The 224,701-nt window shown below is 65.0% G+C and carries 214 protein-coding genes, 7 tRNA genes, 1 other RNA gene, 1 pseudogene and 2 riboswitches (2 of these 225 cut by a window edge); of the genes and pseudogenes, 63 read left to right on the forward strand and 160 right to left on the reverse strand.

All coding sequences use genetic code 11. The annotated features are described in order from the left end of the window. Nucleotides 1-998: the 5' portion of an aspartate carbamoyltransferase catalytic subunit gene (locus ACZY0Q_RS03135; RefSeq protein ID WP_463914578.1), read on the reverse strand. Its footprint begins 73 nt before the window's first position; the window shows 998 of its 1,071 coding nt (coding positions 1-998); the start codon lies at nt 996-998; its stop codon lies off the left edge, out of view. Further along, the gene (gene pyrR, locus ACZY0Q_RS03140) at nt 995-1,582 is read right to left on the reverse strand and encodes a bifunctional pyr operon transcriptional regulator/uracil phosphoribosyltransferase PyrR (protein ID WP_463914580.1); all 588 of its coding nucleotides are present in this window, start codon (nt 1,580-1,582) and stop codon (nt 995-997) included. Before pyrR ends, ACZY0Q_RS03135 begins: the two co-directional genes overlap by 4 nt. 100 nt (nt 1,583-1,682) lie before the next feature. Here pyrR and ACZY0Q_RS03145 point away from each other — a divergent pair, with 100 nt between their 5' ends. Beyond that, nucleotides 1,683-2,945, forward strand: a complete 1,263-nt coding sequence (locus ACZY0Q_RS03145; protein ID WP_463914582.1) for a PrsW family intramembrane metalloprotease — start codon at nt 1,683-1,685, stop codon at nt 2,943-2,945. A 17-nt stretch (nt 2,946-2,962) separates the two neighbouring features. Here ACZY0Q_RS03145 and ACZY0Q_RS03150 read toward each other — a convergent pair whose 3' ends face one another. From ACZY0Q_RS03150 to ACZY0Q_RS03255, 22 genes are all read right to left on the reverse strand, one after another. Then, nucleotides 2,963-3,805, reverse strand: coding sequence for a triose-phosphate isomerase family protein (locus ACZY0Q_RS03150; RefSeq protein ID WP_463914584.1), 843 nt, complete (start codon nt 3,803-3,805; stop codon nt 2,963-2,965). A 9-nt stretch (nt 3,806-3,814) separates the two neighbouring features. Further along, nucleotides 3,815-5,173 (reverse strand): MFS transporter, encoded by a 1,359-nt coding sequence (locus ACZY0Q_RS03155; RefSeq protein ID WP_463914587.1) that lies wholly within the window; start codon nt 5,171-5,173, stop codon nt 3,815-3,817. Between the two features lie 159 nt (nt 5,174-5,332). After that, nucleotides 5,333-6,100 carry an SDR family NAD(P)-dependent oxidoreductase gene (locus ACZY0Q_RS03160; protein ID WP_463914590.1) on the reverse strand — a complete coding sequence of 256 codons (768 nt, stop codon included), beginning with the start codon at nt 6,098-6,100 and terminating at the stop codon, nt 5,333-5,335. Nucleotides 6,101-6,111: 11 nt separating this feature from the next. Further along, the gene (locus tag ACZY0Q_RS03165; RefSeq protein ID WP_463914592.1) at nt 6,112-7,080 is read right to left on the reverse strand and encodes a 3-hydroxyacyl-CoA dehydrogenase family protein; all 969 of its coding nucleotides are present in this window, start codon (nt 7,078-7,080) and stop codon (nt 6,112-6,114) included. A gap of 2 nt (nt 7,081-7,082) precedes the next feature. Further along, nucleotides 7,083-7,565 (reverse strand): ribose-5-phosphate isomerase, encoded by a 483-nt coding sequence (locus tag ACZY0Q_RS03170; protein WP_463914595.1) that lies wholly within the window; start codon nt 7,563-7,565, stop codon nt 7,083-7,085. After that, nucleotides 7,562-9,346, reverse strand: coding sequence for a dihydroxyacetone kinase family protein (locus tag ACZY0Q_RS03175; protein ID WP_463914598.1), 1,785 nt, complete (start codon nt 9,344-9,346; stop codon nt 7,562-7,564). Before ACZY0Q_RS03175 ends, ACZY0Q_RS03170 begins: the two co-directional genes overlap by 4 nt. An 8-nt stretch (nt 9,347-9,354) precedes the next feature. Further along, entirely contained in the window at nt 9,355-10,356 is a 1,002-nt protein-coding gene (locus ACZY0Q_RS03180) for a sugar phosphate isomerase/epimerase family protein (protein ID WP_463914601.1), read from the reverse strand. Nucleotides 10,357-10,469: 113 nt separating this feature from the next. Beyond that, on the reverse strand, nt 10,470-11,204 hold the full coding sequence (locus ACZY0Q_RS03185) for a GntR family transcriptional regulator (protein ID WP_463914603.1): 735 nt from the start codon (nt 11,202-11,204) through the stop codon (nt 10,470-10,472). A gap of 124 nt (nt 11,205-11,328) precedes the next feature. Further along, nucleotides 11,329-11,739, reverse strand: coding sequence for a transcription antitermination factor NusB (gene nusB, locus ACZY0Q_RS03190; protein WP_056340263.1), 411 nt, complete (start codon nt 11,737-11,739; stop codon nt 11,329-11,331). After that, nucleotides 11,739-12,302, reverse strand: coding sequence for an elongation factor P (gene efp / locus ACZY0Q_RS03195; RefSeq protein WP_056340266.1), 564 nt, complete (start codon nt 12,300-12,302; stop codon nt 11,739-11,741). The genes nusB and efp overlap by 1 nt, the downstream gene beginning before the upstream one ends. 177 nt (nt 12,303-12,479) lie before the next feature. After that, complete coding sequence (locus tag ACZY0Q_RS03200) at nt 12,480-12,998, reverse strand: tetratricopeptide repeat protein (RefSeq protein ID WP_463914605.1); 519 nt, start codon at nt 12,996-12,998, stop codon at nt 12,480-12,482. After that, complete coding sequence (aroB, locus tag ACZY0Q_RS03205; RefSeq protein WP_463914608.1) at nt 12,998-14,089, reverse strand: 3-dehydroquinate synthase; 1,092 nt, start codon at nt 14,087-14,089, stop codon at nt 12,998-13,000. Before aroB ends, ACZY0Q_RS03200 begins: the two co-directional genes overlap by 1 nt. Beyond that, nucleotides 14,086-14,631: a shikimate kinase gene (locus tag ACZY0Q_RS03210; protein ID WP_463914611.1), complete on the reverse strand. Its 546-nt coding sequence runs from the start codon at nt 14,629-14,631 to the stop codon at nt 14,086-14,088. The genes aroB and ACZY0Q_RS03210 overlap by 4 nt, the downstream gene beginning before the upstream one ends. A 23-nt stretch (nt 14,632-14,654) precedes the next feature. Then, nucleotides 14,655-15,854: a chorismate synthase gene (gene aroC / locus ACZY0Q_RS03215; protein WP_463914614.1), complete on the reverse strand. Its 1,200-nt coding sequence runs from the start codon at nt 15,852-15,854 to the stop codon at nt 14,655-14,657. 26 nt (nt 15,855-15,880) lie between these two features. Then, complete coding sequence (locus ACZY0Q_RS03220) at nt 15,881-16,741, reverse strand: shikimate dehydrogenase (RefSeq protein ID WP_463914617.1); 861 nt, start codon at nt 16,739-16,741, stop codon at nt 15,881-15,883. Continuing rightward, nucleotides 16,738-18,330, reverse strand: a complete 1,593-nt coding sequence (gene mltG / locus ACZY0Q_RS03225) for an endolytic transglycosylase MltG (RefSeq protein WP_463914620.1) — start codon at nt 18,328-18,330, stop codon at nt 16,738-16,740. The genes ACZY0Q_RS03220 and mltG overlap by 4 nt, the downstream gene beginning before the upstream one ends. Beyond that, nucleotides 18,314-18,925 (reverse strand): Holliday junction resolvase RuvX, encoded by a 612-nt coding sequence (ruvX, locus tag ACZY0Q_RS03230; protein ID WP_463914623.1) that lies wholly within the window; start codon nt 18,923-18,925, stop codon nt 18,314-18,316. Before ruvX ends, mltG begins: the two co-directional genes overlap by 17 nt. Before the next feature lie 7 nt (nt 18,926-18,932). Next, nucleotides 18,933-21,611, reverse strand: a complete 2,679-nt coding sequence (gene alaS / locus ACZY0Q_RS03235; protein ID WP_463914626.1) for an alanine--tRNA ligase — start codon at nt 21,609-21,611, stop codon at nt 18,933-18,935. A 119-nt stretch (nt 21,612-21,730) separates the two neighbouring features. After that, the gene (locus tag ACZY0Q_RS03240) at nt 21,731-21,976 is read right to left on the reverse strand and encodes a DUF6167 family protein (protein ID WP_463914629.1); all 246 of its coding nucleotides are present in this window, start codon (nt 21,974-21,976) and stop codon (nt 21,731-21,733) included. A 17-nt stretch (nt 21,977-21,993) separates the two neighbouring features. Further along, nucleotides 21,994-22,368 (reverse strand): DUF948 domain-containing protein, encoded by a 375-nt coding sequence (locus ACZY0Q_RS03245; protein ID WP_463914632.1) that lies wholly within the window; start codon nt 22,366-22,368, stop codon nt 21,994-21,996. A gap of 145 nt (nt 22,369-22,513) precedes the next feature. Continuing rightward, nucleotides 22,514-23,140: a 30S ribosomal protein S4 gene (gene rpsD, locus ACZY0Q_RS03250; protein ID WP_058932352.1), complete on the reverse strand. Its 627-nt coding sequence runs from the start codon at nt 23,138-23,140 to the stop codon at nt 22,514-22,516. Nucleotides 23,141-23,428: 288 nt separating this feature from the next. Continuing rightward, nucleotides 23,429-24,829 (reverse strand): replication-associated recombination protein A, encoded by a 1,401-nt coding sequence (locus ACZY0Q_RS03255; RefSeq protein ID WP_463914635.1) that lies wholly within the window; start codon nt 24,827-24,829, stop codon nt 23,429-23,431. 76 nt (nt 24,830-24,905) lie between these two features. Here ACZY0Q_RS03255 and ACZY0Q_RS03260 point away from each other — a divergent pair, with 76 nt between their 5' ends. After that, nucleotides 24,906-25,574 (forward strand): acVLRF1 family peptidyl-tRNA hydrolase, encoded by a 669-nt coding sequence (locus tag ACZY0Q_RS03260; protein ID WP_463914637.1) that lies wholly within the window; start codon nt 24,906-24,908, stop codon nt 25,572-25,574. Nucleotides 25,575-25,695: 121 nt separating this feature from the next. Here the strand turns inward: ACZY0Q_RS03260 and ACZY0Q_RS03265 are convergent, their stop codons facing one another. Continuing rightward, nucleotides 25,696-26,556, reverse strand: a complete 861-nt coding sequence (locus ACZY0Q_RS03265) for a GNAT family N-acetyltransferase (RefSeq protein ID WP_463914638.1) — start codon at nt 26,554-26,556, stop codon at nt 25,696-25,698. A 69-nt stretch (nt 26,557-26,625) separates the two neighbouring features. Next, a complete protein-coding gene (aspS, locus tag ACZY0Q_RS03270; protein ID WP_463914640.1) occupies nt 26,626-28,413 on the reverse strand; it encodes an aspartate--tRNA ligase in 1,788 nt (595 codons plus the stop codon). Between the two features lie 110 nt (nt 28,414-28,523). Between aspS and ACZY0Q_RS03275 the strand changes: the two genes are divergently transcribed. Further along, nucleotides 28,524-29,795, forward strand: coding sequence for an APC family permease (locus ACZY0Q_RS03275; RefSeq protein ID WP_463914641.1), 1,272 nt, complete (start codon nt 28,524-28,526; stop codon nt 29,793-29,795). Nucleotides 29,796-29,891: 96 nt separating this feature from the next. Here ACZY0Q_RS03275 and hisS read toward each other — a convergent pair whose 3' ends face one another. After that, entirely contained in the window at nt 29,892-31,262 is a 1,371-nt protein-coding gene (gene hisS, locus ACZY0Q_RS03280) for a histidine--tRNA ligase (RefSeq protein ID WP_463914643.1), read from the reverse strand. A 235-nt stretch (nt 31,263-31,497) separates the two neighbouring features. Here hisS and ACZY0Q_RS03285 point away from each other — a divergent pair, with 235 nt between their 5' ends. Both ACZY0Q_RS03285 and ACZY0Q_RS03290 read left to right on the forward strand, forming a co-directional pair. Next, on the forward strand, nt 31,498-32,298 hold the full coding sequence (locus ACZY0Q_RS03285; RefSeq protein WP_463914646.1) for a peptidylprolyl isomerase: 801 nt from the start codon (nt 31,498-31,500) through the stop codon (nt 32,296-32,298). Between the two features lie 66 nt (nt 32,299-32,364). Next, a complete protein-coding gene (locus ACZY0Q_RS03290) occupies nt 32,365-33,993 on the forward strand; it encodes a DUF349 domain-containing protein (RefSeq protein ID WP_463914648.1) in 1,629 nt (542 codons plus the stop codon). Nucleotides 33,994-34,685: 692 nt separating this feature from the next. Here the strand turns inward: ACZY0Q_RS03290 and ACZY0Q_RS03295 are convergent. The 9 genes from ACZY0Q_RS03295 to pdxT form a co-directional block, all read right to left on the reverse strand. Continuing rightward, nucleotides 34,686-37,079: a RelA/SpoT family protein gene (locus ACZY0Q_RS03295; RefSeq protein ID WP_463914650.1), complete on the reverse strand. Its 2,394-nt coding sequence runs from the start codon at nt 37,077-37,079 to the stop codon at nt 34,686-34,688. 137 nt (nt 37,080-37,216) lie between these two features. Further along, nucleotides 37,217-38,239, reverse strand: coding sequence for a protein translocase subunit SecF (gene secF / locus ACZY0Q_RS03300; protein WP_463914653.1), 1,023 nt, complete (start codon nt 38,237-38,239; stop codon nt 37,217-37,219). Further along, nucleotides 38,239-39,996: a protein translocase subunit SecD gene (secD, locus tag ACZY0Q_RS03305; protein ID WP_463914656.1), complete on the reverse strand. Its 1,758-nt coding sequence runs from the start codon at nt 39,994-39,996 to the stop codon at nt 38,239-38,241. Before secD ends, secF begins: the two co-directional genes overlap by 1 nt. Nucleotides 39,997-40,105: 109 nt before the next feature. Next, nucleotides 40,106-40,495: a preprotein translocase subunit YajC gene (gene yajC, locus ACZY0Q_RS03310; protein WP_463914659.1), complete on the reverse strand. Its 390-nt coding sequence runs from the start codon at nt 40,493-40,495 to the stop codon at nt 40,106-40,108. A gap of 182 nt (nt 40,496-40,677) precedes the next feature. Next, on the reverse strand, nt 40,678-41,772 hold the full coding sequence (gene ruvB, locus ACZY0Q_RS03315) for a Holliday junction branch migration DNA helicase RuvB (protein ID WP_463914662.1): 1,095 nt from the start codon (nt 41,770-41,772) through the stop codon (nt 40,678-40,680). After that, nucleotides 41,765-42,409, reverse strand: a complete 645-nt coding sequence (gene ruvA, locus ACZY0Q_RS03320) for a Holliday junction branch migration protein RuvA (RefSeq protein ID WP_463914665.1) — start codon at nt 42,407-42,409, stop codon at nt 41,765-41,767. The genes ruvB and ruvA overlap by 8 nt, the downstream gene beginning before the upstream one ends. A 90-nt stretch (nt 42,410-42,499) precedes the next feature. Next, on the reverse strand, nt 42,500-43,078 hold the full coding sequence (gene ruvC, locus ACZY0Q_RS03325; RefSeq protein ID WP_185260676.1) for a crossover junction endodeoxyribonuclease RuvC: 579 nt from the start codon (nt 43,076-43,078) through the stop codon (nt 42,500-42,502). Nucleotides 43,079-43,113: 35 nt separating this feature from the next. Next, complete coding sequence (locus tag ACZY0Q_RS03330; protein ID WP_463914667.1) at nt 43,114-43,869, reverse strand: YebC/PmpR family DNA-binding transcriptional regulator; 756 nt, start codon at nt 43,867-43,869, stop codon at nt 43,114-43,116. Nucleotides 43,870-43,872: 3 nt separating this feature from the next. Further along, on the reverse strand, nt 43,873-44,583 hold the full coding sequence (gene pdxT, locus ACZY0Q_RS03335; protein ID WP_463914670.1) for a pyridoxal 5'-phosphate synthase glutaminase subunit PdxT: 711 nt from the start codon (nt 44,581-44,583) through the stop codon (nt 43,873-43,875). Between the two features lie 91 nt (nt 44,584-44,674). On the opposite strand from pdxT, the gene ACZY0Q_RS03340 reads away from it, so the two are divergent. Further along, nucleotides 44,675-45,967, forward strand: a complete 1,293-nt coding sequence (locus tag ACZY0Q_RS03340) for a MurT ligase domain-containing protein (RefSeq protein ID WP_463914673.1) — start codon at nt 44,675-44,677, stop codon at nt 45,965-45,967. Beyond that, the gene (locus tag ACZY0Q_RS03345) at nt 45,964-46,731 is read left to right on the forward strand and encodes a type 1 glutamine amidotransferase (protein WP_463914675.1); all 768 of its coding nucleotides are present in this window, start codon (nt 45,964-45,966) and stop codon (nt 46,729-46,731) included. The genes ACZY0Q_RS03340 and ACZY0Q_RS03345 overlap by 4 nt, the downstream gene beginning before the upstream one ends. A 66-nt stretch (nt 46,732-46,797) precedes the next feature. On the opposite strand, the gene ACZY0Q_RS03350 is transcribed toward ACZY0Q_RS03345, so the two are convergent. Continuing rightward, nucleotides 46,798-48,069, reverse strand: a complete 1,272-nt coding sequence (locus ACZY0Q_RS03350) for a CapA family protein (protein WP_463914678.1) — start codon at nt 48,067-48,069, stop codon at nt 46,798-46,800. 84 nt (nt 48,070-48,153) lie between these two features. Between ACZY0Q_RS03350 and ACZY0Q_RS03355 the strand changes: the two genes are divergently transcribed. After that, nucleotides 48,154-50,166 carry a M3 family metallopeptidase gene (locus ACZY0Q_RS03355; RefSeq protein ID WP_463914681.1) on the forward strand — a complete coding sequence of 671 codons (2,013 nt, stop codon included), beginning with the start codon at nt 48,154-48,156 and terminating at the stop codon, nt 50,164-50,166. 147 nt (nt 50,167-50,313) lie between these two features. Here the strand turns inward: ACZY0Q_RS03355 and pdxS are convergent, their stop codons facing one another. From pdxS to ACZY0Q_RS03385, 6 genes are all read right to left on the reverse strand, one after another. After that, entirely contained in the window at nt 50,314-51,240 is a 927-nt protein-coding gene (pdxS, locus tag ACZY0Q_RS03360) for a pyridoxal 5'-phosphate synthase lyase subunit PdxS (protein ID WP_463914684.1), read from the reverse strand. 141 nt (nt 51,241-51,381) lie between these two features. After that, a complete protein-coding gene (pgsA, locus tag ACZY0Q_RS03365) occupies nt 51,382-52,005 on the reverse strand; it encodes a phosphatidylinositol phosphate synthase (protein ID WP_463914686.1) in 624 nt (207 codons plus the stop codon). Further along, entirely contained in the window at nt 51,995-52,582 is a 588-nt protein-coding gene (locus ACZY0Q_RS03370; RefSeq protein WP_185260685.1) for an HIT family protein, read from the reverse strand. The genes pgsA and ACZY0Q_RS03370 overlap by 11 nt, the downstream gene beginning before the upstream one ends. A 20-nt stretch (nt 52,583-52,602) precedes the next feature. Beyond that, nucleotides 52,603-54,612 (reverse strand): threonine--tRNA ligase, encoded by a 2,010-nt coding sequence (thrS, locus tag ACZY0Q_RS03375; RefSeq protein WP_463914689.1) that lies wholly within the window; start codon nt 54,610-54,612, stop codon nt 52,603-52,605. Nucleotides 54,613-54,728: 116 nt separating this feature from the next. Then, nucleotides 54,729-58,217: a DNA polymerase III subunit alpha gene (locus ACZY0Q_RS03380; protein WP_463914692.1), complete on the reverse strand. Its 3,489-nt coding sequence runs from the start codon at nt 58,215-58,217 to the stop codon at nt 54,729-54,731. Next, nucleotides 58,214-58,549, reverse strand: a complete 336-nt coding sequence (locus ACZY0Q_RS03385; RefSeq protein WP_463914695.1) for a DUF6504 family protein — start codon at nt 58,547-58,549, stop codon at nt 58,214-58,216. The genes ACZY0Q_RS03380 and ACZY0Q_RS03385 overlap by 4 nt, the downstream gene beginning before the upstream one ends. Before the next feature lie 154 nt (nt 58,550-58,703). Between ACZY0Q_RS03385 and ACZY0Q_RS03390 the strand changes: the two genes are divergently transcribed. Next, nucleotides 58,704-59,093 carry a hypothetical protein gene (locus tag ACZY0Q_RS03390; protein WP_463914698.1) on the forward strand — a complete coding sequence of 130 codons (390 nt, stop codon included), beginning with the start codon at nt 58,704-58,706 and terminating at the stop codon, nt 59,091-59,093. A gap of 69 nt (nt 59,094-59,162) precedes the next feature. On the opposite strand, the gene ACZY0Q_RS03395 is transcribed toward ACZY0Q_RS03390, so the two are convergent. Continuing rightward, a complete protein-coding gene (locus ACZY0Q_RS03395) occupies nt 59,163-59,483 on the reverse strand; it encodes a chorismate mutase (protein ID WP_463914701.1) in 321 nt (106 codons plus the stop codon). 19 nt (nt 59,484-59,502) lie between these two features. On the opposite strand from ACZY0Q_RS03395, the gene ACZY0Q_RS03400 reads away from it, so the two are divergent. Continuing rightward, complete coding sequence (locus ACZY0Q_RS03400) at nt 59,503-59,925, forward strand: VOC family protein (protein ID WP_463914704.1); 423 nt, start codon at nt 59,503-59,505, stop codon at nt 59,923-59,925. A gap of 23 nt (nt 59,926-59,948) precedes the next feature. Here the strand turns inward: ACZY0Q_RS03400 and ACZY0Q_RS03405 are convergent, their stop codons facing one another. Further along, complete coding sequence (locus ACZY0Q_RS03405) at nt 59,949-60,680, reverse strand: SOS response-associated peptidase (RefSeq protein ID WP_463916230.1); 732 nt, start codon at nt 60,678-60,680, stop codon at nt 59,949-59,951. A 147-nt stretch (nt 60,681-60,827) separates the two neighbouring features. Between ACZY0Q_RS03405 and ACZY0Q_RS03410 the strand changes: the two genes are divergently transcribed. From ACZY0Q_RS03410 to ACZY0Q_RS03420, 3 genes are all read left to right on the forward strand, one after another. Continuing rightward, a complete protein-coding gene (locus tag ACZY0Q_RS03410; protein WP_056340387.1) occupies nt 60,828-61,085 on the forward strand; it encodes a mycoredoxin in 258 nt (85 codons plus the stop codon). A gap of 82 nt (nt 61,086-61,167) precedes the next feature. After that, nucleotides 61,168-62,253 carry an S-(hydroxymethyl)mycothiol dehydrogenase gene (locus ACZY0Q_RS03415; RefSeq protein WP_463916232.1) on the forward strand — a complete coding sequence of 362 codons (1,086 nt, stop codon included), beginning with the start codon at nt 61,168-61,170 and terminating at the stop codon, nt 62,251-62,253. Next, nucleotides 62,250-62,891: an MBL fold metallo-hydrolase gene (locus tag ACZY0Q_RS03420; protein ID WP_463914706.1), complete on the forward strand. Its 642-nt coding sequence runs from the start codon at nt 62,250-62,252 to the stop codon at nt 62,889-62,891. The genes ACZY0Q_RS03415 and ACZY0Q_RS03420 overlap by 4 nt, the downstream gene beginning before the upstream one ends. A gap of 44 nt (nt 62,892-62,935) precedes the next feature. Here ACZY0Q_RS03420 and ACZY0Q_RS03425 read toward each other — a convergent pair whose 3' ends face one another. After that, the gene (locus tag ACZY0Q_RS03425; RefSeq protein WP_463916234.1) at nt 62,936-63,703 is read right to left on the reverse strand and encodes a lipoate--protein ligase family protein; all 768 of its coding nucleotides are present in this window, start codon (nt 63,701-63,703) and stop codon (nt 62,936-62,938) included. A 16-nt stretch (nt 63,704-63,719) separates the two neighbouring features. Between ACZY0Q_RS03425 and ACZY0Q_RS03430 the strand changes: the two genes are divergently transcribed. The 3 genes from ACZY0Q_RS03430 (at nt 63,720) to ACZY0Q_RS03440 (ending at nt 66,623) form a co-directional block, all read left to right on the forward strand. After that, nucleotides 63,720-64,109 (forward strand): DUF2177 family protein, encoded by a 390-nt coding sequence (locus tag ACZY0Q_RS03430; RefSeq protein ID WP_463914709.1) that lies wholly within the window; start codon nt 63,720-63,722, stop codon nt 64,107-64,109. A gap of 92 nt (nt 64,110-64,201) precedes the next feature. After that, nucleotides 64,202-64,906, forward strand: coding sequence for an endonuclease/exonuclease/phosphatase family protein (locus ACZY0Q_RS03435; protein ID WP_463916236.1), 705 nt, complete (start codon nt 64,202-64,204; stop codon nt 64,904-64,906). Nucleotides 64,907-64,928: 22 nt separating this feature from the next. Continuing rightward, nucleotides 64,929-66,623: a SulP family inorganic anion transporter gene (locus ACZY0Q_RS03440; protein WP_463914711.1), complete on the forward strand. Its 1,695-nt coding sequence runs from the start codon at nt 64,929-64,931 to the stop codon at nt 66,621-66,623. A 44-nt stretch (nt 66,624-66,667) separates the two neighbouring features. On the opposite strand, the gene ACZY0Q_RS03445 is transcribed toward ACZY0Q_RS03440, so the two are convergent. The 8 genes from ACZY0Q_RS03445 to ACZY0Q_RS03480 form a co-directional block, all read right to left on the reverse strand. After that, a complete protein-coding gene (locus ACZY0Q_RS03445) occupies nt 66,668-67,471 on the reverse strand; it encodes a thioesterase family protein (protein ID WP_463916238.1) in 804 nt (267 codons plus the stop codon). 31 nt (nt 67,472-67,502) lie between these two features. Then, on the reverse strand, nt 67,503-68,015 hold the full coding sequence (locus ACZY0Q_RS03450) for a DedA family protein (RefSeq protein ID WP_463914714.1): 513 nt from the start codon (nt 68,013-68,015) through the stop codon (nt 67,503-67,505). A gap of 4 nt (nt 68,016-68,019) precedes the next feature. Continuing rightward, nucleotides 68,020-68,688, reverse strand: a complete 669-nt coding sequence (locus tag ACZY0Q_RS03455; RefSeq protein ID WP_463914717.1) for a biliverdin-producing heme oxygenase — start codon at nt 68,686-68,688, stop codon at nt 68,020-68,022. Nucleotides 68,689-68,832: 144 nt separating this feature from the next. Next, on the reverse strand, nt 68,833-69,369 hold the full coding sequence (locus ACZY0Q_RS03460; RefSeq protein ID WP_463914720.1) for an NUDIX domain-containing protein: 537 nt from the start codon (nt 69,367-69,369) through the stop codon (nt 68,833-68,835). Nucleotides 69,370-69,422: 53 nt separating this feature from the next. Continuing rightward, nucleotides 69,423-69,623: a DUF1918 domain-containing protein gene (locus tag ACZY0Q_RS03465; protein ID WP_463914722.1), complete on the reverse strand. Its 201-nt coding sequence runs from the start codon at nt 69,621-69,623 to the stop codon at nt 69,423-69,425. Between the two features lie 157 nt (nt 69,624-69,780). Next, nucleotides 69,781-70,221 (reverse strand): DUF1810 domain-containing protein, encoded by a 441-nt coding sequence (locus ACZY0Q_RS03470; RefSeq protein WP_463914725.1) that lies wholly within the window; start codon nt 70,219-70,221, stop codon nt 69,781-69,783. Between the two features lie 15 nt (nt 70,222-70,236). Further along, nucleotides 70,237-70,764, reverse strand: a complete 528-nt coding sequence (locus tag ACZY0Q_RS03475) for a DNA alkylation repair protein (RefSeq protein ID WP_463914728.1) — start codon at nt 70,762-70,764, stop codon at nt 70,237-70,239. An 8-nt stretch (nt 70,765-70,772) separates the two neighbouring features. Beyond that, complete coding sequence (locus ACZY0Q_RS03480; RefSeq protein WP_463914730.1) at nt 70,773-71,135, reverse strand: TraR/DksA family transcriptional regulator; 363 nt, start codon at nt 71,133-71,135, stop codon at nt 70,773-70,775. A gap of 140 nt (nt 71,136-71,275) precedes the next feature. On the opposite strand from ACZY0Q_RS03480, the gene ACZY0Q_RS03485 reads away from it, so the two are divergent. Further along, nucleotides 71,276-71,656, forward strand: a complete 381-nt coding sequence (locus tag ACZY0Q_RS03485) for a cupin domain-containing protein (protein ID WP_463914733.1) — start codon at nt 71,276-71,278, stop codon at nt 71,654-71,656. 23 nt (nt 71,657-71,679) lie between these two features. Here the strand turns inward: ACZY0Q_RS03485 and ACZY0Q_RS03490 are convergent, their stop codons facing one another. Both ACZY0Q_RS03490 and ACZY0Q_RS03495 read right to left on the reverse strand, forming a co-directional pair. Further along, a complete protein-coding gene (locus ACZY0Q_RS03490; RefSeq protein ID WP_463914736.1) occupies nt 71,680-72,972 on the reverse strand; it encodes an aggregation-promoting factor C-terminal-like domain-containing protein in 1,293 nt (430 codons plus the stop codon). An 88-nt stretch (nt 72,973-73,060) separates the two neighbouring features. Next, nucleotides 73,061-74,095 (reverse strand): NAD(P)/FAD-dependent oxidoreductase, encoded by a 1,035-nt coding sequence (locus tag ACZY0Q_RS03495; protein WP_463914739.1) that lies wholly within the window; start codon nt 74,093-74,095, stop codon nt 73,061-73,063. A 122-nt stretch (nt 74,096-74,217) separates the two neighbouring features. Here ACZY0Q_RS03495 and ACZY0Q_RS03500 point away from each other — a divergent pair, with 122 nt between their 5' ends. Next, nucleotides 74,218-74,802 (forward strand): helix-turn-helix domain-containing protein, encoded by a 585-nt coding sequence (locus ACZY0Q_RS03500; protein WP_463914742.1) that lies wholly within the window; start codon nt 74,218-74,220, stop codon nt 74,800-74,802. A gap of 118 nt (nt 74,803-74,920) precedes the next feature. Here the strand turns inward: ACZY0Q_RS03500 and ACZY0Q_RS03505 are convergent, their stop codons facing one another. Continuing rightward, nucleotides 74,921-76,399, reverse strand: a complete 1,479-nt coding sequence (locus tag ACZY0Q_RS03505; RefSeq protein WP_463914745.1) for a protein adenylyltransferase SelO — start codon at nt 76,397-76,399, stop codon at nt 74,921-74,923. An 88-nt stretch (nt 76,400-76,487) separates the two neighbouring features. Then, on the reverse strand, nt 76,488-78,386 hold the full coding sequence (gene ribA / locus ACZY0Q_RS03510; protein ID WP_463914748.1) for a GTP cyclohydrolase II RibA: 1,899 nt from the start codon (nt 78,384-78,386) through the stop codon (nt 76,488-76,490). A gap of 128 nt (nt 78,387-78,514) precedes the next feature. Between ribA and ACZY0Q_RS03515 the strand changes: the two genes are divergently transcribed. Together ACZY0Q_RS03515 and ACZY0Q_RS03520 are read left to right on the forward strand one after the other, a co-directional pair. After that, nucleotides 78,515-79,021: a MarR family winged helix-turn-helix transcriptional regulator gene (locus tag ACZY0Q_RS03515; protein WP_463914751.1), complete on the forward strand. Its 507-nt coding sequence runs from the start codon at nt 78,515-78,517 to the stop codon at nt 79,019-79,021. Between the two features lie 63 nt (nt 79,022-79,084). Next, nucleotides 79,085-80,149, forward strand: coding sequence for an FAD-dependent oxidoreductase (locus ACZY0Q_RS03520; protein WP_463914754.1), 1,065 nt, complete (start codon nt 79,085-79,087; stop codon nt 80,147-80,149). Nucleotides 80,150-80,155: 6 nt separating this feature from the next. Here ACZY0Q_RS03520 and ACZY0Q_RS03525 read toward each other — a convergent pair whose 3' ends face one another. Beyond that, the gene (locus ACZY0Q_RS03525) at nt 80,156-80,890 is read right to left on the reverse strand and encodes an NUDIX hydrolase (RefSeq protein ID WP_463914757.1); all 735 of its coding nucleotides are present in this window, start codon (nt 80,888-80,890) and stop codon (nt 80,156-80,158) included. 105 nt (nt 80,891-80,995) lie between these two features. Here ACZY0Q_RS03525 and ACZY0Q_RS03530 point away from each other — a divergent pair, with 105 nt between their 5' ends. From ACZY0Q_RS03530 to ppk2, 4 genes are all read left to right on the forward strand, one after another. After that, nucleotides 80,996-82,018, forward strand: a complete 1,023-nt coding sequence (locus tag ACZY0Q_RS03530; RefSeq protein WP_463914759.1) for an SPFH domain-containing protein — start codon at nt 80,996-80,998, stop codon at nt 82,016-82,018. A gap of 9 nt (nt 82,019-82,027) precedes the next feature. Next, nucleotides 82,028-82,924: a diacylglycerol kinase catalytic domain-containing protein gene (locus ACZY0Q_RS03535; protein ID WP_463914762.1), complete on the forward strand. Its 897-nt coding sequence runs from the start codon at nt 82,028-82,030 to the stop codon at nt 82,922-82,924. Between the two features lie 131 nt (nt 82,925-83,055). Next, a complete protein-coding gene (locus tag ACZY0Q_RS03540; RefSeq protein ID WP_463914764.1) occupies nt 83,056-83,913 on the forward strand; it encodes an SDR family NAD(P)-dependent oxidoreductase in 858 nt (285 codons plus the stop codon). A gap of 112 nt (nt 83,914-84,025) precedes the next feature. Further along, nucleotides 84,026-84,943 (forward strand): polyphosphate kinase 2, encoded by a 918-nt coding sequence (ppk2, locus tag ACZY0Q_RS03545; RefSeq protein ID WP_463914766.1) that lies wholly within the window; start codon nt 84,026-84,028, stop codon nt 84,941-84,943. A gap of 47 nt (nt 84,944-84,990) precedes the next feature. On the opposite strand, the gene ACZY0Q_RS03550 is transcribed toward ppk2, so the two are convergent. The 3 genes from ACZY0Q_RS03550 to ACZY0Q_RS03560 form a co-directional block, all read right to left on the reverse strand. Next, a complete protein-coding gene (locus ACZY0Q_RS03550; protein ID WP_463914768.1) occupies nt 84,991-85,599 on the reverse strand; it encodes a TetR/AcrR family transcriptional regulator in 609 nt (202 codons plus the stop codon). Then, nucleotides 85,596-86,645 (reverse strand): saccharopine dehydrogenase family protein, encoded by a 1,050-nt coding sequence (locus ACZY0Q_RS03555; protein ID WP_463914770.1) that lies wholly within the window; start codon nt 86,643-86,645, stop codon nt 85,596-85,598. The genes ACZY0Q_RS03550 and ACZY0Q_RS03555 overlap by 4 nt, the downstream gene beginning before the upstream one ends. Before the next feature lie 112 nt (nt 86,646-86,757). After that, nucleotides 86,758-87,576: a CPBP family glutamic-type intramembrane protease gene (locus tag ACZY0Q_RS03560; protein WP_463914772.1), complete on the reverse strand. Its 819-nt coding sequence runs from the start codon at nt 87,574-87,576 to the stop codon at nt 86,758-86,760. Between the two features lie 198 nt (nt 87,577-87,774). Here ACZY0Q_RS03560 and ACZY0Q_RS03565 point away from each other — a divergent pair, with 198 nt between their 5' ends. Continuing rightward, complete coding sequence (locus ACZY0Q_RS03565) at nt 87,775-88,920, forward strand: PDDEXK nuclease domain-containing protein (protein WP_463914775.1); 1,146 nt, start codon at nt 87,775-87,777, stop codon at nt 88,918-88,920. Between the two features lie 380 nt (nt 88,921-89,300). Here ACZY0Q_RS03565 and ACZY0Q_RS03570 read toward each other — a convergent pair whose 3' ends face one another. From ACZY0Q_RS03570 to ACZY0Q_RS03580, 3 genes are all read right to left on the reverse strand, one after another. Further along, nucleotides 89,301-90,407, reverse strand: coding sequence for an IS110 family RNA-guided transposase (locus ACZY0Q_RS03570; RefSeq protein ID WP_463914777.1), 1,107 nt, complete (start codon nt 90,405-90,407; stop codon nt 89,301-89,303). A 318-nt stretch (nt 90,408-90,725) separates the two neighbouring features. Then, entirely contained in the window at nt 90,726-91,463 is a 738-nt protein-coding gene (locus ACZY0Q_RS03575) for a VOC family protein (protein WP_463914780.1), read from the reverse strand. Between the two features lie 206 nt (nt 91,464-91,669). Next, the gene (locus tag ACZY0Q_RS03580) at nt 91,670-92,083 is read right to left on the reverse strand and encodes a hypothetical protein (protein ID WP_463914783.1); all 414 of its coding nucleotides are present in this window, start codon (nt 92,081-92,083) and stop codon (nt 91,670-91,672) included. A gap of 263 nt (nt 92,084-92,346) precedes the next feature. On the opposite strand from ACZY0Q_RS03580, the gene ACZY0Q_RS03585 reads away from it, so the two are divergent. Then, complete coding sequence (locus ACZY0Q_RS03585; RefSeq protein WP_463914786.1) at nt 92,347-93,150, forward strand: CAP domain-containing protein; 804 nt, start codon at nt 92,347-92,349, stop codon at nt 93,148-93,150. A gap of 376 nt (nt 93,151-93,526) precedes the next feature. Here ACZY0Q_RS03585 and ACZY0Q_RS03590 read toward each other — a convergent pair whose 3' ends face one another. After that, nucleotides 93,527-94,393, reverse strand: a complete 867-nt coding sequence (locus ACZY0Q_RS03590) for a hypothetical protein (RefSeq protein WP_463914789.1) — start codon at nt 94,391-94,393, stop codon at nt 93,527-93,529. Beyond that, nucleotides 94,377-96,143 carry an NAD(P)/FAD-dependent oxidoreductase gene (locus tag ACZY0Q_RS03595; protein WP_463914792.1) on the reverse strand — a complete coding sequence of 589 codons (1,767 nt, stop codon included), beginning with the start codon at nt 96,141-96,143 and terminating at the stop codon, nt 94,377-94,379. Before ACZY0Q_RS03595 ends, ACZY0Q_RS03590 begins: the two co-directional genes overlap by 17 nt. Nucleotides 96,144-96,507: 364 nt before the next feature. Here ACZY0Q_RS03595 and ACZY0Q_RS03600 point away from each other — a divergent pair. From ACZY0Q_RS03600 to ACZY0Q_RS03610, 3 genes and pseudogenes are all read left to right on the forward strand, one after another. Beyond that, nucleotides 96,508-97,188 (forward strand): annotated as a pseudogene (locus tag ACZY0Q_RS03600) (MSMEG_4193 family putative phosphomutase); the annotation flags it as partial. A gap of 35 nt (nt 97,189-97,223) precedes the next feature. Continuing rightward, the gene (locus ACZY0Q_RS03605; protein WP_463914794.1) at nt 97,224-97,778 is read left to right on the forward strand and encodes a DUF3090 domain-containing protein; all 555 of its coding nucleotides are present in this window, start codon (nt 97,224-97,226) and stop codon (nt 97,776-97,778) included. Beyond that, a complete protein-coding gene (locus tag ACZY0Q_RS03610; protein ID WP_463914796.1) occupies nt 97,778-98,545 on the forward strand; it encodes an SCO1664 family protein in 768 nt (255 codons plus the stop codon). The genes ACZY0Q_RS03605 and ACZY0Q_RS03610 overlap by 1 nt, the downstream gene beginning before the upstream one ends. A 192-nt stretch (nt 98,546-98,737) precedes the next feature. On the opposite strand, the gene nrdF is transcribed toward ACZY0Q_RS03610, so the two are convergent. The 7 genes from nrdF to ACZY0Q_RS03645 form a co-directional block, all read right to left on the reverse strand. Then, nucleotides 98,738-99,712, reverse strand: a complete 975-nt coding sequence (gene nrdF / locus ACZY0Q_RS03615) for a class 1b ribonucleoside-diphosphate reductase subunit beta (protein WP_024368367.1) — start codon at nt 99,710-99,712, stop codon at nt 98,738-98,740. Nucleotides 99,713-99,808: 96 nt separating this feature from the next. Next, entirely contained in the window at nt 99,809-101,929 is a 2,121-nt protein-coding gene (nrdE, locus tag ACZY0Q_RS03620) for a class 1b ribonucleoside-diphosphate reductase subunit alpha (RefSeq protein WP_463916239.1), read from the reverse strand. Nucleotides 101,930-101,994: 65 nt separating this feature from the next. Further along, nucleotides 101,995-102,447: a class Ib ribonucleoside-diphosphate reductase assembly flavoprotein NrdI gene (gene nrdI / locus ACZY0Q_RS03625; protein ID WP_463916240.1), complete on the reverse strand. Its 453-nt coding sequence runs from the start codon at nt 102,445-102,447 to the stop codon at nt 101,995-101,997. A 77-nt stretch (nt 102,448-102,524) separates the two neighbouring features. After that, nucleotides 102,525-102,770, reverse strand: a complete 246-nt coding sequence (gene nrdH, locus ACZY0Q_RS03630) for a glutaredoxin-like protein NrdH (RefSeq protein WP_013601222.1) — start codon at nt 102,768-102,770, stop codon at nt 102,525-102,527. A 354-nt stretch (nt 102,771-103,124) separates the two neighbouring features. Then, a complete protein-coding gene (locus ACZY0Q_RS03635) occupies nt 103,125-104,498 on the reverse strand; it encodes a class I SAM-dependent methyltransferase (RefSeq protein WP_463914799.1) in 1,374 nt (457 codons plus the stop codon). Further along, the gene (locus tag ACZY0Q_RS03640) at nt 104,495-105,226 is read right to left on the reverse strand and encodes a DUF1365 domain-containing protein (protein WP_463914801.1); all 732 of its coding nucleotides are present in this window, start codon (nt 105,224-105,226) and stop codon (nt 104,495-104,497) included. Before ACZY0Q_RS03640 ends, ACZY0Q_RS03635 begins: the two co-directional genes overlap by 4 nt. Next, nucleotides 105,223-106,605, reverse strand: coding sequence for an NAD(P)/FAD-dependent oxidoreductase (locus ACZY0Q_RS03645; RefSeq protein WP_463914803.1), 1,383 nt, complete (start codon nt 106,603-106,605; stop codon nt 105,223-105,225). The genes ACZY0Q_RS03640 and ACZY0Q_RS03645 overlap by 4 nt, the downstream gene beginning before the upstream one ends. 180 nt (nt 106,606-106,785) lie before the next feature. Between ACZY0Q_RS03645 and ACZY0Q_RS03650 the strand changes: the two genes are divergently transcribed. Beyond that, complete coding sequence (locus tag ACZY0Q_RS03650; RefSeq protein ID WP_463914806.1) at nt 106,786-107,703, forward strand: LysR family transcriptional regulator; 918 nt, start codon at nt 106,786-106,788, stop codon at nt 107,701-107,703. Nucleotides 107,704-107,748: 45 nt separating this feature from the next. Then, nucleotides 107,749-108,255: a DUF2004 domain-containing protein gene (locus ACZY0Q_RS03655; protein ID WP_463914808.1), complete on the forward strand. Its 507-nt coding sequence runs from the start codon at nt 107,749-107,751 to the stop codon at nt 108,253-108,255. Between the two features lie 80 nt (nt 108,256-108,335). Here the strand turns inward: ACZY0Q_RS03655 and metE are convergent, their stop codons facing one another. The 8 genes from metE to ACZY0Q_RS03695 form a co-directional block, all read right to left on the reverse strand. Next, nucleotides 108,336-110,672 (reverse strand): 5-methyltetrahydropteroyltriglutamate--homocysteine S-methyltransferase, encoded by a 2,337-nt coding sequence (gene metE / locus ACZY0Q_RS03660; protein WP_463914810.1) that lies wholly within the window; start codon nt 110,670-110,672, stop codon nt 108,336-108,338. Between the two features lie 56 nt (nt 110,673-110,728). After that, nucleotides 110,729-111,712, reverse strand: coding sequence for a methylenetetrahydrofolate reductase (locus tag ACZY0Q_RS03665; protein ID WP_463914812.1), 984 nt, complete (start codon nt 111,710-111,712; stop codon nt 110,729-110,731). Nucleotides 111,713-112,087: 375 nt separating this feature from the next. After that, the gene (locus tag ACZY0Q_RS03670; RefSeq protein WP_463914814.1) at nt 112,088-112,831 is read right to left on the reverse strand and encodes a hypothetical protein; all 744 of its coding nucleotides are present in this window, start codon (nt 112,829-112,831) and stop codon (nt 112,088-112,090) included. Nucleotides 112,832-112,914: 83 nt separating this feature from the next. Beyond that, nucleotides 112,915-113,940, reverse strand: a complete 1,026-nt coding sequence (locus ACZY0Q_RS03675; RefSeq protein WP_463914816.1) for a VWA domain-containing protein — start codon at nt 113,938-113,940, stop codon at nt 112,915-112,917. Further along, a complete protein-coding gene (locus ACZY0Q_RS03680; RefSeq protein ID WP_463914818.1) occupies nt 113,937-114,950 on the reverse strand; it encodes a vWA domain-containing protein in 1,014 nt (337 codons plus the stop codon). The genes ACZY0Q_RS03675 and ACZY0Q_RS03680 overlap by 4 nt, the downstream gene beginning before the upstream one ends. Next, nucleotides 114,941-115,411: a hypothetical protein gene (locus tag ACZY0Q_RS03685; protein ID WP_463914820.1), complete on the reverse strand. Its 471-nt coding sequence runs from the start codon at nt 115,409-115,411 to the stop codon at nt 114,941-114,943. Before ACZY0Q_RS03685 ends, ACZY0Q_RS03680 begins: the two co-directional genes overlap by 10 nt. Beyond that, on the reverse strand, nt 115,401-116,285 hold the full coding sequence (locus ACZY0Q_RS03690; RefSeq protein ID WP_463914823.1) for a DUF58 domain-containing protein: 885 nt from the start codon (nt 116,283-116,285) through the stop codon (nt 115,401-115,403). The genes ACZY0Q_RS03685 and ACZY0Q_RS03690 overlap by 11 nt, the downstream gene beginning before the upstream one ends. A 7-nt stretch (nt 116,286-116,292) precedes the next feature. Next, nucleotides 116,293-117,300 (reverse strand): AAA family ATPase, encoded by a 1,008-nt coding sequence (locus ACZY0Q_RS03695; RefSeq protein ID WP_463914825.1) that lies wholly within the window; start codon nt 117,298-117,300, stop codon nt 116,293-116,295. A 153-nt stretch (nt 117,301-117,453) separates the two neighbouring features. On the opposite strand from ACZY0Q_RS03695, the gene ACZY0Q_RS03700 reads away from it, so the two are divergent. Continuing rightward, nucleotides 117,454-117,657 (forward strand): hypothetical protein, encoded by a 204-nt coding sequence (locus tag ACZY0Q_RS03700; protein WP_463914827.1) that lies wholly within the window; start codon nt 117,454-117,456, stop codon nt 117,655-117,657. Between the two features lie 34 nt (nt 117,658-117,691). Here the strand turns inward: ACZY0Q_RS03700 and ACZY0Q_RS03705 are convergent, their stop codons facing one another. The 7 genes from ACZY0Q_RS03705 to ACZY0Q_RS03735 all read right to left on the reverse strand — a co-directional run bounded on the left by ACZY0Q_RS03705 (nt 117,692) and on the right by ACZY0Q_RS03735 (nt 124,970). Further along, nucleotides 117,692-118,576, reverse strand: a complete 885-nt coding sequence (locus tag ACZY0Q_RS03705) for a carbohydrate ABC transporter permease (RefSeq protein WP_463914828.1) — start codon at nt 118,574-118,576, stop codon at nt 117,692-117,694. Beyond that, nucleotides 118,573-119,490, reverse strand: coding sequence for a carbohydrate ABC transporter permease (locus ACZY0Q_RS03710; RefSeq protein WP_463914831.1), 918 nt, complete (start codon nt 119,488-119,490; stop codon nt 118,573-118,575). Before ACZY0Q_RS03710 ends, ACZY0Q_RS03705 begins: the two co-directional genes overlap by 4 nt. Nucleotides 119,491-119,493: 3 nt before the next feature. Next, nucleotides 119,494-120,843, reverse strand: a complete 1,350-nt coding sequence (locus ACZY0Q_RS03715; protein ID WP_463916241.1) for an extracellular solute-binding protein — start codon at nt 120,841-120,843, stop codon at nt 119,494-119,496. Between the two features lie 119 nt (nt 120,844-120,962). Further along, nucleotides 120,963-122,165: an ROK family transcriptional regulator gene (locus ACZY0Q_RS03720; protein WP_463914834.1), complete on the reverse strand. Its 1,203-nt coding sequence runs from the start codon at nt 122,163-122,165 to the stop codon at nt 120,963-120,965. Between the two features lie 178 nt (nt 122,166-122,343). After that, nucleotides 122,344-123,501 (reverse strand): class I SAM-dependent methyltransferase, encoded by a 1,158-nt coding sequence (locus ACZY0Q_RS03725; RefSeq protein WP_463914837.1) that lies wholly within the window; start codon nt 123,499-123,501, stop codon nt 122,344-122,346. 17 nt (nt 123,502-123,518) lie between these two features. Then, nucleotides 123,519-124,598, reverse strand: a complete 1,080-nt coding sequence (locus tag ACZY0Q_RS03730; RefSeq protein WP_463914840.1) for an FAD-dependent oxidoreductase — start codon at nt 124,596-124,598, stop codon at nt 123,519-123,521. An 18-nt stretch (nt 124,599-124,616) separates the two neighbouring features. After that, nucleotides 124,617-124,970: a zinc ribbon domain-containing protein YjdM gene (locus tag ACZY0Q_RS03735; RefSeq protein ID WP_463914843.1), complete on the reverse strand. Its 354-nt coding sequence runs from the start codon at nt 124,968-124,970 to the stop codon at nt 124,617-124,619. Nucleotides 124,971-125,054: 84 nt separating this feature from the next. On the opposite strand from ACZY0Q_RS03735, the gene ACZY0Q_RS03740 reads away from it, so the two are divergent. Further along, a complete protein-coding gene (locus tag ACZY0Q_RS03740; RefSeq protein ID WP_463914846.1) occupies nt 125,055-126,353 on the forward strand; it encodes a class I SAM-dependent methyltransferase in 1,299 nt (432 codons plus the stop codon). Between the two features lie 99 nt (nt 126,354-126,452). On the opposite strand, the gene ACZY0Q_RS03745 is transcribed toward ACZY0Q_RS03740, so the two are convergent. The 13 genes from ACZY0Q_RS03745 to ACZY0Q_RS03805 all read right to left on the reverse strand — a co-directional run bounded on the left by ACZY0Q_RS03745 (nt 126,453) and on the right by ACZY0Q_RS03805 (nt 139,768). After that, nucleotides 126,453-126,528 (reverse strand) — tRNA-Ala (locus ACZY0Q_RS03745). A gap of 143 nt (nt 126,529-126,671) precedes the next feature. Next, nucleotides 126,672-126,744, reverse strand: a tRNA-Ala gene (locus tag ACZY0Q_RS03750). A gap of 100 nt (nt 126,745-126,844) precedes the next feature. Next, entirely contained in the window at nt 126,845-127,246 is a 402-nt protein-coding gene (gene rsfS / locus ACZY0Q_RS03755) for a ribosome silencing factor (RefSeq protein WP_463914848.1), read from the reverse strand. A gap of 47 nt (nt 127,247-127,293) precedes the next feature. After that, nucleotides 127,294-128,082 carry a hypothetical protein gene (locus ACZY0Q_RS03760; RefSeq protein ID WP_463914850.1) on the reverse strand — a complete coding sequence of 263 codons (789 nt, stop codon included), beginning with the start codon at nt 128,080-128,082 and terminating at the stop codon, nt 127,294-127,296. Nucleotides 128,083-128,596: 514 nt separating this feature from the next. Then, entirely contained in the window at nt 128,597-129,226 is a 630-nt protein-coding gene (gene nadD / locus ACZY0Q_RS03765; RefSeq protein ID WP_463916243.1) for a nicotinate-nucleotide adenylyltransferase, read from the reverse strand. A 40-nt stretch (nt 129,227-129,266) separates the two neighbouring features. Continuing rightward, nucleotides 129,267-129,497 carry a hypothetical protein gene (locus tag ACZY0Q_RS03770; RefSeq protein ID WP_463914852.1) on the reverse strand — a complete coding sequence of 77 codons (231 nt, stop codon included), beginning with the start codon at nt 129,495-129,497 and terminating at the stop codon, nt 129,267-129,269. A gap of 75 nt (nt 129,498-129,572) precedes the next feature. Further along, the gene (locus tag ACZY0Q_RS03775) at nt 129,573-130,925 is read right to left on the reverse strand and encodes a glutamate-5-semialdehyde dehydrogenase (RefSeq protein ID WP_463914854.1); all 1,353 of its coding nucleotides are present in this window, start codon (nt 130,923-130,925) and stop codon (nt 129,573-129,575) included. A gap of 26 nt (nt 130,926-130,951) precedes the next feature. Continuing rightward, a complete protein-coding gene (gene proB / locus ACZY0Q_RS03780) occupies nt 130,952-132,100 on the reverse strand; it encodes a glutamate 5-kinase (RefSeq protein ID WP_463914856.1) in 1,149 nt (382 codons plus the stop codon). Nucleotide 132,101: 1 nt separating this feature from the next. Next, complete coding sequence (gene obgE, locus ACZY0Q_RS03785) at nt 132,102-133,688, reverse strand: GTPase ObgE (RefSeq protein WP_463914858.1); 1,587 nt, start codon at nt 133,686-133,688, stop codon at nt 132,102-132,104. A gap of 116 nt (nt 133,689-133,804) precedes the next feature. Next, nucleotides 133,805-134,068, reverse strand: coding sequence for a 50S ribosomal protein L27 (gene rpmA / locus ACZY0Q_RS03790; protein WP_056340543.1), 264 nt, complete (start codon nt 134,066-134,068; stop codon nt 133,805-133,807). Between the two features lie 61 nt (nt 134,069-134,129). Then, entirely contained in the window at nt 134,130-134,438 is a 309-nt protein-coding gene (rplU, locus tag ACZY0Q_RS03795; RefSeq protein ID WP_018773353.1) for a 50S ribosomal protein L21, read from the reverse strand. 272 nt (nt 134,439-134,710) lie between these two features. Continuing rightward, the gene (gene thiD / locus ACZY0Q_RS03800; protein WP_463914861.1) at nt 134,711-136,309 is read right to left on the reverse strand and encodes a bifunctional hydroxymethylpyrimidine kinase/phosphomethylpyrimidine kinase; all 1,599 of its coding nucleotides are present in this window, start codon (nt 136,307-136,309) and stop codon (nt 134,711-134,713) included. After that, nucleotides 136,292-136,389, reverse strand: a riboswitch (TPP riboswitch). Its footprint overlaps the gene before it by 18 nt. Before the next feature lie 100 nt (nt 136,390-136,489). Continuing rightward, on the reverse strand, nt 136,490-139,768 hold the full coding sequence (locus ACZY0Q_RS03805; protein ID WP_463914863.1) for an Rne/Rng family ribonuclease: 3,279 nt from the start codon (nt 139,766-139,768) through the stop codon (nt 136,490-136,492). 455 nt (nt 139,769-140,223) lie between these two features. Between ACZY0Q_RS03805 and ACZY0Q_RS03810 the strand changes: the two genes are divergently transcribed. Beyond that, on the forward strand, nt 140,224-140,898 hold the full coding sequence (locus tag ACZY0Q_RS03810) for a vitamin K epoxide reductase family protein (protein ID WP_463914865.1): 675 nt from the start codon (nt 140,224-140,226) through the stop codon (nt 140,896-140,898). 144 nt (nt 140,899-141,042) lie between these two features. Here the strand turns inward: ACZY0Q_RS03810 and ndk are convergent, their stop codons facing one another. From ndk to ileS, 4 genes are read right to left on the reverse strand one after another with little or no spacing between them, the layout of a single operon-like run. After that, complete coding sequence (gene ndk / locus ACZY0Q_RS03815) at nt 141,043-141,462, reverse strand: nucleoside-diphosphate kinase (RefSeq protein ID WP_058932211.1); 420 nt, start codon at nt 141,460-141,462, stop codon at nt 141,043-141,045. A 38-nt stretch (nt 141,463-141,500) separates the two neighbouring features. Beyond that, a complete protein-coding gene (locus ACZY0Q_RS03820; RefSeq protein WP_463914867.1) occupies nt 141,501-141,947 on the reverse strand; it encodes a DUF4233 domain-containing protein in 447 nt (148 codons plus the stop codon). A 2-nt stretch (nt 141,948-141,949) separates the two neighbouring features. Next, a complete protein-coding gene (locus tag ACZY0Q_RS03825; RefSeq protein ID WP_463914869.1) occupies nt 141,950-143,308 on the reverse strand; it encodes a bifunctional folylpolyglutamate synthase/dihydrofolate synthase in 1,359 nt (452 codons plus the stop codon). A gap of 3 nt (nt 143,309-143,311) precedes the next feature. Next, nucleotides 143,312-146,662 carry an isoleucine--tRNA ligase gene (ileS, locus tag ACZY0Q_RS03830; protein ID WP_463914871.1) on the reverse strand — a complete coding sequence of 1,117 codons (3,351 nt, stop codon included), beginning with the start codon at nt 146,660-146,662 and terminating at the stop codon, nt 143,312-143,314. A 436-nt stretch (nt 146,663-147,098) separates the two neighbouring features. Between ileS and ACZY0Q_RS03835 the strand changes: the two genes are divergently transcribed. Then, nucleotides 147,099-148,151: an endonuclease/exonuclease/phosphatase family protein gene (locus ACZY0Q_RS03835; protein WP_463914872.1), complete on the forward strand. Its 1,053-nt coding sequence runs from the start codon at nt 147,099-147,101 to the stop codon at nt 148,149-148,151. 51 nt (nt 148,152-148,202) lie between these two features. After that, nucleotides 148,203-149,213, forward strand: a complete 1,011-nt coding sequence (locus tag ACZY0Q_RS03840) for an endonuclease/exonuclease/phosphatase family protein (protein WP_463914873.1) — start codon at nt 148,203-148,205, stop codon at nt 149,211-149,213. 42 nt (nt 149,214-149,255) lie between these two features. On the opposite strand, the gene ACZY0Q_RS03845 is transcribed toward ACZY0Q_RS03840, so the two are convergent. Further along, nucleotides 149,256-150,059, reverse strand: a complete 804-nt coding sequence (locus ACZY0Q_RS03845) for an SDR family oxidoreductase (protein ID WP_463914875.1) — start codon at nt 150,057-150,059, stop codon at nt 149,256-149,258. Between the two features lie 154 nt (nt 150,060-150,213). On the opposite strand from ACZY0Q_RS03845, the gene valS reads away from it, so the two are divergent. Further along, nucleotides 150,214-152,832, forward strand: a complete 2,619-nt coding sequence (valS, locus tag ACZY0Q_RS03850) for a valine--tRNA ligase (RefSeq protein ID WP_463914877.1) — start codon at nt 150,214-150,216, stop codon at nt 152,830-152,832. A 385-nt stretch (nt 152,833-153,217) separates the two neighbouring features. Here valS and ACZY0Q_RS03855 read toward each other — a convergent pair whose 3' ends face one another. From ACZY0Q_RS03855 to ACZY0Q_RS03880, 6 genes are all read right to left on the reverse strand, one after another. Continuing rightward, entirely contained in the window at nt 153,218-153,832 is a 615-nt protein-coding gene (locus tag ACZY0Q_RS03855) for a mycothiol-dependent nitroreductase Rv2466c family protein (RefSeq protein WP_463914878.1), read from the reverse strand. Between the two features lie 69 nt (nt 153,833-153,901). Then, nucleotides 153,902-155,182, reverse strand: coding sequence for an ATP-dependent Clp protease ATP-binding subunit ClpX (gene clpX / locus ACZY0Q_RS03860; RefSeq protein ID WP_185260773.1), 1,281 nt, complete (start codon nt 155,180-155,182; stop codon nt 153,902-153,904). Between the two features lie 181 nt (nt 155,183-155,363). Next, nucleotides 155,364-156,023, reverse strand: coding sequence for an ATP-dependent Clp protease proteolytic subunit (locus ACZY0Q_RS03865; protein ID WP_185260774.1), 660 nt, complete (start codon nt 156,021-156,023; stop codon nt 155,364-155,366). A gap of 36 nt (nt 156,024-156,059) precedes the next feature. Beyond that, nucleotides 156,060-156,683 carry an ATP-dependent Clp protease proteolytic subunit gene (locus ACZY0Q_RS03870; RefSeq protein WP_463916244.1) on the reverse strand — a complete coding sequence of 208 codons (624 nt, stop codon included), beginning with the start codon at nt 156,681-156,683 and terminating at the stop codon, nt 156,060-156,062. Between the two features lie 224 nt (nt 156,684-156,907). Continuing rightward, nucleotides 156,908-158,311, reverse strand: coding sequence for a trigger factor (gene tig, locus ACZY0Q_RS03875; protein ID WP_463914879.1), 1,404 nt, complete (start codon nt 158,309-158,311; stop codon nt 156,908-156,910). A gap of 86 nt (nt 158,312-158,397) precedes the next feature. After that, nucleotides 158,398-158,472 (reverse strand) — tRNA-Pro (locus tag ACZY0Q_RS03880). Nucleotides 158,473-158,619: 147 nt separating this feature from the next. Here ACZY0Q_RS03880 and ACZY0Q_RS03885 point away from each other — a divergent pair. Continuing rightward, nucleotides 158,620-158,693, forward strand: a tRNA-Gly gene (locus ACZY0Q_RS03885). 92 nt (nt 158,694-158,785) lie between these two features. On the opposite strand, the gene ACZY0Q_RS03890 is transcribed toward ACZY0Q_RS03885, so the two are convergent. The 3 genes from ACZY0Q_RS03890 to ACZY0Q_RS03900 form a co-directional block, all read right to left on the reverse strand. Then, the gene (locus ACZY0Q_RS03890) at nt 158,786-159,739 is read right to left on the reverse strand and encodes an Fpg/Nei family DNA glycosylase (RefSeq protein WP_463914880.1); all 954 of its coding nucleotides are present in this window, start codon (nt 159,737-159,739) and stop codon (nt 158,786-158,788) included. Next, on the reverse strand, nt 159,739-160,233 hold the full coding sequence (locus ACZY0Q_RS03895; RefSeq protein ID WP_463914882.1) for a ribose-5-phosphate isomerase: 495 nt from the start codon (nt 160,231-160,233) through the stop codon (nt 159,739-159,741). Before ACZY0Q_RS03895 ends, ACZY0Q_RS03890 begins: the two co-directional genes overlap by 1 nt. Before the next feature lie 75 nt (nt 160,234-160,308). Continuing rightward, complete coding sequence (locus ACZY0Q_RS03900; protein ID WP_463914883.1) at nt 160,309-161,340, reverse strand: hypothetical protein; 1,032 nt, start codon at nt 161,338-161,340, stop codon at nt 160,309-160,311. A 110-nt stretch (nt 161,341-161,450) separates the two neighbouring features. On the opposite strand from ACZY0Q_RS03900, the gene pepN reads away from it, so the two are divergent. Both pepN and ACZY0Q_RS03910 read left to right on the forward strand, forming a co-directional pair. After that, nucleotides 161,451-164,018: an aminopeptidase N gene (gene pepN, locus ACZY0Q_RS03905; RefSeq protein WP_463914885.1), complete on the forward strand. Its 2,568-nt coding sequence runs from the start codon at nt 161,451-161,453 to the stop codon at nt 164,016-164,018. 10 nt (nt 164,019-164,028) lie between these two features. Further along, nucleotides 164,029-164,502: an OsmC family protein gene (locus ACZY0Q_RS03910; protein ID WP_463914887.1), complete on the forward strand. Its 474-nt coding sequence runs from the start codon at nt 164,029-164,031 to the stop codon at nt 164,500-164,502. 7 nt (nt 164,503-164,509) lie between these two features. On the opposite strand, the gene ACZY0Q_RS03915 is transcribed toward ACZY0Q_RS03910, so the two are convergent. Then, nucleotides 164,510-165,517 (reverse strand): NAD-dependent epimerase/dehydratase family protein, encoded by a 1,008-nt coding sequence (locus ACZY0Q_RS03915; RefSeq protein ID WP_463914889.1) that lies wholly within the window; start codon nt 165,515-165,517, stop codon nt 164,510-164,512. A 120-nt stretch (nt 165,518-165,637) separates the two neighbouring features. Between ACZY0Q_RS03915 and ACZY0Q_RS03920 the strand changes: the two genes are divergently transcribed. Further along, nucleotides 165,638-166,345, forward strand: coding sequence for a mechanosensitive ion channel family protein (locus ACZY0Q_RS03920; protein WP_463914891.1), 708 nt, complete (start codon nt 165,638-165,640; stop codon nt 166,343-166,345). Nucleotides 166,346-166,349: 4 nt separating this feature from the next. Further along, nucleotides 166,350-166,802 (forward strand): globin, encoded by a 453-nt coding sequence (locus ACZY0Q_RS03925; protein ID WP_463914893.1) that lies wholly within the window; start codon nt 166,350-166,352, stop codon nt 166,800-166,802. A 60-nt stretch (nt 166,803-166,862) separates the two neighbouring features. On the opposite strand, the gene ACZY0Q_RS03930 is transcribed toward ACZY0Q_RS03925, so the two are convergent. Further along, entirely contained in the window at nt 166,863-167,519 is a 657-nt protein-coding gene (locus ACZY0Q_RS03930; protein WP_463914894.1) for a DUF8185 domain-containing protein, read from the reverse strand. A 63-nt stretch (nt 167,520-167,582) separates the two neighbouring features. Between ACZY0Q_RS03930 and ACZY0Q_RS03935 the strand changes: the two genes are divergently transcribed. Continuing rightward, nucleotides 167,583-168,521, forward strand: a complete 939-nt coding sequence (locus tag ACZY0Q_RS03935) for an acyl-CoA thioesterase (protein WP_463914895.1) — start codon at nt 167,583-167,585, stop codon at nt 168,519-168,521. Nucleotides 168,522-168,697: 176 nt separating this feature from the next. On the opposite strand, the gene ettA is transcribed toward ACZY0Q_RS03935, so the two are convergent. From ettA to ACZY0Q_RS03950, 3 genes are all read right to left on the reverse strand, one after another. After that, nucleotides 168,698-170,380, reverse strand: a complete 1,683-nt coding sequence (ettA, locus tag ACZY0Q_RS03940; protein WP_058932192.1) for an energy-dependent translational throttle protein EttA — start codon at nt 170,378-170,380, stop codon at nt 168,698-168,700. Between the two features lie 46 nt (nt 170,381-170,426). Next, complete coding sequence (locus tag ACZY0Q_RS03945; protein WP_463914898.1) at nt 170,427-170,999, reverse strand: DUF6993 domain-containing protein; 573 nt, start codon at nt 170,997-170,999, stop codon at nt 170,427-170,429. A gap of 109 nt (nt 171,000-171,108) precedes the next feature. Next, nucleotides 171,109-171,690, reverse strand: a complete 582-nt coding sequence (locus ACZY0Q_RS03950; RefSeq protein WP_463914900.1) for a single-stranded DNA-binding protein — start codon at nt 171,688-171,690, stop codon at nt 171,109-171,111. A 214-nt stretch (nt 171,691-171,904) separates the two neighbouring features. Here ACZY0Q_RS03950 and ACZY0Q_RS03955 point away from each other — a divergent pair. Beyond that, nucleotides 171,905-171,977, forward strand: a tRNA-Arg gene (locus ACZY0Q_RS03955). 114 nt (nt 171,978-172,091) lie between these two features. Here the strand turns inward: ACZY0Q_RS03955 and ACZY0Q_RS03960 are convergent. The 3 genes from ACZY0Q_RS03960 to ACZY0Q_RS03970 are packed head-to-tail and all read right to left on the reverse strand — an operon-like array spanning nt 172,092 to nt 175,311. After that, the gene (locus tag ACZY0Q_RS03960; protein WP_463914902.1) at nt 172,092-172,931 is read right to left on the reverse strand and encodes a sugar phosphate isomerase/epimerase family protein; all 840 of its coding nucleotides are present in this window, start codon (nt 172,929-172,931) and stop codon (nt 172,092-172,094) included. Then, on the reverse strand, nt 172,928-174,142 hold the full coding sequence (locus ACZY0Q_RS03965; RefSeq protein WP_463914904.1) for a dihydrodipicolinate synthase family protein: 1,215 nt from the start codon (nt 174,140-174,142) through the stop codon (nt 172,928-172,930). Before ACZY0Q_RS03965 ends, ACZY0Q_RS03960 begins: the two co-directional genes overlap by 4 nt. Further along, nucleotides 174,142-175,311: a Gfo/Idh/MocA family protein gene (locus ACZY0Q_RS03970; protein ID WP_463914906.1), complete on the reverse strand. Its 1,170-nt coding sequence runs from the start codon at nt 175,309-175,311 to the stop codon at nt 174,142-174,144. The genes ACZY0Q_RS03965 and ACZY0Q_RS03970 overlap by 1 nt, the downstream gene beginning before the upstream one ends. A gap of 177 nt (nt 175,312-175,488) precedes the next feature. On the opposite strand from ACZY0Q_RS03970, the gene ACZY0Q_RS03975 reads away from it, so the two are divergent. Continuing rightward, nucleotides 175,489-176,577 carry a LacI family DNA-binding transcriptional regulator gene (locus ACZY0Q_RS03975; protein ID WP_463914908.1) on the forward strand — a complete coding sequence of 363 codons (1,089 nt, stop codon included), beginning with the start codon at nt 175,489-175,491 and terminating at the stop codon, nt 176,575-176,577. A 2-nt stretch (nt 176,578-176,579) separates the two neighbouring features. Next, nucleotides 176,580-177,332, forward strand: coding sequence for an alpha/beta hydrolase (locus ACZY0Q_RS03980; RefSeq protein WP_463914909.1), 753 nt, complete (start codon nt 176,580-176,582; stop codon nt 177,330-177,332). Nucleotides 177,333-177,343: 11 nt separating this feature from the next. Here ACZY0Q_RS03980 and map read toward each other — a convergent pair whose 3' ends face one another. Continuing rightward, nucleotides 177,344-178,108, reverse strand: coding sequence for a type I methionyl aminopeptidase (map, locus tag ACZY0Q_RS03985; protein ID WP_463914911.1), 765 nt, complete (start codon nt 178,106-178,108; stop codon nt 177,344-177,346). A 132-nt stretch (nt 178,109-178,240) separates the two neighbouring features. On the opposite strand from map, the gene ACZY0Q_RS03990 reads away from it, so the two are divergent. Further along, nucleotides 178,241-179,026: a DNA alkylation repair protein gene (locus ACZY0Q_RS03990; protein WP_463914913.1), complete on the forward strand. Its 786-nt coding sequence runs from the start codon at nt 178,241-178,243 to the stop codon at nt 179,024-179,026. Nucleotides 179,027-179,041: 15 nt separating this feature from the next. Here ACZY0Q_RS03990 and mptB read toward each other — a convergent pair whose 3' ends face one another. After that, nucleotides 179,042-180,598, reverse strand: coding sequence for a polyprenol phosphomannose-dependent alpha 1,6 mannosyltransferase MptB (gene mptB, locus ACZY0Q_RS03995; protein WP_463914915.1), 1,557 nt, complete (start codon nt 180,596-180,598; stop codon nt 179,042-179,044). Between the two features lie 162 nt (nt 180,599-180,760). Here mptB and orn point away from each other — a divergent pair, with 162 nt between their 5' ends. From orn to def, 3 genes are all read left to right on the forward strand, one after another. Next, nucleotides 180,761-181,393 carry an oligoribonuclease gene (orn, locus tag ACZY0Q_RS04000; RefSeq protein ID WP_463914917.1) on the forward strand — a complete coding sequence of 211 codons (633 nt, stop codon included), beginning with the start codon at nt 180,761-180,763 and terminating at the stop codon, nt 181,391-181,393. A 127-nt stretch (nt 181,394-181,520) separates the two neighbouring features. Beyond that, a tRNA-His gene (locus ACZY0Q_RS04005) sits at nt 181,521-181,593 on the forward strand. Between the two features lie 115 nt (nt 181,594-181,708). Next, complete coding sequence (def, locus tag ACZY0Q_RS04010) at nt 181,709-182,281, forward strand: peptide deformylase (protein ID WP_463914918.1); 573 nt, start codon at nt 181,709-181,711, stop codon at nt 182,279-182,281. A gap of 9 nt (nt 182,282-182,290) precedes the next feature. On the opposite strand, the gene ACZY0Q_RS04015 is transcribed toward def, so the two are convergent. The 4 genes from ACZY0Q_RS04015 to rnpB form a co-directional block, all read right to left on the reverse strand. Then, nucleotides 182,291-183,088 (reverse strand): HNH endonuclease family protein, encoded by a 798-nt coding sequence (locus ACZY0Q_RS04015; protein ID WP_463914920.1) that lies wholly within the window; start codon nt 183,086-183,088, stop codon nt 182,291-182,293. A 125-nt stretch (nt 183,089-183,213) separates the two neighbouring features. Beyond that, nucleotides 183,214-183,417 (reverse strand): hypothetical protein, encoded by a 204-nt coding sequence (locus tag ACZY0Q_RS04020; RefSeq protein WP_463914922.1) that lies wholly within the window; start codon nt 183,415-183,417, stop codon nt 183,214-183,216. A gap of 77 nt (nt 183,418-183,494) precedes the next feature. Beyond that, a complete protein-coding gene (locus ACZY0Q_RS04025) occupies nt 183,495-184,973 on the reverse strand; it encodes a glyceraldehyde-3-phosphate dehydrogenase (RefSeq protein ID WP_463914924.1) in 1,479 nt (492 codons plus the stop codon). A 267-nt stretch (nt 184,974-185,240) separates the two neighbouring features. Beyond that, an RNA gene (rnpB, locus tag ACZY0Q_RS04030) (RNase P RNA component class A) lies at nt 185,241-185,627 on the reverse strand. 57 nt (nt 185,628-185,684) lie between these two features. On the opposite strand from rnpB, the gene ACZY0Q_RS04035 reads away from it, so the two are divergent. Then, entirely contained in the window at nt 185,685-186,449 is a 765-nt protein-coding gene (locus ACZY0Q_RS04035) for a YaaA family protein (RefSeq protein ID WP_463914926.1), read from the forward strand. Here the strand turns inward: ACZY0Q_RS04035 and ACZY0Q_RS04040 are convergent. Together ACZY0Q_RS04040 and ACZY0Q_RS04045 are read right to left on the reverse strand one after the other, a co-directional pair. Next, the gene (locus ACZY0Q_RS04040; RefSeq protein WP_463914927.1) at nt 186,446-187,201 is read right to left on the reverse strand and encodes a zinc ribbon domain-containing protein; all 756 of its coding nucleotides are present in this window, start codon (nt 187,199-187,201) and stop codon (nt 186,446-186,448) included. The two genes, ACZY0Q_RS04035 and ACZY0Q_RS04040, sit on opposite strands and share 4 nt — an antisense overlap. A gap of 178 nt (nt 187,202-187,379) precedes the next feature. Then, a complete protein-coding gene (locus tag ACZY0Q_RS04045; protein WP_463914928.1) occupies nt 187,380-188,303 on the reverse strand; it encodes a Nif3-like dinuclear metal center hexameric protein in 924 nt (307 codons plus the stop codon). Nucleotides 188,304-188,402: 99 nt separating this feature from the next. Between ACZY0Q_RS04045 and msrA the strand changes: the two genes are divergently transcribed. The 3 genes from msrA (at nt 188,403) to epsC (ending at nt 190,552) form a co-directional block, all read left to right on the forward strand. Further along, entirely contained in the window at nt 188,403-188,927 is a 525-nt protein-coding gene (gene msrA / locus ACZY0Q_RS04050; RefSeq protein WP_463914929.1) for a peptide-methionine (S)-S-oxide reductase MsrA, read from the forward strand. Nucleotides 188,928-188,992: 65 nt separating this feature from the next. Next, entirely contained in the window at nt 188,993-189,928 is a 936-nt protein-coding gene (gene cysK / locus ACZY0Q_RS04055; protein WP_185263766.1) for a cysteine synthase A, read from the forward strand. Between the two features lie 39 nt (nt 189,929-189,967). Continuing rightward, the gene (gene epsC / locus ACZY0Q_RS04060) at nt 189,968-190,552 is read left to right on the forward strand and encodes a serine O-acetyltransferase EpsC (RefSeq protein WP_463914930.1); all 585 of its coding nucleotides are present in this window, start codon (nt 189,968-189,970) and stop codon (nt 190,550-190,552) included. Between the two features lie 15 nt (nt 190,553-190,567). Here the strand turns inward: epsC and ACZY0Q_RS04065 are convergent, their stop codons facing one another. Both ACZY0Q_RS04065 and gndA read right to left on the reverse strand, forming a co-directional pair. After that, nucleotides 190,568-191,401 carry an oxidoreductase gene (locus ACZY0Q_RS04065; RefSeq protein ID WP_463914931.1) on the reverse strand — a complete coding sequence of 278 codons (834 nt, stop codon included), beginning with the start codon at nt 191,399-191,401 and terminating at the stop codon, nt 190,568-190,570. Between the two features lie 121 nt (nt 191,402-191,522). Further along, nucleotides 191,523-192,959: an NADP-dependent phosphogluconate dehydrogenase gene (gndA, locus tag ACZY0Q_RS04070; protein ID WP_463914932.1), complete on the reverse strand. Its 1,437-nt coding sequence runs from the start codon at nt 192,957-192,959 to the stop codon at nt 191,523-191,525. Between the two features lie 172 nt (nt 192,960-193,131). On the opposite strand from gndA, the gene ACZY0Q_RS04075 reads away from it, so the two are divergent. Then, nucleotides 193,132-193,860 (forward strand): FadR/GntR family transcriptional regulator, encoded by a 729-nt coding sequence (locus ACZY0Q_RS04075; RefSeq protein WP_463914933.1) that lies wholly within the window; start codon nt 193,132-193,134, stop codon nt 193,858-193,860. Between the two features lie 99 nt (nt 193,861-193,959). On the opposite strand, the gene ACZY0Q_RS04080 is transcribed toward ACZY0Q_RS04075, so the two are convergent. Genes ACZY0Q_RS04080 through ACZY0Q_RS04090 form a run of 3 tightly spaced genes read right to left on the reverse strand, consistent with a single transcriptional unit; the run spans nt 193,960 to nt 196,762 of the window. Further along, entirely contained in the window at nt 193,960-195,051 is a 1,092-nt protein-coding gene (locus ACZY0Q_RS04080) for an L-idonate 5-dehydrogenase (protein WP_463914934.1), read from the reverse strand. Further along, nucleotides 195,051-195,821 carry an SDR family oxidoreductase gene (locus ACZY0Q_RS04085; RefSeq protein WP_463914935.1) on the reverse strand — a complete coding sequence of 257 codons (771 nt, stop codon included), beginning with the start codon at nt 195,819-195,821 and terminating at the stop codon, nt 195,051-195,053. Before ACZY0Q_RS04085 ends, ACZY0Q_RS04080 begins: the two co-directional genes overlap by 1 nt. Beyond that, complete coding sequence (locus ACZY0Q_RS04090; RefSeq protein WP_463914936.1) at nt 195,818-196,762, reverse strand: NAD(P)-dependent oxidoreductase; 945 nt, start codon at nt 196,760-196,762, stop codon at nt 195,818-195,820. The genes ACZY0Q_RS04085 and ACZY0Q_RS04090 overlap by 4 nt, the downstream gene beginning before the upstream one ends. Before the next feature lie 73 nt (nt 196,763-196,835). Between ACZY0Q_RS04090 and ACZY0Q_RS04095 the strand changes: the two genes are divergently transcribed. Next, nucleotides 196,836-197,900: a D-2-hydroxyacid dehydrogenase gene (locus ACZY0Q_RS04095; RefSeq protein WP_463914937.1), complete on the forward strand. Its 1,065-nt coding sequence runs from the start codon at nt 196,836-196,838 to the stop codon at nt 197,898-197,900. A 237-nt stretch (nt 197,901-198,137) separates the two neighbouring features. On the opposite strand, the gene ACZY0Q_RS04100 is transcribed toward ACZY0Q_RS04095, so the two are convergent. The 7 genes from ACZY0Q_RS04100 to ACZY0Q_RS04130 form a co-directional block, all read right to left on the reverse strand. Continuing rightward, a complete protein-coding gene (locus ACZY0Q_RS04100; protein ID WP_463914938.1) occupies nt 198,138-199,487 on the reverse strand; it encodes an MFS transporter in 1,350 nt (449 codons plus the stop codon). 180 nt (nt 199,488-199,667) lie between these two features. Then, nucleotides 199,668-200,465 carry an IclR family transcriptional regulator gene (locus ACZY0Q_RS04105; RefSeq protein WP_463914939.1) on the reverse strand — a complete coding sequence of 266 codons (798 nt, stop codon included), beginning with the start codon at nt 200,463-200,465 and terminating at the stop codon, nt 199,668-199,670. Nucleotides 200,466-200,730: 265 nt separating this feature from the next. Then, on the reverse strand, nt 200,731-201,021 hold the full coding sequence (locus tag ACZY0Q_RS04110; protein WP_463914940.1) for a hypothetical protein: 291 nt from the start codon (nt 201,019-201,021) through the stop codon (nt 200,731-200,733). 144 nt (nt 201,022-201,165) lie between these two features. Next, a tRNA-Val gene (locus ACZY0Q_RS04115) sits at nt 201,166-201,238 on the reverse strand. 94 nt (nt 201,239-201,332) lie between these two features. Then, nucleotides 201,333-202,259 carry an NAD-dependent protein deacetylase gene (locus tag ACZY0Q_RS04120; RefSeq protein ID WP_463914941.1) on the reverse strand — a complete coding sequence of 309 codons (927 nt, stop codon included), beginning with the start codon at nt 202,257-202,259 and terminating at the stop codon, nt 201,333-201,335. 6 nt (nt 202,260-202,265) lie between these two features. Beyond that, on the reverse strand, nt 202,266-202,760 hold the full coding sequence (locus ACZY0Q_RS04125) for a peroxiredoxin (RefSeq protein WP_463914942.1): 495 nt from the start codon (nt 202,758-202,760) through the stop codon (nt 202,266-202,268). Continuing rightward, nucleotides 202,757-203,176, reverse strand: coding sequence for a DUF3052 domain-containing protein (locus ACZY0Q_RS04130; RefSeq protein WP_463914943.1), 420 nt, complete (start codon nt 203,174-203,176; stop codon nt 202,757-202,759). The genes ACZY0Q_RS04125 and ACZY0Q_RS04130 overlap by 4 nt, the downstream gene beginning before the upstream one ends. 398 nt (nt 203,177-203,574) lie before the next feature. Between ACZY0Q_RS04130 and aceE the strand changes: the two genes are divergently transcribed. From aceE to ACZY0Q_RS04160, 6 genes are all read left to right on the forward strand, one after another. After that, complete coding sequence (gene aceE, locus ACZY0Q_RS04135; RefSeq protein WP_463914944.1) at nt 203,575-206,343, forward strand: pyruvate dehydrogenase (acetyl-transferring), homodimeric type; 2,769 nt, start codon at nt 203,575-203,577, stop codon at nt 206,341-206,343. A gap of 173 nt (nt 206,344-206,516) precedes the next feature. After that, nucleotides 206,517-207,761: a PucR family transcriptional regulator gene (locus tag ACZY0Q_RS04140; RefSeq protein ID WP_463914945.1), complete on the forward strand. Its 1,245-nt coding sequence runs from the start codon at nt 206,517-206,519 to the stop codon at nt 207,759-207,761. Nucleotides 207,762-207,849: 88 nt separating this feature from the next. After that, nucleotides 207,850-208,779, forward strand: coding sequence for an ACP S-malonyltransferase (locus ACZY0Q_RS04145; protein WP_200950818.1), 930 nt, complete (start codon nt 207,850-207,852; stop codon nt 208,777-208,779). Continuing rightward, nucleotides 208,776-209,837, forward strand: a complete 1,062-nt coding sequence (locus ACZY0Q_RS04150) for a beta-ketoacyl-ACP synthase III (protein ID WP_463914946.1) — start codon at nt 208,776-208,778, stop codon at nt 209,835-209,837. Before ACZY0Q_RS04145 ends, ACZY0Q_RS04150 begins: the two co-directional genes overlap by 4 nt. 83 nt (nt 209,838-209,920) lie before the next feature. Then, nucleotides 209,921-210,166 (forward strand): acyl carrier protein, encoded by a 246-nt coding sequence (locus ACZY0Q_RS04155; protein ID WP_056335424.1) that lies wholly within the window; start codon nt 209,921-209,923, stop codon nt 210,164-210,166. A gap of 151 nt (nt 210,167-210,317) precedes the next feature. After that, entirely contained in the window at nt 210,318-211,553 is a 1,236-nt protein-coding gene (locus ACZY0Q_RS04160) for a beta-ketoacyl-[acyl-carrier-protein] synthase family protein (protein ID WP_463914947.1), read from the forward strand. 150 nt (nt 211,554-211,703) lie between these two features. On the opposite strand, the gene ACZY0Q_RS04165 is transcribed toward ACZY0Q_RS04160, so the two are convergent. From ACZY0Q_RS04165 to ACZY0Q_RS04240, 16 genes are all read right to left on the reverse strand, one after another. Further along, nucleotides 211,704-212,207: a DUF3145 domain-containing protein gene (locus ACZY0Q_RS04165; RefSeq protein WP_056349065.1), complete on the reverse strand. Its 504-nt coding sequence runs from the start codon at nt 212,205-212,207 to the stop codon at nt 211,704-211,706. Between the two features lie 275 nt (nt 212,208-212,482). Then, nucleotides 212,483-213,409 (reverse strand): tyrosine recombinase XerC, encoded by a 927-nt coding sequence (locus tag ACZY0Q_RS04170; RefSeq protein ID WP_463914948.1) that lies wholly within the window; start codon nt 213,407-213,409, stop codon nt 212,483-212,485. Between the two features lie 51 nt (nt 213,410-213,460). Then, nucleotides 213,461-214,645, reverse strand: coding sequence for a DNA-processing protein DprA (dprA, locus tag ACZY0Q_RS04175; protein ID WP_463914949.1), 1,185 nt, complete (start codon nt 214,643-214,645; stop codon nt 213,461-213,463). A gap of 14 nt (nt 214,646-214,659) precedes the next feature. Further along, complete coding sequence (locus tag ACZY0Q_RS04180; RefSeq protein WP_463914950.1) at nt 214,660-216,204, reverse strand: YifB family Mg chelatase-like AAA ATPase; 1,545 nt, start codon at nt 216,202-216,204, stop codon at nt 214,660-214,662. Continuing rightward, nucleotides 216,205-216,561, reverse strand: coding sequence for a YraN family protein (locus ACZY0Q_RS04185; RefSeq protein ID WP_185260822.1), 357 nt, complete (start codon nt 216,559-216,561; stop codon nt 216,205-216,207). A 122-nt stretch (nt 216,562-216,683) separates the two neighbouring features. Then, a complete protein-coding gene (locus tag ACZY0Q_RS04190; protein WP_111909356.1) occupies nt 216,684-217,010 on the reverse strand; it encodes a DUF2469 domain-containing protein in 327 nt (108 codons plus the stop codon). Nucleotides 217,011-217,101: 91 nt separating this feature from the next. Beyond that, nucleotides 217,102-217,839, reverse strand: a complete 738-nt coding sequence (locus ACZY0Q_RS04195; protein WP_463916246.1) for a ribonuclease HII — start codon at nt 217,837-217,839, stop codon at nt 217,102-217,104. Between the two features lie 14 nt (nt 217,840-217,853). Next, complete coding sequence (lepB, locus tag ACZY0Q_RS04200; RefSeq protein WP_463914951.1) at nt 217,854-218,747, reverse strand: signal peptidase I; 894 nt, start codon at nt 218,745-218,747, stop codon at nt 217,854-217,856. Next, on the reverse strand, nt 218,748-219,425 hold the full coding sequence (lepB, locus tag ACZY0Q_RS04205) for a signal peptidase I (protein WP_463914952.1): 678 nt from the start codon (nt 219,423-219,425) through the stop codon (nt 218,748-218,750). A gap of 84 nt (nt 219,426-219,509) precedes the next feature. Continuing rightward, on the reverse strand, nt 219,510-219,869 hold the full coding sequence (rplS, locus tag ACZY0Q_RS04210; RefSeq protein ID WP_056349088.1) for a 50S ribosomal protein L19: 360 nt from the start codon (nt 219,867-219,869) through the stop codon (nt 219,510-219,512). 233 nt (nt 219,870-220,102) lie between these two features. Further along, nucleotides 220,103-220,963, reverse strand: a complete 861-nt coding sequence (gene trmD, locus ACZY0Q_RS04215) for a tRNA (guanosine(37)-N1)-methyltransferase TrmD (protein WP_463914953.1) — start codon at nt 220,961-220,963, stop codon at nt 220,103-220,105. Then, entirely contained in the window at nt 220,964-221,509 is a 546-nt protein-coding gene (gene rimM, locus ACZY0Q_RS04220; RefSeq protein ID WP_463914954.1) for a ribosome maturation factor RimM, read from the reverse strand. Nucleotides 221,510-221,620: 111 nt separating this feature from the next. Beyond that, nucleotides 221,621-221,863: an RNA-binding protein gene (locus ACZY0Q_RS04225; RefSeq protein ID WP_463914955.1), complete on the reverse strand. Its 243-nt coding sequence runs from the start codon at nt 221,861-221,863 to the stop codon at nt 221,621-221,623. Nucleotide 221,864: 1 nt separating this feature from the next. Beyond that, complete coding sequence (rpsP, locus tag ACZY0Q_RS04230; protein WP_463914956.1) at nt 221,865-222,281, reverse strand: 30S ribosomal protein S16; 417 nt, start codon at nt 222,279-222,281, stop codon at nt 221,865-221,867. A 203-nt stretch (nt 222,282-222,484) separates the two neighbouring features. Then, nucleotides 222,485-222,922 carry a hypothetical protein gene (locus tag ACZY0Q_RS04235; protein ID WP_463914957.1) on the reverse strand — a complete coding sequence of 146 codons (438 nt, stop codon included), beginning with the start codon at nt 222,920-222,922 and terminating at the stop codon, nt 222,485-222,487. A 113-nt stretch (nt 222,923-223,035) separates the two neighbouring features. Further along, nucleotides 223,036-223,911: a VOC family protein gene (locus tag ACZY0Q_RS04240; RefSeq protein WP_463914958.1), complete on the reverse strand. Its 876-nt coding sequence runs from the start codon at nt 223,909-223,911 to the stop codon at nt 223,036-223,038. A gap of 153 nt (nt 223,912-224,064) precedes the next feature. After that, a riboswitch (TPP riboswitch) is annotated at nt 224,065-224,172 on the forward strand. Here ACZY0Q_RS04240 and thiC point away from each other — a divergent pair. Then, nucleotides 224,167-224,701, forward strand: the 5' portion of a protein-coding gene (gene thiC, locus ACZY0Q_RS04245) for a phosphomethylpyrimidine synthase ThiC (RefSeq protein ID WP_463914959.1). The gene runs 1,283 nt beyond the window's last position; 535 of the gene's 1,818 nt are visible here — the first part of the coding sequence; its start codon is at nt 224,167-224,169; its stop codon lies beyond the right edge, outside the window. (Overlaps the previous riboswitch by 6 nt.)

A 224,701-nucleotide genomic window follows, 5' to 3' on the forward strand; every position in this document is an offset into this window, starting at 1 on the left:
GTGCTGGTGGCTGCCCCCGCGGTGGCGGCTGGTTCGCGGGTGTCCCCGGAGAGCAGCAGATAGAGGGTGGCCATCCGGACCGAGACGCCATTGCGTACCTGCGCCAGCACAGTGGAACGGGGCGAGTCGGCGGCGGCGGAAGAAATCTCCAGGCCACGGTTCATGGGTCCGGGATGCATGATGATGGTGTCCTTCAGTCCCAGGCTGTCCAGGGCCCGGAGCCGGTTGTCATCAAAGCCCCAGCGGCGCGAGTATTCGCGGGTGGAGGGGAAGAACGAGGCGTTCATCCGCTCGCCCTGCACGCGCAGCATCATCACGGCGTCCACACCCTGCGCCAGGGTGTCATCCATGTTGTAGCTGACCTTGCAAGGCCAGTGCTCGACGCCGATGGGCAGCAGGGTGGGCGGCGCCACGAGGGTGACGTCAGCGCCGAGCGTGCGGAGCAGCCAGACGTTGGAACGGGCCACGCGGGAGTGCAGGACATCCCCGGCGATGGCGACGCGCATGCCTTTGAGGTCTGCCCCGGTGGACGCGGAGCCCGCGAGCTTTGACCAGTGCCGGCGCATGGTGAAAGCGTCCAGGAGGGCCTGTGTGGGGTGTTCGTGGGTACCGTCACCGGCGTTGATGACGGCGGCGTCGATCCAGTCCGTCGCGGCGAGCCGGTGCGGCGCGCCCGAGGCCCAGTGCCGGATCACGACGGCGTCCGCTCCCATGGCTGCCAGCGTTTGGGCTGTGTCCTTGAGGGATTCGCCTTTGGAGACCGAGGAGCCTTTCGCGGCGAAGTTGATGACGTCGGCGGAAAGCCGCTTGGCGGCCGCTTCGAAGGAGATCCGCGTGCGGGTTGAGTCTTCGAAGAAGAGGTTCACTACGGTGCGGCCACGGAGGGCCGGGAGCTTCTTGACCTCGCGGTCCCCGACGGCAGCCATTTCTTCGGCGGTGTCGAGGATGCGGATGGCGTTGGCCAGGCTGAGGTCTTCAGTGGAGAGGAGGTGTTTCACGCGCCACCCTCGATAACCACTTCGTTGACCACGGAGCCGTCGGCGGCGGTGTCGGTTTCCTCCAGGCGGACCCGGACCTTCTCGGTGGACGAGGTAGGCAGGTTCTTGCCTACGTGGTCCGCCCGGATCGGCAGCTCACGGTGCCCGCGGTCGATCAGCACCGCGAGCCGGACGATCCGTGGACGGCCGAGGTCGATGATGGCGTCAAGGGCGGCACGGATGGTGCGGCCGGAGTACAGGACATCATCGATGAGCACCACAACTTTGTTGTCGATTCCCGTGCGTGGGAGCTGGGTGGGGTACGGCGGCCTGGTGGGCTGGTGGGAAAGATCATCGCGGAACATCGTGACGTCCAGCTGCCCGACAATGGCGGTGGCGTCCACGGTGGGATCGGCGGCGGCAATCTTGTGTGCGAGGCGGACGGCCAGCGGATAGCCGCGGCGCGGGATGCCCAGCAGGACCAGGTCCTTGGACCCTTTGTTGGCCTCAAGGATCTCGTGGGCGATTCGAGTGAGTGCACGGTCAATGTCGGCCTGGTTGAGGACAACCCTGGCTGGAACCGGTGCGTTTGTGACAGAAGTCAAACTCTCGTCTCCCCTTTCCCCGCCTCACGGGACGGAATTAAAAAAGGATCATTTGCGTTTCAAAATTACCACATCGGCAGCGGCACCATAGGCTTCCAGTATGTCCATGCACCCTCATCAGCCGGGTTCCGGCCAGGCCGGCGGGCCTGCCGGTCCACAAGGTCCCTTCCCCAGGCAGGCCAACCCCAGTTGGATGGGCCGGGTGGAACCGGAGTACTACCGCCCGGCGCCCGGAACCAACGCAGCTCCCCTACCGCCTTTGGGGCCTCCGCCGGCAAGTCTTGCAGGCAGGCGGGCCACCGGCCTGCTGGCCCTGACGGTGGGAGGCGCCGCCCTCGTCTTCCTCAGCATGTTCCTGGTGGTGCCGTTCCTGCTGGCCAACACCGGAGTGGGCGGGTTCCTGGTGGGGTTTGTGCTGTCACTGATTCCGTTGTCCGCAGTACTTCTGGCCGTCTACCTGATCGACCGGTGGGAACCGGAACCCAAGCGGCTCCTGTTCTTCGCGTTCACCTGGGGCGCGGCCGTATCCATCGCCGTCACACTGCTGATCCAGCCGTTCTTCGCCCTGACCTTCCAGTTCAGCGACGTGGCTGACTTCCGGACGTTTATGGCCACCGTCCAGGCGCCAGTGGTGGAGGAGTTCGCCAAGTCCCTGGGCCTGCTGCTGATCCTGCTGCTGGCGCGCAAACACTTCGACGGGCCGGTGGACGGTGTGGTGTTTGCCTTCACCATCGCCGGCGGCTTCGCGTTCACCGAAAACATCCTCTACTTTGGCCGGGCGATCGCCGAATCCGCCAACCCGGGAACGGACCTGGCCCAGGTCTTCCTGCTCCGTGGGGTGATGTCCCCGTTTGCCCATGCCATCTTCACCGGAACCACCGGACTCATCATGGGTTTCGCAGCCCGCCGCTGGCATTCCGGGGCCTCGGTGTTGGCCTTTGTCATCGGACTGATTCCGGCCATGCTGCTGCACAACCGGTGGAACAGCATGGGCGCGGGGTTCCTGGCGGAGTACATCATGATCCAGGTGCCCATCTTTGTGCTGGCCGTTGTGGGGATCATCCTGCTCCGCGTCGCAGAAAACCGGCTGACGCGCCAACGGCTGATGGAATATTCCGCGGCTGGCTGGTTCAGCCCTGCCGAGGTGGAACTCTTGGCCACACCAGGCGGCAGGCGTACCGCACTGCAGTGGGCCGCGGGCTACGACCGCCGCCCGCAAATGAAGGCTTTCCTGCACGCTGCCACCCAACTCGCCTTTATCAGGCAGCGCATCCTCAGTGGCCGCGACATCCAGGTTCACCAGATGGAGGAACAGCAGCAGCTGCAGCGGATCCTGACCCTGCGCGGCGCCGTCGCGGGCTGACCCGGCGCGTACGCCAGCTACGTTCCTTGGAGGGCTTTCGGCTGCGCGGATATGGACAGTGCCTCATCGAGGAACTTGCCGAAGTTCGCCGCATCGTGGGCGAACCTGCCCAGGAAAAGTCCGGAGACGCCGTCGAGCGTGGGCAGCAGCCCTGGCTTGGCCGATCCGCCATAGATGACCGGCAGCTCCCCCAATGCGCTGCCTGCCTCGTGCGAATGGGCAGCCAGCAACGTTCGCAGTGAACGCACGACGGCGGCCACGTAGCCTGCGCCGGCGGGCTCAGCTGCGCCAATCGCCCAGACGGGTTCGTACGCGATGACCAGCCGGGATGCGAGGGACCAGTCACCGCCGACGGCTTCGCTGATCTGCTGATGGACAAACGCAGCCGCTTGATCGGCTCCGGTCCCGGTTGTTTCGCGGGTGTCCTCGCCCACGCACAGCAGCGCCGTGATGCCGGCGTCGTCGGCCGCCCTGACCTTCCGGGCGATCATGGTGCTGTCCTCGCCGAGATGCCGGCGCCGTTCGGCGTGGCCGATCTCGACGAGGCTTACCCCCAGCTCCGCCAGTAGCGACGGCGACACCTCACCTGTCCACGGCCCGTCCGCCCAGCCGCAGTCCTGGGCGCCAAGCAGAAGCGGTGATCCTGCGACGACACTGGCGGCTGCCGGAATCACCGGGAAGGAAGGAATCACAAACGGGACTACCCGCCCGGCCGCAAGGGCCGGACGGGAGTCCACTTCGTGCTGTATGCGGGCCAGCCAGTCCAGGCAGTCCCGGTACCCCATGTACATTTTGGTGCTGACGCCGATGTACAGGATCTCCGGGGTGCCGCTGTGGTCGGCGCTGCTGCATTCAGTCATGGTGTCCGGTCATTTGTTGTCGAGCAGATCGTCCGCCTTGTTGCGGAACCTCTTGGTGGCATACATCATGATGGCCGCCACGAACGGAAGCACGCCGAGGGCGTAGACGCCCATGGTGCCGGTGTCCGATGCGGTGACCTGGTTGACCGTGGTCCGCAGGATGGGGGCCACGAAGCCGCCCAGGTTACCCAGCGAGTTGATCAGGCCGATGCCCGCAGCGGCCGCCGTTCCGGTGAGGAACGCCGTCGGGTATGACCATGCGATGGGACCGATCGAGAGGAAGCTGCACACCGCGAGCGTGATGAAGATGATGCCCAGCACCGGAAGGTGGTTGGAGCCAGCCCAGGCGGAGCCGAAGATGCACAGGCCGGTGGAGATAAACAGCCCGGTGCCCCAGACGCGGCGGCGGACGATGGTGTTCGCTGCCTTGCCGATGAAGTAGCACGCAAAGATGCCAAAGAACCATGGGATGGCGGCCAGCAGGCCCACTTCGATGCCCACTTTCTGCCCGGTGAGCTGGGCCACCTGCTGCGGCAGGTAGAACGTCACGCCGTAGACGGCGATCTGGAGGCAGAAATAGATTCCGGTGAAGTACCAGACCTTGCGGTTTTTCATGGCGGCGAGGACACCGCGGGGGCCATCCTTTTCCTTGACCCCTTCTTCGAGGGCCATCACGTCCAGAAGCGCCTTCTTCTCGTCCTTGTCCAGGAATTTGGCGTCCTGCGGGGAGTTGATGAGGAAGAAGTAGGCGGCAATACCGGCGAGTACCGCAAGCATGCCTTCAATGAAGAACATGACCTGCCAGCCGGCAACGCCGGGAACCTGGTCGCCGATGTTGATGAGCCACCCGGACAGCGGGGCGCCCATCATCTGGGAGAACGGCTGTGCCAAGTAGAAGATGGCGAACATCTTCACCCGGACTTTGTTGGGGAACCAGGCGGCCAGGAACATAATGACGCCCGGGAACAGGCCGGCTTCGGTCACACCGAGCAGGAAACGCAGGATGATGAAGGACGTCTCGCCCTGGACGAAAGCGAAGCAGGCGGAGACGATGCCCCAGGTGATGGCGATGCGGGCGAGCCACATCTTGGCACCGAACTTGGTCAGCAGCAGGTTGGAGGGAATCTCGAACAGTGCGTAGCCGATGAAGAAGATACCCGCACCGAGGGCATACGCGCCGGCGGTGATGCCCCTGTCCACTTCCAGTGCCGCCTCGGCGAAGCCCACGTTGGTGCGGTCCAGGAACGCCACGACGTACAGGATGACAAGCATGGGCATCAGCCGGAAGGAGGCCTTGGAGATCGCCGATTTGAGGACCGGCGAATCCAGTAACTCCTTGGTGGCATTTGTCCCGGTGGTGACAGTCATTCAAACTCCTCGTTGAGTAAGTAGGTGAGCAAATCAGTGGAAGCTGTTGGAGCGGTCAGAGCGAGAATGCGATGAGCGCTGCGCCGATCAGGCAGGCGATCACGCCCACGGCCAGGTAAATCCTGCGTTCCTTGGTCCAGGTGCCCATGGTGGTCCTTCCTAGTGCATGTAGAGTCCGCCATCCACGTTCAGCGTCTGGCCGGAGATGTACCCGGCGTCCTCGCTGATGAGGAAGGCGATGGCTGCTGCGATGTCGCGGGTGGAACCGACGCGGTTGACCACGAGGTCCTTGGTGAGTTCGTCTTTGCGTTCCTGGCTGAGGGTGCCGCCCATGATGTCCGTGTCGATGGGGCCGGGGGAAATGGCGTTGACCGTGATGTCGTACTCCCCCAGTTCGCGGGCGGTGGCGCGGGTCAGGCCGATGACCCCTGCCTTGGCCGCGGAGTACGGCGTCTTGGAGAAGGTGCCGCCGCCGCGCTGCGCGGAGACGGACGAGATGTTCACGATGCGTCCGATCCGGTTCTTCGCCATGGATTCGGCGACGCGGCGGGTGGCGTAATGGACCCCGTTGAGGTTGATGCTCATAACGCGGTCCCATTCGGCGGCGTCCAGTTCAAGGTACGGGACAGGTGAGCTGACGCCGGCCACGTTGGCCAGCGCGACGACCTGCGGCAGCTCAGCCTCGATCGAATCGATCGCTGCGCGGACGGAGGCTTCGTCGCCGATGTTGGCGCCGACGCCGTGGGCTTTCACGCCGTGCTGGGCGGCGATTTCCTTGGCGGTGGCCTGGGACTGGGCGTCATCCAGGTCGATGATGCCGATGTTCCAGCCCTGGGCGGCAAGGTAGCCGGCGGTGGCGCGGCCGATACCGCGTTCGGAGACGGCGCCAGTGATGATGGCCGTGCGTTCTGTGGGGAAAATGGTCATGGAAATGCTCCTTAGTTGATGGGGGCCGGGCCGAGCTCGTCGATGAGCTTCTGCATGGCCACGTACGCCCTGTTGCGGTAGGCGATGAGTTCCGGGGTGCGTTCGGCCGGGACGTTGAGGAAGCCCGCGCCGGTCTTGGTGCCGAGTTTGCCCGCCTCCACGAGGTCGGTGAGGATCTTGGGCGTGGCGAAGCGTTCCGGGAATTCGGTCTGCAGGGACTTGTAGCAGAAGTTGTAGACGTCCAGGCCGGCCATGTCTGCGATGGCGAACGGACCGAAGAACGGCAGGCGGAAGCCGAAGGTGGTGCGGACCAGGGTGTCCACGTCCTCAGCCGTCGCGATTCCCTGCTCCACGAGCTGTGCAGCCTCGTGGAAGAGGGCGTACTGCAGGCGGTTCAGGACGAATCCGGTGACGTCCTTCACCACCGCGGTCTGCTTGTTGGCGGCATGGACGAGATCCCGGACGGCACCGATGGTGGCGGCCGAAGTGCCTGCATGCGGGATGATCTCCACGCCAGGGATGAACGGGGACGGGTTGGAGAAGTGGACGCCCAGGAACCGCTCCGGGTTGGCGACCGGCTCGGACAGCTCCGCGATGGAGATGGTTGACGTGTTGGAGCCGATGATGGCGTCCGGCCGGGCGGCGGCGCTGATCCGTGCCAGCGTCTGGTGCTTGATGGCGATGACTTCCGGCACGGCTTCTTCGATGAAGTCGGCATCCGCTACGGCTTCCTCGATGTCCTTGGCTGCCCACAGATTCTGCTTGAGGATTTCCGTGGAGCCTGCCGGAAACAGGCCGTCGGCCACGAACTGGTCCGATTCGGCCAGCAGCCGCTCATAGTTGTTCTGTGCCACCTCGGCGGAGACATCGGCCAGGGCAACGCGGGCTCCGCCCAGTGCCAGGACCTGGGCAATGCCGCCGCCCATGTAGCCGGATCCGACGACGGCGATCTTGCGTGAGCTGTTAGAAGTTGTGGTCATGATCAGACTGCCTTCGTGTATTCGGGCTCATAGGAGCAGATGGCGTCGACCTTGCCGGCGGACGCGGAACTTTGATCAAAGCGGTGCTCGAGCCACTCGGCCACGAGCTTCTTGGCGAGCTCCAGTCCGATGACCCGCTGGCCAAGAGTGAGGACCTGGGCGTTGTTGCTGAGGACAGAGCGTTCCACGGAGTAGCTGTCGTGGGCCGTCACGGCCCGGATTCCGGGGACCTTGTTGGCCGCGATGGCCACGCCCAGTCCCGTTCCGCAGATGAGGAGTGCACGGTCCACTTCCCCGTCCGCCACCTTGCGGGCGGCCTTGACCGCGACGTGCGGGTAGGCGGTGGCATCGTTGGCCCCAACGCCGATGTCCAGCACCGAAGCGACGCGGCTGTCTGCCGTGAGCAGCGCCTTCAGTGCTTCCTTGTATTCGACGCCGGCCTCATCGTTGCCGATGACGATGCGCCAACCTGCGTGGGTGTTCATGTCGTTGCTCCTATTCCGGCCGTGGAGGCCAGTTCAGAATGGGCCAGCCCCGTGGAGCCGGGCTCCGCAAGCCCGGTGTGGATGTATGCGGCAATCCGTTCGGCGATCAGTCCAAAGGAGACCGCGCCGGGGTCGGGGTGCCCCAGGCTCTTTTCGGCCAGCGGACGGGCTCGGCCCTTGAGCGGGCGCAGTTCCGCTGTCTTCGCGGCCGCCGCCCGGGCGGCGACGGCGGCCGCGGTGAGAGACCCTGCCAGGGTGGTGCCGCCGTCGAACTCCCGGAGGAAGGCATCCCGGAACGGCAGGAGCGCGTCCACCATGGTCTTGTCGCCCGGCTCGGCCTTGCCAAGCTCCGTAATGGCGCCCACGAAAGCGGTCACGGCGGCAACCGCGTCCTCGTCGCCGTAGGTTTCCCGGTTGCCCATGGCCAGCCCTGACGCGATGACCGCAGATCCCCACAGTGCGCCTGAGGTTCCGCCGGCCCGTTCGCTCCAGGCCTCGCCGGCGGCTTCAAGCACCCGTCCCACCGAAGCGCCGGCCGTTGCGGCCTGCGCGGCGGCGTCGACTGCTGCTTCCACACCCCGGCGCATACCGATGCCGTGGTCGCCGTCGCCGGCAATGGCGTCCAGCTTGCCGAGTTCTTCTTCGTGTTCGACCACGACGTCCCGAACCTGCGCTAGGACGGCGGCTGCGTTGCGGCCCAGGCCGGCGGAGGCCAGCGATGCTGTTTCCGCCTCGGCTGCCTCACGCTCTTCCGGCCGTGCCGCCTCGCGGCGGGCACGCGGGGCAAGGTTGCCCTTGCGGTAGGCCGGTGAGTCTGCGGGGGCGGCCCAGTACTGTTCGAGTTCCTCATCCAGCCAAAGCAGCGTGAGGGAAAGCCCGGACATGTCCAGGCTCGTGACCAGCTCGCCGCATTCCGGTTCCACCACGGTCAGACCGGCCGCGGTGAGCAGCTTTTCGATCTTGCCGAACAGGAGGAAGAGTTCGTCGTACTTGACGGTACCCAGGCCGTTGACGATGGCCACCACCCGGTTTCCGCGGTGAACCGGGGTGTCCGCGAGGAGTCGCAAGACCAGCAGGTCGGCGAGTTCGGAGGCCGTGGGCATGGGATGTTCCGAGATGCCCGGTTCCCCGTGGATGCCCAGGCCCAGGGACATCTGGCCTGCGGGCACATGGAAGAGCGGTTCGGCGGCGCCGGGCAGGGTGCAGCCGTCGAAGGCCACGCCCAGGGAACGCGTGCGGTCGTTGGCCTTGATGGCGAGCCGTTCCACCTCGTCCAGGCTCAGGCCTGCCTCGGCTGCGGCACCGGCAATCTTGAACACCGTGAGGTCGCCGGCGATGCCACGACGCTTCCCGATCTGGTCCGTTGGTGCGCTGGCGATGTCGTCCGTGACGGTCACCGTGCGGGTCTCGATTCCCTCGGCGTTCAGGCGAAGCTGCGCCTGGCCAAAATGAAGGACGTCGCCCGCGTAGTTGCCGTAGCTCAGCAGCACTCCCCCGCCGGCGTTTGCCGCTTTGGCCACGCGGTAGACCTGCCCGGCGGCCGGTGAAGCGAACATGTTTCCGCAGGCGGAGGCAGTTGCCAACCCTGGCCCCACCAGGCCGGCGAAAGCCGGATAGTGTCCGGAGCCGCCTCCGACGACAAGTGCGACCTGGCCGGCGGGCACCTCGGTCGAGCGGACTACACCGCCGTTGACACGGGCAACGTAGCCGCGGTTGGCAGCGACAAAGCCGTCGAGCGCCTCATCCGCAAAATCAGCGGGATTGTCGAAAATCCGGGTCATGGCTGTTCCTACACTCCTGCGAGTTCCGCGGCGGGCTGCTGCCGCCCCTGGGACACCTGGCTCTGGCCCAGGGCGTAGCCGTCCTTCTTTGGCAGGACATGGCGGCGGAGGTATTCCTGGTTGCGGGCCGTGACGCTGAGGCCGTCTCCGCCGTAGTGCTCGGCACAGATGATGCCCTGGTAGCCGGCGGCAAGTGCAACCTTGAAGGCTTCGCGGTAGTTGATGAGGCCGCTCTCCATCGGGGCGGGCATGGTGATGTAGCTGTCGCGCGCCACGTCCTCATCCCGGATGTAGTTCTTCATGTGCCAGTAGTTGGAGTACGGCATGGTCTTGGCTACCATTTCGCGCCAGTCCTCGATGGGCCGGTGCAGGCGGATCAGGTTGCCGAGGTCCGGGTTGAGCCCAACGTTGGCCAGGCCGATGTCCTGCACCAGCTGCACCGAGGAGTCCGCAGTGCCGAGGTAGGTATCCTCGTACATCTCCAGGGACAGCAGGACGCCGGCGTCTGCTGCGTGTTTGCCAAGTTCCCGGATGCGCGAGACTGCCTTGCCCCACGTTTCCTTGTCCCCGACCGGGTCCTTGTATCCCTCAACGGTCCAGAACCAGAGCTGCTTCTGCTGCTCCGGTGTAATGGCCTGGTGCAGTCCGAAGGAGACAACTTCGCAGCCGAGTTCGGCAGCTGCGTCAATGGTCCGGTGGCTGTAGGCGAGATTGTCTGCCCAGTCCGTCTCGTGGATCACGCTGCGGCGGATGGCGGAAATGACCGGGATCCCGATGCCCACGTTCGCTGCGGTCTGCTTGAACTCGGCGAGCCGCTCCTTGCCCAGATCGCCGGGACGGACCCAGCTGTCCGTCAGGTCAGCGTTGGCAAAGCCGGCTTCCTTCACCTCGGTCAGGACTTCCGCCCAGCTGCACGCGTCGGCGTCGTTGATCTGCGTGCCCTTGACGTCTGTTCCCGGAAACTGCAGCAGTGCTGCGGTGATGGGCCAATTCTCAGCTGTGTAAGCCACGATGCTTCACTCCTTCGTAATCCTCTTTCCTATAGGATCTACTATCAAAAAGAAGTTGTCAAGATCACATCCTGGCGGGGTCCTACCCTACCGCTACCTACATCGGGCCGTGATTAGCTCTCCGGGGCGTCGGCAATGGCCCGGGAACGGACCTTGCGGATATGGTCCGCCATGGCTGCCGCTGCTTTGTCCGGGTCCCCGGTGGTAACGGCGTCAAGTACTGCCTGGTGTTCCGCGATGGCGTGCTCGGCATCCGTAATGCCCACGCCGCCGAAGAGCCTGAACCGTTGGACCTGTCCCCCGAGGGCCGCGTAAGCAGCCTCCATAAACTGGTTTCCGGTCTGCCGCGCAATCAGTTGGTGGAACCGCTCGTCCGCTTCGAGATAGTCCTTGAACTCGGCAAACGACGGCCCCCGCGGCGCGGATTTCAAGTCCTCAACGGCCTGTTCGAGCTCGGCCAGGCCATGCTGGTTGATGCGTTCACAGGCAAGCCGTGCGTTGACGGGCTCGATTGCCAGCCGCGCCTCCATCAGCTCCGCAAAATCCTCCCGGGTGAAAACGGGAGCCACGCGGTAGCCTTTCAACGCCACCCTCCGGACCATCCCTGTATGCTCAAGCCGCGCCAGGGCCTCGCGGACAGGGGTGGGCGAAACGTCCAGTTCGCGGGCCGTCCCGTCAATACTGACCACGGCGCCGGGCGCCAGCCGGCCATCCATCAGGGATGCCAGGAGCTCCGCATAAACGTGGTCCGCCAGCACTTCGCGGCTGACCGCCCGGCCAGTCCTGCGGGGGCCGGTCTGGTCATTTGGAGTGCTGCCGGCACGGGGGCCCTGGGACGCGTTTTGCATATTCAGATCCTATAGGAAGCGCCCGTCAGCGGTCGTTTCCGGGACGCAAAGAGCCCCGGCCAGGCGGACCTGGTCGGGGCTCTTGATGACGCTGTGCACGGACTCGTGGCCCGGGCGAAACAGCTCAGGCGAGCAGCGAAGGCTTCAGTTGCTGGAGCCGGCCGAGGAGGCCGTTAATGAACGACGGCGATTCATCTGTTGAGAGCGTCTTGGACAGCGCGACCGCCTCACTGACCGCGACGCCGTCGGGAACGTCATCGTTGTACAACAGTTCCCAGGTGCCGATCCGCAGGATGATGCGGTCCACCGAAGGCATACGTTCCAGGGTCCAGCCCTGGGAATAGGTCTCGAGGAATTCGTCGATGGCGGTCTGCTGCGAGACGACGCCCTCCACGATTTCCAGGGTGTACGGGTTCACGATCTGGTCCGTCAGTTCGCGCCGGGACCTGAGTACGTCAAAAGCGGAAACCGAGCGCTGCTCAGCTTCGAAGAGAACGTCCAGTGCCCTGTTACGGGCCTTACCGCGTGCGCTCACTACTCGCTGACCCGGCCAAGGTAGCTGCCGTCGCGGGTGTCGACCTTGACCTTGGTGTTGTTCTCGACGAACAGCGGAACCTGGATCTCGTAGCCCGTTTCGAGGGTTGCGGGCTTGGTGCCGGCGGACGAGCGGTCGCCCTGCAGGCCAGGCTCGGTGTAGGTGATTTCCAGGACAACGCTGGGCGGAAGCTCGATGTACAGCGGGTTGCCTTCGTGGATGGCGATGTTCACCATCTGGTTCTCCAGCATGAAGTTGGTGGCGTCGCCAACAGTGGCACCGGAGACGGTGAGCTGGTCGAAGTCCGAGGTGTCCATAAACACGAAGTCGGCGCCGTCCTGGTACAGGTACTGGTAGTCGCGGCGGTCAACCGTGGCGGTCTCGATCTTAAGGCCGGCGTTGAACGTCTTGTCTACAACTTTGCCGGACATCACGTTCCGCATCTTGGTCCGCACAAACGCGCCACCTTTGCCGGGCTTGACGTGCTGGAATTCAATGATGTTCCAGAGCTGGCCCTCGAGCTTAAGGACCGTTCCGTTCTTGATGTCGTTAGTGGTTGCCACTGGTATCCTCTGGTTTCTATCTGTCTGGTCAGTTGTCAGACGTTCTATGCCGGCCAGGCATGCCGAACGGCCCGCCAGCGCGTGTTTATCAAAAATCCAAGAACTATTCTACCGGTAAAACCAGGGCGGCTTGTGTCCGGGCCTCACCGGCTGGCCACCCGCAACGTTACAAGCCTGTCAGCAGGCAAGATCCAGGACGTCGCGGGCCCGCTGCAGCGCCACTGTGGACGAGTAAATCTGTGCGGCATCAGCCGATTGCGCGACCCGAAGGTCCAGCGCACGGGAAAAGGCTTCCACCGCGGCGGACGTGTGTCCGGCGGCGTATTGGGTTTTGCCCAGGTGTTGCAGGACCAAGGCTTCACGGTCAGTTCCGTGGAACTCCGCAAGCAGCTGGCGGAACAGGTCAAGGGCACGGTCCGTGCGGTGCGAGACGCGCAGCACCTCAGCCTCGAACGTGCGGAGGCGGAAGGACTCAGGGTCCTTGAAGCGGGCCTCCGCGAGCAGTTCGGCCGCCTCCGCAGCATGGCCCTCCACGATCAGGACGAAGATCTGGTCTGAGGGATCCGTGGACGCCGCCAGGGCCTCGCGGCAGGCATCCTCGTTGACGATCTCCGGCAGCAGGGACTCCGGGTTGATCCGAATTCCGGGGAAGCCAGCCTCGGGCCAGTCGCTGGTGCCTGCCACGTCGCCCTGCATCAGGAGGCGATTTCCTGGTAGGCGGCGAAGAGCAGTGACGTGTCCGGGACATCCAGGATGCCCGGTTTCGCGATGCCGTCCAGAACCACAAAGCGCAGGAGGTCCCCGCGTGATTTCTTGTCCCGCCGCATGCCGTCCAGCAGTCCCTGCCAGCGGTCCCGCCGGTATGTGACCGGGAGGCCCAGGGTTTCGAGGATGCTGCGGTGGCGGTCGGCATCGGCGTCGCCGAGCCGGCCGACGCTGCGCGCAAGTTCAGCGGCAAACATCATGCCTACCGATACCGCCGCGCCGTGGCGCCAGGAGTAACGCTCCACCAGTTCAATGGCGTGCCCCAGGGTGTGGCCGTAGTTCAGGATTTCGCGCAGTCCGGATTCCTTGAGGTCCTCCGAGACGACTTTTGCTTTTACCGCGATGGCGCGCTCAATGAGTTCGCGCAGAGCGTCCGATCCGGGGTCGGTGGCCGCCGCCGGGTCCTTTTCGATCAGGTCCAGGATGGCCGGGTCTGCGATGAAACCGCACTTAATGACCTCAGCCATGCCGGAAATGATTTCGTTCCGGGGCAAGGTGTTGAGCGTGTCCAGGTCCACCAGCACGCCGGCCGGCGGGTGGAAGGAGCCCACCAGGTTCTTGCCCTCAGCGGTGTTGATGCCGGTTTTCCCACCCACGGACGCATCCACCATGCCCAGCAGGCTGGTGGGCATGTGTATGACCTTGACGCCGCGGAGCCAAGTGGCGGCCACAAAACCGGCCAGGTCGGTGACGGCCCCGCCGCCCACTGCCACGATGGCGTCGGAGCGCGTGAAGTCGTTCTGGCCCAGGACCTGCCAACAGAAAGCGGCCACCTGGATGTGCTTGCCTTCTTCGGCGTCAGGGATTTCCGCGGTCAGCGAGGTGAAACCAGCTGCTGAGAGTTCGTCGCGGACGGTGTCACCCGTGAGCCGCAGCGCACGGGGATGGATCACCAGCACACGCCGGACCCGCTCCCCCAACAGCGCCGGAAGGTTCCCCAGGAGACCGCGGCCAACTACGACGTCGTAATTCTGCCCGGCGGATTCGCCGGTGACCTTGATGACTGTTGAATCAACGCTCAATTTTCAACTTCCTGTTTGGCGGCCGCGTAGTCACGCAGCGCAACTTCGAGCCGGTGTCCCAGCTCGCTGACCGAGCCATGGCGGACATCCACCACAAGGTCGGCCAGCCGTTCGTAAACGGGTTTCCTGGTAACAAAGAGTGCTGACCATCGGGCCATGGCATCGCCGGCGAGCAGCGGCCGGCCCGAATTCCGGGCAATACGGACGGCCACGGTTTCCTCATCACATTCGAGGTACACCACGGTGCAGCGGCCCAGGAGCTGCTGCGTGCCGGAATCCAGCACTGCACCGCCACCCAGGGATATCACGCTGGCCGAGCCTTCTGCATGTTCCACCGCGCTGGCCACGGTCCGGGCCTCAATCTCCCGGAATGCGTGCTCGCCGCGGCCCGCAAAGATGGACGCGATACTGCCATGGGCGTCCACGATCAGGTTGTCCGTATCGACAAACCGCACGTCCAGCAGCTTGGCCAGCTCGTGGCCGATCGCGGACTTTCCCACCGCCATGGGTCCGATGAGGACAATGGGCCGGCTGCCAGGCACACCGGCCTTACGGCTCCCGGGCACTAGTGGCCGATCGAGTCCAGGGATGCCGGAATGTTGTCCAGGTAACCCTTGATGTTGCGGGCGGTCTCCGCCACGGAGTCACCGCCAAACTTTTCGGTGACAGCCTCGGCCAGGACCAGGGCCACCATCGCCTCAGCCACAACACCGGCGGCGGGCACGGCACAGACGTCCGAGCGCTGGTGGTGCGCCTTCGCAGGCTCACCCGTGCTGACGTCAACCGTACGCAGGGCGCGGGGAACCGTGGCGATGGGCTTCATTGCTGCACGCACGCGCAGGACGTCGCCGATGCTCATGCCGCCTTCAATGCCGCCGGCCCGGTTGCTGGTACGGATGATCTTGCCGTCGGCGTCCTTGACGATTTCGTCGTGGGCTGCGGAGCCGCGGCGTGCGGCGGTCAGGAAACCGTCGCCGACTTCCACGCCCTTGATCGCCTGGATGCCCATGAGGGCGGCGGCCAGCCGGGAGTCGAGCCTGCGGTCCCAGTGGACGTAGCTGCCCAGTCCCGGCGGGAGGCCGTAGGCGAGCACTTCCACCACGCCGCCAAGGGTTTCGCCTTCTTTGTGGGCCGCGTCTACTTCGGCGACCATGGCATTGGAGGTCTCGCGGTCGAAGCAGCGCAAGGGATCGGCGTCGAGCGCAATCACGTTGGCCGGAACGGGCAGCGGACGGCCCTCGGGCACGGTCACGCTGGCGATGGAGACGGTGTGGCTGACCAGTTCGATGCCGAGCGCCTTGAGGAACTGGGACGCGACGGTGCCCATGGCAACGCGGGTGGCCGTCTCCCGGGCGCTGGCGCGTTCCAGGACGGGCCGGGCTTCGGAGAACCCGTACTTCTGCATGCCGGTGAAGTCGGCGTGCCCCGGACGGGGCCGGGTCAGGGGCGCGTTGCGGGCCTGGTCCGCCAGGATTTCCGGATCCACCGGATCGGCAGCCATGATCTGCTCCCATTTGGGCCATTCGGTGTTGGCGACCTGGATGGCCACCGGACCGCCCTGGGTCAGGCCGTGGCGGACGCCGCCGAGGATGGTCACGACGTCCTGTTCAAATTTCATACGTGCGCCCCGGCCGTAGCCAAGGCGGCGGCGTGCCAATGAATCGGCGATCTGCCCGCTGGTGAGTTCAACACCGGCGGGGACGCCTTCAATAATTCCCATCAGGGCCGGACCATGGGATTCACCGGCAGTCAACCAACGCAACATAATTTCCATCCTGCCACGTATGGCGGTCAGAACGCCCGTCGGGGAAGGCCGACTGAGTCGCACATCACATCTATGACAGACGCATTAACGTCGTCACCGCAGCCGGTGAACAAGCGTACCTGCTCCACTGCCTGGTACAACAACATTTCGAGTCCGGGCACCACGGCGCCGCCGCCGGACTGCCACACTGAGGCGATCCGGCTGGGCCACGGATCGTAGGCCACATCCAGGAGGACACCGGGCGTTCCGGTTCCCAACGCGGCGATCTCGGCCGCCAGCCCGTCCGCGGCGCGCGGCGGCAGCGTAGAAATTACGACGTCGGCACTTGCCGTGGGCACTGCCGCTTCAGTCAGCGGCCGGACAACAAGGGAAAGGCCAACGCCGGCCGCGGCGGCGCGTGCTTCCTCGGCCCGGGACGTATCCCGGACGAACACCTGCGCGTGCTGCGTGCCAAGATCCTTCAGCGCGGCCACCGCGGCTGCGGCTGTACCGCCTCCGCCGAGGACGACGGCTGCGGGGCTGGCCGGCACCCCGGCGTTGCGGACAGCGTTGACGATGCCGGCGACGTCGGTGTTATATCCGATGCGCCTGACGGAGCCGAGGTCTTCCTCGAAGGCGACTGTGTTGACCACGCCCAGCGTCCGTGCCACGCCGCGGACTTCGTCCACTTCGGCAACCATGCCTGATTTCAGGGGCATGGTCACTGAGAGTCCACGCCAGCCCTGCTGCGTCCTGACCTGTTCCATAAACGCGGGCAGCGCCTGCTCGGTCAGGTCCAGGGCCGTGTAGCCGATGTCCATCCCGAGTTTGCGGTAGGCCGCCAGGTGCAGGGCCGGTGACTTGGAGTGGCTGATCGGATGGCCCAGGACGGCGGCCCGGAGGCTCATGTGCAGCGGCCCACGTTGGCCTGGCACCAGGTGTTGTACTGGCTGACGTAGACGTTGTGTTCGTCGAGTGTCTTGGAGAACTTTGTCTCTTTAGTGTCCAGGTTGATGGTTACCCAGTACAGGTAGTCGTTCGTTTTGGGCTTGGCCGCCGCATCGATGGCGGTCTTACCCGGTGAGCCGATGGGACCCGGCGGCAGGCCTGGATTGGCGTACGTGTTGTACAGGTTGGACTTGTCCTTGCGCTCTTCATCGGTGAAATTGAAGCTCTTGGTGCCCAGTCCATACGTCACAGCTGAATCCACTTGCAGGAAGCCGGACGTCTGGTCATTCGGCTTGAGGCGGTTGTAGATGGCCCCGGCAACGTCCCCGTATTCAGCCTGTCCGCCTTCAGCCTGGACAATGCTCGCCACGATCACAGCTTCATACTGCTTCGCCGGATCGGTGATGCCCTGTGCCACAAGTTCGTCCGTGGTCGCCTTCACCAGCGACTGCAGGATGTCCTTGGCCGGTGTGCCGAGCGGGAAGCGGTACTCCCCCGGAGCGAGGTAGCCCTCAAGGTTTTTCGCGTTGGCCGGGAGCCCAAACTGCGCGGGAGCGTTACTGAGCTCCTTCAGTTGCTGCAGCGACACGCCGGAGCCCTCCGAGATGGCCTGCAGCGACTCGCCCACCCTGAGACCGGCACTCAAGGCGAAGTAGATGACTTTGCTCTTGTCGGTGCCGAGCAGGACGCTGACGGCGTCGGCGTTTTTCATTTCCATCTTGAACGTGTACTCCCCCGGCGCCAGCGTTCCGCCGGAAGAAGTAAACACCTGCAGGAAAGTGTCAGCGTTGGCCACGACTTTACCGGTTTCCAGTTTGCTGGCCACGGAGCGCGTACCTTCACCTGGCTGGACCGAAACTACGACTTCGCCAGAACCGGGGCCGGGGTAATCGGCAGCTTTATCGCTTCCCAGCAGGGGTTTCAGGAACTGCGCGCCCACGGCGATCGCTGCCACGAAAACGACGAGCGTCAGGAACAGTGCCAAGAGGCGACGGCGGCGCCGCACCTTCTTGGAGGGCTTTGCCACTACGGAACCCGCTGCTGCGCCGGCGAACAGGCCGGAGTCGGCATGGTGATCATCTGGATAGTGGCCATCGACATGGTGATCATCCAGGTGGCCTGCATCGTGGTGTTCTTCGTCAGCGTAGTGGTGCCCGGCGTCGTGCGCTTCATAAAAGTGCTGGTCTCCGGGGTGGTCTTCATGAACCTGGGCGTCAACCGGATGGTGGTCTGCGATCGGACCGGCGTCATGGATGGAAGGCGGCGTATCCGGCACTGTAGGAACAGCCGGCTGCGGCTCGGGCTCGGGGGCGTGGACCGGCGCAGGCTGGGGCTCCGGCTCAGGGGCAGGCTCCGGAGTGGTTGCAGCTTCGGAAACAGGAGCCGTGGCAGGTGCAGCCGCATCCTGCCCCGTCTCGTAGGCCTGTTCGGGAACCACATCGCTGCTTCCCGTGTGCTTCTCCAGGGCGCGGAGCTCTTTGCGGGTCAGCGGCCTGGCGCCATCGTTGCTCGTGGCGCCTGAGGCGTCGTCGTTATTGGACGGGCTCACTGTAGCCTTCCGTGTTCTGAGATCGGGACGTACCTTCCGGGGCTGCATGCTCGGGCTGAACTGCCGAACCTGCTCCGGACGGCCGAGTACGGGGCGGCGCAGTCACGCGGCTGCCAACGTCCGTTCCCCTCGCTTTTTGCATGTCGATGGCGTGCTGGAGGATACCTGCCGCTGCGACCTGATCCACTACTTTACGGTGGTTCCTGCTGCTCATGCCAGCTTCGTGCAGGTTACGGTGCGCCGTAACACTGCTCAGGCGCTCGTCCACCAGGTTGACGGGAACGTCCATTTCCCGGGCAACAAACTCCGCAACCAGCAGTTCGGCGTAGACGGTGGCCATCCTGGCAGAGGCGTGTTCCTCGCCCTTCATGGTGCGTGGCAGCCCCACGAAGACCTGGACGGCGCCCAGTTCCCCGGCGAGTGACGCGATGATACGAACGTCGGAATTCTTTTTGACGTTGCGGTCCAGGGTCTTGTGCGGAGTGGCGAGGATCTCGTCCCGGTCGCAGATGGCGACGCCCACGCGGACGGTGCCCACGTCTACCCCCAGCTTGATGCCCTGGGGGTAGACGGCGGCGCCAGCGGATTCTGTCACAGGTTCCCTAGCGCCGGGTGATGGCGTCCACAACGGCGGCCAGCGCCGGTGCGACCTTGGCGGCGTCCGTGCCGCCACCCTGGGCGACGTCGTCCTTGCCACCGCCGCCGCCGCCGAGGATTCCGGCCGCGAGCCGGACCAGGGCGCCGGCCTTCACGCCGGCTTCGCGGGCTGCCTCGTTGGTGGCCACGAGAATCATGGGCCGGTCATTGCTGACACCTGCCACCGCCACCGTGGATGCTGCCGAACCGAGGCGGTTGCGCAGGTCGAGGGCAAGGTTGCGGATGTCGTCTGCGCCGCCGATCTGGCCGGCGTCGTGTGCAATGACCTGGACGCCGGCTGCGTCCCGGGCTGTACCCACGAGGTTTCCTGCCGCCGCGGCGATCTGTTCCTTGCGAAGGCGGTCGAGTTCCTTCTCCGTGGCCTTGAGCTTGTTCAGCGTGCTTGCGATTCTGTCGGCAAGCTGGCCGGAGGGCACTTTGAGCATCTCGGTCAGTTCAGTCACCAGGGCGCGCTCGGCGGCCAGATGGCGGAAAGCATCCATGCCCACGAAGGCCTCCACCCGGCGGTTGCCTGAACCGACCGACTGCTCGCCGAGCAGCGACAGGCTGCCGATCAGGGACGTGTTTGCCACGTGCGTGCCGCCGCAGAGTTCCCGGGACCACGCGCCGTCGATCTCCACAACACGGACTTCGCTGCCGTAGTTTTCGCCGAAGAGCGCCATGGCCCCCAGCGCCTTGGCCTCTGCCAGGCCCATGACCTTGGTGTCCACACGGAAGTTGTTGCGGATGGCGAGGTTGGAGACTTCCTCTATTTCCGAACGGGTGGCGGTGCTGAGGCCTTCGCCCCAGGCGAAGTCGAAGCGGAGGTAGCCGGCCTTGTTGTAGGAACCGCGCTGCGTGGCTTCGGGGCCGAGGATCTGGTGCAGGGCGGCGTGCACAATGTGCGTGCCGGTGTGGGCCTGCTCGGCGGCGTGGCGCCGCTCGCGGTCCACGGCTGCGCGGACCAGCGAGTCGGAGCCGATCTCGCCCTCGCGGACGATTGCCTTATGGACGCTCAGGCCCTTGACGGGGCGCTGGACGTCCAGGACCTCGACGACGAATCCGTCACCGGTGATGAGGCCCGTGTCAGCCGACTGGCCTCCGGCCTCAGCGTAGAACGGGGTCTCGGCCAGGACGAGTTCAATCTCGTCGCCGGTGGCGGCGTGCCCCACGTTTTGTCCGCGGCTGAGAATGCCCCGGACCCGGGACTCACCATCAAGCTCCGTGTACCCGGTGAAGACAGTCTCGCCCTGGGCCAGCAGTTCCTGGAAGGCGCTGAGATCGGCGTGGCCGCCCTTCTTGCCCTTGGCGTCAGCCTGGGCACGGTGCCGCTGTTCGAGCATAAGACGGCGGAATTCCGGCTCGTCGACGTTCAGGCCTGCTTCCTCGGCCATTTCCAGGGTGAGGTCGATCGGGAAACCGTAAGTGTCGTGCAGGGCGAAAGCATCGGCACCGGAAAGCGGCGTACCGGCGGCCTTGGACTCCGTCACGGCATCTTCGAGGCGGGCAGTGCCTGAAGCGATGGTGCGCAGGAAGGCCCGCTCTTCGGCATAGGCGATCCGGCTGATGCGGTCAAAGTCGGTCGCCACGACGGGGTAGACGCCCTTCATGGCATCGCGTGAGGCGGGGAGCAGATCCGGCAGGCAGGCCTTTTCGACGCCGAGCAGGCGCATGGAACGCACGGCGCGGCGGATCAGGCGGCGCAGGACGTAGCCACGGCCCTCGTTGGACGGGGTCACGCCGTCGGCGATCAGCATAAGGGCCGAACGGATGTGGTCACCCACAACGCGCATGCGGACGTCGTCCGTGTGGTGCGGATCCTCGGGTGTTTCGGCCGAGGTGTACTCGCGGCCGGACAGCTCGGCAGCCCTGTCGATCACAGGCCGGACCTGGTCGGTTTCGTACATGTTCTCGACGCCCTGCAGGATCATCGCGAGGCGCTCCATGCCGAGGCCGGTGTCGATGTTCTTTTTGGGCAGCTCGCCGATCACGTCGAAGTCGTCCTTCGAGCGGACGTTGTCGATCTGGTACTGCATGAACACCAGGTTCCAGATTTCGACGTAGCGGTTTTCGTCCGCAATGGGACCGCCCTCAACGCCGTACGCAGGACCCCGGTCGTAGTAGATTTCCGAACAGGGGCCTGCGGGGCCCGGCTGGCCGGTGTGCCAGTAGTTGTCGGCCTTGCCCATGCGCTGGATGCGCTCGGACGGAACGCCGGTGTTTGTCAGCCACAGCTCCTTGGCTTCGTCGTCCTCCTCGTAAACCGTCACCCACAGCAGTTCCGGCGGAAGGCCGTAGCCGCCGTCGTCCACGCTCTTGGTGAGCAGCTCCCAGGCGAACTTGATGGCGTCTTCCTTGAAGTAATCGCCGAAGGAGAAGTTGCCGCACATCTGGAAGAAGGTGCCGTGGCGGGCGGTTTTGCCCACCTCTTCGATGTCACCGGTGCGGATGCACTTCTGAACGCTGGTGGCCCGGTCGAAAGGGGCCTCTTCACGGGCAGTCAGGTAAGGGATGAACGGGACCATGCCGGCCACGGTGAACAGGAGGGAGGGGTCGCTGGAGACCAGCGAGGCGGAGGGAACCGCGGTGTGCCCCTTGCTGACAAAAAAGTCCACCCAGCGCTTTGTGATCTCCTGCGACTTCATGAGCTGATTACATACCCTTCTCGGTTCACGCGTTATGCCACGCATGACTTATTGATTCAGACGGCAGTCCCGGCAAGCGGGGGCTGCTGGTTTAATTCTCGCGCGTTTTTTCCGCGGGTTCAGCGGTGGCTGAGATCCCGCGAGGGGACGGCCGGGGAGTCGATCCCGAGGGCGGCCCGGAGATCTGTCTCGCGCTCGTGCATCCCGGCCCGCACGGCATCCGCGAAGTCGTAGACGCCGTCGGCCAGCCGGCCCACGGCGCGGTTCAGACCCTCGGGCCCCAGGTTGGACTGGGCTTCGCTGATCTTGCGGAAAGCGATGACACCGATGGCCACGCCGATTCCCATCCAGACAAATCGTTTCATTTCAGTTCTCCGGTGGCTTAGCGGCTACGGCGGCCGGGTGCAGGCTTCTTGCGGTTGGCGAGGGCCGAGCGCACGCCGTAGCTGAAGGCCGCCACCTTGATCAGCGGCGAACCGACGGTCGCTGCAATGAGTGATGACAAGGCCGAAAGGTTTGCCGACGCATCCGAAACGTTGGAGGCGATGCCGTCCACTTTTTTGAGCTGTTGGTTGGTGGTGGAGACAGTCGCCGTGACTTCGTCCATCAGGGGCGTGGCGCCGTCACTGAGGGACCGGATGGAAGTCCGTATCTCTTCCAGCACACTACCGAGCTTCAGGATGGGCACAGCAAGCAGCAGCACCAGGAGTGCGAACACCCCGGCCGCGATCAGGCCGGCAATATCGCCACCAGACATAGACGTTCAACTCCTTGAAACTGACATGGATCTTTTACCTCCGCGCACGCTGCCTTGATGCGTTCCGCGGATGTCCCCCAAGTACCTTACATACAAAGAAGCCCGTGGCGCTTGCCACGGGCTTCTTTGGATACGCTGCTGGGATTTAGCGTGCGTAGAATTCGACGACGAGCTGCTCTTCGCAGGTTACGGGAACCTCGGAGCGCTTCGGGCGACGGACCAGGCGGGCCTGAAGGGCGTCAAGCTTGACGTCCAGGTAGGCCGGAACCTGGGGCAGGACGTCGCGGTGTGCGCCGGCTGCTGCAACCTGGAGCGGAACCATGGTTTCGCTGCGGGTGTGGACGTGGACAAGCTGGCCTTCGCTGACGCGGAAGGACGGGCGGTCAACGCGGATGCCGTCAACCATGATGTGGCGGTGCACAACGAGCTGGCGGGCCTGGGCGATGGTGCGGGCGAAGCCGGCACGCAGCACGAGGGCGTCAAGACGCATTTCGAGCAGTTCGATCAGGTTTTCACCGGTCAGGCCCTTGGTGCGGCGGGCTTCTTCGAAGGCGCGGGTCATCTGGGCTTCGCGGATGCCGTACTGGGCGCGCAGACGCTGCTTTTCGCGCAGACGTACGGCGTAGTCGGAGTCCTGCTTCTTGCGGGCACGGCCATGCTCACCGGGGCCGTACGGGCGGCGCTCCATGTACTTGGCGGCCTTGGGGGTCAGAGCAATGCCGAGTGCACGCGAGAGGCGTGCTGTACGGCGAGCACGAGTGTTGTTAGCCACTTGTGTCCTTCCAATATCTGCGGTGTGTCAGTGTTACTGGCCTCCATAATGGAGAGCATCGGCCAACCGCTGCCTTTTGCTACTGGGCACAGGGCTACCCCAACGAAACAGCACAAAATACTGAAGGATGGGGAGATTGCGTCCGCGCCTTGCCAGACAACGAACAATCTTAGCAGGATTCGGCTGCAATCCCACACTCCGGCCGCGGCTCCCCTGCGTCACTTCTTCACCCAAGTGGCATCACTCCAGCGGCATCACGGCCCAGGGTCACCCGATCGCCGACGCCGGTCAGTTGCCGCGGATGATTTTCCGCAGCCGTTCGAGGCGCACGGCGATGTCGCGTTCCGTGCCGTTGGCGGTGGGCTCGTAGTAGTCCCGACCCACCAGGTCATCCGGCGGGTACTGCTGGCTGGCCACGGAGTGGGGGGCATCGTGGGCGTATTTGTAGCCGAGCCCGTGGCCCAGCTGCTTGGACCCCGGGTAGTGCGCATCGCGCAGGTGCGCCGGGATCCCGTTGCCCAGGCCGGTACGGATATCCGCCACGGCCTTGTTGAGTCCCATGTAGGCGGCATTGGATTTCGGCGCGGTGGCCAGATGCACCACGGCCTCGGCCAGCACGATCCGCCCTTCGGGCATGCCGATCAGCTGTACCGCCTGGGCGGCGGCAACCGCCGTCTGCAGCGCAGTAGGGTCCGCCATTCCCACGTCTTCGGCTGCCGAAATCACAATTCGCCGGGCAATAAACTTCGGGTCCTCGCCAGCTTCCAGCATTCTCGCGAGGTAGTGCAGGGCGGCGTCCACGTCGGACCCTCGTACCGATTTGATGAAGGCACTGACGACGTCGTAGTGCTGGTCGCCGGCGCGGTCATAGCGCACGGCGGCAACATCCAGGGCACGTTCGGTGTGCTTGAGCTCCACAGTGACCAGCGAGTCGGCATCGGCGTCATCCGCATCGCCGAAGGCCACACCCGCCGCCGCTTCGAGGGCTGTCAGGGCGCGGCGAGCGTCGCCGCCGGCGAGCCTGACGAGGTGGGCCAGTGCCTCAGCACTGAGCTCCACTTTCCCGTTCAGGCCGCGCTCGTCAGAGACGGCGCGCTGCAGAAGCCCTTCAATGTCCGCCGCTGTCAGCGGTTTCAGGGTGAGCAGGAGCGAACGGGACAGCAGTGGCGAGACCACGGAAAAGGACGGGTTTTCGGTGGTGGCCGCCACGAGCACCACCCAGCGGTTCTCCACGCCGGGCAACAGGGCATCCTGTTGTGCCTTGTTGAAGCGGTGGATTTCGTCAAGGAAAAGCACGGTGGTGGTCTTGTAGAGATCCCGCGCCGTAAGGGCTTCGTCCATGACCCGCCGAACGTCCTTGACGCCCGCGGTGATGGCCGACAGCTCCACGAACTTCCGCCCCTTGCCCTTGGCAATCACGTGGGCGAGCGTGGTCTTTCCGGTCCCGGGAGGTCCCCAGAGGATCAGGGAGCTGGGGCCTGCCGGACCCAGGGCGTCGGTGCCGGCCGCCAACTGCCGCAACGGCGATCCCTGCCCCAGCAGGTGCTGCTGGCCCACCACATCGTCCAGGGTGCGTGGCCGCATCCGGACGGCCAAGGGGCTGCGCGGCGCGGCGGTACGGCCCGACGACGGCGGTTCGTCACTGTCGTCGTCGTCATTGCCATGCCCTTGGGCGAAGAGATCATCCACATAGATAGGCTACTCATTAGTTCACCGCCCCACTTCCGCCCGCCATTTCCCGCCCCCCCACCTAAGGGATCCCGCCATGAGCGCACGCAGCACCCCCGCCGGCCGTCCGGGGTCCGTCAGGACCGCGTTTGTGTCCGGCGAACGCCTGGCAGGATGGGCGGAGCGTTTCGGGGCCGCGCACGGCGGCTTCCGGATCAGCGATGACGACGACGGCGTGCGGCTGCTGGCGGCCGACGGCACCACCGCGTTGCTCCAGGCGCCCTGGCCACCGGACGGACGGCCGGGACGGGGCGCCGATGCGCTGGAGCGCCTGGCCTCCGTCGCCGCCCAGCCACGGACGGCCGGACTGGTACTGGTGCGGCGCGGCGGCTACGCGGCGGCCGTGGCCAGGGAAGGCATCCTCCTCGCGTCCAAGACGGGCTCCCGCTACGTGCAGTCCCGGACTGCGGCCGGTGGCCAGTCCCAGCAACGGTTCGCACGCCGCCGGGCCAACCAGGCGGATGAGCTGGTGGAAAAGGTGGCGGCGCATGCAGCAGCGGTCTTCGGGGGCCAGTTACTCGAATATCTTGCTCCCGGCGGGGACCGGACCCTCGCGGGGCTGGTCATGGACCACCCGGCAATGAGGCCCTATGCCTCAGTCCCGCGGCTGGACTTCCTGGATGTGCCCGATCCCAACGGCTCGGTGCTGCGGAAGGCCGCCGCGGATGTGTGCGCAGTCAGGATCCAGGTTGCGGACGCCCCCTAGCTAGCGATGGCCCAGGCGGAACAACCCTCCTGATGCAACGCGGGGTCACTTCTCGCCCGATAAACCTCGGTTATCGGGCGAGAAGTGACCCCGCATTGCCTATGACAGGGGGCGGGTCGCGTCAACAGCCGGTCAGATGGCGCTTGGGCCGTTCCTGCCGGTAGAGGTAGCGCCCGGTTTCCTGGAATCCCGCCTTGGCGTAGAGCTGCTGGGCGCCGGGATTCGCTGCGGTGACCAACAGCCAGTAACCGGCTAAGTTGCGGGCGGCGCCTTCGTGCAGGAGAGCCTGCATGATCCGTAGGGCATGGCCGCGCCGCCGGGCGTCCGGACGGGTGGCCATGCAGTAAAGCCCGCCCCAACCCCCTGTTGCCTCCGCCTCAGGAACAGCCAGCCGTCCGACGGCGGCGGGGACGCCGTCGTCCGACCTCACCAGGGCGTACACCGACGGGCAGCCTGCCAGGATGCTGCGTGCGGTCTCCCGTTCGGCCGGACCGCCGCGGCCATCGACGCTCCACCACAGCTCAAGCCACTCATCGCTGGCGTCCGTGGAGAGCTCGACGCCGGGATCGGCTACCTCAGGGCGGGTCACCGCAGGTCGAGCCGCAGGTGGGTCCGCAACGTGGTCTGCCGCGTGCGCGCCGTTGCTCCGGCACATCACCAGTGTTTCGGACTGCCGGGTGAAGCCTTCCCTGTCGAGGACGGTATTCAGTCCGGTCGAGCGGGGATCATCGAAGACCTGGCAGATGAGCGGAAGCCGGCGGTTCCGGTACCAGAGACGTGCCTCACGGAGTGCAGCGAGCTGGGCGCGTGGATCGGCGCCGGGTTCCCGGGGCCACACAGAGTTGGCCCTCTGGGTCACGCCGGCGGCTGCCCGGAGCACCCAGCCGCCGGATTCCTCGCGGTCCGGCGCCGGCCAGGCGGCGTCCATCAGCGCCTCAAGCCCGGGCAGGGCATGGGCTTGTGCCGCACGTGAAACTGTCATGGCATACCACCCTTCCAAGGCGAAAGGCCCCCCGGTTTCCCGGGGAGCCCCTCGACTGCGGTGTTCAGATTACTCGGCCTTTTTGGGCTCTTCCGATTTCGTCTGGGGCTTGAAGTCCACGCCGGCTTCCTTGCGCTGCTGCGGCGTGATCGGCGCGGGGGCCTGGGTCAGGGGGTCGTAGCCGTTTCCGGTCTTCGGGAAGGCAATGACGTCGCGGATGGACTCCACACCTGCCAGGAGTGCCACCACACGGTCCCAGCCGAAGGCGATGCCGCCGTGCGGCGGTGCGCCGTACTTGAAGCCCTCCAGCAGGAACCCGAACTTGGTCTGGGCATCTGCCCGGTCCAGGCCCATCAGTTCAAACACACGTTCCTGAACGTCGCGCTCGTGGATACGGATGGAGCCGCCGCCGATTTCGTTGCCGTTGCAGACGATGTCGTAGGCGTAGGACAGGGCCGATTCCGGGTCCTTGTCGAACGTATCCATGAACTCGGGCTTGGGTGAGGTGAAGGCGTGGTGGACGGCCGTCCACTTGCCGGCACCAACCGCCACATCGCCGGACGCCACCGCAGCGGCGGCCGGTTCGAACATGGGGGCGTCCACCACCCAGCAGAAGGCCCAGGCGCTGGGATCGATCAGGCCGGTGCGGTGGCCAATCTCCACGCGGGCAGCACCCAGGAGGGCCCGGGCCGCTGACTTCTCACCTGCGGCGAAGAAGATGCAGTCGCCCGGCTTGGCGCCCACGGCGCCGGCGAGGCCTGCGCGCTCGGTTTCGTTCAGATTCTTGGCAACCGGGCCAGCCAGTTCGCCGTCTTCCTTGAAGAGGACGTATGCCAGGCCCTTGTGGCCGCGCTGCTTGGCGAATTCCTGCCAGCCGTCCAGGGTGCGTCGCGGCTGGGAAGCGCCGCCGGGCATCACCACTGCGCCCACATACGGGGCCTTGAAGACACCAAAGCCGGTGTCCTTGAAGAATTCAGTGAGCTCAGTCAGCTCCACGCCGAAACGGAGATCGGGCTTGTCCGAGCCATAGCGCGCCATGGCGTCCGCGTAGGTGATGCGCTGGATGGGCGTCGGGATCTCGACGTCGATCAGCTTCCACAGCGCCTTGACGATGTTTTCGCCCAGGGCAATGATGTCGTCTTGGTCCACGAAGCTTGCTTCGATGTCCAGCTGGGTGAATTCGGGCTGGCGGTCGGCGCGGAAGTCCTCGTCGCGGTAGCAGCGCGCGATCTGGTAGTACTTCTCGAAGCCGCCCACCTGCAGGAGCTGCTTGAAAAGCTGCGGGGACTGCGGGAGCGCATACCAGGAACCCGGCGCCAGGCGGGCTGGAACCACGAAGTCGCGGGCGCCTTCCGGCGTCGAACGCGTCAGCGTGGGTGTTTCGATCTCGACATAACCGTCCTGGTGGAGCAGTTCGCGGGCAATCCGGTTGGCTTCGGAGCGCAGCCGGAGGTTGCGGGCGGGGCCGGGGCGGCGCAGGTCAAGGTAGCGGTGCTTCAGGCGGGCTTCCTCACCGACCTCCACATGCTCATCGATCTGGAACGGCAGCGGATCGGAGGTGTTGAGGATAACCACCTTGTCAGCCATGACCTCGATGGCACCGGTGGCCAGGGCGGGGTTCTCATTGCCCTCAGGGCGCTTGGAAACGGTGCCGGTGATCTGCAGGACGTACTCGTTGCGCAGACCGTGGAAGACTTCTTCCTCACGGACCACGACCTGGGCCACGCCGGACGCATCGCGCAGATCCACGAAGGCAACACCACCGTGATCACGACGGCGGCCCACCCAGCCGGCCAGGGTTACGGTTTGTCCAATGTGCTCGGAGCGAAGGGATCCGAGGTCATGTGTGCGCAGCACAGCACGCCTTTCTGAAGACGACAGCAGGAAAACAAAAGATAAAAACTGCATAGGATCGTTCCGGGAACAATCCCGTCTGAGTTTACCCGCTGGAAAGGCCGGCCTCCCCCATGTCCCAACACCCGCAGCTGCAACGGAGGCTGGGCGTGTTTGATGCCACGTCCATCGGCCTCGGCTCCATGCTCGGGGCCGGCGTTTTTGTGGTCTTCGCCCCGGCCGCGGGACTGGCCGGACCATTCTTAGTCCTTTCCGTCCTGATCGCGGGGGCCGTGGCCTACTGCAACGCGGTGGCCTCCGCGGAGCTGGCCGCTCGCTATCCGGCCAGCGGCGGAACGTACGTCTACGGCCGGAAACGCTTGGGGGAATGGCCTGGTTTCCTGGCTGGCTGGGGATTTGTCAGCGGCAAGACGGCCTCCTGCGCCGCCATGGCCCTGACGTTCGGCCACTACGTCTCCCCCGGCTACGCAGTGCCGGTTGCCATCGCTGCGGTGGTGGCGCTGACCGCTGTGAACCTGTTCGGGATCACCCGCACAGCGCTGCTGACCAGGATCCTGCTGTGCGTTGTCCTGGCCACGCTGGTGTTTGTTGCCGTTGCCGCGATCGTGGGGCCGCATCCGACCGGCTTTTCGGCAGGCGGGACGGCCGACGGCGGAGCTGCCTCTGGCAGTGTTCTCGCCGAACTGGGCGGGGTGCTGCCGGCCGCCGGCCTGATGTTCTTCGCCTTCGCCGGCTATGCGCGCATCGCCACCCTGGGCGAGGAAGTCAAGGATCCGGCCAGGACCATTCCGCGTGCGATCATGGCTGCCCTCGCTGGCGCCTTCGCCATCTACCTGGCGTTGGCGTTGCTCCTCCAAAACCACTTGAGCGAAGGCAGGCTGGCCGCCACCTCGTCACCGCTGCTGGACGCCGTGGTTGATTCGCAGCTCGCCTCCGGCGCGCCAGTGGTCCAGGCCGGCGCGGCAGCCGCCTGCCTGGGTGCGTTGCTGGCACTCATCACCGGAGTGGGGCGCACCACCCTGGCCATGGCGCGGGAACGCGACCTGCCGGCGCCCCTGGCACGGGTGGGCGGCAGTCACACAGTGCCGTTCGTGGCAGAACTGGCAGTGGCCGCCGTCGTGGTTCTCCTGATCCTGACCACTGACGTGATGACGGTGGTGGGGTTCTCCAGCTTCGGTGTTCTTATCTACTACGCGGTGACGAACGCCGCGGCGTACACCCTCGAAGAGCACCCGGCCCACGGCCCGCGGTGGCTCAATGTGGCCGGCTTCATCAGTTGCCTGTTACTGGCTTTCACCCTGCCGCCTGCCTCGGTGCTGGGGATGGCCGCCGTCCTGGCCGCGGGCGCGGCCTGCAGGTTCGTGGTGCTTCGGCTGCGCCGCTGAGTCACACCGTCGTGGGGCACATTGGTCCCCAAACCAGGGAAACAGACCTAATGTGCGGCGAGTCCGTGTCGAAGTGCCCCGTTTAGGCCGGCGCTGTCAGGCTGGAAGGGCTGCTGCGGTTGTCACCTGAACCGTGAGGTCTTCCGACGGCGGCGCCCAGGTTGCGGGATCGGCGTCGGCCTGCTGGCCAGTCCGGATGTCCTTGACCTGGTGCTTGCCGTCGTCGTCGGTGAACCAGACGAACGGGATGCCGCGGCGGTCCGCGAATTTGATCTGCTTGCCGAACTTCTCCGCCTTGGCAGCCACTTCAGTGGCGATGCCCCGGCTGCGGAGCTGGGCAGCAACGTCCTGCGCGGCACCCCAGCTCTCGTCAGTGGTGAGCGCCACCAGCACGGCGGTGGGGACCGACCGTGAGGCCTTGGCCAGGTCCTGGCTCAGGATGCGCGACACCAGCCGGGTCACACCAATGGAGAGGCCGACACCGGGGAACTTGCGGTTGCCCTTGCTCGCCAGCGCGTCGTAGCGGCCGCCGGAGCAGATGGACCCGAGCTGTTCGTGGCCCACCAGGACCGTCTCCACCACCGTGCCGGTGTAGTAGTCCAGGCCGCGGGCGATGCTGAGGTCGGCAATGACCTTGCCCGGCGCGCGCTGCACGGCGGCTGCGATCACCTGTTCCAGTTCGTTCAGGCCCTCCTCGAGGAGGTCGTTCGTCACGCCGAGTGCGCGGACCTGGGCCACAAACGAGGTGTCCTCGGTGCGGATTCCTGCCAGCTTCAGCGCTGCCTGCGCCTGCTCGTCGGAGGCACCCAGTTCGCTCTTGAGGAGCTCGGCGACCTTGGCTGCGCCGATCTTTTCGAGCTTGTCGATGCTGCGGAGCACCCCGGCGGTGTCGTCCAAGCCGATGCCGCGATAGAAGCCCTCGGCAAGCTTGCGGTTGTTGATCCGCAGGCGGAAGTCCGGAATCGGCAGGGCGCTCAAGGCTTCGGCGATGACCAGGGCAATCTCCACGTCATAGCGGAACGGCAGCTCACCGTCGCCCACAACATCGATGTCTGCCTGGGTGAATTCGCGGGCGCGGCCTTCCTGCGGGCGTTCCCCGCGCCAGACTTTCTGGATCTGGTAACGCCGGAACGGGAACGCGAGGTACCCGGCGTTCTCAACGACGTACCGCGCGAAAGGCACCGTGAGGTCGAAGTGGAGCGCGAGGGCGTTGGGGTCGGCTTTGCCGGCCTTGCCTGCGTCGGAGGTGTCGGCGTCGTCGTCCTGAAGGCGGCTGAGGCCATAAACCTCCTTGTCAATCTCACCCTTGCGCAGTAGCTGGCCGACGGTTTCCACGGCGCGGGTCTCGATGGACGAGAAGCCGTGCAGCTCAAAGACCTTGCGCAGGGTGTCCAGCACGTGCAGCTCCACCAGCCGCTCCTCGGGAAGCCACTCGGGGAATCCGGACAGGGAGGCGGTGCGTGCCATGGTGGATGTTCTCCTCTTGATGAAGGGTGCCTGGGACTTTGCCCGGCATTCCACCCGAAACGGGCGGGGAACGGCGGCAGTCCGGCAACTCATGCATAAACTATGTGCGGCAGTCAGTTTATGCGTCATCCGCCGGCATCTCTAATACGGCGGCGGGCAGCGCAGAAGGCTGCCGCCAGACACCCGCCTTCGGATTCAGTATTGACCGGACGCGGCCCGACATACAGGAGGACCATTGGCGGCCAGTTCTCGCAGCGCCCGCGAAGCCAAACGGCGCATCCAGCAGATGGAGGCAAAGCGCGAGCTGCGGCGGAATCAGGAAAGACGGCGCAAGCGCGACAACCTCATCGCCGCCGGCGCCGGAACCGCCGCCGTCCTGCTCGCCGTCGTGCTCCAACTTACTGCCTTTGCCGGCAACCCCACGGAGGACGAATTCGCCGCCGCGGAGGCCGGCCTGACCAGCCCAACGGACTCTCCCGCGCCTTCCGCGCCGGCCACGAACGGCGCCAACATCCCGGCTGCGGACACTGCCGCCGGCAAGGTGTTCACTGGTGAAATGGCACTGAACGGGAACGTGCTCGGCGTCGAAATCGACGGCACCAAGGCGCCCCAGGCTGCCGCGGTCTTCAAGGCACTGACGGACGAGGGCTTCTACAACGGCAGCGCGTGCCACCGGCTGACCACGGGTGAAACCTTCGGACTCTTGCAGTGCGGTGGCGCCACTGCTGCCGCCGACCCCGGGTACACCTGGGGCCCCCTCGAAAACACCCCGGCAGACAACACCTACCCCGCCGGCACGATTGCCATAGCCCGGTCCGGCGACAACGCCTACGGCAACGGCAAACAGTTCTTTGTGGTCTACAAAGACACAGTGATTCCCGCCGACTCGGCCGGGGGCTATACGGTGGTGGGCAAGGTGACCTCTGGAATGGAAGCAGTGAACGCCATCGCCGCCGCGGGAATCACCCCCGGCTCCAGCGCATCAGACGGCGCACCTGTGCAACCAGTCACGATAGACTCGGTTTCTCTGAAGTAGGAAGCCAGGCCTACGGGCCGCGGTGCAGTACGTGAGTATTTCCCTCCAAGCGAAAGACTTTTAGCGGTGACAGACAGTCAGAAATCCGACGAAACAGCAGCAGACCTGACCGAGGTAACGGCCCCCGTGGCCGACCAGGCAGACGCTGTCCAGGCAACCGCCGAGCCGGCCACGGTTGAAACCGAGGCTCCAGCGGACGTGGAACAAGAGGACGTGGCCGCCCCGGTTGAAGGTGACGAGGCCGGTACGGCCCCCGTTGAAGAGCCTGCGGCCGTTGAGGACAGCGCGGCCGTTGAGGCTCCGGCTGAGGAAGCCCCGGCACCGGCACCCGTGCCTGCTCCGGCAGCCCGCCCCGCCCCGTCACCGGCAGCCTTCGCCGCCCGGCCCAAGCCGGCAGCAGCCGCACCTGTGGCAGCACCTGCACCCGTCGTCTCCGCGACCTCGCTGGCGGAAGCCGCCAAGTGGGGACGTGTCGAGGGTGACGGCCACGTATTCCTGACGATCGATGGCGAAGAGCACCCGGTGGGCCAGTACCCCGATGTCAGCAATGACGAAGCCCTTGCCTACTTCGCACGGAAGCATGACGACATTGTTGCGCAGGTCCTGCTTCTGGAGCAGCGCATCAGCTCCAAGGCGCCCAGCACTGATATGCAGAAGACCGTCACGCACCTGCGAGAGCAGCTGGCGGAGCGGAACATGGTGGGAGACCTCCGTTCCACCGAAGCCCGGCTGGACGCCGTTTCCGTGCAGATCACCGAACTCGAAAAGACCGAGAAGGCGGAACATGATGCCGTACGCTCCGCAGAGCTCGCGGCCCGTGAAGCCATCGTGGCCGAAGCCGAAGAGATCTCGGGGCAGGATCCCGCACAGATCCAGTGGAAGACTTCCAGCGCCCGGATGAACGATCTTTTTGAAAGCTGGAAGACGGCCCAGAAGGGCGGCATCCGGCTTGGCCGCAGCAACGAGGACGCCTTGTGGAAGCGGTTCCGCGCCGCCCGCACGGTCTTCGACCGTCACCGCCGCGCCTACTTCTCCCAGCTGGACAGCACAAACTCGGCCGCCAAATCGGCCAAGGAAAAGCTCATCTCCGAAGCCGAGGCCCTGTCCTCGTCCACCGACTGGGGCTTCGCCGCGGGCGAATACCGCCGTCTCATGGATGAATGGAAAGCCTCACCTCGTGCCAGCCGCAAGGACGACGACGCCCTCTGGGCCCGGTTCCGTGCCGCCCAGGACGTGTTCTTCACACACCGGCAGGCAGCCAACGAGGAAATTGACCAGGAATACGCCGCCAACCTCACGGTGAAGGAAGCGCTCCTCGTCGAAGCGAACACCATACTGCCGGTCAAGGACCTGGCCGCTGCCAAGAAGGCGCTTCAGTCTGTCCGCGACCGCTGGGAAGAAGCCGGCAAGGTCCCCCGCGCCGACATGGGACGCATCGAAGCCGGCCTCCGCAAGGTGGAGGACGCTGTCCGCCACGCCGAAGAGGAAAATTGGCAGCGCTCCAACCCCGAGACGAAGGCCCGCACCAACAGCGCCCTGTCTCAGTTGGAAGCAGCCATTTCAGGCCTCCAGGACGATCTTGCCAAGGCCGAGAAAGCCGGCGACCAGCGCAAGATCAAGGGGGCCCGCGAGGCCCTCGAGGCGAGGCAGGCCTGGTTGGACCAGATCCAGCGCTCGGCCAGCGAGCTTTCCTAGCCAGTAATTTGTAGGGCGCCTTTTTGTAAGGCGCCCGTCGCAGGACGCACAGGCCCGGTCCCGGTTATCCACATATCCGGGACCGGGCCTGTGCGCGTTAAGGGAAGACACGGCAGGATGGCAGGATGGCCACCTCCTCACCGCCCCAATACCCGGACCTGTATTCGCCGGGGAAGCCTTTCGCGTGGCCCGAACTCCAGTCGCTGGCAGCGGACGGCGTCCTGGCGCAGTTCCACCAGCACGGGTTCACGTTGCCGGATGCGGCCGCGTCACCCCAGATTCGGGCCAGAACGGTGGCCAGTGCGGTGCCTGCGGCGGTCAGGCAACGCGTGGTGGCCGGGCGGATGACGGCGGCGTGGATCTACGGCTGTGCTGCTGAACCGGACCGCCTCGCATTACTTGTGGATGCGAAGCGGCGGATTTCGAGCCTCCGCAACACCCGGGGGTGCACGCTCCATGAAGTCCGGCTGGGTCCGTTCGACGTGGTCAGCCTGGGCGGGCTGATGGTGTCCAGCCCCCTGCGTACCGCCGTGGATATTGCGCTGCACGTCGACGCCCACCGGGCCTTGCCGGCGCTGGCGGGGTTGCTGGCCCGCCCGGAGCGGGACGTGCGGCTGCGCCTGCTGATCCTGGCCATCGAAGCCAGCCCCCGGGTCCCGCACAAACGGGCTGCACTGGAAAAGCTGGCTCTGCTAGCTCCGGCGCTTGTTGCCGGTGGTCCGGTAGACGTCGAACACGCCGTCGATGCGCCGCACGGCACTGAGGACGTGGCTGAGGTACTTGGGATCGCCCATCTCGAAGGCGAACCTGGAGATGGCCACCCTGTCGGTGGAGGTGTTAACGCTGGCCGCCAGAATGTTGACGTGGTTCTCGGACAGGACGCGGGTGACGTCCGAGAGCAGGGACTTCCGGTCCAGCGCCTCAACCTGGATCTCCACCAGGAAAACACTTGACTGGGTGGGCGCCCAGTCCACTTCGACAATCCTGTCGGGCTGGTCCCTGAGATCCGAAATGTTGGTGCAGTCTGTACGGTGCACCGAAACACCGGAGCCGCGGGTGACAAAGCCAAGAATCGGGTCCGGCGGAACGGGCGTGCAACAGCGAGCGAGCTTCACCCAGACATCGCCAACGCCGCGCACCACCACGCCGGAATCGGAGAACTTGGTTTTGGCCACCTGCGTTGGAATGCTGACTTCAGTGATGTCGTCGTCAGTGCTCTCGTTGCCGCCAAGGCTTTCAACGAGTTTCTCCATGACCGACTGCGCTGACGTATGGCCGTCGCCTACGCCGGCGTAGAGGCCGGAGATGTCAACGTACTTGAAGTCCGCGGCGACCGCGGCAAGGGCCTCGTGAGTCATCAGTCGCTGCAGGGGCAGGTTCTGCTTCCGCATGGCCCGGGTCAGCAGTTCCTTACCGCGGTCAATTGCTTCTTCGCGCCGTTCCTTGCTGAACCACTGACGGATCTTGTTCCGGGCGCGGGCACTTTTGACGAAGTGCTGCCAGTCCTGGCTGGGCCCGGCGCCTTCGGCCTTGGAGGTGAAGATCTCCACCCAGTCGCCGTGGTTGAGCTCGCTATTCAAGGGAACGAGCTTGCCGTTGACCCGCGCGCCGATGGTGCGGTGCCCCACTTCGGTGTGAACCGAGTAGGCAAAATCCACCGGAGTCGATCCGGCAGGCAGGGCCATGACCTCGCCCTTGGGGGTAAAGACGAAGACTTCGCGGGCGTTGATCTCAAACCTCAGCGAGTCCAGGAACTCCCCCGGATCGGACGTCTCCTGCTGCCAGTCAACCAGGGACCTCAGCCAGCCCATATCGCCGTCGCGGGGGCTGCCCGGCCCCACTGCGGTCCGGTTGGGCTGATCTTTGTACTTCCAGTGGGCGGCCACACCGTATTCAGCCCGGCGGTGCATTTCGTGGGTCCTGATCTGGATCTCAACGGGCTTGCCGCCGGGGCCGATCACCGTGGTGTGCAGTGACTGGTACATGTTGAACTTGGGCATGGCAATGTAGTCTTTGAAACGCCCCGGCAACGGGTTCCAGCGCGAATGCATGGTGCCCAGGGCGGCGTAACAGTCCCGGACCGAATCGACGAGCACGCGGACGCCCATGAGGTCGTTGATGTCGTCGAAATCCTTGTCCCGAACAATCATCTTCTGGTAAATCGAGTAATAGTGTTTCGGCCTGCCCGTAATGGTGGCCTTGATCCGGGCGGTACGGAGGTCGTCGGTGATCTGGTCCCGGATGACGCCGAGGCTCTTCTCGCGTTCCGGGGTGCGGTCGCCCACCATCCGGACGATTTCCTCATAGACCTTCGGGTAGAGGGCCGCGAAGGAGAGATCCTCCAGCTCCCACTTGATGGTGTTCATGCCCAGCCGGTGGGCCAGGGGCGCGAATATTTCCAAGGTTTCGCGGGCTTTTCGGGCCGAAGACTCCGCGGAGACAAACCGCCACGTCCGGGCATTGTGGAGCCTGTCCGCGAGCTTAATCATCAGGACCCGAATGTCCTTGGCCATGGCCACAACCATCTTGCGGACGGTCTCCGACTGCGCGGCCTCACCAAAGCTGACTTTATCCAGCTTGGTGACGCCGTCCACCAGCATGGCAACTTCAGGACCGAATTCTTTTTTGAGGTCCGCCAGCGTGTAGGGAGTGTCCTCGACAGTGTCGTGCAGCAGGGCCGCGGCCAAGGTGGTTCCGCTAAGGCCCAGCTCAGCGAGGATGGTGGCTACTGCCACGGGGTGGGTGATGTACGGATCACCGCTCTTGCGCTTCTGCCCGCGGTGGCTCTCCTCGGCCACCTCAAAGGCGCGCTGGATGAGGTCAAAATCTTCTTTGGGGTTGTTCGCGCGGACGGTACGCAGCAGCGGCTCAAGAATGGGCGAATAGGTTGCCGTGCCGCGCCCGGTCAGCCGCGCCAGCCGGGAGCGCGTCCGCTCGCGTCGGCCGGGAAATGTAGGGCGGGCGCCCGAATTGTCTACAGGAACAACCGGCGCCGGGCGTGCGGAAGCGGTCAGCCCGGTCTGAACTCCGTGGCCCGGGCTGTTATCCCCGCCTGCCGTTGGCACCGACGCCGAACGTTCTTCCAATGAAGCACCCCTCACGACTGTTTAATTACCTCAGTCTATTCCCCCGCCAGTTCACTTATGTAACCGGCGCCTAAATGCGAAACGGGCCGGGCGGCGCCGGAATTCCGACGCCGCCCGGCCCGCTGTGGTGCGAGCGGTCAGGCCCCTGCGGGCGCAGCCGGTTCTTCGGTCTTGGCGTTGTTCGCGGACCGGCGTTGTTCCACGCGTTTCGCCTGCTTCACCAGCTCAGGTTCGCTCTGGCGCAGCCAGGCATACATCGGGGCGGCGATAAATATGGTCGCAGCCGTGCCGATCAGGATTCCGACGAACAGGGCCAGCGACAGGTCCCGCAAGGTGCCTGCCCCCAGAAGGCCGGCACCGATGAACAGAATGGCGCCGACCGGCAGGATGGCCACCATCATGGTGTTGATGGAACGCACCAGGGTCTGGTTGACGGCGAGGTTGACTTCCTCACCGAAAGTGCGGCGGGTGGACCCATCAATATCAGCGGTGTTTTCACGGATTTTGTCGAAGACCACCACCGTGTCATACAGCGAGTAGCTGAGCACCGTCAGGAACCCGATGATGGCTGACGGCGTCACCTCGAAGTCGCTGAGGGCATACACGCCCGCTGTGATGAACATCGTCACCAGCATTCCCGCCATCGCGGACAGCGACATCTTCCAGGTCCGGAAGTACAGCGCCATCAGCACTGCGGCCAGCGCCACAAAGACGACCAGGCCGATCAGGGCCTGCTTCGTGACATCCGCACCCCAGGTGGGCCCGATAAAGGTTGAGGTCACTTCGTTGTCAGTGACGCCGTAGGCCGAGGTGAGGCCTTCCTTGATCCTGAGGGTCTCGTCGTCCGTGAGCTTGTCCGTCTGGATCCGCATGGTGGTACCGGCGACGTTGGCTACACGCGGGACGCTGCCGGCCACAACGTCCTCAACAACCTTTTCGCCAAGGGCCGAGTCGGTGCTCTGCACGTTGGAGACGGTGAACTCCGAACCACCGCGGAATTCGATGCCAAGGTTAAAGCCGCCCTTGGCAACCGGAATGAGGATGGACAGTGCCACCGCCACCGCCGCGATGATGAACCACAGCTTCTTGGCACTGACGAAGTTGTAGGAGCGCTTCCCGGTGTAGAGCTCGTTGCCGAAATTGGCGAAGCTGCTGGACATTACTTGTTCTCCTTGGCTGCGCTCTTGGAGGAGCTGGTGAGCTGCTCCTGCTTTTCCGCGAGGCGGCGTTCTGCGATGGTCATGCGTCGTTCAGCCTCGGCGGCCGCTCCGGTGTTCTTGGCCCGGACTACGGACGGCTTGGCCTCAGGCGTGCGCAGGCGTCCGGCGCCGCGGTAGAGCGGCAAAACACCGAGCCGTTTGGGGTCAAGGCCGGAGAGCCGGTGGCCCTCCCCGAAGAACTTGGTGCGCGCCAGGAGCTGCAGGGTGGGGTGCGTGAACATAAAGACCACGATGAGGTCGGCAATGGCCGTCAGGCCCAGCGTGAATGCGAACCCGCGGACGTTGCCGACGGCCACAAAGTAGAGCACCAGGGCGGCAAGCAGGTTCACTGCCTTGGATGCCAGGACAGTGCGCTTGGCCCGCTTCCAGCCGTTCTCCACAGCGGAGACAAGCCCACGGCCTTCGCGGAGTTCATCGCGGATACGTTCAAAGTAAACGATGAACGAGTCCGCTGTCTGGCCGATGGCGACGATGAGCCCGGCCACGCCGGCAAGGGAAAGCCGGTAGTTTTCAGTCCAGCCCAACAGGGCAATGGCCAGATAGGTGAGGGCGCCGGCCACCACCAGCGACGCAATGGTCACCAGGCCCAAGGCCCGGTACTGGAAGAGTGAGTACACCACCACGAGGAGCAAGCCAATGATGCCCGCGAGGAGGCCCATACGCAGCTGTTCGCCACCCAGGGTTGCGGAGATCTGCTGGTCGCTCTGGATCTCGAAGCTGATGGGGAGCGCGCCGAAGCGGAGCTGATCCGAGAGTGCCTTCGCTGACTGCTCGGTAAACCCGCCAGTGATCTGAGGACGTCCGTCGGTGATGACTGCCTGCGAACGGGGCGCGGAAATGACCTGGTCGTCAAGGACGATGGCGAACTGCGCCTTGGGGTCGCTGCCGGTCTCGCCGCCTGCTGCCACGTAGAACTGGTTCAGGCGCTCGGTGACCGTCTTGAACTTGGCGGTACCTTCGTCGTCGAACTGGATGTTGACGGCCCAGTCATTGGTCACAGCGCCCTGCGCACCCTGCTGCAGCTGGAAGGAGGACGTGACGATGTTGCCGCCCTTGACCTCTACCGGTCCCAGGATGTATTTGATGGCAGGTGTGGTCTCAGTTGCCGGTTCACAGGTAACGAGGGGCTGGGCGGGATCGGAGGCTTCGGGGCTCTCCGGCGCGGGATTGTTGCAGTCCATGGTTTCGAACTGGCGGTAGATGTCCGCGGTGATCCAGTTGATGTCGCTGCCGTTGGCCGGTTCTGCCGTGGGCTTCGGAAGCTGGTCTTCGGGGGTGAGGGATTCCGTGGGGACGGGCGCGCCGTCTCCGTTGAGCAGCACCGGGCGGAAGTTCATGTCCGCCGAGGCCTGGATCAGGTCGCGGGTTTCCTTCGTGGGCGTTCCCGGAAGGCTGACCACCACGTTGCGGCCGGACTGCGTGCTGATCTCCGCTTCGGCAACACCTGAACCATCCACACGCTGGCGGATGATGGCTACGGCCTGGTTGAGCTGCTCTTCATTGATGTCCGAACCGCCCTCAACCTTGGGCGCCAGGATCATCTGGGTGCCACCCTCGAGGTCCAGTGCCAGCTTGGGTGCCCAGCTTGCCTGTCCGGCAAGGCTGCCGCCGGCCAGGACGGCGGTCAGCACGGCGAGGACTACACCGAGCCACACCAGTACCCTCAGGCCTGAGTTGTTAGGGCCAGTTCGTGCCATTGTGAATCTTTCTCTTATTTACGGAGGAACCACCGGCGGGAGCTATCAGTCCCACCGGCGGTTGTCCCCAGCCGTAGAGGTGTTGTAACGCGGGCTGCCGTGCGGCGGACTAGTTGTCCTTCTTGCCCTCGTCGTTGAGGCGCTTCAGGGTCTCATCCGGGGTTTCGGCGGATGCTGCCGGAGTGCCCGCTTCTTCAACGGTCAGGGAGGAAGCGTCATCCGGTACGGCCGGAGCTTCGGCGTCGACGGGCGGCTCCACAATCTTGGTCACGGCCTGGCGGTGGACGGTGGCCAGGTTTCCGGGCGAGAGTTCCAGGACAACCTTGTTCTCGGCGTCGTCCATGGAGACAATCCGGCCAAAGAGTCCGAAGCTCGTCATGACCTCAACACCGGGCTCGAACTGGGACTGCAGCGTTGCCTGCTGCTCCTTGGTCTTCTTGTTGCGGCGGAACATCATGAAGATAAAGATTCCGAGCATTGCGAACAAGACGATGTTCATTGGATCCACAGGGAAGATTCCGTTCTGTACTGGCGTATCGGGTGTTCGGCAGCGTCCGCGTCGTTCCCCGTTGCAGAAAATCGTGCCTGGCAGGCCACGGCTCCTCGGAGCCGCCGCGGGAACACAGACCCGAACGTGCCGGGTGTCATACCAGTCTAAAGGGAAAAGCTGGGAGGACAGTGCTATTGACCGTTCGGCGCCCATTCGGCCGCGGACTCCGCGCTGTCCGGGTCCGGGTCCGCTTCGAACAGATCCAGCGGCTCCTGCCCGAAAACCCCGGCCGGTATGGCGTAGCCCAGGTGGGTCCAGGCCGGAGCCATGGCGATGCGGCCCCGGGGCGTCCGGCCCAGCAGGCCTTCGCGCACCAGGAACGGCTCCGCCACCGTTTCCACAGTCTCGGTCTCCTCCCCCACCGCGATGGCAAGGGTGGACAGTCCTACGGGTCCGCCGCCGAACTTCGTAATGAGTGCTTCCAGGACTGCCCGGTCCAGGCGGTCCAGGCCGCGCTTGTCCACTTCGTACATGTCCAGGGCAGCGGAAGCGGCGCGGGCGTCAATCTGCTCAATCCCATGCACGAGCGCCCAGTCCCGGACGCGGCGGAGCAGGCGGTTGGCGATACGCGGGGTACCCCGGGACCGGCCGGCAATCTCGCTGAAACCCGCGGAATTGACCTTGAGGTCCAGCAGGCCGGCGGAGCGCCTGAGCACCAGTTCCAGCTCCGCCACGCTGTAAAACTCCAGGTGCCCGGTGAAGCCGAACCTGTCCCTGAGCGGGCCGGGCAGCAGACCGGCGCGTGTGGTGGCGCCTACCAGGGTGAAGGGCGGAAGCTCCAGCGGAATGGCGGTGGCCCCGGCGCCTTTGCCCACCACGATGTCCACACGGAAATCCTCCATGGCCATGTAGAGCATTTCCTCTGCCGGCCGTGACATCCGGTGGATCTCGTCCAGGAACAGGACCTCCCCTTCGGAAAGAGAGGAGAGGATCGCCGCGAGGTCGCCGGCGTGCTGGATGGCCGGACCGCTGCTGATCCGCAGTGGCGCGTTCATTTCAGCAGCCACAATCATGGCAAGGGTGGTTTTGCCCAAGCCTGGAGGGCCGGAGAACAGTACGTGGTCCGCGCTGCGTCCCCGCATCCGGGAGGCCTGGAGAACCAGGGAGAGCTGCCTGCGGACCCGGTGTTGGCCCACGAAGTCATCCAGATTCTTCGGCCGGAGGGCGGCTTCGATCACCCGCTCCTCGGGTTCCTCCCCCGCCGCCACCACTGAAGGCTCAGCCACGGCTGCCTACGCGGTTGCCGGCCCGCGCGCCGTCCTGCCCCAGCCAGCGCAGCGTGGTCCGAAGGATTTCGGCCACATTGCCACGGAATTCCACCTCGGGATCATCCGCAAGGGCCTTCTCGATGCTCGCAGCGGCATCCTTTTCCGACCAGCCGAGGCTGGTCATGGCCGCCACCACCTGGGGCTTCCAGGCTGCTTCGGCCGGGGTGGACGCCCCGGCAGCACCCGCCGTACCGTGCGGCACCAGCTTGCCGGCCAGTTCCAGCACAATCCGCCCGGCCACTTTGGGACCGATGCCTGGTACCTTCGTGAACGTTTTGCTGTCACTTGTGTGGGCAGCAACCCGGATCGCTTCAGGCTCGTGAACGGCGAGCACCGCCAGTGCGAGCCGCGGGCCCACGCCGCTGACACTCAGCAGGACGTCAAAAACTTCGCGTTCGTCGTCGGAGGCAAAACCGAACAGGGTGAGCGAATCCTCGCGCACGATCAGCGAGGTGAAGAGCTTGCCTTCCTCGCCGGTGCGGAGGCGGCTGAGGGTCTGCGGCGTGGCGTTCACGCTCATGCCCGCCCCGTTGAGGTCGATGACGGCGGTGGAAAGGCCAACGTGCGCAACGGTTCCGCGAAGGAAACTGATCAAAGCCGGGCTCCTGGTGTACTGCCGGGCTCCTGGGAGCAGGACCGGCTATCCGAACATATCTACGAATACCCTAGCAAGCGCCGCAGACATTCAGCGTCCGCGGCGCGCTTTCGCCTCGGCGTCGGCCCAGGCGCGCTGGGCCGGCGTCAGCGACAGGCTGCCGGGGCCGGTGGTGGCCACGGCAGCGCCGCTGCCGGCCCGCCAGGCGTGGGTGATGGCAAGTGCCAGGGCGTCTGCAGCGTCCGCCGGCCGCGGCGGCGCGTCGAGCCGGAGAATTTTCGTGACGAGCTTGGTCACGGCTTCCTTATTGGAGGTGCCGCTGCCGGTCACGGCCGCTTTCACTTCCGACGGCGTATGCAGGGCCACCGGGATCCCTCGCCGGGCTGCCGCGGCAATCACCACACCGGAGGCCTGCGCCACCCCCATCACCGTGCTGACGTTGAGCTGGGAAAAAACGCGTTCGACGGCGAGCACGTGCGGTTCGTAGCGGTCCAGCCACTCATCGATGGCCAACGCAATCACCAGCAGGCGCTGATCCAGGGTCTCCTCGGGAGAGGTACCCACCACCCCTACTGCCACCATCGTGGCCCGCCGGTTCCGTTCGACGTCAACCACCCCGATGCCGCAGCGGGTGAGGCCCGGGTCAACGCCCAATACGCGCAGGGTCACCCTGAGCCATCCGCCCTAGGCCACAAACCGGAAAATCACTCAGCTTCCAGGGCGGCCTGGACTTCGTCGCTGAGATCGGCGTTGCTGTAGACGTTCTGGACGTCGTCGAGCTCCTCCAGCGCGTCAACCAGCTTCATGAACTTCTTGGCGGCGTCGAGGTCCAGCGGCACCTGCATGGACGGCACAAACTCAGCTTCATCGGTCTCGTACTCCATGCCGGCTTCCTTGAGGGCATCCCGGATGGCCTGGAGGTCGGTTGGCTCGGAGTGGATCTCGAAGCTGTCGCCGTTGTCCTTGACTTCCTCGGCTCCGGCGTCGAGGACTGCCATCAGGACGTCGTCCTCGCTCAGGCCGTTCTTCGGCATCGAGACGACGCCCTTGCGGCTGAAGAGGTAGCTGACCGACCCCGGATCGGCGATGGTGCCGCCGTTGCGGGAAATGGCCAGGCGGACCTCGGAGGCTGCGCGGTTCTTGTTGTCCGTCAGGCACTCGATCAGCAGCGCCGAACCCTGCGGGCCACGGCATTCGTACATGATCTCGGTGTAGTCAACCACTTCACCGGTGAGGCCGGCGCCACGCTTGATGGCACGGTCGATGTTGTCGGCGGGCACCGAGGTCTTCTTGGCCTTGGTGACTGCGAGTTCCAGGCCCGGGTTGCCTTGGAGGTCCGGTCCGCCCATGCGGGCGGCAACTTCGATGTTCTTGATCAGCTTGGCGAACGATTTTGCGCGGCGGCTATCGAGGATGGCCTTCTTGTGCTTGGTCGTTGCCCATTTGGAGTGTCCAGACATGCTTTACGCGTCTCCTCTGATCATGCGGATAAAAAGTTCATGTACGCGTTTCTCCCCAGTCACTTCCGGGTGGAAGGAGGTGGCCAGCAGGTGGCCGGAACGCACTGCAACAATTCTAGCTGTCCCCGGCAGGCTGGCCGCATGGGAGGCGTGCTCAGGGTCGGCGGGCTCCACCTGGGCCAGGATCTCCACGCCGGCGCCAACGCGTTCCACCCAAGGGCCGCGAATGAACACGGCGTGTACCGGGGCAACGCCGGATTTCGTGGCGCTGAAGTCCAGGCCCTTGAAGTCAAGGTCCGTTTCGAACGACTCTCGCTGGCGGCCGAAGGCGTTGCGCCGCACGGTGATGTCCAGGCCACCGAAGGTCTGCTGCGGGTTGCCGGCCAGGTCCGTGGCCGGGTCGGCGATCTCTTCGGCGAGCAGGATCATGCCGGCGCAGGAACCGTAGACCGGCAGTCCGTCGCGGATCCGGTCTTTCAACGGTCCGGCCAAGTCAAAAGCGCGGGCCAGCTTGTCGATCGCCGTGGATTCGCCGCCAGGAATGATGAGGCCGTCCAGGCCAGCCAGTTCGGAAGGCCGGCGGATTCCGACGCCGATGGCACCGGCAGTTTCCACGGCCCGGAGGTGTTCGCGGAAGTCGCCCTGAAGTGCCAGGACGCCGATCCGCAGACCCGAGCCCACGCGTGCAGAAGCAGCCGAAAGGGGGTTTGTCATCCAATCAGCATAATGTGCGCGCAGCCCGAGGCGGCGCCGGAAGCGCTTCCCGGGAAGGGTTCTATGCCGTTGCTGGGATATATTACAGAGCATGCTTTACATCAGTGTTCCGCTCGGCAAGCTGGTCCGCCGGGTCTCCCGGCTCAGGGGCGGGGGGTCCGCCCTGCCCGGGCTGGTGGTCGAAAAAATCGACCCCGGCTTTATGCAGCGGACGCTCGCAACGCTCCCCCACGGCGTTGCCGTGGTGAGCGGAACCAACGGCAAAACCACCACCACAAAAATGGTGGTGGAACTCCTGGAAAGCCAGGGACTGAAGGTCTTCACCAACCGCACCGGCAGCAATTTCACCCGCGGTGTGGCGGCCGCCCTGCTGGGCGAAGTGGACTGGCGCGGCAGGCTCACGGCCGACGTCGCCGTCCTGGAGCTCGACGAAGCCCACGCCACGCATTTTGTTAACCGCATTCCGCCCCGGTACAGCCTCCTGCTCAACGTCCTGCGCGACCAATTGGACCGGTTCGGTGAGATCGACAAAACGGCCCAGCTGCTGCAGCACATCGCCGACAAAACCACCGGAACAGTAGTCCTCAACCGGGAGGATCCGCGGGTTGCCCGCATCGCGGAAACCCTGACCGGCCAGGACGTCCAGTACTTCGGCCTGGACGATTCGCTCCTTAGCACCTTCCCCAACGACGACGACATGCGGGCAGCGCCCGGCAGCCCCGCCCCCGCAGCGCTCCCCCACAAGCCAGCGGCCGACGTCGTACTCCGCAAAGTGGGGCCGGACACCGCCGATTTTGAGTACGACGGCGCCACGGTCACCACCGCGATGAAGCTCCGCGGCGTCTACAACATCTTTAATGCGGCAGCGGCCCTGACGCTGGCGCGCAGCATCTGTGGCAGCGGTGCCGCCACCGCCGACCACGCCACCCTGCTCACGGCGCTGTCCCAGGTGGAGCCGGCGTTCGGCCGCGGCGAAAGCCTCACGGTGGACGGACAGCCACTGGACCTCGTGCTGGTCAAAAACCCCAGCGGTTTCCGGCTGGGACTGAAGTCCTTCCCCGCGGTGGGCTACGCCACCATGATCGCCATCAATGACAACTACGCCGACGGCCGGGACATGTCCTGGCTGTGGGACGTGGAATTCGATTCGCTCCGCGACGGCGGCGTGGACCAGCTGACCGGGTCCCGGGCCTATGACATGGCGCTGCGGCTGCAGTATGACGGCGTCCGGATCGGCGGCGTCCAGCCGGACATCGCGCCCGCACTGGCCGCCTTCATCCGTGAGGCCAAAGGCAAACCGAAGCGGATCTTCTGCACCTACACAGCCATGCTGGCCATCCGCCGCGAGCTGTCCAAAATCACCACAGTGGAGGTGGTCTCATGACCGCTGAATCAATCGGCATTGTGCCCGACGGCGTCGAACAGAAATCCAAGGGCACCATCCGCGTCCTGCAGCTCTACCCGCGGGACATGAACATTTACGGGGACTGGGGCAACGCCCTGGTGATCCAGCAGCGGATCAGCTGGCACGGCTACACCCCGGAGCTGCTGGAGTACAACGTCGGGGACGAATTTCCCGCCGATGTGGACCTTATCGTGGGCGGCGGCGGGCAGGACAGCGGCCAGCTGGTCATCCAGGATGACCTGCACTCACGCGCCGACGTCCTGACCGGGCTGGCGGAGGATGGCGCGCCCATGCTGGTGATCTGCGGGCTTTATCAGCTGTTCGGACGCTTCTTCAAGACCCGCTTGGGTACGGTCATCCCGGGGATCGGCATCCTGGACGTGGAAACACACGGCACCGACGAACGCCTGATCGGCAACGTCAAGGTGGCCACCCCCGAGTTCGGCGAGGTCCTGGGCTACGAGAACCACAGCGGGCAGACCACCCTGGGTGCGGGCGTCCGACCGTTGGGGACCACCGCGAAAGGTACCGGCAACAACAGCAGCGACGGCCACGAGGGGGCGCGCTACAAGAATGTGGTGGCCAGCTACCTGCACGGTTCGCTGCTGCCCAAAAACCCCGCCATCGCCGACTTCCTCATCAGGACCGCCGCCGAACGCAGGTTCGGGGCTTTTGTTCCCGGCAGCCCTGATGACCGCTACGCCGTGCAGGCCAGGGAACACGCGGCCCGCCGTCCGCGCTGATTGGTAGTGCCCTGGGTTCCGCCGTACTGAATGACCCCGTGCTGACGGTTCCCCCGGCGCCGTGCCTCAGGGGTCCTTCGTGATCAGCAGTTCGTGCGCACCTGCAGCGGCCGCGCCCATCGAGTCCACCACTGTGGCGGTCCGCAACCTGGTCGCTGCATCGGCCTCTGGCGTTACGCAGACACCCTGCGGTGCGTCGGTTGCCACCGAACACCAGCGGTACGGATCGCGGACAATCACCGACGGAGCCCAGGCGAGGTCCGACGCCGTCCACTTGCCGGCCGCGTCCTGGCTGAATTGCGCCCGCACCAGCAGGCCCTCGTTGTTCACCACATACCAGGGGGATAGTTCCGTGACCCCGTTGCCCAGGCCGTAGATAATCCAGGTGCCCTTGTAGTTTTCGATGGGCAGCACTGAGTGGGTGTGGTGGCCGTAGATCATGGTGAACTGGCCGCTGTCCACCAGGGCGTGGGCCACCTCCTGCTGCTGGGCGTTAGCTTCGCTGGCATACTCGTCGCCAGCGTGCATGGCACCGAGCACAATGTCCGCACCGAGGGCCCGTGCTTTGACGGCTTTGGCGATCATGGTGGGCGCATCCAGCATGTCCACCTGCCACGCGTATTCAGGGTATTGGCCGTTGAGTCCGTAGGTTCCCTGGATGATGGCAATCTTGGCTGCCTTGGTCTGCAGGATCAGGATTCCCTGGGACTCGGTTTCAGTGCGGTAGGAACCGGTGTGCTTCAGTCCCGCCGCATCCAGGGCGTCCAGGGTGCGCAGAACTCCGTCCGTGCTCCGGTCGATCGTGTGGTTGCTCGCGCTGGTGCACGCCTGGTACCCCACCGCTTTGGATGCCGTGATGATCTGGGGCGGGACGTTGAACGAGGGGTAGGCCGAGAAAGGTCCGTCGGGCCCGGCCACAGGGGTTTCCTGATGGCAGATGGCGAGGTCGCTGGCTTGGATGTACTTGCGCTGGCCCTCCAGGAGTGGGGTGAAGTCCATGCCTGTTTTGCCTGCTGCGGCAGCATCGTCGCGGGCCTGTTGCCAGAGCTGGGCGTGGACCAGCATGTCGCCGGTCACCAGCACGGACGTGCAGCGCAGCGTGGGACACGCCGGCCCCGCACCGGGGGTGGGAGTGGGCGCCGGGGTGGGGGTCGCCGTCGGGCTCGGCTGTGCTGTCCCGCCACCGGTACTCGCGGCGGCACCGGCGGAAGGAGCGGTCTGTTCGGCGATCAGGCCACAGCCAGCCAGCAGCGCCGCCGCCAGCATGCCGGCGGACACCGCAGCGGCGGAACGAACAGCACCAGCGCGCTCCGAACCAGCGCCCAACCTTTTCCCCATAGGCGCCATTGTAGGTCTGGCTGTCGCGCAAATTCCGCAAGGCCGCGCGTTGAGAAGCCTGCGGCAGTATGAAAGGTTAGCGGGATGACGAATCCCCTCCTTAGTGCCAGCACCCTGCCTTATGGGTTGCCGCCTTTTGCCCGGATCAAACTATCCGATTACGCCGAGGCGATCGAAGCTGGCCTGGCGGAACATCTGGGGGAAATCCAGGCGGTCGTGGACAACCCGGCGCCGGCGACCTTCGAGAATACGGCCGTGGCCATGGAGAGGGCCGGTCAACTGCTGGAGCGGGCCACGGCATCCTTCTTCACCCTTGCCTCAGCCGATGCAACAGATGAGATCCGTGACCTGGAGACTGAACTCTCACCCCGTATTTCGGCCCATCAGGACGAGATCTACCTCAATGGCGTGCTGTTCGACAGGTTCGCGGCGATTGACACCTCCGGGCTTGACTCTGAGTCCGTCCGGCTCGTGGAGGACTATGTGAAGGAGTTCCGCCAGTCCGGTATCCAGCTCGACAAGCCGGGCCAGGAACGGCTGAAGGAAATCAACGCGGAGCTGTCCAAACTGGGCACGGAGTTTGGCCAGCGGGTCAAGGAGGCCATGAAATCGGCCGCACTGCTGCTGGACACGGCAGCAGAGTTGGCTGGTTTGCCGGCCGACGATGTCGGCAGCGCCGCTGAGGCGGCACGCGCCGTTGGCCACAACGGAAAATTCCTGCTGACGCTGATCCAGCCCAGCAACCAGCCCGCCCTGGCTGCCCTCGAAAACCGGGACGTCCGCCGTCGCCTGTTTGAAGCCTCCATCGGCAGGGGCAGTGACGGCGGCAGCCTGGACGTCCTGGAACTGGCCAGGTCAACAGCCGGCCTGCGCGCTGAAAAGGCAGCCCTCCTGGGTTTCGCCAACTATGCCGAGCTCGTGGTGGACCGTCAGACGGCCCCGGACTTCGAGGCGGTCCAGTCCATGCTGAACAGGATGGCCCCGGCCGCGGTTCGCAATGCCGACACCGAGGCTGCGGCCCTGTCCGAGGCGGCGGGGCATCCGCTGGAGGCCTGGGACTGGGCGTTTTACTCGGCCAAGGTGCGGCGGGATAAGTACGCGGTGGACGAGCAGGCACTCCGCCCGTATTTTGAGCTGGACCGCGTTCTCCGGGACGGCGTCTTCTTCGCCGCCACGTCCCTCTACGGCATCACCTTCCACGAACGGGAGGACCTTGCCGGCTACCACCCGGACGTCCGTGTCTGGGAAGTCCGGGACCAGGCCGGGAGCGGGCTGGGGTTGTTCCTGGGCGACTACTACACCCGCGAATCCAAGCGGGGCGGCGCCTGGATGAATTCGCTGGTGGAGCAGTCGGACCTTCTCGGCACCCGGCCAGTGGTGATCAACAACCTCAATATCTCCAAGCCGCCGGCAGGCGAGCCCGCGCTCCTGACCCTGGACGAACTGCGCACCACTTTCCACGAGTTCGGACACGCGCTCCACGGCTTGTTGTCGAACGTGACGTATCCGCGTTTCGCCGGGACCTCTGTCCCCCGCGACTTTGTGGAATACCCGTCGCAGGTCAACGAGATGTGGATCCTGTGGCCGGAGGTGCTGGCAAATTATGCCCGGCACCATGTCACCGGCGAACCGCTTCCGAAGCAGGTTGTGGACAAATTGAACGATTCGCTGCTCTGGGGCGAAGGCTTCGGGACCACGGAATACCTCGGTGCTGCGCTGCTGGACCTGGCGTGGCATGTGCTGGACGAAACCGGAATCCCCGACGACGTCCTGGCGTTTGAGGCGAAATCCCTCGCCGCCGCGGGCGTCGCTCATGCCCTGATCCCGCCGCGATACCGCACCGGCTATTTCCAGCACATCTTCGCCGGAGCCGGCTATGCGGCCGGTTATTACTCATACATCTGGAGTGAGGTGCTGGATGCCGAAACGGTGGACTGGTTCACTGAGAACGGCGGCATAACGCGGGCCAACGGCGAACGCTTCCGGCAAGAGCTGCTGTCCCGCGGCAACAGCAGGGACCCGCTGGAATCCTTCCGCGCACTCCGCGGCCGCGAAGCCAAGCTAGAGCCCCTGCTAAAGCGCCGCGGCCTCGGCTGACCCTCTCCACTTCCCCAACTAGGTAGCGCTATCTGTCGTTATGAGGCTCCATAACGACAGATAGCGCTACCTAGTTGGGTCAACGGACGACGGCGGCGAGCCACCTTCGAAAAGGTGACCCGCCGCCGTCGTACTGCTTTAGGGCTGTTACCAGCCGCGCTCGGAGAGGCGGTGCGGCTGCGGGATCTCGTCCACGTTGATGCCCACCATGGCTTCGCCGAGGCCGCGGGAGGCCTTGGCGATAACGTCGGGGTCATCGAAGAACGTGGTGGCCTTGACCACAGCGGCGGCACGCTGGGCCGGGTTGCCGGACTTGAAGATACCGGAACCGACGAACACACCGTCAGCACCAAGCTGCATCATCATCGCGGCGTCAGCGGGGGTGGCGATGCCGCCCGCGGTGAACAGCACCACGGGGAGCTTGCCGGCGGCGGCAACTTCCTTTACCAGTTCGTACGGGGCCTGCAGTTCCTTAGCCGCAACGTAGAGCTCGTCCTCGGCCAGGGCCGCGAGCTTGGCGATCTCGGCGCGGATCTGGCGCATGTGCCCGGTCGCGTTGGAGACGTCACCGGTGCCGGCCTCACCCTTGGATCGGATCATCGCCGCGCCTTCGTTGATGCGGCGCAGCGCCTCACCGAGGTTGGTGGCGCCACAGACGAAGGGAACCTTAAAGTTCCACTTGTCGATGTGGTGGACGTAGTCGGCCGGGGTCAGGACTTCGGACTCGTCAATATAGTCCACGCCCAACGACTGCAGGACCTGGGCCTCCACGAAGTGGCCGATCCGGGCCTTGGCCATGACCGGCACGGAAACGGCGTCGATGATTTTGTCGATCATGTCCGGATCGGACATGCGGGACACGCCGCCCTGGGCACGGATATCGGCCGGAACCCGTTCGAGCGCCATCACTGCAACGGCACCGGCGTCTTCGGCGATGCGGGCCTGTTCAACGTTGACGACGTCCATGATGACGCCGCCCTTGAGCATCTCGGCCATGCCGCGCTTGACGCGGTTGCTGCCCGTGACGCTGTTCGCGGACGAACCGGCTTCGCTGCTTACATCAGGTGTAGACACAAAAACCCCTATGGGTAGATAGATGATCTTCGCCGGGCGTGAGGGCGGCAAGAAGCCGAAAGTACACGCACCGGGTTGCCGGATCCATTGACCGGGCAGTCACAATACTAGTCCCACGGCAGGCGGCGGGCTTAATCAGCCTTAATCCGAAGCCGCGGACTCCGCAAAGGCCTGGCGGTGGACCGTGGCGACGCGTTGGATGATGGTGATGAGGCTGGCCAGGGCCAGGAGTCCAAGCGTCACCAGAAGGACCACCGGTGGCAGCCCCAAACCAGTAAACCCGGTGACCACCAGCACCGACACCAGCCTCTCGGCCCGCTCGGCGATGCCCACATTCGCTTTGAAGCCGAGGGCTTCAGCCTTGGACCGCGCATAGGAGACCACCATGCCCAAAACCAGGCAGAGCATGGCTGCGACGGCGATGGCGTAATCGGCGCCCGCGGTGAAGAACCAGATGGCCACCCCCGCGAACAGGGCGCCGTCAGCGATCCTGTCCAAGGTGGAGTCCAGGAAGTTTCCCCAGCGGCCGCCAGTGTCGCGCAGCCGGGCCATAATGCCGTCGAGCACGTCCGAGAAGATGAAGGCGGTGATGAACAGGGTCCCCCACCAGAGCTGGCCGAGGGGGTAGAAGACCAACGCCCCGACCACCACGCCGGCGGTTCCGATGACCGTCACGGCATCAGGGGAAACACCGATTTTCAGGAGCCAACGCGCAAGCGGAGTGAACAGCGCGGTGAAAAACCCGCGCGCATGCCTATTCAGCATCTGTCTCCCCGGGCCAGGCCTCGGCAACCTGCTGGCGGACTTCATCCAGGGTCTGCGTAATGGCCTTGGTCTGGGCAATGATGGGGAAGAAGTTACCGTCCCCGCCCCAGCGCGGAACGATGTGCTGGTGCAGGTGCGCGGCGATTCCTGCCCCGCCCACCACGCCCTGGTTCATGCCAAGGTTGAACCCGCCCGGGTTCGCCACCTTGCGCAAGACCCGCATGGCTGTCTGCGTGATCTCCGCAAATTCCGCGGTCTCTTCCACCGTGAGGTCGGTGTAGTCCGGGACATGCCGGTAGGGGCAGACCAGGAGGTGGCCAGGATTGTAGGGAAACAGGTTCAAGACCACGTAACAGGTCTTTCCCCGGTAGACGATCAGGGCTTCCTCGTCCGTCCTTCCCGGCCCCACGCAGAAGGGGCAGTCGTTCTCGTTCTTGAACTGGTGCTGGCCCCCTTTGATGTAGGCCATCCGGTGCGGAGTCCACAGGCGCTGGAAAGCATCCGGCACGCCCGCGAGATCAAAGTCATCTGTCACGCCGGCATCCCCTGGATATCCTGCGCCTGTGTTCTCCTGCACGGTGTTCTTATCCGTTTCCGCTAGCTGGTCCGGTTACGGACGGCTTCTGTGATCCGCTTGACGGCTTCGGCCACCGGCACGCCGTTGTCCTGGCTCCCGTCACGGAAGCGGAAGGACACCGCGCCGGCCTCGGCGTCGTCGCCGCCGGCGATCAGGACAAACGGGATCTTGTCCTTGCTGGCGGTGCGGATTTTCTTGGGGAACCGGTCCGAGGACGTATCCACCTCGGCGCGGATCCCCGCCGCCTTGAGCTGGTCAACGACGTCGAACATGTACTCGTTGAATGTTTCGGCCACCGGGATGCCCACCACCTGGACAGGGGAAAGCCACGCGGGGAACGCACCGGCGTAGTGCTCGGTGAGCACACCCATGAAGCGCTCGATGGAACCGAAGAGCGCACGGTGGATCATTACCGGACGCTGGCGGGTGCCGTCGGCTGCCTGGAACTCCAGCTCGAAGCGTTCCGGGAGGTTGAAGTCCAGCTGGATGGTGGACATCTGCCAGGTGCGGCCCAGTGCATCCTTGGCCTGGACGGAGATCTTCGGACCATAGAAGGCTGCGCCGCCCGGATCCGCGACCAGTTCCAGGCCGGATTCCTCAGCAACCTCGGAGAGTGTCCGGGTGGCTTCTTCCCACGCGGCGTCCTCGCCGACGTACTTCTCGGGGTCCTTGGTGGACAGCTCCAGGTAGAAGTCGTTCAGGCCGTAGTCCTTGAGCAGGTCGAGCACGAACTTCAGGGTCTTGGTGAGTTCGTCCTTCATCTGCTCGCGGGTGCAGTAGATGTGGGCGTCATCCTGGGTCATGCCACGGACCCGGGTCAGGCCGTGGACCACACCGGACTTTTCGTACCGGTACACCGAACCGAATTCGAACAGACGCAGGGGCAGTTCGCGGTAGGACCGTCCACGCGAGCGGAAGATCAGGTTGTGCATGGGGCAGTTCATCGGCTTGAGGTAGTAGTCCTGGGCAGGCTTGCGGACTGTACCGTCTGCGTTAAGTTCCTCATCCACGCGCATGGGTGGGAACATGCCTTCCCTGTACCAGTCCAGGTGGCCCGAAACTTCGTACAGGTGGCCCTTGGTGATGTGGGGAGTGTAGACGAACTCGTAGCCGGCCTCGACGTGGCGTTGGCGGGAGTAGTCCTCCATCTCCTTGCGGATGATGCCGCCCTTGGGGTGGAACACCGGCAGGCCGGAGCCCAGCTCGTCCGGGAAGGAGAACAGGTCAAGTTCGACGCCGAGCTTGCGGTGGTCGCGCCGCTCAGCCTCCGCGATGCGCTCCTGGTAGGCCTTGAGCGCGTCCTTGGTGGGCCAGGCGGTGCCGTAGATGCGCTGCAGCTGCTGGTTCTTCTGATCGCCCAGCCAGTACGCGGAGGAGGACCGGGTCAGGGCGAAGGCGTTGGAGATGAGCTTGGTGTTGGGCAGGTGCGGGCCGCGGCAGAGGTCGCACCAGACCGTGGTCCCCTCTTTGCGCTCAACGTTGTCGTAGATGGTGATGTCGCCGGCGCCGACCTCGACGTTGACGCCCTCGCCGGCTTCGGCTGCGTTGTTCTTCTTGCCCAGGAGTTCGAGCTTGTAGGGCTCGTTCTTCATGGCCTCGCGGGCTTCGTCCTCGCTGACCACGCGACGGACGAACTTCTGGTTCTGGTTGACGATCTTGAGCATCATCTTCTCGAGGGTCTTGAGGTCCTCGGGGGTGAACGGCTCGGCGACGTCGAAGTCGAAGTAGAAGCCATCGGTGATGTAGGGGCCGATGCCCAGCTTGGCGTCGGGGCGCAGCTGCTGCACTGCCTGGGCCATCACGTGGGCAGTGGAGTGGCGCAGGACGTCCAGGCCGTCAGGGGAATCGATGGTGACGCCCTCGATCTCGGCGCCCTCGGGCAGCTCCTGGTCCAGGTCCTTCAGCTCGCCGTTGACGCGGGCAACAACAACATCGCGGCGCTCAAAGAAGAGTTCCGCACCGGTTGTCCCGGTAGTCACCTTGGTCTCTTCGCCATCGACGATGAGGGTGATCTGCTGGGCATCTGACACGGGTGTCTCCTATTCAAAGTTTTAGGCTTCATAGCTTGTGGCATACGGGGACCACAGCCAGCCATCGTCAATGCTATCGGTTTCCCGGGAGGCCGACCAACGGGACCCGCGGCCGCTCAGCCGCCCATTCCGGTAATCGCAAGGCTTCGGCTGATCCCGTCGAGGGGATGCGGCACATCGCTGCTCTCCACACGGTCCGCCGCGAACGGCAGGGATTCCACCCGGCTCAGGTCCCAGGCCATGCTGGCGCTCAGGCTGATTCCGCGCGGACCAGTCCGCCGCGTGGTGCCCCGGATCAGCAGCAGCCTGGTGCCGAACAGCAACAGCCCCGCCTGCTCCTGGGCTTCGTGGAAGAACACGGAGTCGACGCAGCCGGTGCCGTCATCGATGCTGATGAACACCACCCTCCGGCCGCCACGCATGGGCGGGGTCTGGGTGGCGATGCGCACCCCGGCCACCAGTACCTCGGTGTTGTTGCGCAGGCTCAACAATTTGTCGGCAGTGGTTACCCCCAGCCGGTCCAGCATGGGCCGGTGGCTGTCCATCAGGTGCCCGCTGACGTCTATGGCCATCAGGTCCAGTTCGGCCCGGACGTTTTCCACCAGGGTGGGTGCGGGAAGCCCTGGTTTGACGTTCCGCAGTTCCACATCCCCCAGCGGCAGGGACAGCTGCCCTTCCATGATGTCGACGCCCTTCCTTGTCCCGCCCGCGGCCTGGAGCTTTTGCAGATGCTGGACGAGGTCTGCACGGTTGGCTGCGCCGCCCGACTCCCGGTGCAGGGAATCAAAGGCACCCAGCTGGGCGAGCCTTTTGATGCTTGGCTTGCTCAGCCTGGACCGTGCCCGGAGGTCTGCCAGGGAGTCGTAGGGCTGGCCGGCGACAATCCGTTTAAGCTCGGTCCCGGACAGGCCATAGATGCCGTTAAGGCTCAGCCTGATCCCCAGCTTGCCGGCATCCGGCCCGTCCGCGACCCGTTCCACCCGGTACTCGGCCTGGCTGCGGTTGATGTCCAGCGGCAGGATGGGGATGCCCAGCCTGCGGGCCTCGGCCACCAGCAGCCGTTTGGGGTACATCCCGGGATCGTGTTCCCACAGCCCGGCGAGGAAAGCCTCGGGATGGTGTGTCTTGAGCCAGGCCGACTGGTAGGTGGGAACGGCAAATGCCGCACCGTGCGCCTTGCAGAAGCCGAAGCTGCCAAAGGCTTTCAGGGTCCCCCAGACCTTGTCCACCACTTCCGGGGAGTACCCCTTGATCCGGGCCTCCTTGCGGAAGAACTCTTCCACTTTCAGCTCGTGGACCTCGTCGCCGAGCGCCCGGCGGAACTCATCTGCGCGCGCCAGGCCGCAGCCGGTCATCACGTGGAAGGTTTTCAGGATCTGTTCATGGAAGACAGTGACCCCATGCGTTTCCTGCAGCACGGGTTTCAGGTCAGGGTGCGGGTAGACCTCCGGCGCGAAGCCGTGCCTGTACTCCAGGAAAGGCCGCACCATGTCCGATTTCATCGGGCCTGGCCGGAACAGCGAAATGTCGATGATGAGGTCATTGAACTCACGCGGCGCCAGCTTGCCGATCAGCTCCCGCTGTCCGGGCGACTCGATCTGGAAACAGCCCAGGGTGTGTGTGCTGCGAATCAGTTCGTAGGTTGGTTCATCATCCAACGGCACAGCGTTGAGGTCGATGTGTCCGTTCTCGGCGATGTAGTCCGGCCCGGTCCCGTCAGGACCTGCAGGGTGGGCCCCTGCCACCACCACTTCCGCCTTGGAAGGATGGATCCGGATGACTTCCCGGACGGCAAACGCCATGGCGCTCTGCATCCTGACCCCCAGGACATCAAGCTTGAGCATGCCCATGGGATCCATGTCGTGTTTATCGAACTGGCTCATGGGCAGCCCCAGTCCACTGGGCTGCACCGGCGTCCGGTCAAGCAGCGTGGCATCGCCCAGGATCACCCCGCACGGATGCATCGAAATATGGCGGGGCAGCCGGTCCAGCCGTTCGGTGAGGTCCACCAGCAGGTCAAGCTGCTGGTTTTCGGTGAAGTCCCGCTGTTCCACCCGTCCGGCGAACTCCCGCAGCTCAGGTTTTTCAACCAGTGCCTCACGGAATTTCCGGGCCGAAAAGCGCCACAGCTGCTTGGCGATCTCGCCGACGTCGTCATGGTCCATGCCCAGGGCCATCCCGGCGTCGCGGACGGCACCGCGGGCGCGGTACCCGTTCTGCATGCTCATCAGCGTGACGCGCTCGGAACCGAAACGGTCAAAGATCCGCCGGTACACGTTGTGCCGCTCGGCGCTTTCAACGTCGATGTCGATGTCCGGCAACGTGGCCCGGTCCCGGGACAGGAAGCGTTCGAAGATCAGGTCGTGTTGCAGGGGGTCCACCTGGCTGACATCAATCAGGTAGTTGACCAGGCTGGAAGCCCCGGAACCGCGGGCCGCTGCCCTGACCCCCATGTCCTGGATCATCCGGGAGACCTCCGCGACCGTGAGGAAGTAGGAGGAAAACCCGAGGTTCCTGATGATCCCCAGCTCGTGCTCCAGCCGCGAGCGCATGTCTTTGTGGGCTGAGCCTGATATTCCGGGGAACCGCCTGCTGATCCCGGACTCACAGCGCTGCACCAGTTCATCGTGCGGGTCCTGGCTGATGCCTATGACCGATGCCTCGGGGACTACCGGCCGCTTCCAGCCCATGTCAGTCACCGGGTCAATCCGGCAGAAGTCGGCGAGCGCCTCGGTCTGTGCCATCAGTTGCTTGAGGTCCGCTGCACCATATCCTGCAGCGCGGATGATTTCCTTGCCGAGCTGAAGCATCTGCGCAGAGGATTTGAGCCAGCCCTGCCCGTTGGGCTGGAGCAGCGGTTCGGCCGCGAGTTCGGGGAGGGACTTCAGGGTCCGGGCGGAGTCGAGCACGTCCGCCGTGGCGGCTCCGTCCTCTGCGCAGTAGCGGACCGCGTTGGTGAGCACGGCCGGTACATGGTGTTCTTCCGCGAGCTTGAGCATTCGTACCGCATGGGCGGTGCTCAGGGGCGTCCCGGGGGCAGTGAGCTGGGAGACGACTTCCGCCACCAGGGTTTTTGGGGGCATGGCGTCCAGCCAGCCTTTGAAAAGGGTGCGCGGACGGAGGTAACGCCGGCCGCCCATGGCCCGTCCGACGTCGGAATCCGGGCCGATCAGTACCGTCAGGACCGGCTTCAGGGTTTTGGGGTCGAGTGTGCGGGAGGCGAGTTCGGCGCGGGTGACCGCCACCGGCACCGCTCCCCCGGCTTTGCCGGAGGTGCGGGCATGGGCATCGGACACCAGCCGGCACAGGGCGCGGTAGCCCGCCCCGTTGTTGTTGCCACGGGCGAGCACCACCACCCTGCCGGCGAGCTGGGTGCGGTGGTCGCCGTCGTCGTCGAAAACCGCAAGGTCCACACCCACGATGGGGTCGATGCCGGCGGCCATGCAGGCTTTGAGGTGTTTGATGGTGCCGTACAGGCCGTCCCGGTCCGTGCAGGCGAGCGCGGTTGCGCCGTCCGCGGCGGCAACCTGGGCCAGTTCATCGGGCCAGGCCACGCCATAGTGTGCGCTGAAGGCCGTGGAAACGTGAAGGTGGGAGAAGCTCATGCCGTTTGGGGCCGGAGTGCGTCGTGGATCCGCAGGATCCTCCAGCGGCCACTGCCGACATGCCTGCTCAGGTCCAGGGTGAGCGGCTCTCCTGCATCCCGAGGGCCGGCAGTCTGCGGGTCCGGCTGTACTTGGACGCGCCAGATTTCATGGTCCACCAGCCCCGGCCCGCTGCCGAGGGGCGCCCGGCGTTCCTCGGCCCACCACTGCCGGCGTTCGTACCACCGGACAGGCTCGGCGCACACCGTGTAGTGCCGCCCGGCCCACTGGAGTTTCAGCGGCTGGCCCGCAGGGGTGCAGACGACGTCCACGGACTCGCTGAACATACCCATGGGCGCCTCCCGAACTGAACGGATCTGATGCAAAATGCTGACGCAAAAAGCACAGTATTCGAATACATGTTCGAATAAATCAAGTCTACGACGGCGCTCCGACAAAACCTAGACAGGGGTGGACGGACGGGCAGCAGGAGGGCAGGATTGTGGCATGAGCACCCATGACGCACTCCTCAAGCACGTAAGCATCAAGGCCCAGGACGAAAAGCTCGTGGCAACCTTCGCTATCGACGGCAACATTCCGGGGGCAGGTGCGTACGTAGTGGGACTGGTGGCGGCGAGCCCGGATTACTCATCACAGAGACGGTTGGGCATTGAGTTCATGAACGGGGAGGCCATTGCCTTCTACTCGTTCAGCCATGACCAGAGCGCCGAGGAAAACTATGATCTTGCCGGCGTGACGCACTCGGGCAACACCATCACGGGCAACTTCCCTGTCGCCGCCGTCCATGGCCTGGGCAAGGGACACATCATGTCGGCCTTCAGCGAGGCTGACGGCCGGGAATTCCAGTCGGGCGTCGCCGTCGAGGAAGCGCTCTAGGGAGCACGCAACTAGCAAACACCGGGCAGGTGCTGCCGGAACCTTATCCGAGCAGCACCTGTGGCGGCGTCAGCTGCTTTTTTTGTGGACCTTCATTTCGAGTTCGATGAACCCCGAGATCATGGCCCGGTAGGTTGATTCCACGATGTCCGGATCAATGTCCTTCTTGTCCGCGGCGGCCCGGACATGCTCAATCACCCGTTCCACCCGGCCGGGGGCGCGGACTTCAGCGTCGTCCCCCTTCAGGGTTCCGGCGATCCGGATCAGGCGTTCACGCCGCGCAATGAGCGTGACAATCTGCTCATCAACCTCGTCGACCGCAATCCGAACGGCTGCGAGCTGTTCCTTGTCGGCCAAAGCATCCCGATCGTTTCCTTGAATTGTTGCCATCTTCTGACAGTATCGAAGCATGCAGCCCAGAGTCGACTTCATTTCGCTAGGCGTTCGCAGTGTTGACGCCTCCCGCCGGTTCTACGCGGAAGGCCTCGGCTGGCCTGTCCACCGGGAGTTTCCCGGCGATGTGGTGTTCATCCAGGTCAACCACGGGCTCATCCTTTCCCTGTGGGACGCCGCGCAGATGCATGCCGAGGCCGGTGTAGGTGCCCCCGGCCCGGTCCCCTGCATCACGCTCAGCCACAACCTGCCCAACACCGAGGCGGTGGACCGGGTCATGGCGGAGGCGGCATCGGCCGGGGCCACAATCGTCGCCGCGCCCGTCACCCAGCCCTGGGGCGGATACAGCGGCTATTTCGCCGATCCGGACGGTTTCCGCTGGGAGATTGCCTATAACCCCACCTGGACAGTGGACGACGGCGGCCAGGTCACCGTCTAGGGCACCTCACCCGGAGTGCCGGCTCAGAAGAGCGCCTCCACCGGCCGGATGAGTTCAGGGGAATTGTTGCGTACGTTGCCCACCTCGGTGCCGACCGAATCCACGTGCCAGTCCGCAGCGACTTCCTTCACGTGGGCCCGGACCAGGTCCACGAGGAAGGCGGCGTCATCGATCTGCGGGTCAAGCCAGGACGCCATCGTGGCCCGGTCCATGGGCAGCGGCACGCGGTCGTGCAACTCCGTGAGCTTGCCGAAAATGGTGGACTCGGCTCCGGGCGGCGGCGTGTCTGCCGTCAGGATGGATGTGGAGAGCATCCACCGGCCGGGATCGTCCTCTGCCTTGGACGGATCCTTCCACCATTCATAGAGGCCCGCGAACACCAGCCCGCTGCCTTTGCCCGGATGGACGTAGTAGGGCTGCTTGGCTTTGCCTGTGCCCTGCTTCCATTCGTAGTACCCGTCCGCCGGGACAGCGCAGCGCCGTGACTTCACGGCCTTGCGGAAGGCCGGCTTCTCCAGCACAGTCTCGCTCCGCGCGTTGATCATCTTGGGGCCGATTCCCGGATCCTTCGCCCAGGACGGCACCAGGCCCCAGCGGGCCACATGCAGCTGCCGCACGGGGCCGTCGTCAATCAGCCGTTCCAGGACGATCGGGACAGCGTCGGTTGGCGCCACGTTCCACGACGGGGGAAGGTGCACTTCCTCCTCCAGCTCGGCATCAAAGTCGGCCAGCAAATCGCCCACGGCCCGTGCCATCACATAGCGTCCACACATGGCTCCAGCATGCCATCAGCGTTATCTACTGTCATCCGGCACCGCATCCGCCGGCCCGGCTCAGGGAATAGCCCGCACCGAGATACCGTTGACGGGAAAGAACCCCCTCAACGATTTCAGGAGAGCTCCGTGGACTTTACCCCCGAGAACGGCACCATCACCATGTTTTCCACCACCTGGTGCGGCTACTGCAACCGCCTGAAGAAGCAGCTGGACGCGCAGGGCATCGGCTACACGGAAATCAACATCGAAGAGGTGGAGGGCACAGCCGACCTCGTCGAGAAGCTCAACGGCGGCAACCGCACCGTCCCCACCGTGCTCTTCCCGGACGGCACCGCCGCCACCAACCCTTCCGCCGCCGAAGTAAAGAGCCGCCTCGCAGCCTGACCGCGTCAGCTCATGTGGTAGACAGAACGGGACCAATATCCGTGTTGGTCCCGTTCTGTCTATCTGCATGAGGGAGCCTTTCGTGGTCCATAAAGTCAAAGGTGTCGTAGCCCGCTCCAAGGGCGCCCCGGTCACTCTGGAGACCATCCTGGTTCCGGATCCGGGTCCGGGCGAGGCCCTGGTGGACATCCTCACCAGCGGCGTCTGCCATACCGACCTGCACTACAAACTGGGCGGCATCAGCGATGACTTCCCCTTTCTTCTGGGCCACGAAGCAACCGGAGTGGTCAGCGCGGTAGGGCCGGACGTCACAAGCGTCGCCCCGGGCGACCGCGTGGTGCTCAACTGGCGGGCCGTCTGCGGCAACTGCCGTGCGTGCAACCGCGGCCAGGCCCAGTACTGCTTCAACACCCACAACGCCACCCAGAAAATGACGCTCGAGGACGGCACAGAACTGTCCGCCGCCCTGGGCATCGGAGCGTTCATCGAAAAGACCCTCGTCGCTGCCGGCCAGTGCACCAAGGTGGATCCCGACGCCGATGCCGCCGCGATCGGCCTGCTCGGCTGCGGCGTGATGGCCGGGCTGGGCGCCGCAATCAACACCGGCGGCGTCAAGCGCGGTGACACCGTCGCCGTCATTGGCTGCGGCGGTGTGGGCGTGGCTGCCATCGCCGGCGCGGCGCTCGCCGGCGCCACCACCATCATCGCCGTCGACATCGACCCGAAAAAGCTGGAACGCGCCAAGGGCCTCGGTGCCACCCACACCGTGGATTCCTCGGATTCCGATCCGGTGGAGAAAATCCGCGAACTCACCGGCGGCTTCGGCGCTGACGTGGTGATTGACGCCGTCGGACGCCCCGAAACGTACAAGCAGGCGTTCTACGCGCGCGATCTCGCCGGAACCGTGGTGCTGGTGGGCGTCCCGACGCCGGAGATGACCCTGGAGCTGCCCCTGCTGGACGTATTCGGCCGCGGCGGCTCGCTGAAGTCCTCCTGGTACGGCGACTGCCTGCCGTCCCGGGACTTCCCCATGCTGATCAGCCTCTACAAGCAGGGCAAGCTGGACCTGGACGCCTTCGTGACCGAGCGGATCACCATCGACCAGGTGGAGGAAGCGTTCGAGAAGATGCACTCCGGTTCCGTGCTGCGTTCGGTGGTGGAACTGTGAGCGTCCGGATCGAGCACCTCGTCACGTCCGGTACGTTCTCGCTCGACGGCGGCACCTGGGATGTGGACAACAACGTCTGGATCGTGGGCAACGATGAGGAATGCGTGGTCATCGATCCCGCACACGATGCCAAGGCCGTAGCCGCCGCCGTCGGTGGCCGGAAGCTCAAGGCGATCCTGCTGACCCACGGCCACGACGACCACATCCGGTCGGTGGCTGACTTCTGGGACCTCGTCCAGGCACCGATCCACCTTCACCAGGAGGACTGGATGCTGTGGCGGAACGTCTACCCGGAGGTGGAACCGGACGTCGCCATCAAGCACGGCGACGTCATTGAGGTGGCGGGGGCCAGCCTGACGGCCCTGCACACCCCGGGTCACTCGCCGGGCTCCGTGTCCTTCCACCTGGTTGACGGACCCGACGGCGAGGGTTCGCTTTTCAGCGGTGACACCCTGTTCCAGGGTGGGCCCGGCGCCACGGGAAGGTCGTACAGCGACTTCCCCACCATCATCGAGTCGATCCGGACGTGGCTGCTGTCGCTGCCGGCGGAAACAGTGGTCCGGACCGGGCACGGCGACAGCACCACCATCGGAGCAGAAGCCCCGCACCTGGACGAGTGGATCGCCCGGGGCCACTAAGGTCCCCAGCGAGCCGGCCAGCCGGCCGGCCCCGTCAGCGCGGCCTACGCCTCCCGAGTGTCCAAACCTGCATAGTTGCTGAAGTCGGCGTGCCGGAGGGAGGCGTGGTCTGCGTACGCGGCAATTACGGCGTCCTGGACATCCTGCACCGTGAGCCCGGGCACGAGGTCGTTGGCTGCGCCGGCGGTGGCCGGGTCCCAGTCCAGGCCCAAAGCGGCATAGCTGTCCGTCAGGACGCTGCGGATGGGGGCGGAATTTTCCACCACGATCACGGAACTGAACAGCCACCCGCCGCTCACCACGCGTTGGGCCGTTCCGACGAGTTTGATCCGGCGCGCCGGGTCGGCCGGGTCGGTTCCGTGAACGCTGAACTCGCCCGGGCAGTACTCCCCCGGAATTTCGCCGACGGCGGCCTGCACCCCGACGTTCCGCAGTGATTGCGCCAGCAGCTCACCAAAGAAACCGAACCGGTCCTTGGAACCGGCAATGGCATCGGCATGGGGCATCACGTGGTCCACCACAAGGGTGCCCTCGTGGTACGCGGCGGCCCGGCCCCCGGCCTTGCGCACCAGGGGTTCAAATCCGTGGTCCCGGCACGCCTGGGCGGCCGTCTCGAAGCCGGGCAGGCGGGTATCCCGCTGGCCGAAGGCAACAGTGGGCGCGGGCCGGTACAGCCGGAGCGTGGGGCCGATCCTGCCGGTCTTCGCCTGGGTCAGCAGTTCGAGGCCGAATTCCAGGTCGCGTGCGGCGCCGAGGGTATGATCCTGCCGCACCACAGTGAGCGTCCGGAGTCCGTCGTCAGCGTCCTGCATGTTGCTAAGCTCCCTTATGGTCATATTGCAATTCCTCGTAGTAGCGGCTGCGTTCGCGGTCATCGACGCCGTCTGGCTCAAGCTCATGAACCCGTTCTACCGCAGCCACATCGGTGAGCTGCTCGCAGACAAGCCACATTTAGGTTACGCCGTGGCTTTCTATGTCATGTACATAGCGGGGATCCTCTTCTTTGCGCTGCGGCCGGCGCTCGACGGCGGCAGCTGGCTGACCGCCGTCGGCTATGGGGCCGCCTTGGGCGCCTTTGCCTACGCGACATACGACCTCACGAATGCCGCCACGCTTAAGACGTGGCCGCTGCAGCTTATTGTGGTGGACATCCTGTGGGGTGCCGCCCTCACCGGGCTGTCCACCCTCGCCGGATGGCTGGTGTTCCGCTCCACCTGACATCCAGCGGATTAATACTGCACCGTCCCCACCGGGTGGCTAAACTCAGGAACTGGGTCCACCCGCTACTCCTCAGAAGAGGTAATCCACTGATACGCGTCATTAGCTACAATCTCCGTAAGCACCACGCCAGCGGGGAATTGGTCGATCTTGCCCAGAACTTCGGCGTCGATGCCCTGTGCCTCCAGGAGTGTGACACCTCGGACCTGCCGGACACGCTGGGACCGCTGAAGCTCGCCGACTCCACCCAGGGCAACCGGCTGGGGCTGGCCATCTACTACCGGCCTGACCGGTTCACGGCCCACGGCACCAAGACCTTCGCGCTCAAGAAGTCCCTGCACGACATGGTCCTGGCGCCTGCCCATGAGCGCCTCATCGGCACGCGCGTACGGGACAACGAGACCGACCACGAACTGGTCATCGCCTCCTTCCACGCTGCACCGCTGACCGCCACCAACTCGCTGCGGCGCAACCAGATCCATGCCGCCCACGCAGAACTCCTGGGTATGGGAACCGGCCTCATGACCTTGATGGTGGGTGACTTCAACTACCCCTTCTTCACGAAGAACCTCAACGAACACATGAAAAACACCGGCTACGAGCTCTCCCTCAGTGACCGCCGGACCTACACGCGCTACAAAGTATTCAAGGGCCACTTCGACTTCGCCACGTCCCTGGGCCTGAACATCGAGAACGTGGAAACCTTGCCCCGTGGCGCCTCCGACCACCTGCCCATTCTGGTGACCGCCGAATACGGCCAGGACTCGACCCCGCTTCAGGAGCCCCCGGCGTCCTGACTTCACCTATTTGGAGGCCCGAGTGCTGAACGGCTGGATCAGCAAGGCGCTACCTGGCGTTGGTGTTGCCCGGGGCTACAAACGGTCTTGGCTGAAGCCTGACCTGGTGGCCGGGGCAGCCCTGAGTGCAGCCCTGGTGCCCGCAGGGATGGCGTACGCCGAGGCCAGCGGGCTTCCCGCCGTGAACGGGCTATACGCCTCCGTGATTCCGATGATCGTCTATGCCGTGTTCGGGCCATCCCGGGTGGTCATCGTGGGGCCGGACTCGGCGCTGGCCCCCATGATCGCGGCCGCCATCCTTCCGCTGGCCGGGCAGGATCCGGAGAAGGCTGTACCCATGGCCGGGGTGCTGGCCATCCTGATCGGACTTTTCCTGATCGCGGGCCGGATCTTAAAGCTGGGGTTTGTGACGGGATTGCTGTCCCGGCCTATTCGCGTTGGATACCTCAACGGCATCGCGTTGGCCGTCACGGTCAGCCAGCTTCCGCGGCTGCTGGGGATCGAGGTCTCCGCCGATGGCCTCTTTGAACGCCTCGCCTCCCTGACCGGAGCCGTCTTCAGCGGCGGCATCAATCCCGTCGCCCTGGCTGTGGGTGCAGGCAGCGTGGCCGTCATTGTCGCCGGCCGTTTTCTTCCCTGGAAGGTACCCAGCGTCCTGTTTGCCGTGGCGGGCTCCATCGCGGTCGTGGCCGCACTGGGCCTGACCGGGCAGCTGCCCATGGTCGGTGCACTGCCGCAGGGACTCCCGGCCCCTGGGCTGGGCGGCGTTGGCATGGACGAGGTCCTCTCGCTTGTGGGCCCGGCAGCCGGCATCGCGCTGATCGCTTTCGCGGACACCTCCACATTGTCCAAGAGTCTCGCAGCGCGCCGCGGAATGAGGGTGAACGGCAACGAGGAAATGGGGGCATTGGGCATCGCCAACGTCGCCACGGGGGTGCTGGGCGGCTTTCCGGTGAGTGGAAGTTCCTCCCGGACACCGATAGTGCTCGACGCCGGGGCGAAAACGCAGCTCAGCGGTGTGGTCGCGGCCTTGATCGTGGTCCTGTTTATGGTCGCAGCACCGGGGGTAACGGCCTTCCTTCCCACCGCCACGCTCGCCGCCGTGGTGATCGTGGCGGCGGCGTCGCTGGTTGATGTAAGGACGCTGGTTCGCCTGGTCAGGATGAGCCGGATGGAGACCCTCCTGCTGGTGGTCACGTTCCTCGGCGTCGCTTTTGTAGGGGTCCTGCCGGGCATCGCCGTGGCCATTGGACTGTCACTTCTGGCGTTTGTCCGGCGCGCCTGGGATCCATACTGCACCGAACTGGCGAGTCTTGCCGACGTTCCGGGCTTCCACGACCTGGACCGGCATCCCGAAGGACAGCGGGTGGAGGGACTGGTGATTGCCCGCTTCGATGCACCGCTGTTTTTTGCCAACGGGGAAGTCTTCGCCGAGCACATCCGCAGCCTGGTGGACGCTGCGCCCTGGCCGGTGAAGTGGGTCATTGTGGCGGCCGAGCCGATCACGGGCCTTGATACAACGGCACTGGATGAGCTCGTCCAGCTCGACGATGAACTGGCGCAGGAGGGCGTCAGCCTGGTCTTCGCGGAAATGAAGGGACCCATCAAGGACCGCCTGATCCGGTTCGGGGAGAGCGCCCGTTTCACTGCTGACCATTTCTTCCCCACCCTGGGCAATGCGGTGCGAAGCTACAAAAGTGTCACCGGGGCCAAATAGTCACAGCTGTCGAATAGTCACGGAAATCGGGTAGCCAAGGCCCATCACGTTCTGCGAAGCGTCAGGATCTGTTCGGCGCGGCCGAAGGGCCCCTGGAGATCGTGCAGGACGGTGGACGTGAGGCCAATCCCGTCGGTTCCGAAAGAGACGGCGTTGTCCAGGCCCAGCCATTCGCCTTCGGGCCTGCGGTACATGTGGATCTGCAGGTCCAGGTTGGGGAAGGCGTAGCTGTCTTTGCCCGGGGGGACCCTGGCTGCGATCCCGTTGGCTGTGTCGACGAGGCCCACCAGGCGGGCCAGGTCGCCGCTGTCCTCTTTATCCGTCAAAGGGTGCTGGGTGCGGAGCCAGACGATGCCCGCTCCGGGCCGGTGGCCTTCTGCCACGCGCATCTCCAAGGACCGGATGTAGCCGCCAGGCCAGATGGCAGGGCCGTCGAGCGGTTTGCATTCATCCGGCGAGGGAATAGCGGTGTCCTCAATGGCGGCAACCACGGCTGTGTCACTGGTGATCATCCGCCACGCGGTGGCACGGATGGCCACGCGGCCGTCGGCAACCAGTTCGGCCTGCAGGAGCTCGATGGTCCGGCCGGGGCGCAGGGTGGTGGTTTCGATGTGGAAGCCGCCACCGGGGATCAGGCCCAGGATCTCGTAGCTCAGCCGGGCCATTCGCATGTCGTCGCGGGGTTCGTGGCGCTCCAGGCTGTCCGCCATCAGGCCGGAGGCCGGCGCCATGTGCTGTTCGTGCACGTTCCAGGCCCCTTGGGCGTGGATGGTGGAGCGGAATCGGCCACCGCCCAGCGCATGGTAGTAGAAATCGCCATCGGCCAGTTCCGGGAGTGCTCCAGTCAACATTGACCCTTTCGCTTTGTCCTTGTGGGGCTCAGCCCACCCTATCGGCATTGCCTGCCGCTGCCTGCTCGGCAGCGCTCCCCCGCGACCTGCGCCGCCGTCGTACCAGCAGCCACGCCATAAGTCCGGCCGCCGCGGCGGCCAGCAGGACGATCCCCCATGGGGAGCCGGCCGCCAACGCCAGCCACGCTTCGACGGCGGCGAGCCCGATGGTGGCGTAGATCAGTGCCCAGAGGATGGAACCGGCGACGGCGGCAGGAAGGTAGCGCCGCAACGGCATCTTCGCAGCACCCGCGGCCAGGTTGACGGCCGTCTGCAGGCCGATGGTCAGGAACGACAGCGTCACGGCGAACGGACCCCAGCGGCGGACGAGTTGTTTCGCCTGGCTGGCGCGCCGGCCGTTCCAGGACGACGCGAACCGCGTGTGCTCCACGCCTGCGGCGGCTCCCCGGCCGATCCAGTACGTCGCGTTGACGCGCAGCATCACAATGGCGAAGAGGCTGGCCGCCGCCACGCCGAAGGGCAGATCCAGGAACTGGTCCATGGTCTCAGGCCGCAGGCTGCGGACGGGCACCGACGGCGGAGTGCAGGTCCCCGAAGATGTCGCCGTTGAGCCGGAAGGCGTGGGCGGCGTGGGCCAGCACCGCCCCGGTCCGGTCCGCGTCCAGCTCCAGGGCGTCCAGCCGGAGCCGGTAGCCGTCCTTGTACTGCTTCATTTTTCCGATGCCGGGAAAGAGGTAGAAGTTCAGGCCATCGTCCGGGATCCCGTAGTGCCGCTGGACCAGGCGGTGGATGATCTGGCCACCGGACAGATCACCCAGCAGCCGGACGTAGTGGTTGGCGAGCATGAACTCGGCGCTGTGGTGTTCGCGGATCAGGCTGGCGTAGGCGGTGGTGGCTGGGACGGTGACAATCCGGCCGTCCGCCAGCCTGTCCATCCAGCCGGGACCGTAGTGGAACTCCATGTCCGCCTCGAGGGCAGCCGTCCGTTCCAAAGCGGGGTCCAGGAACCCTGCCAGCAGCGGATCAGCACCGTACTCGGACCGTGCCACCGACTCCATGGCGCCGTACACCGTGTACAGCTGGGCGGTGAGGGACGCAACAGCGTCCGCACCCAGCCGGCCCTCGAGCAGGTCGCCCATAAACGGGGACGACTCGGCCGCCTCGTGGGCCGCACTGGTGGACTGTTTGAGCAACACGGAGAGCGGGGCGGTCATGTTCTTCCTCACGCGCAGCAGGGATCGGAACACCATTATGACGCACCCGACTTAGGTAAGACTAACCTAATATAATGACGGCCTGTCGGCAAAATTCGATGAGCCGGAAGCACGCGGGTTCTCCGGCGCAGAGCCGCTTGCGCCCTACTGCCCCCGCTGGGCGGAAAGCTCCAGCATGCGCGTCCGCAGGTCCGGCCACGAGCTTGCGAACCCGGGATGGAGCTCCTTCAGGTCCACCTCACCTACCGGGACCCACTGGAGTTCGAGGCTTTCCGGATCTCTGATCACTGGGTCAAAAGGCGCGGTCACCAGCACCACCACGGTGGTGTAGGACCAGTAGTCAAAGTCCAGCACAGACGTGAAGAGGACCCGCACATCCGCGGCCGGCACGGCAGCTTCCTCGTGCGCCTCGCGGAGGGCCCCGGTAACGGCGTCTTCGCCCTCGTGCAGGGCTCCGCCGGGCAGCCCCCAGGTGCCTCCGTTGTGGCTCCACAGCGCGCGGTGCTGCAGGAGAACGCCCTTGCCAGGGTCATGGGCCAGGACGCCGGCGGCACCGAACCGGCCCCAGAACTTGCCGCGGCCTCCTTCAACCCAAGCGTCACCGGGGTCCCGCGGACCGGTCCGGACCGGCGGAAACGTGAGGTTCGCATCAGGGGACGTGGCAGCCAAGGAGTGATCCATTCCACCAGTCTGACAGGTGCCCTATGGTGCTGACGCGCACCACCCGCGGCGCGTCAGCCCGGCTGTCCCCCGTGACCGCGTTCGACGGCGAAATCACCGCCGGGGTACATAACTGTTTCATGTCCGTCGTCGAACCGGACCAGGTATGGCGGATGGCCTTCCTGACCGCGGACTTCCACGATCACCCCGTGCCGGTCCGAAGATCCGACGGTTCTCCCCCGGACGATGATCCTGTCGCCCTGCATTGCCTCCATGGCAATCACCTCCAAGGCCCAGAGTACGACTCAACAGCGGTCGGTAACAGGGGCCAGGGCGGGAACGGCCAAGGCCGCGGTCCGGGGTTGGCCGCCACTGCGCGGAGCGCCTGAAAGAACTCCCTCCCCTATGAGCCGCAACCAGGCCGCCGATCAGTCAGTCCCTGTCAGAGGCGAGCAGCGAGTCGGTTGCCGGGTCAGGCTTGCCGTCGAAGAACTGGGCGAGCACGGTCTTGAAGATGGTCTCCCCTGGCGCGGCGCGAAGGAACAGCGTCATGGAGGAGTGCAGTTTGCTGGCGTCGATGCCGCCCAAAATGTCGACGGCTGCACGGCCGGCATGCGTGGCGATAGCAGCGCTGCACTCCAGCAACCGCGGTCCAAGGACGTCGTGCTTCAGGTACGCCTGGGCTTCTGCCAGCGAGTTGATGGCGTACCTGACAGACGTCGGGCTGCTGCCGAGCCCGGCCAACTGGGGGAAGACGAACCACATCCAGTGGCTGGTTTTTCTCCCGAGCTGCAGCTCGGCCAGCGCCTGGCCATAGGTGCCGCCGCTGTCCTGGGCTTCCACGAACCGCTCGAGGTTGTAAGGGTCGTTCATGTCCATCTCCTTCTTTCATGCCGTCCGTGCGGTGATTTCGGCAGTCAGGCTGGCAGCGCGGCGGACCCATTCGTCAGGATCCTGGTGCCAGCGGGTGATGACGACGTCGGCGCGTTGGCGGTCGCTTCTGCGCAGACCCTGCAGCAACGGAACCACAACATCGGCAGTCAGAGGGTCCACCAGCTCACGGGTCTGCGCGGTTCTGATGAAGCCCTCCAGCCGGGTCAGGTCAGAGTGGCGGAGGAGGGAAACCCGGGACTGCAGCAACACAACGGCCGCGAGCCGCCGCTCATAGATCGGCAGCCTGCCGGGACCGGGCCGGCCCCAGAGGAGCGACGCCAACGAGGTCACTTCGTCATGGCCAAGGTCCTTGAACTTCGTGCCTGCGTCGCGGACAGTGCCGCGGACGGCTCCCACCGACGATCCATAGGACCCCAGCGCCCCGCCCACCCGGGACTCCACGTCTTCGGCCCGGTACCAGGCGCCCTCGTTCTGCAGGGTGGTGTCGATGAAACCGGCAGCCTCCTGCACGCGCCCGTTCACGGCCGCCGCTACCGTCCCTGCCGGCCGGCCGCAGCGTGGACTATGCAAAACGGCGTCGACGGCCGGGCTTCGAGCCGTCCCTCCGTGATGGGATCCCCGCACACGGCGCATGTCCCGTAGGTGCCGGCCGCTATCCGCGCCAGCGCTGCCTCCACCTGCTCAAGTCCAGAGCTGCTCTGCTGCAGGAGCACCGATGCTTGCGACAGCTCGAACGCAATGGTGGCGCCTTCGGGATCATGTTCGTCGTCCACGTTGGAATCCTGGCGGGCGGCCTTGGCCGAGGAGATATCCGCGCTGAGGGCGGGGAGGAGTGCGAGTTTCCGGGCGCGCTCTTCCTCCAGCAGGACCCGGAACCGGTCAAAATCGGGCATGGGAAAAGCCTAGTGCTTCAGGGTCTCGACAAGCGCCGCCGGCCGGAGGATGCTGGCAATCGTAAGCGCCTCAGATGCCGTCTGGCGGCCAGGGACAGACAGCTGATGGACACAAACTCCACAAAGAAAGTCTGCGTGCCATGCCTACAAACATCGTCACCGAGCTGGCAGTCAAGTCCCACAACACGCCGGATGAGAAGCGCCGCCCGGACAAGACCGAAGTCGATGTGGTCAACCTGGGTGACTTCGCGGTTGGCCGGATGACGTTCAGTCCCGGCTGGCGCTGGTCGGACTGCATCAAGCCGGTAGTCCAGACCGAGTCCTGCCAGAACAACCACGTGGGATACTGCGTTTCCGGTGCCCTCAGCGTCGAGACCACCGATGGCAACCGGATTAACATCAGCGCCGGCGATTCCTACACCATTCCACCCGGGCACGACGCCTGGGTGGATGGCGATGATGCCTTCGTCGGCATTGAATTCCTTAGCGCCGCGGAATTCGCCAAAGCCCCGGGGACGTGACCCGGCTGCTGTCTCCCGGAGGGTCAGTACCAGTTGTTGGCCACGGAATGGTTCCACGCACCGCACGGTGACCCGTAGCGGTCTGCAATGTAGGACAGTCCCCAATTGACCTGGGTCCGGTAACTGGTGAGCCAGTCGCTGCCGGCCGTCCCGTATTTACTGGCCGGGAGCGCTTGGGCGATGCCGTAGGCGCCCGAGTAAGGATTGGTGGCAGTGGTCAGCCAGTTGGACTCCTTGGTCCACAGTGATGCCAGGCACTGGAACTGGTCCTGGCCCCACCCGAAGGCTCCCAGCTGCCCGGCCGCATAGCCCTTGGCACCGGCTGGATCGTTCACAGCGCCGCCGGGCACGGAAGGCACGACGACGACGGGCGGTGGGACCGGCGTCGGGCTCGGGACAGGGGCGGGGGCTGGCACTCCCGGGACGGCAGGCGGGGCCGGCACCGGTTTCTGCGCAGCGGCAAGGGCAGCTGCCTTGGCAGCCGCCTCCGCCTGTTGGCGTGCCAGTTCCTGCGCTGCGGCACGCTTGGCGGCCTGCGCCGTTTCGTACGCGGCCAGGGCCACCTGGCCTTGCCGGAACTCACCCTCCACCGCAGCGGTGGTGCCCTTGAGTGATGCCAGCTGCGCGGTCAGTTCCTGGCCGTGTTCCTGCTGCTCCGCGATCTGCCGGGACATGGCCTGCTGGGCTGACTGGGCGGCGTCGAGTTTGGATTTGGCCTCCCCGGACAGGCGCTCGCGTTCGGTCCTGGCTGCCTGCTCCTGATCGGTCAGGGCGCGGGAAATGCGTTCTGCGGCTGCGGATTTATTCACCAGGGCAGCGGTCTTGTCACTGACGATCTGGACGATGTTCAGCCCTTGGATGCTGTTGTTCTGCACGGCATCGAGGGCAACGAAGAAACCCATGTTGGTGCCACCGGTCTTATACGACTGGGCCGCCAGGGCACCGATTTCCTTTTTGTACTGTCCGAGTTCGGCTGTGGCGCGTGCGGTCTGGGCGGCCAGCGCGTCCACGGTGGAGGTGGCGGCCTGAAGCGCCGCTTCGGCCAACGCGTACTCCGCGGCGGACGTTACGGCCGCATTGCCCAGTGCCTCCGCTTCGGTCTGGAGCCCGCCCAGCAGCGTGTTGATCCTGGTGACTTCTGCCGCCTTGCCGGCCTCACTTTGCTTGGCGTTCTGCACGTCCTGCCACGAGGGGTAGCCGCCCGGCGGCGCGTCGTCGGCGGCATGTGACGGAAGCAGCGCAGCCGACCCCACCAGGGCAACCGCCAGGATGCCAGCGAGGGCGGGCAGCCGCATTCTTTGAACAATCCGGGACATAGTTGGTGAGCTTACCGGGCATATCCGGATTACGGGGGTTGACCTGCGACATCGTTACCGTCTCAGTACTGCTCCTGGTACGCCGTGATCAAGGGGCAGGTAAGCACTCACCATCAAGGCCATGGCGCCGGTGACCCGCCACCAGCTCGGCGACCGCCGCTTCCGAGGCGGCCGAGAAGGGGCCGAAGTGCCCTTCAACCGCCCATCGGGTTTCCTCGTCGATAAGGTCGGCGTTGATCCTGGCGCCGGCCATTACACCCTCGGCCGCCGCGGTGATCACCTGGGCCATCAGGTTGGAGACGTTGCCCGCCGCATACACGCCGGGGACGGCCGTGGCACCCATGGCGTCGGTCTCGATAAAGCGCCCGGCCCCCGACGGGTGCACCTGGGAATCCAGCCCGAGTGATTCCAGCAGCACGGATCTGGCTTCCATCCGGGTTCCGACAGCCAAAGCCTGCAGGTCGAATGAGCGGCCCTGGCGGAGCGTGATCCCCGTAAGGACACCATCCACAGCGCCAACAGAAGCCACAGCGCCCTCAACGACCCTTACGGACCGGGCCGCGAGCTTTTCCCACTCGTCGTCGGTGGGTTCCACGGTGTCGTTGAGGAAGAGGGTGATGTCAGGGGACCACTGCCTGAACAACAGTGCCTGGTGGACGGACAGCGGGCCTGTGCCCAGCACTCCAATCCGTTGCCCACGGATTTCCCAGCCGTGGCAGTAGGGGCAGTGAACCACGCCCTTTCCCCACTGCTCCCGGAGCCCGTCGATGGCAGGCAGCTCATCCGTCAGGCCGGTGGTGACAAGGAGGCGCCTGCCGGCGAACCGGCGGCCATCCCCGAGCATCACCTCGAATCCGTCGGGGGTCCTCCGCGCCGCAACGGCTTCCCCGTCAATGACTGTTCCGCCGTAGGAGTGCACTTCGCTGCGTCCGACGGAGAGGAGTTCCCCGGGGCTCGTACCATCCCTCGAAAGATAACCGTGCACCCCGGCCGCCGGTGCGTTCCGTGGAGTTCCGGCATCGATGACCAGTACCGAGCGCAACGCCCTGCCCAGCGTCGTGGCCGCGCTGAGTCCCGCCGCACCGCCGCCAACAATCACAACGTCATACCGTGTTCTGTCCATGCTGTTTTGCCCTTCGTCGCTTCCTGAAAAGTTCGCCGCCAGAGACCCCGTGCGGTTACACCAGCTTCCATCGCCTCGAATAATATTGGCAAGACTTGTTGCCGGTATGGCAAACTCGAGGAATGGCAAACGAACTTGATGACGTTCTCGGGGCGGTGGGCCCCCGGCTCCGGGCGCTCCGTACAGAACGGAACCTCACCCTTGGCGACGTGTCCTCCGCCTCCGGCGTGTCGGTCAGCACCCTGTCCCGCCTGGAATCCGGCCAACGCAGGCCAAACCTCGAAATCCTGCTGCCTCTCGCGAGGTTGTACGGTGTTCCCCTCGATGATCTGGTGGGCGCGCCGCCCACCGGGGATCCAAGAATCCACCTGCGGCCCATCACCCATGCCGGCATGACGGCTGTTCCTCTGACGCGCCGCCCAGGCGGATTGCAGGCCTTCAAAATGGTCCTCGCCGGTGATGCCCGCGGGGCGGAGCCTGAGCCGCGCGTTCACGAAGGCTATGAATGGCTCTACATCCTCAGCGGACGGCTGCGTCTGGTGCTGGGCGACAAGGACTTTGAACTCCGCCCAGGGGAAGCCGCAGAATTCGACACCCACACACCGCACTGGTTCGCCAGCGCCGACGGCAAACCCGTGGAGTTCATCAGCCTGTTTGGACAGCAGGGCGAGCGGATGCACGTACGGGCACGTCCCAAGCCCGCATAACCGAAGTCCACGCCGTCAGCTGGCTCGCCGGAGCGTCCCGCGTCGAGTGATCCGACCTGCCCGACGGCGGCGGGCGGCACCCAGCCGCGCACCGCCGTCGTCCATCCCTTGCGTTCCCTTAGGTCCCGCAGTAGGTCCGGTAGCTCCCGAAGTCTTCAGGGGCGGGGCCGGCGTAGCGTTCCAGGCCGGGGCGCTGTGTGTACGGTTCAGCCACGACGGCCATCAGGCGGTTGAAGGGATCCAGGTCGCCTGCAATGGCAGCGTCGAGAGCCTCTTCAACGAGGTGATTCCTGGGGATATAGACGGGGTTGACGCGGTCCATCAGGTCCGCATCCGGCGCCAGCGCCAGCCATCGAGCCGCCCAAGCGTCGAAGGCCTCGGGGTCCACAAACATGGCCCGGGCAGTTTCGGTGGTACCGCGTTCCGGGGTGCCGCGGGCCGCCAAGCCGAGGCCCCGGAAGAAGGAGGTGTAATCCACCTGGCCCTCCTGGAGCAGGCCCAGGAGGCTGTCCACGAGCGGCGACGCGACGTCGTCGGGCGTGTCCGCCCGCAACCCAAGCTTGGACTTCATGCCGGCTGACCAGGCCGCGCTGTACAGTGCGCGGAAGGCACCGAGGGACTCCACGGCGAGCGCCACGGCCTGGTCCTGGTCTTCATGGAGCAGGGGCAGGAGTGCTTCGGCGAGCCGGGTGAGGTTCCATTCGGCGATGAGCGGCTGGTTGCCGTAGGCGTAGCGTCCGTCCGCGTCGATGGAGCTGTAGACCGCGCCGGGATTGAAGACGTCCATAAATGCACACGGACCGTAGTCGATGGTCTCGCCGGAGATGGTCATGTTGTCGGTGTTCATCACGCCGTGGACGAAGCCCACCAGCATCCATCGCGCCACCAGGGACGCCTGGGCGGCTATGACCGCATCGAAGAACGCGAGATAGGGCTTGTCGGCGAGCGCTGCGTCCGGGTAGTGGCGGCTGATGGCATGATCGGCCAGGCGGCGGAGGAGGTCCGTGTCGCCGTTGACGCGGGCAAACTGGAAGCTGCCGACACGCAGGTGGCTGCTCGCCACCCGGGTAAGCACCGCCCCGGGCAGTATCGTTTCGCGGCGGACGGGCCGGCCCGTGGCCACCACGGCGAGGGACCTTGTGGTGGGGATGCCCATGGCGTGCATGGCTTCGCTGACGATGTACTCGCGCAGCATGGGACCGACGACGGCGAGACCGTCACCTGCGCGGGCGAACGGTGTCCGGCCTGAGCCTTTGAGGTGGACGTCCCGGAGCTGCCCGTGGATGTCCGTGACCTCACCCAGCAGGAGGGCGCGACCGTCGCCGAGCTGGGGTGAGTAGCCGCCGAACTGGTGCCCGGCGTAGGCCTGGGCCACCGGAGTGGCACCGTCAGGGACCCGGTTGCCGATCAGCAGCAGCGTCCCCTCATCCGACCGCAGCGAGGACGGGTCCAGGCCCAGCTCGCTGGCCAACGGTTCGTTCAGGACCAGCAGCTGCGGGTCAGGTGCTTCCTCTGCCTGCCAGGGGACTGCCAACTCCCCGAGTTCCCGGGCGAAACGTCCGTCGAAGGTGAGCGTTGATGTGATTGCGGTGCTCATCCTTCAAGACTACCCGCGGCGGGCCCGGCCATCCTGCGGCAGACCAGGGCCGAAGCCGGCCGCCCTGCCAGGGTCCCGCACCCCCTGGCTAGAACTGCTCCGCCGGAATGGAAAACCCCAGGTCCAGGAGCCCGCGGCCTGCCTGTTCCAGGATCGGATCCATAGTCAGCGAGGCGTGGTTGAGCAGGACATTGACATCGCGCTGGATCCGCTGGAGCGGGTGCGTCAGCCGGTGCACACTCCCGCCGGAGCCCGTCAGGATGAGGCGGACAGCCTCGGCCGACGCCGCGCCACTGAAACCGAGGGAAAGCCGGTACTGCGCCCGTTCCTCATCGGTGAAAGCGACGGGCCGCCGGTCGTAGGAAGCGGCCACCACCCGGACAGCTTCCTGCCAGTGCAGCCGCGCAGTGGCCACCTGCCCGTAGGCCTGGGAGAACCGGGCCTGCGCGAGCGGTGAATCCGCCTGCCGGGCCTGCGTTGTCTGCTTGACCTTGCGCACCGTCATCAGGTCCTGGAACACGTCAAGGGCGTGCTCAGCGGCCCCCAAAGCGGCGGCCGGGGCAACCATGTTCAGGAACGTGGCCATGGGGATCTGGATGTTCGGATCCGCGTGGATGCGGCTGCCGGGATTGTCCGCGGCGGCCAGGAGGTTCCACGCGAGGGCGCGGTGCGCCGGGACAAAGAGGTTTTCCGCCCGGAGGTCGTTGCTGCCCGTCCCCCGCAGGCCGGCCGTGTGCCACACATCCAGCAGTTCAAGATCGGACACCGGGACCAGGCACTGCAGGCGGATGTCACCATGCTGCACGACCAGCAGCGCCCACTCCGAATGCATAACACCGGAGGCGAAGCTCCAGCGGCCGGAGATGGTGAAGCCGCCCGGAACCTTCTCTGCCCTACCGGGAGGGGCGCCGGTGGCGGCAGCCAGGGGCGCCGGCCCGTTGGCGAAGACTTCGTCCTGGGCTTCCTGCGGCCAGCGGGCCAGCATCCAGACATGTTCCACCAGGTGCCCGGCGCTCCAGGCCGTGGAGACACATCCCTGGGCGAGGCGGCGGACCACCTCCACGTAGGTTTCCAGCCCCATGCCGAACCCGCCCACAGCCTTCGGTGCGAGCATCTGGAAGACGCCTGCGGCCTTAAGTTCTGCCATGCTGGCTTCCGGGATACGGCGGAGCTCCTCGGCTTCGGCGGCGCGCTCCCGCAGGCGTGGAATGAGGGCATCCACCCGGGCCAGCAGCTCGCCATGGGAAGGAATGACCACGGCCGGAAGGATCTCCGCTTTCTGGAACTCCACGGGCTGGACTTCAGCAGGCGGGACTTCCGCAGGCAGCTCGATGGTGTGCCCCGTGTGGGTGCGCTTCGCGGCCAGGTAGCGGTGATTGGCCGCCGAGAGGTGCACCCCGGTGGGGACCTGCTCCGACACGTCAACGCCAAGGGCCGTCAGCTGCGCTACTTTGTCCGGGTTATTGGTGAGGAGGCGGATCCGGCCGGCGCCAAGCGCGCCGAGCATCTGGGCAGCAGCACTGTAGTCCCGCTCGTCCTCGCCGCGGCCCAGGGCCACGTTGGCTTCGTAGGTATCCAGGCCAGTGTCCTGCAGGGCATACGCGTCGAGCTTGGAGTACAGGCCAATGCCGCGCCCCTCCTGCCGGAGGTACAGCAGGAAGCCCCCGACGGCGGCAATCTCCTCGACTGCCTCGCGCAGCTGGGGCCCGCAGTCGCAGCGCTCGCTGCCGAACACATCGCCCGTCAGGCACTCGCTGTGCAGCCGGACCAGGGGCGATATACCGTCCGGGCCCTGGTCCAGCAGTGTCTGTTCCCATGCGCCGAGGGCAAGCAGCAGATGCTCCTTACCGTCGGCCAGTCCATGGAACGTCATGATCTCGGCGGTGGCCGCGAAGCCATCAGGGAAGCGCAGCGGTACGGTGACTTGGCTGCGCACGGCGGCCGGTTGTTCGAATGGCCGCGCGACGGTCTCGGACATGACGGTCATCTGGGCTCCTCAGGAAGTCTGGAAGTACTTGAATATTGAAGTAAACAGTACTGGTCATTAGTTCACGATGCAAGTGATTTGCCGGACACAAAACTTCATTCATGAAGTAAATGCCGTAGACTCGCCCTATGGAAAATCCCGTGGAGCCGCGCTGGCTGAGCCCCGATGAACGCGACGTGTGGCTGACCCTCGTGGGCCTGATGATGAAGCTCCCCGCCGCCCTGGACTCCCAACTACAGCAGGACGCCGGGATAAGCCACTTTGAGTACATGGTCCTGGCCGGCCTGTCTGAAGCTCCGGAACGGACCCGCCGGATGAGTGATCTGGCCGGCTTTACCGAGTCCGGGCTCCCCCGCCTGTCCCAGGTGGTCAGCCGGCTGGAAAAGCGAGGCTGGGTTCACCGCTCCACGGATCCTTCCGACGGACGCATCACATTGGCCACCCTCACCGGGGAGGGCTGGACGAAGATCACCCAAACCGCCCCCGGGCATGTGGAAGCCGTGCGTGCACTCGTGTTCGATCCCCTCACGAAGGCACAGTCACGCCAGCTGGGGAGCATCGGCAAACGCATCATGGGCGTCATTGACCCGGAGGACCGCTGCCTGCGTGAAAGCGCCCCGCTCAGAGAAACGTGATGCCCCGAAGAGCCACGCGAACGCCAGGAATGACCGGCCGGGCGGAGTCTGTACCCTTGAGTCGTGGGACTTTCAGCGGTAATCATCGGCGCGGGAATCGGCGGCCTGAGCACGGCACAGGCCTTGCAGCGTCACGGCTGGTCAGTGACGGTGTTGGAGCAGGCCGCGGCTCTGCCGACGTCGGGCACCATGCTGGGTATGTGGCCGGCCGCGATCAATGCCCTCGACGAAATTGGTATCGACGCCTCCCGCCGAACCGATGGTTGGGCGCACATTGCCGCCGGCGCAGGAACCCGGCTCTGGACGCCGTCCGGGCGGGCGTTGCTGACAGCCCCCGGCGGCGCCGACCTGAACCTGGTCTCACGGCCCGCATTGCTCGCCGCACTTGCCCGGGACATCGGCGTCAGCTTCAACACGCAGATCGTCGACCCGGACCAGATGGACGATGCCGCGCTGGTGGTCGGAGCAGACGGCACGTTCAGCCGCACCCGGCAGCGGATGTTCGGTGACCGATTCCGCGCCCGTTCCCTTGGAGCCGTCGCATGGCGGGGCACCGTCAAAGGCGCCGTAGCCGAATACGGCGAGACCTGGGCCCCCGGGGCCTTGTTCGGCATCACGCCGGCAGGGCCTGCTGCGACCAACTGGTATGCCTGCATCCGCGCCGATCACACGTTTGACGGACCGCACCTGCCCCACATATTGGACCATTTCGGATCCTGGCACCCCGGCGTGCGGGAGCTGATCGGCAGGATCGACGAAAGCGCCATCCTGCATCATGGGCTCTTCGAGGCACCGAAGGTGCCGTCGTTTGTCACCGGGAACACGGCGCTGGTGGGCGACGCCGCCCACGCAATGGCGCCCTTCCTTGGACGTGGCGCCTGCGAGGCCATCGTTGACGGGGCCACACTGGGGCGGTCCGTGGCTCAGGCCTCCAGTGTCGAGGCGGCTCTGGCCTTGTTCAATAAGGAACGCCGGGCGCGAAGCCAGCGGCTGGTGCTCGCCTCCCGACTGATGGGTCAATTCGCCATGACGGATACGGGCTCAGGTATCCGCAACGCCGCGGTCGGTATCGTCGGCCGGCTGGTGAAGCCCAGGCCGCGGCAGGGTCCCACGCTCCCCCGCCCCTAGGATGCGTCAGCCACGAGGGCGCATAAGCGGTGGATTGAGCACGGCATGCGTTGGCTGGCCTGCTGTGGGACGGGCCGTTTCGGCGAGCCTGAAGAGAGCCGCGGGGCGGCCGGCTTCGCCCGCAGTCATCCCTCCCGTGCTCTCCAGAAATCCAGGAGTTCCGGTGGCCTTCCGGTGGAAGTTCCTGGGATCGAGGCGGGTGCCCCAGACGGCCTCGTAAACGGCCCGGAGCTGGGCGACGGTAAATTCCTGACCACAGAATGCCGCCGCCAGCGGTGAGTATTCGAGCTTTGATTTCGCCCGCTCCAAGGCATCGGTGAGGATCCGATCATGGTCGAAGGCGAGCAGCAGTTCACCTGCCAGGACTTCGCTGACCGGATACCAGCCGGCATGATCGGCGTCGCTCCCGGCGGACAGCACCGGGAAGTTGGGAGCAAGCAGTAAGTGAGCCACGGTGAGCACGTCACCGCGGGGATCGCGCCCCTTCGGGCCATAGCTCCCCAGCTGCTCCAAATAGCCGGGGACATGCTCGACGCCGGCCTCCTCACCGAGTTCCCGCGCCGCGGCGGTGACCAGGTCCTCACCGGCAAGCACAAAACCGCCCGGCAGGGCCAGTGCGCCGCGGAAGGGCTCAAGAAGCCGGGTGATGAGCAGGACATTCAGGGTGTCGTCAGCCACGGTGAGGGCGACGACGTCGACCGTAACAGGGAATCGCGCGGGCTCCGGGAGGGATTCAGGCATGTCCCTATCTTAGGAACTTATCGTCACCTTGACAATAAGTTCCGGCGCGGCCTAGGGTTTGATTATCGTCAAAGTGACGACAAGAAAACCGTTGAGGAGAATCCCATGGCCAGCATCAAGAACTACCCCTGGATCAGCCACTTCCTGGGCAGCCCCACCGGCTACGTCGTCCACCTCCAGAAGGGCTCGGTCCGCCACGAAGGAGTGGGCCAGGCGTTCTGGTACCGTCCAGCAGTCTCCGTGCTCAGTGAGGTTCCCGTTGATGACCAGGAACTGCCCACTCTCTTTCACGCCATCACGCGTGACCACCAGGACGTAAGCATCCAGGCAAACGTCACTTACCGCTTCATCGACCCAGTTGCGGTCTCCAGCCGCCTCGACTTCGGTCTCCAACCGGCTGGCGCAGGTCCCGCGACCGGCAGGGACCAGGTGGCCACCATCATCGGCCAGCTGTGCCAAAGCCACGCCATTGACCAGATCGCCACCACCACGCTGGCCGAAGCCCTGGAGCGCGCCGTCAGCCAGCTCCGCACGGTCCTTACCGACGCGCTGCGCTCGGACGCCCGGCTCCTGTCCACCGGCATCGAGATCCTTGGCGTGCAGGTCCTGGCCGTCCGGCCGGAGTCGGACGTCGAAAGAGCCCTCCAGACGCCGGTCCGCGAACAGCTCCAGGCCGAAGCAGACCGCGCCGTCTACGAACGCCGGGCCGTCGCCGTCGAACGTGAACGGACCATTTCCGAGAACGAAATGGCGAGCCAGATCGAACTGGCCACCCGCCGCGAACACCTGGTGGCCCAGGAAGGCGCCAACGCGCGGCGCGCGGCCGAGGAAAAGGCGGCCGCGGGACTGATCGACGCACACGCATCAGCGGAACGCCAGGGCATCAGCGCCGACGCCGAAGCGAACCAGATCCGGCTGCTGGGAGAGGCCGCTGCGGCACGCGAGGCCGCCACCATGGAGGTCTACCAGGACGTGGAACAGGCCACGCTTCTGGGCTTGGCCCTCCGCGAGGCAGCCGGCTCGCTGCCGAACATCGGGAACCTCACCATCACCCCGGACCTGCTGAGCGGGGCCCTCGCCGGGCTGATCCGGGAACCTGCCGGCACCACCGGCAACGCCGGGAAGTAGGATCCCGGCATGGCAAATCCCCGCTTGGTCATCGTCCACCGACGGACCGAGCTCCAGGAACTGCTGGACCGGCACGCCACCCGCGGCCAGGCCGAATTCTTCCTCCGAACGCGGGGGCGCAACATCCAGGAGGTCCAGGAGCGCCACGACAGGATCACCGCCGCCCTGGAAACGGTCCGGGCCGCAGTTCCTGCCGAGTGGCGCCACGCCGAGGTGGAGCGCACCGACCTCAGTCGTTTCCTTCTGACCCCAGAGGACATCGTGGCCGTTGTGGGCCAGGACGGGCTGGTGGCCAACGCGGCCAAGTACCTCACCGGCCAGCCGGTCATCGGGATCGATCCGGAGCCGGGAGCAAATCCCGGCGTCCTGGTCCGGCACACGCCCAATGAGGCAGCAAAGCTGCTCCAGACAGCTGCCATGGCCGGGCCCGATCAGCTGAAACGCGAGGAGCTGGCCACGGTGACAGCATGCCTCGACGACGGGCAGGAAATCTCGGGGCTTAACGAAATCTTCATCGGGCATACGTCGCACCAGTCAGCCCGGTACCAGCTCACCACCCCGGACACCCGGTCCGAACGGCAGTCCTCGTCCGGGCTGATCGTCTCCACCGGCACAGGCGCCACGGGCTGGTGCGCATCCATCGCCCTCGAGCGTGGAGGGCGTGCCCTGCCGGCACCGGCGGACCCCCGGCTCGCCTGGTTCGTCCGCGAGGCTTGGCCCTCCCCCACCACCGGAGCCTCCCTGACGGAGGGAGTGCTGGAGGCGGACGATTCACTCCGGATCACCGTGGCATCCGACCAGCTGGTGGTGTTCGGCGACGGCATGGAATCAGATCGTCTGACCGCATCCTGGGGCCAGGAAATCACGGTGCGGTTGGGCGAAAGGCCGTTGCGGCTGGTGGTGTAAGCACCGTGTCTGGTCAATCCGGCCCGTGTGTGTTGTGATCTTCACTAGTTGAGGAATAGCGCCGAAAAACCCCGGCTCCACGGCGGCCTCATCGTTTACGACACGATGGCAACGCGGCAGGAGGCAAGGCGATGGCATCCATGGACGGAACCGTGGCACTGGTGACGGGCGCGGCCGGAGGCTTGGGAAGCGCTGTCGCCTCCGGCCTTGCACGCGAAGGTGCCGTGGTGGTCGTGGTGGGGCGCTCAACAACGCGGGCGAACGAGGCGATGGCGGGTATCCGACGGCTTGTTCCGGGCGCCAAACTCGAGCCGTTGGTTTGTGACCTGTCAGACCAGTCCTCGATCCATGCCGCGGCCGCTGAATTCCAGTCCCGCCATGACAGGCTCGACGTGCTGGTCAATGCGGCGGGCGTGTTCCGCAAGGAGCGTCAGGTAACCCCCGATGGGCTCGAACTGACGTTCGCCACGAACGTCATGGCCTACTTCCTGCTGACGAACCTGCTGCTGGACGCGCTCACGCACCATGCAGCCACTCCACGCAGCAATACCCGTATCGTCAACATTGCGTCCCGATATGGCAATGCCAGGCTGAACTTCGACGACCTCCAGACCGCAAACGGCAAGTACAGCTATTTTCGCTCGACGCCGCCGACAATGCTGGCCCGGGTTCTGCTCACGCAGGAGTACGCTGAACGCCTTCGTGGCTCAGGCGTGGTCGCCAATGCCGTCCATCCGGGACTGGTCAAGAACACTTCGCTCCTGAACGATGTTGGAGGGCCTTTCCGCTGGATTACGAACACGTTCGGAGCATCGGCAGATAAGGCGGCGGATACCCCGCTATGGCTCGCCACGTCACGCGAAACAGCGGGGGTCTCCGGAAGGTTTTGGGCCAAGCGCAAGGAGCTCCCGACGCCCGGAATGGGATCGGACCCCGATGCCCGGAAGCGCTTGTGGGACGCGTGCGCGCGCTTGGCCGGGATGCCGTGACGGAGCGCCTGTTGGTGTGGCTGGACATGGCAGGGCTGGAAATTGTCTGCGTCCAAACCCTCTCAGCGGGTTGTTAACCGTCCATTCATCCCCGGGACGTAGCCTCGGCGTCGTGAACGTACTCGATCTGTCCCGCCATGGCTTTACTGTGCTCGATACTGACGACGACGATCCCGTCCTCGTCTCTCCCGACGGCACTCCGGTTGACACGTGGCGCGAGGGTTATCCCTATGCCGAGAGAATGACCCGGGATCAGTACGAAATGGAGAAGCGGCTGCTGCAGATCGAGCTGCTCAAACTCCAAAAATGGATCAAATCCACCGGCCGCCGCCTTGTCATGGTCTTCGAGGGCCGGGACGCGGCCGGCAAAGGCGGAACCATCAAGCGCTTCACCGAACACCTCAATCCGCGCGGAGCGCACGTTGTGGCACTGGAAAAGCCCAGCGATCGTGAACAGTCCCAGTGGTATTTCCAGCGCTACGTTGCCCACCTGCCCGCCGCAGGCGAAATCACCATGTACGACCGCTCCTGGTACAACCGCTCCGGCGTCGAACGCGTGATGGGATTCTGCACGGACGATCAATACCACAGCTTCCTCAGCCAAGCCCCTGCCTTCGAACAGGTCCTCACCAACGATGGCATCGACGTCGTGAAGTTCTGGTTCTCCGTGTCCCGCACCGAACAGCTGACGCGGTTCGCGATCCGCCAAGTGGACCCCGTCCGGCAATGGAAGCTCTCCCCCATGGACCTGGCATCACTGGACAAGTGGGACTCCTACACCGCGGCCAAGGAGTCCATGTTCCTGGCAACGGATACGGACTGGGCGCCCTGGACGGTGGTCAAGAGCAACGACAAGAAGCGGGCCAGGGTGGAAGCAATGCGCCACGTCCTGCACATGTTCGACTACGAGGACAAGGACACCGACCTCGTTGATGAACCTGACAGCCTCATCGTCGGCTCCGCCTCGCGCATTTTCGAGGACGGCGAGAATACCCAGGGCTTCTCGCAGCTGCGCGGGAACGCTGTCTGAGATTGTGGGCCGAGGTCAACCGTCTGTCTTCGGACCTCGGATCGATTTCAGAAGCCGTGGACCAGCCACTGTGCTGCGCGGATCAGCTCGGCATCAGAGCCCTCTGGACGGAGGCCACCGATGACCGAACGCGTCACGGCCGCCCCTTCAAAGAGACTAACGACGGCGCTGGCGACTGCGTTGCGCTGTAGTTCCCCGAGCTCCGGCCTGGCGCGTTCCACAAGATCAGCCACGTGCCCGGCATACTGGGCATAGAAGTCCCTGACCACCGCGGCAATCTGCTCGTCTGCCGCGGCAATGGCCCAGACCTCAACGTGCATACCAACCCCGGCTGGATCCGAGTGTTCCGCCAGGAGTGAGGCAAACAACCGCTCCGAGTGCTGCCGCGTCAGCCGGTCGTCTGCGCCCGGCCCGCCTCCGACGCCGATCCCGGACATTTCCTTGAGCCGTTGAAGCGAGCGCTTGAGCGAGCGATCAAGAACGGCCTGGATCAGGTCTGCCCTGGTCGGAAAATAGTGCTGCAGGTGACCCACCCGGACCCCCGCCGCGGCGGCAAAATCCCTCATCGCGGAGCCGGCGTTGCCCTTGGCGACCAGTACTTCCTCAGCGGCATCAAGGATGGCCGCCTGTCTGAGGGCGCCCTTGGTTCCGGTCATGATCTCAATATTGTCACACCGTGCAGCTCCAGTTCGGCGAGCATTTCTGCCAGGCGAAGGGTACTCTCCGGGAAGCTGACGCCAGGCCGTGAGTCCTGATGCAGCACATTGCGCAGCCCGAGGAACCCACCTAGGGCGGTGAGATGGGCTTGACCGAGGGGGTCTGAAATCAGGGCGGTTCGGGTACCTTTGCGGCCCTGCACATCGACGCGGACATGAGCGATGCCGCCCCTGCCCGGCGAGTACAGGAGTGAGCGCCTGACGGACGTCCAACGCCTCCCTCGACCCCAGCGGAAGAGCCCCACCGCCTTCGCCGCCAGGAGGGCCGACGTCGACGCGTTGGAACTGAAGCCGATGCGGGTGGCGGCTGTCCCGGCGCCGAGAGTCATGGGGAAAGTGAACTGTTCGGGAGTGTCCAGCCGTGCAACTTTCGTACGGTGGCCGGCAATATCCACCGAGCGGGTGTCGCTCAACGGGCTGACGATCACGGGCTTGCCATCTTTCCGGACCTCGAAGTCGTGCCCCAGCCGGTCGATGAAGTCCACGGAGTCCGCGCCGGCCCGGTCATTGGTGTCGTAGCGGATGGCAACGTCGACCTGTTGTGCACCGCCAGCATCTTCCGCCAAGGTTGCTGTCACGAGGCTGATGACCCCGCCCATCCATCCGGAGGACAGAAGTACCGGCGCAGTCGGACCGAGCAGCGTTGCCTGCGTGGCAGCCTTGGTGAGGCGGCTCGTCCAGCGGGTGATGTCCACATAGGGAATTCCTGCGCTAACGGCGCCGCGCAGAACCCGGTCATCGGGGTCGTTGACAACGCTGATGACGGCCCGCGCCTGGGCGGCGAAAGGGGCAGGGTCGTCGAGGTCCCACTTCCGCACATTCACGTTGTGCGCTTCCGCCAGAGCGGCTCCGCCCGCAGGATTCCTGCCGGTCAGGACAAGGGGCCACAGAGGGGCGGCGAGCCCGGTAAGGGCTGTTCCAACAGTGCCGTATCCGCCCACGATCAGGACGGGACCGGCAGGTTGGTGTTCAAGTAAATCGTTCATAAAGCAAAGTCTAGGTCATATGACCTAAATTTCTAATCGAGGCGTATTGGGAGCCTCCTCGGGCGGGAAGGATCTACTCCGCCCGTGAGTGTCTGACCCAGGGCGACAGGGCTCAGTACAAGAAGATCGGCAGCCAGTCGCGGTTGTGCGCGTGTACCAGCGCGAGGAACAGCACGAAGTCGAAGACCAGGTGCACCGTCACCACATACGTGAACGACTTTGTCAGCTTGAACGTGTAGCCCTGCAGCAGCGCGAACGGGAACGTGAGAAGCGGCCCCCAGGCCATGTAGCCGATCTCCCACAGGAACGATGAGAAGACCACGGCCTGCAGGATGTTGGCGAGCCAGTCCGGGAAGTGCCGCCGCAGCAGCGTGAAGGTGGTGCAGATGAAGAACAGCTCATCCCAAATTCCAACCGCATTCACACCGAAGAACAGCCGCCAGAAGATGGTGGGGTCCGACGCGTCCGGCCAGTTCTGATACACCTCCGTACGGATCAGGTATACCGGCAGGACCAGGTAACCGAGTGCCACAACGGCGATCAGGTACAGCTTGGCGCGCAACGGCCATTTGTGGCCCGTGTTCACCGGAAACTTGATGATCTTCTCGCGGTAGACGAAACGGGACACGAGCCATGGCACCAGAACGGCCAATGCCAGGGCACCACCCATCTGGGCGATGTGGGCGATGCTCAAATCAGCGTTCAACGGAACCAAGCTGATGATCACCATTCCCGCCGCAATGAGCGCCAGGTGCCGCAGGAGTTGGCGGTCGATCAGTGCGGCCAAAAGCAGGCTCACAGCCAGCACGCTGTAGCCGACGTATTCATTCTCGACGCCGAATAGGAACACCCCGGACGCCGAGAGCAGCACCGCAGGCATCAGCTTCCAGCTGAGTGCGGTGCGGGCTGATTCGGTCAATATCGATGTCACCCCATCAGCATGCCAGCGACGGCCGTGGCGCGAAACTATCCAGCCGAAGACGTGTACTTCTTGTAGTCGTCGCACGTGGGGCCGGAGTCGAGCATCAATTGAGCGAACGAAAAATGCCCACCCCGCTAATTCCATCATTACTGTCGGACCCCTTGGGTAGCTTCGAGGCAAGTAGATCGACTATGGAAGGGGCCACTCATGTCCACGCCAACTAACCAGAACACTCGTACGAGCAAGATGGGCCTCGGTCCCGGAACGCGAAAGCATTCTGATGGCGCGTCGTTCCCGGGGATCCCAGCAACGAGAACTATGCCGGAGTGGTATCCGGCCTTGCTTTCGTCGGTTTCCGGGCATGTCGCAGCGGGCCGCCGTCGATCGCTTGCTGCCGTGAACCAGCAACTCATCCAAACGTATTGGGCCATCGGCAGGGACATTCTCGATCGCCAGGAGTCCGAAGGATGGGGATCCAAGGTCATTGACCGCTTGTCCGCCGATCTGCGCCAGCAGTTTCCCGAAGCGAAAGGGTTTTCCCCTCGTAGCTTCAAGTACATGCGGGCGTTCGCAGCCGCCTGGTCGAAGGACGAAATTGTGCAGCAGCCTGCTGCACTATTGCCGTGGGGCCACCAGATGGTGCTGCTCGACAAGGGAGGCGATACCGAAGCCCGCCTCTGGTACGCGGCAGCCGCCGTCGAGCATGGCTGGTCCAGGAATGTCCTGGTGCACCACATTGAGTCCAAGCGCATGGAGCGCACGGGAAAGGCCGTCACGAATTTCACGGCGATATTGCCGCCCGAGGATTCCGACCTGGCGCAGCAGTCGTTCAAGGATCCTTACGTCTTCGATTTCGTCGCCATGACGGACAGGCGCAATGAACGAGAACTCGAGAACCAGCTGGTCGACCACATTCAAAAGTTCCTGCTGGAACTCGGCCAGGGATTTGCATTCGTGGGTCGGCAGGTGAAGCTGCAGATCAACGCCCAGGAGTTCTTTGCGGACCTGCTATTCTACAATTTCAAGCTTCGTTGCTTTGTGGTGATCGAGTTGAAGGCTACCGAATTCAAACCCGGGTACCTTGGCCAGCTTGGCATGTACATGGCGGCAGTGGATGACCTACTGGCCCACACCGATGACAAACCCACTATTGGTCTCCTGCTGTGCAAGTCCAAGGACAATCTCGTGGCCGAGTACGCTCTCCGCACGACGCAAATGCCCATTGGTGTCTCCGAGTGGAAAACCGAAATCGTGGAGTCGCTCCCAGAGGAATTCGCATCCACTCTGCCCAGCATCAGCGACATCGAAGCCGAGCTTTCGCAAGATTTTTCGCGGGGAGATCTACTGAATTAGCCTGAACCAGTGACGCCACCAATTCTTCGGCGACTCAAAGAAGTCACCGTTCCAAAGTAGCTGTCCTATGTTCTTGGGTAGCTGATATGTAGAAGCTGTTGTCAAGTGGCAGTGGTGAGCGGCTCCCGGCTTTGGTGTTGGGGGCCGCTTTCCGTTGGGTGCCGTCCGGGTGCCGGAGGTCATGCTGGCGAGTCTTGTGTTCGACTGCAGTGTCAGGCTGATATTCGCGGGTTGGTTACCGCATGACGATTGTTCGGCTGGGGCGTATCGCTGTCTAGCTTCGAGCGTCAACGTGTGGCCCGTTTGCTCATAGCTACGTCTCGAGTTGGCCCCGAGTGCTGCCACGTCACGTCCGCCATGCCACCCGGATGGCACGTTTGTCAGGCCGCGTGCATGCTGTCCCCTTTCTGCAGCGGAGCGGCCAGGGACCAGCACCAGCCGGCCAGTTCCCGTGCGATCGCGGTGTTGGCCGTGACGGACCGTTTTTTCCGGGCTTCAAACACTTCCCATTTGTGGTGGAGCCGGTGGTTGCCTTCCAGGGCCCGGATCCGGGTGGCCGGGGCGACCAGGTCCAGCTGCCGCACCAGGCGCAGCCCGGGCCGGGAGTATGGGCGCTGGTGCTGCCAGGCTGCCTCGATGAGGAGTTTCCGGGCGTATTTGCTGCCGGCTTTTGTGATCGGGCCCTGGTGCCGGGACGGGCCTGAGGACTGCTCGCTGGGCACCAGCCCGAGGTAGGAACCGATGGAGGATCCGGTGAAGCGGGTCCAGTCCCCGATTTCCACGGCGAGTCCGAATCCGGTCGTGGTCTGGATGCCGCGCAGGCACATCAGTGCCTCGATCACCGGGGCGTACTGGCAGTCCCTGGCGGCCGTCGCGACCCGCTGGTCGATGCGTTTTAGGTGCGCTGCGAGCAACTCGGCCTGCTCCAGATCGGCTTCGTAGGTGAACTGCAATACCGGGGAGTCAAAGTGCTGGCGGTGTAGCCAGAGCAGGTGAGGTTTTGTCCACTTTGTCAGCTCCGGGTACCGGATGCCGTGCCGGAGCAGGATCGCGTTCACGTGCTGGCGGGCATGGGCGAGGTCCTTCGCCGCCGTGGCCCGCAGCCGGGACAGGTCCCGCAGGTCTTCCTGATCCCGCGTCGGGACCCGCACCTGCGTGACCTGGCCAAGGGCCAGCATTTCAGCGAGCATGCGTGCGTCGCGTTTGTCGGTTTTGACCTTGTCACCCGGGGCGCGGAGCAGCTTCGAAGACGCCGCGACCACGCAGTCAATGCCGGCCTCGCGCAGGTACCGGGCCAAAACGTATCCCGTGGGGCCGGATTCATACACCACCTTCACCGGCGGCTCGCAGCGGCGGATCCACTCCAGCACCACCGCCGGGTCGGAGTCCATTTTCGCCTGCGCCAGCTCGCCGGTATCCGGGCTGAGCGCGCAGCCAACAACAGAAACCGCGTGAACATCGAGTCCGATGAAAGTATGCTCAAACATAGCCGGGACCTCCCAAAACTCACATGTGGCACTACCATTGCAACGCTCCACGGGCCAACAGTCCACGAGCACCGTCCATGGCAACCCACGGACCCTGTGAAACAGAAGGCCCCGGCCTTCTCTTCACGTCCCGGGACCATTCCCTGCCTGCTCGGACAATGCCAATTCCGCCGGGCCACAGGCCCCGCAGCGCCGGCCCCGGCACCACGGATACGCGTCATGTCAGGCCGGCGCTGCGCGGCCGCCCGGCGACAATGGCCGCACCGGACGGCAGGGAACTGAACGCCTCACTTCATATCGTCTAGCCGAGACTCTGCGTCAGCCCGGGGTGAGGACACAGAACTCGTTGCCTTCCGGGTCGGCGAGGCACACCCAGGACACATCGCCTTGGCCGACGTCGGCCTCGGTGGCGCCGAGGGCCCGCAGCCTGGCCACCTCTCCCGCTTGATCATCACCGGGATACGGCATCAGGTCGAGGTGGACCCGGTTCCACACGGTCTCCGGTCCGGACTTGCGGAGGAACTCCAGATACGGCCCGATACCCGCGGCCGAACGCAGCCTCGCATGATCGTCGTGCACCTCGTGCAGGGTCCAGTCCGTCGCCTCGCCCCAGAACCGGGCCATGGCCCGCGGATCCGCGCAGTTGACCACCACCGTGGCGATCGGCCCGGTGTCCCGGTAGATCGGTCGCGGCTCCAGTACACAGAACACATTCCCCTCCGGGTCGGCCAGGACCGTCCACGGCACATCACCCTGGCCCACATCCGCAGGCGTCGCACCGAGCTCCAACAGGCGCGCGACCAGCTCCGCCTTATGGGCCGCAGAGGTGGTGGCTAGATCGAGGTGCGCACGGTACTTCACTGTCTCGGGGTCCGGGACGGTGACGACATCGACGCACACGGCGCTGGGGTCCGGCCAAACGAAGCCTAGGGGTTCAACGTTGGTCACACCAGGCCCCTCGCGGGAAACACCCCAACCGAGCGCCTCCGCCCAAAAGCGGCCCAGCGCTGAGTCATCCCGTGCCTTGAAATTCATCTGAACAAGTCGCAGTGCCATACCGCCCGACCCTATACCGAAGAGCCAGTCTGTGCCGTGCGCTCGTTTTCCGCCAAGTGGGAAGCGGCGGAGTCAGGACCTGAGCATGATGGCCCAGAAGGTTGCCACGTCGCCGCCTACGTGGGCGCGGTGACCGCTGTCCGAACGGCACGCAGTGCTACCGGTGCGAACAGGATCACGAAGGCCCCCTCTATCGGCGCTCATGGTCAAGGCCTGGTGTCGGGAAGGAGCCCTCCTATGAGTCCCGCCAGGGCTGCCGGCAGGGCGATCAGACCGGTGATCTGTGGAATCAGAGACGGGGGCGTCATGATCATGGTCGCGATGCCCACCAGCACTGCCGGCGAGGCAACGCAGATCGTCACCCAGAGCGGGTTACCGCGGACCTGCGACCATATTGCTGCTGCAAGCGATATGGCAGACCCGGCGAGCATTAACAGCCTGCCAACGCGCAACCGCTCGATGAACTCCGGGACCGGCGTGTAGACGAAGAATGCCGTCCGTTCCAGGGCAATCCCTGTGACGACGATGGAGACAACGACCAAGGCCGCCCAGGGCAGTGATCTTCCCCTCCACCACGGGCGGACGACGTAGCGTTCGTTGCCGTTCTGCGAACTCGTCACAGGGCGAGCCTAGCGGGCCTCTCAGCATCACGCAGCCGCCAGTGCATTCTCCTCGCCCGCCAGGCGCCCGCCGGCCACGGGATGAAGGTGCAAGAGACTCCGGCGGCGAATGAACCAGCAGGACGCCCAGCCCCAGCTTGATACTCAGCACGGCGAGCCGCGACGGCGCCACAACACCGTGCACCTTCTGCCCTGGTCATCGGCGACGTGAACAACGTCACTCAATATGCGGTGTGGCGTATGCAGTAGGTACTGTTCTTCGGATGCTAAAAGACAAGAGACACATCGCCGCCCCCCTGATCACCCTCGTTCTGGCCGGTGGGCTGCTGACCGCCGGTACCGCTCCCGCCGGCGCCGCTTCCTGGCCTTTCGGTTGGTGGAACTGGATCACCACCAACGCCCAATCCCCGGCTCCTGCGAAGCCTTCCACAACCCCCACGGCCTCGACGCCCGCACCGGCTCCGTCAACGTCCGCTCCTGATGCTGTTCCGACGACGTCGTCTCCCGCTGCGGTTCCTGCACCGCCAGCTCCGGCTGAGGTTCCGGTGCCGGCAATGTCGGCTCCAGTTCAGGCTCCGGCTCCCGCACCGCCGGCTCCAGTTCAGGCTCCCGTTGCTCCGGCCCCCGTTCCGGCTCCCCCGGCTCCAGCTGCCAGCGGCTCGCCGTCCAACGCCGTAGCCCTGCGATCCTTCGAGCTCATCAATGAATACCGGTTGGCCAACGACCTCGCCCCTCTGCGCTACAACACTGGCCTCGAAGCCGTAGCCCAGAACTGGTCAAACACAATGATGAGTGACATAAACGCCCAAGGCAGCGCCGGCTTCCGGCACAACCCGGACGCGGCCGCCCAAATCCCGTCTGGCTGGACCCGTTCCGCGGAGAACATCGCAGTGAACGCCGACGCCGATGCGCTCTTCGCTGCGTGGAAGGCCTCCCCGGGCCATAACGCCAACATGCTCAACGCCAGCCTCACCGACTTTGGTTTCGGCTCGGCCCGGCTCTCCGCCGGTTCACCCTACGGGGCGCAGTTGGTTGCCACTCAAAACTTCGCCACCTACGGGAATTAAGCAAAGGAACGACGGCGACTGACCGCCGTCGTTCCGTGTCTCCGGGGTTGCCATCGGGCCCCGCGCCGGTGAGAGTTAGGCCGAGTCATTCGTCCCCACCCCGTCAGGGCGTAGTGCACGGGTCCGCCGTCCTCCATGACCGGGAACGGCGCTGTGTCCGGACGTGGGTTGGGCCATGACGCGCCGGCGGCCTGGGGAACCTGCACCTCGTGGGCCCGCATCATCTTCGGCGGATCACCGATGAAGCGCTCCGCGATGAAGAAGTTGGCTGATCCGATGAAGGCCCAGTTGAGCAGGCGCAGCAGTTCTTCGGTGCCGGGCGTTGGCTGGTCGGGGCCCGACCAGCCCGAGAATCAAGCCCATGCGGGAAGGTCACTCACGTAGTTCCGGCCCGGGCTTCCGGCGAACGGGGTAGTGCGAGTGCCCATCCGCCAGCCACTCCAATGGCAAGTAGTACGGTAACGAAGCCGATCGCCGGTGCGCTCGGCCATGTCAGGGCGTCGCCATACTGCAGCAGGGCAAGCGCCTGCAGAATGACGAAGACAACGGAGGTTAGGGCCACGGGGCGGACGGTGCGGAGGTCGCCGCTCAACTGGCCCTGCGCGGCCGCCCACCCAAGACCGACCAGCCACGCTCCGATCGCCCTCGCAGTGAGCTCGGACAGTGGCCACGGCCACCACGTCGCGGCATGAATGGGTACTGCCAGGAGCGCCACGCCATATAACAGCAGTACCCCGGAGATTCCCACCAGGATCAGCCGGAGCGCAGTGGGTAGCACTGGCCGTCCCGCCGTTAAGGACTTTGGGGCACGACGCCGGGACCGGATCTGCAGCCAGCTGATGACGACCATCGCCACGGGCACGATGGCATAGATTGCCAGCCACGCCCAGGTGGCTACTTGGGCAGTGGGGGCGGTGTCTGGCGACAGGTGGAAGCGGTCGAGATGAATGAGCGTGACTCCCAAGGTCAACGTGGTGAAGACGAATACGGGCCAGACTGCCAGCCTCGCTAAATCCCAACTCGCTGAGCGGGCGCCCGTCACCTCCAGGCCGGCGGCCGACCAATATGCTGCCCCGAGGAAGACCGCGGTCATGGGCGGATTGACTGTCCAGGCGAACCATTCCGCAGTCCGGAGCGGAAACACGAACAGCACGAGACCGGCAAGAAACACGAGGAATGCAGCAACGTAGAGCAGCCATCGCATCGGCCGAATCAACGGTGTGACCTCAGGTGAAGCGGACATCACCAAGCAACTCCTCGGGTGCGGCTGCCTCACCAGGAGTAGGGGGCGAGGCAGGCAGGGGGTTCTCGGCGAGGTAGGTGTGAAGCATCGAGACCACGGTGGCGCCGTCCCCGACTGCGGTAGCCACTCTTTTGATCGAACCGGCGCGCACGTCGCCGATGGCGAAAAGGCCATGCATGCTGGTTTCCAGCGCCAATGGCGACTTGTCCGGCCTGACGGACCCGGCTTCACTGACGTCCCGGCTGGCGCCCGTGCGCAGAAAACCGGCCGGGTCACGTTCTACGGTGTCGGGCAGCCAGGAGGTCCGCGGCACGGAACCGATCAGCACGAACAAGCCGCCCGCTTCGATCTCCTCGCTCAGGGTTGCGTCGGCGGCTCCGGATGCGGAAACCTCCACGGCGGCAAGAAATCCGTCCCGATCGCGGGCCCCCACGAGCGCCGTGCTGTATCGGATCGCAACGTTCCGGGTCGCCTCAAGTTGGGAGATCAGGTACTCCGACATGCTGACCGACAAAGTGGGCCCCCGCACCAGCAGCGTCACGTTCTTCGCGTACTTCGCAAGGTGCAGGACTGCCTGTCCGGCCGAGTTGCCGCCACCCACGACACAGACGTGTTTTCCGGCCATCGCCGGCGCCTCGGAGACAGTGGCCCCGTAGAAGACGCCTCTGCCGACCAGATCCTCCAGCTGAGGTATGCCGAGGCGACGGTAGTCAACGCCGGTGGCCACCACCACTGTGCGGCACCGCACGACACTGCCGTCGGAAATCGACACAGCGTACAAGGCTCCGACCGTACCGAGCCCCTCCACCTTTCGGAGGAAAAGGAAGTCCGTGCCCAAGGTCCAGGCCTGGTGAAATGAGCGGTAGGCCAGGTGGGCGCCGCTCACACCGCGGGAGAAGCCGGGGTAGTTGCGGATCAACGAGCTGGTGCCGGCCTGGCCTCCCACAGCTTCTCCCTCGACAACCATGGTGGAGAGGCCCTCGGAGGAGGCGTACACGGCGGTCGCGAGACCGGAGGGACCGGCGCCCACGACCACCACGTCGAAAATCTTGTCCGCCGGTGGTGGTCGCGTCACCCCCATCGCTTCGGCGATCTCCAGGTCACTGGGGTTCTCGAGGACAATTGGTGGAGCCGTGAACTCCAGCACCATGACCGGCAGCGCGGGGTTGCGAAGACCCACGCTCTCCAGCGTCCGTTCCGCCGTCTCGGACCCGGCAGGGTGGAAGCCAACCGGGATGTGGTTCCGGCTCAAGGAATCGCGCAACGCATGAGTCCTTTCGTCGCCTACCTTCCCGATCAGCCGGACCGCCTCGAACCCTACCCCCTGGGCCAGGTGCCAGTCATCGAGGGCATCGGTAATCGCCCCATGGAACTCTTCGTCGCGCGATCGTTCGGGACGTATGATCACCAATTCGGCGTACCCCTGCGCGATCGCCCGGAATACAGTGGGGGCGCTGGCGAAGTCACCCCATACCACCACAACACCACGCTTGGCTGCCGGGTGAAAGCCATAGGCACGCCGGAGGAAATCGAGTCCACCGCGGTCAGCCGGCCCGTAGCACCCGAGGATGAGGGCAACCGCACGATTCCAGCGCCGGAGCCCCTCAAGCACCGCCCGCCCGTGGGCGTACTCGGCGCACTCCACCACCTCATAGTCGGCGCCGTAGCGTCGACGTAACTCGTCTCCAAGAATGCGCCGAGAGTTCGGGTCTGTGGTAGCAATCAGCATGACCGGAACCGAGTGATCCATGGCCGCCGTCTTTCCGGTTCAATGGTTCGGTGGCGCCCACGATACTCGCGCTTGGACATTGGGGACAAGGGCGCAAAGGTTCTGCCAGAATGGCTCGCGACGGTGGGGCCCAATGCGGCCACATCGGATGCTGCGATTCATCACCCTCACAGCATGCCAGCGCCCACGCGCGCACCGTCGGTCACCCGTCATGAGGTCCTTTGAACCTGGGGAGGACTGGTTCTACGAGCACACCACAAGGAAGTTCTTCCACGCCCGAGGCTTCGGGATCCTCCGTCCAGACCACCGGAGCTGGTTCCCGGCAACAGCAAATTTCCAAAGTGTGGGTAAACACAGCCGTCGAGCGGATTGCTACGCTGGGTGGATGGCGACAGTTCTTCTCGTGCGGCACGGCCGCACCACAGCCAATGCCACTGGACTGCTGGCCGGTCGGGCCGCCGGTGTCAGCCTGGACCAGTTCGGGCGCGAGCAGGCGGCTTTGACCGGAGAGCGGCTCGCGGCCGTGCCCGTAGTTGGGGTGGTATCGAGCCCTCTCGAGCGTTGTCGGCAGACTGCCCAGCTCATCCTTGATCGCCAGGCTGGAACTCCGTACGCGCCGTTGGAATCCGATCTTACCGAGTGCGATTACGGCCAGTGGCAGGGCCGCACGCTCAGTGATCTCGCAACTGAAGATCTGTGGTCGGCTGTGCAATCGCAGCCGTCCTCCGTCATCTTTCCCGGCGGGGAATCCATGGCCGCGATGCAGGCGCGGGCCGTAGCAGCAATTCGACGCCACGACGCAGCCTTCGAAGCCGAGTACGGGCCAGGTGCCGTATGGGTGGCGGTGAGTCACGGTGACATCATCAAATCAATTGTGGCCGACGCGTTAGGCCTGCACCTCGACCTGTTCCAACGCATTAACGTGGGCCCTGCCTCCGTATCGATCGTGCGCTACGGAGCCAGTCGGCCGAGCGTCTACGCGACCAACACCGACGCCGGGGATCTGTCGTGGCTGTCGAACGGCATCCACTCTGGCGACGCGCCGGTGGGCGGCGGTGCAGGGCAAGGGCGCCATGAAGCTGATGGGCCTAAAATACTCATATGCCTACACGTGTTCATGAGTTTGTCTGGCCTGATCGGATCGTCGTTGGCACCATTGGCCTTCCGGGGGCACGCACGTTCTACCTGCAGGTGCGGGCAGGGACTCAGATTGTAAGTATCGCCATGGAGAAGCAGCAGTCCGCTGTGCTCGCCGATAAAATCGACGAAATTCTCGACCAGCTCCTCACTGTAGAGGGCAACCCCCACAGCGTCCCCACCGGTACCCCCATTGAATTGGTTGACAATGACCAGCTCGACGCCGTTCAGGAGCAATTTCGGACCGGCGCCATGAGCTTAGGTTGGGACCCGACGACGGCGCAGGTCGTGATAGAGGCCTATCCGATCACCGATGTCGACGCTGATAACGACAACGAATCTCTTGATGAGGACCACGCTGACGTGCCCGAAATGCTGCTGGTGCGGATGCCGGTTGGCACCGCCCGCGCATTCGCTAAGCGCACGCGTGAGATTGTGGGCGCCGGACGTCCCGCGTGCCCGCTCTGCGGTTACCCCGTCGACGCCGACGGGCACGTCTGCACCCGGCCCGAGGTCTGATGCCGGCGCCCGACCTGTTTACGGCCGAGCTGACGCTCACCGGGCGCATAACGACAGCGTCGAACGCCACCTTCCTGGGCCGCATCGGGGACACGAAAGTCGTCTATAAGCCGATAGCCGGGGAGAAACCGCTGTGGGATTTTCCCGACGGCTTCCTCGGCCACCGGGAGGTTGCCGCCTACCTGGTTTCAGAGGTCCTCGGCTGGAACGTGGTGCCACACACCTGGCTGCGCGATGGTCCGTTCGGAGAAGGGATGGTACAGCTGTGGCAGGAGACAGACCCCGACCAGAACGCGGTGGACCTCGTTGCGTCGGACGACGTACCGGAGATCGGCTGGAAACACGTCCTCGAGGGTCAGGATGAGAATGGACGGATGGTCGCCCTCATACACGAGGACTCTCCGGCGCTCAGGCGCATGGCGGTGTTCGACGTCGTCGTGAACAACGCCGACCGAAAAGGCGATCACATCCTTGCCATCACGGACGGACACCGGCACGGCGTGGACCACGGGCTGACCTTCCACCGTGACCACAAGCTGCGCACCGTGCTGTGGGGGTGGCTGGGAGACGCCCTGACCGCCGAGGAACTTGCAGGCATCGATCGTGTCAGCGATGGACTGGACGGTGAGCTGGGCCGCAACCTGGCGGACCTGCTCAGCGCCGAAGAAATTGCGTCGGTCACCGCGCGCTGCGCCCGGCTGCGTTTGGCAGGCCGGTTCCCGGCGCCGAGCGGGGAGATGTCGGCGGTGCCCTGGCCGCTGTTCTAAGGGAATCACGACTTCATCTTGAAAACGCTGCTGTCAGGCCGGACCCTATCGAGGGCGTGCATGGATTTCGTTGCACAAGGACGCGAACAAGCTGGCTGGCAAACGGCAAAACGGCCCCGCACATACGTGTGGGGCCGTTTCCGTATCGCCCAGTTCCGGATCTCGGCAGTCTCGATCGACGCCTGTGCGTGTCTAGAAGTCCCAGTCGTCGTCCTCTGTGTTCACCGCTTTACCGATGACATATGAAGAACCGGACCCCGAGAAGAAGTCGTGGTTTTCGTCAGCATTCGGGGACAGGGCCGAGAGGATGGCCGGGTTCACGTCGGTGACGGAAGCCGGGAACATGGCCTCGTAGCCGAGGTTCATCAGCGCCTTATTGGCGTTGTAGTGCAGGAACTTCTTGACGTCTTCGGCCAGGCCAACGGAGTCGTAGAGGTCGTGCGTGTACTGGACTTCGTTCTCGTAGAGCTCGAAGAGCAGCTCGAACGTGTAGTCCTTGATTTCCTGCTTGCGCTCCTCGGAGAGACCTTCCAGGCCCTTCTGGAACTTGTAGCCGATGTAGTAGCCGTGCACGGCCTCGTCGCGGATGATAAGGCGGATCAGGTCAGCCGTGTTCGTCAGCTTGGCCCGTGAGGACCAGTACATGGGCAGGTAGAAGCCCGAGTAGAACAGGAAGGACTCCAGCAGCGTGGAGGCCACCTTGCGCTTCAGGGGGTCGTCGCCCTGGTAGTAGTCCATGACGATCTGGGCCTTCTTCTGAAGGTTCACATTCTCGGTGGACCAGCGGAATGCCTCGTCGATCTCCTTGGTGGAGGCAAGCGTGGAGAAGATCGAGGAGTAGCTCTTGGCGTGCACGGACTCCATGAACGCAATGTTCGTGTAGACGGCTTCCTCGTGCGGGGTGATGGCGTCCGGAATCAACGAAACAGCGCCGACGGTGCCCTGGATGGTGTCCAGCAGGGTCAGGCCCGTGAACACGCGCATGGTGAGCTGCTGCTCGTCCGGGGTCAGCGTGGCCCACGACTGCACGTCGTTGGACAGCGGGATCTTCTCGGGCAGCCAGAAGTTGTTGACCAGACGGTTCCAGACGTCTACGTCCTTATCGTCCTGGATGCGGTTCCAGTTGATCGCTTCGACGTGGCTAAGCAGCTTGACCTTCTCGGTCATGTCATCCCCTAAAAGTTGGGTTGTTCTTTGAAGTTAAGCGTACGACGGCGGGCGGGCGCCCGCCGTCGTACTGTCACCGTTTAGTTGAAGCTACAACTAAAGCATGCACGAAACACAGCCGTCCACCTCAGTTCCCTCCAGCGCGAGCTGGCGGAGACGGATGTAGTAGATGGTCTTGATGCCCTTTTTCCAGGCGTAGATCTGGGCCCGGTTGATGTCGCGCGTGGTGGCGGTGTCCTTGAAGAACAGCGTCAGGGACAGGCCCTGGTCCACGTGCTGTGTGGCGGCCGCGTAGGTGTCGATGACCTTCTCATAGCCAAGCTCGTACGCGTCCTGGTAGTACTCCAGGTTGTCGTTCGTCAGGTACGGCGCCGGGTAGTACACGCGGCCCAGCTTGCCTTCCTTGCGGATCTCGATCTTGGATGCCACCGGGTGGATCGAGGAGGTGGAGTTGTTGATGTAGGAGATCGAGCCCGTCGGCGGGACGGCCTGCAGGTTCTGGTTGTAGATGCCGTGCTCCATGACCGAAGCCTTCAGCTCGCGCCAGTCATCCTGGGTGGGGATGTGGATGTTCTTGAACAGCTCCGCAACCTTCTCGGTCTGCGGCACCCATTCCTGGTCCGTGTACTTGTCGAAGAACTCGCCCGAGGCGTACTTGGACTTCTCGAAGCCGCCGAAGGTCTGCCCGGTCTGGATGGACAGCAGGTTGGAGGCGCGGACCGCGTGGTACACCACCGAGTAGAAGTAGATGTTGGTGAAGTCCAGGCCCTCCTCGGAACCGTAGTGGACCCGCTCGCGGGCCAGGTAGCCGTGCAGGTTCATCTGGCCCAGGCCGATGGCGTGGGACTGGTCGTTGCCGCGGGCGATGGACGGCACCGAGGTGATGTTGGACATGTCCGAGACTGCCGAGAGGGACCGGATGGCCGTCTCGATGGTCAGGCCGAAGTCCGGGCTGTCCATGGCCTTGGCGATGTTCAGCGAACCCAGGTTGCAGGAAATGTCCTTGCCGGTCTGGTCGTACGACAGGTCATCGTGGTACGTGGTGGGCTGGGAAACCTGGAGGATCTCCGAGCACAGGTTGGACATGATGATCTTGCCGTCGATCGGGTTTTCCCGGTTCACGGTGTCCTCGAACATGATGTACGGGTAACCGGATTCGAACTGGATCTCGGCGAGGGTCTGGAAGAACTCGCGTGCCTTGATCTTGGTCTTCTTGATCCGGGAATCGTCCACCATCTCGTAGTACTTCTCGGTGACCGAGACGTCCGAGAACGGCATGCCGTAGACGCGTTCGACGTCGTACGGGGAGAACAGGTACATGTCCTCGTCCTTCTTGGCCAGCTCGAACGTGATGTCCGGGATGACAACGCCCAGCGAGAGGGTCTTGATGCGGATCTTCTCATCCGCGTTCTCGCGCTTGGTGTCCAGGAAGCGGTAGATGTCCGGGTGGTGCGCGTGCAGGTACACGGCGCCGGCACCCTGGCGGGCACCGAGCTGGTTGGCGTAGGAGAAGCTGTCCTCGAGGAGCTTCATCACGGGGATAACGCCGGAGGACTGGTTCTCGATCTGCTTGATCGGGGCACCGACTTCACGGATGTTGGTCAGCGCGAACGCCACACCGCCGCCGCGCTTGGACAGCTGCAGCGCCGAGTTGATGGACCGGCCGATCGACTCCATGTTGTCTTCGATGCGGAGCAGGAAGCAGGAGACCAACTCGCCGCGCTGGCGCTTGCCGGCATTCAGGAACGTGGGGGTGGCCGGCTGGAAGCGGCCTTCGATGATTTCGTCCACCATCTGCAGGGCGAGCTTCTCGTCGCCGCGGGCCAGGTGCAGGGCCACCATGCAGACGCGGTCCTCGTAGCGCTCCAGGAAGCGGTTGCCGTCGAACGTCTTCAGCGTGTAGGACGTGTAGAACTTGAACGCGCCCAGGAAGGTTTCGAAGCGGAACTTCTTCTTGTACGCGCGGTTGTAGAGCTCGCGGATGAAGTTCATCGTGTACTGGTCGAGGGTTTCGCGCTCGTAGTACTGGTTCTTGACCAGGTAGTCGAGCTTCTCTTCCAGGTCATGGAAAAAGACGGTGTTGTTGTTCACGTGCTGCAGGAAGTACTGGTGTGCAGCTTCGCGGTCGGCCTCGAACTGGATCTCTCCGTTGGGGCCGTACAGGTTCAGCATGGCGTTGAGCTCGTGATAGCCCAGCCCCTTGTAGGCAGCCGGCATCTCGGGCTTTTCGACGGCGGCACTCCGCTTTTCGGCAGCGGCGGCGCCCTGGCCTTCGGCCCTGGTTACTTCTGTGTCTGCGACAGTCGTGTCCAAAACGTGTCCAATCCATTGTGTACGCGGGCCACGTCTTCTGGCGTGCCCATAAGTTCAAATCTGTAAAGCCGGGGGACGTTGCACTTGGCGGCAATGATGTCCGCTGCCATGCAGTAGTTGTCCCCGAAGTTTGTGTTGCCTGCACCGATAACCCCACGGATCAGTTGCCTGTTCTGCGGGTCGTTCAGAAAGCGGATCACCTGTTTGGGCACGGAGCCCTCTCCCCCGGTGCCCCCGTAGGTCGGCACTACCAGCACATACGGCCGGGTGGCGAGAAGGGGTGCATCCTTTGCATGGAGCGGGATCCGTGCCAGCTCACGTCCGAGCTTCGCGACAAAGCGGCTGGTGTTCTCGGAGGTGGATGAAAAGTAGATGAGCTGGCTCTGTGTGGTGTCAGGCGGCAACGGGGCCGTCTGGGCCATGGCTACTGCCGGTGCTGACACGGGAGTCACCTCATGTGTGCGGATTGAAAGTTGCCGGCTGGCGAAAGTGTAGGGCCTTAGGCCACGGAGGAAACGGCAGACAGTGCCAGTTCCTCGATCTTGTCCGGGCGGAAGCCTGACCAGTGGTCCTGGTCCGTGACTACAACAGGAGCCTGCATGTAGCCCAGCGCCTTCAGGCGCTCGAGGGCCTCGGCGTCCTGGGAGATGTCAACGCTCTGGTAAGTGATGCCCTTTTTGTCCAGCGCACGGTAGGTTGCGTTGCACTGTACACACGCAGGTTTGGTGTAAACCGTAACGGTCATTATCCCTGTCCCCTTTTATCGAAATCTTCGCTCGTCTTAGTCCTGCCCAAGCTGTACGTCGATACTACATGTAGTGCAGACGGCTCTTCGGAACCCCAAGATGATGTATTACAAGTATGTCATTTAATGCACTTTTAATCCACAGGCAAGCCTCCTCAAAATGTCCGGAATCCCGCCGTTTTTGCGGACGAAATCCACACCCTGTGGAGTACTTAGCCACAATTAACCCCCCGCGTGTCGCGTACTGGACGGCGTGTCGCGCCTAGTATGCGGGCCACTACATCTAGTGCCGGGCACACAAAAGGGGCCCTGAAGATACCTCCAGGACCCCTGCGACGTGATGAACCTAACCAGCTACAGCTGAGCCTCCCGGCGGTCCAGGACAATCTGCTGCACGTCCAGGTAGCCGGACTGGAAACCCGCCCGTGAGTAGCAGAGGTAGAACAGCCACATCCGCTGGAAAACGGCGTCGAACCCCAGTTCACCCACCTCCTGTGAGCGCGCCATGAACTGCTCCTCCCAGAGGCGGAGCGTCGCGGCGTAGTGATCTCCCATGCCCATCCGCTCCCGCACCCGGAGTGTGGTGTGCTGCTGGGTCACGCTTTCGATGGCCCGCACGGACGGCAGGAAGCCGCCGGGAAAGATGTACTTGTGCACCCAGGTGTAGGCGTTGCGCGTCGCCAGCATACGGCCGTGCGGCATGGTGATGGCCTGGATGGCCACCTTCCCGCCCGGGGCCAGCACACGGTCGATGGTCTGGAAGTAGATGGGCCAGTACTCATAGCCAACCGCCTCGATCATTTCCACTGACACAATCGCGTCGAACTCGCCTTCCACGGCGCGGTAGTCCTGCAGCGCCACGGTCACCTGCTCTGCAAAGCCGGCGGCCGCAATCCGTTCCTGCGCCAGCGCGCGCTGCTCACTGGAGAGCGTCACGCTGTAAACCGTGGCGCCGCGGGCTGCTGCCCGGAGGGCAAGCTCACCCCAGCCGGTGCCGATCTCCAACAGCCGCGTGCCCGATCCGACGCCGGCCTTGTCCAGCAGCCTGTCAATCTTGGCCTGCTGGGCCTCCGCCAACGCGTCCCACGGGACCGAGTCCAGCGCACCGTCGCTCAGCGGGAAAAGCGCCGAGGAGTAGCTCATGGTGGTGTCCAGGAAGTTGGAGAAGAGCTCGTTGGACAGATCATAGTGCCGCGAGATGTTGCTGCGGGTGTTGTGCTCTTCATTGCGTTCCTGCCGCGGCGTCCGCGGCAGGTACAGGGTCCGCAGCCACTGCAGCGGTGCGGGGATCAGCGTGTCCACGGAAGCGGCGAAGACCTCCAGCACCGCAGCGAGGTCTGATGCTTCCCAGTCCCCCGCCATAAAGGACTCGCCCAGCCCGATCAGGCCGTTGTCACCAATCCGCACTTCGAACGCTGCCGGCCTGAGCATGGTCATCACCGGCGCATCCGGGCCACCGGTACCCAGTACTGAACCGTCCGGGTAGGCAACGCGCAGGGGCAGCCGCCGTACGGCCGCCTTGAACAGCAGCCCGGCGGCCTTGCCCGCCACCAGCGCTTTAGTGCCCGACGGCGCGTGGGCAACACCGGGCCACACTTCCGGATCAATGGTGGCCGGCGACGCCGGTACCCCGGCAGCAGTCAGCCCTGTCACCTGGTGCCGTGCGGCTGGCTTCGCGGCGGAAACCTCCGCAGTCGCGGCTGTTCCGTTTTCATCGGTCATGGTCATTGGACTGCCTCCTGTGAGGGGTGATGTGGTTTTTTGATGACTGGTAGGCGTTTTGCCCAGAGTTTAATGCCCTGGATGCGGATCAGCGCCGATACCAGCAGCGGCGCGGCGGGGACGGCAACGGCGGCTGCCAGGATGTTCCCGACGGTGGCCTGGCGCCGGTCCCCGTCCATGGTTGCGGCGAACGGCCGGTGCCCTTCCCGCTCCAGGACGATGGAGACGGACAGCCGCTGCTCCGGCGCGGGCAGCTTCATCCGGTACTGCCCGTCAACGTCATTGAACGGTGAAACGTAGAAGGCCTTGGGCACGCTGGCCCGGCCGGAAGGATCCGTTTCCAGGAGGTAGCAGTGGCGTTCGCCGTACGTGTTGTGGACCTCGGCGATGACACACTGCAGCTCCCCGGACAACCGGTAGCACCAGAAGAGGGTGAGCGGGTTGAAGACGTGCCCGAAGACCCGGGCGGTGGTCAGCATCCGGATGGCCCCGCCGTCGGGCTCCATCCCCCGGGTACGCAGGAACCGTTCCACGTTGCTGCGGATGGTGGCCCCGGGATCGCCCAGGTGGTCGGCTGCCCGGAAGACGGCCAGCGGCCGCATGATCCAGGGCAGAACGGGGAGCCGGTCCACGTCCACAAACCAGCTGTAGCTCCGGTACGTGAACGCGTTCTTCAGCGGAGTCTGGCGAACATGGGAAATGGACGTGCGGTAGATGGCTGCCGTTGAGCTCATGCGCCCTCCGCGGCAGAAAGCAGCTCAGGTTCGGATGCCTGGCTCGCGGGCGTATCCCAAGTTCGTCCCAGGCTCGCGGCGGCACGGACCCCGGCCAGGGCGCCGTCCTCATGGAACCCCCAGCCCAGGTAGGCGCCGGCGTATGCGATGCGGTCGTCACTCAGCGCCGCAATGCGCTGCTGTGCCCGCAAAGATTCGGGAGTGTACTGGGGGTGTTCGTACACCAAATGTTCCAGCACCCGGTCCTCCGCGATGAGCTCGGACTCCCCCAGGCTCACCAGGTACGGCTGGCCATCCGCCGGCTCCAGGCGCTGCAGCCGGGTGAGGTCGTAGCTGACCAGGACCTTGTCCGGGCGGGCTTCGCAGTCCGGGAGACGGTAGTTCCAGGACGCCCTGGCATTGTCCGCGGCGGGCAGGACGGCCGGGTCCCGGTGGAAAACAGTGTGGTTGACGGAGTACGGCATCTGCCCCAGGGCTTCCTTTTCGGCCGGCGTGGCGTCCGCGAGGAAGCTCAGGGCCTGGGCAGGGTGCGTGGCAATGACCACGGCCTCGAAATCCTCCACGCCGCGATCGGTGTCAACTTCCACACCGAGGGCGTGACGCCGGATAGCGGTGACCGGACTGCTAAGCCTGATGTCCGGGAGCGTGGCGGCCAACTTCTCCACGTACTGCCCCGAACCGCCGGTGACCGTACGCCACTGCGGCGAACCCTTGACGCCCAGCATGCCGTGGTGGCCCAAAAACGTGAAGAGGTAGCGCGCCGGATAGGACAGTGCCGTGGTGGGATCGCACGACCACACCGCGCTGACCACCGGTGTCATGAAATGGGAGATGAAGTACTTGCTGAAGCGTTCCTTGGCCAGGAAGTCACCGAGGGTCAGCTCCGCGCCGCCCGCACCAGGGCCCGCATCGGACGCTGGAGTCGACTCAACCAGAGCGCGGGCCCTGCGGTAGAAGCGCATGACCTCCACCAGCATCAGCAGGTAGCGTCCGCGCAGCAGGCTGGACGGTCGGGCGATGATGCCACGGCCGCCCCCACGTGCCCCGGCGTACTCCAGTCCGCAGCCATCGCAGCGGACGGACATACTCATTTCGGAGTCCTGCGTCTCCACACCCAGCTCGGCGAACAGCCGCAGCAAGGTGGGATAGGTCCGCTCGTTGTGGACGATGAAGCCGGTGTCGATGCCGAGCGTTGACCCGTCCGGCTGTGTGACATTGTGGGTGTGGGCGTGGCCGCCCAGCCTGCTGTCCGCCTCAAAAAGGGTGACGTTGTCGTGCCGGTTCAGGACATACGCGGCCGTCAGGCCGGCCACTCCGCTTCCCACGACGGCGATGCGCCGTCCCTGCGGCTTGAAGGTCGAGTTCCCTGCCAAAGACACTGTTCTGCTCCCCTACTCGGACTGCTTGTTCGCTTGCTCGGTACAAACTCTCTAGTGGCAGTTCGACGCCGTGGGGCCGGTGGATGACTGAGTTTGAAGTTATTCTTTGTGCCAGAATGAAGCGGGCCCTCCGGAATCGGCACAACGCGGTACTCAGGCGGCCCTGACCGAAGGACTGCGTTGGTAAATCCCGTTCATTTGAAGACTCTCCTTGAAGTTACCCGGCTGGGCTCGTTTGCGGCCGCAGCGGCACGCCTGGGGTACACAGCGTCGGCTGTCTCCCAGCAGATGTCCGCCCTGGAACGCGAGACAGGCGTGGTCTTGTTTCAGCGTTCGGCCCGCAGCGTGGTCCCCACGGAAGCAGCGGTAGTGATGACCCGGCACGCCGCAAAGGTGCTGACGGACATCGAAGCCCTCATGGCGGCGGCCTCCAAGACACACAGCAGCACAAGCCAGGAGCTGCGGCTGGGAATCTTCCCCAGCCTGGCCACCTACGTCCTCCCGCGCATCCTGAAGAATCCGGCGTGGAAAGACCTGGGCATCGACCTCAAAGTGTCCGTGGCCGAGCCGGCCCAGACCATCCAGGGGCTGCGCACCGGCGGAGAGTTGGACGTGGCGCTCGTATTCCAGGTGGGCCAGTCCGGACTTGCCTGGCCGCACACTATCAACCGGCAGTGGATCGGCGACGACAACTTCCGCGTTGTGCTGCCCGCGGGCTGGGGGTTCCGCACGGACGCCAAGGTGGCGGCGGACCATCTGTCGGAACTGCCCTGGATCATGCACCATCCCGGGAGCCCTGACGCCGTAGTGATCGAACGGCTCTTTGCCAGCTGCAACCTGCATCCGCGCGTGGTGGCCCACAGCGACGATTTCCATGCAAGCCTCGAAATGGCTGCCGCCGGACTGGGCGCTGCACTGGTGCCTGAGCTCGCATTGCGGAACCGGCCAGCCGGCGTTGTGGTGCTGGACGTTCCCGAGATCCGGCTTGCACGGAACGTGTTTGCCCTGCTCATCAATGAGAAGAAGACTGCCCGGGTGCAGCTGTTTGTAGACCTGCTGTCCGAAACCGTGGCCGCTGCGGTGTCCTCAGGCAATTAGCCGGAATGCTGGAAAAGCGCAGCACTTGGGGTCTATGTTGAAGGTATGAACAGGGTAGCGAGCCAGCACTTTGGAGAAATCGAGCTCAACCACGGCAGGGATCACAACATCGCCGCCAAACATGAGCTGGGTGGCCAGTTACTCGAACTCGACCTGAACATCGACGCACACGACCACTTTGACGAAGCGGCCATGCACAAGGTGGACTACCGGTTGCGGTTCCTCCCCGAACTCGTGGACGAGGTGCGGCAGATGATCGCCGAGGAGCTGGAGCAGGAAGGCACCAGCCCCCAGGAATACCTTCACTTCCACTGCAGCGCCCTCAAGGACGAGCACCTGCAGAAAGTCTTCGGCGTGGAGGAACGCAGCCAGCTCACCAACGACGTCTTCCTGAAAGCCCTCAAACTTGGCCACGTGGGCATCTTCCCCGGCCAGCCGGAGCGCTACTTTGTTATGGACTTCACCCTCGGCTCACACTTTACGGACGAGGTGCTGGTGGTCGCGGCCGACGAAGACGGCGTGGTAGACGACGAAATCGTCTGGGAGTCCTGAACACCCTTAACCCACGTCGGCGGCCGGTCACCTGAGGTGACCGGCCGCCGACGGCGTTAGTACGGTGGGTTACCTGGCTGCTACTGCTGTGCTGCCTGCAGCAGTTCGGCGCGGACCGTCTTGGTGGCCTTGACCAGGTTGCGCAGGGACTCTTCGGTCTCGGCGTAGCCGCGGGTCTTCAGGCCGCAGTCCGGGTTGACCCAGAGCTGGCGGGACGGGACGTGCTTGACGGCCGTGGCAAGGAGCTCGGTGACCTCGGCCTCGCCCGGAACACGCGGCGAGTGGATGTCGTACACGCCCGGACCCACGCCGCGGCCGAAGCCGTGGGACTCAAGGTCGTGGACAACCTCCATGCGGGACCGTGCAGCTTCGATGGAAGTGACGTCGGCATCGAGGCCGTCGATCGCGTCGATGATTACACCAAACTCCGAGTAGCAGAGGTGGGTGTGGATCTGCGTGGCGTCGGCTGCACCGGCGGTGGAGAGGCGGAAGGAATCCACTGACCACTGCAGGTAGGCAGCGTGGTCGGCCTTGCGCAGCGGCAGGAGTTCGCGCAGTGCGGGCTCGTCCACCTGGATGACCTTGATGCCGGCGGCCTCGAGGTCCGCGATTTCGTCGCGCAGGGCCAAGCCAACCTGGTTGGCGGTCTCGCCCAGGGGCTGGTCATCGCGGACGAAGGACCAGGCCAGGATGGTGACCGGACCCGTGAGCATGCCCTTCATGGGCTTGCTGGTCAGCGACTGTGCGTACTCGGCCCAGGCCACCGTGATGGGCGCGCTGCGGGTGACGTCGCCCCAGAGGATGGACGGACGGGTGCAGCGTGAGCCGTAGGACTGGACCCAGCCGTGGACCGTGACATCGAAGCCTTCGAGGTTCTCGGCGAAGTACTGGACCATGTCGTTGCGCTCGGGCTCGCCGTGCACCAGGACGTCGTAGCCGAGCTCTTCCTGCAGCTCAACAACGCGCTTGATTTCGTCCTTCATAAGCTGCTCGTACTGCTCGTTGGTGAGGTCGCCTTTGTTGTTTCGGGCACGCGCGGAGCGGATCTCAGACGTCTGCGGGAAGGAGCCAATGGTGGTGGTGGGCAGGGGCGGCAGGTGCAGGGCCTCTTCCTGGGCCGCTTCGCGGACTGCGTAGGCAGAACGGCTGAAGTCCGCTGCGGTCAGGGCCTCGGTGCGGGCACGGACGTCGTCGCGGCGGACGCCCTCGGCAGCGGCCCGGGCTGCGATGATGGCTGATGCTTCGTCGATGGCTGCCTTGGCGGAAGCGGGGTCGGCCAGGTAGGACGCGAGGGTCTTGACCTCTACGGCCTTCTGGTCGGCGAACGCGAGCCAGCTGCGCAGCTCTTCGGAGAGCTGGCCTTCTTCGGTGACGTCGTGCGGGACGTGCTGGGTGGAGGTTGAGGTGCTGACGGCGACCCGGCCGGCGGCAGCCTTCAGTTCGTCCAGCTTGGCGGCCGCGACGGCGAGGTCGTTGCGCCAGATGTTGTGGCCGTCAACGACACCGGCAACCAGGGTCTTGTTGCCAAGGCCAGCCAGTGCCGCTGCGGACGGCACGGCACCCTTGAAGGCGTCGATGTGCAGGGCGTCGATGTTGGTGGCGGCAAGTGTGCCCAGCTGGCCGTCGAGGGCACCGTACGGGGTGGAGACGAGGATCTGGGGGCGCGTGGCTGCCCCGGAGAGGACCTCGTAGGCGCGGGCAACGGCTGCTTCGATTTCTGCGGCCGGGGTGTCCTGGTCAACCACGAGTGCAGGCTCGTCCAGCTGGATCCAGCTGGCGCCTGCGGCGGAGAGCTTCTCGAGCAGCTGCACGTAGACCGGCAGGACGTCTTCGAGGCGGGACAGCGGGGCGAAGCCGGCGGGGGCCTCATCCGAAGCCTTCGAGAGCAGCAGGTAGGTGACCGGGCCGACGATGTACGGGCGGGTCTCGATGCCGTTGGCCAGGGCGAACTCGAATTCCTCAACAATGCGGTTGGAAGCGAGGGTGAACCCGGTCTCCGGGCCGATCTCCGGAACGAGGTAGTGGTAGTTCGTGTCGAACCACTTGGTCATTTCCAGCGGCTGCTGGTCCTTGGTACCACGGGCCAGGGTGAAGTAGCCGTCGATGTCGAGCTGGCCCTCGGCGTTGAGGAGCTTGCCGAAGCGGGCCGGAACAGCGCCGAGGTGGGCGGTGGCGTCCAGGACCTGGTCGTAGTAGGAGAAGGTGCCCGGAACGGCCGCGGCTTCGGTGAGGCCCAGTTCCTGCAGTCGCTTGGCGATGGTCAGCTGGATGCCCTTGGCGGCAGCGTCCAGTGCAGCGGCGTCGATCTTGCCGGCCCAGTAGGCTTCGATGGCCTTCTTGAGCTCGCGGCGGCGGCCGATGCGCGGATAGCCGAGGAGTGACGCGGCAGGGAACGGGGCAGTGGTCTTTTCAGGCATGGGAGATTCCTTGAGTGTTTGTGGAAACTGTGAATGGTCTGGCGGATGCTCGAAGGTCAGCTGGCGAGCTGGCGCTGGACTGACGCGTTGGCACGGACAGCGGCGCTGCGGCGGCCAGCTGAACGGGACTGGCGCGGAAGTGCCAGTTTGTCCAGCACCTCCAGAGCGCTCTGGTGTTCGTTGAACGTGTAGATGTGGATGCCCGGCGCTCCGGCCTGAAGGGCCGCGTTGGCCAGGTCCACGGTGGCCCGGACGCCGATCCGGAGGCGTTCGGAATCAGTGTCCGCGGCGGCGAGCCGGGCCAGGAGTTCCGGTGCCGGCTCAACGCCTGTCAGTTCCCCGAGCCGTGTGACCCGGCGCAGGCTGGTGAGCGGCATAACGCCCGGGATGATGGGGATGGTGACCCCGGCCCGGCGTGCGCGGCTGATGAGGTTCGCGTACTGCTCGGTGTGGAAGAAGACCTGGGTGATGGCAAAGTCGGCGCCGGAACGCTGCTTCGCGAGCAGCACCTCGACGTCGTGGGCTTCACTGGGTGATTCCGGGTGCCGGGTGGGGTACGCGGCGACGCCCACGGCGATCCTGCCTGCACACAGCAGGGCCGACCGCCGCTGTTCAACCCGCCGGATAAGTTCGATCAGGTCCTGCGCATACCGCAGTGACCCTGCGGCGAGCGGCGCACCACCCTTGGGCTGGTCGCCCCGGAGGGCCAGGATGCCCCGGACCCCGGTGTCCAGGAGGTCGCCGATGATCTCCGCCAGCTCCTCCGGCGTGTTGCCAACGCAGGTGAGGTGGGCCAGCGGCCGGAGCGTGGTTTCCAACAGGAGCCTGTTGATGAGTTCGACGGCGGTGTCCCGGTTCGAGCCACTGGCACCATACGTGACGGAGACATAGTCCGGCTCGGTGGTTTCCAGTTCCCGGATGGTGGTCCAGAGTGACTCGGCCGCGGCCGGCGAGCGGGGCGGGAAGAGCTCGTACGAGAGCGCCACGGGTGCGGTCTCGGAGAGGTTCGGATGCGTTTCGATAAGGCTTGGCGGTGACATTTGCGTCCTTGGCTTTGGGCCATTGCCGGATACCGGTCAGCAGATGTGACGGTGGTGCCGGGAATGAATTTGAGTTTGGGAACACGGAAAACTCCACAGGGACGCAGCCGCGACTGTTACGCCTGTAATGAAGTTGTCCGTGAGCAAATGTCAGGCCCACATGGGGGCACCCACACCCTCCACAATCGGAGGATCGCTGACACGTTACCTCGGTAACTTGTATAGAACTCTAGGAGCCGGCGGGGCACCCTTCAAGTCGGCTACCGAATTAAGACGCAGTTTTACGGCGTGTTTCGTTCTGGTGCAGAATTTTGTTCGCCGTTTTGGTCAAAGGAATCATCGAGGCGTACTGCGGAGCCCGGCTGCATTAGCCAGTTACCAGGGCCTGTCCACGCCCGGCCCGAAGTCATCGTCCCGGAGGTACTCGTCCCGCTCACGCCCGGAATTGCGCTCACTTTGGGCCTCCTTGGCACTGTCCTTGAGCTGCTCAAGCTGGCTCTGCTGGCCCGGATTCGCGGGAACCTCGTCCTGCCCGGGCTGTTCCGACGGTTGCGGGCCGGCCTTGTCCGCCGCGGCGGCATCGGCCTTTTGCTGCAGCCGTTCCGCCGCCTGTTCCAGCTTCTCCCCTGCGCCGGCTTCCGCTCCTGAATCCGCGCCTGCGTCGAAGCAGCCTTCCGGAGCAGCCTCCGCCACGGCAACGCCTTCTGCAAAGAGCCGGGCCGCCGCCGTCGGATCTTCCGCTTTGGCCTGGGCGTCACCGAGGCGCTCAATGGTGAGCGCGAGGTTGACCCGGACGACGCACTCGTCGGCTGTGCCCGCCAGGGGCAGTGCCTCCTCGAATCGCTGGCGCGCCGCAGCGAAGTCCCCGGCGAGGAACAGCCCGTCACCTTCGGCGAACGGTGCCTTGTGCGGTTCGACGAAGTTGGCAATTCGCAGTCCGGCCGCGGCATCCGCCACGGCGCTGGAGTCCGCGGCCACGAAGGACCGGGCAGCAGTGTCAGCGAGAATGCCCACGCTGAGCAGTTTGGCGGACAGGCAGAGGACCAGGAGTGCGGGCAGTGCAGACCACCACAACAGCCGACGGCGGCGCTCCCGCCGGTCCCCTGATTTCACCGGCACTGCCGGTTCCTGAGATACCGGTTCCTGAGATACCGGTTCCTGAGATACCGGTTCCCGGTGTACCGGTGTGGGCGCTGGCCGCATCACGTTCGAGCTCCCTGTCCGGGCCGCAGCTGCCGCCACTGTCTTAGCACCAAGAAAGTTTCGCGGAGGGCAAGGAGGAACGCTCCGGCGGCGAGAAGCCAGTACAGCTCAACCCGGCCGGCAACGTCGCCGGCCGCCGGTGCCTGCTGCAATTCCCCGGGATCAGCGGCCTGCATCATCGGCGCCACCGGGTCTCCGGCCGAACGGTGGACATAGGGAACACCCAACTGACCGGCAATCCCCTGCAGCCGGCCTTCGTCGAGAACCGACAAAGCATCCTTGCCGGTTCCGGACGACCGGTCCTGGATATAGCCGGCGTCGGCGTCCTGCCCCGAACCCTGCCCTGTGTTTTCCTTCATCCGGCCGCCGTCCGCTGTGCCATAGCCGAGCACCGCGCCGCCGTCCACGAGGCCGCCGTCGAGCCGAAGTGGCTCCGGTGCCTTGGCGCTGGTCTGTTCACCGTCGCCCAGGTAGTAGACCAGACGTGGCCGTTCGGGATGGCTGTCCCGCGCGGCGCGCAAGCGCTCCGCCAGCAAGGTTCCGGCAGCCGTGACACTGCTGCCCTTGGAGAATGCGGTGACCTGGGGCTGCAAGACGGACACGCTGGTGTCCAGGGCGGTGGTGTCGGTGGTCAGGGGCATCCGGACCACGGCATTGCTGTCGAAGGTCAGGAGCGAAAACCGGGCTCCGGCCAGTTCAGCCGCGATGGCCATAATGTCCTGCCGCACCCCCTTCAGCCGCGGCGAGTTATCGCCGTAGTCCTCGGCTGCGATGCTGCTGCTGGTGTCCACCACGAAGAAAACGTTGACGTCCGCCGTTGCGGCTTGGGAACTTCCGCCGGGGACACCCGGCCGGAGCGCCGCAGCCAGGAGCAGCAGCACCAGGGCGCCCCTGAACAGCCAGTCGCGGCGTGTACCGGCAGAGCGCACCCGCGCCGCCTGGACGAGGCGCCAGGCCAGAAACAGCACGGTCGCGGCGATGAGCGGGGCCATAACCCACCACGGCAGGATCGGTTGCAGGGTCATGGCCGGAGCCTCCACGATGCCCCAGCCAGCACCAGGCCGGACAGGAGCGCCAGCATCAGGGGCAGCTCGGGCCGGTCCGAGACCACTGCCTGGGGCGCGCCCTTCATGGCCGTGGCTTCGGTTTCCTGCACGGACCGGACGATGGCCGCCACCGCCTCCGGGCTGTCCAGCCGGAAGTACGCTCCGCCGCTGGATTCTGCCGCTGTCCGCAGCACGGCTCCGGGCTGGCCGGGGCCGGGCCCATAGTCGAAATCGCCGGGATTCAGGGCATACACGGGCACTTCCCGCTCCTTGGCGAGGGCGGCCGACTGCTCGAGCGTGAAGATGGGATCGCCGGACAGGTAGTTGTCTGTTGCCAGGACAATGGACCGCGAGCGCCGCTGACCGTCTCCTGCTTCCCCCGCCTCAGCGGCGCCCGTGTCCGGGAATCCGTTGACGCAGGACGCCAGGCCATCACCGATCAGCGACGATCCGCGACCGTTCCAGGTGCCTTCCAGGAATCCGGCGCTGCCGGGGTTTCCGTCGAACGCGTCTTTGGCCAGCGTGAGCTGCTCCTGGACATATGCGTAGTCGTCGGTGAGCGGGAAAACCTGGACGGCGCTGCTGTCGAAGACCGTGAGTCCAATCCGTTCGCCGTCGAACTCCTTCGCCAGTTCGGCAAACACCTGCACCACGGCCGCGTCGGCGCTGCTCATCGATCCCGACGTGTCCAGACACAGCATGATGTCCCGGTTCCGCTGCTCCGGCACGATGGTGGTCAGCTCCACCGGGCGCGCCGCCGCGGCCACCGCAGAGACCACCAGGGTTATGGCCGCGAGCGCGGCCACCGCCAGCCAGCGGCGGTGCCGGCGGAGGGCAGCCTGGTATTCGGGCAGGGCGGTGAGGCGGTCAGCATTGGCCACCGGCCGTCGTCGTACATTGGCTTGGCGGTCCGGGCGGAAGGCGAGCCAACCGGCCAGGGCAGCGATGACCAGTGCCGCCGGGATGAGCCACCAGAACATCAGTTCCATTGCCGCACCGCCTGGCGGGCAGTCTCGGCCGATTGCGCGACCGGCGGCAGCGGCTCCAGGCCGAACTCGCCCGGGTAGATCCTGCGGACGGCCTCAGCCGCTGGCGGCAGCGGGTGCCCGTGCAGCTCCGCCAGGGTCATCCGGGGCGCGTCAATCCCGGTGACATCGCGGGCGAACCGGCGGACCAGCAGACTCAGTTCCTGATGCGATTCCCGTGCGGTCAGCCGCCCGGCGGCGGCGTTGGCTGTGACGGCGTCGATCCTTTGCAGGTAGGCGTCCTTGAGGCCGGCAAGGTCCGACGGCGGCGTGAACCGGGGCGCCTGCTCCGGCACCTTCGGTTTGCGCGTGCCCAGCAAAACGAACGCGTACCAGCCCAGGACAACGGCCAGAAGTGCGAGTCCGGTCCACAGCCACGCCTGGCTGTACTGGAGCGGTGCGTAAATGCCTGGGTCAGCCTGCACGCCGGTGCCTTTCCAGGAGGGCGAAGAGTTCCGTCATGACCGCACCGCTTCCGGCCACGTGGCCTTGTGTGATGCCGGTGCGGCGGAGCATGGCGTGCCTGGCGGCGTCGCGCTCCCCTGTTGCCTTGGCATAGGCCGCCGCGATGGCCGGGGAAGCTGCCAGGTGTGTTGGCAGCACCGAGGAGTCTGCCACGCTGAAGGCGTCCTGGCTGGACTGGCCTTCCCCGGCAAGGTCAGCGTCCCTGATGGTGAGCCACAGGATCTCGTGCTGGGCGCGGAGCCTGCGGAGCAGCTGTTCGGTGTCGGGATTGGCGGATTGTTCGTCGGAGACCACAAACAGCAGGAACCGGCCCTTGACGTTGCGGGCCACGTATTCCAGCTGGTCCTCGATCCTGCTGTGGCCGGAGTCCAGGCTGGTGGACGAGTCAACCTCGCGCAGGAGCCGTTCCAGATGCGGCTCGCCGGCTTTGGCGGGGACGGAGTGTGTCCCGTTGCCATCGCCGCAGACCAGGCCCACCACGTCGCCGTGCCGGTGCGCCAGGTAACCCACCACACCGAGTGCCATTACCGCGATGTCCTTCTTGGTTTCGCCGTCGCGGGACTCGGCTGCCATGCCCCGGCCGGTATCGGCAATCAGCAGGACGGTCTGGCGCCGCACGGCGACGTAGCGTTTGATGAGCGGCGAGCCGAACCGGGCAGAAGCCTTCCAGTCGATGTCGCGGACGTCGTCCCCGGGGATGTAGGCGCGCAGGTCATCAAAGTCGAGGCTGCGGCCGCGGAAGACGGAACCGTATTCGCCGTCGAGCATGCCCCGGGCTTTCCGGTGGGCGAAGATGGCCATCTTCGACTTCACACGCTGCAGGAGACTGGTCACCGCTGCCTCAGGGTGTCTGGACGGAGGCTACGACCGCATCGATGATCGTCTCCACCGGCACCTGCTCCGCCACGGCGTCGAACCCCAGGATGAGGCGGTGCCGCAGCACCCGGTGCGCGAGGGACTTCACGTCCTCCGGGATCACGTGGTCCCGGCCGTTGATCAGTGCCACTGCACGGGCGGCCTGGCTGAAGGCGATGCTGGCGCGCGGGCTGGCGCCGAATTCGATAAAGCCGGCGAGCCGCTGGTCGATGTACTGCCCGGCGTTGCGGGTGACGAACACGAGGCCCACGATGTAGTTGATGATGGCCGGGTCGATGTAGATCCGCTTCACCAGCTCCTGGACGCCGATGACGGCGTCCAGCGAGGCGGCGGCCGCGGGCTTATGCTCCGCGGTGAAGACCCCGGCGTCGATCCGCCGGATGATTTCCGTTTCCTCGGCCGGCGTGGGGTAGTCCAGCACGTCCTTGAGCATAAAGCGGTCCATCTGCGCCTCCGGCAGCTGGTACGTGCCTTCCTGCTCGATGGGGTTCTGGGTGGCCAGCACCATAAAAGGGGACGGCAGCCGGTATTCCTCTCCCCCGATGGAGGTCTGCCGCTCCTGCATGGCCTCCAGCATGGCGCTCTGGGTCTTGGCGCTGGAGCGGTTGATCTCGTCCAGCAGGACGATGTTGGCGTGCACCGGCCCCAGTTGGGTGATGAAGGTGCCCTTGGCGGCGTCGTAGATCTGCGTGCCCACGATGTCGCTGGGAAGCAGGTCCGGCGTGCACTGGATCCGGCGGAACTCTGCGCTCACTGCTTCGGCCACGGTCTGCGCGGCGGTGGTCTTAGCAAGCCCCGGAACGCTTTCCAGCAGGATGTGGCCGCCGGTCATCAGCCCCACCAGCAGGGATTCACGCAGCCGTGCCTGGCCCACCACCTTGGCTTCGAAACTGCGGGAAATGTTGGCCACCACCTGCTGCGCCCGGGCCAGTTCCGCCGGGTCAATTCGTGCGGGCGCACTGGTCTGAAGCAATGGATTTCCCCCTGATGGATGGTGGTGGGCGGTTGGTAGGCCGCGTGCTGCCGGGCGGCTGCACTCCGCCCGCCATCCTATCCAAGCCACCTGCGGGTCAGGCCGCAATGGGGACCCCTCCCCATCGCGGGTCGGCAGGTTTATCCTGTTGGAATGAGCGAGCTTCCAGCCAGTTACAAAGAGTTCCTCGCCGACAAGAGCGAGAGGTTCATCCTTGCCGTCAAGCCTGTTTTGCAGCAGTCCGCTGCCGACCGGACCCACGGCGTCCGGGTCACCTACAACGCGGGTCCCACCGGCCACCAGGCCCACCTCGACGACAGCATCCCGTTCGGAGTGGTGGTCGAGGACATCGACTGAGGGCTCGGCTGCGCTGGCCGGGCTCTGAACGCCGCTAGCCCTTCACCGCACCCGAGAGCGCGAAGGAACTGCCGGCGCCCTTGGCCACGATGACGTACAGGGCCAGCACCGGGACTGAATACAGGATGGAAAAGGCGGCCAGCTGCCCGTACGCCACTGCGCCGTGCTGTCCGAAGAAGCTGAAGATCGATACTGCCGCCGGCTGCCGGGCCTCGGACAGCAGGAGGACAAACGGGACAAAGAAGTTCCCCCAGGCCTGGATGAACACAAAGATGAACACCACGCCCAGCCCCTGCCGCATCAGCGGCAGGACGATGGTCCTCAGCGCCGTCAGCCCCGACGCCCCGTCCACCCAGGCTGCTTCCTCCAGCGACACCGGAACGCCGTCCATAAAGTTCTTGGTCATCCAGATAGCCATGGGCAGCGTGGTGGTGGCCATAAAGAAAATCGTGGCGGGCATCGAATCCAGCAGATGAAGCTGCACAAACAACCCGTAGACCGGCACCATGATCGCCGTGATGGGAAGGCAGGTTCCAAACAGGATGGTGTACATAAACGGCTTGTTGAACCTGGACTGGTAGCGGGACAGCGGATAGGCGGCGAGCACTGCTGCCACCAGGTTCACGGCGGCCGTGCCGGCGGACAGCACCATGCTGTTCCAGAGCGGCTGGAACAGCAGCCCCGGCGTCATGATGGCGGCAAAGTTGTCCAGGGAGACTTGGGCAGGCAGCCGCGTCTCATGCCCGGCGGACGCATCGAGGGACGCAAACACCAGCCACAGCAGCGGCAGGACAAAGCAGGCACCGATCAGGATCAGAGCCACGTCTGCCGGCATCCGGGCACGCTGTTGGGCACGGGAAACTGCACCCGTACCGGACCGCGGCTGGCTCCGGGCGGAGGTCCCCGCCGTCGTGCTCATGGTTTACTCTCCCGCAGGAGCCGGACGTATGCGGCACCGAACACCACGCCAATGAGGATCAGCACTGACGCCACCGCGGTGCCGTACCCGATGTCGCCGAACTTGAAGGCCTCCAGGTACGCCAGCACCGGCAGCGTGGTGCTGGCATTGGCGGGGCCGCCCGCTGTCATGACCCAGATGAGGGTGAACACCGCCAGCGTCTGCAGGGTGATGAGCATGAGGTTGGTGGCGATGCTGCCGCGGATCATGGGGATGGTGATGAAGGCCAGCCGCTGCCAGCCACCGGCACCGTCCATCAGTGCGGCCTCCGTAACCTCACCGGGGATGTCATTAAGCGCGGCCCGGTAGACCAGCATGGAGAACGCCGTACCCCGCCAGATGTTGGCAAGCAGGATCGCAACCATCGGAAACGAATACAGCCAGTCGGTCCGTTCGAACCCCAATCCGCCGAGCAACTGGTTCAGGGTCCCGTCCCGGCTGAAATAGGCGTAAGCGGCGAAGGCGGCCACGATCTCGGGCAGCACCCATGCAGCCACCACCGCAGTACCAACGACGGCAGCCACCGGGCGGCGCGCCCGTCGCATCAGCACCGCAAGGGTGAGTCCCAGCAGGTTCTGGCCCAGGATGGCCGAGCCGCCCACAAACAGGACGGTCAGGCCAAGCGAGAGCGGCAGGACCGGATCGGACAGGAGCCTGGCGTAATTGTCGAACCCGATCCAGCCTGGATTGCGGGCGTTGCGGCCGGTCAGGGCAGCGTTGGTGAATGACGCGTGGAAGGCCCACAGCACCGGGCCGGCCAAAAACACAAGCAGCAGGACCACGGCCGGGAGGACCGGAAGCAGCCGTGCCTCGCGCCGGAGCACAGTGCGCCGCCGCCGGTGGCCCGCCCGGTCATGCCTTAGGGAAACCGCCACAGGTTACTTCGCGACGGTCTTGGCCTCACCCACGATGCCCTTCACCGCCGTGTCGTAGTCAGCGGCCGCCCGCTCCGGGGATTTCGCCCCGGTGATCACGGCTTCGGTGGCCTCCTGGACAGCCGCGGAGATCCGCGGGTAATCAGCGGTTGCGGGGCGGTAGTGTGTAACGGCCACCAGCTCGGACACGTCCTTCACAAATGGATTGGCCGCCTGGTAGCCGGCATCTGCGGCGACATCTTTGCGCACGGCGATCTGGGAGCTGGCGATGTTGAAGGCCAAGGAGTTCTTCTGGTTCAGGGCCGTGGCGAGGAACTCAAACGCGAGGTCGGGGTTTTTGGTCTCCGCCCCTACCGCCAGGGTCCAGCCGCCGGACATGCTGACGCCGCCGGGCGCCTGGCCATCCTGGGTGGGGAACGCCGTGACGCCCATGTCCTGCCCATACTCTGCCCATTCATAGCTGCCGCCCTTCTGCCAGAACGACGGCGTGTAGGAACCCTCCACGGTGGCGCCCATCTTGCCCTGCGGCAGCCATTCGCCGAAGACCTTCTTCCAGACATTCGCGTCGAGGGCCTCCGCCGGTGAGACTGCCAGTTTTTCGTCATAGAGGGTTTTGAGGAACCCCAGCGAATCGGTGAACCCCTTCGAGCCGACAACCCACTTCTTGGCGTCGGCGTCGTACAGTTCGGAATCGGTTCCATAGAGCAGTTCGTAGAAGCCCTGCATCACAGTGCCTTCACCGGTGGCCTTGCCGGCGTACAGGTTGAAGGGCACAACGGTGGGATCACTTGCCTTGATCTTCCGGGCTGTATCCAGGATGTCCTGCCAGGTGCGGGGCTCCCACGGGACACTGATGCCCGCGGCCATCAGCACCTTTTTGTTGTACCAGATACCGCGGGTGTCCGTGCCCAGCGGGACCGCGTACGTGCCGCCGTCGTCCCCCAGGCCGGCCGCCTTGGCGCCGTCATCGAAGGTATCCCAGTCCTCCCACCCGTCAAGGTGGCTGTCCAGCTTCAGGAGGTACCCGGCGTCGACGTCGGAGCGCACCTTGAAGGTGTCCTCATAGAAGACGTCCGGGGCGGTGGAGGGCGAACGGAGCGCGAGGGCAAGCTTGGTGCCGTAGTCGTCGTCGTTCGCCTGGATGGGCTCAAGGGCAACCGTGACGCCCTGGTTGGCGGCCTCAAACTCCTGTTTGGCCGCCTGGAAGAGCGTGTCCAGGGCAGTGAAGGAATCGGTCTTTTGGTAGACCACCTTCAGCGTTTTTGTCTCCGCTTCGGGGGCGGCAGGGGAACACGCCGTCAGCACAAATCCCGCAGCAGCGATGAGTGAGGTGAATTTGAGGGCCCGGCGCATGATGCTCCATTCAGTCAATGGCTGCCGTCCCCTGTATCTGCGGGCCCCAGCCGCGGCGATATCCACATGCTAGATGGGGCTCCTGCCACTGGCAAGGAGGCCCTGGTCAGATGTCCGGTTCAAACTTCCAGGAGAAGCCGCTGCGCCCGGGGCGCCAGTGTATGCTCCAGGACCAGGCAGGCAGCTCCAATGGCGCCCACGTCCTCACCGACTCCCGTGCCGACAACTTCGATGGTGTGGATCAGGCGTGCCGCACCGTTGGCGTCCACCAGGGCAGGGATCTTCTCCAGGTAGCGGTCAGCGATCCGGCTCCAGAAGGGCCCGCCGAACACTACCCGCTCCACGTCCAGCGTGTTGGTGACCACGGAGACGGCCCGGGCCACGAGCACGGCCGACTTGTCGATGATCGCCAAGGCCTTGTCGTCGCCAGCGTCGGCGAGGTCGCACAGTTGCGCGAAGCTCTGCTGCACTTCGGCTCCGCTGGTGTGCTTTCCGGAGCCGTTCAAGATGCCCGCGGCGACGGCCTCCGCTACGAGTACCTGCGGGATGGCCGAGGACTTCACGCAGCCGCGCAGGCCGCAGTCGCAGGGCGGGCCGTCGGGATCCACCACGATGTGGCCGATTTCCCCGGCATTTCCTGATGTTCCGCGGACTACTTCATCGTGCAGGACGATGCCGCAGCCGATCCCGGTGCCCATGTACATAAAGATGAAACTGCCCGAGCCGCTGGGCCCGCCGGCCCATGTTTCGGCGACGGCGGCACTGGTGACGTCCTTGTCCACCAGGACGGAGTAGCCGGTGGCCTTGGCCAGGGCGTCCCGGAGTTCCACCCGGTCCCAGCCCGGCAGCAGCGGCGGATCCACCACGGTGCCATTGTCCAGGTCGATGGGTCCCGGAGCGGCCAGGCCCAGGCCGGCGATCCGGCTTGTGTCCACCCCGGACTCGGCAACCAGCTGTTCAATCTCGGTGGCCATAGTGGAAATTACGGCGGCAGGATCATTCCCGCCGGGTGTTTTGATCCGGGAATGCTGAACAACGGCGCCCACGAGATCGAGCACCACGAACGTGGTGACGGCAGGGTCCAGGTGGACGCCAATGGCGTACATACCGCCCGGGTTGAGGCGAAGCATGGTGCGCGGTTTGCCGGGGCCGCTGCCTTCTTTGCCGGCTTCGACGATCAGGTGCTGGTCAAGCAGGCGGCGGGAGATGTTGGAGATGGTCTGCGGCGAGAGGCCCACGATCTGGGCGAGCTCCACGCGGCTCAGTCCGCCGGATGACCGTCGGATGGCATCCAGGATTACCGTGAGGTTGAAGTCCCCCATGCGCGGAAGATTGGTCCCGCGCCGTGGCGCCGAGGACTGGCGAATTTCTGGCACGGTCTCCCCTAGGTTTTCGGCCGCGTACTCACATTGTCTGAATCGTACGTTACCCCTTGATCAACGCCCAGAGCCGGAGGTGGGCCGTGACGCGGCCGGGGCGCCAGTTGCCCTGCTGACGCGCCTATGGCCGCTTGGTGCTGACCGCCACCTTAAACTTTGGGTTGCCGCCCCTCACGGTGGTGGGACCCACCAGCCGCTCCAGCGCCGGGAGGTACTGCAGGTGCCGGTTGAAGACTGTCCACAGCTCACCGCCCGGGGCAAGGATTCTGGCCGCCGCCTCGAACAGTTTGATGCCCGCACCGGCGTGCACACTGGCGCCCAGGTGGAAGGGTGGATTCAACAGGACAAGCTCGGCGCTTCCGGCCGGGAGGGTGCTCACCGCGTCGTCCTGGAGGACGGTAATCCGTTCCTCGAGGCCGTTGGCCAGGGCCGTGGCGCGGGCGGACGCGACGGCGGCTGCGGACCGGTCCGTGGCAGTGACCCTTGAGGCCGGGTTCTGGCGGGCGTACAGGGCAGCGAGGATGCCGGTGCCACAGCCCAGATCAATGGCGTGTCCGGCCTGCGGCATTTCCGGCAGGAACGTCAGGAGGAACCTGGTCCCGATGTCCAGTTTTGTTCCCGCAAAGACGGCACCGTGGGCAGCAACATCCAGGTCCAGCTCGGCATGGCGTTCGACGGCGGGACTCCACTCGTGCGCATCGGTTTGCCGGGCGCCGCTGGCCAGGATGATCCGGGACTTCTGCCGGGCCAACTGCGGCTGGAGCGTCTCGAAGTGGCGTTCCAGGACCGCGTTCATTCCCAGCGACATGTGTTTGATCCGTCCGCCTGCGAGCAGCACCACGCCAGGGGCGGCATAACGCGCCACTGCGGCGGCGATTTCTTCAAGCTCCGCCAGGGTCCGCGGCAGCTGAAGCAGCACCAGTTCCGCGCCGGACAGCAGCTCCTCCCCCAACGGCAACTGTTCGAACCCCGCGTCATCAACTCCGGGATCCGCCGCTGCGAGCCCCGTGGTCGCGGCGTTGTTTCGGAGGGCGCGCTCCCCCGTGATGAGGTCCTCGTGCACTCGGACCCGCCGGACCCCCAGCGTGGCCAACGCGCCGAGGGTGAGGGCGCCGTAGCGGTCGCCGATGACAGTCAGCCTGGTGTCCGGTTCCGTGCGTGCAGCGGCGGCGTCCAGCAGCAGCCGGTCCGTGGCGTCCCAGGCCTGGAGGTTGGGGGCTTCGACGTCCGGGTGGCGCCGGAGCGTGCCGAAGATGTCCTCGAGATTGTTCTGTGCCACAGATTCCTGCCATCTGGTCATGTGCTGGTGGTTGATGCGGTTGGTGCAAGGGCGGGCAGTTTGAGGATCGCCGTGACGGCGGCCCGGCCCGCCCGGTTGGCGCCGATGGTGGATGACGACGGCCCGTAACCCACCAGATGGACGCGCGGCTCAATTGCCACCTGGGTCCCTTCCATGGCGATGCCGCCGCCGGGTCCCCTGAGGTGCAGTGGCGCCAGGTGTTCGAGCTCGGCACGGAACCCGGTGGCCCACAGGATGACGTCGGCGCGGAGCAGGCTTCCATCGGTGAGCCGGAGGCCGTCGGGCTCTATGGCGGTGAACATTGGCTGTCGGTCCAACGCACCCCGTTGTGCTGCCGCCCTCAGAGCCGGTGTCCAGATGAGGCCGGTCACGGCCACTACGCTTTGCGGCGGCAGGCCCTGCCGCACGCGTTCCTCCACAAGGGCGACGGCGTTGTGGCCGGCCTGGGCATCGAACGCGGCGTCGCGCCAGTCCGGTTCCCGCCGGGTGAACCAGCTCGTGCTGGTCACCTGCGAGACCTCATCCAGCAGCCCGACAGCGGAAATACCGCCGCCCACCACGATGACGTGCAGGCCGCGGAACTCCTCGGCGGAGACGTAATCGGCCACGTGCAGTTGCCGGCCCCTGAACGAGGCGCGGCCCGGATAGATGGGCCAGAACGGCCGGGTCCACGTACCGGTTGCGTTGATGAGAGCCTTCGCTGACCAGTGGCCGCTGTCGGTGCTGATCCGCAGGCGTCCAGCCGGATCAGCGTCTTCCCTGGCGACCGAGGTGACCTTGACGGGGCGCTCGACCTCAATCCCGAGGTCCCGCTCGTACCCGGCGAAGTACCGGCTCAGGAACTCTGAGCTCGGTTCCATGGGATCCACGTCAGGCTTCGCGATGCCGGGAAGGTCGCTGATGCCGTTGACCGTGGCCATGACCAGGCTCTTCCAGCGGTGGCGCCAGGCGCCGCCTGGGCCTTCCTCGGCGTCCAGTACCTTGTAGTCAATCCCCCGACGCTGCAGGTGGTAGGCGGCGGAGAGCCCTGCCTGGCCCGCGCCGATGACCGCAACGTCGGTGGTTCGGTTGTCCATGCTCGTGGCCGGTTTCTGCTAGACCTTCTTCACTACGGAGGATTTGAGCTGCATGGGTCCCACACCGTCCACTTTGCAGTCGATGTCGTGATCGCCCACGCCGTCCATCAGCCGAATCCCGCGGACTTTGGTGCCTACCTTGATGACACCGGAGCTGCCCTTGATTTTCAGGTCCTTGACCACCGTGACAGTGTCGCCGTCGGCGAGGATGTTGCCCACCGCATCCTTGATCACCCGTGGCCCGGCCTCTGCCGTGGCCTCAGCTGCCTCGGCAGACCACTCGTGGCCGCATTCCGGGCAAACCAGGAGCGCACCCATCTCGTAGGTGTAGGCACTGGAACATTCGGGGCATGGCGGCAACGTCTCATTCACTCCCCCATGATAATCGCGCCGCTGCGCTGACAGGCGCGCGCCGCCGTCGTACTGTTGGCCCTAGGCAGACGAAAGGCGTGGACCATGGGAACAGAAAAAGGGGCAGCGTCGCTGCTGGCTAACGCACTGGGCATCGTCCTGGGCACGGCGGAAATACCCTTGCGCCTCCGGGCGTGGGACGGTTCCGAGGCGGGGCCGCCCGACGCCCCCGTCCTCGAATTCAGGTCACGCCGTGCCCTGCGTCGGATCCTGTGGTCACCTGGGCAGCTCGGGCTCATCCGCGCCTACGTCGCCGGAGACATCGACGCCCCCGGCGACATCTTTGCGGCCTTCACGGCACTCAGCTCCGTGGGAAAGTTTTCCGAGCCAGGGCCCTTCCGTCCCCTGACACCGCGTGAACTGGCCACGCTGGTCAGCACGGCCATCCGGCTGCGCGCGCTGGGTCCCAGCCCTGCACCGCCTCCTGAAGAATCACGGGTCACGCGGAAGGGCCGGCTCCACACCCGGCGGCGCGATGCCGCGGCCATCTCGCACCATTACGACGTCGGCAACGACTTTTACGCCCTCGTGCTGGGACCATCATTGGTCTACTCCTGCGCGGTGTGGGCGGATGGAGCCGACGGCGGCCTCCCCGCCGGACTGGATGAGGCACAACAGGCCAAGCTGGACCTTGTCTGCCGGAAGCTGCGGCTTAGGCCGGGGATGAGGGTGCTGGACGTGGGCTGCGGCTGGGGCAGCTTCGCTTTGCACGCGGCGCAGCACTACGGCGTCACGGTGGTGGGGGTGACGCTCTCCGCGGAGCAGGCCGTGCTCGCGCGCAAACGTGCGGCCCACGCCGGCCTGACTGAAAACATCGATATTCGGGTCCAGGATTACCGGGATATCTCCGACGGGCCGTTCGACGCCATCAGCTCCATCGGTATGTCCGAACATGTGGGCCGTGAACAGACACCCCACTATGTGGAGGTGCTGCACGGCCTGCTCCGTCCCGGCGGCCGGCTGCTGAACCACGCCATCTCCTGGAACGCCGGCCCCACCAAACCGGACCCGGATTCCTTCATTCCGCGCTACGTCTTTCCGGACGGCGAGATGATCAGCCTCGGCGAGATGGTCAGCGCGCTGGAGAACGGCGGGTTCGAAGTGCTGGATGTGGAGGCCCTGCGCCAGCACTATGCGCTGACCCTGCGGGCGTGGGTGCGCAGGCTTGAGGAGAACTGGGACGAAGCCGTCCGGCTCACGAGCCTGGGCCGGGCGCGGGTGTGGCGCCTCTATATGGCTTCCAGTGCCATTGGCTTTGAAACCGGGGTCACGGGCGTCAACCAGGTACTTGTCCAGCGTGCCGGCGGGGACGGGCCGCCGCTGCGCCGGACGGAATGGATCTGAGCGCTCTCTATTCGAGCGCCCAGCGATCCGGGCTCCCTGCTGAAACAAAAAAGAGCCACCCTTACCGGGTGGCTCTTTTTTGCGGACCAAGGTCCTGTTTGGTGGAGCTGAGGGGACTCGAACCCCTGACCCCCTGCATGCCATGCAGGTGCGCTACCAGCTGCGCCACAGCCCCAAACTTGTGCCCCTCCGCGGTTCAAAACGCCCGAAGCAACCTGATCAGCTTAATAGAAATCTTCTCGCGGCGCCAATCGGGAGGTGAGTTTTCCTGCCATAAAAAAATCCGCCGGAATCTTTCGATTCCGGCGGATTATCCGGTGGAGCTGAGGGGACTCGAACCCCTGACCCCCTGCATGCCATGCAGGTGCGCTACCAGCTGCGCCACAGCCCCGGACCTTCGTTACTCCGCGGTCTCCCCGGAGCAACTCAAATATCTTAGACCAGCTTTTCCGAAAATTCCAAATCGGGCATATTCGGGCCGGCAAGGCCTGCTATTCGGAGTCGGATGCCGCCGTCGCCTTGGCTGAAGTGTCTTCGCCCAGCTGCAGGTCAACGACGGGGCAGTCCTTCCACAGACGCTCCAGGGCGTAGAAAACACGGTCCTCTTCATGCTGGACGTGGATGACGATGTCCGAGTAATCCAGCAGTACCCAACGCCCGCCGGAGCGGCCTTCGCGGCGTACCGGACGGAGGTCCTGCTTTGAAAGTTCTTCCTCGATGCCGTCAACGATGGCGTTGACCTGGCGCTCACTCGGCGCGGATGCGATGAGGAAGACGTCTGCCAGTGCCAGGCGTTCGCTGACATCGAGGGCCACGATGTCGTGGGCAATCTTGTCCGCGGCTGCCCTGGCGGCTTGGCGGGCAATGGCGATGGATGAATCTGTTGCAGTCATGGGACTCCTTGTAGTTTTCTAAAGCTTCGTAAAAGGGCGTTGCCTGGTCAGCTGGAGATGCCGCTGGCGATCAGGATGACGCCGGAAATAAGGGCCACAATCCCAAAGGCAAGGACGAGGACCTGCATTAGCCTGAGCCGCTTCGCGCGGGCCAGGCCTGCTGTTGCCGCATCCAGCGGCTCCAGCCCATGGGCTGACCGGGCCGGGATGCGCGGCAGGTCATCGAACAGGTCTTCCGGCTCCCCCGCTGGCAGATCGGCTACGACAGGCTGGACGGGGACGACGCGCTTCGGTGCCTCGGCCGCTCTGGCAGCAGCTTCCGCACGGGCGATCACCCTTGAACGGCCCGAAGCGGCTGCCTGTGCAGAATCAGCGGCCGGCGCCTTTGATGTAGTGGACGGCCGGCGGCCCTTTCCGCCTGGCCGGACCTTCGGTCCGGGGTGGGTCATCAGAGGCACGTAGGAGGTCGCCGGGGGTTTCATCACAGGACGGTCGACGCCAGGTACCTGCACGAATTCCAGCGGCGTCACCATGGCCAGGTTGTCGGCGGTGGCTGGACCAGTCTGGGGAACGGACTGCGTGGCCGTCACCGTAGAGGCAGCCTGCGTGCGCGCTGATGCTGACTCCGCCGGGGCGGCCTGCTCGGCCAGCTTCTGCTTGGCTATCGCCCGGCGGTTGAGTACCGCCGCACGCTCAGCCAAGGCGATCTGTTCCGCAAGGATGTCCGGATCCACTGCTTCGGGGTCCAGCGACGCTATGTGTTCCATCTTGGCCAGTTGGTTCTTGGCCTGCTCGGCGATGAGTGTGCGGGCCGCGAGTGCCTGCTCCACGCTCATGCCAGCCGGAATACCTGACCTCTTGGCCGGCGCGGCGGGCCCGGCTTTTTCGGCGGATACTGCGGGGCCGTGACCCGGCTTCGATGGGCCTGGCGTGGCCTGACCCGGTTTGGCCTGCCCTGGCTTAGGTTGGCTCGGCGCAGGTGGGCTTGGCAGTGGCTGCCCCATCGGAGCGGGAATGATGGGATTGGCCGATGTGACGGCCTGTTCCTTCAGTTGCTGGAGCCTCAGCTGCCTGCGGGTGGGAGGGCCGCCAGCAGAAAGCTGGCCCTCTTTCTCCTCAAGTTCCTTGATGGCACGAAGCGCCGCGCGATCGCGGGCCCGGATCTGTGAGGACCGCTCCGCCTGGGACTGTTCGGGAACCGAATCGACGGGGGCGTCAGCCGCGCGCCGTTGTTTTGAGGCAGGCGAAATCTGGCCCGGGCTGTTAGACCCGGGAGCCGTGTTCTCATCTCTGGCCTGCCGCAGTTCGCGGCGGCTGCGGACGGGGGGCTGTTCCTGACTCATTGGGGACTCATTCAGTACTGGCTGGCTCGTCTGGTTCGGTAGTTCGGACGACTTGGGGATCTGATCCCTCGGCGTACAGACCATATTTGGCAATGTATTGGACCACTCCGTCGGGCACGAGGTACCAGACGGGGTTGTTCCCGGCGACACGCACACGGCAGTCCGTGGACGAGATGGCCATGGCGGGCACTTCGAGGAGGCTGACGTCTTTGCGGCCCATGCCGTCAAGCACATGTCCCGGCCGTGTCACTCCGACAAAATGGGCCAGGGACCACAGCTCATCGATGTCCTTCCACGACAGGATCTGTGCCAGCGCATCCGCACCGGTGATGAAGAACAGATCAGCATCCGGACGCTGGGTCCGGAGATCCCGCAAGGTATCAATGGTATATGTGGGACCGGGCCGGTCAACATCCACTCTACTGACGGTGAAGCGGGGGTTCGATGCCGTGGCGATCACCGTCATGAGGTAGCGGTGCTCAGGCTCGCTGACCTGCTTGTGCGACTTCTGCCACGGCTGTCCCGTGGGGACGAAGACCACTTCATCCAGGCCGAACTTGGCGGCCACCTCACTGGCTGCAACAAGGTGGCCGTGGTGGATGGGATCAAACGTCCCGCCCATCACGCCCAGCCGCAGCCGCCCCTGCGCACCATCACGGTGCAGAACACGCGAAATGTCAGTGGCCTTGGCCGTGGTCGTGCTTGTTGGGGTGCTGGCGGTGCGGATCGGCGTGCTCTTCCGTTACCGTGTGACGGTTGCCCAGGTTGGAGTAGGACAGGGTGACAAACATCAACACCAGCAGGATGGCGAAAATGGTCACGCCGAAGACCCACGGCTCAGCCCAGATCGGAGCGGGCGCGTGTTCCCCGCCCTCGGCAACGGTCATGGCAATCTGCTGGAGCAGCATTTTCTCCCCTAAGGTTCAAGGATGTGGCAGCGGATTGTCCCGCCGTTCCGGACTTGTGTCTATATTACCGCGTTGCTACACGCGGACCTGGCCCTCGCCCTGAACGATCCACTTAGTGGTGGTGAGCTCAGTCAGTCCCATAGGACCGCGGGCGTGCAGCTTCTGCGTGGAGATGCCGACTTCAGCACCCAGGCCCAGTTCGCCGCCGTCGGTAAACCGCGTGGAGGCGTTGACAATGACCGCCGCTGAATCGATCTCTGCGATAAACCGCTCCGCATTGGCGAGGTTGTTGGTAAGGATGGCTTCGGTGTGGCCGGTAGTCCAGGTCCGGATGTGCCTGACGGCGTCATCCAGGCTGTCCACCATGGCCACGGCCAGGTCCAGGTCCATGTACTCGGTTCCCCAGTCCTCATCCGTTGCCGGCTCGGACTCGATGGAGGACGGCAGGGCTGCCCGGATGCGCTCGTCGGCATGGAGCGTGACGCCGGCAGCACGCAGCGCGGCGGCGACGGCGGGCAGCACGGTGGACCGCGAGTGGACCAGCAGGGTCTCCACGGTGTTGCAAACACTGGGCCGCTGGGTCTTGGCGTTAAGGAGGATCTCCACCGCCATTTCCTCGCTTGCAGATTCGTCGATGAAGATATGCACGTTGCCCTCACCGGTTTCGATAACCGGCACGGCAGCGTTCCGCACCACGGACTGGATCAGGTCCCGGCCGCCGCGCGGAATCAGGACATCAACGCGACCGCGCGCCCGCATCAGCGCATTCGCACCTTCACGGCCGTACTGGTCCACAGTCTGAACGGCGTCCGCCGGCAGCCCGACGGAGTCCAGGGCTTCGCGGAGAATCTGGACCAGCGCTTCGTTGGTGAAGGCGGCAGCCGTACCGCCGCGGAGGATGACGGCGTTCCCGCTCTTGAGGCCAAGGCCGGCTATGTCAACCGTGACGTTGGGACGGGCCTCGTATATGGCCGCCACCACTCCCATGGGAACGTTGATCTGGCGCAGGCGCAGCCCATTGGGTAGCGTCTGGCCCCGGACCACGTTTCCTACCGGATCCGGCAGGCCCGCCAGGTTCTCCAGGGAAGCCACGAGTCCGTCGATCCGGCTTTCGGTCAGGGTGAGGCGGTCCAGCAGGGCCGCCGACGTGCCGTTGGCTTGGCCTGCCGCGACGTCCTTGGCGTTGGCGGACAGAATGAAGTCCTTCCGGTCCAGCAGTGCAGCACCGATTGCCGCCAGGCCACTGTCCTTCAAGGCGCGGTTGGCCCCGGCCATCTGGCGGGCAGCCTGCCGTGAGCGGTCAGCGATGGCGTGGACGGCTGTCTCAACCTCCGCCGGAGTGGGGGTACTCCCCTGTTCCGGCTCGGAAGGAACCGCATTCGAATCGTTGGAAGTGCCAGGGGCTTGGGAAATCAGTGCCTCAGTCATCCTTCAAGTCTAAGCGAGCGGACCGCTCAGACCAGAACCAGGTCGTCGATGTGGACAACCTCACGGTCGAATCCGCGGCCCAGAGACTCGCCCAGTTCCACTGTGGAGCGGCCCAGCATCTGGGGAAGCTCTTCGGAAGAGTAATTAACCAAACCGCGTGCGATGACGGTACCGTCACCGGCCACCATCTCGACGGCGTCGCCGGCTTCGAAGGTGCCGTCCACCGATGAAATTCCGGCAGGGAGCAGCGAGTAGCGATTGTCCCGCACAGCATGCACGGCACCGTCGTCAAGAAAGAGCCGGCCCTGGACATGCGCCAGGTGGGCCAGCCACATCATCCGCACGGACTTCCGGCCGCTGTTGACGGTGAACCAGGTGCCGACGTCCTCTCCGGCAAGGGCGGCTGCGGCGTTGGCGGTGGAGGTGACCAGCGCCGGAATGCCGGAATCGGCGGCCATGATGGCAGCCTCGACCTTGGTCTGCATTCCGCCGGTGCCTACGCCTGCCTTGCCCGGCTTCCCGATGGTCACCGCCTCAAGATCTTCGGGGCCGTCCACTTGGGAGATGCGCTTGGCGCCCTTGGCTGGCGGGCCGTCGTATATCGAGTCGACGTCGGACAGCAGCAACAGGGCGTCGGCGCGGACCAGATGGGCCACGAGCGCTGAGAGCCTGTCGTTGTCGCCGAAACGGATCTTGTGCGTAGCGACGGTGTCGTTTTCGTTGACCACCGGCACCACGCCGAGGTTGAGGAGGCGGTTCAGTGCACGGAACGCGTTCGCGTGGTGGCTGCGACGCATGAGGTCATCTGCAGTCAGCAGCACCTGGCTGACGGTGACGCCGTGGGCGCCGAAGGCGTGCGTGTAGCGTGCCATGAGCAGGCCCTGGCCCACGCTGGCGGCGGCCTGCTGGGTCGCGAGGTCACGCGGACGCTTCACCAGACCGAGGGGCGCAAGCCCTGCGGAAATGGCTCCCGAGGAAACCAGGATAATTTCCGTGCCGGCGTTATGTTTGGCGGCCAAGACATCTGAGAGGGCGGTCAGGGACTCTTCCGAGATCCCGCCCTTGAGGCTGGTCAGCGACGACGACCCTACTTTGACAACGATCCGGCGGGCCCGGGCGAGCACACTGCGGTCGTCTTTGGGTTCCTCGATGATAACTGTGGAATTTTCGGTCATGTCACTCATCGTCAACGCCCAGTCCACTTTCAGTGACAGGCTTGGCAGCGCGGCGGCCGCTGACCGATTCGGTCCAGATCCCGGCCTTGCGCTCGGCTTCGAGCTCGGCGCGGGCGGCGGCCTTGGCATCCTTGCGTTCCTGCTGCTCGTCACGCTTCTGGCCACGGGTGGGGCGGTCGCCGACGTCCGCGAAACGGATATCCGTGCCACGCGGTGATGCGAGCATTTCGGCTCCGGCGCTCATGGTGGGCTCCCAGTCGAAGACCACGCCGTCATCTTCGCCGATCACGACTGCGTCGCCCGGCTTAGCGCCTTGCTTGAACAGTTCGTTTTCGACGCCGAGCTTGGCCAGGCGGTCTGCGAGGTAGCCGATGGCTTCCTCGTTCGTGAAGTCGGTCTGCTTGACCCAGCGGAGAGGCTTGTCGCCCAGTACGCGGAAGAGCGGTTCGAGGTTCTTTTCCTCGCGGCGGATCTTGAAGCCGGCCTCGTTGACGGCGCGGGGCCGCAGGATGGGGGGCTGGACCTTGGGCGGGGCGGCTGCGAGGGCGGCACGGGCGGCCTGGACGATTTCCGCCATGGCGAAGCCCAACTGGCGGAGACCCTCGTGGCTGGTGGCCGAGATCTCGAAGACCCGGTAGCCGCGTGACTCGAGTTCCGGGCGGACAAATTCAGCCATGTCCTTGCCGTCTGGAAGGTCCACCTTGTTCAAGGCGACCAGGCGCGGACGGTGGTTCAGCGGAACCACTTCGCCGTCGGCACCCGCGAAGCTCATGTCTACGGAGTACTTTTCCAGCTCGGCCTCGATGATGGCCAGGTCTGCCAACGGGTCACGGTCCGATTCCAGAGTGCCGCAGTCCAGTACGTGCACCAGGGCGGCGCAACGCTCCACATGGCGCAGGAAGTGGTGGCCCAGGCCCTTGCCTTCGCTGGCGCCCTCGATAAGGCCCGGAACGTCGGCAATGGTGAAGCGGACATCGCCGGACTGGACAACACCCAGGTTCGGGATCAGTGTGGTGAAGGGGTAGTCGGCGATCTTGGGCCGCGCGGCAGACATGGCCGCGATCAGGCTGGATTTGCCGGCAGAGGGGAAGCCCACCAACGCGATATCCGCGATGGACTTCAGTTCCAGTACAACGTCACGGGCGTCACCTTCGATGCCCAGCAGGGCGAAGCCCGGGGCACGGCGCTTCTGCGAGGACAGCGAAGCGTTACCCAGGCCGCCCTGGCCGCCGGCGGCCGCCACGTATTCTGCTCCTTCGCCGACCAGGTCTGCCAGGACGGTGCCGTCCTTGGATTTGACCACGGTGCCGTCGGGCACGGGCAGGATGAGGGTCTCGCCATTCTTGCCGCCGCGCCAGTCGCCCATACCGGACCCGCCGTTGGTGGCGTGGCGGTGCGGAGAGTGGTGGTAGTCGAGCAAGGTAGTGGTCTGGTGGTCAACGCGCAGGATGACGTTGCCGCCGTCGCCGCCGTTACCGCCGTCGGGACCGCCCAGTGGGATGAACTTCTCCCGGTGGACGGAGACACAGCCATGGCCGCCGGTACCGCCGGATACGTGCAGTACTACCCGGTCTACAAAGCTCGCCACGTGGATCTCCTCAGTGCTGTTTCCTGGACGCCCAAGGGCGCCAAGACGATTGTAATGCGGTTAAAAGAATAGTGGAGCGGACCAAATGGCCCGCTCCACCGTTTCAGAACTATTTGTTACTCTGCAGCTGCAGCAGCAACGATGTTAACTACGCGGCGACCGCGGCGGGTGCCGAACTGGACGGCTCCCGGGGCCAGGGCGAACAGTGTGTCGTCGCCGCCTCGGCCAACGCCGGCGCCCGGGTGGAAGTGGGTGCCACGCTGGCGGACGATGATCTCGCCTGCGGAAACTACCTGGCCGCCGAAGCGCTTGACGCCGAGGTACTGGGCGTTGGAGTCACGACCGTTGCGAGTGGAACTCGCGCCTTTTTTATGTGCCATTTGAAATGCCTGCCTTTAAATTCTGGGGAATCTGCTGAAGAACCTGAACAGTAACGGAGAGTTACTTGATACCCGTGATCTTGACCTTGGTCAATTCCTGACGGTGACCCTGGCGCTTCTTGTAACCGGTCTTGTTCTTGAACTTCTGGATGACAATCTTCGGACCACGGAGGTCTTCGAGGATCTCAGCCGTAACCGTTACCTTGGCCAGGTCCGCAGCAGCAGAGGTGACTTTGTCACCGTCTACCAGGAGCAGTGCGGGCAACTCAAAAGTGCTGCCGGCTCCACCGGGGACGCGGTTCAGGGTAACGAAGTCTCCAACGGAAACCTTCTCTTGGCGGCCGCCTGCGCGGACAATCGCGTACACCACTTGGGAACTCACTTCTCTCGACGTTTATTACTAAATTTGCGTGCTGAACCCGATTCCATATTTGGCTGGGTTCTCGCTGTGCCTCAACGCCGTGGGGTCGTAACCCAAGTGTTGGCGTAAGCACCGAAGATCTAGAATACGCTAATTTTGCCTTCGGCCGCAAATGAGGCTGGTTACGGTCGGTTGTCTGTGATAGGACCCACAAGCAGGTACTGCACTGACAATCTAAAACCGTGCCTGACTATCGTACAGGCCACGCGGGCCCCAGACTGTCAGGAATGAATTCGCGGCGCGTCGAAGAATTCCACCTCGAACCGGCACGAGTGCCTGAACGCCACGAGCATCGCCGCACGTTCATCTGCGGATGCACTCCGGCCGGCGTCGTCGGCCAAGGCGATCGCCTCGCGGGTGGCCTGCGCGAAGTCCTCGTCAGCATAGGCCCGCAGCCAGTCGGCATAGGGATGCGCCGCCGGTGCACCGGCCGCCAGGAACTCTGTGTGGAGGGACCGTCCCACCTCGGCGTACAGCCAGAAGCACGGCAGCACCGCCGCGACAAGGACCGCATAGCTGCCGGAGGCTGAGGCAGCCAGCAGGTGGTCCACATAAGACTTGGTGACAGGTCCAAGGACGGAGTCCACAGTCCTGGTACTCAGCCACGTGCGGTGCAGTTCGGATTCGACCTCAAGGCATTGCCGGGCAGATTTTGCCCAGAACAGCTGGGCGGCTTCCGTGGGCGCCAGCGCACTGGCCCGGGCCAGGACCCGCGAATAACCGTTGAGGTAGATGGCATCCTGGGCGAGGTAATAGGCGAACTGTTCCTCAGCCAGCGTGCCGGCCTCCAGATCGCGGATGAAATCCAGCCCGTAGATAGCCACAAGTTCCGGCTCCGCCGCCCGCCGCAGCGTCTGTGCGAATTCGCTGGCTCCCGGAACCTGTTGCATGTGGTGGAAGTGGTTGATGGGGCCGTTGCCCGTCCCCACCTCCAGTTGGTCGGCGGCCTGCAGCGCGCCGATCAGCCAAGGCTTCACTTGCCGGAGGGTGGCTTCCCAGTCTCCCAGTCTGGCCTGGGCCGTGGCCATGGCCGCCGACAGCGAGCAGCCGGTGCCGTGGCTGTTGCGGGTGGGGATCCTGTCCCCGCTCACTTCCACTACGTCGTGGGCGAGCAGCCCGGCGGCGTTGACCAAGGCATCCGGGCAGTCCCCGCCGTCGAGATGGCCGCCCTTGACCAGGACGGTGGCACCGGTCGCGGCGGACAACCGCTGCCCCTGTCCGAGCGCATCAGGCCAGCCCCGTGCCTGCGGCTCCCCTACCAGGATGGCCAATTCGGCCAGGTTGGGGGTGATCAGGTCCGCGAGCGGGAGAATCTCCCGCAGGGCTGCCTCAGCAGACTCCTGCAGCAGCCGGTCACCGCTCGTGGCCACCATCACCGGATCAAGAACGACGACGGCGGGACGCACCTTTTCCAGCCAGTCACGGACCACGCCAATCACCGCAGCGTCGCCCAGCATGCCGATCTTGACCGCGTCGATGGTGATGTCGTCGCTGATGGCATCGAGCTGCTGGCCCAGGAAGGATGCCGGGGGGACGTGAACCGCCCGGACCCCCTGCGTGTTTTGGACTGTCAGGGCCGTGATGGCCGCCATGCCATAGCCGCCAAGGGCCGCAATGCTCTTGAGATCGGCCTGGATCCCCGCGCCACCTGACGGGTCTGATCCGGCAATGGACAGCACCCGCGGGACGTCACGGAGCACCGGGACCTTGGCAGACAGGCCTGGCGCCGGCTGGACCTCAACCTGGTTGGCAGAGAATTTCGACAGAGCAGCCGCGGGCGGTGCAGGAGGAAGGACAGAAGTTGAAGCCAAAGGAGACATCCCTTCGCCGGTGCTAACCGGACAGGTTCAACGGGTGTGGATCTCAGCCGGCACTCTGCGCGGCACCCCGTGTCGATCACCAGCCTAGCGTTCCTCAGGACTTAACGCCGGACGCCCAGACGCAGCCCGTAATTCACGGGTACGTCCGGGCGCCGTTGTGGTGGCTTGCCCTGCTGTTAGTCAGAGCTCCGAGGCCGGAACCCCTACACCCAGGATGATGGGCGCGTCCGTGGCCGCTGGCTTGTCGGCCACAGCAGCATTGATGGGCTCCGGGGCCTTCGCGGCGTGGGTGTGTCCGACGGCAGCCGCCGTAACGGCTTCGTGATGCTCCACGGAGGTCGCGTTGGCTGCGCCCTGGGCACGGCTGGCACTCCGGTTCCGCCGGGGACGACGGGCGCGCGGCTCCTCGGTGTGGTCCGAGTAATCCTTCTCCGCCACGGCCGGCTGCTGCTGACGGGCAGCTTCGGCCGGCTGGCTGTCCGTTGACCGGGCCGCCGATGGCGTGCTTTCCGCTACAGGGGCCGGCTCGCCAAGGTGGGCGAAGGCCTCCGCGAGGCGGTCAAGCGTCAAAGCAGGTGCGTGCGCCTGGTCCTCGTGATGCGCTACGAACGGCAGTACCACCTGCTCGCCGCCGAACGTCAGCACAGCGGCCGGGCGGCCGTTGGAGTCCGTCTCAGGCCGCTCAGCCGGCACCGCCGCAGCGGGAGTCTGTACCGCTGCTGCTGATGCGTGGGCAACTTCGTCGTCGTGCAGGTGCGCAGCATGGGCTGCGGCCGCAATGTTCGCAAGCGCGGCCCGCGTGGCCTCAGCCTTCGCATGGCGCTCGGCATCACTGGGTTCCGGGTGGACCGTGTGGATCTGGACCGGAGCTGCCGGCGCCGTTTCCAGCGGCTGGCCGCCACGTCCGCGGCGGCGCTTCCGGTCATTGCGGCCACCCGGCTGGCTGTCCGGGCGCTGGCTGTCCGTGCGCGTGTTGTCGGTGCGCTGATCGTTGATGCGGGGTTCCTGCCGGCTGTCCACCCGCTGCACGTGGTGCTCAGCGGCTACGATGTTGGCGCGGCGGTGTTCCACGGGGTCGTCGTGGGTGACGATTCCGCGGCCTGCACAGGTTTCACACTGCTCCCCGAAGACTTCCAGGAGCCCGGTGCCCATGCGCTTTCGCGTCATCTGCACGAGTCCCAGCGAGGTCACTTCGGCAACCTGGTGCTTCGTCCGGTCGCGGCCCAAGCACTCCACCATACGGCGGAGAACCAGGTCTCGGTTGGATTCGAGGACCATATCGATGAAGTCGATAACGATGATGCCGCCGATGTCGCGGAGCCGGAGCTGCCGGACAACCTCTTCAGCTGCCTCAAGGTTGTTCTTCGTGACGGTTTCTTCGAGGTTGCCGCCGCTGCCGGTGAACTTGCCGGTGTTGACGTCCACCACTGTCATGGCTTCGGTGCGGTCGATGACCAGCGAGCCGCCCGAGGGCAGGAAGACCTTACGTTCCAGGGCTTTGTGGATCTGCTCGTCGATCCGCCACGCCGCGAAGATGTCAGTGTCCTTGGTCCACTTTTCCAGGCGGCCCACGAGGTCCGGGGCAACGTAGGTGACGTAGGCCTCGATGGTGTCCCAGGCCTCTTCGCCGGAGACGATCAGCTTGGAGAAGTCCTCGTTGAAGACGTCACGGACCACCTTGATGGTGAGGTCAGGTTCGCCGTAGAGCAGTTCCGGGGCGAGGATCTTGGTGGACGTGGACTGGCTTTCGATGCCCTCCCACTGCGCGCGCAGCCGGTTGATGTCGTGCGTGAGCTCCTCTTCCGAGGCGCCTTCGGCAGCGGTGCGGACGATGACTCCGGCGTGCTCCGGGAGGCGGTCCTTGAGGATGCGCTTGAGGCGGTTGCGCTCGACGTCGGGCAGTTTGCGGGAAATGCCGGTCATGGAGCCGCCGGGCACATATACGAGGTAGCGGCCGGGAAGCGAGATCTGGCTGGTCAGGCGTGCACCCTTATGGCCCACGGGGTCCTTGGTGACCTGGACCAGGACGGTGTCTCCGGACTTGAGCGCGTTTTCGATACGGCGCTGCTTGCCCTCGAGGTTCACGGCCTCCCAGTTCACTTCACCGGCATACAGGACGGCGTTGCGGCCGCGTCCGATGTCAACAAACGCCGCTTCCATGGACGGCAGGACGTTCTGCACCTTGCCAAGGTAGACGTTGCCGATCAGGGAGTCCTGCTGGGTCTTGGAGACAAAGTGCTCGGCCAGGACGCCGTCTTCGAGGACGGCGATCTGGATTCTGTCGTCGCGCTGGCGGACGATCATCTGCCGGTCAACTGATTCACGGCGGGCCAGGAACTCGGCCTCGGTGATGACGGTGCGGCGGCGGCCGGTGTCGCGGGATTCGCGGCGGCGCTGCTTCTTGGCTTCGAGGCGGGTGGAACCCTTGACGGACGTGACGCGGTTATTGACCGGCGCTTCCGCGGCGGCGCGGGGTGCGCGGACGCGGGTCACCGTGTTGGGCGGGTCGTCGCCTTCCCCTCCGGTCAGTTCCAGGTCCTGGTCGCCACGGCGGCGGCGACGACGACGACGGGACGTCACGCCTTCGTCGGCCTGCCCGGCGGATTCGTCATCGGTTTCTTCGGCTGCGCCGTCGTCACCTTCGCTATCGCCGTCGGCATCACTTTCGCCGGTGCGGCTGCGTCCGCGGCGACCACGGCTGCGGCGCCTGCGGCGGCCGTTGGCGTCGTCCGCTTCACCGTCTTCGGCGTCGTCCTCCTCCGGCTCTTCAACCGCGGCTGCAACCGGTGCGGGGCGGACCACGGTGCTGAGGTCAGGAGCCTGGAAAAGCACCGACGTGGTGGACGCCGGCTCAAGGAACAGGGAACTGAACGGGCTGGCAGGCTCGGCAGCAGTCGGCTCTTCAGCCGGCGCGGCGGCAGCAGACTTGGCCGGGGCGGCGGCCGTGACGGGCGCGGTGGCCTCCGCAGCTGCGGCTTCCCCTGCCTCCGGGGCCGGCGTTGCTGCAGCTTCGGGGGCTGCCTGCTCCTCAGCAGCTGATTGTTCTGCGGCCGCGGGGGCGACGTCGGGGGCCGAGGTTTTGCGCGTGGCCACGCGGCGGCGTCGGACAGGTTTGGTCTCCGCTGCAGCCTCAGGGGCTGCCGCTTCGGCCGCAGGTTCGATGACGGCGGGCTCTACGACGGTCTCGGTAACGACGGCGGCAGGTGCTTCCTGCACTTCAGCAGCGAACGCCGGTAACGGCTCGGCGGTGTCCACCTTCTTGCGTGCGCGGGTCCGGCGAACCGGCGCCTTGGGCTCGGGCGCCGTGTCCGCCGCAGGCTCAGCCTCGGCGGCGTCATTCAGCGGCGCGGCCTCCGCAGCCTTTGGCGCTGCCTTCCGACGAGTCCGGGTGACCTTCTTGGGCGCTTCCGCAGCCTCGACGGCGTCATCATTAACGGCTGGTGCTTGTTCGTTTTCCATATGTGGCAACACTCCTGCCCCTGACGTACCGCCACATCCGGCACCCATTGGGGCACATATTTGTCAAAACCCGCGGGCGTTGACAGAAGTCAAGTGGATACTCCCAGGTTCGCACCGACAGAGGGGTGCGGCAGCCCGTGGGAGCCGTCGGCTGTGTCCTGAAACCCGTTGTTCTACACGCCACAACCAGGTGCCGACCAATGGAATTGCGGGAAGCCGGATCAGAGAATCCGAAGCCTGCCCTGCTCATCATTGGCGGTCTTGAAACAAGCCACCGGACCGGAGTCCGAATGTGGGTCGGCCTCCAGCCATGATCATTCTCTCACACCCGGGCTCAAAGACGGCGGAAGCAAGGGCAAACGGATCAGTATGTGAGTGCCCGACTGAATGCTGCTTCCAGCCAGCGGCGTTACAATCGGGGCAAGGAGCACCCGAAGCAAAGGACGCCACACACCATGCCCAGCATTTCCTCCCACGGCACTGACACGCCGGCTGCCTCCATTGCGGCGGAGCCGTTGCCCGCCACACCAGGGACTGTGCCGCCGATGGCACGGAACCGGCCGTTCGGCTGGCTGATGGTCATCACCGGCGCCATCGGCTGGCTGGCCTCGGGAACCCTGGTCCTGGAAAAGCTCGCGGTCCTCGAGGACCCGAATCACGTCACAGCCTGCGACGTTAATCCTTGGATCTCCTGCGGCCAGGTCATGCAGACCTGGCAGAGCTCTGCGTTCGGGTTCCCCAACATGTTCATTGGCATCGTGGCGTTCGCCATCATCATCACCGTGGGCATGGCCCTGTTGTCCGGCGCCACGTTCGCCCGCTGGTACTGGGCAGGACTTCAGGCCGGCGTCACGCTCGGCTTCGCTTTTGTGGTGTGGCTCTGGTCCCAGGCCCTTTACGACATCCGCATCCTGTGCCCGTTCTGCATGATCGTCTGGGCCGCGATGATCCCGCTCTTCGTCTGGGTAACCGTCCGCAACGTCGTCCACGGAATTATCCCCGTCCCGTCCGGTGCTGCACGTGTGCTGGGCGAATCAGGCTGGATCATCACGGCTCTGCTGTACGTGGCGGTCATCGCCACCATCTTCTTCGCCTTCATCCAGGTGTTTGCCGGAACCTCGGGCTTCTAACGCTGGCCCGCAGCCGGCTTTGCAACCCAAAGCACCCCAAACAGCCCACAGCACCCCACAGCGCGAACGTACACTTGAGGCCCTGGTTTCCTAAGAAACCAGGGCCTCAAGTGTACGTTCGCGCCCTAAGTGGGCGGGCGGGACTTAGTCCTGGAACCAGATCTTGATTTCGCGCTCGGCCGAGTCCACGGAGTCGGAGCCGTGCACCAGGTTCTGCTGGACCTTCAGGCCCCAGTCGCGGCCGAAGTCGCCACGGATGGTGCCAGGGGCGGCAGTGGTGGGGTCGGTGGTCCCGGCCAGGGAACGGAAGCCTTCAATGACGCGGTGGCCTTCGAAGATCGCGGCCACAACCGGTCCACTGAGCATAAATTCAACAAGGGGCTCGTAGAACGGCTTGCCCACGTGCTCTTCGTAGTGCTGCTCCAACAGTTCCCGGCTGGCGTCGACCTTCTTCAGTTCAGCCAGGGTGTAGCCCTTGGCCTCAATGCGGCCCAGGATGGCGCCACTCAGGTTGCGGGCAACGCCGTCGGGCTTGATCAGTACCAGGGTGCGCTCAATGGTCATAGCTGCTCCAATGCGTAATGGGTGGTTTCGGGACAATTCTACGAGGCTTCCGGGGCGTCCCTGTGCGAAGCCGTCCACTCGGCCTGTTCGCGTTCGCGCTTTGCGGCTTCGGAATCGATCCTGATGCCGGTGCGGATTCCGTACCACCAAGCCATGCCGAACAGCGCGCCGACCAGGAACATCATGGGCTCAACGATGCCCGTCAGGATGAGCACAATCTGCAGGATCCAGCCAAGTCCCACGCCCCAGGGCTTGGACAAGACCGCGCAAGCCAGGATCATCACGGCGCTCAGCGCGATGCCGATCCCCAGGATCAGCGCCGGCGGAAACTCGCCGCGCTTCAGACCAAAGACGGCCAACGTGGCGAAAAAGACGACAAACGCTTCAAGCAGCAGGACGGTCGAGGCAAACATCACCTTGGTGGACCGGCGCTTCTTGGGCATTCCCGGCTGCCATTCACGCTGGGCCTTGGTCAGCTTGGCCACGGCTAGGCCTCCGTCTTTCCGAGCAGGATCCGGGCTTCGGCCACTAAGGTAATGGAACCTGTGACCAGGACGCCGCCGGAGAGGTCGTCATTGGCTTCAGCGCGTTCCACAGCCCATTCGAGGGCGTCGTCGAGCTTCTCAGCAATGTGGATATTGTCTTCTCCGAAGCCCATTTCGACGGCCAGTTCGGCCAGTTCGGCCGCGGGCACTGCCCTCGGCGAGTTGGACTGCGTGAAGCAGTATTCCTGGGCGATCTCGCCCAAGGATTCCTTGAGCTGGCGCAGGATCTCTTCGGCGTCCTTCTCCTTCAGGACTCCCACTACCGGCACCAGCCGGGTGAAGCTAAAGGCCTCCTGGATGGCTTCGGCCGAGACCCTGATGCCGTCCGGGTTGTGCGCCGCGTCCACGATGATTGTGGGCGCCGTGCGGACAACTTCAAGGCGGCCCGGGGACGTGACGGACGCGAAGGCTTCCTGGAGCACCTCGAAGTCGAGTTCCTTTTCGCCGCCGAAGAACGCTTCGAGGGCTGCCACCGCGACGGCAGCGTTCTGGGCCTGATGGGCGCCGTGCAGCGGCAGCAACAGTTCCGGGTACCGGCCGGCGATGCCCTGGATGCTCACCACCTGGCCACCCACGGCAACGGTCCGGGATTCGACGCCGAACTCCACGCCTTCGAACCGGAACGGGACTGCCACTTCCTTGGCTTTCTCGAGCAGCACCTGAGCAGCATCAACGGGCTGCGAGGCGCTGATGAGGTAGCCGCCGGGCTTGATGATGCCGGCCTTCTCGTAGGCAATCTCCTCGGTGGTATCGCCCAGCAGGTCGGTGTGGTCCAGGGAGATGGGGGTGACCACCGAAACCAGGCCGTCGCCCACGTTGGTGGCATCGGTGATGCCGCCCAAGCCCACCTCGATCACGGCCACGTTGACTGGCTGGTCCGCGAAGATCGCGAACCCCAGGATGGTCAGGCACTCGAAGTACGTCAGCCGGGGCTCCCCCGCAGCGGTAAGTTCGTCGTCGACGATCTGCAGGTACGGGCGGATCTCGTCCCAGATCCGGACGAACGTTGCGTCAGAGACGGGGTGGCCGTCGATGCTGATCCGTTCGGTGACCTTGGACAGATGCGGGCTGGTGTAGCGGCCGGTGCTCAGGCCGTGGGCGCGCAGCCCGGCCTCAATCATCCGGGCGGTGGAGGTCTTGCCGTTGGTGCCGGTCACATGGATGATCGGAAACGCCTTGTTGGGCTCCCCCAGTACATCCATCGCCCGGAACAGCGGCGCGAGACGTGGCTCCATCTTGTTTTCCGGTGCACGCCCCAGCAGCTCGGCGTAGACACTTTCCACGGAGAATTCGTCAGTCATGGCTCAGGCCTCTGCTTTTTCGACGGTGATGCGTGGTTCGCCTGACTCGGCCGGAACTGTGGCCAGCTCGAGGGTCAGCGTTTCGGTTTTGACCAGTTCGGCGTTGGCCAACAGGGCATCGAGCACGGTGGGAACGGCCGTAACGGTGGTCCGGATCCGGTCGCTCACGTTCAGTCCGGCGTCCTTGCGTGCCTGCTGGATGGCGCGGACCATGTCGCGTGCAGTGCCCTCGGCCTCAAGTTCGGGCGTGACCTCGGTGTTCAGGACCACGAAGCCTCCGCCTGGAAGGACTGCTACTGCTTTTCTTGCAACCGCAGTACCGCCCTCTGCCCCCGCCACCACCGTCTCCAGCGTGTACTCCTGCGGCTCCAGCTCCAGCCCGCCCGCAACAACGACTCCGTCGACACCGTCGATTGTTTGGACTGACCAGTCACCGGATTTGGCACCCTTGATGGCCTGCTGGACGTTTTTGCCCAGGCGCGGTCCCGCGGCACGGGCGTTGACCACGAGCTTCTGCTCGATGCCGAACTCCTCCGGGGAGGCGCTCTCGGCGTCGAGCAGGCGGACGGAGCGCAGGTTCAGTTCATCGGCGACGACGGCGGCAAAGCCTCCCAGCGCATCCGCGCCGGGTGCCACAACGGTCAGTTCCTGCAGCGGGAGCCGCACGCGCAGGTTGGCGGCCTTGCGCAGCGAGGATCCGGTGGAGCAGATCTGCTGCACACGGTCCATCGCTTCCACCAACGAAGCGTTGGCCGGGAACAGGTCAGCGTCCGGCCAGTCGGCCAGGTGCACGGAGCGGCCGCCGGTGAGGCCGCGCCAGATCTCCTCGGAGACCAGCGGCAGCAGCGAGGCGGCCACGCGGGACACGGTCTCCAGTGCCGTGTAGAGCGCATCGAACGCATCAGCGCTCTCATCAAAGAAGCGCTGGCGGCTGCGTCGGACGTACCAGTTCGTGAGCATGTCCAGGTAGCTGCGCAGTTCGTCGCAGGCGCCGGAGATGTCGTAGCTGTCCAGCTGGGCGGTCATGTTGCGGACCAGGTCGCCGGTGTTGGCCAGCAGGTACTGGTCAAGGGTGTCGGCGTAGCCGTCGTAGCGCAGTTTCGCCTCGTATCCGGCACCGGCGTTCGCGGCGTTGGTGTACAGCGTGAAGAAGCTGTAAACGTTCCACAGCGGCAGTATGACCTGGCGGACGCCGTCGCGGATTCCCTGTTCCGTGACCACCAGGTTGCCGCCGCGCAGGATGGGGCTGGACATCAGGAACCAGCGCATGGCGTCAGAGCCGTCGCGGTCCAGGACTTCGGAGACGTCCGGGTAGTTGCGCAGGCTCTTGGACATCTTCTGCCCGTCCGAGCCGAGCACGATGCCATGGCTGATGACATTCCGGAAGGCCGGCCGGTCAAACAGTGCGGTGGACAGGATGTGCAGCATGTAGAACCAGCCGCGGGTCTGGCCGATGTACTCCACGATGAAGTCCGCCGGGTTGTGCGTGTCGAACCAGGCTTCGTTCTGGAACGGGTAGTGCACCTGGCCGTACGGCATGGAGCCGGAGTCGAACCAGACGTCCAGGACGTCCTCCACCCGACGCATCACGGACTGCCCGTCTTCGGGGGTCCGGGGGTCGTCCGGGTTGGGGCGGGTCAGTTCGTCGATGAACGGCCGGTGCAGGTCGACCTGGCCGGCCTTGTTCAGCGGCAGGCGGCCGAAGTCGGCCTCGATTTCGGCCAGGGAGCCGTAGACGTCGGTGCGGGGGTACTCGGGGTCGCTGGACTGCCACACCGGGATGGGGCTGCCCCAGTAGCGGTTGCGGCTGATGGACCAGTCACGGGCGTTGGCCAACCATTTGCCGAACTGGCCGTCCTTGACGTTCCCGGGGATCCAGTTGATCTCCTGGTTCAGTTCGGACATCCGGTCCTTGAACTTGGTGACCTCCACGTACCAGGAGGACACGGCGCGGTAGATCAGGGGGTTGCGGCAGCGCCAGCAGTGCGGATAGCTGTGCTCGTAGCTGGCCTGGCGGACCAGCCGGCCCTGCGCGCGCAGCACCTGGGTGATGGGTTTGTTGGCCTCGAACACCTGAAGGCCCACGATGTCGTGCAGGTCGCCGTGGCTGAACAGCGGCAGGAACTTGGCGCCTTCATCCACGGACAGAACTACCGGGATGCCGGCCTCTTCACAAGCCTTCTGGTCGTCCTCACCGTAGGCCGGCGCCTGGTGGACAATGCCGGTGCCGTCGGTGGTGGTGACGTAGTCCGCCACGAGGAAGCGCCAGGCGTTCTGTGTCCCATACTTTTCGTCGTCGCGGAAGTCGTTCCACAGCGGCTCGTAGGACAGGCCGGCAAGTTCAGCACCGGTGTGGGTTGCCGTCACGGCGGCTTCGGCGGAATCCACATCCTCATAGCCCAGGTCCTTGGCGTACGCGGCCAGCAGGTCGGCGGCAAGGAGGAAGCTTCCGGTAACCGGGGCGTCCGGCGAAGCAGCCTTGACTCCGTTGGGTCCGGCGGGGAGCACAGCGTAGGTGATGGAGGGCCCGACGGCGAGCGCCAGGTTGGTGGGCAGCGTCCAGGGTGTGGTGGTCCAGGCGAGCGCCTGGACGCCGGCGAGCTGCTTCGAGAGCTCCGACTCCCCTTCCGTGATGGCGAACGTCACCGTGACAGTCTGGTCCTGGCGGTTCTTGTAGACGTCGTCGTCCATGCGCAGTTCATGGTTGGACAGCGGCGTTTCGTCCTTCCAGCAGTACGGCAGCACGCGGTAGCCGTTGTAGGTCAGGCCTTTTTCGTGCAGCTGCTTGAACGCCCAGAGGACCGATTCCATGTATTCGACGTTGAGCGTCTTGTAGTCGTTGTCGAAGTCCACCCAGCGGGCCTGGCGGGTGACGTAGCTCTTCCACTCATCGGCGTACTTCATCACAGAGGCACGGCAGGCGTCGTTGAACTTGTCGATGCCCATGGTCTCGATCTGGGTCTTGTCCGTCATGCCCAGCTGCTTCATGGCTTCCAGCTCAGCCGGCAGGCCGTGGGTGTCCCAGCCAAAGCGGCGTTCCACGCGGCGGCCGCGCTGGGTCTGGTAGCGGCCCACGAGGTCCTTGGCGTACCCGGTCAGGAGGTGGCCGTAGTGCGGCAGGCCGTTGGCGAACGGAGGACCGTCATAGAAGACGAATTCGTTGCTGCCCGGCTGCCCGCCGGGGGCGTCGGCGCTACGTTGGTCGATGCTGGCCTGGAAAGTGCCGTCCTCGTCCCAGTACTTCAGGATGCGCTCTTCAATCTCCGGGAACTTCACGGAGTGGGAGACACCGGCGGCAGCACCGCTCGAAACGGCAGCCGAAGGGGAGGCTGAGGCTTTGGGGTAATACGTCATTCTCGACATCCTGGGTTGAGCTGGTGAACCATTCAGCCGCTGCTGACTGGTTCCGTTCAGGATGCGAGGACGGCTCGTGTGCTGTCCTGGGACTGCACGCTGACCGCGGTACCACCTCACTTACCGGCACTCCACCACGCTCACTGGGGAGCTGTTGTTGCGCCGGCCGCTCATTACTGCTGTGACGGGCTTACCCGTCCGGTTCTAGTAACACCGGCTGCCAGATCCCTGGTGGTCAGTGCGTTCTTCCGGAAGCTCACCGGTGATCGCCGGGTCATAGCCATGTTTGAGTCTACTATCGCCTGCCCGTCTACCGCCATTCCCTCACACCCGCGCCCCCGCACCGGGACCAGGCTGGGGACTCGGTTGAGGATCGGGGCAGATTTAGGGCGCCAAGTCATTGGAGGATGCGTGCCTGCCCCGAATAATGAACCATATGCAGACGGCCGGTATGCGCAGGCAGGGCAAAGGGTTCCGGCGCGTCAGCGCTTGGTTCTGCTGGGCTGCTGCGGCAATCCTGTGCCTGCCGGGCACTGCGCTGGTAGTTCTGCGTTGGATCCCGTGGGACATCGGCACTCCGTGGATCCAGCTGCTGTCCCTGTTTCCCGCCAGCGTGCTGCCCACGGCGACAGCATGTGGGATAGCAATCGTTGCCGTGTGCCTGGATCCCCGGCCCACCCGGACTATCCTCGCCGCACTTGTGACAGCGGTACTGCTGCTGCAGCTGCTGGTGGTCGCGCCGCGCGTTATGTCAGCCGGGGGAACAACAACGGATCTTCAGGCTGCAGCGCCGGCTGACTCCCCCGGCACCGGCCGGACGGTGACGGTGATGGCCCTCAATGTGGGCTCAGGGGGCGTTGATGCCGGCGCGCTGCTCTCGCTGGCCCGCTCCAGGAACATCGACATCCTGGCCCTGCCGGAGCTCGCCCCGCCAGGGCTGGAAGCCCTCGCGGCTGCTGGGCTGGCCGCCCAATTCCCGTACCGTGCGCTGGACGTCGACTGGGCAGGCACGGGCAGCGCAATCCTTTCCCGGTTTCCGCTGGACTCCTCCGCACGGGTACCGGAAAGCAGTTTTTACCAAAGCAGGGCCAGGGCGGCCATTCCCGGCACATCCGGTGGCATCCACGTGACGGCCGTGCACATAGACTCGCCCCGGCCGGGGCATACACCGTTTTGGCGGAAAGAACTCCGGCAGCTGGGAGATCTCCAGCGGGCACTGCCCGGTTCGCCGGCCATCCTGCTGGGCGATTTCAATGCTGGCCACGACCACCGCGAGTTCCGGGAGCTTCTGGCCACCGGGCTTAAGGATGCAGCCCAAGCGGCCGGAAGGGGCCTGGCACCAACTTGGCCGTCCGGATCCGGCATCCCGCCGTTCGTAGCGCTGGACCATGTCCTCGTAACCCCGGACATCGAGGTCAGGGCTTTTGCGACCATCACTGTTCCCGGCACCGACCACTCCGCCGTCGTTGCAGAGCTCGCGGTTCCCTGATAGCTGCCTGACTCCCGCCAAACAGGCACGTCTGTGCCTAGACTCGGACCCATGACTTCCGCCCACGGCTTTCTCAGCATTGCCTGCCGCTGGCTGGCGTTCTTGGCTGTCCTGCCTGTCCTGGTACTGTCCGTGTTCCGGGCGATTCCGGCCGACTGGCCGGTGCTCGCGGTCCAGCTGCTGTCCTTCACCCCGTGGCTTGCGGTACCCGCTGCGCTGGCCACGATCCTGGCCGTTGCGGGCCGGAGCAGGTGGCTTCTGGTGTCCGCCGGAGCGCTTCTGCTGTGCCAGGTCTTCTGGCTCTTCCCCTTCGATGCGGCGCGCCCTGCCGCCGCTGCCGGTGCTGCTGTCAGCGCTGGAGCCACGGTGGAACTAACGGCGATGAACATCAACTCGGAGTTCGGCCAGGCGGACGCGGCCCGCATCGTGCAACTGGTCAAGGACAACCGCGTAGGCCTGCTGACGGTGCAGGAGCATTCGCAGGCCTTGGAGGACCGGCTGAGCACCGAGGGCCTGGACCGGCTCCTGACCCACCGGATCAGCGATCCCACGGATGACGGTGCCGGCAGCGCGGTGTACTCCAGTTATCCCCTCGAACTGGTGGGCATCCTCCCGGACACGCCGTTCCGGATGCCAACCGTGCGGCTTACAGCCACCACCGGCGGATCTGCAGCTGTCCTGGAAGTCACGAACGTCCATGCGCTACCGCCGGTTGATGTCAGAGTTGACCAGTGGCGCAGCGACCTGGCGGCCGTGGGTCGGCTGGCGGAACGTCCCGGCAACAGGCTGTTGATGGGTGACTTCAACGCCACCTATGACCACGCTGAGTTCCGGGCGCTGCTTGCCGCGGCCCCGGACGGTGCGGAACTGGTTGACGTGGGGATGGCGTCAGGATCCCGGCTGGTGCCCACCTGGCCGATGGAGGGTCCGCGGCTGCCCGGGATCGCCATCGACCACCTGGTGACCACGCCGCTGGTAGGGAGCACCGGATACCAGGTCCAGCGGGTGCCGGGCACGGACCACGCGGCTGTCCTGGCCACGCTCGCCGTCCCGGCAGGCTAAGCGACCGTCAAGAAGTCCCCGGATAAGCCACAGCGGATCAGTTCACCCCTTCCGGATCAGCTTGTGGGTGGCGGCCTGGGCAACCGGTCGGATCACAATCTGGTCCAGGTTGACGTGGTGCGGCGCGCTGACCGCGTAGCGCACCACGTCTGCCACGTCGGCCGCAGTCAGGGGCTTCTCCACGCCTTGGTAGATCCTCTCAGCAGCGCCCTTGTCGCCCAGCCGGTTGAGCGCGAACTCTTCGGTGCGGACCAGTCCGGGGGCTACCTCGATGACGCGGATGTTGTGCTCCGCCTCTTCCAGCCGGAGCGCACCGGTGAGTGCGTGTTGGGCAAACTTGGCGGCGTTGTAGCCGCCGCCGCCCTCGTAGGCCACGAGTCCGGCGGTCGACGTCAGGTTCAGGACAGTCCCCTCACCGTTGGCGCGGAGCATCGGCAGGAACGCCCGGGTGAGCTTCATGGTGCCGATGACGTTGACCCGGAACATCCATTCCCAGTCCTCGGTGTTGGCAGCGCCCACCAGATCAGCGCCGCGAGCCCCGCCGGCGATGTTGATGAGCGTCCCCACACCGCCCGCCGAGGTGACGCGGGCAAGCAGCCGGGCGACGTCGTCGTCCTCGGCGATGTCAGCAGGAATTCCGACGGCGCCTGTTTCAGCTTCCAGCGCGGCCAGCCGTTCGGCGCGGCGAGCCACAGCGAACACAGTCCAGCCTTCCGCCCGCAATGCCCGTACGGTCGCCTCGCCGATGCCGGTGCTGGCGCCGGTAACGATGGCCGCCCTGTTCTGGAGTGAATCGCTTGGTGAAGCGTGGCCTGATGCTGTCGCGTTGCGTGAATCCTCAGTCATGGCACCACCCTAACGGCAGCTCCGCCACCGGCGCTTGACTATGAACTCGAGTAACACCCCGGCGTCCCAAAAGTTTCCGCGGTTGCGCCCGCCTCCCGCATGCTGGGGGCAGGCTCCGTGCCGCGATGTCAACAGACCATGAAACAATTGCCAGATGGCTGAAGACACTCAGGGTACAGACACGCCCTCCACCGCCCCTATCAACGTTCCGGACAAGCCCGCCCTTGAGGGGCTCGAAGCTGCCCTCACGCAGCGCTGGCTTGCCGAAGGGACCTACAAGTTCAACCCGGACACCACCCGGGAGCAGGTCTACTCGATCGACACTCCCCCGCCCACCGCGTCAGGCTCCCTGCATGTGGGGCACATGTTCTCCTTTACGCAGACGGACGTGCTGGCCCGCTACCAGCGCATGATCGGCAAGAACGTGTTCTACCCGATGGGTTGGGATGACAACGGCCTGCCCACCGAGCGCCGCGTGCAGAACTACTACGGCGTGCGCTGCGATCCGGCCATCCCGTACGACGCCGGCTACCGCGCGCCGGCCGAGCCAGCCAAGAACCAGCGCGATTTCGACGTCGTTTCCCGCCGGAACTTCATCGAACTGTGTGAAGAGCTGGCTGTGGAGGACGAGAAGGTCTTCGAAAGCCTGTTCCAGCAGCTCGGCCTTTCCGTGGACTGGCAACTGACGTACAGGACTATCGACGACGCCTCCCGCGAAGTCTCCCAGCGCGCTTTCCTGGCCAACCTGGCAGCCGGCGACGCCTACATGGCCGAGGCGCCAACCCTGTGGGACATTACCTTCCGCACGGCCGTGGCTCAGGCGGAACTCGAAGACCGCGAAGTCGCCGGTGCGTACTACCGCTACCCGTTCTTCACCGAAGACGGCGAAAAGATCTACGTCGAGACCACGCGTCCCGAACTGCTGGCGGCCTGTGCGGCGCTGGTGGCAAACCCCGACGACGAGCGGTACCAGCCGCTGTTCGGCAAGAAGGTCACGTCGCCGGTCTTTGGTGTTGAGGTTGAGGTCAAGGCCCACGCGCTGGCCAAGGCGGACAAGGGCTCCGGCATCGCCATGGTGTGCACCTTCGGTGACCTCACCGACGTCACCTGGTGGCGCGAATTGCAGCTGCCCACCCGCGCCATTGTTGGCCGGGACGGACGGATCATCGGCGAGACCCCGGACTGGATCACCACCGACGCAGGCCGCACCGCCTACGAAGCCATCGCAGGCAAGACCGTCTTCAGCGCCAAGGAAGCCGTAGTGGAGCTCCTGGCCGCCGAAGACCTGATCGACGGCGAACCGAAGAAGATCATGCACCCCGTGAACTTCTACGAAAAGGGCGACAAGCCCCTCGAAGTGGTCACCTCACGCCAGTGGTACTACCGCAACGGTGGCCGCGACGAAGAGCGCCGCGCACGCCTGATCGCGCGCGGCCACGAGATCGACTTCCACCCCGCCTTTATGCGGTCCCGCTACGAGAACTGGATCTCGGGGCTGAACGGCGACTGGCTCGTCTCCCGCCAACGCTTCTTTGGTGTGCCCATCCCCGTCTGGTACCCGCTGGATGCCGAAGGCAACCCGCAGTACGACGCTCCGATCGTGCCTCAGGATGAACAGCTGCCCGTTGACCCCGCGGCCGATGCCGCACCGGGTTACGACGAAGCCCAGCGCGGTGTTCCCGGTGGCTTCGCCGGTGACTCCGACATTCTGGACACGTGGGCCACGTCTTCGCTGACGCCGCAGATTGTGGGCGGCTGGAGCCGGGACGAGGACCTCTTCGCCAAGGTGTTCCCGTTTGACCTGCGCCCCCAGGGCCACGACATCATCCGTACCTGGCTGTTCTCCTCGGTGGTCCAGGCTGATGCGCTGCAGCACGCCGCGCCGTGGAAGCACGCCGCCATCTCTGGCTGGATCCTGGATCCGGACCGTAAGAAGATGTCCAAGTCCAAGGGCAACGTGGTGGTTCCCACCGATGTGCTGGAAGAATTCGGTTCAGACGCTGTCCGTTACTGGGCCACGTCCGCCAAGCTCGGCGCGGACACGGCCTACGAAATCGCGCAGATGAAGATCGGCCGCCGCCTGGCCATCAAGCTGCTGAACGCCTCAAAGTTCGTCCTGAACCTGGGCGCGACGGAGAATTCAGTGGTCTCCACCGATCTTTCGGTCCTCACGAATCCCTTGGACCGCGCGGTGCTGGCCCAGCTGGCCGAGGTGGTGCGTCAGTCCACCAAGGCGTTCGAGAACTACGACTACGCCCGCGCCCTGCAGATCACCGAGAGCTTCTTCTGGCAGTTCACGGACGATTACGTGGAGCTCATCAAGGACCGCGCCTACGGTGCCGCCGGCGACGCTGAGCAGGCATCCGTCCTGGCAGCACTTGCCACCAGCCTGGACACACTGCTCCGCCTGTTCGCCCCGTTCCTGCCCTTCGCCACTGAAGAGGTCTGGGGCTGGTGGCGCAACGGCTCCGTACACGTTGCCCAGTGGCCCACCGCAGTGGATGTGGACGGCGACACCACCCTGCTTGCCACCGTTGGCACGGCCCTGAGCGGTGTCCGCAAGGCGAAGTCCGAAGCCAAGGTCAAGCAGCGGACCGAGGTTCTTTCCGCGACCATCACCGCCTCGGAATCCCTTACCACGCAGCTGAAGGCGGGACTTGGCGACCTGAAGGCAGCCTCAAACGCCCGCGAGCTGACCCTTGTGGCGGGCGACGGCGAGCTGACAGTCAGCGACGTGGTGCTGGCCGCTCCGGAGGAACAGCCCAAGGCCTGACCGGATTCAGGTCCCGTTCCGGGGCAGCATTCCTGTTTTTGGGGTCGGCTGTCTTGGGCCGGCTGTTTTTGGGCAAAGGGGAAGCCCCATCAGCGTTTTGCCGTTGGTGGGGCTTCGACTTTTCGGCCATCCTGGTGACGTCTTTGATGGTCTGGCAGGATCCTTGGATCTTCAGGTCTTCCTACCTCGTCACTGGTAGCTTGCATCTGACTTCGCCGATGGCTGCGTCGGATACATATCACTGAATCCTTGGTTCCTGCGTCTCACTTCTTTCGAAGTGGGTAAGAACCATTGTTGTCCCGACTGTTTGGATGCGCAAGAGCCCCGGACGAACTACATCAGAGTAGTTCGTCCGGGGCTCTTTTCTGTCTGCGTCAGCCTGGCATCAGTTGAATTCGGGGCGTTCGCTGCGGCTCCGCTTGATCTCGAAAAAATGCGGGTAGGAGGCAAGCGTGACGGTGGCGTCCCACAACTGGCCGGCCTGCTCGCCACGCGGGATACGGGTCAGCACCGGCCCAAAGAAGGCCGTTCCATTGAAGGCAACAACCGGCGTGCCGACGTCCTGGCCAACCAACGAGATGCCTTCCTCGTGGCTGGCCCTCAGCTGGGTGTCAAAGGCGTCCGTGGTGGCTACGTCCGCCAAGCTGGCCGGGAGTCCGCACTCGGCCAGTGCCTTGCTGATGACGACGCCGTAGTCCTTTTCTCCGCCAAGGTGGATCAGTGTGCCCATGGCGTCGTAGAGCGGCTTCACCACGTTGTCGCCGTGCTGCTCCTGGGCCGCGATGATGACCCGGACCGGGCCCCAGGCCTTGTCCATGAGCTCCCGGTAGCCGGCGTCCAGTTCGCGCCCCTCGTTGAGGACGGCCAGGCTCATCACATGCCACACGGTCTCAATGTCGCGGACGGCCTCAACTTCGCCGATCCAGCGTGAGGTGATCCAGGCGAACGGGCACAGCGGATCGAACCAGAAGTCGGCCTGGTTGATGGTTGTTTCAGTCATGCGTGAGTCCTCGGGTTCCTGGGCGTGCGGGGATGGACGGTGGAAGGGGCTGGCAGGGTGGCGGACGCGTCAGGCGGACTTGCGTCGCTTGGTCACGTGCGGAATGAGGGTGGGCTCGGCCTTGCTGAGGACAACGTCAGCGGTGATGACTACGCTGGCCACGTCTTCGCGGCTGGGGAGGTCGAACATCACCGGGAGCAGCACTTCCTCCATGATGGCGCGGAGGCCGCGGGCACCGGTGCCACGCTCCAGGGCCTGGTCGGCGATGGCGTTGAGGGCGTCCTCATCAAAGACGAGTTCCACGCCGTCGATCTGGAACATCTTCTGGTACTGCTTGACCAGCGCGTTCTTCGGCGTGGAGAGGATCTGGATGAGTGCATCCCGGTCCAGGCTGGAGACCGTAGTGATAACGGGCAGGCGGCCGATGAATTCCGGGATGAGGCCGAATTTCAGCAGGTCCTCGGGCATCACTTCGCCGTAGGAGTCCACCTTGTTGCTGGCATCGTTGAGCGGGGCACCGAAGCCGATGCCCTTGCGCCCGGAGCGCGAACCGATGATCTCTTCCAGCCCGGCAAAGGCGCCCGCCACGATAAAGAGCACGTTCGTGGTGTCGATCTGGATGAATTCCTGGTGCGGGTGTTTCCGTCCGCCCTGCGGCGGAACCGAGGCCACGGTTCCTTCGAGGATCTTCAGGAGGGCCTGCTGCACGCCCTCACCGGAGACGTCCCGGGTGATGGAGGGGTTCTCGCTTTTGCGCGAAATCTTGTCGATTTCGTCAATGTAGATGATGCCCTGTTCGGCCTTCTTGACGTCGTAGTCCGCTGACTGAATGAGCTTGAGGAGAATGTTCTCCACGTCCTCACCCACATAGCCGGCTTCGGTGAGCGCGGTGGCGTCGGCAACGGCAAACGGAACGTTCAGGCGCCGCGCCAATGTCTGGGCCAGATAGGTTTTACCGCAGCCGGTCGGGCCGATCAGAAGGATGTTGGACTTGGCGATTTCGACGTCGTCGTGGTGGCCGCCCTCGGCGAGGCTGCCGCTCTTGGGGGCGTGGCCGGCCTGGATCCGTTTGTAGTGGTTGTAGACGGCGACGGCGAGGGAACGTTTCGCAGGTTCTTGGCCGATGACGTATTCCTGCAGGAAGTCAAAGATCTCGCGGGGCTTGGGCAGTTCGAAGCTGCCCAGATCGGCGACTTCCGCGAGTTCTTCCTCAATGATCTCGTTGCAGAGTTCAATGCATTCGTCGCAGATGTAGACACCGGGCCCGGCAATGAGCTTGCGTACCTGCTTCTGGCTCTTTCCGCAGAAAGAACACTTCAGCAGATCCGTGCTCTCGCCAATCCGAGCCATATGTGAACCCCTTTAGTATCTTGCTGCCAGGCAGCTGTGCACCGTTGCTGGAATCGTAGCGGGCCTGGGAGGACCGGCCGTGACATCTTCCACTCTAGGTCACAATTGCGCCCAAGGGTGGAAAGCGAAGGCCGGTGCGGTCCAAATAACTGGGACCGCACCGGCCGCCGATAGAGCCGGACTATCTGGTAATTGCCTGTGGCTTGATCTTGCGGGAATCAAGGACCTGGTCGATAAGGCCGTACTCCAGGGCATCAGCCGCGGTCAGGATCTTGTCGCGCTCGATGTCGTTGTTGACCTGCTCAGAGGTGCGGCCGGAGTGGTGTGCGAGGGTGTCCTCGAGCCAGGAGCGCATCCGCATAACTTCCGCGGCCTGGATCTCGAGGTCCGAAGCCTGGCCACCCTGGCCGCCGGACAGCGCCGGCTGGTGGATCAGGACACGCGCGTTGGGCAGCGCCAAACGCTTGCCGGGGGTGCCTGCGGCAAGCAGAACCGCGGCGGCACTGGCCGCCTGGCCGAGGCAGACGGTCTGGATTTCAGGCCGGATGTACTGCATGGTGTCGTAGATCGCCGTCATGGCGGTGAACGAGCCACCCGGGGAGTTGATGTACAGGGTGATGTCACGGTCCGGGTCGGTGGACTCGAGGACCAGCAGCTGGGCCATGACGTCGTCGGCCGAGGCGTCATCCACCTGGACGCCGAGGAAGATGATGCGGTCCTCGAACAGTTTGGTGTAGGGGTCCTGGCGCTTGAAGCCATAAGGCGTGCGCTCTTCGAACTGGGGAAGGACGTAGCGGCTGGTCGGAAGGTTACCGGCAGTCGATCCGAAGTTGTAAGTCATTTTTGTTGCTCCTGATCTAAAGGTTCTATTGCCGGGTTACTTCTCGGATGCCGACTCGCCGGAGGGGCCGTTGGCGGTTCCGCCGCCGCCGGCCACGGTGCCGGCGTGGGCAGCGATCTTGTCGAAGAAGCCGTATTCGAGGGCTTCCGTGGCGGTGAACCATTTGTCGCGGTCGTTGTCCTTGAGGATGGTTTCCACCGACTGTCCGGTCTGATCCGCGGTCAGTTCAGCCATGACCTTCTTCATGTGAAGGATGAGCTCGGCCTGGATCTTGATGTCCGAGGCCGTGCCGCCGATGCCGCCGGAGGGCTGGTGCATCAGGACGCGGGCGTTGGGGGTGGCATAGCGTTTGCCCTTGGTGCCGGAGGAGAGCAGGAACTGGCCCATGGAGGCTGCCAGGCCGGTGGCGACGGTGACCACATCGTTCGGAATGAACTGCATGGTGTCATAGATGGCCATGCCTGCGGTCACGGAACCGCCGGGAGAGTTGATGTAGAGGTAGATGTCCTTTTCCGGGTTCTCGGCGGACAGGAGCAGCAGCTGCGAGCAGATGGCGTTGGCGTTGTCGTCACGCACCTCGGAGCCCAGCCAGATGATGCGCTCTTTCAGGAGGCGGTTGTAGATGTAGTTGTCCTGGCCGGCCGGATCTACAGTCGCCATCCGGGGGGCCTCTGCGTGCTGTGACATGTGTACTTACCTCTCGCTGGTGACGGTGACATCACTGAACTTCACTACTTGGACACTAACCGGTTTAGTGGCCGATTTGTTCGCCGGAATCGCGCTGTTCGCTGACGGCGCACGATCCCTGCAACTGCCCGTTAACCAAGGCAGCCCCCGGACCAGTAGGTCCGGGGGCTGCCATCAGTCGCACTGCCAGGGGCGTGCTAGAACTTCACTGCTGCCGGGTCGTCACTCGGGGTGGCTTCGGTCTCGGCGCTGGTGTCTTCAGCAGCGCTTGTCGCGGCTTCACCGTCGACAGCGGGAGCCTCGTCTTCGCCGCCGGGGCGGACGAAGTCGCTGAGGTCAACAGTCTTGCCGTCAGAGTCGGTCACAGTGGCCTGGCCCAGGACGACAGCCAGTGCCTTCCGGCGGCGGACCTCGGAAACCATCATGGGAACCTGGCCGCTCTGATCGATGATCTGGGCGAACTGGTTCGGGTCCATGCCGTACTGGCTGGCGGCGCTGACGATGTAGTCGATCAGCTCAGCCTGGCTGACGTTGACTTCTTCCTTTTCGGCGATGGCGTCGAGGATGACTTCGTTCTGGAAGGCGCGGGCGGTGTTGGCCTTGACCTCTTCGCGGTGCTCCTCGGTGTCGTGCTCGCCTTCACCGTGGCCGTTGCCCTCCTTGAAGTGGGCTTCGACCTGCTCTTCGACCACGGAGTCCGGAACCGGAACCTGGACGAGTTCAACGAGCTTGTCCAGGACCTTGTCGCGGGCCTCTACGCCCTGCTCAACAACCTTGGAGTCGGCAGCCTGCTTGGCCAGGTCCTCGCGGAGTTCGGTCAGCGTGTCGAACTCGGAGGCCAGCTGGGCGAAGTCGTCGTTGGCTTCCGGAAGCTCGCGCTCCTTGACGGCCTTGACAACAACCTTCACCTGGGCGGACTCGCCGGCATGGTCACCGCCCACCAGGGTGGTTTCGAAGATGGCGTCTTCGTCAACGCTGAGGCCGGTGACGGCCTCGTCCAGGCCCTCGAGCATGGTTTCGGTGCCCACCTGGTAGGACAGGCCGGACGCGGAATCAACGTCGGCACCGTCAATGGTGGCGGTGATGTCGATGGTCAGGAAGTCGCCATCGGCGGCCGGGCGGTCCACGGACTTCAGCGTGCCGAAGCGGCCGCGCAGTTCATCCAGGGCCTTCTCAACGTCTTCATCGGAGGATTCCGCTGCAGCTACCTCGACCTTGATGCCGGCGTAGTCCGGGAGTTCGATCTCCGGGCGGATATCAACCTCGGCGTGGAACTTCAGTTCCCCGTCCGTGGAGCTGGGGTCCGGAACTTCGGTGATTTCAACCTCGGGACGGCTCAGGGGCCGGATGCCGGATTCCTGGACTGCAGCCTGGTACCAGCCGTTGAGGCCTTCGTTGATGGCCGTCTCCAGCACGTAGCCGCGGCCAACGCGCTGATCGATCAGCTTGGACGGGACCTTGCCCTTACGGAAGCCAGGGACCTGGATCTGCGAAGCAACAGTCTTGTATGCCTCGTCGATGCTGGGCTTCAATTCCTCAAAAGGGACCTCAACATTGAGCTTGACCCGCGTGGGGGTGAGGTTCTCGACAGCGCTCTTCACGGTCTAAGTACTCCTGGGTTTGTGGGATGGGTTTCTGCAAACGCAGTTTTCTTGCCCGGGCCGTATGCACGGCCCGAGCCGCAGAGTCGGGGTGACAGGATTTGAACCTGCGACTTCCTGCTCCCAAAGCAGGTGCTCTAGCCAAGCTGAGCTACACCCCGTAAGTGCACAGGCAAGTCTACGTTCATCCGGGCGTTCTTTGCACATTTGACACGTGGGGCATGCATTAGGTTTAGTTGTATCCGGCTTCAACAGCCAGCCCGAAGAAACACAGTACAGCCTGATGCAACAGCTGAGGTGTATTTTCCGGGGACGTAGCTTAGTGGTAAAGCCTCAGTCTTCCAAACTGATGATGCGGGTTCGATTCCCGTCGTCCCCTCCACACAATGCAGGGCCCGTCGCTGACGGGCCCTGCATTTTTCGTTCGGCAGACTTAGAAGTCTGCTGACTTTGTTGCCTACCGCCGTCAGTTGGCTACCGCTGCTGGCAGCCGGGGCACCAGTACAGCTTGCGGCCCACCATTTCCGTGATGGCCACCGGCACGGCACAGACCCGACAGGGCTGCCCTTCGCGCTTGTACACGAAGTGGGCATCGCCGCCCGAGGGCAGGACCGCCCCTGGCTCCCGGTAATCTGGCTCCCCGTAATCTGGCTCCGTGCGATCCGGCTCCCAATACGCCTGCGGCGTGGTGATGATCCGACCATCGCGGACGCCGTCGGCCATTACGGCGGCCGTGTCATCCCACAACAGGCCGGCGGCGCTGCTGGAAAGGGCAGTGCCCGGCAGCCACGGATCCAAGCGTTGCCGGAACAGCACTTCTGCCCGGTAGACATTCCCGACGCCGGCAATCACCTTCTGGTCCATCAGCAGCGCTGCAATGGGCGTCTTGCGGGACAAAAGGCCCGTCACAAAGCGGGTCTTGTCCGCGGGACGGTTGTGCAGCGGATCCGGCCCCAGCCGGGCCAGGACGGCGCGCGCTTCAGCCTCGGTGATGGCCGCGCAGGTGGTGGCACCGCGAAGGTCTGCCCAGCCATGGCGGCTGACCAGCCGGACGCGCACGGCGCCGCGGGGCTCGGGCGGACCTGCGTACTCAACGGTCCCGGCGTCGTCGAAAATTTCGGCGTCGTCGAAGACCTCGCGCTCCCCGATCTTCCGCGGCGCGCCGATGCTGGAGGCCCCGTTGAAGGTCGCGTCGCCGCCGAAGTCCCAAGCACCATAGAGCCCCAGGTGGACGTGCAGCACCACGGCGTGGTCAAAGTGCAGGAAGAGATGCTTGCCGTGGGCTCGAGAAGCCGTCAGGACCTGGCCGTCCAGCAGGGCTGCGCCGGCAACGAACCGGCCCTGCGGACTGCTGACGGCCAGTGACTCCCCGGTAAAAACGTCCGCGAACTGCTGCGCCAGGCGGCGGACGGAATGCCCTTCGGGCACTACTCGATGACCTCGCCGGTGGTTTCGTAAGCCGCGATCTTGCCGATGCGGCGGACGTGCCGTTCGTCGTTGCTGAAGGGCTCAGCCAGGAAGGCCTCGATCAGTTCAGTTGCTTCCTCAACCGTGTGCTGGCGGCCGCCCACGGCCACCACGTTGGCGTCGTTGTGTTCACGCGCCAGGGTGGCGGTGGAGTGGTTCCAGGCGAGTGCAGCGCGGACCCCCTTGACCTTGTTGGCCGCAATCTGTTCCCCGTTGCCCGAGCCGCCCAGGACGATGCCCAGGGCATGGATACCTGCCTGCTGGTCAGCAACGACGGCGAGCGCAGCGTTGATGCAGAAGGACGGGTAGTCGTCCAGGGCGTCGTATTCCTTGGGGCCGTGGTCCACCACGTCGTAGCCCTTGGCCGTGAGGTGGTGGACCAGGTGGGCGCTGAGTTCCATGCCTGCGTGGTCGGTGGCGATGTGTACCCGCGGGAAGGCAGGGGAAGAAGTCACAGCATTATCCGTTCGTTTCGGCGCAGGCCAGCGGGGCTGGTTCAGGCCAGGGTCAGATCATCAGGGACAAGAATACTAGGACTCAGCCCCAGGGGCGCGTTCGCCGGGGGCATCCCCGCCGGAGGTACTACGCCGTGCCCTCGCCGCCACCCGGGTCAGGACTTCTGCCAGCCGGGCCGCGGATGCGGGGCTACCGCCGCTGACTGCAAGGTTGCGCCCATCTGTTTGATGAACGACGACGGCGGGGCCGCTGCTGACCAGCATCGCGGCGGTACCGCTGTGGTTGCGGTAGCCCCACCCGCCGTAGTCGGAAGCGCGGACGTCCGCGGCGCTGGCAGTGGAAATCGCGGCTGCCGGCACGGCCATCACCGGCAGTACGCCGGCCACCAGGACGCGAAGGCCGCGGCGGTCGGCTTTGACGCGGGCGCAGAGGAAGGCAGCGGCCAGCACAGCGAGGGCAGCCATCAGGGCCCCGAGCCATGGCAGTGCCGCGGCGATCAGGGCGGCGGGGAACAGGCTGGCCACCGCGATCATCACAAACACGGAGCTGCGGGCGTGCACCCACATCCGGAAAGTGTCTCCGGCGAGCTCCGGGTCAAGTTCGCGGACAAGAGCCAGTTCCAGGGCCCGGTCATCCTCGGGCGACCACCGCGCGTCGGCTTTGAAGACGAACGCGATGATGACGCCCAGCGACAACGCCGCCCCGCTCCCGAGGGCGAGGACCGTGAGATCCACCCGGGACTCCCGGGCGTCGGCGAGGCCGGCCTGGCCCACCAGCCCTGCCGCCAGGACGCTGGTGATGAACAGGCTCAGGAACAGTCCCGTGCCCATCATGATCCGGCGCATCACAGCGGGCCGGGACAGCTGTACCGCCTGGGACAGCACCAACCAGCCTGAGGCAAGGATGAGGAGAGCGCCACCGGCCGCATAGGCGCCCAACGGGGCAAAGGCGGCGCCGCCGTCGTCCGTCCAGCTCACCGCTACCGGGTCCGGAAGATCGGGCCGCAGCAAAAACGCGCAGAAGACAAAAGCCGCCGCGAGGACCACGGGAAAGCCCACCACGAAGCGCAGTGCCTTGGTATCCACTGAATCCCGGAACTTTCCCATGCATTAACGCTACTCCCGCCGGGCGCCGTGACAGAATGACTTCACTGTGCCGGTGCAGGCCACCGCCCGCCGGCAACCGCAACCCCTTCTGGAGGCCCCACTTGCCAGGTATGAACCTGACTCGCGCCGAAGCCCGCGAGCGTGCCGAACTCATCAACGTTGACTCCTACGACGTCATTCTGGACCTGACCAGGGGCGAGAAGGTGTTCGGGACCACCACCACGGTGAAGTTCACGGCAGTGCCCGGATCCGCCACGTTCATCGATGCGGTCACCGACGCAGTGCACAGCGTCACGCTCAACGGACGCGCTTTGGACCCTGCCGCGGTGTCCGACGGCATCCGGATCCAGCTCCCCGGGTTGGCCGCCGCCAACGAACTCACGGTGGTGGCCGACGCGCCGTACATGAACACCGGCGAAGGCCTGCACCGCTTTGTGGATCCGGTGGACAACGAGGTGTACCTGTACACGCAGTTCGAGGTTCCCGATTCGCGCCGCATGTTCGCGGTGTTTGAGCAGCCCGACCTCAAGGGCACCTTCAGGTTCACGGTCACGGCACCCTCGCACTGGGATGTCATCTCCAATTCCCCCACCCCGGCCCCCGTCGAGGCCACGCCAGGGGACGACGGCGGCGCCCGCTCGGTCTGGGCGTTCACGCCCACACCGCGGCTGTCTTCCTATGTCACCGCCCTGATCGCCGGCCCGTACCAGGCTGTCCGGTCCGAGGTCACCAGTTCCGACGGCCGCGTGATCCCGCTGGGAGTATTTGCCCGGAAATCCCTGATGCAGTACCTCGACGCGGACAACATCTTTGACCTGACCCGCCAGGGCTTCGAATTCTTCGAGGCGCAGTTCGGCTTCCCGTACCCGTTCGAGAAGTACGACCAGCTGTTCGTGCCGGAGTTCAACGCGGGCGCCATGGAGAATGCCGGCGCGGTGACCATCCTCGAAGGCTACGTCTTCCGGAGCAAAGTGATCGGGGCGCAGATCGAGCGCCGGGCCATCACTGTGCTGCACGAACTCGCGCACATGTGGTTCGGCGACCTGGTGACCATGCGCTGGTGGAACGACCTCTGGCTCAACGAATCGTTCGCCGAATACATGTCCCACCTCGCCGCCGTGGAAAACACGTCCTTCACCAGCGCGTGGACCACTTTCGCATCGGTGGAGAAGTCCTGGGCCTACCGCCAGGACCAGCTGCCCACCACGCACCCGATCTTCGCCGACATCAGCGACCTGCAGGACGTGGAGGTCAACTTTGACGGCATCACCTACGCCAAGGGCGCCTCTGTCCTGCGCCAGCTGGTGGCGTGGGTAGGGCCGGAGCAGTTCATGGCCGGGGTCCGGGAGTACTTCGCCAAGCACGCGTGGCAGAACACCGAGCTCAGCGACCTCATGGTGGAGCTGGAGAAGGCCAGCGGCCGCGACCTGGACCAGTGGGGCCGCCTCTGGCTGGAGACTGCCGGCGTCAATACGCTCAAGCCGGAGCTCGCCGTGGATGACGCCGGGACGCTGACATCCTTCACCATCGTGCAGTCAGCTGTCGAGGAGTGGCCCACCATCCGTCCGCACCGGCTCGCCGTTGGCTTCTACAACCTGAACAGCGTTGGAAGGCTGGAGCGCGTGCATCGTGTGGAGCTCGACGTCGACGGCGAGCGCACGGAGGTGCCGGCGCTAGCGGGCCTGGCCCAGCCAGACCTGATCCTGGTCAACGACGACGACCTCGCCTACGCGAAGGTCCGGCTGGATGAGAAGTCCCTCGCCACGGCGACGGCGCATCTGAAGGACTTCAGCGAGAGCCTGCCGCGCACCCTGGTGTGGAACTCTGCCTGGGACGCTGCCCGCGACGGGGAGTCCCCGGCGCGCCGGTACGTGGCACTGATCCTGGCCAACGTGGCCGCGGAATCGGATTCTTCGGTGATCCTGGTCCAGCTGCGCCAGCTGGCCACCACCCTGAACTTCTACGTCGCTGAGGAACACCGCGAGGCCACTGCTGTCGCCGCCGTGGACACGCTGTGGGACCTTGCCAGCGCTGCACTTGGCGGGTCCGACGCCCAGCTGCAGTTTGTGAAGTCGTTTGCCCTGCTGGCCCGCAGCTCAGGCCAGCTGGACACCGTCGCCGGGCTGCTGGACGGCACAATGACCCTGGACGGGCTGGCCGTGGACCAGGACCTCCGCTGGGAGCTGCTGGCGTCGCTGGTGGCCGGTGGCCGGCTGGGCCAGGCCGAGATCGACGCCGAACTGGACCGCGACAACACCGCGAGCGGACAGAACGCCGCGGCCCTGGCCACGGCTGCCATCCCCACCGCCGAAGCCAAGGCCGCCGCCTGGGACTCGATCGTGGTCACGGGAGAACTCTCCAATGCGCTCCAGGGTTCAGCCGTCAACGGCTTCATGCGGGTGCTGGACCGTTCACTGCTGGAGCCGTACGCGGAAAAGTACTTCAAGGCTGTTCCCGGGATCGTGGCGAACCGCACGCACGCCCTCGCCCAGCAGATCGTCGTCGGGCTTTACCCGGCGCTGCTGACCACGCAGGCAACGGTGGATCGGACGGATGCTTTCCTCGCCGGCCTTCCGGCGGACAGCGCCGCCCTGCGCCGCATGATGCTGGAAAACCGCGACGGCGTGGCCCGGGCCCTGCGGGCACGCGCGGCCGACGTACTGCCGGGCGAGCTGTAGGCCACGCGCCATGAGCCTGGGCGAGCACCACTATTCCCTGACGGTGCAGTGGACCGGCAACCTGGGAGACGGCACGTCGTCGTACCGTGGCTACTCACGGGACCACGACGTCCGGATCCCCGGGCTGCCGGTCCTGCCCGGCTCGGCCGATCCGACGTTCCATGGGGATCGTGACCGCTACAACCCGGAGCAGCTGCTCCTGGCGGCGCTGGCGCAGTGCCACATGCTGTCCTTCCTGCATGTGGCCGTGAAGCACGGGGTTGTGGTGACCGACTATCAGGACGACGCCACCGGTCTGATGCGCCTGAATCGCGATGGTAGCGGGCAGTTTGAGTCCGTCACGTTGCACCCGCGGGTGACCGTAGTGGACGCGGCCCATGTGGATCTGGCCGAACAGCTGCACCGCGAAGCCAACGCGGTCTGTTTCATCGCCCGGAGCGTCAACTTCCCCGTGCATCATTTACCTGTGACTGCGGTGGCCTGACACGCAGTCACCGGCCGGTCAGTACTTCACCAGCCAGTAGTTCCTGGGCCAGCCGGGCTTCGGTGGCCGGCCCGAGCCCTGCCTTCCGGCGGCGGTCCAGGCCGCGGCGGCGCTCGTCCTCAAGCGTGGCCGCCAGCGTTTCCTGCCAAGGCCGTATTGCGAGCCCGGCGGCCCTGGCGGCGTAGTTGCTGCGGTTGCAGAACCCTTCGTGGCCGGGCGGCAGCCACAGCGGGAGGGAGTCCGGTCCGGCCCAATAGTCGATCCCGGACTCCACGAGCCAATCCTCCGGGGCCTTCAGGACCTCGCCTTGGTACCCGGCCACTGTTTTGGCCGCCTCGAGGTACTCGCCAAAGGGCACCTGCTCGCCCACGGCGTTCAGCGGCCCCGTCACCCCACGCTGGGCAGCATCGAGTACCCAGGCCGCGAGGTCCCGCACATCAATCACTTGCGTGGCGTGGCCGTCGATGGCCGGGACCACGGCCGGCGTGTTGTCCCGGGCAAACCGTGCAGGCCAGTAGCCGTAGCGGTCCGTCCCATCGCCGGGGCCGCTGATCAGGCCGGCGCGGCAGAGGTGGGCCCTGTCCCCCGCTGCCTCCAAGGTGGCCTGTTCAATCGCCGACTTGGATTCCCCATAGTTCTCCGGGGTGGATTCTGTGCCGGCGGTCAGCGGTGCCAGCAGGGCAGCGTCCTCAGCCGCTCCCGGCGTCGAATGGTCTGCGTAGACGGAGCAGCTGGACACAAACGTCCAGTGGGCAGTCCGGTGGGCCAGGGCGGCCAGCGCCTCCGTGGCCGGAACAGGATGGCGGGCCACGTCAATGACCGCATCCCAGTCCCCAACCACCTGTGCGTAGCTGTTCGCGCCGAGTGAACGGTCCGCTTTTACCCACTGGACACCGTCTGGCGGCTCGGTCGCCGATCCGCGGGCCAGGCACGTGACTGTGTGACCTGCGGAAACGGCCTGCCGGGCGATTTCAGAGGAGAGAAAGGCGGTTCCGCCCAGAATGAGGATGCGCATGGGGCCACGCTACGGCGCTAGGGTTGAAAGAGAACAGAGCCTTATGCCGCGGGCGAACCTGTGCATGGGCCGACGTCATCCCCCGGCCGCCGCCGGTGACCCCCAAGGAGTTTTGCCTCTATGTTCAGCACGATGTCGATTACACCCCCGCCCCTCACCTCGCAGCCCAACGGCGTCAGCATCACGGGCATTGTGATCAGCCTTGGCGTCGGAATCGCGATATGGCTTGTGGCCACCTTCGTAATTTCCCGGATCAGCAAGCGCGTGGCGTCCGGTACCAACTTCTTCAAGAAACCGCACTTCAAGTGGGTTGCCCCCGCCCTCCGGGCCCTGGATCATGAACGCCGCGTGCAGCGGGCGGAAACCATCGGTTCCCTGCTCAACAGCATCGTGGGAGTCCTGGTGGCCGTGATCACCACCATGTATGTGCTGCAGAACCTGGACATCAACATCGCACCGCTGCTGACCAGCGTGGGAATCCTGGGTATCGCCATCGGCTTTGGCGCCCAGCAGCTGATCCGCGACTTCCTCGCGGGCATCTTCATCACCATTGAGGACCAGTACGGGATCGGCGACGTGATCGAAACCAGTGAAGTGGTGGGCGTGGTGGAGTCCATGGGGCTGCGCATCACCCGGGTCCGCTCGGAGGACGGCGCCGTCTGGTACCTCCGCAATGGAGAGATCCTTCGTGTCGGCAACCGTTCGCAGGGCAACTACGTGCCGGTAGCGGACGTGTCGGTGCCGGACTTGCCGGTCGCTGGGCAGGACGCTGCCCTGAGTGCGCCTGCCACCGAGGCGAAAAAGACTGAGCAAAAGGCCGGAGAATAGAGACATGACCATACCCGCCGAGCCGCAGCAGCCACGCCAGCTCATGCAGAACGATCCCTTCAGCCAGCCCGGCTACACGGAGAACTTCTACGATGCCGTGGGCGGACACAAGACGTTCGTCAAGCTAATCGATGTCTTTTACGACGGCGTCGCCACGGACCCGCTGTTGCGCCCGATGTACCCGGAAGAGGACCTGGAGCCGGCCAAGCGGCGGTTCCTGATGTTCCTGGAGCAGTACTGGGGCGGCCCCACCACGTACGGCGAAGAACGCGGACACCCTCGACTGAGGATGCGCCACATGCCATTCCGGGTAACCCCCGAGGCCAAGGACCGCTGGCTGTTCCACATGCGGACGGCCGTCGACGCCCTGGAACTGCCTCCCTTGTACGAGGGAACGCTCTGGGATTACATGGACCGTGCCGCGCTGTCCATGGTGAACAGCCCCTCGGACGCCTGAGGCCCGAGTCCGTCCTGCGGGGCTGGAGACTTAGCGCGTACGACGACGGCTGGCCGGGTACTAGAGGCCGCTGCCGGTCCGTGCCAGGACGTGGCCGCGCGGACCGCTGAGGCGGAACCAGCGGCCTGCCCGGTACAGCTTCTGGTCCCCGTCGGCGAGGAAACCCAGGGTGAGGGCGGCGAAGGCTGCTCCTGCCGGGATGCCGGAGTCATCAAGGGCCCGGCCCCATACGGCGGCGCGTGCGTTGTTGACGATCAGTGCCCCCGGCTGGGCGGGCATGATGCCCGCCACTTCGGTGATGCCAGCTTCAGCCGCGCGCCGGAGTTCGGCATCCGACAACACACCCACCAGCTCCCAGCCGGTGCGCGGTGCGCCGACGCCCGTCCACGATTCGGTGACGGTAGACGGCGGAACTGACAGCTCGACGTCGTCCTCTCCTGCCCTGGCAAGCCGGTCCAGGACGGCTGAGAGCGGCACCGTCACGTCGATCGCTGACGGTTCCGCCAGCGCCATGGTGCGCAGGCCCAGGATGGTGGGGGTGGATTCGCCCAGCAGGCGGGGCCGCAGCACGCACACGTAGGCTGCGAGAACGGAACCTGCGGCCTGAAGCCGGATGGCACCGTCGTCGACCGTCTTGGCACGGGTAGTAAACGTGCGCAGATCGGCGAGATCACGCGGGTCGGCGAACCGGAAGGACTTCGTAAGTAGGTCAGACACATTAAGAACACTACCGGCTGAGGCCCGGTTGAGCAGCGGCAGGGCGGCGTCTAGAGTCAAACCATGACTGACGCGTACACCGGCCTTGACGAAGAGGCCGCCATCGATGACCCCATGGATACCCTGATCGGACTGCTCGATCTGGGCAGCCTTGACGGCGCCCGGACGGATGAAGACATTTTTCTCGGACCCTCCCAGAGGCAGCCACGGCACCGTGTCTTCGGTGGCCAGGTGCTGGCCCAGTCAATGATGGCCGGCATGAGGACCGTGGAGCCGGACCGAGTGGCCCACTCGATGCACGGCTACTTCCTCCGGGCCGGCGACGCCAACAAGCCCATCACTTTCGGGGTGGAGCGGCTCCGGGACGGCCGGTCATTTTCAGCCCGCCGCGTCCACGCGTACCAGGACGGGGTCCCGATCCTCTCAATGATCGCCTCGTTCCAGCACGAGGACGACGGCCTGGACCATCAGTCCACCATGCCGGCGGGCATGCCGGATCCGGAGTCGCTGCCCAGCACGGCCGATCTGCTCGCCCGCTTTGACCACCCCCTGGCCCGCCATATGTCGTCCGAGCGGCCGTTCGACGTGCGGCACATCGACCCCGCCCTGTACGTCTCGGCCCCCGAGGAGAAGGTGGCCACGAACGCCGTGTGGATGAAGACCCTGGGTCCGCTGCCCGATGACCCCAATCTGCACCGGGCGGCACTGGCCTACGCCAGCGATTACACCCTCCTGGAGCCCATCCTTCGCAAGCACGGCCTGCCCTGGATGACTCCGGGCATGAGCGTGGCCAGTCTGGACCACGCCATGTGGTGGCACCGGCCCGTCAGGGTTGATGACTGGCTGCTGTATGTGCAGGAATCGCCGAGCGCCCAGGGTGCACGCGGGCTGGCCACGGGCAAGATCTTCGACCGCAGCGGGGTGCACGTAGCAACGGTGGCGCAAGAAGGCATGCTGCGGGTGCCCGAAGGACTGCAGAGCAGGAACACGGCGCAGGCCTGATTCGTCGGTCCCCCACCAAGGCATCCCCTGATGCAGGCAACCCCGCCCGGAAATATTTCCGGGCGGGGTTTTCCTGCGTTGACTGGTTTGCCTGCTGACTGGCTTCCGGCAGGCAGACAGCTGGCGGGCAGCAGAAAGGCCGGCACCCTTGACGGCGTGCCGGCCTTTGTTTGCGATCAGTCGCGGGTGAGGCGGCGGTGCGTCACGCGATGCGGCTTGGCCGCATCGGGTCCGAGCCGCTCTACCTTGTTCTCCTCGTAGGATTCGAAGTTACCCTCGAACCAGTACCACTTGGCGGGGTTTTCCTCGTCGCCTTCGTAGGCCAGGATATGCGTGGCCACCCGGTCCAGGAACCAGCGGTCGTGCGATACCACTACAGCGCAGCCGGGGAACTCCAGCAACGCGTTTTCAAGGCTGCTGAGTGTCTCGACGTCGAGGTCGTTAGTGGGTTCGTCAAGGAGCAGCAGGTTACCGCCCTGCTTGAGGGTCAGGGCAAGGTTGAGGCGGTTGCGCTCACCACCGGAGAGCACCCCGGCCTTCTTCTGCTGGTCCGGGCCCTTGAAGCCGAAAGCGGCAACGTAGGCACGGGACGGCATCTCAACCTGGCCCACCTGGATGTAATCAAGGCCGTCGGAAACAACTTCCCACAGGGTCTTGTTCGGGTCGATGCCGCCGCGGCTCTGGTCAGCGTAGGAGATCTTGACCGAATCGCCGATCTTCAGCTCGCCGCCGTCGAGAGGCTCCAGGCCAATGATGGTTTTGAACAGCGTGGACTTGCCCACGCCGTTGGGGCCAATGACGCCGACGATGCCGTTGCGGGGAAGCGTGAAGGACAGTCCGTCAATCAGGGTGCGGTCGTCGAAGCCCTTCTGCAGGTTCCTGGCTTCCAGGACCAGCCCGCCCAGGCGCGGGCCCGGCGGAATCTGGATCTCTTCGAAGTCAAGCTTGCGGGTCCGGTCAGCCTCGGCTGCCATCTCCTCGTAGCGGGCCAGACGGGCCTTGGACTTGGTCTGGCGGCCCTTGGCGTTGGAGCGTACCCACTCGAGTTCCTCGGTGAGGCGCTTGGCCTGCTTGGCGTCCTTCTTGCCCTGGACTTCCAGGCGGGCCCGCTTCTTCTCCAGGTACGTGGAGTAGTTGCCTTCATAGGGGTACAGGTGGCCGCGGTCAACCTCGGCGATCCATTCGGCGACGTGGTCCAGGAAGTACCGGTCGTGGGTGACAGCCAGGACTGCGCCGGCGTAGCTGGAGAGGTGCTGTTCCAGCCACAGCACGCTCTCGGCGTCCAGGTGGTTGGTGGGCTCGTCCAGGAGCAGGAGGTCAGGCTTCTGCAGCAGGAGCTTGCAGAGGGCCACACGGCGGCGCTCACCGCCGGAGAGCAATGTCACGTCCGCGTCCGCAGGCGGGCAGCGGAGGGCGTCCATGGCCTGCTCAAGCTGGGAATCGAGATCCCAAGCCTCCGCGGCGTCAATGGCTTCCTGCAGCTGACCCATTTCCTCGAGCAGCACGTCGAAGTCAGCGTCGGGGCTGGCCATTTCCTCGGAGATCTCGTTGAAGCGCTGGATCTTCCCGTAGATCTCGCCAACACCTTCCTGGACATTGCCCAGGACAGTCTTTTCCTCGTTCAGGGGAGGCTCCTGCAACAGGATCCCCACGGTGTAGCCGGGGCTGAGCCGGGCCTCACCGTTGGAGGGGATGTCCAGTCCGGCCATGATCTTCAGGATGGTGGACTTACCGGCACCGTTCGGGCCAACAACACCGATTTTGGCGCCCGGGAAGAACGACATGCTTACGTTGTCAAGAATGAGTTTTTCGCCAACTGCCTTGCGGGCATTGGTCATTGTGTAGATAAATTCCGCCATGGTTCCAAATCTAGTGGGTTGGCGGGCTTAACTCACATTCGAGGTGTCAGGCCGCCGCACCCACGAAGCACTTGCCGCCGGCCAGGACCGGAAGAACGATGACGGTGACGCTGCCGTCGCGGACCTGTCCCACCACGCAGTTGGTGCCCTGTAAGACTGCGGCTTCAATGGCATCCGCTTCCAGCCCGGTAGGCGTCCGGCTGGCCGACACCTCAAGGGCCGCGGGGGCAATCCCGGCCCCGGTCAGGGCATCGGTCACCTGGGCTGTGGCTGGCTTTGGTGTCCCCGCCGCCAGCCTGCCGAGGGCATCCGCTACGGTCTTTTTCATGACAGCGATGGCCGGATCCTCCGCCGGGGATGTGGCGGCCGGCTGCGTTGTTCCGGTGGTGGCCGGCGAAGAGGGAGTTGCTACTTCGCTGGGGATGGCAGCGCCCTGACCGGCCCCAGTTGAACCGGGCCCTGCTGGGGAGCTGCCGGTGCAGGCTGTGAGTGCCAAAACCATCAGGAGGCTTCCGGCGAGCGCCAAGGGCGCCCGACCCGCACGTGACCCAACCCGCCGGGAACGGTTGGTCCGGCTGGTGATCGGGGTTGCCTGCCGGGTGTCCGTCGCGCGATTCATGCCGCCATTCTGCCACGCGGCCGAGCGCGGGACGGAACCCTCCCGGCACCGGCCGACTGCCGGCGCCGGGTTCCGCCCGTGTCCCGTGCGGTATCCAACGCCCGCATTTTCAGACGGCGGCTCCGGCGAGCTCGCCCGTTTCAGCGTCCACCGGGATGTGGTTGCCGTTCGCGTCCTCGTGGAAGACTCCCAACGCTGCGGCGTCATCGTCCGTGTGCTCCCCTTCTTCCGGGTCGCCACCGTCGTCGTCAGGATCAGCAGGGCCGATGCCGCTGGCGTCCGCTGCCGCATCCTGCCCTGCCGCACCGTTGTCTGAGACGAGGTGCGCTCCGGTGTCGCTGGTGCGGATGTAGTTGGCCGAGCCTCTCTTGAGGTCGTGCCCCACGGAATCCGCATCGATTTCGGCCGAATGATAGACCCGGCCATCCTTCTCCCAGCTGCGCAGCTTGAGCCGGCCCACAACGATGACGCACTGGCCCTTCTTGATGCTGCAGGCCATATTCCCGGCCAGCTGCCGGTAGCCCTGGACGTTGAACCAGTTGGTGTGGCTGTCCACCCAGGTACTGGTAGCGCGGTCAAAACGCCGTGCCGTTGAACCGAGGCGGAACGAGGCTGTGCCAACGCCGCCCGGAGTTGTGGAGGTCTTGACATCCGTTGCAACGAAGCCCCGGAATGTTTGATAGTCAGTCATCATCTTGTCCTGTCTCGAAAGGTGGCGCCTTAGCGGCAGAACCAGCTTCGCGCGGACAGCACCGGGCCGCGAGGGACAAGTTCGCGTATGTGCACAACCCTTCCCGAACCTGCCCTGTTGAGGAGAAGTACCAGCAGCGCGCCCAGGTGACGCGTCCGCACCGTAGGGCCATGTAAACTTTTGATGCGCCGGATCTCTGGTCCTGGCGCCACGTGCCCCAGTAGCTCAGGGGATAGAGCAGCGGCCTTCTAATCCGCCGGTCGGGGGTTCGATTCCCTCCTGGGGCACAAAATGATGATGAGTTGGCACGTCCTTGACGGATGCGCCGGTCAGCAAAAAACACCCCGGTCAGCAGACTGGGGTGTTTTTTCATCGTGTGACTGGCGTGAAATTGCCGTTTCTCAGGCGTACGGCAGGACGAGTTCCGCGAAGCGCTCCTTGACCGTGGAAAGGACGATATTGCCATCCGTGTCCCAGATCTCCTGATTGAAGATTTCGACTTCGATGTCGCCGGTGTACCCGGCGTCGCGGACCCAGGTGCCGATGGTGGCGAAGTCAATGACGCCGTCGCCCATGTATCCGCGCGACAGCAGCGGATCCGCGGCGATCGGCATGTTGAAGTCACACACCTGGTAGGAGGCGATCCGGTCTTCCCGGCCAGCGCGTTCAATTTGCGCCTTGAGCTCCGGATCCCACCAGACGTGGAAGGTGTCGACGGCGACGCCTACATCCTTCGTGTCGAACGGGGCTGCGAGGTCCAAAGCCTGTCCCAGAGTGGAGATCAGGGCACGGTCAGCGGCGTACATCGGGTGCAGGGGCTCGAGCACCAGCCGGATCCCGTTCTCGGAGGCGAACGGAACAAGGTCGGCGAGGCGGTCGGCGACGCGCTGGCGGGCAGCCACCACGTCCTTTTCCCCCGGCGCCAGTCCGCCGACCACCAGGAAGAGTTCCCGGGTGTCCAGCGCCGCGGCTTCGAGGATCGCCGCGCGGTTGTCCGCGAGTGCTGCGGCCTGGCCTTCGGCGTCGGCCGCTGTCAGGAATCCGCCGCGGCAGAGCGAGGAGACCCGGAGACCGGCGTCCTTGATCAGCTTGGCGGCCTTGTCCAGCCCTGCTTCCTCAACGCGGTCGCGCCAGGGGCCGATCGACGGGATGCCGGCGTTGACGCAGCCTTCGACGACCTGCGCGAGGGTCCATTTCTTGGTGGTGGCGCTGTTGATCGCCAGGCGCGAGAAGTCGCTCATACTCCCACTCCGTTGATGCGCAGGTAGTCGGACATCCGGAACGCGGCCAGGGCCGGATCTTTCAGCAGCCCTGCCTTGTCGGCGAGCTCGAACGTTTTGGCCAGGTGCACCACGGAGCGGCCGGAGTGCAGGCCGCCCACCATCTGGAAGCCGGGCTGCTTGCCGTTGAGCCAGGACATAAAGGCGATCCCGGTCTTGTAGTAGAACGTGGGGGCGCTGAAGATGTGCTTGCCCAGTTCCCGGGTGGAGTCGAGGATGGCGCGCGCTTCCGCAGCTTTGCCGGCGTCATAGTTCTGCAGCGCAACCGAAGCCGCCGGGTAGATCGCGGCGAAGATGCCCAGCAGCGCGTCAGAGTGGTGGCTGCCATCGCCGTCGATCAGTTCCGGGTAGTTGAAGTCGTCGCCGGTGTAGAGGCGGACGCCTTCCGGAAGGGCAGCGCGCAGGGCAACCTCGTGGGAAGCGTCCAGCAGGGAGACCTTCACGCCATCCACCTTGTCCGTGTGCTCCCGGATCAGGGACAGGAACGTCTCGGTCGCGGCGGCGACGTCGTCCGAACCCCAGTAACCGGCCAGCGCGGGATCGAACATGGTCCCGAGCCAGTGCAGGATGACGGGCTGGTCCACTTCCTGCAGCAACGTGGAGTAAACGTGCAGGTAGTCGTCCGGACCGGTGGCCACGCGGGCAAGCGCCCGGGAGGCCATCAGGATGATCTTGGGTCCGGCTTCGCTGACAACGGCGATCTGCTCGCGGTAGGCGTCCAGGACGGCGGCAAGACCTGCGTTGCCCGTGGGCAGTGTGGCGAGGTCCAGCTGGTCGGTGCCGGCGCCGCAGGAGACGAGGTCGCGGACAGTCTTGCCGGCGGTGGCGGCGCTGCCCGAGGAAACCACGGAAGCGGCCTCCACACCGGTGCGCTTGATGAGCTGCTGGGTTGCGGCCCAGTCCAGGCCCATGCCGCGCTGCGCGGTGTCCATGGCATCGGCCACGCCCAGGCCGTAGGACCAGAGTTCATGCCGGTACGCCATGGTGGCGTCCCAGTCGAGGGTGGCCGGGGCCCCGGGTGTGTTGTCCGCCAGGACCTCGGGAATGACGTGCGCGGCGGCGTAGGCGCGCCGCGACGTGAGCGGGGCGGTGGGGCGGGCCCAGGACACGCCGCCCTGGAGGCGGTACTCGCGGGTGCCGCCGTCGTCGGAGGGAAGGATCAAGGACGTCATCAGAGTGTGATCTCCGGGATGTCGATGGTGCGGCGTTCGTCGTTGGACTGCAGGCCCAGCTCGGCGAGCTGCACGCCGCGGGCGGCGGACAGCAGGCCGAAGCGGTGCTCGCGGCCAGCCACAACATCGCGCAGAAATTCTTCCCACTGCAGCTTGAAGCCGTTGTCCAGCTCGGCGTTGGCGGGAACTTCCTGCCACTGGTCGCGGAAGGATTCCGTGACAGGCAGGTCCGGGTTCCAGACGGGCTTGGGGGTGTGGGCGCGCTGCTGGGCAACGCACTTGTTCAAACCGGCAACGGCGGAGCCGTGCGTGCCATCGATCTGGAATTCCACAAGCTCGTCGCGGTAGACGCGGACTGCCCAGGAAGAGTTGATCTGGCCGGTGACCGGCTCGCCGGCCGGGGTTTCGAGCTCGAAGATGCCGTAGGAGGCGTCGTCGGCGGTGGCCTTATATTCCTTGCCGGCCTCGTCCCAGCGGGCCGGGATGTGGGTGGCGGTCTTGGCGTTGACGCTCTTGACCTTGCCGATGATGCCTTCGAGGACGTAGTTCCAGTGGCAGAACATGTCTGTGGTCATGCCGCCGCCATCTTCCTTGCGGTAATTCCAGGACGGCCGCTGGGCAGCCTGGACGTCGCCTTCGAAGACCCAGTAGCCGAATTCGCCGCGGATGGAGAGGATGCGGCCGAAGAAGCCCTCGTCCACCAGACGGCGGAGCTTGACCAAGCCGGGGAGGTACAGCTTGTCGTGCACAACGCCAGCCGTGACGCAGGCTTCCTTGCCGATGCGTGCCAGTTCGATAGCTTCTTCGAGGGTTTCGGCGGTGGGCTTCTCGGTGAAGATGTGCTTGCCGGCCAGCATTGCCTTCTTCAGGGTGGCGGCGCGGAGGCTGGTCATGGAGGCATCGAAGATGATGTCCACCGAAGGATCGTTGATCACGGAATCCAGGTCCGTGGTCCATTCGGCCACCTTGTGCAGCTCGGCCAGCTCGCGGATCTTGGCTTCATTGCGACCCACCAGAATAGGTTCAATCTGGACCTTGGTGCCGTCCTCCAGCGTGAAGCCTCCGGCGTCACGGATGGGGAGGATGGAACGCAGCAGGTGCTGCCGGTAACCCATCCGGCCGGTGATGCCGTTCATGGCGATGCGGATCGTCTTTGTTTCGAAGCCCATGTGTCCTCCACGGTGAGTGAGCAGTGTTACTCAAGATGAATCGGGAAAGCGCATTCCCACTGCATCCATCATCCACCGGTCAACGCATAATGGCAAGCGCTTTCCCTGGGTATCTCCAAACTGCCATACTGAAGTCGGTGCCCTTTGCGCTGAAAATCCGTACGAACAGGAGAAGCTGTGGCTGCAAGTACCCTCACCGAGGTGGCCCGGTTGGCGGGCGTGTCACCGGCCACCGCCTCCCGCGTGCTGAACGGTTCCGCCCGGATACCCGGCAAGGACATTGCGGACCGCGTGCGGCAGGCCGCCGAATCCCTCGGCTACATTCCTAACGCGCAGGCGCAGGGACTGGCGAAGTCCAGCTCCGGGTTGATCGGGCTGATTGTGCACGACATCGCCGATCCGTACTTTGCCGCCATAGCCCGCGGCGTTCAGGAAGCCGCGAGGGAACAGCACAGGATGGTGCTGCTGGCCACCACCGAGGGCGCTCCGGAAAACGAGAAGGAAGCCGTGGCTGCCTTCGCCGCACGCCGCGCCGATTCCATCGTGATCGCCGGATCGCGGACTTCCCGAGTCGAGGACCGGGACGGCAACGCTGAACTCGCTGCGGAACTGGACCGCTACTGCCGCAACGGCGGCCACGTGGGCGTGATCGGCCACGGGATTGTGGGCGCCACGGCAGCCGACGGCTACCACGTGGTGAGTGTGCCCAATGAGGAGTTGGCCGCGCAGCTCGCCGCCGAGCTGGCCGCGTCACGGGAAGAAGACTTTGTCATCATCGGTGGCCCGGAAGGGCTGTTTACGTCCGACGACCGGATCCGGGGGTTCCAGCGTGGCCTGGCCGACGCAGGCCTGCCGGCCGCGGACGTCATCCGCACTGACTTCAACCGTGCCGGCGGCTTCGAGGCCGGCCTCGCCCTGGCTGCCCGGATCACAGCGTCGCAGTCCGGGGGCAGGGCAACAAGGCTCTGCATCTTTGCCGTCAACGACGTTATGGCCATCGGGGCCGCAGCCGCGCTGCGCTCCCAGGGACTGCGGATTCCGCGCGACGCCACTGTGGCCGGTTTCGACGATATTGAGACCCTGCGCGATTTCCGCCCGGCCCTCTCCACGGTGCACCTTCCCCTAGAGGAAATTGGCCGGCAGGCCGCCCGCAGCGCGGCAGGAACGGCCGACGGTGACGCCGGATCTTCTCCGATAACCGGCCAGGTCACGCTGCGGCGAAGCACGGAACCTGTGCAGCCGGGCAGCGTTGAGTCGGTGGCCTGAGAATGCTCCCGGGTTCATTGACTGCCGTGCCTGCCCGCGGCAATCCAGGTCCGCGCCCAGCGGTTCTGGTCCTTCCGGGTGGAGGGTATGCAGGACAGGCCGACCACGAGTCAGAGCCGGTTGCCGAGTGGTTCGCCGCGCTGGGGATCCATGCCTATGTGCTGCGGTACAGGGTCGCCCCGCACCGCCACCCGGCGCCCTTGGAGGACGGCAAGGAGGCCATTCTGGCGATCCGCGAGGGCGCCCTTGGCCTTGCGGTGGACAACACGCGGGTGGGCGTCCTCGGCTTCTCGGCTGGCGGCCACCTTGCGGCAACGCTGTCGACGGCGGTCGCCACCGGAAATCCCTCCCTGGATGTCGCGGCTGCCGTTCCGGACCTGACGGTCCTGTGCTACCCGGTTGTATCCTTCACGGACGCGGTCCATCAGGGGTCAGTGGACAACTTAGCGGGCGGGTCACCGTCGGACGATCTGCTCCGGGCACTGTCTCCAGATCTCCAGATCACGGCCACCACGCCGCCTGCTTTTGTGTGGCACACCGCCGATGATGCGGCGGTACCCGTCAGCCACAGCCTCTCCTATGCGGGGGCGTTGATCAGCGCCGGCGTCCCGGCGGAACTCCATGTTTTTCCGCAGGGCCGCCATGGCCTCGGATTGGCCCTGGAACTGCCGGGACCGGACCAATGGACATCCCTGTGTGCGGCCTGGCTGGGCAGGATGGGATGGACCGCAGTTCCGGCTGAACTGACTGCCTGAACCATCGGCAGCTACGGAAGCGTGAGGGTCACCGGGCCGTCAGCAGTGATGGCCACGGTGTGCTCGCTGTGGGCAGCCCGGCGGCCGTTGGCTGAACGCAGGGTCCATTCGTCGTCGTGGTAGTAATCGTCCTTGCGCCCCAGGATCAGCATGGGTTCGATGGCGATGACCAGCCCGTCGGTGAGCTTGATCCCCCGCCCCGGCCTGCCGTCGTTAGGCACAGGCGGTTCGGCGTGCATCGTGCGGCCGATGCCATGGCCGCCGTGGTCAGCCAGCAGACCGTAGCCGGCCCGCCGCGCGGCGCCGCCAATTGCGTAGGCAAGATCCCCCATTTTGTTGCCGATCCGGGCCGCCTCAATCCCGCGTGCCAGGGCGGCGTCCGTGGCATCGATGAGGGCCTGGTCCACAGGATCAGGTGTTCCCACGATGAAGCTGATGGCCGCATCGCCGCACCAACCGTCCAGGAAGGCCCCGCAATCCACACTGAGCAGGTCACCGTCCTGGAGTATGTATCCACCGGGGATGCCGTGGACCACGGCGTCATTCACGCTGGTACAGATCACTCCTGGAAACGGAACTGAGGCCCAGCGCGGGTGGTAGCCCAGGAAGGCCGGCGTGGCTCCCGCCGCGGCAATCGTCTCGGCGGCCAGCGCATCGAGGTCACGCAGGGTGACGCCCACTCCGGCCGCCTCCCGCACCGCCGCCAGCGTGGTGGCCACCACCCGCCCGGCTTCGCGCATCAGGGCAATCTGCTCGGGAGTCTTGATCATGGACATGCAGCGAACCTCCGACGTCGGATGGCACGGACCAAGGGAACGTGCAGTTTGTCTCGTCCCACTCTAGAGCCGTCCTGCTGGGGACGGAGCGGCCGGCATCCACGCCGCCGGCGCCTCGCTACAGTTGCACCCATGCACGGATTACCACCGCATGGGGAATCGCCGGACAAGGAACCATTGGACACGAAGGCTCCTGCCACGGATACTCCGAACCGCGAGTTGCTGGACACTGTCCGCGCGGCGCTGCGGGAGCGGACGGACCCGGTGCGGGCCGCTGGAGCGCAGGCGTACATGAAGTCCGCCCTGCCGTCGCTGGGCGTCCGTGTCCCGGAAGTCAGGCGCATGGCGCTGGCAGCTGCCGCCGTCCATCCCTTTGCGTCGGCGGGCCAGCTGAGGGCCACAGTGCTTGAGCTATGGCGCGGCTCCACGGTACGCGAGGAACGCTATGCGGCCATCGACCTGACCGGCCTCCGGCTGGTGGCCCGTGACCAGCTGATGCTCCCTGTCTACGAGGAGATCATCCGCACCGGCGCTTGGTGGGACTTCGTGGACGGTGTGTCGCACCGTATCGGCGGGCTTCTGCAGGCCCACCCGCGCACGATGACCGAACTGCTGCTGGCCTGGAGCACCGACCAGGACTTCTGGATCAGGCGCTCGGCCATCACCTCGCAGTTGAAAGCCAAGGCCCGCACGGATCAGGACCTGTTGCGGGCGGTGATCGAGCCGAACCTGGCGGACCCGGAGTTCTTCATCCGTAAGGCCATCGGCTGGGCGCTTCGTGAATACGCGAAAACGGACCCGGAGTGGGTGCGGAATTTCGTTCTGGAAAAGGGGACCCATTTGAGTCCGCTTTCCCGCAAGGAAGCCATGCGGCATCTAGAACAGGGCACGACGCCGGGAGTCACCGGCGCCGGATAACGGCGCCCGCGGAGACTAGATGACGGGGCGTTCGGTCACCGGCTCGGCCGACTTCCGGAAAAGCCGTTTTGTGTCCGGATCCATGAAGATCAGGTACATGGCAAAGAGCAGGCCCGTTATTGCGGCCGCGAAGCGGGCCAGGACGAGGGCGAGTCCCAGGTCCTCCGTCTGAAGGTAGGGAAATACCTCCAGCTGGTCGGAAATGGCGTAGATCATGAAGAACGACACGATGAAATACAGGGCCTTGACCTGCCAGTCGTTCCGGATGCCTGTCACCGCAAACAGCGGGATCAGCCACACCACGTACCAGGCCTGGATCATCGGGGCCAGCACCACAATGGCCGCAAAAGCCAAGGTGAGGCGGCGAATCAGGCGGTTGTGCTCACCCTTGAAGATCTGGAAGGCGACGACGCCTACGGCAAGCAGTTTGCCGGCGTCGAACACCCAGTCTGCGAGCGTCCACCCGTCGAGGCCGAAGGCATTCGAAACGGAAGCGATCACGAGCCCCACCAGGCCCACCGGCGCGTACCAGATGAAGAGGCTGCCGGGGGCGGACAGCCCGTTGATCCAGCCGAAGCCGAAACCATTGACCAGGCTCAGGCCATACAGAATGGCCAGGCTCAGCCCTCCGGTCAGTCCCCAGAACACGAATTTCCGCGGCCAGCCGGCGTTCTTGCCTGCCCAGATCAGGCCGATGAACGGCAGGAAAACGATCGTGATGGGCTTGACCGCGATGGAAAGGGTGACAAGGACTATGCCCAGCACCACGCGCCTGGTGGCCGCGTAATACAGTCCGGCGAGGGCCAACCCGATCATCAGGGCATCGTTGTGGACGCTGGCGATGAAGTTGGTGAGGAACAGGGGGTTGGCGGCGGTAAGCCACAGGGCGCGGTGCGGGTTGACGCCGTGAAGTTCGGCCAGTTTGGGCACATAGATAACACAAAGGACCACACCGAACAGCGCAACGAGCCTGAAAAGCATCACGCTGGCCTCGGGCTGGACGTTGGTGGACCAGACCACGAACTGCTCAATCCACAGGAACAGCTGGCCGTACGGCACAGGGGCTTCAGTCCACTGTTTGTCGGCGCCAAGCTGGAAATAGTTGGACAATGCCGAGATGCCGTTCTCATAGGGGTTAAACCCCTCCACCATCAGCCGGCCCTGACCAATGTAGGCATACACGTCGCGGCTGAAAAGCGGGACGGTGAACATCAACGGCAGGCCCCATGCTGCGATGGCCTGCAGGGTAGCCTTTCGCGCCGCCGGCCCCCACACGCGCACCCGCTGGCCCAGCCTCAGCCAGGAACGGACCAGGAGCATCCCGCCAACCGCAACCAGCACGATGGCCAAGGCAACGCCGATGGCCTCCGTGCGCATCCAGATGAAGATCGGTACCCGGCGGAGTTCGGACACGGGGGCCAGCCAGCCGACGCCGAGGGATCCGAACACCATAAGGACCGAGCCAACAAGACCGGCAAGGATGGGGGACCTGGCGTTATCAACTTCCGCCGCAACTGGCTCCGGGATCACGCTGGCGGCCATCTCCCCCGTTGCAGGCACAGGCGCCGTCATCTCAGGATCGTCCAATCTTTTTACACTCGGCGCGTCAACCCCGCGGGCGGCAGTGGCCGCCCGGGCCGCGCAGGCACAGCACAGCGGCAAAATCCTCGCCCCCATGTACCCGAAATCCTAGCATCGGACGGTTGCGCCGGAGCTAAACGGTAGGCTGGTCCGGTGCCTATATCTAACGAACGCATCGTCTGGATCGACTGCGAAATGACCGGCCTGGACATCAAGAACGACGCCTTGATCGAGGTGGCGGCGCTGGTGACGGACTCAGAGCTCAACATTCTCGGCGACGGTGTGGACGTGGTGATCAAGCCCGAAGAAGCTGCCCTCGCCCAGATGAACGATTTCGTCAGGGACATGCACACCCGGTCCGGGCTGCTTAAGGAACTGCCGCACGGCAAGACCATGGCCGAGGCCGAAGCCGCCGTGATGGAATACATCGAAAAGTGGGTGCCGGACCCGCGCAAGGCACCGCTGGGCGGCAACTCCGTGGGAACAGACCGCGTCTTCCTCTCCCGCGACATGCCGGCCGTGGTGGAGCACCTCCACTATCGCGTAATCGACGTGAGCACCATCAAGGAACTCTCCCGCCGCTGGTTCGCCCGGGCGTACTTCCAGTCCCCCGCCAAAAAGGGCGGCCACCGCGCCCTGGGGGACATCCAGGATTCGATCGACGAGCTCCGCTACTACCGCGAGGCGGTTTTTGTTCCGGCTCCCGGGCCTGACAGCGCCACTGCCCGCGAAGTCGCCCAGCGCATCACGGCCACGCCCGGTACGGCAGAGACCCCGGAAGAGTAATCTGCACCACGTTTGGTGGAAATTTTCGCAAAAACCCCAAAAGTGGCACAAGCACCCTCAAACAGCAGGTAAGCTATTTGAGTTGCCTTTCCAGAGCACCTGATCATCGGGAATCTGCGGGCACATGGTGGGCTTAGCTCAGTTGGCAGAGCGCCTGGTTGTGGTCCAGGAGGTCGCGGGTTCAACCCCCGTAGCTCACCCTCACAGGGCGGCAGTAACAGCCGTCCAGTTGGAGGCCGTACCGGATATCCGGTACGGCCTCCATTTTTTTGCATAACGCCGGCGTCACGCCGCACGCACGAAGGGCCGCCTGAGATGACAGTTCTGCCAATCACCGTCTGGGGAGAACCGGTGCTGCACCGCCGCGCCGCCGAAGTGGAGGTGTTCGACGACGAGCTGCGCACCCTGATCGCGGACATGTTTGAAACCAACGATGCTGCCAACGGCGTGGGACTGGCGGCGCCGCAGGTTGGTGTTGGCAAAAGAATTTTCGTTTACAAGTACGCCAATGAAGACGGCGCCCCGCCCGTCGGAGTCCTGGTGAACCCCGTGCTGACCTTGTCCAAGATCTCCGGCGCACTGCCGGACCCCGAGGAAGAGGAAGAGGGCTGCCTCTCCTTCCCCGGCGGCGGCTTCCCGCTCAAGCGTGCGGAGTGGGCGCGGGTGGAAGGCTTTGACGGCTACGGGCAGCCCGTTGAGTTCGAAGCGACCGGATGGTTCGCCCGGGTGATCCAGCACGAGTACGACCACCTCGACGGAAAGCTTTACGTCAACCGCTTGATGGACCGCTATGCACGGAAGGCCATGAAACTGGCCAAGAAGAGCGGCTGGGGCGTGCCAGGGCTGACCTGGATGCCCGGCGTGGATCCGGACCCGTTCGGCCACTGAGCCTGCTCATTACCGGGCGCTGATGGTTTGCTGGCCCGGGCAGGAGTCCAGGACCCGCTTCATTGCATCTTTCTCCGGCTGCGTGACCCACAGCCCATAGGACGCCTTCACCGAGATCTGGCGGGCAACGTAATGGCAGCGGATGTTCTTGTTCTTCGGCAGCCAGGTAGCGGCGTCGCTTGCGCTCTTCTGCTGGTTGGCGGGACCATCCGCGGCGATGAGGTTCAGCGGATCGTTGGCCAGGCTCTGGCGCTGCTGCGGAGTCAGCCCCTGTGCGCCTTTCTGCCACGCGTCACCGAGCGCCACGACGTGATCGATCTGGATTTCCTTGCTGCTTTCCGGGCCACGCCGGAACTCCACGGTTGCCCCCGTGTATGGCTCCTGGATGGCCCCCGACGCTACCCTGCATTTGGACCCCTCTGCGAAGCCCACAGCGGTCAGGTCCCTGCGGAGGATGTCATTGCGGGTGTCGCAGCCGTTCCGGTCCACGTCCAGCCAGGCCTGCCCGAAGGCATCCCGCTGGTAGTTGTCCTTGGGAGCCCGGCCCTTGACCGGCAGCCCGTCGAGAGCGGCCCTGGCACTCCCCTGCGGTACAGCGTGAACCGGGACCACCGGTTTCATCCAGGTCCCGTCGAAAACAGGCGCCTCGCTGGGCCCTTCGATTGCTGGTTCGGCCGCTGCGAACTGGCCTGCGGTGAAAAACCAAAGCGCAGAGCCCACGGCTGACAGGGCCAGCACCGCCAGCAATGCCCAGGCCTGCCTCGAGCGGCGGCGGGCACGGCGGTAGGCGCGCCAGCTGACGCTCATGGGTAACCAGCTCTTCCGTAAATGTCCTGCACCAGACGAGCCTAGGTCACCCCACTGACACCGAAACGGTTATCCACAATGTGGAGGAAGAGTGGCCCGGGTAGGCCGCCTACCGCTGGGGCCGGCTATTGCTCCCGGGCAACGCGGTGCAGGTCTTCTTCGGCAACCTGGAGGAGGCCTTCGAGCTGCCGCACCCGGTCGTCGCCGACATCGCCGGAAGCCCGGGACGCGCGCGCCTGTTCCAGGAGCCGGATGGCTTCTTTATGGTTGGCCTTGGCGACGTCGAGGGCGTGTTCAAGGGTGGTCTCGTGGAGAGTTTCGTTATCCATGCCACCAGTGTGGTCCCGATTCCCGGCTGATTCCAGCAATCAGCCGGGAATGTCGGGTGGCCGGCCCGGCAAACGGACTAGACGGCGATTGCCGCCAAGGCGGCAGCGGCTTCCTTGGCGGGGAACGCCGGCGGGTTGACGCCGGCCATCTCTTCCATAACCCGGACTACCTGGCAGCTGTAGCCGAACTCGTTGTCGTACCAAACGTAAAGAATCAGGTTCTTGTCGTTGGAGATCGTGGCGAGGCCGTCAACGATGCCGGCACGGCGGGAGCCAACAAAGTCCGTGGAAACAACCTCGGGCGAATCGATGTAGTCAATCTGCTTGCGGAGGTCCGAATGCAGGGACATCTGGCGGAGGTAATCATTCACCTCATCCTTGGTGGTGCCGTTTTCCAGGCTGAGGTTCAGGATGGCCAGCGAGACGTCCGGGGTGGGGACGCGGATGGAACTGCCGGTGAGCTTGCCCTGAAGTTCGGGCAGTGCCTTCGCCACAGCAGTGGCCGCTCCGGTTTCGGTGATGACCATGTTCAGCGCGGCAGAGCGGCCGCGGCGGTCGCCCTTGTGGAAGTTGTCGATCAGGTTCTGGTCGTTGGTGAAGGAGTGGACGGTTTCAACGTGGCCGTGGATCACGCCGAACTTGTCGTTGATGGCCTTCAGGACCGGGGTGATGGCGTTCGTGGTGCACGACGCTGCGGACACAATCTGGTCCGTGTCCTCGATGGAGCCGTGGTTAATGCCGTGAACTATGTTCTTGAGCGCGCCCTTACCCGGAGCAGTCAGGAGAACGCGCGCAACGCCCTTGCTGTGCAGGTGCTGGGACAGGCCCTCGGCGTCGCGCCAGCGGCCCGTGTTGTCCACCACCAGGGCATTGGTGATGCCGTAGGCGGTGTAGTCGATCGTGGCGGGGTTGTCCGAGTAGATGACCTGGACCTGGACACCGTTCGCGGTGATGGTGTTGGCGTCCTCGTCCACGCGAATGGTTCCCTCAAAGGAGCCGTGGACCGAGTCGCGGCGCAGGAGGCTGGCACGCTTGGTGAGATCCTTGTCCGAGCCGCGGCGCACCACGATGGCGCGCAGGCGCAGGCCGTGGCCCCCGCCGGCCTTTTCAATGAGGAGGCGCGCCAGCAGGCGGCCGATCCGGCCAAAGCCGTACAGTACGACGTCGGTGCTGGTGCGGTCATCGCCACCACGCTTGCCAACTACCTCGGCAAGCTCGGCGCGGAGGAACTCTTCCAGGGTGGCGTCTTCGCCTTCTGCCTTGAACTTCTCCGCCAGACGGGCGACGTCAATGGCCGCCGCACCCAGCTCCAGCTCCGCCAGGATATTCAGCAGCGGTGCGGTCTCTTCGAGCAGGAGTTCGGTGTTGCTCATACGGCGGGCGAAACGATGCGCCTTGAGGATGTTCATAGTGGACTTGTTGATCAGGCTGCGGCCGTGAATGCTGGTCACCACGTTGTTTTCGCGGTACAGCCGGCCAATCACCGGAATCATGGCCTCGGCGAGAGCCTCCCGGCCCATCCACGTATCAAGACAAGAATCTGACGTCTGGCTCACAGAACTACCTTCCTCGGTTCAGCCGCGTACGTCCTCGTGCGCGGTTGGCGGCCACCTGATGTTGTCCAGGGGCTCTGGCACCGGCGGGATGCGGTCCATCCCGGGTGCCGTGGAGAAGCGTAAAGAAAAGCCACCGGCTGCGAACGCAGACCCGGCGGCAGAACTTCTACGTTCGCTATCCATTCTAGGCTGGAGCGGACCCGCGGACCGCCGCAACCAGCGTGAAATCACTCACATGCGTGGCTGGTCCGTGCCCGGCGGGGGTGTTGGATGGGTTGACCGATACGCCGGGTTCTGTGCTCCCGTGCCGTTACCAGCGCGGGAGTAGCGGCCATCCATCTACGGACGCCGTTGCCGACGCCCTCCAGCGGCCTACCCGGACACTCGGGCGGGCAGCCCTCAAACGTGTCCTGTCTGGCCTTGCTCCGGGTGGGGTTTACCTAGCCTTCCCGGTCACCCGGGAAGCTGGTGGTCTCTTACACCACCGTTTCACCCTTACCTGCTGAGCTTCCGTTGCCGGAAGACGCAGGCGGTCTGTTCTCTGTGGCACTGGCCTGCGGGTTACCCCGAGTGGGCGTTACCCACCACCCTGCCCTGCGGAGCCCGGACGTTCCTCGAGCCACTTGCGTGACGCGCGGCCGCCTAGTCAACCCATCCGCAGCCAAGTCTACCGCCGGTGGGAGGCGACGCCGTCGCCGGTAGGATCGTACGGTGCTGATTTTGCTTCCCCCGTCCGAAGGCAAGACCCCCGCGGTCCGCGGGTCCGCCGTCGACTGGCCGTCACTGAGCTTTCCCGAACTCAACGCCTACCGGGCCAAAGTCCTGGAGGCGCTGGGGACGGTCAGCGCACATGAGGATGCCCTCGCCCTACTGGGCGTCGGCGCATCGCTGCAGGACGACGTCGAACGCAATACCCGGCTCCACGCCGAACCGGCGGCCCCGGCACACCAGATCTATTCCGGCGTTCTGTACGACGCCCTCGGCTACAAGACCCTGACGCCGGCGCAGCGGCGGAAGGCCGATGCCTCGGTGCTGGTGATCTCTGCACTTTGGGGCGCCATCCGCTTCGCGGACAGTGTGCCCGCCTACCGGCTGTCGATGGGAACGGCTTTGCCCGACGTCGGCCGCCTCGCCTCGTTCTGGAAGCCCCAGATTTCGGCGGCCCTCGCGGAGTCGGTGTCCGGGCATCTGCTAGTGGACTGCCGCTCCAGCACCTATGCCGCCGCGTGGGCCCCGCCGCCGGCCCAGACGGTGGCCGTCAATGTTTTTACGGAGGTCAACGGCGTGCGCAAGGTGGTCAGCCACTTCGCCAAGCACACCCGCGGCGAGCTGGCGCGGCACCTGCTGGCCCGGCGAGGCAACGCCCCGCAGACCCCGGGGCAGGTACTGAAGGCCACACGCGAAAAATGGGACGCCGAGCTGGTCGATGGTTCAGCACGGAAACCGCACACGCTGAACATCATCCTGCCCGGCTAGGCAGCCGGGGCGGGCGTGTTCCACTCGGCCGAGCGCACCAGGATGGCTCCCGAATCCGGGCAGAACACAATGTCGTCCTCGGCGGCGGCCTTGATCTCGGCGAGGTCCCCGGGGCTCAGCTTCATTCCGGAGGCCTCAGAGGTTCCGTGGAACAACCGGGCGGCGCCTACACCCCGCTTCGCCAGCGTCTTTTCGTAGATGGCCAGCATCCCGGCGTCGAGTCCCTCAGCGAATTCGGCACGCTTGCCGCGGAGAACGGTCGCTTCGGCGGCCACTTCGGCAAGCGCTTCATCCAGTTCGGCACGGATGCCGCCGAAGGAGCCCTGGACGTTGTCCACGATGAGCTGCTGGGCAGCCTGACGCTCGCGCAGCGAATCCAGGCGTTCCAGGACTTCCAGTTCCACGTCTTCAAGGTCGGAGCGGCGCTTGTTCAGCGACGCGATGTCCTTCTGCAGAGCCACAAGGTCCTTTGACAGCCCCGTCCCGCTGTTGAGCCGTGCTTCGTCGCGTTCGATGCGGGAAGCGACCTGTTCGACGTCGGCCTCGGCGCGCTTGAGCTCGGCTTCGGCATCGTGGACGGCCATCTTGGCGGAGCCGAGTTCACCGTTGGCGACGGACAGAGCCGATTGCAGGTCCTCGATCCGGGGATCGGTTTCCAAGGCGCGGCGGCGGTTGGACAGGGACCTGAGCTTTGCGTCCAGCCCCTGCAGTTCGAGCAACTTCAACTGTTCCGCCGGTGCTGCCTTGGCCACTATTTACCTCCGCTAAATCCAATCCGGCCGAAGCCGGGCACCGTATCGGCGCTCTATAGACTCTAGCGCCTGGCGTGCTCCCCTGCCTCGCTAGGTCCCCGCTGGCTCCCAGACCTCGCTGCGCTCGGTGTGGGTCCCTCGCCGGTGTGTGCCCGGCGACGGACTTCGCACGCCTGGCTTAGCCCGGAGTCAGAATGAAGTCCCACGGATCGCTGTTGGTGATGCTTACCTGGATCTCGACGTCGTGGCCCTGATCGGTGAGCACATTGCCCAACGCCGAAGCCGCAGCGGGCAGCCACAGCCATTCGCTGGCGAAGTGCGACACGTCAATCAAGTACGGCCGGCCGTTCACTGCCGCTTCACGGGCTTCGGACGCCGGATGGTGGCGGAGGTCTGCGGTGACATAGACGTCGGCGTTGTTGGCCCGCACCTCGTTGAACAGCGAATCCCCCGCGCCCCCGCATACAGCAATGCGCCGCACCAGCCCGTCCTTGTCCCCGGACACACGGACTCCGCCAGCCACCGCCGGCAGGATGCCGAACACCCGGGCAGCGAAATCGCCGAGGCTCATCACGTCCGCCAGATCACCCACGCGTCCGATGCCTTCCTCGGGCAGTCCGTTCGCGGCCACCGTCAGCGGGACAACGCCTTCGAGTCCCAGCGCATCGGCAAGGACATCGGAAACGCCCCCGACGGCGGAATCACCGTTGGTATGGACGGTCAGCAGTGCAGTTCCAGACTCGATGAGGCGGTGGATGGCCTGCCCTTTGGCGGTGGTGGCCGCCACCGACGTGACGCCCTTGAGGAGCAGCGGGTGGTGGGTGATGAGGAGCCCGGCACCCCATTCCACAGCTTCTTCGATCACCGTGAGCGTGGGATCAACGGCGAACATCACCCTGGTAACGGGCGCAGACGGGTGGCCCGCCACGAGCCCTACTTCGTCCCAGTTCTCGGCCAGCGACTCGGGCCAGAGTTCCTCTACCGCCAGCAGCACCTGACCCAGCGTGGGAGCAGCCGGACCATCCGCTGCGGCGTCCTCCCCCGAAAGGGTTCCGTCGCCGTGCTTGTCCGCATCTGTAACGCCGGTGTCTGCAGATTCCATAGTCTCAGTTTTACCCCATCAGGCCGTTTGCCCGGCATCTTTCAAAGTCTCGTAGGGTGGTCAGGGAATCATCCGGCGCGCTCAACCATTGAAGAGGTCATGAAAACTTTTGTTCTTGGCGGGGGCTGCTTCTGGTGCCTTGACGCTGTCTACCAAATAACGAAGGGCGTCACGTCGGTGATTTCCGGTTACACGGGCGGCCACGACCCACAGCCGGACTACTACTCCGTCTGCGGCGGGACCACGGGCCACGCTGAGGTCGTGGCGGTCACTTTTGACGAGTCGGTCATCCCGGCCGAAGTCATCCTGGACATGTTCTTCGCGCTGCATGATCCCACCACGCTCAACCGCCAGGGCTACGACGTGGGCACGCAATACCGTTCGTCAATGTTCTATGAGACCACCGAGGAGAAGATTCTCTTCGAGGAAGCCATTGAGCGGAACCAGGCGCTGTGGTCGCACCCAATTGTGACCGAGGTCAGCCGGCTGCCACGGTTCCATGTGGCGGAGGACTTCCATCAGGACTATTACGGCAAGTATCCCGAGCAGGGTTACTGTCAGGTGATTATTAACCCCAAGCTCGCCAAGGCCAGGAAATATTACTCTGCGTGGCTTAATGCTTAGCAGCGGCCGCTCAGCCATCGTTAGGCTGACCTCAGCATTCACACTTGAGAGATAGGCATATCTACATGGCACGGATCTATGACGATGTAACGCAGTTGGTCGGCGGCACTCCGCTGGTCCGCCTGAACCGGCTGACCGAGGGCTTGGGCGCCACTGTGGCCGTCAAGCTGGAGTTCTACAACCCGGCCAACAGCGTCAAGGACCGCATCGGCGTGGCCATCGTTGACGCCGCCGAGAAGTCCGGCGCCCTTAAGCCCGGCGGCACCATCGTCGAAGGCACCTCCGGCAACACGGGCATCGCCCTGGCCATGGTGGGCGCTGCCCGCGGTTACAAGGTCATCCTGACCATGCCCGAAACCATGTCCACCGAGCGCCGCGTTATGCTGCGGGCCTTCGGTGCCGAGATTGTCCTGACCCCCGGTTCCGAGGGCATGCGCGGCGCCGTGGAAAAGGCCCAGGAAATCGTGGCCAACACGGAGAACTCCATCTGGGCCCAGCAGTTCGCCAATGAGGCCAACCCTGAGATCCACCGCACCACCACCGCCGAGGAAATCTGGTCAGACACCGACGGCAAGGTGGACATATTCGTCGCCGGCATCGGCACCGGCGGAACCGTCACCGGCGTCGGCCAGGTCCTGAAGGAGCGTAATCCTGAGGTCCAGATTGTTGCCATCGAACCGAAGGACTCCGCCATCCTGAACGGCGGCGCTCCCGGCCCGCACAAGATCCAGGGCATCGGCGCGAACTTCATCCCGGAAATCCTGGACACCAACGTCTATGACGAAGTCCTGGACGCCACCCTGGAGGACTCCGTCCGGGTCGCCCGTGAACTTGGCGTCAAGGAAGGCATCCTCGGCGGCATCTCCTCCGGCGCCATCGTTTGGGGCGCACTGGAACTTGCCAAGCGCCCGGAGAATGCCGGCAAGCTGATCGTGGCGGTTGTCTGTGACTTCGGCGAGCGTTACATCTCCACCGTGCTCTATGACGACATCCGCGGCTGATCAGTCCGTTGTCGCCCCGTTTCCTGTAGAAAGAACTTTGTGGGCTTTTTCGCAAGACTAAAGGAAGATCTCGACGCCGCCCGGTCACACGACCCGGCGGCTCGAGGTTCTTTTGAGAACTTTTTCGCATATTCCGGGCTGCACGCCATCTGGATCCACCGGCTGACGCACCATATGTGGCAAACCCCGGGGCTGCGGTTCCCTGCGCGGCTGGTGTCGCAGCTGGGCCGCTTCCTAACGGGAATCGAGATACATCCCGGCGCCACGGTGGGCCGGCGCTTCTTCATCGACCACGGCATGGGTGTGGTCATCGGCGAGACTGCCGAAATCGGCGAAGACGTGATGATCTACCACGGGGTCACGCTGGGTGGCCGCTCCCTGGCCAAGGTCAAGCGCCACCCAACCATTGAGGACCGGGTCACCATCGGTGCCGGAGCCAAGATCCTGGGACCCATCACCATCGGCCGGGACAGCGCTGTGGGCGCCAATGCCGTGGTGGTCAAGGACGCTCCGCCGGAATCGATTGTTACCGGAGTGCCCGCGAAGTGGCGCCACCGTGATGCCCAGCGCGAAACCAAGCCCGCAGTGGATCCGGCCGAGTACGACATCGAATACCGGATCTGATCCCTGGCCGCAGCCCTACCCGGCTACACGCTTCAGGACTGCCGTGACCACCGCATCGTAGACTCGGTCCGGCAGGACCCGCCGAAGGCCCAGGATGGCCGCCGCGCCCCTGCCCACCGGATACCGGGTCCGGGGACGTGCGGCCGTGGCCGCGTGCAGGACAGACGCCGCAACCACCGCTGGCTGCGTTGACGTTTCAGGCCTGTCGGTGGATGCCAGGACATCCGCCATGTGCTGCGCCTGGGCAGCGTACGGCCCCTCGCCGCTGCTGGCCAGCAGCCCGTCCGCGGAAATCCGGCCCCATTCGCTGAGCGTGCTTGCCGGTTCGATGATGGCGACGTCGATGCCGTGCGGCTTGAGTTCCAGCCGCAGTGCATCGCTCATGCCCTCTACGGCGAACTTAGTTGCGTGGTACCAGGCGCCGAGGGGTTCATAGAATTTGCCGCCGATGGACGAGATGTTGATGATCCTGCCCCGCCCCGCACTCCGCATGGCCGGCAGGACCAGCTGCGTCATCCTGGCAAGGCCAAAGACGTTCACCTCGAATTGGCGGCGGCCTTCGGCCAGGTCCACTTGTTCCAGCGCCCCGTAGGACCCGTAGCCGGCGTTGTTGACCAGGACGTCGATCCGCCCGCGCTCTTCCAGGACACGGCCGACGGCGGCGCGCATCGAATCGTCGTCGGTTACGTCCAGCTCCAGGACCTGGATGCCCAGGGCTTTCAGCGGCTCCATTCTGTCCACCCGCCGGGCGCCAGCATAGACGATGAACCCGTGGCTGCTGAGTTTCTTCGCCGCCTCGAAGCCGATACCCGCGGATGCTCCCGTAACTAATGCGACTGGCTTGGGCATTCTGACTCCTTGGATGGACGGACACCACAACAGCCGGAAACACCAACGGCCGGCAGTCCCCAGAATATCCGGGAAGTGCCGGCCGCAGGGTGTGCAGCTTGATGCAATCAGAGCGTGATGATTAGTGCGTGTCCACTGCTTCGATTTCGGACTTGTCCTCGCCCCAGAGGGTGTGGAACGTTCCCTCGGCGTCGACGCGGCCGTAGGTGTGCGCGCCGAAGAGGTCGCGCTGTCCCTGGATCACTGCGGCGGGCAGGCGCTTGCGGCGCAGACCGTCGTAGTAGGCCAGTGACGAGGAGAAGACCGGCACGGGGATGCCGAGCTGGACGGCGGTGGAGACCACACGGCGCCATGCCGGCAGGACCTCGGCGATGGCCTTGGTGAACGCCGGGGCGAACAACAAGTTGGCCGGCTTGTCTTCGGCGGCGTAGGCCTTGGTGATTTCCTTGAGCAGCTTTGCACGGATGATGCAGCCGCCGCGCCACAGCGAGGCGATCTCGTCCAGCTTGAGGTCCCAGCCGTATTCCTTGGCTGCGGAGGTCAGCATGTCCAGGCCCTGGGCGTAGGAAACCAGCTTGGAGGCGTACAGCGCCTGGCGGACGTCCTCAACAAAGGTGTCCGGAACGTCGACGGCGATTTCCTCACCGGCGAGCAGTTCCTGGGCGATCTTGCGCTGCTCGGTCTGCGATGACAGGGCGCGGGCGAACACGGACTCGGCGATGCCCGACGTCGGGGAGCCAAGCTCCAGCGCGGAGATGACCGTCCAGCGTCCGGTGCCCTTCTGGCCTGCGGCGTCCACTACAACGTCCACGAACGGCTTGCCGGTGCGGGTGTCAACGTGGCCCAAGACCTCGGCGGAGATTTCGATGAGGAAGGAGGCGAGCTCGCCCTTGTTCCAGTCTTCGAAGATCTTGGCCTGGTCGGCTGGCTCGATGCCTGCTCCGGAGCGGAGGAGGTCGAAGGCTTCGCCGATGACCTGCATGTCGGCGTATTCGATGCCGTTGTGGACCATCTTGACGAAGTGGCCGGCGCCGTCGGTGCCGATCCAGGCGCAGCAGGGCTTGCCGTCGACGTGCGCGGCGATCTTTTCCAGCAGCGGGCCCAGGGCGTCGTAGGACTCCTTGGAACCACCGGGCATGATGGACGGGCCGTTCAGGGCACCTTCCTCACCACCGGAGACGCCGATGCCCACGAAGTGCAGGTCCTTCTTCGCCAGCGCTGCTTCGCGGCGGCGGGTGTCCTCGTAATGGGAGTTTCCGGCGTCGATGATGATGTCGCCGGCTTCCAGGAGTGGTTCAAGCTGCTCGATCACGGAGTCAACCGGCTTGCCGGCCTTGACCATGATCAGGACGCGGCGGGGCTTCTCCAGGGAATCAACAAGTTCCTGCAGCGTTTCGGTACGGACGAAGTCGCCGTCCGTGCCGTGCTTTGCCAGCAGCGCGTCAGTCTTTTCGACAGACCTGTTGTGCAGGGCAACGGTGAAGCCGTTGCGGGCCAGGTTGCGGGCCAGGTTGGCGCCCATCACCGCAAGGCCGGTGACACCGATGTGTGCAGACATCAAAACTCCAATTTCGTTGTGCAATGGATGTGCAGATGGCTCCGCGTTCGCTGCGAAGCACGCTGTCACGAAGCGATGGATCCTAATAAAGCATATATATTCAATCGGCTTGAGGGAAGCGGTGCCCACTTTGTGGAACGTGGCCAGTCAATCCCAGTTTAGGCTTGAGTCCATGTCGACCAGCCTGCACCACCGTGCCATTGAGAACCTTGGCACCCGGATCATCACGGGCGAGCTGCCCACCGGACACATCATGCTGGCCGAGCACCTTGAGGAAGAGCTGAAGGTTTCGCGGTCCGTGGTCCGTGAGGCCGTGCGGGTTCTCCAGTCCCTGGGCCTCGTGGAAACCACCAAGCGCGTGGGCATCCGGGTGCTGCCGCCGAGCCGCTGGAACCCCTTCGATTCCCAGGTCATCCGCTGGCGGCTGTCCAGCGATGCCCGCGGCGCCCAGCTGCGGTCACTGATCGAGCTGCGTTCCGCCGTCGAGCCCGCCGCTGCCGAGCTGGCAGCGAACAATGCACCGGCGCAGCTGCGGCGGGAACTGGTGGACATTGCCCATGCCCTGCGCGACGCCGGCCACTCCGGAGACGCGGCGAAATTCCTGGAGCTGGACATCGCTTTTCACTCAGTCCTGCTTTCGGGGTCGGGCAACGAAATGTTCGCCAACCTGATGGGGCAGGTGGCGGAAACCCTGACAGGGCGCACGGTCCACGGACTGATGCCGGACCACCCCCATGAGGGGGCGCTCCAATGGCACGTCGACCTGGCCGAAGCGGTCGCCGCCGGGGACGCCGCCACAGCCCGCGACGCATCCGAACAGATCATGCGCCGCACCACCTCCCGACTGTCCGGAACCTGGACAGACCAGCCCCGGGTGTTCATCCCGGTCCGCCGGACCTGAGCGCGAACGTACACTTCGCGCCCTCTTGAGCGCGAACGTACACTTCGCGCCCTCTTGAGCGGGGCCACAGGTGTACGTTCGCGCTCAAACGTCTCAGTCTCAGCTTGCGGGCGTGAAGTTGAGGAGGACTTTTCCTGATGCGGCGGAGTTTTTGGCGGTTTCGAAGGCCTGGAGTCCTTGGCTGAGGGGGTATTCGTGGGTGATGACGGGGCTGATATGGAGGGTGCCGTCGGCGAGGGCGGCGATCACGTCGTCGATCTCGTGGTTGAAGCGGAACGAGCCGCGCAGGTCCAGTTCCCGGGTGATGGCCAGGGAGATCAGGACCGGCTGCGGTCCGGTGGGCAGCAGCCCGACCATGACCACGGTCCCGCCCCGGGCGGCACCCTGGATCGCTGAGGCCAGGCCGTGGTGGCTGCCCGAGGACTCAATGACCACATCGGCCTGCACCGCCGCGATCGCGTCCGCGTCCCCGGCCTGCAGGATCTGGTCCGCGCCGACCGCCGCGGCGATCTCCAACGGCTTGGCATGGACGTCCACGGCGGTGATCCGCCCCGCGCCGGCACGTTTAAGGACCGCGACCGCCAGCGCACCGATCGGCCCGCACCCGATCACCAACACACTCTTGCCCGCCACATCCCCGGCCCGCGCGACGGCGTGCCAGGCCACGGAGGCCGGCTCGATCAGCGCCGCGGTCCGCAGATCCACACCGGCAGGGAGCGCCCGCAGCATCCGGGAGGGCAGGTTCACGTAGCGGGCGAACGCGCCGTCGGTGTGCGGGAACCGGGCCGCGCTGCCCAGATACGTACATCCAGGGGAGAGGTTGGGCCGGTCCGCCGGATACCGGATGCCACCGTCACCGGGGCCGGGGGTGGCGGGGTGGACCGCGACCGCGGTGCCCACTACCGGGCCGGTCCCGTCCGCCGCGGCCGCCACCACGGTCCCGGAAATCTCATGCCCCAGCACCATCGGCGCCCTCAGGATCGACTCCCCCGCCGCGCCGTGCAGCCAGTAATGCAGATCCGACCCGCAGATCCCACCGTACGCAACCTCCACCACAGCCTCGCCCGCGCCCGGCACACCCAACGGGACGTCCTCGATCCGCAGATCCCCGGCCGCATACGCCACCACCGCCAAACCCGACACCGGCAGGGCTGTTGCTTCGGTTCCCTGAGCCACTGTTTCGATGTCCATCAGACCACCACCGTCATTCCGCCGTCGATAAAGATCGTCTGCCCGTTCACAAAATCCGACCCGTCCGAGGCCAGCCATACCGCGGGGCCGGCCAGGTCCTGCACCGTGCCCCACCGGTGCGCCGGGGTCCGGCCCAGGATCCAGGTGTTGAACTGCTCATCGTCCACGAGGTTCTGCGTCATCTCGGTATGGATGTAGCCCGGGGCGATCCCGTTGATCTGCAGCCCGGAGCCCGCCCATTCCGCGGTCATCGCCCGGGTCAGGTTCCGCAGCCCGCCCTTCGCCGCCACATACGGGGCGATCGTGGGCCGGGCCAGGTCCGTCTGCACCGAACAGATATTGATGATCTTGCCCTTGCCGCGCGGGATCATGTGCCGGGCCGCCTCCCGCCCCACCAGGAACGCGCTCGTCAGATCCGTCCTGATCACCCGCTCCCAATCCGCGACATCGAGTTCCAGCATCGGCACCCGATGCTGGATCCCGGCATTGTTCACCAGGATCTGCAACGGCCCCACCTGCTCCTCCACCCACGAAACACCCCGCGCAGCCTCGGCATCACTCGTAACATCGAACGCGACACTATGGACCTGCCCCGGCGCGAAGTCCGCGGCCATCGCCGCCTCCGCAGCCTTCAACCGCTCCGCATTAATCCCGTTCAACACCACCGTCGCCCCCGCCCCGGCCAACGCCCGCGCCAACGCATTACCAATCCCCCGGCTCGACCCCGTCACCAAGGCAACCCGCCCCGTCAAATCAAAAAGTCCACTCATGGTGCAGCTGTCCCTTTCGTTGCGGTCTCCGCAGGTCCCGCGATATTGGTGTCGTCGCTCAGGTTCGAAATGGCCTGGCGGACCACGGCAAGGTCCTGGTCGCCAAGGCCCTGGCGCTTGAGCTCCGCATAAAGCTCGACGCCGGCAGTGGCCATCGGCACGGCAGCGCCGGCCGCACGGGCTGATTCGAGCACAAAGGACAGGTCCTTATGCATGAATTTCGCCGGGCCTGTGGGCGTGTAGTCCTTCCGGACCAGGCGCGGCCCCACGTTCTCCAGCACACGGCTGCCTGCAAGCCCGCCGGAGAGGACATCGAAAAGCGCCACCGGATCCATCCCGGAGCGCTCGGCGAGCTCGGCCGCTTCGGCGAGCGCCGCCGTCGTGGTTCCCACAATGAGCTGGTTGCAGGCCTTGGCGAGCGACCCCGCACCCAGGGGGCCCATGTGCCTGACGGTGGTTCCCATCGCGCTGAAAAAGGGCTCGACCCGCCGGAAGTCGTCCGCGGTACCGCCAGCCATGATGGCCAGTGTCCCGTCGGTTGCGCCCTTGGTGCCGCCGCTGACCGGGGCGTCCACTACGGTGGCGCGGCCGTGGCTTGCCTCGCGTACCCGGAGCCCGAAGTCCTGGACCTTTGCCGGTGAGACTGAACTTGTGACCACCACGGTAGTGCCGGCCTGCGGCGGATTTTCATCCCAGCTCGCCAAGAGCCCCGCCGAAGCCTCTTCGATGAAGGACAGGTCCGGGAGCATAAAGGCGATGATTGGCAGGTCCCGCAGGGATGCAACGTCCGGCGCTGAGTGGCCACCCTGCGCCACAAGCTCCTGGAGCGGTCCGTCGGATCGATTCCAGGCGGTGACCGCCCAGCCGCCGCGGACCAGGTTGACCGCCATCGGCAGCCCCATCAGCCCCAGGCCTACAAAGCCCGCTGTTCTGTCTTCCATAAATAGGCCTCGACTCACATCGTTGTGTGGTTAATGAAGGGAAATCTGTCCAATATCCTAGCCGCTATTCAGTATGATGAACACTATGACGACTCTAACCACCGTCGCGATCGCCGTCCCGCTCGAAGCAGAGCTGGTGGAGCGCATCCGCGCCGTAGACCCCTCCGTAACCGTCCTTTATGAGCCGGACCTGCTTCCGCCCGAGCGTTTCCCGGCCGACCACGCCGGGGACCCGGACTTCAAAAGGACCCCTGCGCAGGAGGAGCAGTACTGGGCCATGCTCAACCAGGCGCAGGTGCTGTACGGCCTGCCCAACGAAAGCCCCGCGGGCCTGGCCCGCATCGCACGCGAGAATCCACGGCTCCAGTGGGTCCACGCTATGGCCGCCGGCGCCGGCGGTGCCGTCAAGGCCTCCGGGCTGGACCAGGAAACCCTCCTCAAATTCAAGGTGACCACCTCCGCCGGCGTCCATGCACTGCCCCTGGCAGAATTCGCTGCCCTGGGGATCCTCAACGGCTTCAAGCGCAGCGCCGAGCTGGCACAGGACCAGGCCGCCAAGGTGTGGCCCGAGCTTCGGACCCCCACCCGCCTGGTCAGCGGTTCCACGCTGGTAGTGACCGGCCTGGGCGAAATTGGCCTGGAGACGGCACGGATCGCCCGTGCCCTGGGCATGACTGTCAGCGGCACCAAGCGAAACGTTGAGCCGATCGAAGGAATCGAGCAGGTTGCGGGCAACGACGGACTTCCCGGGCTGCTCGCTACGGCAGACGCCGTCGTCAACACCCTGCCCGGCACTCCGTACACGGAAAAGCTGTTCAACCGTGAGGTGTTCGCAGCCATGAAGCCCGGAACGGTGTTTGTGAACGTGGGCCGCGGCACCGTGGTGGACGAGGACGCCCTGCTGGAGGCACTGGACAACGGCCAGGTCTCCTACGCCTGCCTCGATGTCTTCGCCGTGGAACCACTCCCCCAGGACAGCCCGCTGTGGAACCACCCCAAGGTTATGGTGTCGCCGCATACCTCGGCGCTCAGCGCCGCGGAGAACCGCCTGATCGCGGAGCGCTTCAGCAGCAACCTGCGCACATTCCTCGACGGCGGCGATCTGCCCCATCTGGTGGATCCGGTCCACTTCTACTAAACGGGCAGCCTCCGGGCCGCTCCACAGAGCCCCTGCCGTGGATCCTGGAAACGGGAATCCACGGCAGGGGCTCTTTGCGTCGGCGGTTGTGTCGGCGTCGCGTCGACGGTTGGATCCGCGTTCTGTCCGCGGGAACAGCCTGTCGCATGGCGGCGGAAGGCACATCTGGCATAGGCATTAACGCGCAATAGGCGGCCTCCCCATCTAGGGAGGCCGCCTATTGTGCTAATGGAGCGCCTAGCTGGCGTCCTCCGTGGTCAGGAGATCGCGGCCGACAGTTTCCGGGGTAAAGAAGGTGGTGACGAAGGAGATGAGCGCCAACACCAGGGAGTAAATGGACAGCACCAGCCACGAGTGGTTAGTGGCGGCCAACAGAAGGGCTCCGAGCAGGGGCGCCAGACCGCCGGCCAGCACAGCCGAGATCTCGCGGCTCATAGCCACACCCGTGAAGCGGTACTGCGAGCCGAACAGCTCAGGGAGCAGCGGGCACTGCGGGCCGAGCATCGACTGCACGCCGATGGCGATGCCCACGGCCATGACGATCCACACCAGGGTGACATTGCCGAGCGTGACCAAGTAGAAGGCAGGAAACGCGATGATGGCCTGGAACAGAGCACCGTAGCGGTACACCGGGACGCGGCCGAAGCGGTCCGACAGGGCGCCGAAAGTGACCACCATGACAGCGGCGAATCCTGCGGCAATCAACAGGCCCACAGGGCCGATGGAGTTGTTTCCTGCGAACACTCCGGCCGGCATGCTCATGAAGGACACCAGCAGCGCCGAGTAGATCGAAGAGTTGCCGTTCTCGCCCATGCGCAGGCCGATGCCGATGAGGACGTTCTTCTTGGAGTGCTTCCAGAGCTCGCCGATCGGGTTCTTGACCACGTTCTTGTGCTTCTCCAACTCCTGGAACGCAGGCGTTTCCTTGAGCTTGAGTCGGATGAAGATGGCAACGGCGATCAGGATGAAGCTGGCAAGGAACGGCACCCTCCAGAGCCAGCCCTGCAGGACGGACTTGTCCGCCATGGCGATGAGTGCGAACGTTCCCGCACCCAGCAGAGTGCCGAGCTGGATACCGACAAACGGAAGCGAGGCAAAGAACCCACGACGGCGGCGCGGTGCGACTTCCGAGATCAGTGTCGTGGCGCCGGCCTGCTCTGCCCCGGCCCCGAGACCCTGGACAATCCGCAGCGTCACCAGGAGGACCGCGCCCAGCATGCCTGCCTGCTCGAAAGTGGGCAGCAGGCCGATGGCGAAGCTTGCCGTTCCCATCAGGGCGATGGTGAGGATCAGGACCATTTTGCGGCCGTAGCGGTCGCCGATGTAGCCGAACACCAGTCCACCGAAGGGCCGTGCCGCAAAGCCGACACCGTAGGTGGCGAACGAGGCAATGAGGGCACCCTCCGGACCCAGCGGCGAGAAGAACAGCGGTCCAAAGATCAAGGCCGAGGCGAGGCCGTAGATGTAGAAGTCGTAGTACTCCAGTGCGGAGCCTACCGAGCTGGCAAGAGTTGCCCTTCGCAGCTGCTCCGGATCGACGGCGGCGCCGTCCACGTCAGTCTGCGGTGATGTAGTACGAGCTGTCACAAGAACTCCCTCAAAAACACTCCAGGCCCCCGTTGGCCTGGTGGGATAGCGAGGACACCCCGTGGCGTCGATCACTATATTGAACAGAGTACAGCAAGTTGAACACGTAGCAAGTGGTTGAGGGATAATTTGTTCACAGCCGCGGATATGAACGTCAAACAGGCCGTCCGGGCACGGCACTCAGCCCATGGGGTTACCCAGGGACCGCGCCAGCTCATTCAGTTCCTTGACCATCTGGGAACCCTGCTCCGCGGAATATGTGGCCTTGAGAGCGGTGACCGACAAGCCAAGGCTCGGGCCGTGGGCGCCACGCGTAGGCACCGCCACAGCCAGGCAGACTACTCCCGTGGTGGATTCCTCATCTTCGAACGCATAGCCCTGGGCCCGGATGGTGGTCAGTTGCGCCTTCAACTCGGCTCCGGTGCGGAGGGACTTCGGGGTCAGGACCGGAAGTTCAACGTCATCGGAAAACATTGCGTCGATGTCATGGTCATGAAGGCGGGCAATCAGGGCCTTGCCCACGGCACACAGGGACACGGGCATCTTGTCCCCGATATTGGACGTCAGGCGGACCGCCGGATGCCCCTCGTAGCGGGCCAGATAGATGACGTTGGTTCCGTCCAGCATGGCGATGCGTACCGTCTCCCCGGAAAGGGTCGGTGCCTGTTCGCAGAACCGGTAGAACTCCTGCACTTCATCGAGCCGGCTCAGATACGCGGCACCGAGTTCCACGAGCTTCCGGCCGAGCGTGAATTCGGCGCCGTGACGGCTAATCAGCCTGGCTTCTTCCAACGCCAGCAACAGGTTGGACGTGGACGACTTGGGGATCCCCAACTCGCGGGCCAGGTCGCTCAGCGTCAGCCGTCCGTTAGCCGAGGCTGCCAGGGCGTCCATCACGGCGGCGGCACGCGTGACCGCCGGCGCCGGTGACGTACTCCCCAAACCTTCGGAGGAGCGGGGGGTGCGGGAATCGGCCATGATTCTCCTTCGAGCGGCACGCCGGAGCGTTTCGCGTAGATGCGTTCATTCTGCTGAACAGTAACCATCATAATGGCTTATTAGTGGTTCGGGGCCCGGGTCAGGGCGCCGTTCGCCGCATCTTCCACCACGGTTCGCGTGCCATTTGTTTGTTGCAGGAAGTTCACGGTATATTCATTTCAGACCCTCCACCGCGGCATCCCCCAATAGTCGCGGTGGAGGGTTTTCCAATGCCCAAATGTTCTCTGGGCATCTGCCGCCGGATTCAGGCGGCGTCCACCACGGCTTCCCTCAGCCTCCACCCGCCACCAAGTCCGTCGCGCTCCAGCATCATGGTGGTCAGCGCGGAATGCGGATTGTGCCCCAGGCGCACCTGGACCTGCAACACTTCGACATCCACACGACCCAGCCCTTTGGGCATACGGCGCTCCGCCTCCCACCAGCTCACGCGCTCAAACCACCTCACTGCCTCGGCACCCACAGCCCATTCCCTGCCGTTGATGACTACCGCCAGAGCGCTGCCGTCATGGGCCGTCTTCACCACCACATATTCCATAGCGGGAACACTAAGGACAGCCACCGACAATATTGCGACTTGGCCGAATTGCATCTGATGCCGACCCTGCGCCCCGGCCTGCGAACGGCAACAAAAAACCCCGTTGGTCCCGGCCACTGGGCCAGGAACAACGGGGTTTGGTAGTGGGTCCTACCGGGATCGAACCGATGACATCCACGGTGTAAACGTGGCGCTCTACCAGCTGAGCTAAAGACCCAAACTGCAGATTTTTCGCGTCTCAGCGCGTCAACCAACGAACATAAACTCTACCTGACGGGCGGGAAGAAAAGCCAATCGACGCATCGTCCCCGTCATGGGTCAAGATCGGGGAGTTCGGCGGCGAGCCAGGTCAGTGCCTCGCTGACGCCTGCGTGCAGCTTGATGGTGGCGGACGGGTCGCCCCGCGTATCGCCCCTGTTGATGATCACCACAGGCTTGCCGTCCTTCGCCGCGTGACGGACGAACCGCAGTCCACTCATCACTGTCAGCGATGATCCCGCAACAAGTAAAGCGGCGGCGCGGTCCACCATCACGAAGGCGTCTTCCACGCGATCCTTGGGCACATTCTCGCCGAAGTAGACAAAGTCAGGCTTGAGCGTTCCGCCACAGGCGGGGCAGGCGGCGACCACAAAACTGCTGATCAGCGCCGTGTCCTCAACAGTGGCGTCGGCGTCGGGCGCCATTTCCACCAGGCCGGACGTGGTGGCGCGCGCAAGGAAGCCGGGGTTCAGTTCCTCGAGCACCTCCGCAAGCAGGCGACGCGTGTACGTGCGCTGGCAATCCAGGCAGACCACCCGGTCGTAGCGGCCGTGGAGGTCAATGACATTCCGGCTGCCAGCGTCTTCATGCAACCGGTCCACGTTCTGCGTGATCAACCCGGTGAGCAGGCCCCGCCGCTCCAGTTCTGCGGCCGCAAGATGCCCCGGGTTTGGATCCGCGTGCCGCAAGTGGGACCACCCGATGTGGTTCCGCGCCCAATAGCGCTGGCGGTTGGCGGCCTCGCGCACAAATTCCTGGTACGTCATGGGCGAACGTGGCACGGCGTCCGGCCCTCGGTAATCCGGGATGCCCGAATCAGTGCTCAGCCCTGCGCCAGTGAGCAGCGCCAGCCGTTTGCCGGACAACAGCTCCCGGACGCGTTCCAGTCCTTGAAGATCGGTGCTGGACAGCACAGCAGGGTCAGCGGCCGGCAGGCTGGCGAAGCCCGTCAGGCCGATGCCGTGCCGCTGCTGGTCCATTCGGCGTCAGTTCTGTTCCAGGCCTGCCAAAGCATCCCGGTAGCCAGCGAGTTCGCGGGCCTGGCCACGCGGATTCACCACAACGTAGCGGATTGTTCCGGTTGCATCGATGATGAACGTCCCGCGCCCGGCCATGCCGCTCTCCGGGTCGAAGACACCATACTCAGTAGCGACGGCGCCGTGCGGCCAGAAGTCGGCAAGAAGGTCAAAGCCGTAGCCTTCCTTCTCGGCATACGCCCGCAGGCTGAACTTGCTGTCCACGGACACCGCCAGAACTGTGGCCCTGGCATCTTCGAACGCGGCAATGTTGTCCCTGATTTCACAGAGCTCACCGGTGCAGACACCCGAAAATGCAAACGGATAAAACACCAGCACAACGTTCTGCCCGCGGAAAGAGGACAACCGGACAGGTTCTCCGAACTGGTTCACGAGTTCAAAGTCCGGCGCAAGCTCCCCCACCGCCGGAACGGTCTGTCCGGCTACGGCGAGAGCTGCCGTCACTTGTTCTTCCTGCTGACCAGGCGGGTGGCACTCCAGTCCTTCGACACGCCCGCGGAGGTGGTCAGGTGCAGGCCCGCAGTGGGCGCCGCTTCCTGGATTTCCGCCGGCGAGACATACCCGGTGCGCCCGGACTTTGGCGTCAACACCCAGACAACCCCGTTTTCACTCAGTGTGGTCAGGGAATCCATGAGGGTATCGATCAGATCCCCGTCGCCGTCCCGCCACCAAAAAATGACGGCGTCAACAACGTCGTGGTCGTCCTCGTCCAGGAGTTCGGACCCTGTCAGGTCCTCAATATCATCACGTAAGTCGAAATCGACGTCGTCGTCGTAACCGAACTCCTGAATCAGATCCCCACTTTTGAAACCCAATTTTTCCGCCACATTTACCGAAGTGGCGGCGTCGGCCTCGCTCACGTGTTCCTCCAATGCCTAATACATGCAATGCGCATAGTGATTTCCATTACTCCCAGCCAACACCCTTTGTGCCTGCGCTTCAAGCTGCCACCGCCGCGATCCGCCATATTCTGCGTCACATCCGGCGCCGTCAGCCTGCGTTGCAGCGGCTTTCGTCACACAACCAGTATGACGGCGAAATACAACAGGGACGCCACAGACGCGGCTACGCATCACGCTGGAGTCACAGCTAGAGTGACTGGTGACAACTATGCCTGCGGGGCGACCGCCTGGAACTCAATGGCAGACATAGGCGTGATAGGACCCTGCCCGGCGCACATGACCGGGCTGTTGTAACCGATACGTCGCACACGTCGCATTCATGCCGGACAGTCACCCTGCCCGGCATGTGGGCGCCGATGCATGCGCGCAAAGAGAGGTTGGACGTGGCTGCAGGAGAAGATACCTCCCATATCCTCAGCGGGTTGACAAACCAGCTGCCTGATCGTGATCCGGAAGAGACCGCCGAATGGGTTGAGTCCCTGGATGCACTGATCAGGGAACAGGGCACGGAACGTGCCCAATACATCATGCGCAGCCTGCTGCAGCGCGCCGGCGCGCAGAGCGTCGGCGTCCCGATGGTGACCACCACCGACTACGTGAACACCATCCCGGTGGACCAGGAAACAGCGTTCCCCGGCAACGAGGAGTTCGAGCGCCGGTACCGGGCATACATGCGGTGGAACGCGGCCATCATGGTGCACCGGGCGCAGCGGCCGAACATCGGGGTGGGCGGGCACATCTCCACCTACGCCGGTGCCGCCACCTTGTACGAAGTGGGCTTTAACCACTTCTTCCGCGGCAAGGACCACCCCGGCGGCGGTGACCAGGTCTTCTTCCAGGGCCACGCCTCCCCCGGCATGTACGCCCGCGCGTTTATGGAAGGCCGGCTCTCCGAAGAGGACCTGGACGGCTTCCGGCAGGAAAAGTCCAAGGAAGGCCACGCGCTCTCCTCCTACCCGCACCCGCGCCTCATGCCGGACTTCTGGGAATTCCCCACCGTGTCCATGGGCATCGGCCCGATGAACGCGATCTACCAGGCCCAGTCCAACCGGTACCTGCACAACCGCGGCCTCAAAGACACCTCGGACCAGCAGGTCTGGGCATTCCTGGGCGACGGCGAAATGGACGAGCCCGAGTCCCGCGGCCTGCTCCAGCTCGCCGCGAACGAGAACCTCGACAACCTGAACTTCGTGATCAACTGCAACCTCCAGCGCCTCGACGGACCCGTCCGCGGCAACGGCAAGATCATGCAGGAACTCGAAGCGTTCTTCCGCGGCGCGGGCTGGAACGTCATCAAGGTCGTCTGGGGCCGGGAGTGGGATGACCTGCTCACCCAGGACGCCGACGGCTCACTCGTGAAGATCATGAACGAGACCCCGGACGGGGACTACCAGACCTACAAGGCAGAATCCGGTGGGTTCGTCCGCGAGCACTTCTTCGGCAAGACCCCGCAGACCAAGGACATGGTCGCGGACCTCTCCGATGACGAAATCTGGAACCTCAAGCGCGGCGGCCACGACTACCACAAGGTCTACGCCGCGTATAAGGCAGCCACCGAATTCAAGGGCAAGCCCACCGTCATCCTGGCCAAAACGGTCAAGGGCTACGGACTCGGACCCCACTTCGAGGGCCGCAACGCGACCCACCAGATGAAAAAGCTCACCCTCGATGACCTGAAGAAGTTCCGCGACCACCTGCGGATTCCGGTCACCGACGAGCAGCTGGAGAAGGACCCGTACCAGCCTCCGTACTTCCACCCGGGCACCGATGCGCCGGAGATCCAGTACATGATGGAACGCCGTGCCCAGCTGGGCGGTTCCGTTCCTGAGCGCCGTTCCAAGCACCAGGAGCTCGCTCTCCCGGAAGCAAAAACGTATGAGGTTGCCAAGCGCGGTTCCGGGAAGCAGCAGGCCGCCACCACCATGGCGTTTGTCCGGCTCCTCAAGGACCTGATGCGGGACAAGAACTTCGGCAAGCACATCGCCCCGATCATCCCCGATGAGGCACGCACGTTCGGCATGGACGCGTTCTTCCCCACGGCCAAGATCTACAACCCCAAGGGCCAGAACTACCTGTCCGTGGACCGCGACCTGGTCCTGGCCTACAAGGAATCGGCCCAGGGCCAGCTGATCCACCCCGGCATCAACGAAGCCGGCGCGGTCGCAGCCTTCACTGCCGCCGGCACCGCCTACGCCACCCACGGCGTACCGCTGATCCCGGTGTACGTGTTCTACTCCATGTTCGGCTTCCAGCGCACCGGCGACGCCTTCTGGGCCGCCGGTGACCAGATGACCCGCGGCTTCATCATCGGTGCCACTGCCGGCCGGACCACCCTGACCGGTGAAGGCCTCCAGCACGCCGACGGCCACTCCCCGCTGCTGGCCTCCACGAACCCGGCAGTGGTCACCTACGACCCCGCCTACGGGTACGAGATGGGCCACATCATCCGGGACGGCATCGAGCGCATGTACGGGCCCGATTCTGCTGACCGGAACCTCATGTACTACATCACGGTCTACAACGAGCCCATCACGCAGCCAGCGGAGCCCGAGGAGCTCGACGTGGAAGGTGTCATCAAGGGCATCTACCTCGCGGCTCCGGCGAAGATCGACGGTCCTCGGACCCAGATCCTCGCTTCCGGTGTCTCGGTTCCCTGGGCCATTGAAGCCCAGCGCCTGCTGGCCGAGGACTGGGGCGTCTCCGCCGACGTCTGGTCCGTGACGTCCTGGAACGAACTGCGCCGCGACGGCATGGCTGCCGAGGAAGAGGCGTTCCTGAACCCTGGCAAGCCTGCCCGCGTCCCGTTCGTGACCCAGCAGCTTGCCGGTGCCACAGGACCCGTGGTGGCGGTCTCGGACTACATGAAGGCCGTTCCGGACCAGATCCGCCAGTTTGTACCGAACGAGTTCGCCACGCTGGGTGCGGATGGCTTCGGCTTCTCCGACACCCGTGCAGCTGCCCGCCGCTTCTTCAAGAACGACATCCACTCCATCGTGGTCCGTTCCCTTGAACTGCTGGCGCGCCGCGGCGAAGTTGATGCCCAAGCCCCGGCCCAGGCAATCGAGAAGTACAAGCTGCATAACGTCAACGCCGGTTCCACCGGCAACGCGGGCGGCGAGTCCTGATCAACTCCTGCTGACCCCGTAATGAACGACGACGGCGACCCTCACCGAAAGGCGAGGGTCGCCGTCGTCGTTCCCGGCGTTTCTGTACGGGATGCCGTCTGTGATGCAGGTCCAACAACGTTGTAGCCTTCGCACAAATGGAGCTTGCCGGGCAGGCACCGTATGCTCGAAGGATGCCAGAGCCAACCACCCCGCCCGTGAAGCGCAAGCCGTCCTCGCGCAGCATGACACCGGAGAAATCCGAAACCCTGAAAAAGCTCCGGGCAAGCGTGGGCCAGCTCTCCACCACCACCCTTCGCCAGCTGGAGAAATCGCTGCCGTGGTACTCACGGCTCAGCTCTGATGAGCGCTCGGCGCTGGGCATGGTGGCTCAGAACGGCATCGCGGCGTTTGTCACCTGGTATGAGCGGCCCAGCTCGCCATCGTGGATTCTGTCCGACGTTTTCGGGACGGCCCCCACAGAGCTGACGCGTTCCATCAGCCTTCAGAAGGCGCTCCAGCTTATCCGGATTGTGGTTGAAGTGGTGGAAGACCAGGTGCCGGTCATCGCCCCCGAAGCTGACCAGCCCTCCCTCCGCGAAGCGGTACTGCGCTACTCACGGGAAGTGGCCTTCGCGGCGGCGGACGTGTACGCGAGGGCAGCAGAATCCCGCGGTTCCTGGGATACGCGGCTGGAAGCGCTGATCGTGGACGCCATCCTCCGTGGCGAAAATACGGACGCACTGCGGTCCCGGATCGCCGCGCTGGGTTGGAAGGCGCAGGAGAGGTTCACTGTAATGGTGGGCAATTCGCCGTCTGAACCCAGTGCCAGCTACGTCAGCGAACTGCGCCGCCTGGCGGGCCGCTACGCCGAGGATGCGCTCGTGGGTATCCAGGGCGACCGGCTGATTCTGATCCTTGGCGGCGTCCAGGACCGGGAGACCGCCTACCTGAAACTCAGCGAAATGTTCGCCCCCGGCCCGGTGGTCTACGGCCCGGAAGCCGGTTCCCTGCTGGAGGCAAGCGGATCAGCGCAGTCGGCCTTTGCCGGCCTGACCGCTGCGAGGGCGTGGCCCGCCGCTCCCCGGCCAGTAGCCGCCGACGACCTGTTGCCCGAACGCGTCATCTCGGGTGACGAAGCTGCGCGCCGCTCTCTGGTGAAGAACATCTACCGTCCGCTTGTCGCTGCCTCCAACGGTCTAGTCGAGACCCTGGGCACCTACCTGGAGTTGGGTCATTCCCTCGAGGCGACTGCCCGTGAATTGTTTGTCCACGCCAACACCGTCAGGTACCGGCTCAAGCGCGTCTGCGACGTCACGGGCTGGGATCCGCTGCTTCCCCGGGAGGCGTTTGTGCTGCAGGCGGCGTTGGTAGTCGGCCGGCTTTCGGCGCAGCCAAAAGCACCGACAGAGCGTCATCCGGCGCGGAATCAGTCCTGAGTCGTTGTAGACTTCCTACAATCTGACCCCTTGAGCTTGGTGCAGACAAACACCCCTAGATGACCCCGTAATTTGGAAAGCTGGATATGTGCTTGCAATAGTCTGCCCTGGACAGGGCTCACAGACCCCGGGTTTTCTGGCCCCTTGGCTGGAACTGCCTTCGGTAGCAGGCCATTTGGCCTCTCTCAGTGAGATCGCAGGCATCGACCTGACCGCCCACGGGACCACCTCTGACGAGGACACCATCAAGGACACCGCCGTTGCGCAGCCCCTGATTGTTGCCGCCGGTCTGGTCGCCGCGAAGTCGCTGTTCGACGTCGAACTCGGCACGCTTCCGGTGATCCTTGCCGGTCACTCCGTCGGTGAAATCACCGCCTCGGCACTCGCCGGCGTGCTCACCGAGCAGGAAGCCATGACGTTCGTCCGTGAACGCGCCAACAGCATGGCCGCCGCCGCTGCCGTGACCCCCACCGGCATGAGTGCCGTGGTGGGCGGGGACCCTGCAGAGGTCCTGGCTGCCATCGAGGCCACCGGCGCCACACCGGCCAACGTCAACGGCGCGGGCCAGACCGTGGCAGCCGGAACCTTCGAACAGCTCAAGGCCCTGGCGGACAACCCACCGGCCAAGGCACGCGTCATCCCGCTGAAGGTGGCCGGCGCGTTCCACACCTCACACATGTCCCCCGCCGTGAGCGCCCTCGAGGCGCTCAAGCCGGGCCTCAAGCCGCAGAAGCCACAAGTGCCCCTGCTGTCCAACTTTGATGGCCGGGAAGTGACCGACGGCGGTGCCGCCGTCGAGAGCCTCATCGCACAGGTCTCCCGGCCGGTCCGCTGGGACCTCTGCATGGAAACACTCGTGCAGCGCGGCGTCACCGGTGTCATTGAGCTGGCCCCGGCCGGTACACTGGCGGGGCTCGCCAAGCGCGGCATGCCCGGCGTCAAGACCGTAGCAGTCAAAACGCCGGACGACCTCACGGCCGCACTGGCACTCTTCGCAGAACTGGAGGGAAATGCATGAGCGTTCCCACGCTGAAACAGGTTCCCGTCAATGAATACAGCCGGATTCTCGGCCTCGGGGTATTCCGGCCTGACGTCATCGTCACCAACGACGACGTTTGCCAGTGGATTGATTCCTCGGACGAATGGATCCGGCAGCGGACCGGCATCGTGACCCGACACCGGGCCGCCGCCGACGTCAGCGTCATCGACATGGCCGAGGGCGCTGCCCGGGAGGCCCTGGAGCAGGCAGGCATCGAAGCCTCCCAGCTGGGCGCCGTCATCGTTTCCACCGTCACCCACCCGTACGCCACGCCGTCGGCTGCCTCCGCACTGGCTGACCGCATCGGTGCAACACCGGCACCGGCCTTCGACATCTCGGCCGCCTGTGCCGGGTACTGCTACGGCATCGCCCAAGCTGATGCCTTGGTCCGTTCCGGCACCGCCACCTACGTGCTGGTGGTTGGCGCGGAGAAGCTTTCCGACGTCATCGACAACCGGGAACGCACCATCTCCTTCCTGCTGGGCGACGGCGCGGGTGCAGTTGTCATCGGCCCCTCCGACACTCCCGGAATCGGACCCTCAGTGTGGGGTTCGGACGGCAGCAAGTGGGACGCCATCGGCATGACGCGTTCCATCCTCGATGTCCGTGATCTCAGCATGGCTGCCCGCCAGTCGGATGAGTCCGGCGACTTTGCACTGCTCGAAGAAGCGCAGGAGCTCTATCCCACACTCCGCCAGGACGGGCAGACGGTCTTCCGCTGGGCTGTCTGGGAAATGGCGAAGATGGCACAGCAGGCCTTGGAGGCCGCCGGCGTCAAGGCTGAAGACCTCGTTGCGTTCATCCCGCACCAGGCCAACATGCGGATCATCGATGAGATGGTCAAGAAACTGAAACTTCCCGAATCCGTCATGGTGGCCCGGGACATCGCCGATGCCGGAAACACCTCGGCGGCCTCCATTCCCCTGGCCACCCACCGCCTGCTCAAGGAAAACCCAGAGCTCAGCGGCGGCCTCGCACTCCAGATCGGCTTCGGAGCCGGGCTGGTCTTCGGCGCCCAGGTAATCGTCCTTCCTTAGGAACACCCCCAAAACAGGCCGCATCCGCGGACTGCAGCGTTTCCGGCACCCCCTGCCGGCAATAACAAGAAAAGGAGCCATCAATGGCTAGCAACGAAGAGATCCTGGCCGGCTTGGCAGAAATCGTCAACGAAGAAACCGGCCTTGCCCCCGAGGCTGTGGAACTGGACAAGTCCTTCACCGAGGACCTGGACATCGACTCCATCTCCATGATGACCATCGTGGTCAACGCCGAAGAGAAGTTCGGCGTGCGTATCCCGGACGAAGAGGTCAAGAACCTCAAGACCGTGGGCGACGCCGTCAGCTTCATCTCCGGCGCACAGGCCTAGCCACGGATTCAGCCCCTTATGGCTGACTGGGCTGCCGGTCCGTGCTTACGCCGGACCGGCAGCCGCCACATTTTTCGGCAGCCAGCTGCCCTACACGCGGGACCCCGCCGGATATCCGGATACGGCCTGCCCACCGACAGAGAGTGATCCAATGACACGCAAAGTAGTCATTACCGGTCTGGGTGCCACCACGCCCATCGGCGGCGACGTACCCACCATGTGGAACAACGCGCTGAAGGGGGTCTCCGGTGCCCGCACACTGGAAGACGAATGGGTCGCCAAGTACGAACTGCCGGTCCACTTCGCTGCCCGCTGCTCCACGCCCGCCCTCGAAGTCCTGAGCCGCGTGGAGGCCAAGCGGATGGATCCGTCCACCCAGTTCGGCGTCATCGCTTCGCGTGAAGCCTGGGCCGATTCCGGCATCACCGAGATTGACCCCGACCGCCTTGCGGTCGCTTTCGCCACCGGCATCGGCGGCGTGTGGACCCTGTTGGATGCCTGGGACACGCTGAAAGAAAAAGGCCCGCGCCGCGTCCTGCCCATGACGGTGCCCATGCTGATGCCCAACGGCGTCGCCGCAGCCGTCAGCCTCGACCTTGGCGCCCGTGCCGGCGCCCACACCCCGGTTTCGGCCTGCGCTTCAGGCACCGAGGCCCTTCATCTGGGCCTGGAGCTGATCCGCTCCGGCAAGGCCGACGTGGTCATGTGCGGCGGCGCCGAGGCAGCCATCCACCCCATGCCCCTGGCCGCGTTCTCGTCCATGCAGGCGCTCTCCCGCCGCAACGACGACCCCCAGGGCGCCTCACGCCCTTACGATCTGGGCCGCGACGGCTTTGTAATGGGCGAAGGCGCAGGCGCGCTGGTGCTCGAAGCTGAGGAACACGCCATTGCCCGCGGCGCCCGCATCTACGGCGAACTGGCCGGCACCTCCGTGACGGCCGACGCCTACCACATCACCGCCCCGGACCCCCAAGGCCTCGGCGCCACCCGGGCGCTGAAGGCGGCCATGTTCGACGGCCGGATCCAGGCCGAGGACGTTGTCCACGTCAACGCGCACGCCACCTCCACTCCCGTAGGTGACAAGCCTGAGTACACGGCCCTCCGCGCGTCGCTGGGGACCCACCTCGACAACGTCGCAGTGTCCGCCACCAAGTCGCAGATGGGCCACCTCCTGGGCGCGTCAGGTGCCGTGGAGGCAGTGCTCACCGTGCTGGCCGTGTACCACCGCAAGGCCCCGGTCACCATCAACCTTGAGAACCAGGATCCGGAAATCCCGCTCGACGTCGTCACGTCGGCGAGGGATCTGCCGGCAGGCGACATCGTAGCGCTGAGCAACTCGTTCGGCTTCGGCGGCCACAACGCCGTGATCGCTGTCCGCAGCATCTAGCAGCAACGCGGGAACAGCAAGTACCCCATACACAAGCAGAGGCCCCGCCACGTGGCGGGGCCTCTGCTTTTGCTATGGAGCGCGCATTCCGATCCGGCGCTTATGCCGGGACAGCGGACCGGAAGTACGAGAGCGTGCTGGCCGACGGCGTCAGCCTACCTGGTGCAGCCAGCGGACTGGTGCGCCTTCGGCTGCGTGGCGGAACGGCTCGAGTTCCTCGTCCCACGCCTCACCCAAGGCCAGGGAAAGCTCGTGATACACGGCGGAGGGATCTCCGGCGCCCGATTCGTAGGCGTAACGGATGCGGTCCTCTGAGACCATGATATTGCCGTGGACATCCGTGGTGGCGTGGAATATGCCCAACTCGGGGGTATGCGACCAGCGGCCGCCGTCTACGCCCTGGCTCGGCTCTTCAGTAACCTCGTAGCGCAGATGGGCCCAGCCGCGAAGTGAGGAAGCCAGCAGCGATCCGGTTCCCGGCGTTCCCGTCCAGGAGAGCTCGGCGCGGAACATTCCGGGCGCGGCAGGCTGAGGGGTCCACTCAAGATCCGTCCGCTTATCCACGACGGATCCAATGGCCCACTCAACGTGCGGGCACAGTGCTGTAGGGGCTGAGTGAACAAACAGCACACCGCGGGTCATTGCAACAGACATTCCATCCTCCATAGCTGTAGGTACGTCTTCCCCAACGACCTCTGCCTGGATGAAACTGCCCGGTGCTGTACATTCCAGCGGCGATGTTCCCTGCCTGATTATTAAGCTGTGTCCGGACTTGCGAATGACGCGCGAAGCGAAAGCGCTTCAAGCGAAACTTGAAAGTTGCCGGACGTGACTCTTATTGTGCCGTACGCCGCGTAATTACGCCAGTGCGATTCGCCACAGGTGACACGGTCCTGGAATTGCCCCGCATTGCCGGGAATCCCCGGCTGTCAGGCCCGGGGATGGGCCTGCTGGTAGCTGCTCCGTAGCCGCTCAACGGACACATGGGTGTAGATCTGCGTGGTGGCGAGGCTACTGTGGCCCAGGATTTCCTGGACCGCACGAAGATCGGCCCCGCCATCGAGCAGGTGCGTTGCCGCACTATGCCTCAGCGCGTGCGGACCGGTTGCGGAAGTGTCGCCCAAAGCTTCGAAGAGTGCATTCACCACGGTCCTGACCTGACGCTGGTCAACACGGTTTCCCCTGGTGCCCAGAAAAAGTGCCGGTCCGCTCTGCCCGGTGGCCAGGAGCGGCCTGGCCCTGCGTAGCCAGTCGTCAACGGCCACGGCGGCCGGGACGCCATAGGGAACCGTCCTTTCCTTGTTACCCTTGCCGACAACCCGCAGGGTCCGGCGGTCCGGATTGAGGTCGTCCACATCCAAGGCGGCCAGCTCCCCCACCCGCAGCCCCGTGGCGTACAGAAGCTCCACCATGGCCCGGTTGCGCACCGGCACCGGTGACCCGTCGGCCGCCGCTTCCGCCAGGCTGTTCAGCAGCCTGAGGAGTTGTTGGGACTGCAGAACCCCGGGCAGTGACTTTTCCGCTTTGGGAGCCCTGAGACGGAGGGCCGGATCGGTCTCGATAAGTTCTTCCCGCATGGCCCACGTGGTGAAGGAACGCGCTGTGGCCGATCTCCTCGCAAGGGTGGCCCGGGATATTCCGGCCTGGCTTTGCGCCCCGAGCCAGCGTCGGAGGGTGCCCAGCTCCAGGCCTGGCAGATCCGTGACGCCTTCGGAGGCGGCGTATTCCAGGAGGCTTCGAAGATCGGACAGGTAGGCCCGAAGTGTATGCCCGGACCGGGCCCGCTCGGCGGTCAGGTATCTGCCGAAGTCCGCAAGTGCCTGCTCAAACGCCCGCGACAGTTCCCGATTCTCCACTCTTCCACTGTCCCAGAAGTCCGTGGGCAATCCCGTGCCGGACACAGGCAACTACCCGGATTCCTTGGCCCGTTTCCACCCGCCCCTTTCTGAAGCTGCCAGCCCCAGCAGGCCTAGCCTGCCTAACCCGGCCCGGACGGAGTCCGCACTGAGCCCTGCAACTGCGCAGAGCTTGTCCACGGACGTAGTGGACCGCAGTGGCAGGGCGTCAAGAAGGATCAGGTCCTCCAAGGTCAGTCCGTCATGGTCGGCCACATGCGCGGTCCCGGGCTCCGCTAGCCCAAGGCCACTAGGGGAGGCCAACTCGGCGATCTCCGCGGCGTCAGTCACGCAGACAGCGCCGCCATCCCGGAGCAGCCGGTGGCAGCCAGCTGAGTTGGCGCTGTGAACCGATCCCGGCACAGCTCCCACCGCCCGGCCAAGGGTCTCCGCGTGGTGGGCCGTATTCAGGGCACCGGACCGCCAGCGGGCTTCCACCACCACCGTCACGGCGGCCAGGGCCGCGATCAGCCTGTTCCGCTGGAGAAAGCGGTAACGAGTGGGCGCCGACCCCGGCGGCACCTCTGCGAGCACCGCTCCCTGATTGCAGACCGCCCGCAGGAGATCCTCGTTTCCGGACGGGTAGAACCGGTCCACACCACCAGCCATCACCGCGATGGTAGGCACCGCCGCTGATCCCCCGGCCAGTGCCGCCCGGTGCGCGTGGGCATCGATGCCATATGCGCCCCCGGAAACCACGGTGAAGCCCCGCTGAGCCAGGGAGTAGGCCAGGTCCCCGGTCACCGACGCGCCGTAGCTGGTGCTGTCGCGGGATCCCACCAGCGCCACGCTCCGGGCCGGACCGGGAAGCTCCTGTTCCAGGCCTCGCCACCACAGACAGATAGGTTCCTGCATCCCCAGGTCACCGAGCTGGGCAGGCCAGAGATCGTCCGACGGGACAATCAGCCGGCCGCCAAGGCGTGCCATGGTGGCCAAGTCCCGCTCGGGCGCCAGATCCGGAATGCGGGGCGCCCAGCGTTTGAGGCAGGCCGCCATCCCGGCCCAGCTGGTTCCGGCACCGTTGTCCCCCAGTAATCCGGTGATCTCCCGTTCCAGGTCCGGGCCGGCGGCCGCCTGCCCGGTGGCAATTTTCAGGGCGTCGAGTGCACCCGTGGCCTGCACGAGGGCCAGCCCGGCAGCGTCCTGCGGTTCCATCAGCCGCGACAAGGCGGCCCGGGCGATCCGTTCGTTGTCCATGTGATTCTCTTCCTTCACGCAGCTGCCGAGGCAGCCTGCCGGAGGCCAAGGGCCTGACCGATGTCATTGGTGTCTGGCATGTCGCGGTGCGACAAGTCCGCCAGGGTCCACGCCAACCGCAGTACCCTGTCATAGCCCCTGGCTGTCAGCACGCCCCGCTCCAGTGAGTGGTCCAGTATCCGGGTTGCGCCGGCTGGCAACCGCAGGGCCCCACGGAGAATCCGGCCGGGCACCTGCGAGTTCGTTTCCATCCCGAGCGGCTGCAGCCGTTCGGCCTGCCTTCGGCGTGCGTCACCGACCCGCCGGGCCACGGCGGCGGTATCTTCTTCGGCGCCCGCCTGGCCGAAGTCGGCCAGGGACACGCGTTCCACCTGCAGCTGGATATCAACCCGGTCCAGCAGCGGACCGGACATTCTGGCCACGTAGCGGCGCCGCATCATAGGTGTGCACGTGCAGTCCAGTCCCTTCCCCGAGGCTTTGCCGCAGGGACAAGGGTTGGCGGCAAGGACCAGCTGGAACCGGGCAGGATAGGCCGCCGTGCCGGCCGAGCGGTGGATAACCAGCTCCCCGCTCTCCAAGGGCTGGCGAAGGGCGTCCAGGACACGCCGTTCGTATTCCGGGGCCTCGTCCAGGAACAGGACTCCGCGGTGGGCCCGGGATGCCGCACCCGGCCGGGGCAACCCGGATCCCCCGCCGATGATGGCGGCCGCTGTGGCCGAATGATGCGGATTCTCGAACGGCGGCCGCCGCACCAGCTGAACGGCGGATGAGGGCAGACCGCAGAGCGAGTGGATGGCGGTGACTTCCATGGCCTCATTGTCAGCAAGGTCCGGCAGGAGACCGGGAAGCCGTTCGGCCAGCATGGTCTTGCCCGCTCCCGGAGGTCCGGTCAGGAGCAGATGGTGTGCCCCGGCCGCCGCCACCTCGAGGGCACGCCTGGCTTCACCCTGCCCGGAGACGTCGGCCATGTCAGGTACGGAGTGAGCCCCTGGTTCGGAATAGCAGTGCCCGGCCTCGTCCTCCGGTTCGAAGTCCAGTGCGAGCTCCTGCGGGTCGGCACCGAACTCGAGCGCAAGCCGCGCCAGCGTGCGGTATCCGCGGACGTTGGCTCCGGGAACCAATGACGCTTCGCCGAGATTTGCGTGTGCGACGACCACGTCCGGATAGCCGGCCTGCACCGATGCCATCACTGCCGGCAGGATGCCGCGCACCGGGCGCAGCCGGCCATCCAATCCGAGTTCGGCGATGAAGACGGTCCGTCCAGTAGGCTTGATGTCATTTGCGGCCCTCAGGACGGCCATGGTCACGGCAAGGTCGAAGCCGGAACCGCGTTTGGGCAGCGACGCCGGGATGAGATTGGCCGTGATCTTCCGCCGGCTCAGCGGAATTCCGGAATTCTTGGCCGCGGAACGTATCCGCTCCTTGGCTTCGTTGAGGGCGGCATCCGGCAGGCCCAGGATCACAAATGCCGGCAAAGTCTGGCCGATGTCGGCTTCCACCTCGACGATGTACCCGTTCAAACCCACCAGCGCCACGGAGTAGGCCCGGCCCAGCGCCATCTACCCCACGCCCTTGAGGTGTTCCACCAGGGGTTCGCCGGCGCCGTCATCAACCACGGCAATGACATCCACGCGCCGCAGCGGCATCCGCAGCTCCCGATCCCGGCACCACGCCGAGCCAAGCCGATGCAGCCGGGCGAGTTTGTCCGGCCCAACGGCTTCGAACGGGTGCCCGTAGTCCAGGGAACGGCGGGTCTTCACCTCTGCAATTACCAGGGAGTCCCCGTCGAGGGCCACAATGTCTATTTCACCTTCGGTGCAGCGCCAGTTGCGTTCCACCACCAGCATGCCGAGCGATTCAAGATAGCCGGCCGCGAGCTCCTCGCCGCGCCGGCCCAACAGGTCTTTGGATTTCATTTCTACCTCCGCAACCAGCCTGCAGTGGCAGGACAACGGAGGACAGGAGGCTACTGGCGTATGTGAGTAACCCCGGAAAATTGCCCCAAAACAGCGGCGTTGTGGAGGAACAGTGGCCGGCGTCAGTTGCCGAGGTCAACATCCTTCGGCAGGGCGAGTTCCTCGTTGCGGGGCAGTTCTTCGACGTTGACATCCTTGAACGTCAGGACGCGGACAGTCTTGACGAACCGTGCCGAGCGGTACACATCCCACACCCAGGCATCCTGCAAAGTCAGGTCGAAATAGACCTCGCCGTCGGCGCTTCGGGCCTGCAGGTCGACGTGGTTTGCGAGGTAAAAGCGGCGTTCGGTCTCGACAACGTAACTGAAGAGCCCGACAACATCGCGGTATTCACGGTAGAGCTGCAGCTCCATGTCGGTTTCATAGTTTTCAAGATCCTCAGCACTCATGCTTCCATCTTGCACCATCCAGGGCGCCGCAGTCGCAGCGTCCGCGCCGCGTGGGCCCTACCAATGCTGCAGGCACCGGTGCGGCAGGGAATCAGAGTTCGCCGCCAAGGAGGTTCCAACTCACCCGGTGGTACGGTGTGGCTCCGGCGGCCCGGAGCGCGTCCCGGTGAATTGCCGTGGCGTAGCCCTTGTTGACGTCCCAGCCAAACCCGGGGTATTCACTGTGCAGGCCGCGCATCTGCTCGTCGCGTTCCACCTTCGCAATCACGCTGGCGGCGGCCACGCTCAGGCACTGCATGTCCGCCTTGATCTTGGTGTGTACGGGGGCAGTGCATGCGACGTCGACCGGTGGCTCGTCAAACAGGGAAGGCTGCCCGGCGGGCGAGAGCCAGTTATGGCTGCCGTCAAGCAGCACCACGTCTGGGCTGATGCCAGCCGCAAGGATGTCCTGCCAGGCGCGCGTACCGGCCAGCCGCAGGGCAGCAATGATGCCCAACGCATCGATCTCTCGAGCAGAAGCGTGCCCCACAGCGGACGCAACACTCCAGCGCCGGACCAAGGGTCCCAGCCTCTCCCGTTCGGCGGGGCTGAGCAGCTTGCTGTCCCGCACACCGGCCAGGGGCTTCTGGGTGTGGAGGTCCACGATGGCGATCCCAACGCTCACAGGTCCTGCCAGCGCCCCGCGGCCCACTTCGTCCACGCCCGCCAGGTACCGGGCACCTTGGGCTTTGAAGGTCCACTCATGCCGAAGCGTCGGTGCTTTGGAGCGGACCCCGGCCGCCTTGCGGGCCGGGGCCTTGGCCGTGGCCGTGGCCGGTATGGCCGGCATCACTGCGGACACTGTCAGCCTCCCGCAGGCACGTTCCGAAAGACGGCCGGATAGTTATCAAGGACCGTGATCCGGTTCAGCGGCCACGCGATCACGGCGGCTTTGCCTTCCACGTCCACGAGGTCGACGAATCCACCATTGGACTCCATGTGCGAGCGGGAATCCGCGGAGTGGTTCCGGTTATCACCCATGACCCAGACCTTTCCTTCCGGAACAACGACGTCGAACGTGCGGACCTGCGGTTCTTCAGCCCCGTTGACATAGGTTTCATCAATAGGGGATCCGTTGATGGTCAGTTTACCGCCGTCGTCGCAGCAGATCACCTCGTCGCCGGGCAGCCCGATGACGCGTTTGACGAGGTGCTGCTCGGAGTTGTCTGGGAGCAGTCCCACAAATGTCAATCCGTCCTGGACCCATGTGAACGGTCCCTTCGGTTCATCCGGCGCGGTGCTCAGCCAGCCCTTGGTGTCACGGAACACCACTACGTCGCCGCGTGAGAGCGAAAACGGCTCCGGAACCAGCAGGTTCACGAAGATGCGGTCGTTAACGTCCAGGGTGCTGACCATGGACTCGGACGGAATATAGAACGCGCGGAACAGGAAGGTCTTGATCAGGAAGGACAGCACCACGGCGATCACCACCACCGTGGCAACCTCCTTCAGCCAGACAAAGAGCTGGCTGGGCGCGGCGGCCTCGGTAGTGGGCGCCGAGGACCGCCTGCCGGACGGTGGCGCCGGGCTGCCGTCCGCTACGTCGTCCGATTCACCAACGTTGGCAATGGCGTCGTCGGCAATCACACCGTCGGAGGTCCTGCCGCCGGAAGTCGTGGTGGCGGACATACCGTCGGCGTCGGCACCAGGAGCGCCTTCGCGAGGCGGCTCGGGTGTCTGCGCATTGTTCTCGGGCATTTACTGTCCGTCCTCTGTTGTTGATCCTGCCGCTGGCGGCCGTAGTACTGCAGCAAATCTATCAAGTGGCCAGACGATCTGGACCGGCCTGCCGATGACACGGTCCATCGGCACCATGCCACCGCCGGGCGCACCGAGCAGGCTGCGCGAATCAGCAGACGCCGAGCGATGGTCACCGAGCAGCCACAGCCTGCCGTCAGGCACCATCGCGGTGAAGACCTGCTTGCTTGGGCTGTCTCCGTCGAACAGGTACGGCTCAACAAGTGCCGCGCCGTTGACGGTGATCTTTCCGTCGGCATCGCAGCAGACCACGGCGTCCCCCGGCAGACCTATAACACGCTTGACGTACGTGGTGTCACTGCCGGCAAGGCCTAGCCACTGCCCGGCCGCTGCCAAGGAATCCAGGACGGGGCCCTTGCCACTGTTCAGCGGAGCGAACGAACCCCTGCCATCGAAGACCACAATGTCGCCCCGCCGGATGGGTTCGGAGTGGAAGTCTGTCCTAGACACCAGGATGCGGTCCCCGTCCGCAAGGACCGGCTCCATCGATTCGGACGGTATGTAGTAGACATCCAGCCACAGCGACCGGACCAGACCGCTGACGGCCACTGCCAGGAGAACTGCCAGGAACACAAAACGCCAGCCCATTCTTCTGGGCTGGCGTTTTGTCTGGTCCATAATCCGTATTCCTGGGGCGCTGTTGCGAAGGGCTCCGGCGCTGGCCTGATACGGCTGGGGCCTGCTTTGTAGGTCCCGGGGGACTTACTTCTTGGGCTGGAAGTCGCGCTTTTCCTTGATCTTCGCAGCCTTGCCGCGCAGGTCGCGCATGTAGTACAGCTTCGCGCGGCGGACGTCGCCCTTGGAGACGACCTCGATCTTGTCGATGATCGGGGAGTGCACCGGGAAGGTACGCTCCACACCGACGCCGAAGGAGACCTTGCGGATGGTGAAGGTTTCGCGAAGACCGTCGCCGTGGCGGCCCAGGACGAAGCCCTGGAATACCTGGACACGGGAGTTCTTGCCTTCGATGATGTTGACGTGAACCTTGAGGGTGTCACCCGCGCGGAAGACGGGAACATCGGTGCGCAGCGAGGCTGCATCTACGGAATCGAGAATATGCATAATTGCACTCCTGGTGAACGCCACGGGTCATTCACTTTGGGTCACGGCGGGCAAGCCCGGAAGCACCGGGAATTACCGCCGAAAGTTAAGTGGGTCCGGTTCCTTCACTGATTGAAGGTCCCGGGGTGTCCAGCTGTTGGTTGCGCTCCCCCTGTGGCAGGTGCGGACCCAGCAGACACAAAGACTAATTTTGCCACACTCACAGGCCTACAGCCAATCGCCGCGGCGCCGGTTCAGGCTGAGGCGTCGGTTCCGGCGTCCTGGTTGCTCCCGGCCGGCCGCCGCGCCCGGAGGCGACCGTCGACGACGTCGTACCCGAGGTCGCCGAAAGCCGTCCGGTCGGCACGCGGCAGCTTCCCGGCGTCGAACGTTTCCAGCAGGTCCGGGCGGCGTTCCGCCGTCCGCCGGTACTGCTCGTGGCGGCGCCACTGCGCGATCTTCCCGTGGTTGCCGCTCAACAGCACCGCCGGGACTTCCCGGTCCCGCCAGCTGGAGGGTTTGGTGTACACGGGGTATTCCAGCAGCCCGTCCGAATGCGATTCCTCCACCAGGGAATCGGGGTTGCCCACCACACCGGGAAGCAGCCTGCCGATGGCTTCGACCATCGCCAGAACGGCCACTTCGCCGCCGTTCAGCACGTAGTCGCCAAGGCTCATGGGGCGCACCGTGAAGTGCTCTTCCGCCCACTCGATGACACGCTCGTCGATGCCCTCATAGCGGCCGCAGGCAAAAACGAGCTGATTCTCTTCGGCGAGCTCATAGGCCAAGGCCTGGTTGAAACGCTCCCCTGCCGGCGATGGGACGATCAACACCGGCTTGGCGGGAGGCCCTTGCTCCGTAGTTTCGGCGCCTGCTCCGGCCCCACCGGCCGCGGCGACAGCAGCCAGCGCCTGCGCCCACGGCTCGGGCTTCATCACCATGCCGGCACCGCCGCCGTAGGGGGTGTCGTCCACTGAACGGTGCTTGTCCGTGGTGAAATCACGCAGATCATGGACGCGCAGGTCCAGCAGGCCGTCCTGGCGGGCCTTGCCGATGAGCGAGAGTTCCAGGGGCGCCAGGTACTCCGGGAAGATGCTGACGACGTCGATTCTCATCTACGCGTTTTCCTCCGGTTCACCGGCGCCGGCTTCGCCATCGTTGACTTCAAAGAGTCCGTCCGGCGGTGTCAGCAGGACAAAGCCGTCGGCCACATTGACCTCCGGAACGATCTGCTCCACGAACGGGACCAGGATTTCCTTGCCGTCCGGCGTTTCAACCACCAGCAGGTCCTGGACGGGCAACGTGTGCAGGGCGGCGACCTTGCCGACTACCTGCGAGCCAACCCGGGCTTCGAGCCCCACGAGTTCGTGCTCGTACCAGCCCTCGTCGTCGTCTTCGTCCAACTCTTCGGTCTCGATGAAGAGCTTTGCGCCACGCAGGGTCTCTGCCTGGTTGCGGGTTTCGATTCCCTCGAACGCGAGCAGCAGGATGTCCTTGTTCCACCGCGCGCTCTCAACAATGAGGGCGCCGGCGGATGCAGGCTCCACCACAAACTCCGTACCGGGAACGAACCGGTCCCCGGGGGCGTCGGTCAGCACCTGGACCGTCACTTCGCCGCGGATTCCATGCGGTTTGCCGATTCGTGCCACCTGAAGCTGCATCTGTTCCTCTGTCTGTGATCGTGCCGGGATTAGGCAATGTGGTGAAAGCACTCCGGCCCCTCCACCGTTGCTGGTGGAAGGGCCGGAGCAAAAACTGATGTTGCTGAGCGCTTAGCGGCGGCGGTCGGTGTCGACGACGTCGACCCTGACCGGTTCGCCGTCTGCCAGTGCCGCCACAACGGTGCGCAATGCCCGTGCGGTGCGGCCCTGGCGGCCGATCACCCGTCCCAGGTCCTCCTGATGAACACGAACCTCGAGGGTGTCCCCGCGGCGGTTGTTCTTCGAGCTGACCTTGACATCGTCAGGCGAATCAACGATTCCCCGGACGAGGTGTTCGAGCGCTTCTGCCAGCAATCTACTCAGCCTCGGTGGTCTCTGCTTCGGCCGGGGCCTCGGCTGCGTCAGACTGCTTTGACTTCTTGGTGATGGCTTCCGGGATAATCACGGAACCCTTCTCCGGGGCGACAAAGGCGACCTTCGGAGCTTTGGTCTTCAGGGTGCCTTCCTGGCCCGGGAGGCCCTTGAACTTCTGCCAGTCACCGGTGATCTTGAGGATCGCGGCAACCTGCTCGGACGGCTGTGCGCCGACGCCGAGCCAGTACTGGGCACGGTCCGCGTCAACCTCGATGTATGAGGGCTCTTCGGTGGGGTGGTACTTGCCGATCTCTTCGATGGCACGGCCGTCACGCTTGGAGCGTGCGTCCATGACGACGATGCGGTAGTACGGTGCGCGCATCTTGCCAAAGCGCTTAAGGCGAATCTTTACGGCCACTTTTGTGGTCACTCCTGTTTCAGAAAAGGGGTAAACCGACGTTCTGCACCCGTGGGGCGGGCCATACTTGAAGGTTCAAAGGACAGGATCCAGACGCGGAGAGAGGGGCCACGCAGATCGAGTACCTATTTATTGTGCCAGATCAGCGTCCGGATTTCGACTTGACACGTACGGATGGAGCAGCCGGCCGGCCACGGCGGGGCCTAGGACGACCAGACATAGACCCCGGTACGCGCGGCGTCATCGATCGAGTTGGCCAACTCGGCGAACTTCTGGACATACGCCCGGGCCTCGGCCACACCGAAGGGCATGTCATCCTGGGCGGCCCACTTTTCAGCGACGTCGTCCAGGACATTACCCTCGCCCTCAGTCTCGTAGCTGAGCAGGTCCGCCAGTGCGCGCACCATGGCCGGTGGAACCCCCAGGAGCGAATCGCTGGCCACGTCAACCATGGCCAGTTCGTAGTCAGCGCCACTGGCGTGCACCGCAGCACCGGCAAGATCGCCAAGCTGTTCGATTTCGAAATCGCTGATGCCGGGAATCCGCAGACCCTGGCCCGCCGGGGAGCCGCCCGCATCCAGCACGACCGCCCGCTTCAGTGCGGCATCGTGAGTGGAAACAAAAATTTCAGTGAAGCCCATGGGAACAACCCTCATTCCGTCGACAGTGCGGCCCAGAAGGACTGCATCAGGTGCCGCCCCGGCCGTTCAGAATCAGCCTAGTACAACGTGCCCCGCACATTTGGCATCCGCACTCAGCGGACGGCGACACGGATCCTGTTGCGCCATGGATCCTCGAAGCGAAGCTCGGCGCCCGTGTGGTGCGAGGCCACGCCGGCGACCTTCAGACGGTCGGCGAGCGCACCGACGTCGTCCGCGGAAGTCACCTCGATGAGCACTTCACCCAGGCCCAGGGTGTCCTTGCGCGGACCGGCGCCGCGGCTGTTCCAGACGTTCATGGCCATGTGGTGGTGATACCGGCCGGCGGAGACAAACAGCGCCTGCCGGTGCCAGCCTGCCGTCTTTTCGAAGCCCAGCGTGCCGACGTAGAAATTGTGCGCCGACTGGACGTCACCCACCTGGAGATGGACGTGGCCCACCCCGGCTTCGGTGGCCTGCTGGCCGGCCACGGACTCCTGGGTCAGGTGCTGCTCAAGGTAGCGCTGCGGTGGCAGTGCCAGGCTGTCCATCACCACATCCTTCCCATTCCAGGACCAGTTTTCACGGGGCCTGTCCCAGTACAGTTCAATGCCGTTGCCTTCGGGGTCATTGAAGTAGAAGGCCTCGCTGACGAGGTGGTCGGCACTGCCTGTGAAGGATCGGGGGTCGTACTGGGCCGTGGTGGCTACCGTGGCAGCAAGCGACGCCTGGTCATCAAAAAGCAGTGCCGTGTGGAACAGCCCGGCCTCTCCCCTGCCAGGCAGGTTCAGGGACGGGGCGGCCGCGAGATGGACCAGAGGGCGCTCCAGGCGGCCGAGGTAGACGCCGCCGTCCTCTTCGGCCACAACCTCCAGGCCGAGTGCGCGCTGGTAGTAATCGGTCATCAGCTTCATGTCGCCCACCTTGAGCATCACGGTGCCCATGGAGAGGTCGGCAGGAAGGAGATCCCGGCTGGTGGCTTCTGCAGTCATTGAACGCTCCCGGTCCATTGGCCTTCGGTCGAAGGCGGCTATGACTTTAATTTACTTGAAGCTTCAATATAATTCAAGTGGTTGAGCAGACTGGTTGCGACCACTTCCCCGTGATTGCTGTCACCGGGCCGCCCTCGGCCTGTGGTAGCTTCGACTTGACCACACGGGAGCCCTTGCAGGGGCTGAGATCGGGCTGACGCAGCCTGCGACCGTTGAACCTGTCCGGGTAATGCCGGCGAAGGAAGTGAGTATTCATTGAATACACAAGAAACACAGCTGATCCCTGCCCAGATTGAGGCCGACAAGGATCAACCGCTCCAGCCAGAAACCCAGTCACTGAAGTCCCACTCGCTGGCGTACATCACCGATGAAGCAACGGGCATCCAGGTTCCCGTGACCGAAATCGCGCTGGAGCCGTCGCCGAACGGCGAAGCGAACGGGCCTTTCCGGACGTACCGCACGGCGGGTCCGGGCAGCGATCCTGTGGTGGGCCTCAACCCGTTCCGCTCGGAGTGGATCGCCGCCCGCGGCGACACCGAGCCCTACAGCGGGCGGGAACGGAACCTGCTCGACGACGGCAGGTCTGCCGTGCGCCGCGGTGCGGCCTCTGCGGAGTGGAAGGGGGCCCAGCCGGTGCCCCGCCGCGCCGTCGACGGCCACACCGTCACCCAGATGCACTACGCGCGGCAGGGTCGCATCACCACCGAGATGCAATTCGTTGCGCTCCGCGAGAACTGTGACGTGGAGCTGGTCCGCAGCGAAGTCGCTGCCGGCCGCGCCATCATCCCCA

Source organism: Pseudarthrobacter lactosi (genome assembly GCF_055412785.1).

Coding starts and splice junctions, on each gene's coding strand:
- ACZY0Q_RS03145 (WP_463914582.1), top strand. CDS start 1,683: ATGTCCATGCACCCTCATCAGCCGGGTTCCGGCCAGGCCGGCGGGCCT.
- ACZY0Q_RS03150 (WP_463914584.1), bottom strand. CDS start 3,805: ATGACTGAATGCAGCAGCGCCGACCACAGCGGCACCCCGGAGATCCTG.
- ACZY0Q_RS03155 (WP_463914587.1), bottom strand. CDS start 5,173: ATGACTGTCACCACCGGGACAAATGCCACCAAGGAGTTACTGGATTCG.
- ACZY0Q_RS03160 (WP_463914590.1), bottom strand. CDS start 6,100: ATGACCATTTTCCCCACAGAACGCACGGCCATCATCACTGGCGCCGTC.
- ACZY0Q_RS03165 (WP_463914592.1), bottom strand. CDS start 7,080: ATGACCACAACTTCTAACAGCTCACGCAAGATCGCCGTCGTCGGATCC.
- ACZY0Q_RS03170 (WP_463914595.1), bottom strand. CDS start 7,565: ATGAACACCCACGCAGGTTGGCGCATCGTCATCGGCAACGATGAGGCC.
- ACZY0Q_RS03175 (WP_463914598.1), bottom strand. CDS start 9,346: ATGACCCGGATTTTCGACAATCCCGCTGATTTTGCGGATGAGGCGCTC.
- ACZY0Q_RS03185 (WP_463914603.1), bottom strand. CDS start 11,204: ATGCAAAACGCGTCCCAGGGCCCCCGTGCCGGCAGCACTCCAAATGAC.
- ACZY0Q_RS03200 (WP_463914605.1), bottom strand. CDS start 12,998: ATGCAGGGCGACGTGGCAGGCACCAGCGACTGGCCCGAGGCTGGCTTC.
- aroC (WP_463914614.1), bottom strand. CDS start 15,854: ATGTTGCGTTGGTTGACTGCCGGTGAATCCCATGGTCCGGCCCTGATG.
- ACZY0Q_RS03220 (WP_463914617.1), bottom strand. CDS start 16,741: ATGAGCCTCCGGGCCGCCGTCCTGGGCCATCCGATCAGCCACTCCAAG.
- alaS (WP_463914626.1), bottom strand. CDS start 21,611: ATGAAGTCGCAGGAGATCACAAAGCGCTGGGTGGACTTTTTTGTCAGC.
- ACZY0Q_RS03240 (WP_463914629.1), bottom strand. CDS start 21,976: ATGAAACGATTTGTCTGGATGGGAATCGGCGTGGCCATCGGTGTCATC.
- ACZY0Q_RS03245 (WP_463914632.1), bottom strand. CDS start 22,368: ATGTCTGGTGGCGATATTGCCGGCCTGATCGCGGCCGGGGTGTTCGCA.
- ACZY0Q_RS03260 (WP_463914637.1), top strand. CDS start 24,906: ATGAGCGCACGCAGCACCCCCGCCGGCCGTCCGGGGTCCGTCAGGACC.
- ACZY0Q_RS03265 (WP_463914638.1), bottom strand. CDS start 26,556: ATGACAGTTTCACGTGCGGCACAAGCCCATGCCCTGCCCGGGCTTGAG.
- ACZY0Q_RS03275 (WP_463914641.1), top strand. CDS start 28,524: ATGTCCCAACACCCGCAGCTGCAACGGAGGCTGGGCGTGTTTGATGCC.
- hisS (WP_463914643.1), bottom strand. CDS start 31,262: ATGGCACGCACCGCCTCCCTGTCCGGATTCCCCGAGTGGCTTCCCGAG.
- secF (WP_463914653.1), bottom strand. CDS start 38,239: ATGTCCAGCAGCTTCGCCAATTTCGGCAACGAGCTCTACACCGGGAAG.
- secD (WP_463914656.1), bottom strand. CDS start 39,996: ATGGCACGAACTGGCCCTAACAACTCAGGCCTGAGGGTACTGGTGTGG.
- yajC (WP_463914659.1), bottom strand. CDS start 40,495: ATGAACATCGTCTTGTTCGCAATGCTCGGAATCTTTATCTTCATGATG.
- ACZY0Q_RS03330 (WP_463914667.1), bottom strand. CDS start 43,869: ATGTCTGGACACTCCAAATGGGCAACGACCAAGCACAAGAAGGCCATC.
- pdxT (WP_463914670.1), bottom strand. CDS start 44,583: ATGACAAACCCCCTTTCGGCTGCTTCTGCACGCGTGGGCTCGGGTCTG.
- ACZY0Q_RS03340 (WP_463914673.1), top strand. CDS start 44,675: ATGCTTTACATCAGTGTTCCGCTCGGCAAGCTGGTCCGCCGGGTCTCC.
- ACZY0Q_RS03345 (WP_463914675.1), top strand. CDS start 45,964: ATGACCGCTGAATCAATCGGCATTGTGCCCGACGGCGTCGAACAGAAA.
- ACZY0Q_RS03350 (WP_463914678.1), bottom strand. CDS start 48,069: ATGGGGAAAAGGTTGGGCGCTGGTTCGGAGCGCGCTGGTGCTGTTCGT.
- ACZY0Q_RS03355 (WP_463914681.1), top strand. CDS start 48,154: ATGACGAATCCCCTCCTTAGTGCCAGCACCCTGCCTTATGGGTTGCCG.
- pgsA (WP_463914686.1), bottom strand. CDS start 52,005: ATGCTGAATAGGCATGCGCGCGGGTTTTTCACCGCGCTGTTCACTCCG.
- ACZY0Q_RS03380 (WP_463914692.1), bottom strand. CDS start 58,217: ATGAGCTTCTCCCACCTTCACGTTTCCACGGCCTTCAGCGCACACTAT.
- ACZY0Q_RS03385 (WP_463914695.1), bottom strand. CDS start 58,549: ATGGGTATGTTCAGCGAGTCCGTGGACGTCGTCTGCACCCCTGCGGGC.
- ACZY0Q_RS03390 (WP_463914698.1), top strand. CDS start 58,704: ATGAGCACCCATGACGCACTCCTCAAGCACGTAAGCATCAAGGCCCAG.
- ACZY0Q_RS03395 (WP_463914701.1), bottom strand. CDS start 59,483: ATGGCAACAATTCAAGGAAACGATCGGGATGCTTTGGCCGACAAGGAA.
- ACZY0Q_RS03400 (WP_463914704.1), top strand. CDS start 59,503: ATGCAGCCCAGAGTCGACTTCATTTCGCTAGGCGTTCGCAGTGTTGAC.
- ACZY0Q_RS03405 (WP_463916230.1), bottom strand. CDS start 60,680: ATGGCACGGGCCGTGGGCGATTTGCTGGCCGACTTTGATGCCGAGCTG.
- ACZY0Q_RS03425 (WP_463916234.1), bottom strand. CDS start 63,703: ATGCAGGACGCTGACGACGGACTCCGGACGCTCACTGTGGTGCGGCAG.
- ACZY0Q_RS03430 (WP_463914709.1), top strand. CDS start 63,720: ATGGTCATATTGCAATTCCTCGTAGTAGCGGCTGCGTTCGCGGTCATC.
- ACZY0Q_RS03450 (WP_463914714.1), bottom strand. CDS start 68,015: ATGGACCAGTTCCTGGATCTGCCCTTCGGCGTGGCGGCGGCCAGCCTC.
- ACZY0Q_RS03455 (WP_463914717.1), bottom strand. CDS start 68,688: ATGACCGCCCCGCTCTCCGTGTTGCTCAAACAGTCCACCAGTGCGGCC.
- ACZY0Q_RS03460 (WP_463914720.1), bottom strand. CDS start 69,369: ATGGATCACTCCTTGGCTGCCACGTCCCCTGATGCGAACCTCACGTTT.
- ACZY0Q_RS03465 (WP_463914722.1), bottom strand. CDS start 69,623: ATGGAGGCAATGCAGGGCGACAGGATCATCGTCCGGGGGAGAACCGTC.
- ACZY0Q_RS03470 (WP_463914725.1), bottom strand. CDS start 70,221: ATGAACGACCCTTACAACCTCGAGCGGTTCGTGGAAGCCCAGGACAGC.
- ACZY0Q_RS03480 (WP_463914730.1), bottom strand. CDS start 71,135: ATGCCCGATTTTGACCGGTTCCGGGTCCTGCTGGAGGAAGAGCGCGCC.
- ACZY0Q_RS03485 (WP_463914733.1), top strand. CDS start 71,276: ATGCCTACAAACATCGTCACCGAGCTGGCAGTCAAGTCCCACAACACG.
- ACZY0Q_RS03490 (WP_463914736.1), bottom strand. CDS start 72,972: ATGTCCCGGATTGTTCAAAGAATGCGGCTGCCCGCCCTCGCTGGCATC.
- ACZY0Q_RS03495 (WP_463914739.1), bottom strand. CDS start 74,095: ATGGACAGAACACGGTATGACGTTGTGATTGTTGGCGGCGGTGCGGCG.
- ACZY0Q_RS03500 (WP_463914742.1), top strand. CDS start 74,218: ATGGCAAACGAACTTGATGACGTTCTCGGGGCGGTGGGCCCCCGGCTC.
- ACZY0Q_RS03505 (WP_463914745.1), bottom strand. CDS start 76,399: ATGAGCACCGCAATCACATCAACGCTCACCTTCGACGGACGTTTCGCC.
- ribA (WP_463914748.1), bottom strand. CDS start 78,386: ATGACCGTCATGTCCGAGACCGTCGCGCGGCCATTCGAACAACCGGCC.
- ACZY0Q_RS03515 (WP_463914751.1), top strand. CDS start 78,515: ATGGAAAATCCCGTGGAGCCGCGCTGGCTGAGCCCCGATGAACGCGAC.
- ACZY0Q_RS03525 (WP_463914757.1), bottom strand. CDS start 80,890: ATGCCTGAATCCCTCCCGGAGCCCGCGCGATTCCCTGTTACGGTCGAC.
- ACZY0Q_RS03530 (WP_463914759.1), top strand. CDS start 80,996: ATGGCCAGCATCAAGAACTACCCCTGGATCAGCCACTTCCTGGGCAGC.
- ACZY0Q_RS03535 (WP_463914762.1), top strand. CDS start 82,028: ATGGCAAATCCCCGCTTGGTCATCGTCCACCGACGGACCGAGCTCCAG.
- ACZY0Q_RS03540 (WP_463914764.1), top strand. CDS start 83,056: ATGGCATCCATGGACGGAACCGTGGCACTGGTGACGGGCGCGGCCGGA.
- ACZY0Q_RS03550 (WP_463914768.1), bottom strand. CDS start 85,599: ATGACCGGAACCAAGGGCGCCCTCAGACAGGCGGCCATCCTTGATGCC.
- ACZY0Q_RS03555 (WP_463914770.1), bottom strand. CDS start 86,645: ATGAACGATTTACTTGAACACCAACCTGCCGGTCCCGTCCTGATCGTG.
- ACZY0Q_RS03565 (WP_463914775.1), top strand. CDS start 87,775: ATGTCCACGCCAACTAACCAGAACACTCGTACGAGCAAGATGGGCCTC.
- ACZY0Q_RS03570 (WP_463914777.1), bottom strand. CDS start 90,407: ATGTTTGAGCATACTTTCATCGGACTCGATGTTCACGCGGTTTCTGTT.
- ACZY0Q_RS03575 (WP_463914780.1), bottom strand. CDS start 91,463: ATGGCACTGCGACTTGTTCAGATGAATTTCAAGGCACGGGATGACTCA.
- ACZY0Q_RS03585 (WP_463914786.1), top strand. CDS start 92,347: ATGCTAAAAGACAAGAGACACATCGCCGCCCCCCTGATCACCCTCGTT.
- ACZY0Q_RS03590 (WP_463914789.1), bottom strand. CDS start 94,393: ATGTCCGCTTCACCTGAGGTCACACCGTTGATTCGGCCGATGCGATGG.
- ACZY0Q_RS03595 (WP_463914792.1), bottom strand. CDS start 96,143: ATGGATCACTCGGTTCCGGTCATGCTGATTGCTACCACAGACCCGAAC.
- ACZY0Q_RS03605 (WP_463914794.1), top strand. CDS start 97,224: ATGCCTACACGTGTTCATGAGTTTGTCTGGCCTGATCGGATCGTCGTT.
- ACZY0Q_RS03610 (WP_463914796.1), top strand. CDS start 97,778: ATGCCGGCGCCCGACCTGTTTACGGCCGAGCTGACGCTCACCGGGCGC.
- nrdF (WP_024368367.1), bottom strand. CDS start 99,712: ATGACCGAGAAGGTCAAGCTGCTTAGCCACGTCGAAGCGATCAACTGG.
- nrdE (WP_463916239.1), bottom strand. CDS start 101,929: ATGCCGGCTGCCTACAAGGGGCTGGGCTATCACGAGCTCAACGCCATG.
- nrdI (WP_463916240.1), bottom strand. CDS start 102,447: ATGGCCCAGACGGCCCCGTTGCCGCCTGACACCACACAGAGCCAGCTC.
- nrdH (WP_013601222.1), bottom strand. CDS start 102,770: ATGACCGTTACGGTTTACACCAAACCTGCGTGTGTACAGTGCAACGCA.
- ACZY0Q_RS03635 (WP_463914799.1), bottom strand. CDS start 104,498: ATGACCATGACCGATGAAAACGGAACAGCCGCGACTGCGGAGGTTTCC.
- ACZY0Q_RS03640 (WP_463914801.1), bottom strand. CDS start 105,226: ATGAGCTCAACGGCAGCCATCTACCGCACGTCCATTTCCCATGTTCGC.
- ACZY0Q_RS03655 (WP_463914808.1), top strand. CDS start 107,749: ATGAACAGGGTAGCGAGCCAGCACTTTGGAGAAATCGAGCTCAACCAC.
- metE (WP_463914810.1), bottom strand. CDS start 110,672: ATGCCTGAAAAGACCACTGCCCCGTTCCCTGCCGCGTCACTCCTCGGC.
- ACZY0Q_RS03665 (WP_463914812.1), bottom strand. CDS start 111,712: ATGTCACCGCCAAGCCTTATCGAAACGCATCCGAACCTCTCCGAGACC.
- ACZY0Q_RS03675 (WP_463914816.1), bottom strand. CDS start 113,940: ATGACCCTGCAACCGATCCTGCCGTGGTGGGTTATGGCCCCGCTCATC.
- ACZY0Q_RS03680 (WP_463914818.1), bottom strand. CDS start 114,950: ATGGAACTGATGTTCTGGTGGCTCATCCCGGCGGCACTGGTCATCGCT.
- ACZY0Q_RS03700 (WP_463914827.1), top strand. CDS start 117,454: ATGAGCGAGCTTCCAGCCAGTTACAAAGAGTTCCTCGCCGACAAGAGC.
- ACZY0Q_RS03705 (WP_463914828.1), bottom strand. CDS start 118,576: ATGAGCACGACGGCGGGGACCTCCGCCCGGAGCCAGCCGCGGTCCGGT.
- ACZY0Q_RS03715 (WP_463916241.1), bottom strand. CDS start 120,843: ATGCGCCGGGCCCTCAAATTCACCTCACTCATCGCTGCTGCGGGATTT.
- ACZY0Q_RS03720 (WP_463914834.1), bottom strand. CDS start 122,165: ATGGGGGACTTCAACCTCACGGTAATCCTGGATGCCATCCGACGGTCA.
- ACZY0Q_RS03730 (WP_463914840.1), bottom strand. CDS start 124,598: ATGGACAACCGAACCACCGACGTTGCGGTCATCGGCGCGGGCCAGGCA.
- ACZY0Q_RS03740 (WP_463914846.1), top strand. CDS start 125,055: ATGGGAACAGAAAAAGGGGCAGCGTCGCTGCTGGCTAACGCACTGGGC.
- rsfS (WP_463914848.1), bottom strand. CDS start 127,246: ATGACTGCAACAGATTCATCCATCGCCATTGCCCGCCAAGCCGCCAGG.
- ACZY0Q_RS03760 (WP_463914850.1), bottom strand. CDS start 128,082: ATGAGCGTGGAGCAGGCACTCGCGGCCCGCACACTCATCGCCGAGCAG.
- ACZY0Q_RS03770 (WP_463914852.1), bottom strand. CDS start 129,497: ATGCTGCTCCAGCAGATTGCCATGACCGTTGCCGAGGGCGGGGAACAC.
- ACZY0Q_RS03775 (WP_463914854.1), bottom strand. CDS start 130,925: ATGACTGAGGCACTGATTTCCCAAGCCCCTGGCACTTCCAACGATTCG.
- proB (WP_463914856.1), bottom strand. CDS start 132,100: ATGACCGAAAATTCCACAGTTATCATCGAGGAACCCAAAGACGACCGC.
- rpmA (WP_056340543.1), bottom strand. CDS start 134,068: ATGGCACATAAAAAAGGCGCGAGTTCCACTCGCAACGGTCGTGACTCC.
- thiD (WP_463914861.1), bottom strand. CDS start 136,309: ATGTCTCCTTTGGCTTCAACTTCTGTCCTTCCTCCTGCACCGCCCGCG.
- ACZY0Q_RS03805 (WP_463914863.1), bottom strand. CDS start 139,768: ATGGAAAACGAACAAGCACCAGCCGTTAATGATGACGCCGTCGAGGCT.
- ACZY0Q_RS03810 (WP_463914865.1), top strand. CDS start 140,224: ATGCCCAGCATTTCCTCCCACGGCACTGACACGCCGGCTGCCTCCATT.
- ndk (WP_058932211.1), bottom strand. CDS start 141,462: ATGACCATTGAGCGCACCCTGGTACTGATCAAGCCCGACGGCGTTGCC.
- ACZY0Q_RS03825 (WP_463914869.1), bottom strand. CDS start 143,308: ATGACTGACGAATTCTCCGTGGAAAGTGTCTACGCCGAGCTGCTGGGG.
- ileS (WP_463914871.1), bottom strand. CDS start 146,662: ATGACGTATTACCCCAAAGCCTCAGCCTCCCCTTCGGCTGCCGTTTCG.
- ACZY0Q_RS03835 (WP_463914872.1), top strand. CDS start 147,099: ATGCAGACGGCCGGTATGCGCAGGCAGGGCAAAGGGTTCCGGCGCGTC.
- ACZY0Q_RS03840 (WP_463914873.1), top strand. CDS start 148,203: ATGACTTCCGCCCACGGCTTTCTCAGCATTGCCTGCCGCTGGCTGGCG.
- ACZY0Q_RS03845 (WP_463914875.1), bottom strand. CDS start 150,059: ATGACTGAGGATTCACGCAACGCGACAGCATCAGGCCACGCTTCACCA.
- valS (WP_463914877.1), top strand. CDS start 150,214: ATGGCTGAAGACACTCAGGGTACAGACACGCCCTCCACCGCCCCTATC.
- ACZY0Q_RS03855 (WP_463914878.1), bottom strand. CDS start 153,832: ATGACTGAAACAACCATCAACCAGGCCGACTTCTGGTTCGATCCGCTG.
- clpX (WP_185260773.1), bottom strand. CDS start 155,182: ATGGCTCGGATTGGCGAGAGCACGGATCTGCTGAAGTGTTCTTTCTGC.
- ACZY0Q_RS03865 (WP_185260774.1), bottom strand. CDS start 156,023: ATGACTTACAACTTCGGATCGACTGCCGGTAACCTTCCGACCAGCCGC.
- ACZY0Q_RS03870 (WP_463916244.1), bottom strand. CDS start 156,683: ATGGCGACTGTAGATCCGGCCGGCCAGGACAACTACATCTACAACCGC.
- ACZY0Q_RS03900 (WP_463914883.1), bottom strand. CDS start 161,340: ATGGGAAAGTTCCGGGATTCAGTGGATACCAAGGCACTGCGCTTCGTG.
- pepN (WP_463914885.1), top strand. CDS start 161,451: ATGAACCTGACTCGCGCCGAAGCCCGCGAGCGTGCCGAACTCATCAAC.
- ACZY0Q_RS03910 (WP_463914887.1), top strand. CDS start 164,029: ATGAGCCTGGGCGAGCACCACTATTCCCTGACGGTGCAGTGGACCGGC.
- ACZY0Q_RS03915 (WP_463914889.1), bottom strand. CDS start 165,517: ATGCGCATCCTCATTCTGGGCGGAACCGCCTTTCTCTCCTCTGAAATC.
- ACZY0Q_RS03920 (WP_463914891.1), top strand. CDS start 165,638: ATGTTCAGCACGATGTCGATTACACCCCCGCCCCTCACCTCGCAGCCC.
- ACZY0Q_RS03925 (WP_463914893.1), top strand. CDS start 166,350: ATGACCATACCCGCCGAGCCGCAGCAGCCACGCCAGCTCATGCAGAAC.
- ACZY0Q_RS03935 (WP_463914895.1), top strand. CDS start 167,583: ATGACTGACGCGTACACCGGCCTTGACGAAGAGGCCGCCATCGATGAC.
- ettA (WP_058932192.1), bottom strand. CDS start 170,380: ATGGCGGAATTTATCTACACAATGACCAATGCCCGCAAGGCAGTTGGC.
- ACZY0Q_RS03945 (WP_463914898.1), bottom strand. CDS start 170,999: ATGAATCGCGCGACGGACACCCGGCAGGCAACCCCGATCACCAGCCGG.
- ACZY0Q_RS03950 (WP_463914900.1), bottom strand. CDS start 171,690: ATGACTGACTATCAAACATTCCGGGGCTTCGTTGCAACGGATGTCAAG.
- ACZY0Q_RS03960 (WP_463914902.1), bottom strand. CDS start 172,931: ATGAGCGACTTCTCGCGCCTGGCGATCAACAGCGCCACCACCAAGAAA.
- ACZY0Q_RS03965 (WP_463914904.1), bottom strand. CDS start 174,142: ATGACGTCCTTGATCCTTCCCTCCGACGACGGCGGCACCCGCGAGTAC.
- ACZY0Q_RS03970 (WP_463914906.1), bottom strand. CDS start 175,311: ATGGGCTTCGAAACAAAGACGATCCGCATCGCCATGAACGGCATCACC.
- ACZY0Q_RS03980 (WP_463914909.1), top strand. CDS start 176,580: ATGCTCCCGGGTTCATTGACTGCCGTGCCTGCCCGCGGCAATCCAGGT.
- map (WP_463914911.1), bottom strand. CDS start 178,108: ATGTCCATGATCAAGACTCCCGAGCAGATTGCCCTGATGCGCGAAGCC.
- ACZY0Q_RS03990 (WP_463914913.1), top strand. CDS start 178,241: ATGCACGGATTACCACCGCATGGGGAATCGCCGGACAAGGAACCATTG.
- mptB (WP_463914915.1), bottom strand. CDS start 180,598: ATGACGGCGCCTGTGCCTGCAACGGGGGAGATGGCCGCCAGCGTGATC.
- def (WP_463914918.1), top strand. CDS start 181,709: ATGACAGTTCTGCCAATCACCGTCTGGGGAGAACCGGTGCTGCACCGC.
- ACZY0Q_RS04015 (WP_463914920.1), bottom strand. CDS start 183,088: ATGAGCGTCAGCTGGCGCGCCTACCGCCGTGCCCGCCGCCGCTCGAGG.
- ACZY0Q_RS04020 (WP_463914922.1), bottom strand. CDS start 183,417: ATGGATAACGAAACTCTCCACGAGACCACCCTTGAACACGCCCTCGAC.
- ACZY0Q_RS04045 (WP_463914928.1), bottom strand. CDS start 188,303: ATGGAATCTGCAGACACCGGCGTTACAGATGCGGACAAGCACGGCGAC.
- msrA (WP_463914929.1), top strand. CDS start 188,403: ATGAAAACTTTTGTTCTTGGCGGGGGCTGCTTCTGGTGCCTTGACGCT.
- cysK (WP_185263766.1), top strand. CDS start 188,993: ATGGCACGGATCTATGACGATGTAACGCAGTTGGTCGGCGGCACTCCG.
- ACZY0Q_RS04065 (WP_463914931.1), bottom strand. CDS start 191,401: ATGCCCAAGCCAGTCGCATTAGTTACGGGAGCATCCGCGGGTATCGGC.
- gndA (WP_463914932.1), bottom strand. CDS start 192,959: ATGTCTGCACACATCGGTGTCACCGGCCTTGCGGTGATGGGCGCCAAC.
- ACZY0Q_RS04075 (WP_463914933.1), top strand. CDS start 193,132: ATGTCGACCAGCCTGCACCACCGTGCCATTGAGAACCTTGGCACCCGG.
- ACZY0Q_RS04080 (WP_463914934.1), bottom strand. CDS start 195,051: ATGGACATCGAAACAGTGGCTCAGGGAACCGAAGCAACAGCCCTGCCG.
- ACZY0Q_RS04085 (WP_463914935.1), bottom strand. CDS start 195,821: ATGAGTGGACTTTTTGATTTGACGGGGCGGGTTGCCTTGGTGACGGGG.
- ACZY0Q_RS04090 (WP_463914936.1), bottom strand. CDS start 196,762: ATGGAAGACAGAACAGCGGGCTTTGTAGGCCTGGGGCTGATGGGGCTG.
- ACZY0Q_RS04095 (WP_463914937.1), top strand. CDS start 196,836: ATGATGAACACTATGACGACTCTAACCACCGTCGCGATCGCCGTCCCG.
- ACZY0Q_RS04105 (WP_463914939.1), bottom strand. CDS start 200,465: ATGGCCGATTCCCGCACCCCCCGCTCCTCCGAAGGTTTGGGGAGTACG.
- ACZY0Q_RS04110 (WP_463914940.1), bottom strand. CDS start 201,021: ATGGAATATGTGGTGGTGAAGACGGCCCATGACGGCAGCGCTCTGGCG.
- ACZY0Q_RS04120 (WP_463914941.1), bottom strand. CDS start 202,259: ATGGACCAGCAGCGGCACGGCATCGGCCTGACGGGCTTCGCCAGCCTG.
- aceE (WP_463914944.1), top strand. CDS start 203,575: ATGCATGCGCGCAAAGAGAGGTTGGACGTGGCTGCAGGAGAAGATACC.
- ACZY0Q_RS04140 (WP_463914945.1), top strand. CDS start 206,517: ATGCCAGAGCCAACCACCCCGCCCGTGAAGCGCAAGCCGTCCTCGCGC.
- ACZY0Q_RS04150 (WP_463914946.1), top strand. CDS start 208,776: ATGAGCGTTCCCACGCTGAAACAGGTTCCCGTCAATGAATACAGCCGG.
- ACZY0Q_RS04155 (WP_056335424.1), top strand. CDS start 209,921: ATGGCTAGCAACGAAGAGATCCTGGCCGGCTTGGCAGAAATCGTCAAC.
- ACZY0Q_RS04160 (WP_463914947.1), top strand. CDS start 210,318: ATGACACGCAAAGTAGTCATTACCGGTCTGGGTGCCACCACGCCCATC.
- ACZY0Q_RS04165 (WP_056349065.1), bottom strand. CDS start 212,207: ATGTCTGTTGCAATGACCCGCGGTGTGCTGTTTGTTCACTCAGCCCCT.
- dprA (WP_463914949.1), bottom strand. CDS start 214,645: ATGGACAACGAACGGATCGCCCGGGCCGCCTTGTCGCGGCTGATGGAA.
- ACZY0Q_RS04180 (WP_463914950.1), bottom strand. CDS start 216,204: ATGGCGCTGGGCCGGGCCTACTCCGTGGCGCTGGTGGGTTTGAACGGG.
- ACZY0Q_RS04185 (WP_185260822.1), bottom strand. CDS start 216,561: ATGAAATCCAAAGACCTGTTGGGCCGGCGCGGCGAGGAGCTCGCGGCC.
- ACZY0Q_RS04190 (WP_111909356.1), bottom strand. CDS start 217,010: ATGAGTGCTGAGGATCTTGAAAACTATGAAACCGACATGGAGCTGCAG.
- ACZY0Q_RS04195 (WP_463916246.1), bottom strand. CDS start 217,839: ATGCCGGCCATACCGGCCACGGCCACGGCCAAGGCCCCGGCCCGCAAG.
- lepB (WP_463914951.1), bottom strand. CDS start 218,747: ATGCCCGAGAACAATGCGCAGACACCCGAGCCGCCTCGCGAAGGCGCT.
- lepB (WP_463914952.1), bottom strand. CDS start 219,425: ATGGACCAGACAAAACGCCAGCCCAGAAGAATGGGCTGGCGTTTTGTG.
- rplS (WP_056349088.1), bottom strand. CDS start 219,869: ATGCATATTCTCGATTCCGTAGATGCAGCCTCGCTGCGCACCGATGTT.
- trmD (WP_463914953.1), bottom strand. CDS start 220,963: ATGAGAATCGACGTCGTCAGCATCTTCCCGGAGTACCTGGCGCCCCTG.
- rimM (WP_463914954.1), bottom strand. CDS start 221,509: ATGCAGCTTCAGGTGGCACGAATCGGCAAACCGCATGGAATCCGCGGC.
- ACZY0Q_RS04235 (WP_463914957.1), bottom strand. CDS start 222,922: ATGGGCTTCACTGAAATTTTTGTTTCCACTCACGATGCCGCACTGAAG.
- ACZY0Q_RS04240 (WP_463914958.1), bottom strand. CDS start 223,911: ATGACTGCAGAAGCCACCAGCCGGGATCTCCTTCCTGCCGACCTCTCC.